This window comes from Ktedonobacter racemifer DSM 44963 (assembly GCF_000178855.1).
Classification (GTDB): Bacteria; Chloroflexota; Ktedonobacteria; order Ktedonobacterales; family Ktedonobacteraceae; genus Ktedonobacter; species Ktedonobacter racemifer.
Genome location: NZ_ADVG01000001.1, coordinates 2,438,167 through 2,668,852, shown reverse-complemented (window position 1 = coordinate 2,668,852; position 230,686 = coordinate 2,438,167). Strand labels below are relative to the sequence as shown.

Below are 230,686 nucleotides of genomic sequence, written 5' to 3'. Positions count from 1 at the left end.
ATTCACCCCAAATATATGCGGTGTGTGCATCGGTCTGATGGCTATGAGTATAGGCAGAAAGGAGTGCGCCATGCTCCCCCCCCATGGCTAAAGCCAGGGGCACCCGCATGGCGCGATTTTAAGGGTGGTCAGTGGCGGCTACGATTTCATGCGCTGCCTGGCCGTCCATCTGCGCTATAAAGGGCTGGAGGGGCAAAGGCCAGAATATGGCCGCGTTTCTCTCTCCTGGCAGGCGTTCGGCAAGAGGAGGTCGATGGATCGTTCCAGCTCCGATCTCGCCCTTTGGCACCTCTGTCCTGCACGCCACCGAGCATCGCCCGCCCGCTGTACAGCGCAGGGGGCTTGGCAATAAGACGATAACCGGATCGAGTCTTTCCCGCAAGAAAGGATCTTTATGGAGCAGAAGGACAAAGCGCCGCCATCACAACAGGGAAAAAAGCGGCAACGAGTGGATGAGTTGATCGAGCGGGCCAAGCGGAATGGCTACGTGCTCGAAACCTCAGAGGTACCCCAACAGGTCCGAGACTACTACCGGCACTGGTGTAAGCAGGAGCGGCGGCCGGCGATCTCGGTGGAAGCGCGGGGAGCGTACGCAACCGTCACGATCGATGTGCGCACAGCCGCAAAGGGATGGGAATGTGCAGGAACGATCCAGAGAGGCGGCGCATGGCCTCAACTCGCGCTGACCCCAAGTATGGAGGAGCGGCTGCTACAGTGGCCAGCATACTACCTCCACCGTTCTCCTGCCCAACCAGGGTCGTTTTACACCAGCAGTCGAAAGCTCGTTCTCAAGAATATCCTGGCCGAAGATGTAGACCAGGCCATCCGCGAATTTCTGCTGTTGTGGGTCCAATTCAAAGGAGAATACGAAGCCCTGCTCGACGCCCGGATTCGAGTGCTTCGCGCAGAGGCTCAGGTGGTGCATTCAGCGGAGCCCACCTGGAAATCCGCGCTTGCCCGCGCTTCTGAAAGGGATGCCCCACCTGCCCCCTCCTGCGACCACATCGCCGTACTGGAGCATCTTCCCGCTTTACTCTCGAAAGAGCAAATCTGCGCCTTCCTTGGTCTCCCGGCGCGAACAGCGGAGCGAAAGGCCGCCCTCGTCGCGCAGCTCGCTGTAGCGTTGGGAAACGACGCGGAGACAAAGGCGCGTTTCTTCGAGATTTTCGTGGAGGAAATGGCAGTAGAGCCATGGGAGCTGGAGAAACTGTTGGGCTGCACTGCTACCGAACGGAAGCGCTGGGTAAGCGATGGCAAACTGGCCCCGCTTGCAACCAGGAGCGTTTGGAAATCCGGGAAAGAGCTGGTCTACCCGGTCTTCGACCGTCGACACGTGGCGAACATCACGCCGGAGATCCTCGCCCGCTTCCGCGAGGAGCACGCATCCCTTGTCGATATGCGCAGGAAAACGGGTGCCAGGAAAGCGCAGGAAAGCAGAACCAGGCATGCGCAGGCCCGAAAGCTCGCCTTCGAGGAGGCTGAGGAGGCGTTTGCGGAATGGGCGCGACTCGACTACCCTGAACTGGCTGCGGTGCTCCGCCTGGCCTTCTGGACGCAAATGGCCTCGAGATGGGCGAAAGAGAATCTGGCGAAGAGCGCGCAGGCCACGAAATACAATGCATTATATCGCAAGCGTGCGGAAGAATGGTATCAATGGAAGGACGAGGCACTCCAGGTTCTGGTCAACTCATCCTATGCCCATCTCTCCTACTACCGGCCGGAGGATGCGGATAAAATCGACCTGGAGTTGTGTGATGACCATTATACGGTCTTCCGCGAGGGGTACTACGAAGGGGAACGGGATTTCTACGCCTATCATAAGGCAGAGATCCACGCTTGCCCCGCATGCCAGGTAAGCGTTTCACGTGAGTATTACGCGCTCTACGCGCTCGAAATCTCCGCGTCCATCTGCCCCGAAAGCACCTTCTCCTTTCACATTCCCCAGCCTCTAGGAAGGGCATTCTTGCCCCCTGCCCGGACACTTCCCCAGGTGTCGCACGTCGAGCAGGAAGGCCTGTTTCGGTTCGGCCGGAGGTTGTATGACGAGGAAAAAATACTCTACCGGGAGAAGGATGTCGCGACTCACCTCGCGCAAGCGCTCACGGAGGCGAGAGACCAGCTTGGCATTCCTCGCAGGTGAGCGATACTTTTCTCTGAAGACTCCCCGTGCTAAAGCAGCGGGGGTTCCGAGCGTTCCTTCCACGCTTCCAGCCTTCCTCGCCGTAGCAGGAGGGCTGGCTCTAGTGTCGGTTCACCTGGACTTTTGGGCAGACGCGCTCCGGCTCTGGGAATGCCAAAGCTTCGGGGCAGAGCCTGCCCCTCTTTCGCGCGTTGGGTTGTACGCTCGTGTGCTGCTCGCAGGCGCGCCTCCGCACCTTCCCAATACCTCTGGTATCGGGCACACGAGGGAGTGGGATTTGCTGGATCGAGGTAGGCCGCCAGAAACGCCGAGTACAGGTCACGTTGCACGGGCCCAATGCCACATGCACACAGATGCCAGCGCTGAGAGAGCGGCTTTTTGACCTTCTTGCCACAGCCATGGCACCATTGGCTCAGCGCCGTGGTTCGTGTGGGAACTTCTACCAGGGTGCCGCCCGTGCTTGCAACGGTGCGTCTCAACAAGTCTACAAACATCCCTGGGGCTCGCAGTCCCACACTCTTGCCAAACAGCTTCTGCCAGGCCTTGTAGGAAATCTTCTCAATGATGATGGTGCTGCCCAGCGCGACCACCTCATGGACCTTGCGGCCATGCAGGCTCTTGCGGTGGGCTGCCAGCTTGCGTTCTTTCGTGGCCTTTCGCCGCCTGGTCGCCTGGTAGCGCTTGCTGTGCTTCCACTGCAGTTTCTTGTTACCCTGCTTCTTGATGCGCCCCTTCTCGTCATACTGCTCGGGATTGGCGGCTCGCCGCTGCCGCTCCATCTGCCGTTGCAAACGGCGAATGGCTTTGGCATCAGGAGCCAGTTCCGCGCAGAACACCTGCAGGCTTGCCTCCCCTTCCTGGGGAACGAGCGCCAGAGTCGAGGGTCCCAGATCCCCTCCAACAGTGCCCGTGCCAATGGAGTGCTTTGGTTTGTGGTGGGGCTTGCCTTCAAGGGCCAGTTGGACCACGTAGCGAGAGCCCTGGGCATCGGCTCCGGCGGCTCTGGGGCTACTGGCAGGACGTTGGATGAGGCGAGCATACTTGATCCGGTGCTTCAAGCCATGGGTCACGCGGAGTAGACGGCTGGCGAGGTGCCTTGCGACCCTTTTCCATCCGTCCCTCCCCGAACCGGACATACCGGTTTCCCTGTATCCGGCTCTCCGGGTGAGAACTTCCCTTTCGGATATGGCAATCCGCATTCCGCGTACCTTTCCGCGAGGAATTCTCATCCTGTCTCCCTTCGCCCTACGGCTGGCTTTCCCAACCCTCCTGGCAGGACGCGACTCCTGCGACATGAAGTAGACCGCCAGCGAGGTACTGATGCTGTCCTGACCTGCCTGATGTTTCAGGTGGTTTCCTGGACTCAGCCCTTTTCCAACGGTCTCTTCCCGAACCCAGCGGGCCACTTTCATGGCACTGTAGCTCTCCAGAACCCTTTGCCTCGTTGCGCAAAGATCGTGTGGCCCATCCAGGCCAACCTCTGCCGCTGAGACGAGTTCCTGGGACCCTTCGCCCTGTCTGTGTCTTTCTCACAGGCCCCGGCGGGGCGTGACTTCCGCGACTACTTCGGTCCCTCTGTACCCATACACCTCGCGGTGGTTAGGGCAACCCCAAGTTGCCTCCAAGAATCTCAGTTCGTGCTCCAGGTGTCCTTTACGTCTTTTCCCGTTCCTTACGGGTAGGCTCCGACGGAAGCTTTGTCGGGAAGTAGTACCGTTCCCGGCAACGTCGAACACAGGCGCTAGTACCGTTTCCTGTGGGCTGCCCCGGTTCCGCCTTGACTGGGCTTCAGACAATCAGTCTTCACCATACACGACTTACCTGACGAGCCTCTGGCCCCTGGTACTGGGACTTCACTCGCCTTTGATACAACATGCTACGGTCCCCTCGACTCTTTCGAGCGAAAGTAAGTTGCTGGTTTATCCACACTGCTTCAGTGGACCCACCCCGACGGGTGAGAGAGATTCTTGTGCCACATGGGCGCACTACTACGGAGACTCCGTGACCATGAGCCTCTCGGCTTTTAGGCCATCCCCTGTTCCGTTCGTGCGTTACGTTTAGTGGGTTTAGGCTTCCCGTTCAACACCTTTATTGGGTTCATTACCCAACGCTCAAGGATGAGAGAGTGTCCACACGAGGTGGTCAAATGAACACATCCCGAAACCGTTTCAAGCGTGCTACGGTTGGTCAAGGATGAAACCGCTGGTGTCTGGGATTCAGGCAGTTTCGCTTTCACCATGCCCACAGGTCTTGCGGTACGTCGGATTTCACGCTTTCATCCTTAACCGCTTTCACGACATGCTACGGTCCCCTTTGGCTTTCGCCGCCAGGTCAGTCGCGTGACCTAGAGAATACCTCTCCAATTCTCTCCCCATCATGGGGAATAGCGCACTATGTGACAGGGCGCAACACCTCATCCTTCCAGTCGATGAGAGCGGGCAGCTGGTCTCCGTTCCAGAGCAGATAGCCCGCGTTTCCGGCTTCGGGCGACTGCAGGACAAAGCGCAGGCTGGTATCATTACGCTTGTTCTCGATGCTGGAGAAGCCGCGTCCTCGGCTCTTGAAACGCACGCGTTTGGCCTGGCCCAGGCAGACGCGGTTGAGGGCCCGGTAGGCGCGGGTGGCCAGGGTTTGCGCCAGCACCGCCTCGATATGCTCCGCAATCCAACCCACGCGCAGGGTTTTGACCGCGTCATGCAAGGCGGCCTCGGTGAAACCATGGGCTTTGCGCAAGGCGGAGAAGGCGGCTGCTCGTTCCGCCTTGTGGGTGCGAGGAAGAGCACGGGCCTCTTGCCAGGCGGGAGTAGCCCGCATGCGGCGCAAGCGCTGTTGCCCCTCAGAGAGGATGGCATTGTAGAGTTGGCGAGCCGCTTCCAGGTGAGCGCGCAGGCGTGCGGCTTGTCCTGGATCGACGACCAGGGGCAGTTCGAGCAGAAAGGTGGGCGTCGCTGGTCGCTTCTCCTGCTGTTCCTTCTGCTTGCGCTGTCCCTGGCGTTTATTCAGCACTTTCGCTCCTCCTTCAAGCACACACATGCGGCTAATCGTTGTACGTCTATTCTACCAGAGAGACCGGAAGAACGCAAGTTCTAGAGGTATGCTTTCTCCTGTTCCCTTCTCGCACACGAAGGGATGGCGATTCATCCCCGGCATCAATGACCTGTCTTTTACCCACAATTTACAATCGTAGAGAATGGAGAGATGAAAACACAAGAGATTCTGGACCCAGAACAATGGGCAGAAGCCACCTTTGGACAGGCGCAACTGAAAGACATGCGCCGCACGAGGCGAGCCGTGACGACAGCGGTTCACATGGCTGAGGATCCCGCTGCCTCGCTGCCAGCCCAGGCGCAGACCTGGAAAGATGCAAAAGCCATGTATCGACTGCTCGATGAACCTGATGTCACCTTTGATGCACTGATGCAATCCCATTGGCAACAGACACGCCAGCGCATGGATACCTTGCCACTCGTGTTGCTGGTGCAGGATACAACCGACCTGGATTTGAGCCATCGGCGCAAGATGAGCGGCTTGGGAGAAATCGGCAATGGGAATGGGCATGGGATGTACCTGCAAACCGTTCTGGCCGTCAAACCGGACAGCCAGCAGGCACTGGGGTGTGCCTATCAACGCCCTTTCATTCGTATTCCAGCTCCCAAAGGAGAAACCCGAGCGCAGCGATGCAAGCGCGAGAAGGAAACCGATATCTGGTACCAATGCGTCCAGCACATTGGCCCCTCTCCCGCATCGAGCGTGCGGGTGCAGGTGGCAGATCGTGGAGCCGATATCTTCGAGTTCCTGCATGTTTGCCAAAGCATCGATACCCAGTTTGTCGCGCGTGCGACGCAAGATAGGCGTGTTCAAACCCAGGGGGGAACACTTGGGTATCTCTTTGAACAGGTCCGTTCGCAGCCAAGTTCGGACGTGCGTCCGTTTGATCTTCCTGCTCGGCATGGGCATCAGGCTCGTTGCACCCTGTTGTATGTGTCGGGGACGGCTCTTGAACTGCTGCCACCACGCAATGATAGTCGCCTCAACAAACGCGCCTCCCTTGCCTGTCTGGGTCATTCGGGTATGGGAAGAAGGGACCCCGAAGGCGAAGAGTCTCTCGAGTGGATTCTGCTGACCTCGCTGGTGGGGACAACCTGTGAGCAAGCCTGGCAACGGGTTGAATGGTATCGCGCCCGTTGGCGAGTGGAGGACTATCACCATTGCCTCAAAACAGGATGTCGCATCGAAGAACGGCAGGTCCAAAGCGCCGAGCGCCTGATCAGCTTGCTGGGAATCCTCTCTCCTCTCGCCGTGCGTTTGTTGCAAGTGCGTGATCTCTCCCGCCAAGCGCCAGAGAGCCCGGCCCATGAGGTCATCGAGCCAGAAACACTCACGCTCCTGGCTGCTCACGTTGGTCTCTCGCCTTCCACCATGACGGTTGAGACCTTTTGGACAGAGGTTGCGCGCATGGGAGGTTACCTGGCGCGTCGAAATGACGGGCCTCCTGGCTGGAAACCCCTTTGGAAGGGCTGGCTCCACTTGCAGGCACTGCTTGAGGGCGCTCAATTAGCTTTTCACCTCTGTTTGTAAATTGTGGGTAAAAGACAGGCTTCAAAAGACCGGGGCTTTCCCGCCCGTTTCCTGTAAAAAGTTATAAGTTAAATGACGCTTTCTTGCTTTCTTCGTTTTACTGAGGTATACTTTGCCCGTAAGGAAGCAAGCTGTAGTTTCTTTTCGAAGAGGTGTTTAGCTATGGTGACTCCAAACTCATAACTTCGTATCGCTGTTCATCGCAGAAGAAGCTAAAATACATTCCTTGCTATCTCTATGAGAACAAAAAGATTACTCTCCCATGGTCATTGCACTCTCCCAACGCATCTTTGAATAAGCTTTTTTCTAAGAAAATAGTTTAATCGTTTATGCTCGAAATTATTGCGGAAATCCTTACCAGTACATATTATGCGGTCACGAATTTCTTTGTTACTTGCATAGAGGTATTTAGAAACACCTCTAAGGTGTACATGAAGATGTTAAGTACATCTAGACATCTTCATGTACACCTTAGGAAGTTTCTCGTTCCATATATATTTTTGGATTAGGAGAACGTTATAGCATGTATTTTAAGCAAGGACGTTTTCTGTTTACGAGACAGACGCGACGTGCGACTCATCGCATACTGTGTCTGCTCGCGCTTGGCATGATGTGTGCATTCTCTTCTGCACCCACTGCCCTGGCAGCTTCGGTCAACGGACCGTCGCAAACTCCGACTGTACCAAGCAATACCACTGGCGGTCAGCCTGCGCTCGGCAACGCATGGCAGCCCTTCAAGGCCAATGGCGCAGATGCCAAGGCCGGCCAGGTAGTTCCCGGACAGGTGTTGTTACAGCTAGCCCCCGGAACCACGGTCACCTCAAGCGGAGGACACTCCCCCAAAACCTCATCCATCGCCCTGAATAAAACGCTGGACTCGCTACACGCCACCAAGCTGCGCCAACTGGGCGGCAACCTGGTGCTCGTCGAGATTGGTAGCACGGAGGGTCCTGCGACAGCCGTCGCTCGGCTCGCCACCGTCCCGGGAGTCGCGCGGGTCGAACTCGACCGCTATGTTACAGGTATGAGTACGCCTCCCACCCCCCTGCCCCCCTCTCTCATTGACACTGCGGCCAAACAGGGCTCAGCGTTCAAGCGAAACGCCGTGTCTGGAGCGACCCTCCCCTCCAACTACGGACTCACCTCTTCGCTAGAGAGCTGGCTCAACGCTGGTGGTGTGAATACCATGGGTGCATACCAGCAACTGATGGACCGCTACGGCCAGTTGCCCGGCACTGGCGAGATCGTCACTAATGTCTCGATCGGTGACCTCACCGACCAGTCGATGGCTGATGCCGGAGACGGCTACGTCCAGTATTACGGTCCAACCACGATTATCAGCAACGGCCAGCGTTACCTGGATCTGCCGTCCCTACCGCTCATACCCACCTGGACCGCGGACGCCTCTGGCACGCTGAATCCGACCGGCTCCATCAAGAACCAGGACCCGAGTGACGGCGAAATCATGCTCGACTTTGGTGTGATGGCCCCGCTGCCGCATGACAAGCAGCGCCCCACTGCCATCGGTAGTGGCCTTACCGATCTGCTAGGTATCGCGCCTGGCGCCTCATACCGCCTTGTCGTCCCCACGGAGCCAACAGTGGATCAAATCGCGACGGCACTGCTGGCCGCCGCGCGGCAGACCCCGCGCCCCACCGTCATCAATGCCAGTCTCGGTTTCGGCACTGACGTCAACGGTTTCGCCAGCCGCTACTTTGAGGACGACCCGCTGATCCAATCCACGATCTATACTATCGTACACCAATACGGGATCACGGTTACCATCGCTGCGAACGACGGGACTCGCCTCTTCACCCCGGCCTCGGTAGGCCCGGACGGCGGCAGCACACCGACCGATGTCACCCACGTCCCGGCCCAGACTACAAACATCAACGACGATGCGACCTCCACTACCCCCAGCATAGTTGAGGACTCCGGCGCGATCGCTGCGGGTGGTACCACCACCGACGACACCCTGGCCACCGGCCCCGCGGGCTCGGCCACCGTCGTGGAGACCAGGATCAGTGGTGGCGGCAACTTCTCCTCCGGCTTCGGCTCCCGCATCGACCTCTCCGCACCGAGCGACAACATCATCGCGTTCGTGCACCGCCAAAGAGGCACTGCTCAGTCCGTCTCGGTCGTGCTTACTGGCGGCACCTCCGCCTCCGCACCGGAGATTGCTGCCGCCGCCGCTGTGATCCACCAGGTCGGACTGCTCACAGGGCAACAGTTAACGCCCAAACAGATCCGCTCTTTACTAGAGCGCACCGGTCGCCGGGTGACCACACCCCCACAAATCGACCGCACCCTTCAAGTCGGCCCGCAGATCGACCTCACTGCCGCCGTGGAGTCCCTGCTTCCCCAGACACAGGACAGCCAGAACCCGCAGGTGGTCCGCCTCTCCGTTGCGCACCGTCAGAACATTGGCGGCCTGGGCGGCACGTTCATCGAGTTTACTGACCAGAACACAATTGATCTCTCCGGCCCCCTCAACCAGAGAGGTACAGCCACCGGTGAGGGCTTCGTGGGTCCAGTCACATTTGCCGTCGATCTCGTCGGCTCCCAGCCTGGGGACGACTACCAGTTGGTGGTTGGTTCGACCCGGTTCCGCTCGGCGACGCCGTCCATTCGGGTCACTCCGACGCAGTTGCTTACGGCCGCCGGACTTCCGGTCGTGTCCACTGGAGATCGCAGCCTGACGGTAACCTTCAATGTCCTTCGCGATGATCACACGGTAGCCTCAATCACACGCACACTGACGCTGAGCGCCAGCGACGGCACCTTCACCGAGGCTCCCGCACCGACTGTGGCTCCGGTGGTGCATGCAGGGCAAGATGTCACCGTCCACTACGATCTCAGCGGTGTCCGCAACGTCCAAGCTCCCAGGCTGGCGGTCTCCACCGTTGGGCACTGGAACCCGGTGCTCGCACCGCTGTTCAACGTTGCCTGGTCGACTTCGTTGACCGCCACCAGCGGAACCGTCACCATCCCGGCGAGCGCCTTCGCCACCGGCGGTGGATTGTACGGCGTCGGACTTATCCAGAACGACAACAACCCAAATTACCCACTATATGGGGAGTTCGCGCCACTTCGCGTCGCCGGATTCGACGCTACTGACCGCCCGACCACCCCAATCGTCTCCGCCCCTGGTCAGGCGCCAGGGCACCAGGTCGTGGTCACCCACGCGGCACCCACCTTCACACTGCACTACTCGGTCACCGAGATACGCGGCGCCGGAGGCTCAATGCTTGAGGTGTCCGCGCCTGCGCCCACGATCTACAACTCGCTCAATACGTTCACGGCGCAGAACGGTACCGCCCGCGATAGCGACGGCTACGACAGCGGGTCCGTCATCTACCAGCGTCTGCCTGGGACCTCGGGCACCGTACAATTGAACGCCCTCAATCTCGGCCTGGCCAGCTCACTTCAGTACAATCTCCGGGTGCTGCCGGTGGATGAGCACGGCCAGGTAGTCGGCCAGGCATCTCCATCCTCGGCTCTGGTCTTTAACGATGGTCTCGCCCCCGACGGTGGCACAGTGCTAGACTTTGCTTCTGCTGGTCCTGACTCAATCGCAGTCGTCACCGAGGCGTCCGGAACTTCGGTGCTTCGCTACGACCCAGCCACAGGCAACTATGGCGCGACCGTCACCAGCGATACCGTACCGACCGCTAAGTACGCCGTGATTGGTGTGGACACCGGGCTACACCGGGTACTGGTAGCGCACTGGACGAGCAACGACACGAAGCAGTTAGAGACCTGGGATCTCATCACAAACACTGAGGTTGGCAAGCCCATTACCCTGACGTCCAGCCAGGATGTGCTCCTTGGTGGTCGGGTGGATCCGGTGCGCCACCGCGCTGCGTTACTGGTCTGGGCCCAGTCCGACAACGCCAACGAGGTTCTGCCGCTCGACCTGACAACGAGTAGCCTGGGCACGACAATCCAGCTACACTCCCCCGCGGGGGCAAGCGCCAACTACTACAACGTGCTCGACCTGGACCAAAGCACGGGCCATGTACAGGTCGCCCATGTGGGTAGCAGTCTGATCTGCTTCGGCGGTGGCACAGCGCAGGTACTGGACGTGAACCTGGACAGCTCACAGGTTAACGCTTCTGCCTCCTCGACCAGCCGCTGCGGTCTCGCCTTCGCCGACGACCAGCAGGGCGGCAGCGGATGGCTGCTCTTACATACCTCCTTCAGCGTCAACATTCCTGGCACCGCCTCCCTACAGCAAATTGACGAACAGACGCTCGTCGGCGGCCAGAATTTCACGTTGCGCAAGGAGTTTCCGCAGACGATTGCTGTGGACGGAGTGCACCATCTCGCCCTGATTGCGTACTACACTCCGGCTGGCGACTCAATATTTGGCAGCCCGACACCGCGAATAACGGACAGCAACGCGATGAGTCAACTCGACCTGGTTGATCTCACCACTGGCACGGTGCTGCGTACGCTCTCTATATTCAACTTTGCCGATGGTTTCAGCAATCCGCTTGCCTCGCGTAGCGAGCGCGGTATCCAGCTCGACCCATCTACCAGGACCGGGTGGACACTTGCACCCGGTCATACGCAGATCCAAACCTTCACGTACTGATTTCCCCGGGAACGTGACGTGGGTCGGGTAAATGAGCGGTGACGCATCAGCGTTGATGGGCAACCACCCGACCGACCCACGTCACCCGGAGAAGATCACAGCACGCGTTGTTGCGAGCCGTGGGCGCTTGACGCGACGATGGTCTTCATCAGGCCTGCGGAGGAAGGAAGGAACTCGGATTCTGAACCGCCTTACGCGAGCGACTCGTGCCATGGCGCATTTGACGTGCCTCGCTCGGGGGGAGGGGGGAGTGCTGAAGGCAGGCTGTGTCGCGCTTGGTCGTGCGGTGGGAGTGTGGTGGGTCGGACCCTTGGGAAGGAAGGGGACAGCCTCAACAGGCACGCCCGCCGGCATACGCTGGTTGTTTTTTGCGACATCCTGAAAACTCGTCAAAATTCGCCGGTAAAAACGCTTGACAAGAGAGTAGGAGTCTGCTATTATTATCCACGTCGAGAGGACGCGAACGAACAAGCGAAATCGAGACGACGAACAACCATATGGAGCCGTGGTGTAGTGGCCTAACATGTCTGCCTGTCACGCAGAAGATCGCGGGTTCGAATCCCGTCGGTTCCGCTTCGACCAGTGAATTGCTACAAGCAGTTCACTGGTTTCTTTGTGTTCAAAAACTCCTTGAAGCAGACGTAAGATCGGTAGGAATGCCGGGCGTGGTTTGAGTGCGGCAATCATTTTCAATTCGGTGTCATAATATAAACCTTCTGGCTCCAAGAGAATGGTGACCATTTCGTATCGCTCTTCGGGGGTGGCAACATCCCACAATGCGGCCATGCCTGGGAGGTGTTCACCCGCTTCTATCACCTCGTCGTAGGTGACTCCCCCCACGTCCGGAACATCAAGTTTTTTGAGTGCGAGGGTAATAGCCGCCATTTCACCTTCAAACTCTTCATCCTCAATGTATCCTTCTCTGTGCTGCTTGAGGAGGCGATTTTTTTTGAGTCTCAGGCGCTCTTTTTCGCGCTCGGCGGTTTCCGGAGTGGCTGTATTGGCAAAGGCCTTCGCCATCATGGCGCGGCGTATGAGGTCTCGCCAGTTTTCCGGCAACGAGAAGCTTTTGAGCAAATCGCCAAACTGAGTATGGACCATATCGACTCGCACCATGAGATTCCCCCCAGCGGGGCAGGGAATACGCCGTGCCTTCGCCGCGTCCCGATAGTAGGCGCGTGGGTTATCCTTGGTATTCCCAGTTTCACAACGGAGAGGTAAAGCGCAATGGAGACACGCGATGTAGCCCGCGAATTCATAAACGCGCTTCACTTGCTCTGTACGAGCGCTTGCGCGATACATAGACTTGGTAATGGCTCTCATTTTCTGCCACTCGTCGTAGGTAAAGGCTGCCGGGTGCAGACCGCGAAACCTCTGATCTTTGTATTTCACCGTCCCATAGCCGCTTCCAGGTTCGTACTCTGCGTAAAACTCATTGCGTAGCATCGCGGTGACTGTATCACCGGTAAAGAGCCTTGCGCCAAATCGCTTGCTGCCGGTGCGATAGCCTGCCTCATTCAGTTTGTCGGCTATTTTCTCTGCTTCCACTCCCTTCATACGAAGCTCTCCAAGCAGACGTAAACCAGGGTATTCCTCTGGATCAAACGCTGGTGGAGATTTTGGGCCTGTTGAACGGAATCCAAATGGAATATCTCCGTTGTAGAGTCCTTGCGCAGCTCGTTCTTCCTTTCCTTTGCTGGTATGTTTGGCCAACATGTCAGAGAAGTAGGCCGCGAACGCTGCCAGAATTGTCAGCTGTAACATACCCTCTGGCGTACTGTAGTCAATATGTTCGGATAACGAGACGAACGATGTGCGCGATTGAGAGAGAACACGGAAACTTTGTAGTGTCACCATCACATTACGAGACCAACGATCGAAAGTATGAACGATCACGATGACTCTTCCTGGATTGGCTTGCACATAATCGAGGAGCCGCTTAAAAGCGGGGCGGTTGGCGATCTGTTCTCCATGGGCGCTTCGCTCGTCATCCTCATAAAAGATCGGCTCTGGTAGCCCGCGTAGCGTGGCTGCTTCTCGGATGGCCCGTTTCTGGGCGTCAATACTGTAGTTGTCCTTTTGCATTTCGCTGGAACGCCGAATATAGCCCAGGACAATTACCGTAGCATTTTCTGAAGGATTAGGCTGCATCATGTTTCTCCTCCTCTTTCTGTTTACTTGTTGTTCGCTGGCTTTTCATGCTCATTGGCGAGCCGAATGCGATACCTATCGAGGCGTTCCTAACTATGACGATGTGCATGCTCCACTTTCGCTCCATGTTCTAAAAGGTGACAATGACAAATCGAATACCTTGCTTGTCTGGAAGGGTGGTATTCCCCGAGAACGATACCGATTGTACGCCTGGCTGGGCCAGCAGCAGGGTCTTGGTCTGGGCCTGGCTCTTGCCTGCAATAGTTCCCTTTATTTGTTCCTGCTGCGCCTGGGTAAACTGGTAAACCCATCTACTTGTTCCGATCGCCTGTATTCTGTTCGTCCCTTGTGCCTTGGCCGTGACCTGTGTGTCACCATTCGGCGCGTACCCAGCTCCTAGCTGCCTCACCGCCTGGACATTTATGGCCTGAGTCAACAACGCGTGTAGCGGTTGCGTCTGGTAGGCGATGCCCGTGCACGTCTCGTTCAGGGTTACATGGATCGTTGTTGCCTCTTCCCCGGGTCGGTGATCAGGATCGGCCCGCTGCTGACAGTGCAATGGAGTTGCTAACGTCTCGCTGCCCTGCACCTGCGCCTGCAGGGCCGCTTCTGTGCCCTGGTCAAGGCCAGTTTTTAAGACCTCAGCTACTATATCGATGTCGCGTTGGGTCACGGTCTGGTAGTCGCGTGCGTCCAGCCCTCCGCGAAAGGCTCCGTTGACTGCGGAGATGTTGACACGGCAACAGGGACCATAGATCGCACCTGCCTTGAGATTGCCTGCTGGTCCTGCGACTATAGCGTGGGCGCTGACGCTCGCCTGCCCAAAGGTGGGGTAGCTCGCCGCTCCTATAGTTACGTCTTGATCGGTTGCGGCCTGGATGCCGTTCGCTGCGGTGACAAGCGTTCCCGCTGGTATCATCTGCGCATAGGTCGCGCTATTGTAAAATGTGATGGAGCCGTGTGCAGCCTGCGCGTCCTGGTGGGTCTTTCCGGTAGTGGCACCGGTACGTGCCTGGCTCATCGTGATGGTGGGCAGAAACCTTCCTGGTATCTGGCGGTCGGCTGGGTCGGCGTTCCCTATGGTCACTATGAGGCGACTTTCTATGGTGCGTGTGACTGGAACAATTGTGACCGTCGTGGTCGCTGTCCAGAGGGGGAACGCGAACAGCAGGTAACCAATAAGAAGCGCACATGCGCATGCCATGAGGCCAAGCGGGCGTGTGCGCTTTCTGACCCACTGTAGCGACTTTCTTCCTCGTGGTTGCGGCTCCTGGCCGATTGGTAGGGAACTCTCAACCGTGTTGGCTGGCTCTTCTGGCTCTGGTCCCTCCTTGGGATAAATGTGGATCTCAATGTCATACAAGCGGCGCTCGCGGTCGTATTCCTGGTTGGCTTCGATGTGGGGAATGCCGTTGATCGTGCGCGCCTGCTGCTGCTCCTGGTCAAGCTCACGGAGCATCTGCTCTAGGTCATTACGTATGTTGTCTTGCATAGGGTTCCCTCCAAACGTAGGAGAGGGAAGAGCATCATCACGGCGTGCTCTTCCCAGAAACATTAGGCGTGGGTGGTCCTGTCCCACGGCGCTCTACAGGTATCGAGCGGGCCTGCGAGGAAGGCCAGGTAGAAGGCAATGTCGTGATTCAGTTGGTCGAGCTGGTCAAAAAAGGTCTCTGGAACGGTTCCGCGCCAACGGATGACGATATACCCATCGCCTGTCGTGTTGACTTTGCCATACGAGACCACTATGGCTTGGATGGGGCGCTCTGTCTGAAATGTGGTTTGCAAGTTCAGAGCAAGGGTGGCTGTGATCGTCTCCTTACAACAGAGCACAACATATTCATCCACCCCGCTAAAGGTGACGCCCATCAGGTCGTGTACCCGTTGGGTCAACATGCCTAGCGTTCGGCGTGGCCCTCTTGGTTCGCTCTCCTGGGGGCGCTGTGGCTGCTTGGTTTGCACGGGGTATGCTGGTGTGACGATCACTCTTTGACCTCCTTCATAGGGGTGGTGCTGAAGACGTCGTTCTCGTTCTTGTAGGCAATGCTTTGCCCTCCAACAGAGACAATCATGTCTCCGTCCAGGTCTTTGAACGTGACCTGTGCCGGGGTCATGTCTTGCCCACTTCCGAGCAGTGTCATCCCTGTTTTGTACACATGGGTTTTGCCTGGGTCACCTGCAGGTAGTTCAATGACCGTAATCTGCCCATGCAGATTGAGCACTATGAATTGAGAAGGGTTCGCTCTGGTATCGTGATTGTGACCGACAACGGTGTCAGTCTGGTAGGTACGGGGGTGTCCATAGTGTAGGTCATCTTGCCATCCTTGCCACGCTTGTTGTCCTACGCCTATGCCAAGCCATCCACCAATCATGAAGACGCCTACCAGTCCCACATAGGCAGGCCACCGGGGAACATGAAACGGCCTGGGCGTCCCAACGGGTAAGAGGGACTCCTGCTGGAGCTGCCTCTGTTGCCTGGGGTGCTCGTGGACAGACACACTGATTCGGCGCGTACCCTGCGCGTCTGTCCTGGCTGGCTGATAGGAGCCTTGGCGTACCACACTTGTATGGGTACGCGTGTCATACAAGGCGTCTTCGTTGACCTGGTCCTGGGTGTCTCTTTCCTCTCTCAGTGCTCTGGTAACGTGCTTTGTGCGTGTGGGTTGCTGTTCGGTTTCCAGCGTTGGACGATAGCGAGAAGGGCGCATTATCTTTCTCTCCTCTCGTCATGTGCCGGTCTTGGAGTGTGGGCTTGTTCCTCTCGTTTGCGCATGGCGTATTTGTAAAACTCTTCGTTCCAGCCGCACACATAGCCATAGCGCCATAATGCCGGGCGCAAGGTGTCGTACATGGCCCATTGCAGGGCGTTCTCTACATCCTGAGCCACGATCTCGCGCTTTTCAAAAGCCAGGGCGATAAACTCGCACCGTCCTGATTGGACTCCGTTATGAAAGACAGGATCGGCACAGATAAGGATGGCATCAATGCCTGTGTGCTCTGTCTTGTCTGTCGGCCTGGATGTATCCTCTGGGTAAAAACTACACGAGGTTCCGACGCGCTGTCGCGAGGCGTCTTGCTGCTGTGCTTTCTCATGGAAGCGTGAGGTGATTCCCATTCTGTTCTGCTTCATGCGTTTCCTCCTCTTGTCCCCTCTTGTTGCTTACAGGCAACAAGAGGGGCATTCCCAGCTAGAGATGCTTCCCTGCGATATGATCGGTTGCTTCTTGCGTGGTGAGAAGACCGTCATTCACGTAACGGGCAACCTCTGCAATGTTCTCCTGGTCTTCATGACAGGGACATGAAGGAGCATAGCAAAACAGGTTGGTGATGCTGTGAAGCTGGTTGTCATTGGAAATCACAGGGAGAAAGTTATCCCCGTAGGGAGCAGGTTCCTCAGCGCGTCTACCAGACGAAATGGAGAAGGGCGGCTGTTGAGTGGAGGAAGCTTCCAGTAAGCCCTTCACCCAGCCGATGACCCAGCCGGTATTCTCGCAGGTCGAATCGGGATACGCGAGCAGGCGATGCGCAAGATGTTCAAAGAGGTCATGCTCATTGAGCGGGGTTGGTTCGTTCTGATAGGCCTGATATCCCGCCTGGACGCCACGAAAGAAGATAAGGTTGGAAATGGTGACAGGAGCATCCATGACATGGCCTGAATGTACGTCTGTTGAGGCTCGTTGTGACATAGTGCATCATCTCTTTCTTGACTGCGGAGTCTCGATGCGCTATGCTGAGCACAGAGAACTCCGGAACTTCCAAGGTTTTTGTGCGTTCTCACTCACTGACTCTCGTCTGATTCACGAGAGTCAGTTTTTTATCGGTTATCACCTCCTCAAACTTGACATTAAAGGATTAACAAATACGAAAGGATCCTTACATAACAAGATTAGCATATTATTGAGTGGTTTGCAATGCTTTTGAGTTGAATTGACAACTCTTGAATAGTTTCAATAATTTTTAGGGCAAAATTTATAATTTTTAATGTTTCTTGAATACCTTAACTCACTTTACTTGCTTTTGTATGGTACACTAGCATTCAAAGGTATTTAAAATTGTTGTTTGAGGGTTCATATGAAGTTGGAAGATTTTCGTATTGATGTGGCGGTCTTAACACGCCAAGAATTGGCACACATTGCCGACGTATCTATTTCAAGTATTCAGCGAGCAGAAGAGGGCAAGAGTGTAAGCAGGCTGACACAAGCGCGTATTCTAAAGGGTCTGAGTACACACCTTGGTCGCAACGTCACGCGTGAAGAAATAGATGAGTTTAACGAGCAAAATTAGCTAACATGTTATACTGCAATAAAAAAGCTTAGGGTGACTCAAAGGTGAGCGCCCTAAGCTTTTTGTCTAGGCTGTATTCTTCACAAATCATCTAAATGGAAGAGCCTTCGACGGAGAGCCGGGCACCGATGGAGAGAATGCTTCGGGTAGCAGAGACGATGCCGATAACGAGAAATGGGCGCAGCGAGGTCGCGTGGGATTTGAGATAATGGGTAACGGTCCCAGTACCTCCATGATGATCAAGACCAGCAGAAGATCTGAGACGAATTGGATAATGGCCTTTGCCAGCAGGGCAGGATCTCCTCTTCCCGCCTCTATGGCTGCTGTTATATTGGTGGCGAAATCCCAAAAGCTATAGCAGAGCGCGCAGATAGCGCCTATGAGGAAACACGCACCGACGACAGCATAGATGATACCATCGGCCCGGTCCAGCACAGAACCTGAGATCAGGGAAAAACGATGCTCTGGCTCAGATTCGCGCTCGACGGTTTCCGGCGTGGGTGTATGGGCAAAGGCTTTTGCCATCATGTCGCGGCGTATGCGTTCTCGCCAGTTCTCCGGCAACGCTCTGCTTTTGAGCAAATCGCCAAACTGAGCAGGTACCATATCGGCAGCGCATCTGAGAAGTCTTACTCCAGGAGAGATGGCTGCCAGGTCCTGCTCCTTGATCATGGATGTGGGGCTGAGTGCTCGATGCTTCAGCATACAGAGTAATAGATCTACTTCTTTTTGATGCCTAAAGCCACAAACCGCCAATCATTCTCAGGATACCCAACCGCTTGCCAAATCAGGCGATGAGCAGCGTACCCTGTGAGCGACCCTCGTTTTACGAGCACAGCAGTCACTTTATCGACAGCAATGGAATAGTCTGAAAGGATGGTTTGAGCCTGTGTCCAGCACGTATCTGTTATAGCCTCACGTTGCTGCTGATCAATATTCATCTGGGAAAGTATTTCTTTAATTCGTTCCAAATCCTCTCGCTCGCTTCCTTCAGGATATCTGACACTATCTTCCTCTTCATCCAATGCGAGATAGAGAGAGCAATAATACGCGGTGGATAGCATACCAGCGTAGTAGATCGTGATAAGATCAGGATTTGCGCTTTTCTCATTCCACTCTGGGTGTCCATTTGCGTCTTCCATGAAGGCACTAAAACGGCAGTAGCCTCCATATCCGTCTTCTCCGCTCAGGAGCGCGACAGATTCGATGCATCGTCCAATCGCGTGTCCTACGACAGCGTGTCCCGCTTCGTGATAGGCTTTGAGCACTGTGATGGTATCTGCAAACACTTTTACCTCCCGATGAAAAACGATAACATTCAGATCCTTTGATCAGAATATATTCATGCCAGCGCCTGGAGTGTCGAGAAGATCTCCTCCCAGGGAGCCATTAGGTGGAGAGGGATATCGACGGCCACCTGGCTCAACGTCTCAGCCGCTTATGAGTCCGCGCTCGTCTCCCCGGCTTGTGCTTTGAGGAGCACCTGAGCGATCACCCGTGCCAATTCTTCTGCATGCAGTTTGCCTCCGCGCGAGTGTACGTCGCGTCGCTGGCAATGCGCCGGGGCCATTCCAATTCAGTCTGCCGATAAGGATGACCTAACTGAGGCTTGCCCTTTTCTAGCCTCTCAGCGTAAAGATCAAAAAACTTCTCTGCTCACTCAGTCATCGAAACATGTGTTGTTCCCTCATCCGCAAACTTCACAAGACAGTGACCCAGGGCAATTTTATAGGTAGCCGTGTTCAGGCCAAACATAATGATGGCTCGTCAAAACTCGCTCATTTTAAATTGGTTCCTGGCCATTGGTTCTCCTTAAGATGATCATTTTCTATTCCATTCTTTTTTGTAAGAGAGAAAAGGTACATTATCGCCTACATCTTCAATGAATGACGATATTGGCTTATTTATGGCATTTACATTTATGAGTGCCGTAATCATATGTTAAATTAGTGGTAATAAGTGCTAAGAGTGGTCAGATTTTTGGGTGAAGCGTGATCAATCGGCATGAAGAGTGATCAGATAAACTATTGACGATGAGAGAAACCGCTTGAGATGCGGATCATTCTGAATCGTTTCTGTAAATTCGCGTGCGAATTTTCCCGCTTTTGCCCGTTCTATGCAGGCTGGGGTTTCTGGCTGGCCTGGCGAGACTCGCTCCTTTCAGCCCAAAACTGGACCGAAGGATAGGCGCTTCTGCTCACAATTCAAGCAAATTTTGCTCATGAATTGACACCGCCGAAAGTGGTGAACGTGCTTCCAGAGCCGTGTTTTTAGACAAAAGAGTTGAATTGCTCACTCTTGGCGCCTATTGCTCACGCTTCGCACTAAAATCTGTCAACTCGTCGCACTTACTACCAATTAGTAAATGTACATCTTAGCAAATGAGAGAATGGCATGGATGATAAAACGCCAGTTCTTTATTCACATCTCGAGTGACTCTTTGTGCGAAAAAAACTCTAAAGGAGGAAGGTGCTGTATGACGAAGAACGCAACAGGTGTCCTGGTCACTGTCGATATCGTGATCCCCCGTTTGGCCCCATCTGGCTCTGGCTGGGAAGTCGTGCTGATTCAAAGGAAAAAGGAGCCTTATCAGGGGCTATGGGCGCTTCCTGGAGGGCATCTTACCCCTGAAGACGCCTCGTTGGAAGCTGCGGCTCAGCGAGAAGCACAGGAGGAGACTGGGCTTGCCATTCCGCTAGACATGTTCCAACAAGTGCATACTTTTGAGGATTTCGAAGATCCGCGTGGGAAGTATGTCTGTCTGCTTTACGTGCTTTCCAAACCGTTAGGCAAAGAAGCCTGTATTGAGGCTGGAGATGACGCTTCTCATGTCCAGTGGTTTCCAGTTGACGATTTGCAGGCCCTTCCCTATCTCGCTTTTCACCATATCAGATTGCTTCGTATGGCTCTTCGACAGATGTTTACATCCTCCTATCACCATGCTCTAGGAATGCAGCCAGTAGATGTTTGTCAGTGTGAGATCAAAAAGGATACCGGCGTAGGATGTCCCAATACAGCCTACTGGCGTTATGAAGGAATTGCTCTCTGCCCGCATCATATGCAGACCTTTGCCGCGAGAACTGAGAGTGCATGCATTGATGTGCCTTCGCCATCTAATGGCTGTGCTAGACACTGAATTATGTATAGCCTGATTTTCCAGAAATCGGGCTATCTTGTTTTATAGAAAGGAACTGCCTATGCATAAAGTGGATGAGCATCAAGGGCGGCGATTTTAACAGATGTGGATCAGAGGTGTGCAAAGCCATTATTCAGGTGCGCCGAAGCCTGGCTATATTTCTCCCTAGGAGGAGATGCCTAGTCCCTCTTCTGTCAGAAGGGGAGGGAGGCGTGAAAGCCGTTCGTGAAGGAAATGAGCGTAGCGAAGCCGGAGTGGAGATCAGGGATGTCGAAGACCATCAGCCAAGGCAAAATGAGGGAGAAGAAGACGTAGGGTTGGAGAATGAGTCTCAGGTTGTTCAGCAGGTTCTTCCATCCCTGGCTCGGATCCCACCACACATGCTCGGAGAAGCGGTCAGATGCAGCCTCCGGAGCAACCTCTTTGGAACTGCCTTGAGGAAGCGGCTCAAGCCACGCACGCGTTTGGTGGTGAAAGACGGGACTGTACAGGCTTACCAGCATATAGGCGCAGCACACGAGCTCCCACCAGCGCTCGATCGAACGGGAATCGGTCACGCGGTAATCCGCCCAGCCCAGTTCATTCTTCGTCTGCTTGAAGCCATACTCAATCCAGGTCCGCAACCCATAGGTGTCGCCAAGCGTTTTTCGCAGGTTCCCTTGCAGATTGGTCATCACATACGTGGTGCTTTGAGTCGGCATCGTCTTGGGATCGGTCGTGAGCAGATAGAAACGGGTCCTCAAGCGTTGGCCATAGATCACCTCACGGATGCGCGCGGGTTTGCGACTTCCCGTTGGAAAAGGTCCGCTCGAACGGACGCCAGGTGCTGTAACGGATACGCTGACCAGGCGGGATCCACATGCCGTGATCATCGCGAATGGCCAGGACATAGGTGAGGTGTCGCGTTTCCAGCTCCCGCACAAACTGGGTACTCTCGCCATACAAGCTGTCTGCCAACACGACATCAAACTGCGCATCCCCAGGCTTGCAATTCCTCAATGATCTCGACCGCCAACTCTGGTTTGGTTTTGTACTGGTCCTCTCCTTTGAGGCGCTTGTCAGGTTTGAACACGCGAAAGAGCAAAGGAAAGGTCATCTGATCGAGGACCCCATAGGCATTGACCGAGACGATACCATTCTCGATTTTTCCCAGGTTCCCGATGTATTGCGAGGCCACATAATCGGTTGTCTTTCCTTTCTTCTTGTCGCCTGTCTCATCAATACACAACACGAACGATCTGCCAGCAAGAGCTTGCCGCAGGAGCTGGAGTCGTCTGCTTCGCACCTCTTGCACATCCCAGAGGCCATTGGCGACAAAATGATGGAGCGCCTGGGCGTCAACCTCTCCGCAGATTCTGGCGATGGCTGGTAACGTTTTGCGCTTGATCTCCGACAAGAGTCCCAGATGGACGTATTTGAAGTGCTCCCGCACTGCGCACATCAGGGAAGAGGTCCTCATAGCACGTACAATACTCGTCGACAAAGGCCACTGTCGGTGTCGCTTGTCTTGCCAACGTCATGGTGCATCTCCTCTTTTTGCTTAGATACCATTCCTCCTTCTCTTTTCAGCCTATCCCTCCCTGACAAAAGAGGGCTAAGTACAATCACACAACTTTTTTGGCATTGAGTGCCCTTGATAAACAGGATTCATCCCGAAAACTTTGCGTGATTGTACTTAGTAGTTGCAAAAGCAGGCTATTTTTCGGACTAAAGAAATTACTGCTTGCGAATATAAGTTATGCAAGATATACTACAAAAAGCAGGGTAATTTACCATGTTGCTCGCACCTTCTGAAACACCATGATACATCTCGCGGGAACCACATGCGCCCACGGTCTTGAGCTCAGGTTACCGCAAGGCTCTACAAGCCATCTGAGTACCTTTCCAACCAAAAAACGCCTGAAATTAGCTTCCAAAAACTCGCCAAAAAGTGAGGTTTCCGCAAATGGCATCGCCACTCCGCCTCCCAGGCCATGCGGGAACCCCATCAGTCTGAAGAGGTAAGCTCCCGCCTGAGGGATTGGAACCGCAGAATATTAGGGAGCCAACGTCCAGCAGGAATACCGTCTGAAGAGGTAAGCTCCCGCCTGAGGGATTGGAACCCAATTCAGTCTTCGCCAGCACAAGGCCGCGAAATGTCTGAAGAGGTAAGCTCCCGCCTGAGGGATTGGAACTGATCGGGGCGATCATCCGACTACACAGCGGATCGGTCTGAAGAGGTAAGCTCCCGCCTGAGGGATTGGAACCATCTCAGCCAGCATCGATGCTTCCCCGTCATCAAGGTCTGAAGAGGTAAGCTCCCGCCTGAGGGATTGGAACTGGCGCTGCGCTGTGCGCTGCTGTACAAGTGGTGCGACGTCTGAAGAGGTAAGCTCCCGCCTGAGGGATTGGAACGTATAGCCCTTCCAATGTGCCATACCGCCTGTCATTGTCTGAAGAGGTAAGCTCCCGCCTGAGGGATTGGAACCTGCCATAATGCGCTCCAGGGATACGTTGGGCCAGGTCTGAAGAGGTAAGCTCCCGCCTGAGGGATTGGAACGAAGAAATGCGTAATGTACCCTACTAAAACCGCGCTGTCTGAAGAGGTAAGCTCCCGCCTGAGGGATTGGAACTACTTAATTTGTATCCAATCAGGATACCACTTACATGAGTCTGAAGAGGTAAGCTCCCGCCTGAGGGATTGGAACCTTAACATGTACCATACAAGATACAACTAGCCCGAAGTCTGAAGAGGTAAGCTCCCGCCTGAGGGATTGGAACCACGAGAGCGTAGAGGTAGAACGCCTCTACGCTATGTCTGAAGAGGTAAGCTCCCGCCTGAGGGATTGGAACACTTGCGTATGTCGTTGGCAGTCTCCCCGTTCTTAAGTCTGAAGAGGTAAGCTCCCGCCTGAGGGATTGGAACTGCGAGGTAAGCATAGACGAGGCGAGACAGTTAAATGTCTGAAGAGGTAAGCTCCCGCCTGAGGGATTGGAACGCGGAGGAGGAGGCAAAGGAGCCCAGCATCTTTGATGTGGTCTGAAGAGGTAAGCTCCCGCCTGAGGGATTGGAACGTAGGCTAATAGACGGCCATCAATGCCGGCGGTGGAGGTCTGAAGAGGTAAGCTCCCGCCTGAGGGATTGGAACATGATGTTGCAACTCCGACAACAGGCCCGCATCAGCGTCTGAAGAGGTAAGCTCCCGCCTGAGGGATTGGAACGCTTTGGCTTATGCCTGCCATAATCTGGAGCGCCGTCTGAAGAGGTAAGCTCCCGCCTGAGGGATTGGAACAATAAGCTTCACAAACTCAGCCTGGGTTATCCCCCCGTCTGAAGAGGTAAGCTCCCGCCTGAGGGATTGGAACACGGCCTCCCTCTCCACTTTCAGCATGTCCGAGACGGTCTGAAGAGGTAAGCTCCCGCCTGAGGGATTGGAACAGTACTTCTGGATAGTGCATAGTACACAATTCTGTGTCTGAAGAGGTAAGCTCCCGCCTGAGGGATTGGAACTAGCAATGGAACTGGCATTCTTATTATGTCTATTCGTCTGAAGAGGTAAGCTCCCGCCTGAGGGATTGGAACAATAACTTCATATTATTGCTCCTCGCTCTCGTTTAGGTCTGAAGAGGTAAGCTCCCGCCTGAGGGATTGGAACACTCTCAAGAAAAGAGCCTAGCCCGCCGCCCTGGCTGGTCTGAAGAGGTAAGCTCCCGCCTGAGGGATTGGAACTACTCTCAAATGCAAGCTCCACCCACACCTGGCCAGCGTCTGAAGAGGTAAGCTCCCGCCTGAGGGATTGGAACAGCGCCTCGCCGCCATCTTGCCTATCCACTTTGGTGTCTGAAGAGGTAAGCTCCCGCCTGAGGGATTGGAACAGGAGTTACTTATGAACGCTCTAGCCAAGAATGCAGTCTGAAGAGGTAAGCTCCCGCCTGAGGGATTGGAACTTCTTTTTTCCTGCTGGTGCTCCTGATATGTAGTGTCTGAAGAGGTAAGCTCCCGCCTGAGGGATTGGAACATAGCGAATAGCCCAGTTCAAAAAATCATTCATCGTTGTCTGAAGAGGTAAGCTCCCGCCTGAGGGATTGGAACAGCACCCGCATCATATCAAACTCGCAGGAGATGCGGTCTGAAGAGGTAAGCTCCCGCCTGAGGGATTGGAACCATCATAAATGCCTGTCTTGGGATCATAGGTAAACTCGTCTGAAGAGGTAAGCTCCCGCCTGAGGGATTGGAACTTGACGAATCCAGACGGGACAAAACAGGCGGGAGCGGTCTGAAGAGGTAAGCTCCCGCCTGAGGGATTGGAACTCGTTATCGAGCTGGGTGTCACAGAAGAGCAGGAAGTCTGAAGAGGTAAGCTCCCGCCTGAGGGATTGGAACCGCATACCCTTGCGCTAGATATTGCCAGGCTTCATGTCTGAAGAGGTAAGCTCCCGCCTGAGGGATTGGAACCTTATCCATCTTGTCGGAGAAGTGGAATACAGGCGCCGTCTGAAGAGGTAAGCTCCCGCCTGAGGGATTGGAACACATAACCTGCCTCATCCACATTGATTAAATCGTAGTCTGAAGAGGTAAGCTCCCGCCTGAGGGATTGGAACGCTCTTTTAATCCGAGTGCTTCCCAGAGTGGAACATCGGTCTGAAGAGGTAAGCTCCCGCCTGAGGGATTGGAACCGGATCTACAATAACTTTGCCGCAGCCGCTAGCATTGCCGTCTGAAGAGGTAAGCTCCCGCCTGAGGGATTGGAACCGGATCTACAATAACTTTGCCGCAGCCGCTAGCATTGCCGTCTGAAGAGGTAAGCTCCCGCCTGAGGGATTGGAACTGTGAGCTCGATTGGCAGCAGTGCAGTTTTTTGGTGTCTGAAGAGGTAAGCTCCCGCCTGAGGGATTGGAACATTCCAGTAACGCCCAATCAATTGAGGGGTCACACCGTCTGAAGAGGTAAGCTCCCGCCTGAGGGATTGGAACTAGTCCCTGAGTACCTGCTCACGCGAAACTGAAGCGTCTGAAGAGGTAAGCTCCCGCCTGAGGGATTGGAACAAGAGCAGCATCCCGGCATCTATTGGGCAACGCTCTTCCGTCTGAAGAGGTAAGCTCCCGCCTGAGGGATTGGAACGGTGAAATCGACCTCACCACCCTTCACCCCAAGCCAGAGTCTGAAGAGGTAAGCTCCCGCCTGAGAGGGGTGCAACTAAATCATAGGTAGAAGTCCTCTATTGATGGAAATGGCTCGTTGCAGCGCCCGTACATTAATAATGAGATAGATCAAGGTATTGAGATTGGCAATCGAACGCCGGTTGCGGAGCCGGGGTCGTTCAATGCCCAGCTCTTTGGCCTGACTGTTGATGCGTTCGCAGCTCGTGCGTTGCGTGTACACAGCCTTGTAGAGCGGGCTGCTCCGATCTAGCAGGACTCTCATGAGGCCACCAGCCTCCCAGTTAGGATCTTTGTGGCATCCTTGCCCATGGTTGGATGAGAGCCGTTCACAGGCCTCTCCAGTCGGCGTGGGGAAGAGTAGGGGGCAGCCGAAACGCTGAGCACGATAGCCGTTGGTATGCTGAAACCCAAAGCGAGGCGTCATGCGCAACCCTTTGGCACATCGAGGCACAGCGTCAGGATCACGTACCATCTCAGGATGGCCATGTCCATTCTTGGGAATAGCTCCAATGCCCCCATGACGAGCGGCAGCTTCGTAGACATACCAGGCATCGAAGGCGGCATCGGCGGTCACATGGGTTGGGAAGGCTTGGAGCGCGACCGCAGCACGCTGGTAAAGGGGACGAAAGTAGGTCACGTCTCCTTCGTTGAACGGTTGGGTATACTCAGCCAGCACCACATCGCCGTAGTCGGGAGTGGTGGCTGCCGCAACGCCAGAGCCGTACCCCCAGAGCAACTCTTTCTTCTCTTTGGTCGACCCATCTGGTTGCTCCTGGTTGGTACTGCGTTTGACGCCAAGCTTGCAGTCAGGATCACCTGAAAGGACCTGATGTTTGTCAAAGCGCTCGGTGACGTAGGTTCGCAGGTTGTTCTCTTTCACCCAAGCGTAAATGTGCTTGACATCGAAGGCCACTGTTTCGCCCAGACCAGGAATCTCTGCTTGTAAGGAATGCACGGTTGCCTCAAGGAGCTGTTGCAAGAGCAAGGGGTCAAGGGTACGCAGTTTTTCGCCCAACCAGTAGCGAGAGGGAAGGGTCTTGTGAGCATCAAAGCCGTAGGGAGCTGATGGATCGAGCTCCAGGTGGAAGCCCAACTCGATGATGAGCAAGGGATGTTTGAGCAAAAAGCGCCGCAGTTGGGTCGAGTACATGAAGCCTTCACGGATGCGTAAGAGGAAGGCTTTGATGTAGGCCGCTTCGGAATGAGTCGGTGGACGTCGATGCAAGGATTGTTGGTCTTCCCACTGCTGCACGAGGGACCAATCGAGCAAAGCGAAGAACTGGCGATAGTCTTGCACGACCGGATCATGATCGAGAAGAGTGGTCAAAATAGCCTGGTCAAAGACACAAGAAACAGGTATCATAACCGAGGACTCCTTTGCTGAGGAAAATGTGGTTATGATTACTTTGCAAAGGAGACTTTCTTATGTCAAACATGAGGGACGTTTCTCATGAAAACGGGCGCATTTTCAACTTCTGATTTACTTGCTCCTGTGTTTAGAGAAAACGAAGACGATCAAGCATCGACAAAAAGGCCGATTTGCATTCCTGATTTAGTTGCACCCCTCGCCTGAGGGATTGGAACATCTTATATTACGTGCTCGACCTGTCCCACTGGCAGGGTCTGAAGAGGTAAGCTCCCGCCTGAGGGATTGGAACAGCTGGGCCAGCCTTGCCACGGCAAACTGGTAGCGGGGTCTGAAGAGGTAAGCTCCCGCCTGAGGGATTGGAACAGTAGGGAATGCTGGGGCGAGGCGACACCTGCTCTGGTCTGAAGAGGTAAGCTCCCGCCTGAGGGATTGGAACTGATCGTATCTGCCTCTAGCTGTCGTTGCAGTTGTTCGTCTGAAGAGGTAAGCTCCCGCCTGAGGGATTGGAACAGCAGGTTCATTTCGATGGTCGTCTGCCCCTTGTCGTAGTCTGAAGAGGTAAGCTCCCGCCTGAGGGATTGGAACTCTGATGAAACTATCAGGCGCATGATTAAAACAGGTCTGAAGAGGAAAGCTCCCGCCTGAGGGATTGGAACAGTATGCATTTCGGAGAGGGTGACAAAGCACTGGCGGTCAGAAGAGGAAAGCTCCCGCTTGAGGGATTGGAACAGAGTTCGTCGTCCGGCGTTACGCTATGGACCGTTGGGTCAGAAGAGGTAGGCACCCGCGAGAGGGATTAGAACTTGTCTCTGCTGGCGCTTGGCGCTCGTTCTGGTGGCCGCGTCAGAAGAGGAAAGCTCCCGAGTGAGGGATTGGAGCTTCTGTTACTTTGATGGGGTAGAGGTCCCAGCGCTCAATTGGAATAAGCGCCGGGCCTCTGATTATTGGTGAGGGTGGTGATGGGGACTGGTTTAGCGACGTCGGCGGGCTTCTTCGCGGATGGTTTGCAGGTTGAGCAGTTCCGCGACTTCGTATTGGGTGATAGGGCCTGGCTTAGGGCGCAGGCGGATGAACGTGGGGAAGTGGCCTACTCGCCCGTGGAGTTCGGCCAGGAGCAGAAACGCAGCTGGCGCGTAGCCGGGCGGGTTGATCAAGATGTGGCGTGTCTGCCATTCGTGAGAGGTCAGTCCTGCGACCTCAACCAGGGTCTGGATCTGCTTTGAGAGCGATTGGGCCTGGTCGATCTGTACCGGGATGGTGCGTACCTCCTCGATGGGACGCTGTGCTAGCTGTTCGATTTGTTTGCATTGTTCCTCTGTGATTGGGTGCGTGAAGTTAAGTACGAGCATCTATTTTATATCCTTTGGTAATCTGGCTTATTTGCTTTTTCTTTTATAATAGCAGCAATATCCGATAGATCCTCTCCTGCTACAACCATCGTTTCATAATGCTTTGCACTCTCACAGAAGGCCGCATAGCTAGCACTTGTCTTTGATTGATTCGTGATGAATAGTTTACTTACATAAGAACCTCCTAGGACATCCGCTTTCGCTCTCAGCTTATGTAGATGGCCTTTATTTCCTTTAAAGGCTTCTCGTTCTGCTTTGCATTCGCCCACAATAAGCTGTGCCATATACATGAGAAGCAAATCAAACTCGCGTGTAACGCCGCCATCAAGAACCTCACGCCCCCACTGACAATGCTCCTCATTGGCAAACCCCGATTGTATGATCGCGTTCCAGACATAAAACTCAAGCCAATCTCCTGTGCCAATAAAGTCAGCGGCCTCCAGTGAGGCGAAGCGCGCGAATACCTCACCAGCCTCATTTGTTCTGATAGCGAGCAGATGCTCACTTTGCAAAAAATCGACGAGCGGTGATGATGGAGGTATCTCTTTTAGAAGGCATTCCTTGGCCATGTAGCCTTCTTGTTTCTTAAGCCAGAAGAGCGGACTTTGCAAATTGGTAGTCTCAGGTGAGTTTACTAATGTCTCTGCAAGATATGTCTTTTGCTTTGTGAACTGGCGATAGTTTTCGTTGATACGTGATAAAGTACGGCCTTGAGCACTCATATAATCTGTGAGGGTCAAGTGGAAGAAGGTTGTCTTGTCAACCTCAGTTGGCTGCACCATAGAGACAATACGTTCGCCAGTCGTATCAATAACCCAGCAAGGGATCCCATTCTTCCTGGCAACTTCGTAGGCAGCGATGCCCAACACCTTTGGTGAAGAGGTAATATGACAGGTCCAGTCCCATTCGGAGGCTGGATACGGTTCGTATGCTTGTGAACACGCATTTAAGCAAGCTTCTAAGTCATAAACATCTACATCACGAAAGATGTTAATTTGACAATTCGGCAGAGATTTTGCCAGGTCAACAAACGCCTCTCCATGTATCCCAACATCTGATGTCTGTGTGGGTCGTCCCCATCCCCGCTCTGAAAGAATGATAGTTACTAACTGAGGTTTGAGCCAGAGTAACGTGAGAACATCAGGAACGGCTCTACCACCTGTGACGATAAGCAACGCTTTTTTCTTTTCCATGTGATCCCTCTACTTCTTTGCGTTTTTCTGTTTCACCTTGCCGCCTTTTTTGGGCCTGGGTTTGCATACAACAATGCGTGTCTCCTCGTGCTCAATAGTTTTGAGCACGATACAACTCCTATTTTCTCCTTGTGCCCAGTTTTTCGCTTCCTCAAAATCCTTACTGATCACGAGGAGTATATCCTGTGATGAATATTCGCGGTAGCGCAGGTAAGCGCTGGCGTTAGGATAGCGCTGTCGAAGGGATGTATCTGGTGAGATAACGCGACATTCGTTATGTGGTAACTCCTGAGCCGTGCGAAATTCGGGTAGCATCGGGCGAATGCGTTCCGCAGGCTCTACTGGCTCCGCTTGCTGCGTGATTGTATTTTCTGGCTGGTTGGCTGGTTTTTGGCCGGGGTTGGGGGCCTGGAAGTAGCCGTAACCGGCGCTGGTCTTGCCGCCTATACCATACTCGCTGAGCGCTTTTAGTAGCCATTGTTGGGCTTTTTCGACGTCGGCTTGATATTCGGGCTTTCTTGGGGCGAGCGCGAAGGCGAAGCTGGTCTCGGTGACGGTCAGAAATGGTACCGGATTAGGATTCTGGTCGTTTCTGGGCGGCTTGATGGCACCACCCTCTAAGCTCTTGTAGTAGTCGGGGTAGTGGGAGTTGATGATATCAACTATCAGCTTCGCTCTTCCATTGGCAGGCATGGCATCGAAGAAGATGACTGTGCCCGCGTTTTGCTGGCTGCCAAAGATGTGCATTATGTCTGGATGGACGCTGATGTTTTTTTCGGCTGATGGCTTTTGCTCGGTTGCCTGTTGCTCTTGTTCGGAGAGAATGGCATTTTCTCCCTCATCCGTAGCTTGCCTGGCATCTGAAGCAGGAGTAGGTGCTGTCTCGGCTTCGGCATAGGCTCGGGCCAGCCCTTTGAGTGCGCTTCCCGGAATGATGGGGAAGCCATAGAGGTGATGCAGCGTGATGTCTGTCTCCAGTACTGTACCCCCGCCGTTGCCGACAATCAAGTGCCAGTCTAGCTCGGCGAAAAATGGCTTTGCACTATGCATCTTTACCATCACTTGCCAGCGGTCATAGGCGGCTTGGAATAGTTTCTGGGACTCTGAGGTATCTTTTGTTTGCTGTATTATGTCACGCAACCAGTTGCTTTTTTCACTACTCTTGTCAATGACTCTGGCAGGAATATATTTATCAAGGAGTAGGCCCAGATTCTGACAACGCTTGTAGTAAGCGGTGATGGTGCTTTGCACTTTTGGCGGGTAATAGTAGGAAGGTAGTGGCTGATTGTTCATCCTTCCTCTCCCTCTAGTTCGGCCTCTGCGAAGCGGCTTAGCCAGGTGCCAAAGGCCAGGCATTCTGTAGTTGCGCGGCGATAGTCCGAGGCGCTTGTCCCTTCATCGATAACCCAGTCTCGCAAGCCTTCCTTTATATCTTTGATCGCATCTTTATTATGGGCTTTGAAGTGGTCTTTCATCCAGCGTGTGATGTGTAGCGAGAGGTAGTGATGTTCATTACATTTGATCTCGCCATTTTCCTTTTTCTCACACTTGGCTTTTGCACACAGGAAGGCAAGTGTCTGGCCGAGACCATTGATTTGGATCATAGCGTTCAGGCCGCGCGCAAGGGAGCGATATTTCTTGCTTAGATCAGTACCCTGGTCTTTGATGAATTTCACATTCTCCCAGGCCTGGCGGGCGCGTCGCTGCTCGATAGTCTGACGCCGGGTTGGCTGTTGTGTAGACTGCATGACTATCTCCCCTCCTGTGCATGATTCTTGCCCCAATGCATACGCACCATGCCGCGCCCAACGGTCTCGTCACCGCCAAGCTGGAGATAGTAATGCTGGTGCTTCCCGATGGTTTGGGCTTTGGCGAGCACATCTTCCGCGCGCATGAATGGCTCGGAGAGGGAAAGGCCGTCCGCGTCCTTTCTCTGGCTCTCTCTCCGTTTGCGCGCATGTGTGGCGTAGATAGGCACGTAGAGGAGTGTATCGTTGGGCAGGTGCTCTTCCGTCCAGAGCATTCCTTTGGCGACGGTTCTGGTTTCGGGGTCAATGCGCACGCGTGTGATGATCTCGGTCGCGTTGACGACAAAGTCGCGGAAGTCATTATCCGGCAGGATGACGAGTGAGTGCCGAAGCTTCTCTCGCCAATAGGTGTATAAGTCTTGCCCCGAATTGCCGCTCTTCTCTTCTCGTGGAAAGGCGTTATCGGCGATCCAATCCGCGATCAGTTGTACATTTTCATCACGCTCAGCGTCAAAGCTAAACTCTTCTAACACAAGCGCACCATCTGGAGCGACGCGGCTCTCTTGTGTCACCAGGGCCTTTTGCTCATTAGCTACTCCAGCAGAAGGGATGCTCCAGGGAATATCTTGCTGCCCGCGAGAGAGGTCACGTACGAAGCGACTCAGCACATCACATGAGGTGACATAGGCGAAGATCCCCATCAGCGAGCGCACCGGGAAGAGTAAGAGACGCGCGTCTCCCGCGATGAGCGCGCCAGCGTGTTCAGCGCCATCTTTCTCTGGGCCGAAGACCGCGCTGATCTCTTCCTTTGTCCAATCTGGTTTTTTGCTCTCTAATGCTAAGGTAGCGGCTGCTAAGGTAGCGGCTGCGCGCAGCTTGCCTTTCACGCCGCTGCCCTGAATCATAGGATACTGTGTAATGCGCTCTCGCTGAATGGGAAGATCAACCGCGCTCAAACCGGAGCCGGTGCCAGCGTGTAGTGGGGTCTCAACGTAGAGATAGAGCATAGTAGCTTCCTGTATCATTTACTTCCACTCTCCTGTATAGGTAATACCGTAGCCAATCTGCCAACCGTACTCGGTTACTGGCCTGGTGGTTTGTATTGGTTGATCAAAGTAATAGACGCTGCCCGCCGGAATACAACGACGTGTTGCCTTGGCCTTGCCGCCAGCGCTGCCAGGTTCCAGCGACCAGCCACCAATAGGTTGATAGCGATTGATGGCTGCGGTAAGCAGCCCTTCTGGTAGGATAGATGTATCATCAGGTAGCCAGCCATGTTTAAAATAGGCTGGCGTCGCGAAGTAGAGTAGGTTACCACTTTTCTGTGTTGAGTTATCTATCTCATCCTTACACTCGCTTGCCGTCAGAACGCGGAAGCGAGCCGCACGCTGCTCACCACCAAGCGTTAGCCAACCTTCAGGTGGCAGATGTAATTCCTCACCTGGCTCGCTATGTGGCTCCTCGCTTGAGGTCGCATTATGTCCATTAGCCCTATCTCCAAATGCGATATCGAGGACGAAGCCGTATCCTTCTTGCATGCGAATCAGCGATACCTGGTAAAGGTAGCCTTCCTTCGTCACCTGTGTAGGTGTATCCATACCAATTCCCAGGCGCGGCTCTCGCATGTATATATTGTTAGGGCTCACAGTCATTTCGGGAGTTAGCACGGTGTCATTGTTCAGAAATGATTGCAGACCTCGCGCCGTAAGCCAGTCTTGCAATGAGCTGGCCTTTTTGGCGATTTTGTAGCCCTGGGATAGATGGGGAGATAGCAAGGCGTAGGGGCGCCCATCGCCATTTACGGGCATATTTGTCTCGTTCTGAGAAGGCTGGTCTAGTTGGGGTTTGGTGACCAGCAGGGCCTCCTTCTCGCCCGGTTGAATAGCATTCTTATCAGTCTTCAAGGACGCCTTGATGATACTGGCGGGTGGGGGAAAGAGTCGCTCAATCTCGCCGCCAGCTCTTCGTCTCCCCAATGTCAGGCCGGTGATGCGCAGGCGTCCATACGAGCTGCGATCTCCAATCAGCCCTAGCAGGGTGGAATGCGCGAAAATCGTTTCCAACGCATAGAGGGGCGGGCGTTGCGTATTCCCCCAATGGGTAGCGATGGCTGCACGTAAGGCTCCCTGGAGCGTCTCTGGCGTGGGTGGAAAAAGCGACTCAGCGAAGTTACTTTCGCCAGCCTCGAAGGGGCGGCCGGTACGAAACAACAATGGCTCAAGTGGCTCAATAAAGATACGCATCCTCTAATCCAGCTCCTTTCGCGCCAGGAAGACCATTGCCTGTAACCAGCCTAATACCTCAACCAGTCCGCGCCGCCGCTGATCAGCGTGCAGGTCCAGGGCCAGGTTGTTCGTGTTTTTGTCTTCTGTATCCATCTTTTGTGCGAGATCGATGAGCAAACTGGCCAGGCGCTTTACTTCGTCCTCATAGGTCTCGCTTGTCTCTCCCTGTTGTGCGGACGGACGCGTGGGCTGATTCTTTTTGCTTGTGCTCAGTTGACGGAGGAGGACGCGTCTGACCTCACTTTTCTGCGCCTCCGCCTCAATGTCTACCAGTGCTGCCGCCTCAGCCAGTAGCAGGGCAATGCATTTGGGTGAGAGGACATCCGTTTTGAAGAGGGTGAGGAAGCGCGAGAAGAGCGCGATAGGCTGGCCCTCTGATGCTAACCCGTCATACGTCCAGTGGCAACCAACGCGCGTATGCTCGCCCGAGCGGCGCAAGATCGTGAGTACCAGGGCGTTTCGTCCGTAACGATTTTTGGCCAGGCTCTCAGCCTCGCGCGACTCGCGCATGACATAGGAAAGAGCGGTGTAGTGATGAGCGACGACGATCCCTGCGCTGGCAGAGACCATCTCCTTACGCTCGTCATCGGCCACGACAGCGCGTACTTTTGCACGGTAGTCGGCCTGGAGTTGCGCCGCCAACTGTAATATGTTCTGTGGCTGATCCTGTACCTGGACATCGCGGATCAGTGGAGCGAAAGCTAAAACGTCATCGCCGCCCGCGTAGACAAGTCGCCCTGGATACTGTTGCTCGACTGTCGGGAGAGCAGACGTATGTGCAAATTCCGAGAGAGCCTGGCTAATATTCTCATGTTCCTCTTGCTGCTTTACACCACTAAGCAGCAGGCCCATATTGTCGCCATCCATGCGTAGAACGGCATAATAAGGGGTTGGGCGTGCTATGCCAGCCTCATCAGTCTGCTTGAATAAAGCCTTCTGAGCTTCCAGGCTTGAACGTATGGCGTTGCGCATCTCATTTTCGTTGCTATCCTCGAACCCATAATCTTCCTTGAGATGCGTGGCCGCGAATACCGCCGGGAAATAGAGATCTCCATCGCGCTTCAAGAGCCAGGCTAAATCGGGTTTTTGTAGGGCCTTCTTTGTCAAAAGCGATGGCTCTTCTTCTTCTGAGGGTTGAGCGAAGGCAATCAGGTCACGCGATACATCTACAGTTTTTACCTCAAACTTGTTATTAGTGGCCTGCCGCCAATGTGTCAGGTTCAGCCCCTCAGTTTCAAAGAGGCGTTCGACAAACGATGCGACGGCGACAGAACTTGTAGACGGAAAGGCGACCCCAGATTTCAGTCGATTAATGTCCAGGGCATGTGAGATGACGGCGAAGCGTTTGACTGTGTCGATGGCATCGAGCCATTCTTTACGGCTCAGGTCGTGAGGGGAAATGTGGATTTTCTGCGCGACTTCGCGCCACCATGTCTTCGCGTCCTTGTGTTTGCTTCTCAGGGCCTCACGCTCGCCAGAGATAACACTTTTTAGGCCAGGCTCATCCTGCGGCCTGAAGTCGCGCAGCCGCTTACGTGCCGAGAGCAGAAGCTCAGTTTTTTCCAGCCATTCTTTATATGTGTCCGGGTTGCCTGTCTGCATAATCGCCCAGTAGACCTCAAAGAGCGAGTCGAATTTCGTCTGGCGCTCCCAGATCTGCCTGGTCTCTTCATCGTCGAGTGCGGATTTATCGATATGATCCGCATATACTTTTGTGTGAATATCCTTCCAGGCCTTCTCAATGCGCTCGCGGCTCTTCTCCGCCGCTGCCCTCGCGTCCTCAATTGAGGGGAAGGTCGCGATATATTTGTTGGGGAGATTTGGCACCCGACCAACGGTTGGATTCTTCGCTCCATCAACGGTTTGCTTCTTAGGGAAAATGATGTCTCCGGAACTCTCTTTCATCGATTCTTGCATCAGATAGGCCAGCAGGAGGCTGCCCGTCCAGAGATCGCGCGTCTTGCGTGCCTGCTCAATAAACGGCTGCACTGGCCCAATGGTGAAGATGAGCATTGTTTGATCGTTTGACGTCATAGCTCTACTTTCTGTGCTGAGGAAAAATTTTGCGCAATTAATTTTTCAACCTGGGCATAAAGCGCATAACCTTGGTCGCTCATATCTGGCCATTTTGTCTTGAATAAAGTCGCAACCCCGACATATTGGCGGCTAGCGGTGGGTAGCTCTAATAAGCTCAGATGTAAGGGAGAAGCTAATCTTTTCAATTTGCTACCCGCACCGGAAATTGGATATTTCATGCCCATAACGGGTATGCCAAAAATCTTACGATCCGGTAGCTCCAGGGCGGTCCGGCATTCTCTCAACCCCTTACCCAAAGCTTGAAAGGCCGTGTTCGCATCCCGCCACGGCCTGCCATTATTCGAAATTAGCCATACTGAACAGGCGCCAGAACGAAGCACATCAAAATTGGGGTGCCGTTGTGCTGTAGATTCGTTACCTGAATACAAAGAACTGGATGCGCGAATGCCATGACTGAGATAAGCAGGTAGTTCCTCAATCGCTGTTGGCACGGCAAAGGAAAAGTCGCCAACATTCCCTTGCGTCGATATTACTGACAAGCTACCTGCCCCACGCCGAGAACGTGTGCCAATACCACCGAGATGAATGCACAACCAGAAAGAGCTAATGGCTCGCTGCAAAGCGATCTGGCTCTCTTTCTGTTGTGATCTGACGGCAAGTGAAACTTGCAACGGAGTTTGTGGAGGAATGTAAGGACGTTTTCCTTGTATCACTGACCACATCAGATAGTCTCTGCCAGTGATATCTTCTCTACTGCGTCCCTCCCTGCTGAGTATTGGAGCTGTTGAGGCATCAAAATCACAGCGTGCCCTTACAATCAGGGCAGATGCTTCACTGGTTGTACCAAAAACTTTTTTCTCAACCTCGGACACGTTTTTTAAGTCATCAGCATTTGTCCCCATTACGCCTCCTGCCGCCGCTCGCAGCCAGTAGCGCATCACACCACGAAAAGAGGGGGCGCGTATCTCCACATTATGCTGGTCTGCGCCAGCCATAAAGAGTGGAGTAATGGTTTGCAGGTGAAAGTGTACCTCTTGTCGCATCACATGCCCTTTTCAATGTATATATCGTTCTACACAGAAATTGTAGTCGTTTTGCGTGCTCAGCACCTCCAGACTAGCCTTGAAAATTTTCAAGGTTGTCCTTGATTTCTTGCTCGTATCAATGGTGTACACTCTTTTCATCGTGAACAAAATAATCAGCGAAGGCTGCTTGCAAAAAGTGATAATCGAGACGGGCCTTCTCAGGCATATCCCAGGCATTGCGGCATTCGCGTAACACAACGTTGATATGGCTACCGATGGTATCAATGCTGCGTTCTAGCATATGCGCGACCTGTTGCGGATGTGCACCCAGCGCAATTGCTCGCAAGACATTGCATTGGGTTGGCGTAAGACGCTCAATAACCTCCTGGCAATGCTGATGGCGTTCGATGCTTTCACGCTCATAGTGCTTGTTCATGATCGTTTGGGTGTCGGTGGGGTCTGAGCTGAGAAGACGAGAGAGGATGGGCTGTGCCAGCCGTGCGAATGGTACCTCGATCAGACGAATGTCATCCCCAGGACTCGCATGCATGATGACTCCATTCCTGACACGTTGTTGCACAGCTTCAGGCGTGTGCAAGTGCCAGAGCCGATCTGAGGGACCAAAGTTGAGCAAAGCGGCCGAGAAAGAGAGAAAGCCCATCAAACGCCGACCGCCTGTGATAGAGAAGTGGACTGTATGTCTTTTTTGTTTCAGGCTTCGTATCAATTCGTCCATACTGTTGAGTGCCCCATAGGCCGTTTGCTCATCAACAATATCATCAATGGGGTGTTTATAGTGGGTCAGGACGTGTCGACGCAGGTGAATAACCTGGCCTGTCGCTCTATAGCGATCACCAGGGAACTCAGCACTCAGGCAGGTGATAGAGTGTTGCAGGCCAGCGTAAGAAGTAGGATGAACCACAATAACCTCTTGAATGGGGATGCCGCGTTGCAAAAGAAGATCGAGCGTAAATGTCACAACCTGGGGCTGACCTCCAAGTGTCGCCAGAAGTGTATGTGGATTATCCAATTCTGACATGTCTTCCCTTTCCAAAGGTTTTGCTCAAAGAGTGAAAATAAGGAGCATAAATTGACGAATACGACGAATACATTGCCAGCCATTATCATTGGTGGTCCCCCCCACATGGGCAAAACCGTCCTACTTTACAGCCTTGCCGAGGCTTTACGTCAACGTGGTATTGCCCATCATACTATTCGTGCTTGTCCAGATGGAGAGGGTAACTGGTCGCAAGAGGCCACGCCGGAAGTTGTCCAGCGTATACGCAGCAAAGGCGCATGGAGTGATGAATTTACTGAACGCATCTGCCAGGATCTTCCACGCCGTTTGCTTCCCATGCTTATTGATGCAGGCGGGCGCCCACTGGAACAGCAACTTCAAATTTTTCAAGAGTGCACTCATGCCATTCTTTTGTTTCAAGAGCAAGACCAGACAAGCAAGGCATTCTGGTTAAACGTAGTAGATCGCTGCGGCCTTATACCTCTTGCTCAGATTGATTCAGCACGTAATGGTACCTCATCCATTTCCCAATCTGAGCCAATCATTTTAGGAACCTTAGCTGGGCTACGTCGACACGAAACTGTCAATGGAGACCTCTTTACCCTCCTTGTTGACCGAATTGCGAGCCTTTTTAGCTCATACTCTTTAGCAGAGCTGGAGCGCATCTACTTAGAGCAAGCACCTACGGAATTTGTTCTCGAAGTCAAGCAACTTCTTCAAACCATCGCACCAGCAGCTACACGCTGGGACCCTTCTATGCTTAGAGGCTTGCTAGAATATGTCCCTGCCAATTGTCCCCTCTCAGTCTACGGACATGGTCCTCACTGGCTGTATGGTGCCCTGGCTGCGCATACTGGTACGCAAGCGTTTTATCAGTTCAATCCGCGTGACCCCAACCAGCAGAGTGAAACCTCCATGGGGTGGATGGTATCGCCTCCTATCCACATAGGTGTTCCTAATAATGAAGAAATGTGTATAGACACCAGAGAGGGGGAAGAATACGTACAGCTAACTATAAAGATTGAGAAACACCATCTGGAATACGACACAACAAATTTGTTAGCATTTCCATTAGTGACATGCCATAAAGGGCTTGTGCTTAATGGGAAAATGCCATCCTGGCTTCTCACAGCTCTGGTTCGATTCTATGCGCCCAGGGTATCCTGGATAGCCTATCACTATCCCCAGATTCAAGGCGCAATTATTATCGCATCACAATGTCCCCTTCATCCTGTAGGCGGCGTACTTCCTTTTCTGCTTTCACCTGGCGTATAACAACGATACAATATAACAAAGACAAATTTCTATGTATTAGGCTTAAAAGGCTATTAGTATTTTTGTCTCGACATAGTGTTGATAATGCGAGAAGATAAAAAAGAACAATTGATTGACATGCCATTAGCAGCCAGGATGCAATCAGCATCCGCAAAAACAAGCCATTTCTCACATGAACGAAAATACAGCTTGCGAATAGAATCCAGGCAAGATATACTACGATGAGCAGAGTAATGTAATGTATTTCCCACGCCTTCTGGAACACGAAGACACATCGCGCGGGAACCACCTGCGCCCGAGGTCCTGAGCTCAGGTTTCCGCGGCGCTCTAGAAGCCATCTGAGCACCTTTTTAACCAAAAAACACTCGAAATTTGCCTCCAAAAACGCGCCAAAAAAGGAGGTTCCCGCAAACGGCATCGCGATCCAGCCTCTCAGGCCACGCGGGAACCCCGGCAGTCTGAAGAGGTCAGCTCCCGCTTGAGGGATTGGAACCGCTCCCCCGCCACTTGCTTGGCCTCCCCTATAGGGTCTGAAGAGGTCAGCTCCCGCTTGAGGGATTGGAACTCTTCGATTCTCGTATGGTGCCAACTGGCGCGAGCGTCTGAAGAGGTCAGCTCCCGCTTGAGGGATTGGAACGGCATCGAAACTGGAGATACTGAACAAGAAAGGCTGGTCTGAAGAGGTCAGCTCCCGCTTGAGGGATTGGAACGGGCCAGGACACCTCGCGCGCGATCCTGGTGCTATATGTCTGAAGAGGTCAGCTCCCGCTTGAGGGATTGGAACCATGACACTCTATCCCTACACCGCTATAGGGATCGCGTCTGAAGAGGTCAGCTCCCGCTTGAGGGATTGGAACTATCAAAGCCGTCAAGTAAACCGCCGGGGTGGCTCTCGTCTGAAGAGGTCAGCTCCCGCTTGAGGGATTGGAACAGACCGCTATTTTGTGCGACGTTCCATAGGAGACCGGTCTGAAGAGGTCAGCTCCCGCTTGAGGGATTGGAACAATACAGACAGTAAAAGCTGATGGCACTATCCACTGTCTGAAGAGGTCAGCTCCCGCTTGAGGGATTGGAACAATGCTGGTTAGTTAGCAGACGGGCGGGCGTATGCCGTCTGAAGAGGTCAGCTCCCGCTTGAGGGATTGGAACAGCGAATATGCTGGAGCGCTGGATGCAACAATATTTGTCTGAAGAGGTCAGCTCCCGCTTGAGGGATTGGAACAGCGAATATGCTGGAGCGCTGGATGCAACAATATTTGTCTGAAGAGGTCAGCTCCCGCTTGAGGGATTGGAACAATGCGTTAAGGAGCGGCATCCACGCCCGCACCTTATGTCTGAAGAGGTCAGCTCCCGCTTGAGGGATTGGAACTCGCATCCTGTGAGCACATGCCCCCACAGATAGGCGTCTGAAGAGGTCAGCTCCCGCTTGAGGGATTGGAACATTCCCTATTGCAAGCTAGAATTGTACGCTATGTCGTCTGAAGAGGTCAGCTCCCGCTTGAGGGATTGGAACTTGCTGATTATGCTTTTCGGCGTGCTTCATTTCGCGGTCTGAAGAGGTCAGCTCCCGCTTGAGGGATTGGAACCAAACACATGATATTCGCTAACGTAGGGGATGACTCGGTCTGAAGAGGTCAGCTCCCGCTTGAGGGATTGGAACCCGTTAGGAGTGTTCAGGAGGCTGTCAGCCGTGTCAAGTCTGAAGAGGTCAGCTCCCGCTTGAGGGATTGGAACATTGCGGTGGCAGGTGTGCCGGTCGTGCCGTTAGACGTCTGAAGAGGTCAGCTCCCGCTTGAGGGATTGGAACTCATTCGATCTGGAAGGCTCCGGCGCGCTTACATATGGTCTGAAGAGGTCAGCTCCCGCTTGAGGGATTGGAACAACCAGATCGCTAGAGAGCGTGTAAATGGATGAATGAGTCTGAAGAGGTCAGCTCCCGCTTGAGGGATTGGAACTGTGTGTCTGTGCTAGAGAATACCGTGATCCTCGACCGTCTGAAGAGGTCAGCTCCCGCTTGAGGGATTGGAACTAGAAGTAGTGAGAGCCAAGGCTAGCAAAAAGATGGTGTCTGAAGAGGTCAGCTCCCGCTTGAGGGATTGGAACAGCTTGGTGGCACCTACGGTGCCCATCCATTCGTCGTCTGAAGAGGTCAGCTCCCGCTTGAGGGATTGGAACCCTAAAATAATTCTTGAGGCACTGCCTGAGATCATGTCTGAAGAGGTCAGCTCCCGCTTGAGGGATTGGAACGGTGTATCTTTGGCGTTGTACTGACTGTCGATGATGTCTGAAGAGGTCAGCTCCCGCTTGAGGGATTGGAACAGTCACTAGGTGTTGGTTGAATACCAGCAGGCATAGTCTGAAGAGGTCAGCTCCCGCTTGAGGGATTGGAACCTGGACAGGTCTATCGTAACAAAGTTGGTTTCCTGAGTCTGAAGAGGTCAGCTCCCGCTTGAGGGATTGGAACTACATGGATGCCCTCTATATCCTCTCAGACAATCCCAGTCTGAAGAGGTCAGCTCCCGCTTGAGGGATTGGAACTTTGATGGCGTGGATGTCCATGTGTAGACACTCGCCATGTCTGAAGAGGTCAGCTCCCGCTTGAGGGATTGGAACTTTTCGTCGTCAAGAAGCGCGCGAAGCATCTTTAAGTCTGAAGAGGTCAGCTCCCGCTTGAGGGATTGGAACACGTCTCTCCAGGCCGGACGATATGCGAGCCCGTCCAGTCTGAAGAGGTCAGCTCCCGCTTGAGGGATTGGAACGCGGTCAATGTAGAAGTGCCACTCGCCGCCCTTGTGTCTGAAGAGGTCAGCTCCCGCTTGAGGGATTGGAACTGGCCGACTGGTGGGGCGGTACAGGATGTACTGGGGCGTCTGAAGAGGTCAGCTCCCGCTTGAGGGATTGGAACTTTTTGATATCAGTTGGCACTTTCCCGACGACTGGGTCTGAAGAGGTCAGCTCCCGCTTGAGGGATTGGAACAAGGAACAAATGGACGCGGCCGGATCGACACTTAATGTCTGAAGAGGTCAGCTCCCGCTTGAGGGATTGGAACCCGCTCCTATTCTTGTTTCTTGGAGTGAAGAAATTAGGTCTGAAGAGGTCAGCTCCCGCTTGAGGGATTGGAACATGTTGACACGGTATTCCCTATATTTGTTTGCCTAGGTCTGAAGAGGTCAGCTCCCGCTTGAGGGATTGGAACGGTGTGGTGCTAGCACAGAAGGCCAGATATGGCTTCGTCTGAAGAGGTCAGCTCCCGCTTGAGGGATTGGAACTGGTGTCTACATTGTGCAATGAAACAATTCGCGCATTGTCTGAAGAGGTCAGCTCCCGCTTGAGGGATTGGAACGTGGGAGCTCCTCCCCCGGAGCCTCCACTTTTTTCTGGTCTGAAGAGGTCAGCTCCCGCTTGAGGGATTGGAACCAAGCTTGGTGCACCAAACGTGAAAGGTTCACTTTCGTCTGAAGAGGTCAGCTCCCGCTTGAGGGATTGGAACTCAACTTCATTCGTGCGATACCAATACACACCACTAGGTCTGAAGAGGTCAGCTCCCGCTTGAGGGATTGGAACCGATTGACTTGCATTAACTTGTAGATCAGCCGTGACGTCTGAAGAGGTCAGCTCCCGCTTGAGGGATTGGAACTGTCCTGACCATTACGGGGGTAGGGAACTTCTCGTAGTCTGAAGAGGTCAGCTCCCGCTTGAGGGATTGGAACACTGCATTCGTACCTAGAAGAAATAGGACTAGTATTAAGTCTGAAGAGGTCAGCTCCCGCTTGAGGGATTGGAACGTTGCTCATATTCTGATAACACAACTTCTTGCTCAAGGTCTGAAGAGGTCAGCTCCCGCTTGAGGGATTGGAACGCCATAGGGGATAAACCCACAGCCATGGGATAGCACCGTCTGAAGAGGTCAGCTCCCGCTTGAGGGATTGGAACTAGTTAACCGTTTCACTACTCCTGTAAAATCCATACAGTCTGAAGAGGTCAGCTCCCGCTTGAGGGATTGGAACTTTAATATTTTCGTCTGCATACTTACGTACTTCTGGTCTGAAGAGGTCAGCTCCCGCTTGAGGGATTGGAACCTCTGGAGTAGATGTTGAGAGATAATTACCGCGTCCGATGGCGACAATGAGAAAGTCCGGCCACCTTGAGGCAGAAATCCGCAAGATGGCCTAGAATGACACTCATATCAAGCAATGAGGAGAGTGTCATGAAGAAAGACGCGGAGGTTATGTTGTATATGCGGGAAAGACACAAAGGTACTACACAGCAAGTAGCTGCGGCACGGGCAGGCATGAGTGAACGCACTGCCCGTCGGTATGAACGAGCCGGGAAATTGCCCAGCCAGCTCAAACGTCCCCGAATCTGGAGAACACGTGAGAACCCTTTTGAGGAAGATTGGCTCTGGGTGGTGGAACAGTTACAACGCGATCCAGCACTGCAAGGGGCAACCTTGTTTGCTTTGTTGTGTGCACGGCATCCGAGCAAATATCGCCCGACGCAGGTACGCACCCTGCAGCGGCATATTGCGACCTGGAAAGCGACGCAGGGACCGGACAAAGAGGTCTATTTTGAGCAAGTGCATACCCCTGGGGAAGGTGCGCAGTCCGATTTTACCCACATGGAGGAGTTCAACGTCACCATCGCTGGGGAAGCATTTCCTCATCTCCTCTATCATTGCGTGCTCACGTATTCCAACGTCGAAGCTATCAGCATTTGCTTCGCAGAAACGTTTGAGGCGCTGGCTGAAGGCCTGGAGCGAGCGTTGTGGCAGTTTGGCGGAGTCCCAGCCCAGCATCGCACCGATCATCTCAGCGCAGCAGTACGTCGCCTGGACAAGGCAGGGCGCGAAGATTGGACGCAGCGCTATGAGGCGCTCATGCAGCACTACGCGATGACGCCGACGACAAACAACGCAGGGGTCGCTCACGAGAACGGAGATGTCGAACAATCGCATTACCGCTTTCAACAGGCGCTAGACCAAGCACTCCGGGTGCGGGGAAGCAGAGATTTTCCTGATCGTGCCAGCTATGAGCGTTTCCTCCAGGATCTGGCGCGCTATCGCAACCAGACCCGCGCCGGACGGTATGCCCAGGAGCAGCAGGCATTGCGCCCTTTACCAGCGCAGCCGTTAGCTCCCTGCCGCGAGGTCCGCGTGAGCGTGAGCCGCTTCAGCACCATCGTGGTGCAAGGCAATATGTATTCCGTGCCCTCCCGCCTGATTGGAGCAACGCTGCTGATACGGGTTCGTGCCGAACACCTGGAGGGCTATCTTGGCTCCAAACACGTGGTGACCTTGCCTCGCCTGCACGGACGCGCGCAGCACGTGATTAACTATCGCCATATCATCTGGTCATTGGTGCGCAAACCGGGGGCTTTTGCTGCCTATCGCTATCGTGACGATCTCTATCCGACCCTGGCCTTTCGCCGGGCCTACGATCGGCTCAGGAGTGATCTACCTGCGCGTGCCGATCGGGAATATGTGCGCGTGCTCCATCTGGCAGCTACCCTTTCAGAGGCCGAGGTGGAAACCGCGCTGCTGTTGCTAGAAGAAGCCAAGACGGTGCCGACAGCGGAGGCAGTGCGCGATCTGGTCCGTCCCATCGAGGTCCGCCAGGTAACGACCGTACCGGTCAATTTGCAGCCCTACGATCAGCTGCTGCCCTCCCAGAGGTGTGCCCATGCCTAATCGACAGGAAGAATTGACGGCCATGTTGCGCGAACTGCGTCTGCCGACCATGGCCAGCACCGTTGCTCAGATCGCGCTCAAAGCCAGCAAAGAGAATCTGACCCATGAGGGTTTTCTCTACGAACTCGCACGCCTGGAATGCGAGGCGCGAACGCAGCGGCGCATCGAGCGCTATCTGGCGCAGTCCAAATTACCGCGTGAGAAAACCTTTCGCACCTTTCAGTGGGAGCGCCTCTCGGCGGGTTTACGGCTCCAAATTGAGCGCTTGCGCAGCGGGGCGTTTGTCACTCATGCTCACAATGTCATTGCCGTTGGGGCGCCAGGCGTCGGGAAAAGTCACGTCGCGGCGGCGTTAGGCCATGAGCTCATCCAACAGGGGCATACCGTGCTCTGGACTTCTACGGCAGCGCTTGTCCAACGCCTGCTTGCTGCTAAACGGGAGCTGCGTCTCCCTCAGGAGATTGCTAAGCTTCAGCAAGTCGCCTGTCTGATCCTGGATGATATTGGTTATGTCCAACAGGATCGGGAAGAAATGGAGGTGCTCTTCACGCTCCTTGCCGAGCGCTACGAGCAACGCTCGGTGCTCATTACCACTAATCTCGTGTTTTCTGCCTGGGATCGGATCTTCAAGGATCCCATGACCACTTTAGCAGCGGTCGATCGTGTGGTTCATCACTCAGTCATTCTCGATATGGCAGGGGTGGAGAGCTTCCGTGCAACTCAGGCGCGGGATGACCATACACCGTCCGAAACGGGAGTGGGAGCAGCAGCAGCTCCGATGCCGTAATCGACACCTGGTTCTGAGGTAATCGGCGTTCCTTGTTCAGCTTTTCTGTTTTTTTTACCAGGGAACCCTTTTCGGTCAGAGTAATCGCCATTTGATGCCGATTCTTATTGACTTTCAACAGTAGAGGCGCATACTTTTGCTAATGATCCGTCTGAAGAGGTCAGCTCCCGCTTGAGGGATTGGAACTGTATAATCCGCCACATCTAGACGATCACGCTTGCGTCTGAAGAGGTCAGCTCCCGCTTGAGGGATTGGAACATGCTCATCGTGGCGGCTGGCTTTGGACTTGCAATCAGTCTGAAGAGGTCAGCTCCCGCTTGAGGGATTGGAACATGCTCATCGTGGCGGCTGGCTTTGGACTTGCAATCAGTCTGAAGAGGTCAGCTCCCGCTTGAGGGATTGGAACTCTTTACTGCTAAATTGAAAAGCTAGCAATTTCTGGGTCTGAAGAGGTCAGCTCCCGCTTGAGAGGGGTGCAACTAAATCATAGATAGAAGTCCCCTATTGATCGAAATGGCTCGACTGAGAGCACGTACATTAATAGTGATATAGATCAAAGTATTGAGATTGGCAACGGACCGACCATTGTGGACGCGTGGCCGTTCAATGCCCAACTCCTTTGCCTGGCTGTTGATGCGTTCACAACTGGTTCGCTGCGTGTAAATGGCCTTGTAGAGGGGGCTGCTGCGATCCAAGAGCACACGCATGAGGCCACCAGACTCCCAGTTGGGATCTTTGTGGCATCCTTGCCCGTGATTGGATGAGAGCCGTTCACAGGCCTCCCCAGTCGGAGTCGGGAAGAGCAAGGGGCAGCCAAAACGCTGAGCACGATAGCCGTTGGTGTGCTGGAACAGAAAGCGAGGGATCATGCGCAGCCCTTTGGCACACCTGGGAACGCCATCGAAATCGCGGTGCATTTCTGCATGCCCATGGCCATTCTTGGGAACGGCCGCGATGCCCCCATGTCAGGCAGCGGCATCGTAGACATACCAGGCGTCGAAGGCCGCATCGGCCGTCACATGCGTTGGGAAGGCTTGCAGCGAGACCGCAGTTTGCTGATGAAGAGGACGGAAGAAGGTGATATCGGCTTCATTGCGCGTGCTGAGTGTACTCAGCCAGCACGACATCGCCATAGTCGGCAGTGGTAGCTGCGGCGACGCCAGAACTATACCCCCAAACATATTCCTTCTTCTCTTTGATGGAGCCATCTGGTTGTTCCTGATTCGTACTGCGTTTGACCCCAAGTTTGCAATCAGGGTCGCCGGAGAGCACGCGAGTTTTGTCGTAGCGTTCAGCGACGTAGACACGAGGATTGTTTTCTTGGACCCAGGCGTAAATATGCTTTACATCGAAGGCGACGACCTCGCCCAGACCGGGAATCTCTTCTTGTAAAGCGTGTACCGTCGTTGACAAGAGGTCTTGCAAGAGGCAACGATCAAAGGACCACAGTTGCTGACGGAGCCAGTAGTCGCAGGGGATGCTCTCTTGCTCATCAAAGCCGTAGGGGGCGTGGAGATCAAGGACGAGGCCAAAGCCAAGCTCGATGACCAGCAAAGGATGCTTGAGCAGAAAACGCCGCAAGGCACTGGTGGTTGGCAAGCCTTCACAGATACGCACCAGGAAGGCTTTGAGATAGGCACTCAGAGGATGAGCTGGGCGACCACGATGGGACCGTTGGGTTTGCCACTGCTCAATGAGGGACCAATCGAGCAGCGAGAACAAGGCACGATACCCTTGCACAAGGGGATCGATACGGAGCAAATGGGTCATCTGAGACTGGTCAAAAATGGCTGTAGAAGGTATCATAGCACGAAACTCCTTTTGAGAGAGGATGTGTGGTTACTGATACTCTGCAAAAGGAGTCTTTCCTGTGTCAAGGGGAAGGAGCGGTCGTGTAAAACTGGAGTGAGGGCTTGAGGAATGAATTACTTGCGACAGTTATACTCTGTCCTTGAAGGCCAAAAACGGATCATTTTCTAGAAATGAATTACTTGCGATCCTCCGCTTGAGGGATTGGAACGGGACGCTGTGCAATGTAGTCAAAATACGCCGGTCATGCTCTGGATTGGGGTCAGAAGAGGAAAGCCCCCGCTTGAGGGATTGCAAAAGGAGGATCGATATCATGAGTGGGAGTTATGTATTTGATGATGGGATGGAGCGCGGGGAGGGCAATAGTGGGGGGCTGAAGCATGAGTCGGCGGAGCGTATTTTCCGCTTGCTTCAATTTCTCCTGGCGAATGAGTGTACGCGCAAGGATGTCTTTGAGCACCTGGCTTTTCACTATCGTATTGATAGAAGTGAGTTGGCAGATGACGCGGTGTCGAGGCGGGCGAATCGCATGTTCGAGCGCGATATTAAATTTCTAGAGGATCAGGGTTTCGAGATCAAGAAAGTACGGGGGAAGGCGCGTCCAGCTCGCTATAGTATTGTGAAGGGGTCTGGGCCGAGGGCAGCATTTCTGTTTACCGAGGCCGAAGTTGATAGCCTGGCGCTTCTGCACACGATCTTTGCGGACCCGAACCATTATACACAGGCCGATTCTCAACAGCCTTTGCCACTACAGCCACCGCGTAATCCCTTCTCCGAAGAGATGCAGGCGCTTATCGAGAAGTTTGTCTCAACCTTACCCCCCGAGCAGCAGGCCCGTTTTGAGCGCAATGTGCGTAAGCCTTTCGTCTATTTCAACCTCTCTACGGTGGCAGATTATCTGCCCTATCGCCCCACGGTCGATACTATTGTACAGGCTATTCTTCATCGCCAGCAGATTCAGTTCGACTATATGCCTACGCACCGTAAGCAGAATGTGATACGTCATGAACACATTGACCCCTACTATATTACCTATATGGAAGGTCACTTCTATCTCATTGCCTATAGTCATAAGATGGCATCCTTCCTCGAATATCGCCTGGATCGTATTAAAGCAGAGAGCGTCCAGGAAGCACCGGATATGATCGATGTTGAACGTAGACGTCGCCCTGTCGAGTTTCGCTTCTGGATCGATGGTAATATTGCCAGACGCGGCTTGAGTCAGCGCTGGCTCACGCAAACGTTAGAGCGTGAGGAAGCCTACCTAGATGAGCAGGGGCGTGAACGGCGGCGCGTGCTTGTTCATGCGACGGCCTACAACGAGTGGCGCATCCTGCAACAGTTGCTCAAGTATGGCGATAAGGCTGAACTGGTAGAGCCTGCCCACTTACGCGAACAGATGAAACAGACCGTGCGTCGAATGCTTTCTCTGTATGAATAATTCTACCAAGCATTCTTTCAGGCAAAACCGTACTATGGGTGTGTATTGCAATGAATGAATATAAATGCTAAGCTTGAAATATACAAAGTTTTAGCAGTGAAATGTATTGCGATATTATATGTCGCATCAATGGTTGGAAGTGAAAATAAAAGTATTTTCTCCCGTTTTTAAAAACACCCCCAAATTCATCAAGACACGACACCACTCGTCGCTCACGTGTCCTATACTTGCAGCAAAGGGTTGAGAAAGGAGGTGAGCTAAACCTGTCGACTGCATTACATGTTGTTATGTTGGAGGTTAGACATGGAAGAATCTTCGGATATGAGCTGGGGCGTCTTTGGCCTTAGTTATCGTAGCCAGGATAGTTCACAGGTGTTGGAGAACTTTGTGAAGTATCTGGCGAATAAGAAGCTCTTGTACTACAAGAGCATTGTGCAGACTGGCGGCAAGGCTGGTGAGAGTCTATGGACGCATATACTCAATCTCGTTACCACGATTGAGAAGGTTCGCCCTCTCTTCGACCTCTCGGCAGTTGAGTATAGTACTGAGCTGCTTGCACTGGTTGCACACGACATTAATAAGCTCGATCCATATGGGAAGTTGCCAAATGGGCAGAGTGTTCGCTATGCCAATGCCGCCACTATAGAGAATTTATGGAGCATGCTGTCCGCGCTGGAGGTTGGGTCTTTTTTCCCTGATTGGGAAGACTATCTCAATGATATTAAGTACCTGGTGGATGCGCATCAGGAGAAGTCAACACAAGCTTCGCAGCATGATCAACGCCACCTGGAGCAGTGCCGCCTAGACGAGGAGCGCCTGGAGGGACCGCTACGCTACCTGATGAAGATGGCGGATATGGCGGATAACTCTCATTCAGGTGATTTCGCCTCGCACGACGAGAAGCATGTGCGTAGCAAACTGGTGCAGTATCTGAATGCAGCCCTCAATATGGCCGCGTATCCACGACGTTATCGTTTTATTGGTCATCGTCTGGCCGAGCTACGCGGTATCGAGACCAACATTATTCATAACTGTATTGTGGAGCACCTGCAAGAGACATATGGTAAAGAGGTCTGTATCGACCTTCTCTATCATCCTGAAGGCGTCGACTACCTGCTTGACTATACACTTCCTTTTACCTGGTCGGCTGTGGAGCAGCGGACTCTGGCCAGGAAGATTGCGCAGAAATTTGCCTGGCTGCAATCAGAACAGCTAGGGCAATTCATTAAGGCCAAGCCCTCAGGGATCAGCGTCGATGATGCCGCTATGCAGAGTGGCGCATCTTTAGAGCAGATCTTTACGCACATTACCAATATTGTTAAACGCAAGCGCTATAAGTTGGAGTGGCTTGAAGAGCGCAACACGTATATGCGCAAGGATCTCGAGGCGGTTCTGACAGCGCCAGAAGCTGACGCTTCTCTCAAAGAACGCGTTGTGGTCTTGTTGCAAGAGGCGCAACTGATTCCAACCGACGGGAAGAAGCTCGAGCTTGGTGAGTTTGCCATGGCATATCGCAATTTTCTCAAGGATCACCGCGAGGCGCACTTAAAAGCGCTCAAGCAGGATGCCTGGCAACGAGTCGCGCGTCTCTTTCAGCTTCCGGTGGAGCATGACCCGCTTTATAACCTTGTGAATCCGTATCGCCGTGGCTACTTTATGGCGCGCGACCTTCCTGATAGCCCACTTGAGGAGATGCTGGAGCAGGCACTGGCAGACCTGGCCCAGGTAGACGAAGAGTTCGTTGCTGTACAGGCCACGGGCAAGGGGAAGAAGCAGACAAAGCAAACTAGCATACAAGACGAACAGGAGAGCGAAGAGAATGCCCAGGCGTTGGCTCAGACGGCAACATACCTGGTGGATTATCTCGAACGCAACCTCCATGTCTGGGATAGCCTTGCTCCTTTAAATATCGAGAGTATCAACTTTATTGATAGCCTGCGGCGCTATGTTGACCAGAAGCGGCTCAAAGCGCAGTGCTGTTACTGTGGCAGTCCCCTCCAGGCAGAGGAGTGGATGGCGTTGCAGGTTCCACCCAGTATCGGGGTTCAGAGCTTCTCCAATCGTCTTGAAGCTGGAAGCTCGCGTGAACCCAAGCGCAACGTCTGTGACGTCTGCCGCGCCCAGTTTATTCTGGAGAAATTGGCCTGGCGCTCACACCGGGATAAGCAGGGAAACGATCAGTTGACTTTCTATATGCATCTCTTTCCCTACTCATTTTTCACGCAGCCCATGCTCCTGGCCTGGCGGGAGAGCATTGAACGCCTGCGGAATGGAGACCATACAGCGCTCTTTCTGGATACAGGCACCTACTTTCAGAAGTGGCAGGAGGAATATGTGGGCTTTCAGGTCGATGTACGCTTCTCCTACCGGGGCCTTCAAGGGATGAGCATTCCCACGTTCGCGGAAACGATGAGCAATACACCTGTGCTGCCATTTGTCCTGGAGGGGAATGGGTATGGGCAGAAATTTTTGAAGGCGCTTGAGCAGGCAGTATTGATTGCGCTCTGGTTTGATTGCCGCGTCCTCTTCTCGCGTTTGCCCACGCCTCTGCTCAATCTAGCAAATGAGCGCGTCGATGAGCAGCCAGTGGCGCTATTAGTCGAGAATACACCCCAGGTGCTGAGCTGGTTGCTGCCGCGTAACACGCTTACGCGCGAGGATCTTACTAAGCTCTGTCACATCTTGCGTGACTTACATCAGGTCGCGGCTCTGCTCTTAACGAAGGAGGAGGACCGCTATCCACTCATCTATGACCTGCTTGTCGCGGCAAGTACCGACCCGCTGGCTCTTTACCATGAGGTAGACCGGCGTATTGAGCGCCAGGTAGGCGCCAGGAGGAGCAAAAATCCAGAACACTTGGCGATTACCCTGAGCCAGCAAGTCGCGCCATTGCTGCATGCATTATTGGAAGGAGAAAAGGTATGATCGAACTCAAACACCTGGCAGTTCATGCTGCCCAGCATCGCATTAAAGGCCGTTCTTACAAACGGAACTCGCTACTGAAACCGCTTGACTTTATCCTGGATGCCCTGGATCGCTGCCCGGATACAACGAACGAGAATGAAATAGAGTTTGCCAAAGCCAGCAGTAAGGGCCAGATCTACGATCATGTGAAGCGGGTGTCCCAGGGCGTACACGAAGAGGATATCTACAAGTTTGTGGATCTCTTCTTTGAGGAAGTGCTCGCGAATGCTCACGGAGGTAATGTGAACAAACTGCTCCAACGTGAGCGAGCCATACGCAGCGCTTACCTGGTCTACATGCGCGAAGCGTTAGCGGCCATCTTTGTCGCCAGAGGCAAGGCCAAAACCGCTGATGCCGCCCTGCAAAGTATCGACCAGGACGCCATCGACGAGAATGACTTAGACGAAGAGAGCGCATAACATCGTCTTTCTTCTCAGGAACTGTTTGCTGCTCATCAAAGAGGAGCCAAATTGAAAAGGAGATATTACCATGAGCATGACCAGTCATATGAGCACCTTGAAAAAATACGAAGAGCACCTGATGGATGCTTATAACAACTTTCCCTATGGGCGCTACGTTAGCCTGATCGTGATCCGTAAAACCGAGTCAGAGACTATCTTTCGTACAGAGGGAAGCGGTGAGGGTCTCTCTAAGGAGATTGTGACCGCAGGCGCGAGCAAAGACAACGCGGGACCTTTACGCCGCGTCGTGATTAGCAAGCGTAAGCAGACTGCCGTCGAGCGGCGCGTTGGTCGCGAACTCCTGCGCGAGCACAAGTTGCTGAAAATGGTCACGGTCAACAAGGCGGAGCAGCCGTGCGCGCTCAATACCAATGCGCCCTGTGGGGAGTGCATCGATTGCATGGTCTATGGCTATGCCGTAGGTGGAGGCGGCGCGCAAAAGAGCCGCGTCATGACCGACGACGCCTATTCTATCGGCCCTGCCTCGCAGGTCACCGGCAGACGAACCTTCAACGCGACATTTGATAATGGGACCATGCGCAACCCCCTGACCGGTGCCGCCTCGACCTCCATCAACGAGGATGAGTATGTCTTGCCCGAAACCCACTTTCTGGACATCGAAACGCTCAAGGATGTGACGGCAGGTGAGTTGCAATATGTAATTGGAAACATCCTGCGTAGCAGCCGCTACGGTGCGATGAGCAGTCGCCTTGGGCGTGTTCGTAATACCCTGGCGGCAATCATCTTTAGCGATACAGAAATCTTTTCTAATCTCGAACTGACGCAACATGTCTACGATTCCCTGAAAGGAAGCGACAAGGAACTGGCATTTCCTCTCTCGGATTACACCATCAAGGAGGCGCTTAAGGAGGCGACAAATACCCTGATCAAGCGCGTCGTGGGGCGTCTTCCGGTTATTGTTCGCGATGCGGTTCTGGAGCAGATCATCGATGAGACGATTTCCCTTTATCGCAGTGAGAGCGATCTGCTCGCGCTGCTCCAGGAGATCGACCAGGGATATACCAAACAGAGTAAGTAGCCAGAAAGATCAAAGACGATGCAAATCTATCGCGCGATCCTGACCTTGCTGGAAAATACCTACTTTGCGAGCCGCGAGGTTGGGACACTCTATGAAAGCGAGCCGCTGGTCGGCAACTATGCGCTTACCTATGGGCTTGGCCTGTGTGCCGCGCCCTATGATTGGAGCGGTCCTCCACGCTATAAGCAGGACCTGGGGCCGCTGAATGAACGCGGACTCTATGTCACACCCGCAACCTTTCTTCCGGGCAAGCTGCGCTTCGCATTTAGCCAGTTCAATGCGCAAAGCGATAGCTACTACTTTCGCTTTGACCAAAATGCAATTGCCACAACGCCCAATAAGCGTGCGCGTGCGGCCAATTTTCCACAGAGTGGCAAGATACGCATGCTGGGGCTGGAGAGCCAGGCGCATTTCTACCTCTTCTCGCGAGAAGGAGAGATGCCCTTGCTCCCAGGCTATATCCGGCTTGGCAAATTCAATAGCAAGGCACGGGTGGAATGGGAGAGGCTAAATTTGCTCTCAGAGCAGCCGCGTGAGGCAGATGAGGAACTGCGTTTTTTCCTGAATGCCGTTGATCTGCCGGCATCTCTGGCAGGGAAATTGCGCGCCTTCTCCATCTACAACATCTATCCCGCGCCCTTGTTAAGCCAATGCCGCCTGGCTGGTCCCTTCTGGCAGGCAACTACAGCTCAGGGCGAGCGCGTCGTTCTTCCCGCTGGGATGCGTTATGGCGTCGATGCTTTGTAACGGTAACAGAGGAGCTGTCGGGAGACAGCTCCTCTCGCGAAGTGAGGCATGAGCAATGTTGTCTATCACCCTCCTGGAGCAGGATGAATACCAGTGGCTTGGCTATAATCCAGCGGAAAAACTCTTTCCCGCAGCTGAAGGTAAATTTCCTCTTTATCACCAATGGCGTACTTATAACGCGGAAGAGCCGATCATTGTGAACACGTATAATACCGGCACAGGCAAGGCAAAGGCAGCCCTACTACGCCTGCTCAAACGCGTTGAGAAGAAAGGCAGGCAGAGGCTCAGTCCCACCAGGGACAATGTGCTGTTGATCGCGCCAACCAATGAGTTGCTGGCACAGCACGCACGCGACGCCGAAGACTTTTGCAAGCAGTGTGACCTGCCTTACCGGGTAGTTCCTCTCACACGGGAAACACTGGATGAGGGAGCGCTCATTGGCGAAGAAGAGTTTAAGCGCGCGAGAAAGCTCCACTACATTCTCAATAATAGTAGCCAGCTCGATAAAGATCTGACGAAGCGTGCAACGATATATGTTGTCAACCCGGACATCTTCTATTACGCGATCTACTTCTGCTACAACTCCGTTGATCGGCAGTCTCTGTTTGATGACTTTATGCGCTTGTTTAACTACGTCATCATTGACGAACTGCACTATTATAGCCCCAAACAGCTCGCAGCCTTTCTCTTCTTCATCAAGTTCTCGCATGACCGGGGCTATATCGAGAGCGCTTCAAAACAGCGGCAATTCTGTATCCTCACAGCCACGCCACGCCCGCAGGTAAAACGCTACCTGGAGCATCTTGATCTGCCTGTAAACTGGATTGAACCCGGACAATCCATTCCGCCTGAAGACGTTCCATTCCTTCAGCCAATACGAGCGCTCACCCGTGTCCAACTGCGTGTGTATAATACCGAAGAGTTACAGCAGGGTGAGCAATTGAGTGGCTTGCTGCAACTGGTTCGCCAGGAACGTGGGCAGGTACGAGCGTGGTTGGACGAAAAGCTGGATGGCGCCATTATCTCGAGCTCGCTTGGAATGATCAGTAATATCCATGCCGCGCTCAAGCCATATGTGCGCGATGAGGAGATAGGACGCGTTACGGGAGCGCAACAAAAGTCTGATCGTGAAGTGGCGAAAGAATGTCCGCTAATCCTGGCAACACCTACTGTCGATATCGGCTACAACTTTGAGCGCTCACAGCCTAAAGCGCGCCAGAATATTGACTTCCTCTTCTGCGATGCCTCCTCTGGCGATGAATTGATCCAGCGTATAGGGCGTGGCGGGCGCGTACTGGCGAAAGCGGAAAAGGAGTCGGTCAGTTACGCCCTGGTCGTGCTAAGTCCGCATGATTACAAGGTCCTTGAACCCTATGCTGGGCAGGAGCTAGAACGCGCGCGATTTGCTGCCTTGACGCAGGAGATGGCAAAGAAGAATGATCTCTATGCCTATGTCAAAACAGGGACGCTTCTCGAAATCTTTCGCCCAATAAAGTTTCTAAAAGAAGGCATGTCTGATCAAGAGCGGCAGCAATTTGATGTCTTCTTTGAGGATTTGCGGCGCTTCTTTGCTGGTACCGAGGATGCAGTCCTTCCCTCCGTAACGTTTTCGAAGACTTACAAGATGGTGAAGAAGCTTGATGAATGGCAGACGTTTTATGGCGGTCTTGGGCTGGTGCCTCAAGAGGCCTTTGACACTCTTCCTCTCTTGCTGGAGGAGCGAATACGTTGGCAACCTGAGACCTTTCAGGATGACCATACGCAGAAGTGCCTGGAGGCGTTCTTTAAGCGCTTGCGAAGTATGCATTGGCCAGCAGGCACTTCTGCTGTGACTATGGTGCAGACATTACAGGATGACCTCTGCGCTTATTATAAAGAGCGGGCGAGATTTAGCTTTCGTGAGAGCTTTCAGCCGCCAGCTGCGCTAGCGTACGATCCAGAGAATCTGCACTCTTCGCGCTCTATCGCCAGCTACAATGCCCTCCATTTTCTCAGGTATTATGACGCGCCCTTCTACGAGACCTATGCCAAATGGGAACAGGATACACATCAGTCTGTACCAGCTTCCTTGCGAGAGGATGCGCTGACCTATTGCCACCTGCATCGACTACGAGATACCCCACTGCGTATTGGTTTGAAGCTGGATGCTCGTGACTATACGCGTGATGCCTGGGAAGAAAAGTTTGCCTACCAGGTCACAGCCATCTATGGACTGGAACTGGTCTGTTTAAGTGAGCATAGCGGTTTGAAGAAGTCCGTGCGAGAGCTCTTTCGCAGGCAGTATGTGCCAGCGTTTCTGGCATCGAGTAGCAGCGACAGCCGCACACGGGCCGAAATCCATAAACTAAGCAAGCAGGCCAGATTTTCTTCGCTTCCACTGGAAGTCACATTTATGGATGGACGCTGTCTTCCCTACGATGCGATTCTAGGAACCATGGCATTTCAGCTCTGTGCAGAGCTACCGTACTGGGCAATGACAAAAGATCGGCGTGTCACGCAACGCGAGGACGATGCGCCTATTATCTGCTAGAAGTAGCTATAAGATCAGAGAGAGGAACAGGCACAATGACGACGACAACGGGAGATCTCTTTGCCATTATGCTCCGACTCCATCCAGTTGAGGCAAAGAAGGTGCCACTGAGTTCGGGGCACCTGATACAGTCAGCCTTTCTGGATATTATTCGCCAGGGCGATCCAACGCTTTCGGAGTGGTTGCATCGTCCCAATCAGCGCCGCCCCTACACACTGGGATTACTGGGCTTTCATCATCTCTCGACGAAGCAGCGCATCGCGGCTATGTATGAGAACCGCATGATGGAGGTCATGCCGGGCCAGTATTACTGGCTGCGCATCACGCTGCTTGATACAACCCTCTTTCAAACCTTCCTGCAATACCTGATCACGAAGGCGCATGCGTTGCGCGTGCGTATTGGAGAGGCGCATTTCGAGATCAGCCGTATTCTCAGTAGTACCGAACCGGAACAGGCTCAGCAGAGCTGGGCAGGACATACCACATTTCAGGATTTGCACGCGCTTGAGCCAGCCAGAAAGCGTTATCCCTTTGAGTTCGCCAGTCCAACCGCCTTTAGTAAGGGGCAGCGCCCCTGGGGCAAAATGCTCACGCTCCTGCCCGAGCCGAGCACTGTTTTTGAGAGCCTGGCGCGTCAATGGGAAACCTTCGCACCTGCTGGCTTGCATCTCTCCGATGAAGGCCTGACGGCCCGCCAGTTTGAGGCCTGGTGCATGGAAAATATTGTGGTGCAGCACTACGACCTCCAGACCTGCTATGTCCCCGCTGGCAACTTTGGCCATACAGGCTTTCTCGGTGAAATCACTTACGAGGTCAAAGGTAATCCTGGTAGCCCGGAGGCACGCTGGCTCACCACGCTGGCTCGCTTTGCCTTCTACAGCGGCACCGGCTCGAAGACCACCATGGGCATGGGCCAGACCCGTTGTATAGTGCAAGAGATACAGCCCAAAGCACTCAAAGAGGCTTAGGAGGTATATATGGAGAGGCGACCCCAACCAGAAACCATCCCAATCTCTTATCTCAATGCCTTTGAATATTGCCCACGGCGCTTCTACTACGAATTTGTGCTTGGGGATATGATCGTGAACGAATTTGTGCTTGAAGGAACACTCCTTCATCAAAATGTAGATGTTCCTGGTAAGCATACGCACGACGATGATGAAGTCCAGGTTACCCGTCTCCACCTATATAGTGAGATACTGCGTCTCTCGGGCTTCGCTGATATTACTGAGGAAGAGGGTAACAATCTTATTCCAGTTGAATACAAACATGGGAAAGAAGGTAAATGGCTCAATGACCATGTGCAGCTCTGCGCACAGGCTCTCTGCCTGGAGGAGCGATACGCGCGGCCAGTTCCACATGGCTACATCTTTTATTATGGATCGCGCAAGCGTGTTCAGGTTCTTTTCACAGAGGCACTACGCCGCAAAACACTGAATACTATTCAGTTTGCCTTGCAGATAGCTGTTGCGCAGACGTCGCCACCTCCGCTTCAAGGGAAAGCAGCGACGCGTTGTCGTGATTGTAGCCTGCGTCCTCTCTGTTTACCAGAAGAAGTAGCTTTTCTGCAAAGAGAAGGAAGATAATCATGCCCACACTCTACCTGACGGAAGATCGCGCGCTTGTGCGACGAGATACTGAGGATTGCCTGCTTGTACAGATCCCTGAGCAGCGTAACCCAGAGGGGGAAACGCTTGTGGCGGCATGTAAACGCCGTATTCCTCTGATTAAAGTAGAGAATGTCGTTGTCATGGGAGAGGTGACTTTAACATCTTCGGCGCTCCACATGCTCCTGGAGAAAAACATTGAGATTCATTTCTTAAATCGCCTGGGGCAATTCAAGGGGAGACTTTCGCCGGAACTGACGAAAAACTCGCTTTTGCGTATGGCTCAGCATAGGGCTCATAACGAGCCACAACAACGGGCTGAAATTGCCAGGAGATTTGTCGTTGGAAAACTCTCTAATCAACGTACCATGCTACGTCGCCAGCAGCGACGTCAATCTACCGATACATTCATTATCTCGATAGATCGGATGAGCGATATCATTCAAAAATTGCTTTTGCTTTCACCAGAGGAGGAGATCGCACCAACTCGTGTAAGCGGAGATAATGGTATCAGTGGTACCCAATTGGAGAGCATTCTTGGATTCGAAGGAGCAGGAAGCGCGCTCTACTTCCACTGTTTTAGCGATATGCTTGTGGAACCTGAAAGCTGGTCATTTCATGGACGGGTCAAACGTCCTCCCACTGACCCAGTCAACGCTTTGCTCAGCTATGGCTATGCTCTCCTCACAAGCCAGGTTTCAAGTGCTGTACAACAAGTTGGCTTTGATCCATACATTGGCTACCTGCATAGCTCCTTTTACGGTCGTCCAGCCCTCGCTCTCGATATCATGGAGGAATTCAGGCCTATTATTGTCGACTCAGTTGTATTGAGCTTGCTCAACAGGCATATGCTGACCCCGAAGGATTTTCAAGAAGAGCTCGGTACATATCGCCTGAAGAAGGAGCCGCGCAAACTCTTTCTTACCAAATTTGAAGAGCGGCTCAACGAAGAAATAACACATCCTATCTTTGGATACAAAACAAAGTACCGGCGCTGTATCGAGTTACAAGCCCGCCTACTGGCGAAATATCTCACGGGGGAAATCAAAGAATATCCGGCTCTGACCATACGCTAGGGAGGGAGTATGGCAAAAGACACAGTGACATCAGGGAGTTCCACCACTTGCTATATCATCGCGTATGATATTCCAGATGATAAACGCAGAATAAAGATTCACAAAATTCTCTCAGGATTTGGAACCTGGACCCAGTACTCTCTGTTTGAATGTTTTCTCTCGAAGAAAGAGCTAGTCTTGCTTAAATCCAAGCTGGCACGGTATACTAGGGATACAGAAGATAGCATACGCTTCTATCCACTTTGCGTTCACTGCCTGGAAAAAGTGGAAACCGTAGGAGGAGCGCCTCCTGCTGAGGCCACCATTTTTATTGTGTGAAACGTAATGACACATCGCGCGGGAACCACCTGCACCCATGGTCCTGAGCTCAGGTTCCCGCAAGGCTCTAGAAGCCATCTAAGCACCTTTCCAACCAAAAATGCCTAAAATTTGCCTCCAAAAAAGCGCCAAAAAGCGAGGTTTCCGCAAACAGCATTGCCACCCCGCCTCCCAGGCCGCGCGGGAACCTCCGCCGTCTGAAGAGGTAAGCTCCCGCCTGAGGGATTGGAACAGTGGCTTTTTGGCGTACTACTCCGGGTCATTGTGGTCTGAAGAGGTAAGCTCCCGCCTGAGGGATTGGAACAGATCATGGGAGCGGTTCACAATTCGCAAATCTCACGTCTGAAGAGGTAAGCTCCCGCCTGAGGGATTGGAACTTGGTATAATCCGCCACATCCAACCTATCTCGCTTGGTCTGAAGAGGTAAGCTCCCGCCTGAGGGATTGGAACAAGGAGATACCCAACATGTCAAACATTCCTAGTGGTGTCTGAAGAGGTAAGCTCCCGCCTGAGGGATTGGAACGTCCAGACGGAGCCGTCCCAAATCATAATCACCAAGTCTGAAGAGGTAAGCTCCCGCCTGAGGGATTGGAACGTTGTCGATATGGATACGCCAGCCTTCCAAGCTATATGTCTGAAGAGGTAAGCTCCCGCCTGAGGGATTGGAACACGTTACCAGCTCGCGCGCCGCTTCCAGGCGTAACGTCTGAAGAGGTAAGCTCCCGCCTGAGGGATTGGAACATAGGTAAATTGACAGCACGTTGATTATTAGCTAGTGGTCTGAAGAGGTAAGCTCCCGCCTGAGGGATTGGAACTTGCCCATACAAGTGCGTTTACAATACCGAGCATCGTCTGAAGAGGTAAGCTCCCGCCTGAGGGATTGGAACACGTTACCAGCTCGCGCGCCGCTTCCAGGCGTAACGTCTGAAGAGGTAAGCTCCCGCCTGAGGGATTGGAACATAGGTAAATTGACAGCACGTTGATTATTAGCTAGTGGTCTGAAGAGGTAAGCTCCCGCCTGAGGGATTGGAACTTGCCCATACAAGTGCGTTTACAATACCGAGCATCGTCTGAAGAGGTAAGCTCCCGCCTGAGGGATTGGAACTTTCAGATTGATACGCATAGGAATATCCTTTCTTTAGTCTGAAGAGGTAAGCTCCCGCCTGAGGGATTGGAACATTAACTGGGAGTACGCCAGCCACTACCAATCACAGTCTGAAGAGGTAAGCTCCCGCCTGAGGGATTGGAACTTCGTCCTCCTCGGAGTCGGAGTTCTCCTCCTCAGGTCTGAAGAGGTAAGCTCCCGCCTGAGGGATTGGAACGAGGAACTGGAAAACCGCGCGGAGCAATTCTCCGCCAGGGTCTGAAGAGGTAAGCTCCCGCCTGAGGGATTGGAACCCATCGAGTTCCACCTCCATGGTGGTACACCCTCGACGTCTGAAGAGGTAAGCTCCCGCCTGAGGGATTGGAACCTCATAGTGTCGGACTATTGTAGGACGAGTACAGTAGCGTCTGAAGAGGTAAGCTCCCGCCTGAGGGATTGGAACCTTGTATTCAACTACCTGGTTGGCTACCCAATCGGCGTCTGAAGAGGTAAGCTCCCGCCTGAGGGATTGGAACATGACCGTAAAATAGAGATTATGGCGCTCATTCAACGTCTGAAGAGGTAAGCTCCCGCCTGAGGGATTGGAACCTTCCAGAACATGGCGGCACGATACATGCTCGCTTCGTCTGAAGAGGTAAGCACCCGCCAGAGGGATTGGAACTAAGTGCATACACATTGGGTCATGCTGTGATTGATGTCTGAAGAGGTAAGCTCCCGCCTGAGGGATTGGAACTGGTTTGACTTGTGTAGCAAGCTTGACCCAGTGATCAAGTCTGAAGAGGTAAGCACCCGCCAGAGGGATTGGAACGGATGTTGATAATCTGATTCACGTCAACTGCTTGGAGTCTGAAGAGGTAAGCTCCCGCCTGAGGGATTGGAACCTGGTGTGATTCCACCTGAATCTATGCAACTTTCACGTCTGAAGAGGTAAGCTCCCGCCTGAGGGATTGGAACGCTTCTATAAAAGTGGTATTGAGCGGCTGGCCATCTTGTCTGAAGAGGTAAGCACCCGCCTGAGGGATTGGAACTCTATGTTTTACTTCGCGCTTTACGTCCTTGACACCGTCTGAAGAGGTAAGCTCCCGCCTGAGGGATTGGAACGCGCTACTTTGCTAACAATAAATAAGTGCGGTATAAGTCTGAAGAGGTAAGCACCCGCCAGAGGGATTGGAACTTTAGCCTGGAAGATATGTTGCAGGTTAACGGCGACGTCTGAAGAGGTAAGCTCCCGCCTGAGGGATTGGAACTCCCAAAGTCGCATGACATATCTAAGGCCCTGGACAGTCTGAAGAGGTAAGCTCCCGCCAGAGGGATTGGAACCAGCGCGTCGGCGAGGCCGTGCAGGCCCCCGGCAGGCGTCTGAAGAGGTAAGCTCCCGCCTGAGGGATTGGAACCTGTTGATAAATCTCTCATGTCTTCAAATCATGCCGTCTGAAGAGGTAAGCTCCCGCCTGAGGGATTGGAACTAGAACAGACTGATTACTTTTCTTTAGATGCTAAAGTCTGAAGAGGTAAGCTCCCGCCTGAGGGATTGGAACTCCCAAAGTCGCATGACATATCTAAGGCCCTGGACAGTCTGAAGAGGAAAGCTCCCGCCAGAGGGATTGGAACCAGCGCGTCGGCGAGGCCGTGCAGGCCCCCGGCAGGCGTCTGAAGAGGTAAGCTCCCGCCTGAGGGATTGGAACCTGTTGATAAATCTCTCATGTCTTCAAATCATGCCGTCTGAAGAGGTAAGCTCCCGCCTGAGGGATTGGAACTAGAACAGACTGATTACTTTTCTTTAGATGCTAAAGTCTGAAGAGGTAAGCTCCCGCCTGAGGGATTGGAACTCTTTCATAAATTGCTGGTAGCGTTGATAAACAGCAGCGTCTGAAGAGGTAAGCTCCCGCCTGAGGGATTGGAACCTGCCTGAGCTCATCACGTACACCCCACACTTTTAGGTCTGAAGAGGTAAGCTCCCGCCTGAGGGATTGGAACAACACTATTTGCTTGCATATGCCACGCTTGCTCATAGTCTGAAGAGGAAAGCTCCCGCCTGAGGGATTGGAACAGATACGCCCCTATAAGCACTAACAGAAGAATAACAGTCTGAAGAGGTAAGCTCCCGCCTGAGGGATTGGAACTCCTTGACCAGCGAGAAGCGGCGCGCATCGTAGCCGTCTGAAGAGGTAAGCTCCCGCCTGAGGGATTGGAACAGTGCGTTTGTACTTTCCGGAACATTGCGCGCGTGTGACGTCTGAAGAGGTAAGCTCCCGCCTGAGGGATTGGAACACCACTGGTAACGGTTACCACTAAACAGCAAAGGAGTCTGAAGAGGAAAGCTCCCGCCTGAGGGATTGGAACACGAGCACTGGTGTCTCGAACGCAACTAAGCATGGCGTCTGAAGAGGAAAGCTCCCGCCTGAGGGATTGGAACTTTGAAGTTGGCCCGCTCATCCTCATCCTTGCCGGCGTCTGAAGAGGAAAGCTCCCGCCTGAGGGATTGGAACACGGCTACCTATCTCGGTGGCGGCCAGAATCACTACGTCTGAAGAGGAAAGCTCCCGCCTGAGGGATTGGAACGCTGATCATAGTGGTGCTGGGGATCATAGGCCAGAATGTCTGAAGAGGAAAGCTCCCGCCTGAGGGATTGGAACAATATCACGATCAATGCGCCAGCACGTACCAGGAAGTCTGAAGAGGTAAGCTCCCGCCTGAGGGATTGGAACTATTACTAGTAATACTGCTGCTGCTCTAGTAAGAGGGTCTGAAGAGGTAAGCTCCCGCCTGAGGGATTGGAACCGGCCCTCGGCCATCAGCCAGTGCTTATAGGCCGTCACGTCTGAAGAGGTAAGCTCCCGCCTGAGGGATTGGAACCGTTTAGTCTCTCCCCGATACTCCCCCTGGTTCTCCCGTCTGAAGAGGAAAGCTCCCGCCTGAGGGATTGGAACCGGTGCTTTTTACGTCCGGTGTAGGAGAGGGCGGAGTCTGAAGAGGAAAGCTCCCGCCTGAGGGATTGGAACGTTTCTCTCCAAGAACGCAAGGCAGAGAAGAATAGCGTCTGAAGAGGAAAGCTCCCGCCTGAGGGATTGGAACATGCCATATCCTTCCAATTCTCACCTTCTATCCAAGTCTGAAGAGGTAAGCTCCCGCCTGAGGGATTGGAACCCGCCCACCCCGGCGCAGATCGAGAAAGAGGGCAAGGTCTGAAGAGGTAAGCTCCCGCCTGAGGGATTGGAACTCGTTCTTTGAAGTAATCGGGTTTTATGAGAAGAGAGTCTGAAGAGGTAAGCTCCCGCCTGAGGGATTGGAACCCTGGCTGAGTAGTCAGCAAGTAGCGCCCGCAATTGCTGTCTGAAGAGGTAAGCTCCCGCCTGAGGGATTGGAACAGCAACACGCAGGTTGTGTGCGAGAGGGTGGGAGAGTCTGAAGAGGTAAGCTCCCGCCTGAGGGATTGGAACGTGCTGAAGAATGCACGACCAATTGAGCCTATCCCAGTCTGAAGAGGTAAGCTCCCGCCTGAGGGATTGGAACACGTACTGCTTCCGCCTTCTGCACGCGCTCGAAGCGTCTGAAGAGGTAAGCTCCCGCCTGAGGGATTGGAACAAGTAGAAGGTGCCTGCACGCTCTACTATCTCATCAGTCTGAAGAGGTAAGCTCCCGCCAGAGGGATTGGAACCGTTCCTATTTTGTCTGAGGACCTGATCAAATACCCGTCTGAAGAGGTAAGCTCCCGCCTGAGGGATTGGAACCGCTATAATTCTTCCCTCCTACATTGACTTCGATCGTCTGAAGAGGTAAGCTCCCGCCTGAGGGATTGGAACATAGCTTCTTGACAGCCTCTTCAGCCTGCTCAAAGTCTGAAGAGGTAAGCTCCCGCCAGAGGGATTGGAACGATGTCTTCTCGATAGGAAGAGGTGTAGGGATTGTAGTCTGAAGAGGTAAGCACCCGCCAGAGGGATTGGAACGATGTCTTCTCGATAGGAAGAGGTGTAGGGATTGTAGTCTGAAGAGGTAAGCACCCGCCAGAGGGATTGGAACAGGAAGGTGCGATTTAGTGGGATCGACCCACAACTTAGTCTGAAGAGGTAAGCACCCGCCAGAGGGATTGGAACGTGGCGGTGGTAGAGGTAGATAGATGAGTGTCGAAGTCTGAAGAGGTAAGCTCCCGCCTGAGGGATTGGAACTTATCACATTGCGGTGTTCAATGACGCGCGCGCGGCGTCTGAAGAGGTAAGCTCCCGCCAGAGGGATTGGAACCATACTGTTCACTCTCCTTGCCGTTTGCGAATCTCGTCTGAAGAGGTAAGCTCCCGCCAGAGGGATTGGAACTAAAGATACCTTCCGGTACTTCCATCTGGCGATAGCGTTCTAAGTCTGAAGAGGTAAGCTCCCGCCTGAGGGATTGGAACATGAAGCTGCAAAACAGAAGCACAACGAAAAAATCAAGTCTGAAGAGGAAAGCTCCCGCCTGAGGGATTGGAACATGTTGAGTTGCATACATTGAACGTGATACTTTGGAGTCTGAAGAGGAAAGCTCCCGCCTGAGGGATTGGAACAAGATGGAGAACTCTACGGAAATATTGATCGGTATCGTCTGAAGAGGAAAGCTCCCGCCTGAGGGATTGGAACATGTTGAGTTGCATACATTGAACGTGATACTTTGGAGTCTGAAGAGGAAAGCTCCCGCCTGAGGGATTGGAACAAGATGGAGAACTCTACGGAAATATTGATCGGTATCGTCTGAAGAGGAAAGCTCCCGCCTGAGGGATTGGAACCTTGATAAGTTTGCAACGCGGGTCTGGGATGCGCGCCGTCTGAAGAGGAAAGCTCCCGCCTGAGGGATTGGAACAAGGCAACGCGATACTACACGCAAGAAGATGACGGGGTCTGAAGAGGAAAGCTCCCGCCTGAGGGATTGGAACTGCCTAGTTTGCCGTGGTCCTCGCCGCCGTAACGTCTGAAGAGGAAAGCTCCCGCCTGAGGGATTGGAACACTGTCTATTGCTCATTGTTGTATCGTCCTCCATCATGTCTGAAGAGGTAGGTGTGATGGTCTCTCTACAGGAGACAACGACGTATTCATCCTCTCCGCTAAAGGTGACGCCCAGAAGGTCGTTGACGCGTTCTGTCAACATACGCATGGTTCGCCGTGTTCCCCTGGGGTCGCTTTCCTGGGGCTGCTGTGGCTGCTTGGTTTGGATGGGGTATGCTGGCGTGGCAATCACTCTCTTCCCTCCTTCATAGGTGTCGGGCTAAACACACCGTTTTCGTTCTTGTAGACGATACGCTGCTCTCCGACCGTGACGATCATGTCAGGCTTGCCGTCTCCGTCCAGGTCTTTGAATGTCACTTGTGCAGGAGTCAGGTCTTGGCTACTTCCTAACAACGCTATGCCTGTCTTGTAGGCGTGTGTCTTGCTTGGGTCGCCTGCTGGCAGTTCAATGACAGAAATCTGGCCGTGGAGATTGAGCACAATGAAGTGGGATGGGGTCGCGCTCGTGTCGTGGTTATGGCCGACCACGGCGTCAACCTGGTAGGTGCGGGGACGTCCATAGTGCAGGTCGTCTTGCCACGCTTGCCACTCCTGACTGACGATTCCAATTCCAAGCCATCCCCCAACCATCAGCACGCCTGCCAGTCCTACATAGGCAGGCCAACGGGGAATATGAAATGGCCTGGGAGTGCCAACGGGCAAGAGGGGTAGCTGCTGGTGCTGCCTCTGCTGCCTGGGTTGGTCGTGGACATACACACTGACCCGGCGCGTAGCCTGCGCGTCTGTCCTGGCTGGATGGTAGGTGCCTTGGCGTACCACACTGGTATGAGTGTGTGTCTCATACAAGGCATCTTCATCGATCTGGTCCTGGGTGTCTCTTTCCTCTCTCGGTGCTCTGGTCACGCGGTTTGTGCGTGTGGGCTGCTGGTCGGTTTCCAACATTGGGCGATAGCGAGAAGGGCGCATTATATTTTCCCCCTCTCGTCGCGTGCCGGCTTGGGAGTGGCGTCTTGCGCCTGTAACTTGCGCATCGCGTATTGGTAGAACGCTTCGTTCCAGCCACACACATAGCCATAGCGCCAAAGGGCCGGGCGCAAGGTATCGTACATCGCCCATAGCAAAGCGTTCTCTACATCCTGGGCAACGATCTCGCGCTTGGCAAAAGCCAGGGCGAGAAACTCACATCTTCCCGATTTCACCCCATTGTGAAAGGCTGGATCAGCACAGAGAAGGATGGTATCAATACCTGCGGGTTTCGTCTCGTCTGTCAGCTTGGGCGTATCTTCTGGGTGAAGACTAAACGAGGTCCCGACGCACTGATGTGAGGCGTCTTGTGGCTGTGCTTTCCCATAGAGGTGGGAGATGATGCCCGTTCTGTTCTGCTTCATGCGTTTCTCCTGTGGCCCCTCTTGTTGCTTGCACGCAACAAGAGGGGCTTGCTGTCAGCTAGAAATGCTTTCCTGCTACATGATCACTTGCTTCTTGTGAGGTCAGAAGCCCCTCGTTGACGTACTGAGCGACTTGAGCAATGTTGCTCTGGTCCTCGTGACATGGGCATGAGGGGTCACAACAAAACGGGTAGGTGATGCTGTGAAGTTGGTTGTCATTAGGGATCACAGGAAGAACGTTATCTCCGTAAGGAGCCAGCTCCTCAGTGCGCCTGCCAGGTGAAGCAGAGGGAGGTTGTTGAAACGCTTCAAGCAAGCCTTTCACCCATCCAATGACCCAGCCTGTATTCTCATAGGTCGAAGCAGGAAAGGCGAGCAGGCGATGAACCAGGTGTTCGTAGAGATCATGCTCGCTGAGAGGAGTTTGCTCGTTTTGATACGCCTGGTATCCCGCCTGGACGCCGCGAAAGAAGGCAACGTTCGAGATAGTGACTGGCCCATCAGCGAGATAGCCGGGGTGTAATTCCATTGAGGCTCTTTGTGACATGCACTTCATCTCTTTCTTGACTGGGGAGCCTCTATGCGCTATGCTGAGCACAGAGAACTCCGGGACTTGTAAGGTTTTTGTGTGTTCTCACTGACTGGCTTTCGTGTTCCAGACGAAAGTCAGTCCTTTTTATTTTGTTATCACCCCCTCGAATGGACAGTTTTAATTGGGTTTACTAATGCTTGACCGTTAACGTACGACTAAGTTTGTCACGTTACGACAAAGTATAATATGTGCGACAGTGTTTGTCAATCGTTGACAAGCTTTAATAGCAATGTTATTATTCAAGCATCAAATTTGTTCTTATGAGGCATTGATTGTGGAAGATGAAAATTTTTTAACCATTGAAGAGGCATGTGCTCGTCTGAAAATTTCAAGGCGTACTCTTGAGCGCTACACTACTAATGGTCGCATTAGAAGATACCGGCGTGGCGTGCGTGTATATTACAAATCTTCTGATGTAGATAAATTAGAGCAAGAACTAGAAGAGTATAAGCCTGAAGACTTGCAAGAAGACAAGTAAACATGGAGAGAAGGTCGGCTGAACGATTCTTCTCTTAAACAATTTTGTACTGTTATCTTTTGTCAGAATGATAAGTGCCTAATTTGCTGCTACATAAACCTTTACATGCCAGGTTTTTGAATGAAGCGACCACTGACTCAACTGGAGTCAGTGGTCGCTTCATTCAAAAACCTGAGCAAGATGATGTATGGATGAGCGCTGATGGATCTAAAACTGGCAATGTAGACTCTGATTAAGGAGAGTATTCTCAAACTTATTGCAATAGAAGATGAAGCTACCTCTCTTTGCTTGCCTTGTATTCGGTTGGAAATGCGCAATGCTGCTTGAATGGCTACCCACTTTCGCAGCAGGTAAACATCCTAATAAAAGTGTAAATTGTATTGAGTGTGAAAGCGAGATAAAATGGTGCTAGTGTACTGACTGTATGGTGACAGTTTGGTGCCAATGTTGTGTAATACTATTCTAGCTAAGGGAAAAGGCATCGACAGCGTGAGAATATCCGAGTACACTTGTTGTAGCAATGTGTTTGAGCTGAAGGGCCAGAAGAGGAATGGATACAAACGGGGAGCATCCGCTTCGCCGGTTGCGAGATAGCCTGAATATGTCGATTGATGACCTGGCTGCGAACTCGGGAGTTTCGGCCAGGACGATTCTACGCGCGGAACAGGGCAAGGCCCTTTATCCAGGATCGCGTAAGCTGTTGTGTCAGTATTTCAAGCGATCGCCCGAGGAGCTGGGTCTCTTGCCCTCATGGCGCTCTCAAAAGCGCGCCTCCGCCAGTGATCAGGTCCTTCTCTCTGGAGTGGATGATATGAGACGTCGTGAGTTGTTACGTGTCCTTAGCCTTGCTGGAAGCGCTCTTCTGTTCTCTGTGGATTGGGAGCAGGTAGGAAATACATTGGCGCATCCGGCTCATCTTGATGCGAAATCGCTTCAGTATCTCGAAGAAGTAAATCAGCACTACTGGCAAGCCTACCGTGCTGCCGCACAAAAGAGCGCTATTCTCAATGATGTGCTCTCCCATCTGAATGCTCTGGCCCAGGCATTGCGCGATGTACAGAGTGCTTCTCAACGGCAGCATCTGTGCATTCTGGCGAGCGATCTGGCTCAACTCTGTGGGGAGATCTTCTTTGATGCCAGCCTGTATATGGATGCTGCTCAGTGCTATACCTTTGCGGCCAATGCTGCCAGAGAGGCAAACGCCTACGATCTCTGGGCCTGTGCTCTGGTACGACATGCCTTTCTCCCAATCTATGATCGACACTTCCAAGAGGCCCTTCCCTTGCTCCAGGTCGCGGGGCAGATTGCAAAGCGTGGTGATGGCACACTTGTCACCAAATACTGGGTGGCGATGGTCTCAGCCGAAGCTCATGCGGGGCTAGGGGCGTTGGACGATTGCCGCCAGGCCCTTGACTTGGCCGAGGGCGTACGTGATGTAAAGCGCGGCATGAATGGCACCTGGTTACGATTTGACGGGGAGCGTATCCTGGAGGAGCGTGGTACATGTCTTGTGAAACTTGGGCAGGCTGATCTGGCAGAGCCAGCGCTCCAAGAGGCCCTTCTGCTCCATCCCGCACCCACCAGGCGCAGGGGAATGGTGTTATCAGACCTGGCACTGGCCGCCGCTATGCATGGAGAGATCGAGCGGGCATGTGCGCTGGGTAGCGAAGTGATACAGATTGCGCAGCTGGGCTCATCTGGCATGCTCAAGAAGAGCCTATCTCAGTTGCAGATGCAGCTCTCTCCCTTCGTAAGGAGTAGCAGTGTGAAGGATTTTAGCACGCAAATTCAGCTGTTAGTATAAAATGAGAGAGGAGTTCCCTATGGAGAACGTAAAAGAGCAGCACGGTCGCCGGTTCCGTCAGGCTTGGATTGAGGGGGTACAAAGGTATTATCCAGGCACGCCGAAGCCCGGCTATATTTCTCCCTGGGAGGAGATGCCCGGCTGGGAGCAGGAAGCAGCAAGTGCAGTTTATAACAAAGCACGTGCACTGATTCTTTCTGGACTACAACACGAGCCAGCAACGCGCCTGGCACCTGAACAGGGAGGGCGCTTCATCGCAGAGGCCTGGACCGTGCAGATGTATCGCCTTTTGGGCAATCCAAAGCCTGGCTACGTTGCAGACTGGGAGGACTTGCCTGAGTGGCAACGCAGGACAGATATAGACATTTTTGCCGAAATTGAGGCGGCTGCGTTAGAAGATGTTGCGCAGGTATAAATGCGTTTCTATGCTTAACATGTAGCGTTGTTTTTATTCTCACGGAGAAAGACTCTCTTCATTAACATGACGTACCTCTGCTTGATTGGCGAGGTCTTGAGAAGACAGAAAAATCAGTCGTAAGCGTTGAGCCATATGGAGCGTGCAAAAGAGAAAGCGTCTCGTCTATCGAAGACGGCGCGGGATCATATTCGATGCTGGCGATGACACAACAGGCATTGGGCTAGCATGCGCAGGTCTCCTCAAGGCCTATCGCTCCCGTTCGTCCTATCAGATGAAAGGTCTTTGCCATCATGTCGCGGCGTATGAGGTCTCGCCAGTTCTCCGGCAATGAGAAGCTTTTGGGCAAATCGACAAAATGAGCATGGGCGATATCGGCAGCGCATCCGAAAAGCCTTCTTCCAGGAGGGGTCGCTGCCAGTTCTGCTCCTTGACCATGCAGGTGCTGCTGTCGTACTCGATGCCCCAGTGTACAGAGTAAATAGATCTACTTCTTTTTGATACCTAAAGCCACAAACCGCCAATCATGATCAGGATACCCAACCGCTTGCCAAATCAGTCGATGAGCAGCATGCCCTGTGAGCAACCCTCGTTTTACGAGCATAGCAGCCACTTTATCGACAGCCATGGAGTAGTCTGAAAGGATTGTTTGTGCCTGTGCCCAGCACGTATCTGTTATAGCCTCGCGTTGCTGCTGGTCGATATCCATCTGGGAAAGTATTCTTTTAATTCGTTCCAAATCATCTCGTTCGCTTCCCTCAGGATATCTGACGCTATCATCCTCTTCATCCAATGCGAGATAGAGAGAGCAATAAGAGGCGGTGGACAGCATACCAGCGTAGTAGATCGTGATAAGATCAGGATTGGCGCTTTTCTCATTCCACTCTGGATGTCCATTTGCGTCTTCAATGTAGGCACTAAAACGGCAATAGCCTCCATATCCGTCTTCTCCACTCAGGAGCGCGACAGATTCGATGCACCGTCCAAGCGCGTGTCCTACGACAGCGTGTCCCGCTTCGTGATAGGCTTTGAGCACTGTGATGGTATCCGCAAACATTTTTATCCCCCCGATGAAAATTGATAACAATGTGATTTCTTCAATCAGAATATATTGCGTCAGCACCTGAAGTGTCGAGAAGATCTCGTCCCAAGGGACCATCAGCGGAGAGGTATATCAACGGCCGCCTGGCTCAACGTCTCAGCCGCTTGCGAGTCCGTTCGTGCTCGTCTCCCTGGCTTGCGCTTTGAGGAGCACCTGAACGATCACATGTGCTAATTCTTCTGCATCGCTGTTTGTTCAGCTTGCGAGTGTACGTCGCGTCGTTGGGAAAGCGCTGGGGCCATTCCAATTCAGTCTGCCGAAAAGGATGACGTAACTGAGGCTTGCCCTTTTCTAACCTCTCAGCATAAAGATCAAAAACGTCTCTGTTCACTCAGTCATCGAAACATGTGTTGTTCCCTCATCCGCAAACTTTACAAGACAGTGACCCAGGCAATTTTGTAGGTAGTTGTGTTCAGATCAAACATAATGATGGCTCGTCAAAACTCGCTCATTTTAAATTGGTTCCTGGCCATTGGTTCTCCTTAAGATGATCATTTTCTATTCCATTCTTTTTTGTAAGAGAGAAAAGGTACATTATCGCCTACATCTTCAATGAATGACGATATTGGCTTATTTATGGCATTTACATTTATGAGTGCCGTAATCATATGTTAAATTAGTGGTAATAAGTGCTAAGGAGCCACACGGAAATAAGATGATGGTACATCAGCCCAAGGTTCGTCCATATTTTGGCCCAAGGGCGAGTTATTTTGTGAAGGTTCGAACACAACCGCGCTCCATCGGTTGAGACAGAACGCGGCCAATGCTTGTCGCGTGGCGACGCGACGCGAGAAGTTAGAACTGGTGACGAGTATGGCTGAAGTGGCCCTTAGCGAACGCGAAGACCTTGGTGAGCTTGACCGAGAAGACGAGAATCGAATCTGGGAGGACCTCGTGCTCATCGTGGTGGTAAAAGGAACCGTCGCGTACGAGATATTGCCATCGTCCGTCCCACCTGGTGGCCCACACCCTGGCGAGTTGTTCGAGCCTGTCATGATCGGTGATCCGGACAGCCTCGCCCTCGACTACCACGTCGAGTCCTTCCTCCCAACGGTTGCAGCCAGTCGTCAAAATCACGTGCGGGTTCCCCCGCAGGTTGATGGCCTTCTGCTCAGTGTCGGCAGAGCTGAAGTGGATAGTTCCATCGTGCCAGACAGCAACGACGGGTGTGACATGAGGGCGACCATCGGTCCGCACCGTCGAGAGCCAAAAGAGCTCGGCGGTTTCGAGTACGCGACGCGTCTGCTCCCACGACGTGACCACTCCGTCCGGTTCGCTGTATCGCGTGTCGAGTGTCGTGATGGGTTCGTTCATCACAAGAATTCCTTTCAATCGTTCCGTTTCTCCCGAGCCTGAGGGGAGAATGTACCAGTCCATTCTCTTTGCGCGAGGGAAAACTGGAAAGGTCAAAAACGACGCGATGCCTCCAAAGGTTGGAAGAGCCGCTTCAGACGGGAAGCGGGTGGCGAGAACCTTCACAGAATGACTCACCTTTGAGCCAAAAAATGGACGAGCCTTGGGCTGATGTACCAAGATGATTATCTCGCTTGAGGCTTGATGGTATAGTTCCACTCTCCATGAAAGGCATCGCTGAAGAGGTTGAGAGCAGCAAGTTCCTCGTCAGTGACTTTCAGACCGGTGGGATAGGTCTGGCTATCTTTGACAGCGGTCACCGTTAAGCCTTCAGTGGTCGTGGTGTGAGAGATGAGCTCAAGCACGACTTCCAGAGACGTGAGGGGTTTCGCACGCCAATTGATCGAGATAAAAGAAAAAAGCCGATGCTCGATCTTGTTCCATTTGCTGGTGGCAGGCGGATAATGCGCTACCGTAATTGCGATCTGCTCTTCATTGGCGAGCTCCTGGAGCTTCTTCTTCCACAGCCGATTTCTGACCCCGTTGGAACCGCCCCCATCGGCGGTAATGAGCAGGTTGCGCTTCTCGGGATAGAGCGCTTTGCCGGACTGCTGCCACCATCTCCTGATACTTTCCACGGCAAACGCTGCCGTGTCATGATCGATCCCTACGTTGACGAAGCCTCGGTTATGAACCAGATCATAAATGCCGTACGGAATAGCTTTGCCATCGGCGAGCGAAAGAAAGTCGTACACATTGACGTTCGTCTCTTCTTCTTTTGCCTGCCATTCCCGCCCGTTGTTCTTGAAGGTGCCTATGAGTTCTTTTTTCTTGCAGTCGACGGAAATGATCGGATCACCACACGCCTCAAATTGGTCGCACTTCTGTTTGATCTGGGCAAATTGGGCATCACGATCTTGGTGTGAGCTGCCTTCAAGGTTCTTCTTATTGGCTACAAGCCGGTAGCCAAGTGAGAGGAGCACATCGCGCAGCGCCGTATCCGCGATGGTATGCCCCATCGCGTGCAACGCTCCTTTCAGATGCGCCACACTCTTACAGGTCCATTTGAGCAGACTCATCGGATCGCCTTTGGGCTCCAGGAGTCCTTCCAAATCCGAGAGCAGCGTGGGATCTTTCTCGCTTTCTTTTTTTCGTCCGCCCCCTTCTGCTCGCTGCCTCTGCCCTAGGGTATAGCCCTCTCCTGCTTCCACTTCTCTGATCCCTCGCCGGATCGTATTTTGGGACACCTGTGCTTCTTGCGCGACTTGCGCCACTGATCCTCGCTCTTTGGCTTCCAGGGCCAGATACTGTCTCCATTGCTTCTCGTTCAAGAGCGCATGCATCTGCTGATATTTGTCTCTTCGATCTACTTGCATCATGCCGAGAAGGATATCACATCCTCCTCGGCATGATGCAAGTTATTTCCGAGAGAACCCCAAGGCGGCCTCTGCCCTCTTTGTAGCCGCAAGATTACGAAGCTCACAGGATGGCACAGCCATCATATTGAGTGGAAAAGTCACGGCGGCAGAGATCAGGCAGGGAATCGTGTCCTTCTCCACCCAGAATGTCATGAGCGGCTTCATCGTCAAGGGTGAACCGTCTCGAAACTGCGTCCCTCACGGGGCGTTAGAAAGGCTTGAGCGGCATGCAGGGAAACTTGCACGTGTCGTTCTTAGAGGGCTTGGAGGCGGTAACGCCTCCCGGCTACTCGGCGAGGGGACGATGGTAACATCGTCTCCTTACCCGACCGTTGGAAACGGACTGACGTGAGTCAGCATCGCGCTGGCGGCCTACTTCATGCCGGAGCGCGTCTGCCCGAACGTTCAGGGGAACCACCACAAGAGCCAGCATTCCGGCTTCGGTGGGAAGGACTGGAAGCGTGGAACAAACACCTGGAACCCCCGCCGCTTTCGCGCGGGGAGCTTTCAGACCGTGACAGCAACCACTGCTCTGGATAGAAGCCCCTCTATGGTGTTGATCATATCATCGAGCTCGAATGGCTTGTTTATGAAACACACGTGACGTTTTTCAAGTTCCCGTATCGGAATATTTGCGCTCATAAAGAGAGCAGGAGTCTCTGAAAACTTCTTCATAGCATGAAGAGAGTCATAGAGCTCCAATCCGCTCATAAACGGAAGGTGATAGTCAAGCAGAAAAAGATCCGGTGTGAGACTCCTGGTGAGTTGCAGCGCCTGTTTTCCATCAGTGACAAGAATGGCTTTATAGGGCGTTTCTTCATGAATCACTTCTACGAGGAGCATCCCGATGCAAGAATTGTCCTCAACTACCAAAATTGTTTGAGTGGTTGGATGCTCTTCTCGCGAAAACAGATTACTATTCCACATAGCTCATACTTTCGCTCCGGTGGCTACCGAGCGTTCCTCCTTTTCTCCTTACTATCTAGAGCCGCACGACGTCGCTTTCTGGTTCCTCTTGTTCATTTTGCAAATATGCCAACGAAAGTCTGGCGTGCTGGTATTTTCTCGCTTGTAGCCAGAAACAGCAAGCATAAAAGTGCCTCAGGAAAGCTGAGCATTCCTTCTTTCGCTTGCAATGCTATAGTGAAATTATGCCAGCAGTCCAGGGCAGATTACAATGTCAAGTCATTGTCAACTAGCAGATATCTTCAGACATCTTTCCCTATTGCATCGATGAACCTCTTCATAGAAGAGGATTTATTTATCCTATGGGAACAGAAATTGAAGTGCAGAGCTAACAATGATGGTTAAAGTAAGTGAAACAACCTTCGGTCAGTGGAGGAACAAGGAGCATTGTCGATATGAAAGTCCATCCATTGAAATATGAGCGAGAACTGCGTGGATGGTCCCAGGCGAAGGTAGCCAAGGCAATCGGAACGACGTCCAGAACCGTCCATCGCTGGGAGCATGGTCAGGGAGTGCCCTATCCTTATTATCGCGAAAAACTGTGTGCTCTTTTTGGCAAGAATACCGAGGAACTAGGCCTGTTACCGGAGAAAAATCTGGAGTCAATGGATAGGGCTTCTTCCCCTTCCTCTCTGCCATCTTCATCAGAGTTCGTTCAACCGATACCCAGTCTTTACGATCCAGCGATTCTTGCGGCTCCGGCAGGAGAAAGTGCTCTAATCGGACGAGATGTCTTGTTAACAGAGCTTAAGCAACAACTCTTGGCACACAAGAACTGGGCATTATATGGATTGCCAGGAATTGGCAAAACAGCCCTGGCTGCCGCGCTGGCTGCTGATCCGGAGATACAACATCGGTTCCATGATGGCATTCTCTGGGTGGGCCTGGGGACAGAGCCGAATGTACTGAGCTTACTTTCCCATTGGGCAACTCTTCTGGGTATTTCTCTGACACATGTTGAAAATGTCAGCAATTGGGAATCGTGGGGGATGGCGGTGCATGCCGCCATTGGAACTCGTTGCATGTTGATTGTTATCGATGATGCCTGGAAAGCCGAGGAAGCTCTGGCATTCCAGATCGGGGGACCCAACTGCGCGCACCTCGTTACAACTCGCCTTCCACACATTGCCGTTACCTTTTCTGGTCCGGGAGTTGTAGAAGTCCCCCAACTTGAGGAAACCGATGGGTTTGCTTTGCTTGCTCGCTTTGCCCCGGAGATTACGACGCAGGAAACCGAAAGTGCTTACGCACTTGTCCGTTCAGTTGGTGCTTTACCACTTGCGTTGACGCTCATAGGGAAATACCTGGGATCTCAGGCTTGCACCAGACAGCCACGCCGCTTGCACATGGCTATCACTCAGTTACAAGATGCACAACAACGGCTACTGCTCAGTGTCCCTGCTTCGTTGCTGGAACGCTCTCCTAGCCTCTCTCCAGGGACCCCCCTTTCGCTGCATGCTACCATTGAGGTCAGTGAGCGGCTGGTCAGTGAGCAAGCGCGCTTCGCCTTACGGGCACTCTCTGTCTTCCCTGCAAAGCCCAACAGCTTTTCAGAAGCATTGGCGTTGGCCGTGACAGGAGAGGGCACGCATGTGCTTGATGAACTCTGCGATGCGGGCTTATTGGAGTGTAGCTGGTCAGATCGTTATATGTTGCATCAAACCATCGCTGACTACGCAAAACAGTCTCTTACAGGGACGGATGCCTACAAAGACGTTTACAAGCGATGGATCTTGGTGAGCGTGAACTATGTAGAAACCTACCAGAACGATTACGAACAGTTGGACCTAGAAGTCAACAATCTCTTGGCCGCGTTCGACGCATCCTATCAACTGGAGCAACACCAGGAGGCCATCCGAGGTGTGTGCGCATTTGCTCCCTTTTTGCAAGCGCGAGGCTTACACACTGTAGCCAGAGAATACCTCCAACAGGCGTATTCTGTTGCCAAGCCTTTGAGAGATCCATCTTACATCGTCACCATTTCCAGTTTCTTAGGTGAAATCGCCAGTATTCTGGGTGCAAACGCGCAGGCAGAAGAATATCTCCGAGACGGCCTTGCTCTGGCAAGTGAACACGGTGATCAAGTGCATCTTTGCCGTTTGCTCTCCTCTCTCAGTTTTCTGGCCATCATGCGAGGCCATCCAGCGCAGGCGAAAGCCTATGCCGAGGAAGGGCTGACTATTGCTCGCCTATTGGGACATCGTAAACCGATCGTAGACCTGCTCACCTGGCTCGGATGGGCTGCCTATGATCAGCAAGATTACACACTGGCGGATACCTACTATCAGGAAGCACTTCCCCGAGCTCGTCAGATTAACGATCAGCAGGCCCTCTGTCGTGTCCTTATAGGTCAGGGATGGCTGGCAACGGCTCTGGGCAACTATGCTCAGGCAGAGGCTTTTTACCAGGAAGGGACAACCATTGCCCATCAGCTTCAGCACAGATTCTGCCTCTGTTTGCTGCGGATAGGCCAGGGATGGCTATCTGGTAGACAGGGAAACTATGCCGAGGCGGAAGCTGCTACGCAAGAGGCACTGGAACTAGCACGACGTATGCATGCATACGAATTGACATATCGTTCGCTCACCAGTCTCGGCTGGCTCGCAGAAAAACGCGGGGCATACACCGAGGCGGATACCTACTATCAAGAAGCACTGATTCTGGTACGCCGGCATGAACGGCCTCAACTGCTCTGCATGGTTCTCTTCCATCTCGGTAAGCTGCGTTTGAAGCAACAGCAGTTCGAGGCGGCAGCAGCTTTCTTTCAGGAGATGTTCAACCGGGTTCCCGAAGGGGACCAAAATTTAATCGCCCGTGCGCAGAGCGGCCTGAAGCAGGTCACGCTTATTCAGAGCCATCAAGCAGAGAAACGTGACGACTCCCCACGGCTAAAGGCTGACACTTACACACAATCTTAAGCGTGCCCAAAGGAAAGAGCAAGAAGAAGGTGGAAATTGCGGGCCTTGCTCACTTTCGGTGTTTAAGCCCATCAGCGGATAAGAGTGAAAAGCTTTCGTGGCTTCTAGAGCGATTTCTTGCCGTGCGGTCATAACTCTACGTTCATCGAACCACCGAAAGTGAGCAAGACCCGATTTTGCACTGAAGGGTGGGAATTTGATCTGAATCATGGGAATTGATGTTTCTATGCCTTGTAAATTGGCATGCTTTGGGAAGAGGCAAAGAAGCCTCTTCCCAAGATCTTTCTTGCTCAGTTCCAAAGTGCGGCTGTAGTGTGACGGCTGGGTCAACCCGCCGGGTCGGCGGGCGGCGTGAGATGGTGCAGCCGGGCCGCGCGAATCGCGAGGTAGCGCTGCTCGGGCACGCTTGCGGTCATCCTCGCCGCCCGCAGGTAGGACTCGCGCGCTGCGACCGTGTCACCCGCACGTTCGAGCAGGTGTGCACGCACGGACTCGAGGCGATGCGTGTGCGCCATCCGGTCGTCCGCGTCGAGCGTGCCGAGTAGAGCAAGCCCGGCCTTAGGGCCGTGCACCATGGCCAGGGCGACCGCGTGGCTAAGCGTGACCATCGGTCCCGGTGCCACCTGGCTGAGCACCTCGTACAGCGCGAGAATCTGCGGCCAGTCCGTCTCCTCGGCGGTTGGGGCCTCGTCGTGCACCGCGGCGATCGCTGCCTGCAGCTGGTAAGGACCGATTGGGACGGTGCCCAGGGTCCTGGTGACCAGTGCTACGCCTTCAGCGATCTCGGCGGCGTCCCAGTGCTCCCGACGTTGCTCGGCGAGCGGCACGATCGACCCGGCGTTGGTCCTGGCCGCCCGGCGTGCGTCGGTTAGCAGCATCAGCGCGAGCAGCCCGGCGACCTCGCCCTCGCTCGGCAGCAGGCGATGCAGCAGACGGGTGAGCCGGATGGCCTCGGCGGTCAGGTCGGTCCGGTGCAGCGCCGGCCCCGAGCTGGTTGTATACCCTTCGTTGAAGACGAGGTAGAGCACATGCAGGACCACGTCGAGCCGCTCAGCTAGCTCGGAGGGTAGCTCGAACCGGGCCCCGGCGTTCCTGATGCGCTGCTTGGCCCGGCTGATGCGCTGTGCCATCGTGGCCTCGGGGACCAGGAACGCGGCCGCGATCTCAGTGGTCGTCAGGCCGCCGACGGCCCGTAGCGTGAGCGCGAGCTGCGATGAGGGCGACAGCGCGGGATGGCAGCACAGGAAGAGCAGCACGAGCGTGTCGTCATGGTCGATGGGCTGGTGGCCGACGCCCTGGGGATCGGCGACCGGCACGAGCGTCGTCATGGTCTCTTCACGGCGGCGCCGCGCGCTCTCGCTGCGCCACTCGTCGACCAGCGACCGGTTGGCCACGGTCAGCAGCCAGGACCTCGGCCAGTCCGGAACTCCCTCGGTCGGCCACTGTAGCGCCGCCGCGAGCAGCGCCTCCTGCACGGCGTCCTCGCATGCGGCGAACTGCCCGTGCCGGCGCACCAGCATGCCGAGGACCTGCGGCGCGAGTTCACGCAGCAGGTCCTCGATCCGGTGTTCCGCGTTCACAGTTCCGGCGCCGACGACTCGTCCATGATCCGCCGAACTTCCATGGGGTACTCGATGAAGGCGACAACCTGGGACGCGATCTCGATCGCCCGTCCCTCGCTCACGTCGACGATCCAGTAGCCGGCCAGCGATTCCTTGACCTCGGCGAACGGCCCGTCGGTCGGCACTGGGACACCGTTCTGGAAACGGACTGTCTTCGCCTGGCTCGTGTCAACGAGGCCGTGTGAAGCCACCACCTCGCCGGACTCCTTCAGCTCCCCATCCAGCTTCAGCATGAACTCGTGCATGCTCGTAATCCACTCAGGTGTCCGTCTCTCCAGCGTGGCGCCCAGACCCCCAAACATCATGATCATGTACTTCATTTCGAACTCCTTTCGAACTCCTTTTACTACGGCGCCCAGGATGGGCGCTCACTCCTTGGTCGGAGCGGTTGCCCGATTCTCGACATCCTGGCCAGGACTTTTCTCGACTAAGAAACAACCTGGCCCAGTGCTTGGGCAGCTGACTGGTAATAAGCGTGTAGAGTGGATCTTACACAAATTAGAAACGTCATGCGTTGTAAACGCACCACTCCCGATGAGGTTTTATACGCCCTCAGAAGAAATATCATGCGCCGGAGGCGCACCACTCCCGATGAAAAGGCTGGGCTTCTCAGGTAGACTTTATCCAATCGATAGACAAAAAACGAAAGGCAGAGTAAGCTTCCCTTAAAATTCTTACCAAGGAAAAAGAAGAGATGCTGACACTGCCTACAAGGATTATACACGTCTTGCGCCATTTTGAAGAGGCTTTCAGCGAGCGCGTATGGGAATGGGCCAAAGTGCTCTTGATCGGGGCCATTCTGGCCCCCGGAGAGAGAACCGTTGCAGCAATCCTGAGAGTGATGGGATGCTCGGACGAAAAGCAGTTCCAGAACTATCACCGCGTCCTTAATCGCGCCATCTGGTCTTCGCGAGAACTGAGTCGGCGCCTGCTGGTGTTGTTGGTGTGTCTGTTTGTTGCAGGAAACGAGCCAGTCATCCTGGGCCGATGAAACGATAGAACGCCGAAGAGGCCGTAAGATTGCTGCACGAGGGGTCTATCGTGATCCCGTTCGTAGTAGCAAGGAGTTCTTTGTGAAAACCAATGGTTTGCACTGGATCTCGATGATGCTGCTGACCTCTATCCCGTGGGCACAGCGGGTGTGGGCCTTGCCTTTTTTGAGCGTTCTGGCTCCTTCGGAGCGCTATCATGAGGAGCGCCACATGCGGCACAAAACCATCACCGATTGGGCCTGGCAGATGATCCTGCAAGTCGTTCGCTGGCTCCCTGGTCGAAGCCTGGTCATCATCGCTGATGGAACCTATGCCGTGCTGGATTTCTTGCTGAAAGTCAGCCGCTTGCCTGGGGTGAGCGCCATCACGCGCTTGCGCTTGGATGCCTGTTTGTATGATCCGGCTCCTGCACGTGAAGCTGGCAAACGCGGTCGCACAGCGCTCAAAGGCCCCGCGCAACCCAAGTTGGCTCAGCGTCTGAAAGATCCCGCGACGCAGTGGGAGAAACATACCCTCTCCTGGTATGGAGGCACAACGCGTGAGATGGAGATTGCGACTGGCACGGCTCTGTGGTATCAATCTCCCGTTCCCCCTGTTGCGATTCGTTGGGTGCTCATTCGTGACCTTGCTGGCCAATACGAGCCGACAGCCTTGCTGTGCACCGATCTCCACGCTCAGGCGGCTCAGATCGTGGAGTGGTTTGTCTTGCGCTGGACAGTCGAAGTCACCTTTCATGAGGTGCGTGCGCATCTGGGCGTCGAGACGCAACGCCAATGGTCGGATCTGGCGATTCTGCGTACCACTCCTGCATTGTTGGGCCTGTTTTCGCTTGTCACCATTTTTGCGCAGCAATTGCTGGATGCTCAAGCGTTTCCTGTGCGCCAGGCCGCTTGGTACTGCAAAACCTTGCCGACCTTTTCTGATACGCTGGCTTTCGTTCGTCAGCATCTCTGGCCCTCCGCCTTTTTTTCGGTGTCGTCCACAGATGCCGACACCATTCAAATTCCACGAGCCCTTTTCGACCGCTTTGTGGATACACTCGCTTTTGCTGCTTGATCAGCACAATTCATCTGAAACATTTGGATAAAGTCTACCTCAGAAGATACTTTTCAACGTGAGAGCGTAGCAAGTAACCAATAAGCCCCTAAATTGCCATCAGTCTGCCTATCTGAGTAACCATGAGCGCACCTCCCAGAAGAATGATAGATGTTTTTACCCGCATCTCCGCAAGCTTTTTACCCAGAAAGCTGAGGTATTGCTCAATTTGTGCGCTGTTCATATTGTTCCCTCAAAACAAAAACCACCTGGTGGCCTTTTTCTCATCTTCTTCTTGTTGCCTTCACTACACGCCTTACCGTCTCATATGATACCCCCTATCATGGGCAACCCTACGTAGAGGTTCTCTCTTCTCGACGACACGACGTACCATGTTCGGCCACTAAGAAACAGGGATTTTCCATTGTGCCTCGCCTGGGCCTGAGTGTCGCTGAGCAAGGGAAACAATGGCTGGATTATCACGTGCCTGGTTAAATGGAGCATCAGATCGAGCATGATCAGAACTGGATTTCGGCGTATACATGAGGATATCATTGCGACCCGAAAACAACTTGTCAATGGGGATCAAGGCCAGGTGCGACCGGTGGTTCGTCGCCCGTCGGTTCCGTAAGAAGAAGACGCCTTGACACATTGACAAAATCAACCAGTGTCAAGGCTTCTTCGTTTTCTCTGTGGTCAGAAAAAGGGGAATTCTCTGTTAGAACCTGATTCGCGAGCGACTATACTCCTTTATTCACTGTAGGGATTGTTGCTACCAAAGCAAATGGGAAAGTATCTATACATACCAGTATGGTCGGCGGAAGGAGCAATCCTTCCGCCGACCATACTGGTATGTATAGATAGGTGTCCCGTACCTGGTAAAATGGTACTTGACACCTTATGGTGTCTACGATCTGATGCACAACCGGGGCTTTGTGAATGTGGGCATTGACCATGACACGGCGGAGTTTGCGGTCGAGAGTATCCGGTGCTGGTGGAACCAGCATGGCAAACACTTGTACCCCGAGCAGACCAGGTTGCTCATCACCGCTGATGGAGGTGGCTCCAACGCCGCGCGTAGCCGCTTGTGGAAGCGCGAGATGCAACGGCTAGCTGACGAGACCGGGCTTTCCATCACCGTGTGCCATTTTCCGCCAGAAACCAGTAAATGGAACAAGATCGAACATCGACTCTTCTCTTACATCTCCATCAACTGGCGTGCCAAGCCCCTGATCTCTCTTGAAACAGTCATTGAGCTCATTTCTCATACGACCACGCAGGAAGGATTGGTCGTCACTGCTATCAAGGACGCCAACACGTATCCGACTGGTATTAAAGTGAGCGATGAGCAACTCAAGGCTCTTCACATCGCCAGAGATGATTTTCATGGCGAGTGGAATTATACCTTCGAGCCTGAAGATTTTGCCTCTCAAGGTCTGGTTATTTAAGCGAGAGTCCTTAGCGATGTTTTTCTTTGTCAAGGGGGAGGACGCTGATATGTTTCATTTCATGCGCAAAGGCGCACTTCTCCCCTTTCTCTCAGATCAAACGCTTGTTGGGAGAATTTGTCCGTGTTCGAGGCGAAGGGGCAAGCACGCTATTTACCCGTCAGCCACCTGCTGCCCCTGTTTGTAGGAATGCCTTCCCCTCAGGACTTTTGTGACTCAACCGAGTCACAGCGAGATTGCAAGCTCGACTTCCTATATTAGCGTAACGTGAGCGGCAACAAGCAAAGGGCGAAAAAAGAGGGGAAGTATCTTGAGAAATGCTTCTCCTTGTTTCTTGTTAGGTGGTAGCTGCTAGAAGAGGTTGCGGCGCTGGCGTGGGGCCAGCAGGACGGCGATGATCAGGCCCCCGACGATGCTGGCGATCAGCCCATAGACATGGGTTAATTGCCCCTGGGCAAAAGCAATGTTCAGCACTATGTTGAGTCCCGCAAAGAGCAGCCACTGCTGGAATGCGCCCTGGCCAAAGCCACCAAGGGATTTGCGGTTGATAAAGTAGAAGCCCCCCAGTGCTCCAAAGATGCCAAAGACGGCGTAGGTCATACCTGAACCAAGGCCGCCTAGAAAGTATTGATCTACAAGAAGGCCAATGAGGCCGGAAGCCAGGTATATGACGATGTAGCGCCACTTGCCAAAGAGTCCCTCTACGGCCCGTCCGACGAAGAAGAGCGAGAAGAGGTTAATGATGAGCTGAAAGGGACTGACTGCGATGAAGATGAGGCCCAGGTACCAGAGAGGATTCGTTATATTAATCTTAAGGACACCCAGATAGAAGGCGAGGAAGGCGATGATGCTGAGCGCGACAATGATATTTGTCACCAGGCCGGGCATCTGACTCATCATGAAGCGTGCGCGAATCATGCGGCGCTGCATCCCATTTGGGCGCGACCAGGTGGGTATGGACTCCCTGCTGGCCCCATTCGCCGTATTTGTAGGAAGTACAGTCGGCTGGGCTAGCTGCTTCGCTGGCTCGGGTGGCGTGAGTGGCTCAACATTGGGGAAGCAGTGCTCGAAGCGTCCGCCATAGGAGAGGCGGGCCGCGCGTGCGCGTGCCAGATTCGCGTCATAGGTCTGTCCTGTTATGCGTAGCAGGTGTGAGCGTAACGCGTGCGCATAGGCGATCCCCGGGTCCTCGCTGATAACGGCATCGACACCCTGGAGTGCGCGCTCGAAGCGCCGATCAAGGAGATCGAGCAGTGCCTGGGCCAGGCCGGATTCCTGTCCACCGGCGGGCTGTAGCTCCTGCACGCGGCGGCAGGCCATCTGTACCACGCCATAGCTCCCCAGCCCCAGGTTGGCTTCCGCCAAGCCCAGGTGAATCATCGGGTTATCAGACTCTAGCTGAGCGCTGTGTGCATAGGCGATGGCGGCCTCACGTGGGCTGCCCTGAGCCAGGGCTTGCTTACCTTGTTCCAGGTATGTCTGTATATCCATTTGTGCTTCCACAAGAATCCTCCAAAAGGTATCTAGAAGAACGGGTTCTCTCTCTCCACCCTTCCCTCTCCGTAAGTGTTCTCTCGCTATTATATGTATCTGCTTATTCAATGAGATGTATAGATAGACCTCAGATGTATAAAATTATGCTCAATATCTTTCTGTGGGCCATCCCATTTTTTCCACCGAGCCGCTGACCGCCCGAAGACATCATGCGTCGCAGCTGGTAAATTGGGTCAAAGCGTGATGTCGTGGAGCGACGTGAAAGCGGATGAAAAGGTATTGTCAACTTAGCGAGAGAATTGAAGGTTTTTTTTGAAAAGAATGGTGAGGGGAAGAGAAAAAGCGGAGAAGCGGGAAGGACAGTGTGGAATTATGCTGCCGTTTTTACTTCTGTTACTCGGTTCCACACATGAAATTGCTCCTGCAAGAGAGCATGATAGTCTGAGGTTTTGAGACGATGTCGTCTCGGTCGAAAGTGATCAGCGAATCGCTCGAAACGCTGGAAAACTACGAGCACGAACTGCGCGGCAAACGTCCAGTGGAGCGCATTCGGATGCTGCGCTTGCTCAAAACACGGCAAGCTACCACGCGGCAACAGTGTGCGGATCTGTTGGGCTACAGCCATCGTCAGGTTTCTCGCTGGTGGGCGCAGTACCAGCAGGAAGGATTAGACGACCTGTTACGCCTGGCTCCTGCACATGGACGACGAGGTCGTATGACTGCCGAAGCCTGGCAGGATCTGCAAGAGCAGATGAAAACTGGGCAGATCGCCCGCTTGCAAGATGCTCAACAGTATCTCGACGAGCACTGGGGGATCAGCTACTCCAGTGTGAGCAGCCTCTCCTGGCGCATTCAGCAGCAGCACGTCAAGCTCAAGACAGGACGTCGGCAGCATCGACGGAGCTCTCCCCAACAACAAGCCCAGCTAAAAAAAACTTCGGAGACCTGCTGAGCGCACAGCAGCTCGAGATCGCCGTGGCCTTCGATGAAGGACGCTTTGGGCTCAAAATGTGGCTGCGACGACGCTGGTGCCCCAAGGGCTTTCGGCCACCTTGGATCGTCGAGGACCACTACGAATGGCTCTGGGTGTATGCGGCGGTCGAACCGCAGACGGGACGAGCCCTCTTCTTGTTCTTGCCCTCGATGCAAGCAGGCTGCTTGCAGATCTTTTTGGATCAGCTTCGAGAGACTTGGCCGCACCAGCGCATTGGGGTCGTGCTCGACAATGCACCCAGCCATCGTTGCGGGCAGATCCACTGGCCTGATGGCCTGGTGCCGCTCTCTTTGCCGCCCTACAGTCCTGAGCTCAATCCAGCAGAGCCGATCTTTCGGCTCCTGCATCAACGACTGGCCAATCGCATCTTTGAGACGCTCGACGAGTTGCGTGAGGCTCTCACCTCCTGTCTTGAGGCGTTTTGGGAGCTTCCGCAGATTCTTGTTCAGCTGACTTCCTATCCCTAGTGGATTGATGGGCTTCAGGCATTATGACACCCGTTTTTGGAATTAGTATAAGAAGAATCTTATGAAGAGGTTGGTTGGTTTTGAGAAGAGTCCTGTTCTGGAAGCACCGCTTTGAGTATGGATCCTACAAGGTTCTTTTGCATGTTCTGAGGCATGCATTGATGCAGTTAAACGCTGTGATTTCCCGCATCCATTTGTATAAAATGCACAATGTGGATGGGTTGAATTGTTGCAGTTTGCCAATGTACGGGATATCTGTTTGCATGGTACATTTCTTGTACGAGTATTTTAGCGGCCAATGTTTATCGTGAGCGGCCTCCATGTAGAGTGGGCGCAGGATGTACCGCGCTAGACTCCCTGTTGAACGTTTGACAGGTCATAATTATAGCAATATGTGGACAATGATGTTCAGCGAACGCACCTCTACGCATACTGCCTATTCGGAAATCTGAGCCAGGGAGCATCAGCCATGGCCATGATTTTCGTATAAAGGCATACCTGGTGGCATAGTTTCATTTTATGGTGGAGGGACAATGTCCACAGTTGAAACCACACGACCTATTGCCAGCGCGAGTGCCGGCAGACAGGTAACGAAAAATACTTTCGCGCTCTATGTTCTGCTGCTCTTTGTGCTTGGGGCCGGTATCGGCTACGCGACGACCTTTTTCGCTGGTTCCTCAGCAGGTGCCTATGACGCTAAGATCATCAATGCGGGTGATACAGCCTGGGTGCTACTCTCAGCCGCCCTGGTCATGTTGATGACGCCCGCGGTCGGCTTCTTCTACGGAGGCATGGTGACGCGCAAGAACGTCGTCAGCGTCATCAAGCAGTCGCTGCTTATCCTAGGCCTGGTGAGTATCCAGTGGGTCCTGATAGGCTACAGCCTGGTCTTTGGCAAGGACATGGGCGGAGTTATTGGAGGCTTGAACTTCTTTGGCCTGCACGGCGTAGGCTATGCTCCTAATACCGACTATGCCGGAACCATTCCCCAGCTGGCATTTATGGTCTTCCAGGCGATGTTCGCCATCATTACGCCCGCTTTAATTATTGGCTCTTTTGTCGAGCGTATCCGCTTCCGCACCCTGGTGCTCTTCGTCGTGCTCTGGTCAACCCTGGTTTATGATCCCATCGCCCACTGGGTTTGGGGCATAGGCGGCTGGCTGCACAACCTGGGCACGCTGGACTTCGCCGGAGGAACCGTGGTGCATATCAGCGCGGGCTTCGCGGGCCTGGCCGCCGCCATTGTCATCGGCAAACGCAAGGATTATGCCCAGGGACAGCACTTGGCCGCAAATAACGTCCCCTTCGTCCTGCTGGGAGCGGCACTGCTCTGGTTTGGCTGGTTCGGCTTCAACGCTGGTAGCGCCCTGGCGGCCTCGCCCCTGGCGGTCAACGCCTTCGTGGTTACCAACACGGCTGCCGCAGCCTGCGCTCTGACCTGGATGGTCCTGAGCTGGGCGGAGAACAAGAAACCCAGTGCGATGGCAACGGCGACCGGCGCAGTCTGCGGCTTGGTGGCGATCACCCCCGCCAGCGGCTTTGTGGGCCCCATGGCCAGCCTGGCAATTGGCGTCATCACAGGCGTCGTGACCTACCTGATGCTGATGCTACGCAGCAAGAAGATGCGCGTTGACGATACCCTGGATGTCTGGGCGGCACACGGCATGGGCGGCGTTACGGGTGCTATCCTGACGGGCATCTTCGCCGAAAAGGCCATCAACAGCCTGGGCAACAACGGTTTGCTCTTTGGCAACCCTGCTCAGCTCCTCACCCAGATCCTGGCCACTGTAGTGACCGTCGTCTACTCCTTTGGCCTGACCTTCCTCCTGCTCAAGCTGCTCTCCCCCCTGGGCCTACGCGTCCGCCCCGAGGAAGAGGAGCAAGGTCTCGACACAGCCGTCCACGGCGAAGAGGGCTACCGCCTATAGGTTATATTATGTGTTCATCAAAGTTGGCCTCTGGAAACCCCTGCCTTTAGGCGTAGTCATTACACACTTCTCCAAACCCTTGTAAGCGCTGGCGGAGCAAAGTGTTTCATGGAGCTACGGGCGCAAACAGAGCCAGGGAAAAGTGCTACGCTCATCATACAACATATGAGAATGCAAAAATTAAATGGCCTGGGCAAACCAGGGTGAGTGGTAATAAGCGCCAATGGTGGCTCATGGCCAGATTTGGGGCAAAGGATAATTGAAGAGTTTATCTAATGGACTCTCTGAGCACGTTTTTGGAAATGGAGGCATTAGATAAGCTCATCTAGTCCCAAAAGTGGCCATGAGCCGAAGAGTGAGCAGGTTTTGAGGTTTCATGTGAGCACTCGGCGCGAACACTACAGTCGCACTTGTTAACTCAGCAATAAGAACCAGAAAAGTATAAGAAAAGCAACATCATTATCTTCTTCCAGATGTGGCAATCTGTAGGTGTGAAACCTGAAATCAGATAGCGACATCTAAAAGGAGAAGAAGATGAAGCGAAACAAGCATGCCACCTTCACCGGAACCAAGACGACCCCTGCCGATGTCTGTCGCTGGGTCCAACCCCTTTTTCGTCTGCATGGGCGCCTCGCCCAGCGCTTTGCCCGACCAGAGCCACATCGCCGGGTACTGACCTACCTGCAAGGGATTTTGAGCGAAATATCCCGCAAAAATGGCTGGCAATTAGCTGAACACGCCGGAGAAGCTCGTCCTGATGGCATGCAACGCCTGCTCTCGCAAGCCGTTTGGGACACCGATGGCGTACGTGATGATTTGCGTACGTATGTGCTTGAAAAACTGGGCTTGCAATCGCCTATCCTGGTCATCGACGAAAGCTGCTTTCCCAAGCGAGGCGAAAAATCAGCTGGCGTTGGCTTGCAGTATTGCGGAACCACGGGCCGAGTCGAGAATTGCCAGGTCGGAGTTTTTCTCTCATATGTGACGGCCAAAGGGCATACCCTGATTGATCGCGAACTGTATTTGCCCTTGGACTGGTGCGAGGATCGCGATCGGTGTCGAGCCGCAGGCATCCCAGCATCGGTTCGTTTCCAGACAAAGCCAGAGTTGGCCCAGCGCATGATCGAACGCATCTGGCAAGCTCAGATCCCCATTTCCTGGGTCGTAGCTGATACGGTTTACGGGGGCAATCTGGACCTGCGAACCTGGTTGGAAATGCGTGCGTATCCTTACGTGATGGCTGTGGCTTGCAATGAACCAGTCGGGTTCCAGACACCGACTGGACGCAGACGCGAAGAGGCCGCATTGGTCGAAGCGTTCGTCCTTCACGATGGGAACTGGCAGCGCCTGTCAATGAGCGAAGGCAGCAAAGGCCCCAGGCTCTTCGACTGGGCCATCGTCCCCATGCTGCGCCAGTGGGAGGATGATGGAAGACATTGGTTGCTCATTCGTCGTAGCCTCGCGGATCCATCTGAGAAAGCGTACTACTTTGTCTTTGCTCCGCAAGGAACCACCCTGCCAGCAATGGTCAAGGCCATTGGTGCCAGATGGCGTGTTGAGGAAAATTTTGAGAATGGCAAAGATCTCGGCATGGATCACTACGAAGTACGGAGCTTCATCGGTTGGTACCGGCACATTACGCTCGTGCTGTTGGCTCTTGCTTATCTTGCAGGAATTTGTGCAACAGAGCGTTTCCCCACTGATCATCCTACGACTTCTGAGTCTGCTACCCAATCCTGCATACTTCCCTTGACCATTCCTGAAGTGCGCCATTTGCTCGCACGGCTCATCTGGCCTTTGTCTTCGTCCACACGCCGGGTGCTTGCCTGGTCGTGGTGGCGTCGTTGCCACCAAAGCACGGCGAGCTCTTACCACATCAAACGTCGTCTCAAGGCTGGCTAATTCTGGCTGATTCCCACTTTCTTGGCTTTGCCCTGGCGCGTGTCATTTCCTAGACACGCGCAGAAATTTCCTGGAAGTGCTGGAGTTCCTGGAAATTTGTGCGCATGTTGTCTCCCATTTGTTCTTTCCTTGAAAGGAGTTCTGAGAGTATGACTCTTCTTCCTCTCGCAGACGGTGCTCGTCTGCTTGGCATTCATCCCAAGACCCTCCACCACTGGCTCAAAGAGGCCAATATGCTCCTGGTTACCCACCCGACGGATGCACGTATCAAATGTGTGACGGAGGAACACCTGCAACAAGTAGCCAGCTTGCATGGGCGCCCACTCCAGGCATCTCGGCCATTGGATGCAGCCTCTCCACCTCTCATTTCGTCTCAGGTGAGCGTTCCCCATGTGCCTGAAAACGAGGCGGAGTCTGCTTCCACAGCCTGTTCGTTCCTCACCACCCAAGGCTCTGAAGCAGACCTGCTCCAGAGACTGTCTGGTCTGGAAACGAAGATCGCTACGCTTCAGGAGCAGTTTGCCCAGCTCACGCTGGCACTACTCCAAGAGCGGGAGAGATCGGTCGAGCGTCGGATCACGGCCTTGGAATCCCTCATGCAACCACTGGTGGGGAGACAACTCTCCGCACTGCCGACTCCTGGGGCTGAGCAAGAACCTCCTTGTCCACGACGTGTGCCGAGACCTCTGCATCCCGTTGAACAACGCGCTCGGTCTCGCATGCCTCCCCTGATCGAATACAGCGCGCCGGGCATCTACGTGATCATGAGTTCGCAAGAAGGCGAGGTCCATCTGGAACCCAATTCGCGCGCGTGGTTTGACTGGTTGGCTACCCTTTCCTCTTTCCGTTTCGTTGGGCCTACTGGGCGCTTTACGGGGCATCGAGGATACAAGGATGGTCAGCAGACGCGCTATTGGTCGGCTTCTCGCTGTGTCCGCCGTCATACCTACAAGCATTATCTTGGCATGACGGAGAGCTTGACTCTTGCCAATCTGGAGCAGACCGCAGCCAAACTTCAATCGGACATCGACGCGCGCTAGGTTCTTGCGCTTGTCCCTGTCAATGGCTTTCTCTGGCTCTCAACAAGTGCGACTGTAGTGGCGAAAAGTGAGCAGCACAACCATTGATAACCCGAAAAACCGCTCATATAATAATTTGGGAGCAGTGGGAGAGAGCCTGAGTAACCGCTAGTGGCCTGTGAACAGCAGTGACCTCCTTCTGGAGACAGCTCCCCGCCCGCCAGAGCTTCAAGGGTCTATGAGGCTTGTTGCACCAGCCCATGGCGACGCGAAAGGCCGTTGCCAGAGCCAGAGTGCCGATCCAAGATGAGCTGACGCTCGCGCTGGTTGGTCGGGATTCTCGCTTGCTCATCCCGGTGGAAAGGTGCGCCGGATGGAAGATCCAGGGAGGGAGGAGTCAAGAAAATCAGGTGCGCAATGGAGATGACCCCACCTGCCTCCGAAGGACAGGGGGCTGAGATCAAATATGTGTGTGGGATTGATATCGGAAGCCAATCCTGCTCGGGGTGCATCACCCGCCCCGACAAAAGCGTCGTAGTCAAACCGACCACCTTTGCCAATGCGAGGGAGGGCTGGGACCTCTGGGAGGAGAAGCTGAGCCGGTTGGATGCTGCTCTCAGCCAAATCATGATTGGCATGGAAGCGACCTCCCGGTATCATGAAAATCTCTACCATGAATTGGAGCAGCGAGGCTATCAGATGTGCCTCTTGCATCCAGGGCAAACCCATCATTTTCATCAGCAACGGGGATTGCGGGCCAAGACCGATCGGTTGGATGCCATGACCATTGCCCGCACGCTCCTCAGCGGAGAGGCGCGCATTGGGTACATTCCTGGTGAGCAGGTTGCGACCTACCGGGAACTCGTCCGCTTGCACACGCAGTCTCTCGCGAAGAGGCTGCCCGCTACGAGAATCAGATCCAGGCGTTGGTGGTGGTGCTCTTCCCCGAGTTCCCCCAGGTGTTTGCCGACCCGTGCGGACAGAGCGCCTTGGCGGTGCTCAAAGCTTATCCCCATGCCCAGGCCGTGGCTGAGGCAGGCGAAGCTGCAGTGTACCAGGTGTTGCGAACCGTTCCCGCCCCACATGCGCGGGCGTTCTACGGCACAGAAATTAGTGATCCTGGCGAAAGAGTCGGTGAGCAGTGGCCGCGCCTTGTGTGGCCGTGCGAGTAGCTTGCGCATCCTCTGCGATCAGTTGGAGCATACGCAGGCCAATCTGGTGCGACTGGAGCAGGAACTGGAGGAGTTGATGACCACCGATCCAGGCACCAAAGGGCTCCAACAGATGCCAGAATGAGGGCCGAAGACGATCGCAGTGTTACGGGCAGAACTGGGAGAGGTGGATCGTTTTGCCTGCACCGATCAAGCCATCGCCTACGCGGGCATGGATATCAAGATCCGCGAAAGCGGCCAATGGAAAGGCCAGCCCAAGCTCTCGAAACAAGGCAGTGGCTTGCTGCGCCAGATGCTGTACTTGGCCGCTCTACGCAGCATTTCCTTGCAAGGCTCCGCCTTTGGTGCCTATTACCAGCATCTGGTCGCGCGTGGACTCAAGAAGATGTCCGCGCTCATGGCAGTCATGCGCAAAATGGTGGCAGTGGCAACGCACCTGATGCAAACGGAGGAGGACTACGATCCCGGCAAAGTCTGGGTGGGGGCTACGGGCCCGTAGCCCCCACCTACTTGGGATTATGCTCAGGTTGGCCGCTCTCTCCAGGGCAGCTAAGAGGGGGCTTGATGCCTTTCTAAGCTCAGCTTCCCCCACAAGGAACTCTTGACAAATCTTATAGCTTCTCCAGAGGCAGATTGTTGCGCACCATTTTTGTAAATTCGGGCATTCACGCTATTTACCAACAAGAGCAAAGAAAAACCCCTGGCAACGCGCTCGCGCCAGGGGTTGAGTCAAGAGGACTTATGCAGCTTTGAAGAAAGACCGGCGGCCATAGGCAATGGCGATCAAGAGCAATCCGACCACCAGAGGGAACAATGCCGAAGCGCCACCACCACCGATGAGCGTCACCACGGTCGCTCCCCCCATGATGATCACCAACCCACAGGCAGCCAGCGGCGTGAGGGGTCGCTGGATACGCGTCAATGCCGGAAGGATCAGGCCTAGAGCTCCGGCAACTTCGGCCACGCCAATGAACTGTACAAACCAGCCCGGGAGTGCGACACTCATCTGGGCGGCCATCACCTCGACGGGCGTGATCAGTTTCATGCTGCCAGCGAAGAGAAATACAAGCGCGAGAACGGCCTGAAGCATCCAGAGGGTTGCGGTCACGATCCGGGTTCGACGGGTGGAAGTTCCACGATGGACAACGGGTGCGGATTGGATGGAAAATGACTGGTTCATGGTGTTTCTCCCTTGTCGTATTTTTTTACTTGCAATTTGCAAGCGCCTACACTCACCTATTCCAAACGCAGGAAGCTAAACCGGAAATTCTGGTCGTCCACCGAGATACGCGACGTGTTGACCACCCGCATTTACAAGAACAGCGCACAACAATCCGCTCAGGAAGTGAATTTTCAAGCTGTCAATGGTTGTGCTGTTCACTTTTCGCGCCGATTACCAGATGAGGGGGGAGACGAGATGGGGTACAATAGAGGCATATTTTGGGCAGAGAAGGAAGGTATGCAGGAGTTATGCGGTTAACGAAGACAGAAGAGGGGGTGATGGTGCATTCAATCTTGCCGTGGGAGGAGGAGCATTTGTCCTCGCTTGCTGCGCAGGAGAGTGAGTGGGTTCCTCTCTCCAGTATAGGAGAGCAGGGGCAGGTGCTCGGCGAGATCAACAGCCGGACGTACGCCATTCGGTTGCATCCAGGCGTAGAGATTGTGGATCGGCAAGTGGTGGTGCTGAGTCCACCGGAGTCGAGGAGACGGTAAGCAGGAAGGGGCCAGCAGCAGGGAACCTCATCCCTGCTGCTGGCTTGTTGTCCATGGCTTCCTGTGGTGTCCTCTCTATGGCCTGGGGAACGTGGTGTGCGACTGGTGAGCCACGCCCAAGGTGGTGCTCCAGGAGCGTGCGCTGCCAGGGGTGTTGATCCTGGGGTCTTGGCAGTTTTGTCTCTGACGATGGATGTGTTTTCGCAGGGGAGAGCAAGCGGAAGCCTTCCTTTGACGTATGGTGGGGTTCTGTCAGAACTGAGAACATGGAAACGTATCAGAGGCAACGAGTATTGCGTGCGATGCAGGGTTCTCATGTTAGGAAACTGCTTGCATTGCTTCCCTCAAGGTGGTAAGCCGATCAAGGAATGCTCGTCGTTGTTCTGAGAGCGAGGGTGTTTTTCCCAGCGTGGAGTGAAGACGGAAATAGTTCCGTAGTCGACTTTCGTCCTTGTAGATAGGCGGTATTTTCGGTCAAACGAGCATTTATCCCTGTTTTTTTGTTTCCATCATATTTAACGCTCGCAGCACGAAGGAGGCACATTTCTCTGCTCTTTCGCCGGCTTTCCCTCTTATTGTTCAGCTATACAATCTCGTTGCGCAACCTGATCCTGCTCCAGAGCGTGAAGCAGGGAAAAAAGGTCGTCCGGCGCTTAAAGGGCAACGACACCCCAAGCTGGCAGAACGCTTGCACGATCAAAAAACCGTTTGGCAGAAATCTCTCCTGCCTTGGTACGGGGGCGCTACCCGTGAGATGGAGATCGCTACCGGGACGGCTTTGTGGTATCAGTCTCCCATCCCTCCCGTCGCCATCCGTTGGGTGCTTCTTCGTGACCCAAAGGGGCAATATGAACCAATGGCCTTGCTGTGTACGGATCAGCAGATGGATGCAGCTCAAATTGCCTCCTGGTTTGTCTTGCGCTGGACGGTCGAAGTGACGTTTCATGAGGTTCGCACTCATTTGGGCGTGGAGACACAACGACAATGGTCGGATCTGGAGATCTTGCGCACGACTCCTGCGTTGTTGGGCCTGTTTTCGCTTGTCACCATTTTTGCGCAGCAATTGCTGGAGCGGCGAGCCTTTCCCGTTCGGCAGACCGCTTGGTACACCAAAACGTTGCCGACCTTTTCGGACACGCTTGCTTTGGTTCGTCAGCATCTGTGGCCCTCCACCTTTTTTTTGGTGTCGTCCTCAGATGCCGACACCGTGCAAGTTCCACGGGCGCTCTTTGAGCGTCTCGTCGATACGCTTGCTTTAGCCGCTTAGTTCCAACATGTTGTCTGTTAAATTTGGATAAAGTCTAGCTCAGAAATGAGAACAAAGGTGTGCTATTTTCTAAACTATTGATTATCTTAGAGCTATCTCCATCTCGTTGCGCAATCCGTGGGTATTTCCTCCCCTGGTATGTATCTCCTATTTCTCCTCTAACATATCCAGAAAGGCTTGGGTTGCTCTGGACATTTGCTTTCCCTTTGGGAAAATGATAAACAGTGATCGATGCAGTACGCCAGTTGCAAGAGGAATAACGCGTATCTTCTTCGCGAGCAATTCTTCGTCAAGTGCTGACTGTGAGATGAAGGCATACCCCAAGCCAGCCATGACAGCTCGTTTCATCATTTCAGTATTGTTCATTTCAATACAGGCTTTGGGAAGAGCGCTACCAGAACCATGAAAGTACTGCTCGACAACTGTCCGAGTTCCTGAGCCTTTCTCTCGAAGCAGTAATGGCAGAGGTAAGTGCTGGAGTTGCTCAAGTGAACATGGAGCTGGCAATGAGGATGTTGCTGGACCGACGAACACGACACGGTCGACTTCCCACGCTCTCTGTTCAATATCTGGAATGTTCTCTTCACCTGTAACAATCCCAATATCTAGGAGGTATTGACGGACAAGGCTGGAAATCATCGCGGTGTTCTTCATGGTGATGGTCAAATTGATGTGAGGATACTGTACTTGATACCTTCCAAGAAACTCTGGCAAAAGGTACGTTCCTGGGGTTGTGCTGGCTCCAATGCGAAGAGACCCTCGTTGCAGCCCATGGAATTCCTGCATCGCTTGTTCTGCATCTCCTACTAGCCCAAAAATACGAGCAGCATATTCTGCTAGCACCGCTCCTGCTTCAGTGCAATAAATCTTATTACCCATTCGGACGAGCAATGCTTGCTTGAGCTCTTTCTCTAATGTGCGTATGTGTTGAGACACGGCTGGCTGACTCATGAAGAGTTCTTCTGCTGCACGTGTTATATGTTGGGTGCGTGCGACCCGATAAAAAACAAACAAGTGATGCAGATTCACCGATGCCTCTGCTTCTCTTTTCATAAGTTTTACTTATGACCTTTATTGATTTTTTCTAGTGGTATCATGCCACAATCTCTTGTATGCTGCAAAGGGCGTGTGGGCGTGATGAATCGCTGATACGTTTTATCGTTCTCCATAGATGAGAAAGGCAGGAAAGGTTTATGAAACGAGCGGAACGGCAACGCACGGTGGTAGCGATGGTTGATGGCATGGGAATGGAGTATTTCACAGCACAAGCATTGCCATCTATGCAACAGCTAGCAGCGACAGGATTCTTTCAGCAGGTAAGTGCATTCTTGCCGAGCGTCACGAATGTGAATAATGTTTCCATCTGCTGTGGAGCGTACCCTGATGAACATGGGATCACAGGAAATTCCTACTTTGATCCGAAACTGGGCCAGGAAGCGTATATGGAAGATGCCCGATTACTCTGTACTTCAACCCTTTTCCAACGAGCGGCGGCGCGAGGAATCCAAAGTGCATTACTCACGAGCAAAAAGAAAACGCTGAGTCTGCTTGCAGAAGGGACGACCCTTGCTCTTGCGGCAGAGGCTCCTCCCGCTTCGTTTGTCGCTCGTTATGGCCCTGCTCCCTCCATTTATAGTAGTGAGATCAATTATTGGTTGTGGCAAATTGCAGTGGATATCCTTAAGGAGCATCCAGAGATTGGCTTATTGTATATCCATACCACCGACTTCCCAATGCATGCATGGACGCCTACTGAGCAGCGTTCTCAAGAGCATCTGCAAACACTTGACCGCTTCCTTGGAAAAGCCGTTGAACAAGCCCCTGATGCCGCCTTTTTGATCACGGCTGATCATGGAATGAATGCAAAGCGACGCTGTTGGGATCTGCAAAAAGTCTGCGAGCGACAAGCGACACCAATCCGCTATGCGCTTTCAGCAGAGAAAGATCGTTATATCCAACATCATCGGACGTTTGGAGGAACAGCCTATGTCTGGCTGTCAGCACCAGAGGATTTAGAAGCAGTCCAACAGACACTTCAGAAGGTGCCGGGCGTCGAACTGGTGCTTCCACGAGAGCAAGCTGCCCAACGCTTTCATCTCATGTCTGAACGTATTGGGGATGTAGTTGTTCTCGGAGATCAAGACACTGTTTTTGGGGAACTGGAGACAGAGATGGAAACGCTGGAGCCTTCCTACCGCTCTCATGGCTCGCTTCATGAATTAGCAGTGCCTCTCATTCTGTATAATACCCAGGAAGTCTTTTCAGCAGCAGAAACCTTCCGCTACAATGCTGATCTGACACGATGGCTCTATCGAGATGATGCCTGATCACGAACGAGGAGAAGCTGTTCTGATCCCGAATGGATCGCCCCCAAACGGAGGTGGCGGCCACCCAGGGCGATTGCGCCAGTCACCAGGCCGTTATCTATACGACCGCGATCAGCGCTTCGCCTGCGAAAGGGGGCCTTATGCCCAACCACCAGTTAAGGGAGTCCTGCCTTTATTACATATATTACATAAGCTTTACATAAAATTATCAGTCTCTTGATTGACTCTTAAGCTTTATAAGGCAGTATTGTCTTAGGAAATATGTACTTAAGGTCACCATGATTTTCAGACAAGAGGACAATACTATCAAATAGAATCTTTCTTCATATCGGCAATATAGTCTGTTAATAGAAAGATTGAGGCAAAAAGAACGTGAGCAATGTGGCATTGCTTGAAGTAAACAGTCTCTCTAAGGTATACCCGAATGGCTATGAGGCTTTAGCTGATGTAAGCTTTAATCTCCAGGCGGGTGAGTTTGTTTGCATTATTGGACGCAGTGGCGCGGGTAAATCGACGCTGTTACGCTGTATTAACGGCCTCATCTCAACAACAACGGGCATTGTGCGGATGCAAGGCAGGGACATCACCAGTCTGAATGATGAACAAAAACTTTTGCTTCGCCGCCAGATCGGTTTTATTTTTCAGGAATTTAATCTCGTGGGACGTCTGACGGCCCTGCAAAATGTTTTAACGGGACGCCTGGGTTATATGAATAATCTGTCTGCGCTGCTCGGTTATTTTAATGCAAATCATCGCGAGAAGGCGCTTGAATGTCTGGGGCGTGTCCATATGCTGCAACGGGCTACCTATCGGGCCGACAATTTGTCGGGAGGAGAGAAACAGCGTGTCGCGATTGCCCGCTCTCTGGCTCAGGAACCCCTGCTCTTACTGGCTGATGAACCTGTGGCCAGCCTGGACCCTGAGTTGTCATGGAGTGTCATGGGCGACCTCCGCAATGCTGCCAAGGAATTAGGCGTCTCAACTCTGGTCAATATCCATGATATCGAAACCGCCAAACATTTTGCTGATCGCATTATCGGTATCGCTCAGGGACGCATTCTCTATGATGGCCTCCCAGGTGAACTGAGCGATGGTCTCTTGCAGGAAATTTATCGCAGTGAAAATCCTGCAGCGCGCTCGCGCTATGATGAGAACTCACAAAATGCTGAATTAGAAGCGTAATCACCCTCTGCTATCTTACCTACTATCCAGATAAGCACACAATCAGACTGCCGATCTGTCAAGAGTGAGATAAAAGAGCAGAAATGAAGTATGCTTAGAGGAGAGAAAAACGTTGATTGAAGAGAGAAATGAAACGCAAAGCGAAGCTATAGCAAAGTTTCTTCCAAAGCGCGATCGTAGTTTACAAACATGGATGCGCAGGCCAAGTCCCGATCTAGCCAAACCTTTTGACTCACTTCACTGGCCTCTGGCCGCGCCAGCACTACTCTGCTCGCTCGCAGCAGTAGTGTTGTTCGCACACATAATTGATCTGGGTTCTATCTCTGTCAATTGGACGCTGCAATTCAATGTGAATATTGCAGTAGCACTGATTATTTTGCTAGCTGGTGCACTTGCAATTATTCCCAGCGCGAGAAAAAAACCTCGCCTCTGGCGCGAACGCAATACTCATATTTCGCTGGTTCTCCTGGTTCTGCTAGCCGCGTATTTTCTGCTCGGTGCAGGCCATCTCGGTCCAATCAATGGACTCGATCTCGGCATTTTTACTTATGCATTTACTGATACAAATATTAACCAGCTTGTCCTGACGCTGCTGATTATTCTTCTGTTCTGGTTGGCTTTCCAGCGCAGCATCATTGCAGGAGTTGCGCTCTTTGCGCTCTTTCTCTGGTGGGGTTTTAGTCTGAAAGGGTTTAGCTGGGACAACATCTCAAGCCTATTTAGCAGTCAGAATGCTGGCCTGCTCAAGTCGATGCTACCACCCAAGTGGAGCTATTTTAGCCTTGTGATCACTCAGATGCTGGTGACGATCCAGACAGCCCTCCTGGCGATGATCATCGGGGTTGTCGGAGCACTGCCTTTGAGCATCCTGGCGGCCAGAAATACAACCCCTCATCCAACTATCTATACTATCGTACGTTTCCTTATCAATATCATTCGTGCTATCCCTTCGCTGGTACTCGCCTTGATCTTTGTGACCTTTATCGGCCTGGGACCGGTTCCTGGAGCCTTTGGTCTGGGTTTGCACACGATCTCAGTGCTGACCAAGTTGTACGCCGAGGCCATTGAGTCGGTCAAGCCAGAGCCCATTGAGGCACTGAGCGCCGCCGGGGCAAATGGTCTGAAACGTTTTCGCTGGGGGGTCTTTCCTCAGGCTTTTCCTCTTCTTGCTAGCTCTACGATCTACTACTGGGAGTCAAATACACGCGATGCGACAGTGGTTGCGTTCGTGGGAGGCGGAGGTATCGGATTTCTTTTAGATCAAAACCTTTCCTTGCTGAATTATGCCAATGCTTCAGTGATCCTGGTTACGCTGGTCGTGACAGTTGTTCTGCTGGACCGGGTTAGTGACTTTGTACGCTCGAAAGTGTTGTAGCTTTTCCAGCAATTTTTTAACTGTTACTGTTCTGTATTTCGTTTTGCAACAAAGGAGCATACAATGCCCGTAACTACACATGCAACTCGTCCACGCTGGTTTAGCCGCCTGGCGATTGCTATATTTGCCTGCCTGATGCTGGTGCTCTCCGCCTGTGGCAGCACCAACACTGCGGCCTCTGCTACGCCCGCCTCGGCGTGTGCGCACCCGGTTAGCCTGAGCCAGGTAAACCTTGGTGTTATTCCCGATAACCCGACCAGTGTTCAGGATGCAACCAAGCCTTTCTCAGATGCACTCTCCAAGCTGGTTTGTAAACCCGTCAATCTCTTTGTTGGGACAAACTATACGTCGATTATCACGGCTATGACCAGTGGAAAAGCTGATATCGCCTCTTTCGGACCACTGAGCTATGTCCTGGCGGCTGATAAAGGTGGTGCTAAGGCTATTCTGCGCTCGCTGGCGCCAGCTGATAAAGCTGATCACTACTATAGCTATATTATCACGACGGCGAAAACTGGCATCAAGACGCTGGCGGATCTCAAAGGCAAAAAGTTCTCCTTTATCGATCCAGCTTCGACCAGCGGTAACCTTGTTCCTCGCTATACCCTGCTCAACGCTGGGATTGATCCCGACAAGGATTTGCAGGCTACCTATGTTGGCTCACATGTTCTCTCGCTGACCGCAGTTTTGAGCGGCAAGGTAGATGCTGGCGCTCTTGCCAGTGATACCTATGATAGCCTGATCCAAGAGGGCAAGCTTAAAGCGAGCGATGTTGTGATTATCGCGAAGAGCTTTGCCATTCCTGAAGGGCCGATCGCTGTCCGTAAAGATCTGAGCCAGAGCGATATAGCGTCTCTCCAGGCTGCATTCATGGATCTGAACAATAATGCGGCTGCTCTGAAAGCACTCGGCTCAGGCGGCTTCATTAAAGATGGTGACAGTTCCTTCGATCCTATCAGAGCTCTGGCCAAAAAGCTTAACCTGGACCTGACAAAACTGGTGAAGTAAATCTTTGCTTCCTCCACTCAATGCTGAGCGAACCAATAGGCCGCGAATGCGACTGGTTTCCTGCCAGTCGCATTCGCATATGTCCAGCCTCCAAAATCCTGGCTCTCCCTACGGGTTAGGCAACGAGATGTGTATTCAGCTAAAACAGCTTCAATAACCCGTTCAATCCTCCTGCTCCAGGATAATGCAATTACATCTTCCTTTCTTTCTCACTCAGCTCTTGGAATCATGGCTCCCTTTGCTCTGTCAGTGTCGTTGCCAACAAGGGCTTCCCTACTCTCTGTTTGCAAGCAGCGCGAACGACACGCCTGATCGTCTCATACGAAACCCTATACTCCTCGGCTACCTTCCGCAGCGACTCCTGGTTCTCGAGAACGCGGCGTACCACATTCGGCCAGTCGGAAGCGGGAATTTTCCATGGCAGTGTATCTGGACCAGGGCGGTGTTGAGGCAGAGAAATGATACCTAGATTCTCACATGCCTGGTCAAATGGATCACCGGATTGAGCATATTCAGAACTGGATTTCGGCGTATAGACAAGAATATCACCACGACCAGCGAACAACTTCTCCAGAGGAATCAAGGCCAGGTGCGACCGGTGGTTCGTCGCCCGTCAGTTCCACTAATCTCTTAAAAACAAGGCAGGCAGTATAGCAACCATTACTGCTGCCCGCCCTATCTCATCAATACAGCTACACCGAAAAACAAGGTTTTACCAACGCACACAAACAAAAACTCGCCTTTTAAGTACCAGGAGGACAGCCTCTAATACTCACAAACAAAACGACCCGCATCTCTCCATCGGCATACACAGGACGTTAACCACTGTAGCAACTGTAGTAACGACTGTAGCAACACGCACCAATTTATACAAGAAATTGCCAATACCAGCAAACAAAGACCCTCGATTTCAAGCACCAGGAGGACATCCACAAACTCCAACAAACAAGCTGAGCCGACTCCGGCCATCGGCTCTTTTTTTATGCCCGCAAACATGCCATATTTTAAGTTTGACCTGTTTACTCCCACGGGATACGCAACGAGATGTACCTATGACTGAAGTGGCTCTCGAACGTCCTTCATTGCTGTTATGCTTTCTGTGAAGAAGTGACATTCCCCCCTATCGTCAACAAGCAAATGCTGTGGCCAAGATAGCTTCTGAAGCCGTTTCGCACTCTACCAACTGTGTGCTTGCTGCAATCTCGTTGCGCAACCTGTGGGTTCAGCGCGTTCAAGTACATACCCAATTAGGGGGAAGTATGTCCCACTATAATTGAAATATAGAGGTTATCTAAACTTCTCCGGGATAGCACCATGCGACCCGTTTCATGGTCCTTACACGACCAACGAAAGGAGCAGATATGTCCCATCTTTTACATTACATGCGACGAACCATTATGTACGCTCGTCAATATCATAGGCAACTGCACATACGACGAATCATTATGTACGCTCGTCAATATCATAGGCAACTGCACATACGACGAATCATCATGTATGCTCGTCAATATCATAGGCAACTGCACATACGACGAATCATTATGTACGCTCGTCAATATCATAGGCAACTGCAGGGAATGCTCCTCATCGTTGCTCTCCTGGCCAGCATGATCCTGCTTGCCCACTCCCTCGCTATCACCCATCAAGCGGCAACACACTATGCACCCTCGTTACATCCATCTATCGGTTATCCACATGGTGCTAGCTCCCCCGCTGCCGTTCCGCATAACTCGACCCCCCAGGTCGCCTACTCGGATGGTGCTAGCCCCCCCGCTGCCGTTCCGCATAACTCGATCCCCCAGGTCGCCTACTCGGATGGTGCTAGCTCCCCCGCTGCCGTTCCGCATAACTCGACCCCCCAGGTCGCCTACCCGCATGGTGCTAGCTCCCCCGCTGCCGTTTCGCATAACTCGACCCCCCAGGTCGCCTACCCACATGGTGCTAGCCGCCTCGATATGGTCTATCCTGGGCGGACTCACTCCTATCATCGCCTATCTTGGAGACAGCTCATCCATCGTCTATCCATGTGGCGGCGCTTCCGCTAAGCTGAAATAGCAACCTGTCACGCAGTGTTGTTGGAAATAAGCAGAATCCCGTCGGTTCCGCTGTGCCACCTGGATATAACAAGTATCCAGGTGGCTTCTTTATATTCCATGACTTCCTCTAACATTCTCAAAATTGGAAAGCGTCACCGCCTTGTACTCCACCTTGAGCGTGCCAGGCCACGCTTACGAGGGCTGATGTGATGCCTTCATCCCCTCAAAAAAGAACACGTTGCGTGCCACTCTGATCCATATGCCTCTCCAGGAACTCAGCCTTTTGGAGCGCTCGCACCTACCTGCGCGCATCAGAACAGGTGTGTGCAGAGCAAGAGCCGGCGGGCCTGCGTGGGACATACCCACTAGCGCCGCCCACGAGCTTATCAGAATCTTGAAATTGCGTCTAGATTTAAGAGAACGGTAAGCCATATAGTTTTAGATATTTTTCGCCTGACCATACCGTTTCGCAATTTCATCCCAGTTGGTTACATTCCACCATGCATTGAGGTAATCTGCGCGACGGTTCTGGTGCTTGAGATAATAGGCATGCTCCCACACGTCGTTACCCATGACGGGATAAAGACCGTTCAGAAGCGGGCTATCCTGGTTAGCAGCCGAAGTTATTTGCAACTTGCCACTTTTGTCGCTCACTAACCAGACCCAGCCAGACCCAAAAACCTTGCTTCCAGTCGTGTTGAATGCTTCCTTGAAGGAGGCAAACGAACCAAAATTCGCTTTGATTGCGCTGGCCAGTTCTCCCGCAGGTTCTCCCCCTCCTTTGGGTTTCATTATCCGCCAGAACATGCTATGGTTAGCATGACCGCCGCCATTGTTACGAACCGCTGTGCGTATGTTCTCAGGCAATTCGTTGATACGGCGCAACACCTCCTCGATTGGTAGCGAAGCAAATGGGTGATTTTTCAGCGCATCATTCAAGTTCTTTACGTAGGTAGCATGGTGCTTGTCATGATGCAGCTGCATCGTCTGGGCATCAATGTATGGCTCTAAAGCGTTATACGCGTAGCCTAACGGTGGTAGTTGAAAACCTTTCGCCGGATTACCCTGCTCAGATGGGCCACTACTGGCTGACTCTGTCGCGGCTGTACCACCGCACGCCACAAGAAGTATGCCCCCCGCAACAGCAGTGACCTGTGTAAGAAATTCACGGCGACGAAGAACCTGACTTTTAGAAAGGATAAAGGGTCTCACTGCTACTTTTCCTCCCAACGCATTTATTGAAACTTTATCTTCTCTATTAGTATAAGCACCAGTTGCACGAAAAACAAATTAGTTGACTTAAAGATTCTGACCAACGATGTGATGGACCTTCACGTAGAAGCCACACGGATATTGTCACCTTGGTAACAGAACTGAACAAGGGGTGAAAGGAACTGCATGAAAACAAACGCCACGATATTGTCTACTTAAAAAAATCTCTTGATGAGCTTTCCCCGCTGAACCTTCATTTGCGACCTTTCAGAGGGCCTTCTTTCGAGTTCATTTTGGGCTGACGCCCCACTTTTGTCTCGAATTCATGGTGATTAGCTCACCAATTATCGCTAAGTTGACAATACCTCCTCTCCGACGTTGGCAACAGCAATTGCACTCGCTCATCTCATCTCTTTTCATCTGCATCACACTGCATTTACGCTGGGAATGAGCACCAGGCGAAAGCCTAGTGCTCAGATTGCTCTCAGTAACATCTCAGTTTTATTTTATGTCTGATGGTTATACTTCGCATGAAGCAAGAAAGCAAGTAAGAACAGCTTTTCCGGATTCCGTTGTTCCGATAGTGCAACACGGCTTCGCTACTCACCATCAGGGATATAACATACATTCCTCTCTCCTACAGGCAAGGAGTCTCTCATATGCATATAGGAGCCATAGATGAAGCAGCTCTCATTCAAGACATGCTCCGCTCAGCTTTGGAACTTAGCGGGCATCAGGTCGAAACATACAGCACGGTGCCTAACCAATTCGCTCATTGTGACCTGTTTATTCTAGAACCTGGTGAAGCTGCTCAGGAGCTCATTCGCCTTCTCCCACTGCTACGCTCCCGCGCGCTCCCCATGCTGATTCTCACGTTCTACGAAGAAAATATTCTTCTGCTACACTTTCACGCATTCCCTGCTCTGCGTAAAATGCCTTTTGTGCTCTCACCCCTGCTTGCAAGGATTGAGCAGTTTGGCCCGCAAGGCATGCACCAACAGCAACACGATGCTTGCTCACCGATCCCGCTCCTATTGACCTCAGCGTAAGAAGCTAAACTTCGCTAGTAATTCTCTGCTGGTTCAGGATGTTCGAGTTTAGTAATCTAGGTTGAGATCAATAAAGGGACCTAGGCCCCTCTGCGAGTAGCCGCCTCTGCTCACAATGAGCAGACGATCCAAAGAACAGGAGAGTATCATGAGACCGGAACCACGACAACGAGCGCCCGCTCAAGCACGCCTGGACCCTCCCGCACTCGACAGGAACGTCTCCCACCTGAAGAATACCTTCTGCTCTCCTGCTCTCCGTTCCTTGATACGCTCGCGATGGAGAGTATCGCTACCTCTCTGGTTGGCATGCAATTCTCTCAAGACAGTAGATCCTATGAAATTGTTGCCGGACGGGTTGATCGCCAGATGCACCAGATCTATGGCATCTGTAGGGAAATAGATGCGTCCGCCTTGTTTGCCTCATTCAACTCACCATCAATCACGCCTCATTGGATACGGCAAGACGAGGAATGCATTGGTAAATGAGAGGAGCACCACCCTGTGCTTCCCGGCAGACCTAGCCCATGCTCTCCTCCCGCTCCGTTGTCTCCAGAGGAACACAAAAAAAGCATCATGGGGCCGCAAACTGGCGAATGTGGCCCAACATGTCGTGTCCTACCAGGAGCAGGGGGGTGATGACGCACGTTGCACGAACCTCTACTCCGAAGTACCACCATATTCCTTGGCAGGTAGAAAGAAGCTGTTTGCATTGAAAGGACGCGGCAGAAGTGGCGTGATTGCCCTTCGGAGCGGAATGAAGATGTGTGCTTTGCGATACACTGTTTTATGATGTTTGATGTTTGTTTTAATATATGTCAGAGAAAGTGGGGGAAGCCATGAATAATGGTGAGCAGAAGCGGAGAATGGCGCTTTTTCGCCAGTATAGAGAGCTATTTGGCGATTTGGTGAGCGATGGCGCGTACATGGTGGGCGATACCATTACGCTTGTCAATGGGATGAAGGGGGAAGTGATTTGGAAGTATCATATTCCTGGAGATGATGTGGTTTACGTTTTGGATGATGATACTGGTTATCTGATTGGGATCACGGCAGATGGCATCGCAGGCGGAGCATAATCTTACGCAATGGTTCTCTCTTTTAGATGACACAACGTACCACGTTCGGTCACTCAGAAACAGGGATTTTCCATTGCGTCTTGTCTGGGCCTGGGTGTCGCTGCGGTAAAGGAATGCCTACTGGATTCTCAAACGTCTGTTCAAATGGGGTACCAGATTGAGCATAATCAGCACTGGACTTTGGCGTAGAGACGAGAATATCATCGCGACCAGAAAACAACTTCTCGATGGGGATCAAGGCCAGGTGCGACCGGTGGTTTGTCGCCCGTCGGTTCCGTTGGTTCCGCTGTCGCACCCGGGATTGCTATTGCTTCCCGGGTGCTTCCCTTTCTTTCCTTTCTCTTCCAATCCAGTGGCTGCTATTGAGATGTTGGTTTCTCTTCTCGTTGGTAAATCGGGCTCGGCAGTGTTATTTCTGGTGAGATTGAAATCGCTTCTGAAGCAGACAGCAGGTCGAACGGCTGAGGTACTGCGCATGAAAAATCCATGAGCTTGCCTGTTCCTGTCTTTTACTGTACAGTTCTACTTGTGAAACGGCAAACCAAAAAGGAAAAGAACAGGTAGGACAGATGGAGATATCATCACAGACGCGTCAGCCAGAACAGCCAGCCTGGAATTGGCCCCTTGATGATCAAACGCCGGTGGACATTACCCCCTATTATGTCTCCAAATATTCCAAAGGGGGACTGAGTTACTGGGTTGGAGCAGCGCGCTTCGTCGGTCCAACTGCTCAGGATTGGGAACAGCGACGAAAAGCCCCTATTGTGTATCTTCTCAAAGTCGGCAGCGACGCCATCCATGAACGACTCTACTATAGAATAGCGCGCACACTCGATTTGCCACAACAACATGTATTCTGGGCTGTTACGCCACCCCATACTGATTTGGTTGCCGCTGCTATCCAATTTGAGCCAGAGGCATTTTTCCCGAAAAGGATTGATGTTTCCACAAAAACAGTACTGTATCGTAGGAGAACCCATTTCGTTCCCAATGCAGAGGATTTCTGGCGTCACGATATCTTACACCACTATTGTGGAACTGGAGATATCCACCAGGCAATGGTGAAAGGAAATGTGCTTTTTGGTATCGATGCAGCGGATTGTGCGTTTCGTGCGCCTTTTCTAGAAAACTACTGGCAACAGTATCTCGACCATTATCAAGCCCAAGATCCGACACGCCTTCCCGTCATCTATGAGATAATGCAGCGCATTGCTCACCATGCTGAATTGCCTGAACTGGTAGAGCAAGAGCTAAGAGAGGCACCAGGGCCGGTTCTGGAACACCTTGCTCATCAGCATGCTACTCCCAGTGAAAATATACGTGCGATGCATGATGAACTCCTTCATGCTCTCCAAAAACTATCTCCCACCTTTCCAGGGGCTACTTCTCTATAGGCACTCGCTGAAACGTGACCACTTCTTTGAATTCGTGCAGGTACTCTCTCTTGCTCAAAAGACAATGGGTCTTGCTTTCCCTGGTTCCACTCCGCTCTATCCAGCGTCCCTACGACTTGATAGTCGTTGCCAATGGCCTCCGGGTTGATCGTCATAAATTGGGTGACAAGCTGCTCTTCTAGCTGATCCTGGTGAATAATCAGTAAACCACAAGCGTAACAGAAGCGGCATATCTTCTCTACTATGGTGGTATGCCTGGGGTTCACATGAATGAGCAGGGAAAACTTGCGGGGTCGAGTCTTGATCCTACAACGTGGACGGCTTGTAAAACGTGTATCCTGGTACGTGTTCAGGAAGAAGTCGTAACGTGGGGGTTGTTTTCCAAGCTGTCTCTAGGTGCTTGTCACGACATGCCCAACCCTCTTAATGAGAGTGCTGGAGGTAACTTCACCTTCCTCGTCCTTCTCATAAAGGGCAAGAGATTGTTTCGCATCCTCTTCCCGAGACAGATTGATCAGTTTATGCTCTATAGGTCTCTTTGATCGTCGAATTTCCGGCAACTTCTTCAAATTATCACGTGCGATAGGATAGTCAGGATCTATGGTTAGTGCTTGCTTGAGTACTTCTTCCGCCTCATCATAACGAAATTGCATCATCAGGCAGACCCCCAGGTTCCCCCAATACGACGGTATGCGGCTCTTTGTCTCGGTGAGCTGTCGGAATAGCAGTTCGGCCTCTGGCCATTTTCCTTGCCTTACCAGGCTCATTGCTTGCGTGAAGCGCTCTTCCCTCTCGATGTATTGCTCAAGTGTGATGCCCGTTTCGTGCGCCTGCATGGCCTCTTGAAGTTCCTGACGGCTCTCCTCCAAGTGCACAGCAAACTTGCGGGCCATTTCACTCATATCGTTCTTTGTAAGTTCAACCGCACGCTCAAAATTCCGCACAGCTTCAGCAGGGCGTGCCATAGAGGAACAGGCCAGGCCACGGTTGTACCATAACTCGGCTATTGTGGGATTAATACTGATCGCTTCGCCGAAAACATCATAGCTTTGCTGGTAATGTTTCAGCATGCCATGTGCAAGCCCTAGCGTCATGAGTATCTCCATACGCATTTCTGAATGCCTGGGCAGAGAGTTGAGCAAGAGTTCGCAGGTGCTGATGGTGCCTGCAAAATCGCCCATGAGCATCTGCTGTCTGGCATATTGAGTACGATAAAGCAACCGTTCGTGTATCTGCGATGGTATCGATGCCCTTTGTTGCAGTTGTTTCACCGGCTTTGCTTGTTGATCTCGCCTTGTTTGCTTTGCTCTCCTTGATTTTTTCGACATGATTCTCCCTGCTCTGCTTGAATTTCCTGTCGAGGTGGGATGAGTCATTTTGCCATGTGACGCTTCTACTGTATCCATTCTAGTCTTTTTTTGCAAGCTCTTGGACTTCTGAATGGATATTTTACGATGATTGAGTACCAATGCTGGTATCTCCACCGCTTTTCTGATGCCATGTGGTAATCTTATGAGAGAGCAGGAGAGAAAAGTGCATGACAAAGAAACAACCACCATGGATGTTCGGTTCACCTCGTTCAAAGCCAACTCGAGGTGGAGTACCAGAAGCCGTCAAAGCGGAAGTTAGCACAAAGGCGAATGATCTAATCGAGACGGTTTTGAAGCCACAGTATATCCAACCGCCACCTGATAATCCACAGTTCAATTATATCGTCGATCTGTATGGAAAGTGGTATCAGCGCTATTTTTATCTCTGTGCAACCTATCGTGTTCCAGATCCAGATGCCCGGGTAGCGAGTTTTGAGGTAAAATGCGCGCGTATGGAGTACTCGCGCGACAATCGCTTTCACCTCTCGTTTCCACGCCACACTGGGCAATGGGTAGAGTTGTATACGGACCTGCCATTAGATGAGTGCCTGATATCTATCAGGGACGAGCCATTCTTTTTCCCGTAGTCGCGTAGCAACAGGCGAACCATGGCAACACCAGTAACAGGATGGTTTCTCATTCATCGCCTTCGGCGCTTCTTTTTCTTCGTTCGCTGCTGCAGCGATGGCCGTTGTTGCTGGAGTTGTGCCTGTTGCTGATGCTGCTCAGACAACAGGTGAGCGGCATACTCAGCGCGTGTGCTACTCGTATTGGGAAGTCCCTGCCGCTGACAATAGGCTTCTAGTTCGTCCACATCAACAGTCACATCAATCGGATACATACCAAGCGCCGCCATCTTTTGCTTGGTGTCCTGCAAAACCTGGTACCACTCCTGCCAGGTTGTCTCCAAATCACTGGCGTCTTCTGCCGTAGCTAAGAATCTGGCGTATTGTTCTGGTACGTAAACAGCGACGGCTATTGCCAGAGAAGGAGCGCTCAAATCTTTCCTCATGGAGTTCGCTTCCTGTCTATCAGTGACACTCCGCATCGGTTGAAACCGAGCAGCTTCTGCCACTCTTCCGTAGTCGGCATTCTGAGTAGGTGAGGCGTAGCCTCTACTCGGTGTGACTGCCGTAGTGGGGGAGGAATAGCTCAGGGTCGCTCGTCCATCCAGAGCGTTCCCTGTTGCGCGGTGCCATGCACGTTGCGTTCTCCATGCCTCGCCTCAGAGATGGATGGTCCCTTTTGACGTTTGGCGTCTTGGGAGAGAGCAACACCTGTCTCTTTCGAGACTCTGCCTGCACATCGCACAGCAGTATGAGGCTTTTCTTTGAAGGGTTCTCCATAGCGCTCAAGCAAGCGCTGACCGATCTTGAGACTGGCATTGCGGTCGGCGTGTCCGCGCATCTGGCACTGTGGGCAGACGACCAGAGCAGCGCCGGGAGTATAGCCCGATTCTGGCTGTCCCTGCTTGTAGCGAATGACAGCGGCGTGGCAGCGATGACAGTGTCTGCTGGTATTGCGCGGATTGACCCGGCTGGTGATGATGCCACTTGCATTCCACGCCTTATATTTGCTGTAGCGGAAAATGCGCCCTTTCATCCAGTAGGCTCGCTTCGTATTGCCACGACGCGAATACTTCCCCTTTTCTGGCTGGAGATTGCCCAGGTGCTCAAAGACCAGGATGCTGGCCTGATGTTCCTTGGCGAACTGGACAATGCGACCGCTGACCAGGTGCGCGATGTGTTCATCAAGATGGCGGATTTTGCGCCAGAGGTCGGCATTGTCCTGTTCATTCTCCGCCAGGATGCCAGTCTGTGATCGGTTGCGTGCAATGCGTCCAAGCAGCAACTTCCTAAAGCCCGCTATCTCTGTGCCATTTCCGATGAAGGAGGTGGCCAGGATGGTGCCTTCAACTGTCTGGACGCTGCATACGGCTATGTGCTGGTCGAGATTGAGATCGACCGCACAGATGTGGGTCTGTGGATTGGTCGTGATCTGCTGCTCAACGTTGGCGGGAGCAGCGAAGGTCTTTTCGATGGGAGTATGCAGCCACCACTGCTTTCCCCTGCGAACCAGGGAAGGGCTCCCCATCTGGAAACCTTCGGGGAGATCGCGTGAGAGCAGACCAACCTTGAGCCAGGACCAGCACGTCCCGGTCCAGACCGATGCCGCAGGACGCAGTGATCACAGCGCTCTTTCCACTGGCTCGCGTAGAAGGGAACCGACTTGTTCCAGCTACGTGGTGGGACCGGTGGTCGCTCTCGGAACGGCTTCGACTTTTTGCCCTTGCGGGGCTTCTTTAATTCGTGTTTCTCCTTGCGCGCTCGCCATTTTTTGAGCGAGGAAAAGAAGGAGCGAGCAGAACCAAGCGCCGCATTGATGGCGGCACGGCGAAACATGGCCGGGATATCTGGGGCGATGTCTGTGAGCGGCATGATGGGCGCCGGGTTTGCCTCTGTCGCATGGGTGAGCCTTTCCAGCGCCGTGAGGGCCTCTTTGTTGGTGAGAGCCAGGAGGCCTTCATGAGCCTGGATACACTCGAAGTAGAAGGCGACGACACGGTTGAAGAGGGCCTGATTGGCCGCAAAGACTTCAGCATGCTGCGGCTGGTAGTGCAATGCCGATCGTATCGTGCTAGTCGCCTTGGCCATGTCTGCTTCCTCCTTGCCCCGTGTGCTCCTCCTGATACTGAGTATAGCATGCCTAGAACATCTTTTCAACAAGCAAGGGCTCAAGCCCGGACACACCTTACCCCGCTCTCAAGAGACGGGGCTTGCGGTGGGCTCAAGCCCAAAATGTCAGAAACTCAAGCGGTTTCACTGACTCCTCTTCCACCTCTCGCTTCAAGACCATTACAGCATATCACACTACATTGGGAGCGGGCATTTGCTATCACACACTCGGTTTTTGCCTCATCAGAACACATCTCCCACATCTCGTCTGCTATGCTACAATAGGGCTATTCTCCCCAGACAACCTGTGAGAAGCAACCTGGAGAAAGGGCAATGCTTTGCTACATGAGCGTACAAGGTATACTCTGCTATGAGCAGAGAGGACAAAGTACCACGTAACAATCGAATGAAAAGTACTTTTCTGCTTGTTTTGAGTGAAAGATTGAGAAGATCTCATGTCAGAACGTATTAAGAAAGAAGACGTTGCCCGCCGACTGGCTACACGTATGGACACGGATGAAGCGACAGCGACAGCCTGGGTTGATGGCGTCATCGAAACATTGTATGAGGCTTTCAAAGCAGGAGAAAGCGTCACGTTGCCAGGTTTTGGCGGCTTTTTTGTCCGCCCTGAGCCGAAAAGCTGGGTTTTCAAGTTCAATCCAGGCCAGCGCTTGCGCGCCCTGTTTGGTTGGTCATCAACCTACACTGGCAAACTCTAAACGAACAGAACAGCGAAAACATTCCAGGGTATACTCTCTGCATCAGGACTGCAACATACAGGTGAAAGGTGACTGAACAATGACCAGAGCAAGTTGGGTCGAACTTTGTGTGAGCAACTTCGAGCAATCCATCACGTGGTTTGAGAACGTCCTGGGTTTTCATGTTACCGCCCGCGACGCCAATGAGTATGCGGAATTGTCACGTGATGAGACCTGTATTCAACTGGCAGCAGACGATACCCCATACTGGGAGACCGAGCGTTCACATCTTCTTCCACCAGGGCAGCGAGGCAGTGGCGTTGAGATCGTCCTTCTGGTAGAGAACATCGATGCCATCTATCACCAGGCACAACAGGCTGAGGCTGACATCGTGCGCCCACTCGCCGAGTATCCCTGGCATATGCGGCAATTTTGGGTGCGTCATCCTGATGGCTACCTCCTTCGTCCGGCGCAAAAAATCCTCTCAGTCCATCCAACGATCTATCGTCGTCAGGTGGCTGACGCTTTTCAACGCGATATTCCACGTATTACGCAGGGATTGCAAGCAGTAAAAGAGGCCGCCGCGAAGTTGGCACAACAACGGGATTATCTTGGTGCGGCTACCATCTATGAAACGCTGGTGACAGAAATCTTTGAGCAGTCTCACCTCTACTACGAAGAAGAAGCTGAATACGATGGCTACTATGAAGAAGAAGGGTACTATCCCGAAGAGGAGGGATTGGAGGAGTTTGTCACAGCATGTATTGAAGCGCTGGGCACCATTTTGGCGAACGAACGGACCGATCGAGTGGCGCGTGAGAAGAGCATCGAGGTGTTGTTTGAGATCTACCAGCATGACTTGCATGCCGATGATGGGCACGGCTTTGATTCCAGCGCCGCTGATCAACTTGTCCGCTACACCACGCCGCTGGAACGCCACACACTCGCAACGCGGATTCGCAAGATTCTGGGCGGAGAAGAAGAAGCACTCACTGGTTCACGGCGTCAAGCCTATGGAAAGCTCTGGCTGGATCTAGAAAAAGAGACACTCGACGACGAAGCCTACCTGCGCATCTGTCGCGAAACCGGGCGCACTACCGACCTGATTGATCTGCTTTTGACACTTGGGCGTATTGACGAGGCCACCAGGGAGACGCGGCAGGTCGATGATCTTGTATTCCTCGGATTGGCCGATCTGTTCATCCAGCATGGACAAGATGCCGAAGCTGAGCGCCTGGTGAAAACCCGTGTTCAGGAGAAACCGGCTCTACACCTCCTGGAATGGCTGCAAAAATACTATCGGGACAGGGGGAATCTTGGTGCCGAGCTGGAGATGGCCGAAATGGTGTTCCGCGCGCAGCCACTTCTCAATCGCTATCGGGAGATCCGCAATCTCGCCAGGAAGCTCAATCGCTGGGAGACGCTTCAACCGCAGTTACTCGCTTTTTTGGAGCAAGGCAAGAATGCCACGCTCCTGATCCAGATTGCCTTAGACGAAGGGGACATCGATCACGCCTTGCAATTGCTGAAAGGGATGGCAAAGAAGGATAGCTACGGTTATGCCTACGAATCTTCCGGCTATGGATATTATGGATTCGGCAACATTGCTCTCCAGGTTGCCGGATCTGCCGAAGAGACGCGACCGCGTGAGGCCATTGAATTGTATCAGCAGCACGCTGAACGATTGGTCGCTCAGCGTGGTCGTCAGAATTATCAGGCAGCTAGCCAGTATCTTGCGAAGGTGCGTGCGTTGTACGAAAGACTTGGCGAGCATGAGGTATGGACGAGTTACATGAAAGCGTTGCGCGAGCAAAACCGCAACCTGCGCGCGTTGAAAGAAGAATTGACGAACGCTGGCTTGTAAATCAAATTTCTCATAAGAAGCAGGTTCAGGCTTCCTTTTTCCTCGTCAGTATCTTGGCAGCACGAACAATGCGCCTGATAGTTTCATACGAAACCTCATAATCCAACGTCAGATTGAGCATATTCAGAACTGGATTTGGGCGTATAGACAAGGATATCATCACGACCCGAAAAAAGCTTCTCCAGAGGGATCAAGGCCAGGTGCGACCGGTGGTTCGTCGCCCGTCGGTTCCGTAAGAAGAAGAAGCCTTGACACATTGACAAAATCAACCAGTGTCAAGGCTTCTTCGTTTTCTCTGTGGTCAGAAAAAGGGGAATTCTCTGTTAGAACCTGATTCGCGAGCGACTATACTCCTTTATTCACTGTAGGGATTGTTGCTACCAAAGCAAATGGGAAAGTATCTATACATACCAGTATGGTCGGCGGAAGGAGCAATCCTTCCGCCGACCATACTGGTATGTATAGATAGGGACTTCTTTCTTTTTCGCGTTCAGCTAGATCAAGAACGCTCAGCTCCTTTACTTATAACTAACAAGGATGCTAATTTCACGCCTATGGAAACAAGTACACAATTGTATGTGGAGAGCTAGAAACGTCTCTACAATATGTCCCTAGCGCAAATCTAAACAACCATCTCAATCATTGAAGAGCTTACTCAGAGCCTGACGGCTCACACCAAACTGGCTGGCTACCTTGCGTCTAGAAACCCCTGCGGCAATCAATTCACGTGCTTGTTGCTGCTGCGCAGGAGTCAACTTCCTCGCTGTGGGCGTCAGCTTTTCAGGGTATCCAACATCCTATACACGTTCTCCTCATAGGAGGAGCCTATATGATGCTCCTGGCGAAAGCTCCCCGTACAACCAATGATATTGACATTTTCTGGCTAGAAGAGGGAGAAGCGTTTCAGCAAGCGCTTTATGCATTGCGTGATAGTGTACAAGTGATTGCTCAAAGACATGCATTGTCGCCAAACTGGTTTAACTACCTCACACAGATGCTCCTCTATGACCAGATCATCATCCCAAAGGGTAAATTGTGGAAACGATACGGACCACTCGCTATCTACATCCCGCCCAAAGAATACATCCTAGCACTCAAAATCCTGGCCGGACGCGAGAAAGATATCGACGATTGTGCTATACTACTCCCACAAACAAAAATTAAAACGCGTCAACAAGCGCAACAATTGCTCGATCAATACATACTCCCTCAAGCTCAAAAGGAGAATACAGAGCAGATCGAATACGCACTTGACGAACTTTTCGGAAGACAATAGCGACCTTTCTCTAGAAGATTCGGGAGCTGACAATGATACGGAGGACTATCGAAACCATAGCATGGGAATATCAACAAATCTGTACAGGAGAAGACCCCTGGACAGCTCTCGGCAACTTTACCAACGCATGGTATGACTATGCAAAGGACATGCGTACAGCCTTAGTAAACGATCCTCTCGTCTTACCGGCTCACGAAACGGAATATACCCATCGGTTGGCAGCATTTTGTGCTGCATCTGTTGAATTCCTCTGTGATCGATACAGTATTCCTTCTCCAGATTGGATTCACAATCCCTATTACCCGCTTGAATCGCCCTGGTGGCAAACAAGACAAGCCCATGATCCCTCTATCAGAGAGCACCTTTTAAGAGAGACTCCTCCTCCTTTTGCCCACCGCAATATCTTCTGCAACAACCGCCTCTATCAGAATAAATACGAAATGAGTCAATGGGTCCAAGAAGCCCGAACTAAAGGATTAACTATACCCAACGACATCTGGCACTACGCCCGCCAGAAAGAAGCAAGCATTCATGGAGCATGAAAATCTGACATCCATTTTGACATCTTAGAAGTTAGATTTGTATACTTTTGACTCGCCTCCAATGGACAAAATAAAACGCCATTTCGCACAGCAAGCCAATGGGAGCGCGTTAAAAGAGGGACGAAATTTTCGCGTCATGGACTTCAACTCTCCCCCTCTCCATTAACAAAGCCGCTTGTGAAGTCAGTCCACAGGCGGCTTTCTTTTGATGTCATTCGCTGTCAGTGTAGCAACTGAGAGCAAAAAAACTAGGAACAGCATCTACAGAGCATTAGCTAAGAGGCCCCGTAGCCGTTTTTTGTCTTCCGATCAGCGCTCCCAATCCTCCTGCTCCGAAACCCAGTACGAGGGCCAGAATCAGATCAAGCATAAAGGAGAGCGTATTGGAAGTCAGCAAAATGATTATATCCCCTGATTGTCCTTGCATAAGAGGAAGAGTGATGAATATACCGATAACAAATGTGCAGATATCAACGAAGAGAAAACAGAGAAGCGCCCACAGGCAAGCGAGCATGGCGGTTCCCATTTTCCCCGTACTCCTGGTTGCAAGTAGGCCAGCGAAAAAGTAGACAACCATGTTCAGGAGGGCCACGAACAAGCTTAAGATAACGGTTAAAAGACTGAGATAGTCGCCTAGTAAAGTCTGAGGGAACATCTTGTAGAGTGCATCGCTATTAGCCGGGATGAAACTAATGATGAACACTACAATGGTGATGGCGCTCTGAATAGCACCTGCAATAAGCCCATATTTGAGTGCAACGCGCCCTCCCGACCGTGATATTTGCTGAGGAAACACCTGTGATGGATACTGAGAACCGAGAGTGGAAGGAGGGTAAGCGTGCGGTGGATACTCTGGTTGAGGTGGGATGTTCTGCATTCGTTGAATCTCCTAATGAAATCATGACGAAATGTAGCAATTAAGCGTAAAGGAATTATACACTATTTAAAACACACATCCACTGCGGTAAATGTTGTTCATCTAATTTCGGTCGTTTTCTGTCATGGCTATCCACACATCACAACAATAGCTAGCCAGTATAATCCTGTTGGCAGCTATAGGTCACCTACAATGCTCAAAGCATTAACAAGTGAGAGCAAAAGTGAGAGCAAAACCGCTCAACACTCATCGAAAAATTTAGACAAGAATGGACAAAAATAACCCACACTCAAGCTCAAAGAGGCCATAAACAGTGCATCTAAGCCAAGCCCAAAAACGATCAAAAGGAGTTCAACTCTCCCCATCTTCACCACAAGAAGGCTAGAAGTAGGATAGATAAATCCGTTTCTAGCCTTCTTAATGAGTTTCCTTGTCGTGCTTTACAGCGGAAGATATATTGGTAATGTGTTCTATATGGATCAGTAAGTATGAGTACCACGTTTAAAGGAGGAAAGGGGAATAGAATGAGACATCATGTCATCAACCGGTCCATTCGTCTTGTGGTATTAATGTGCTCGCTCGCATTACTATCTCTGGCCGGTACACCTACCTCAAGCCAGGCTTCAAGTATAAATACAATTGTAGCAGGACACTCTACTGTGAACATGGAGCATAGATCGATGTTCACAGCGCCTTCAAAAGGTATAACGAATATACCAAAGATGGATCTGCCTACACTACAACCACAACCGAAACCATCGCAACAGCAAATACTACTACAGCAACAGCAACAGCAACAAATACAGTATCCAACACCGCAACGACTAGTTGTGAGGGGTCTGCCTAAGCTACAACCACAACGGAAACCATGGCTCCTATCACCACCATTACACCTCCAGATGCAACAGACGCAACAGGAACAACTTAGGCAACAATATCAACAAGATATTGTGCAACGATATCAACAGCAACAAGCTGAACGGCTGCAACGTCAAAAACAGATTCAAGATGAACAGGTTAGCCAGAACGTTCAGAAATTTCTAGAACAACAACAGCAACCGCAACAAGATGAACGGCTTAGACAGAACTTTCAGAAAATTCAAAGTCAACAAGCTGAACGGCTGCAACATCAAAAACGGCTTCAAGGTGAACAGGTTAGCCAGAGCGTTCAGAAAATTATAGGTGGGTACGCCAGATAGAAGGGTCAAAAGAGGCAGCGCCGTGAACAGTATGAGCAGAAACAACCTCAAGCGCAGAAACAGCTAGAATTGTTGCGGCAGGTACAGAGTTCAATGTTACAAGTAGGAAGTGTAGCAGTTCAACTTCCTTAGCGAAAGCCGAAAGTGGTGCTTGCGGTGACAAGAAAATGTGGAGGTTGGAAGGCCCTGCGCAAGGAAGCACCTGGACCAGAAATAGTTCTTGCCTAGGTGCTTCTCTTTTCCAAGGTTACTGCATGTAGAAACGATGTAGCAACATCCAAAAACGCCTTCAATAACTGGCAACCGTTCAGGTATAAAAAGCGGGGACTGCGGGCCTATAATGGACAAAGTAAGACAACCAAAGGAGACACCAATTTAGACACCAAAGACGATCAACAACAGAAGAAATCATTAGACAAACTTCAACAAACAAATTTCTCGAAGCCACTTTACAAGCCTCTCGAGGCACTAATAGAGCCAACGAAAAATAAGCAGTAGCGGAGTTTATTTCTCCCCATTCAATACTTTAGCATATACATTTCATATGTTATAATACTACAAAGACTCTCAATTAATCTAAAATAGAAGTCTGTCACGCAGTGTTGTTCTAAATAAACAGAATCCCGTCGGTTCCGCTGTTGGACCCAAGAAAAGCACCAGAGTCAATCAAGACTCTGGTGCTTTTGTGTGTCCGTCACCGTCGGAGTACAACAAGCGTTCCGGCGGTTTCTTCGTGTTCTATGACTCCCTCGAGCATTCTCAAAACCGGTAAAAATGCGGGCCGTGGTATTATGGCTGCAATGTGTTGATGTTCCACATCATAACCGAGCCTTCCTGGCTCTAAAATGTGCATGACTCTATCTCGGCATTCTTCTACCGTCGCGACGTTCCATCAGGCGCCTATTCCTGGTAGCCGCTCCCCTGCTTCTATGACCTCTTCTAAGCGTATTCCGTTCGCCTTGGAACTTCTAAAGACCTCAATGCTAACTCGACAGTTGCCATTTCTGCCTCCATCTCTTCATCTTCGATGTAGCCCTCTCTATGCTGTTTGAGGATACGATCGCGCGCTTGAGGCGTAGGCACTCCTTCTCTCGCTCCATTGCCTCCGAGTCAAAACCCGCTGGCTGTGCTGCCTGGATCATTTGCTCTCGCACCATATCACGCCTGTAAAGGGGAAGTCGTAAGCCCTGTAATAATTCTCCAACACGGCTTTTTCTTCAATCTACTCGCTTGCTCAAACAACAACTTGGCAATACCTCCAGGGGGCTTTTTTCTTATCCTCTGGCAATTGCATGGTCTCATCATCTAACGGCTGCATATTTTCCCCTTTCTCCAAACTCATCTAGATGGCCGGAACGTTATTGCGCAGAATAAACATGGCAAGCATCCCGATTCCCCCGACAATGAGAGCGATCACCAAGGAGATTGGGATCGCCATTGGCGCCTTTCCTTTCTGCGGTTGAGGTGAGGTGAAGATGCGCGCGGCTGTTAAGACGCCGACCGCGAGTGCGCTGCCACAATACACACATGGCATCCAGGAGGTCGCGGAATCAGTTCCCGTTAACCAGCCGTGAAGCGTGACGAGAATGAATGTGGCAAAGCTGACATAATGAATTGTGCGCCACACGGTATATGGTAAGTGTTTTTTAAACCAGGAACTCAAGAGAAGTGCAAGCATTCCATAAAAGCTAATGACCCCGAGATCTACGGTAAGTGTACTGATCGGTTGGCTGAGTGGCACGAGCAGATTCGTTAGTGAAAATGGCATATATGAATCAAGCGTGAGGGTAAGCATATGCCCGACCATGAGCACGCCAGTGAGGGTGGCACTTGTGTAATGCAACTCCTGGATATGCCACATCACCCGCTCTCCAGTCACCCGTGCCAGGCTGATGGCAAGACCAAAAAGCACAGCCAGTGTCAAGGTAATGTATGCGGCAATCGCCAGGTCTCGTGTGAGGTACCAGAAAAGCGGATTAGAAGTAGCTGTGAGTTGAGCAAGAATCATGAGTGCAAGTACCATATACCTTTCTCTATAGAGTAGTGGCGAAACCAGGCATCCAGGTTTAATGAGGCGTGCAGCTGGCCTCCTCCGAGCGCGACTAACAGCGCTGTGCCTGGCGTTGCTGTCCGGGCTTTTTCTACCGCGTCGAGCGCATCGGGAAAACCACGCAGCAGCGCGATCTTGGCGGCCACTTCTGCTTCCACAGCTGTTTCAGCGAAAGCCGTTGCCGCCGCGATCAGTGTTCTGGCGGCATGCTCATTGCGCTCAACCTCAGGTGGAGTCCAGACGCGCGCGGGACGCCCCGTGCGCGGATCAATCAAGTGATGGTTGATCCTTTGCCCTTGAAACCACCAGCGACGGTTTGCCCCCGAGGTGGCGACGCCTCCTTTGCCTGGTGTGACGATGGCCAGGTAATCCTCATTCTCAGCATCGGCTAGCAAGGGGTTATCAATCGCAATCGCCCAGGATGTATCAGGCGTGTTCCCTCCACGCACACGCAGGTCGCCGCCGATATTGATGAGCGCGTTGGCATAGGGAGCCAGGAGATGATCCGCCAGGTAATCCGCAGCCCACCCTTTCGCAATCCCTCCCAAGTCTATCTGAACTCCTGGTGGGAGCGTGATCTGCGCTCGCGCTACATCGAGCTGGATCTCACGCCAGCGCCCAGTCTCTGGAAGAATATGTTCCCCGAACCATGCATCGCGATGCGCTATCTCTTTGAAATCTCGATCATAGCCGATTGCTTCCAGATGTGGGAGCAGCGCGGGATCATACAACCCATCGGTTCGCTCTGCAGCTTCTAAGGCGACGGAGAGGCAATCAAGCAAAATCCATGATGCGTCGAATGGTTTCCCTGTATGACGATTGAGACGCATCAGTTCACTGCTCGCGTTGAAGCGCGTCAGATGCGCCTCAACTTCTGTTAGCCAGGCGAAGCTCTCGCATAGAGCGCTCTCTGCCGCTGCGCGCTGCTCCGATGGGACGGCCAGTTGAATACTGACCTTCGTTCCCATCATGCGTCGTTGGTCACTACAAATGTGCAAAGAATCTGATGTGGCACGCATTAACTTTCTCTTTTACCCCATTCTTGAGTGGTTGGGAACCCGCTGCCATACCTCGCAAACCTGTTCTCAGTGTGGGCATCAACATCGCTCCAAGCGGAAATCTCAATCACTCTTTTTGTGCAAGCATTGCGGTTATTACCTGAATACCGACCTCAATGCGGCTTTCAACATTCGCAATGAGCACCTTGCTCGCCTCGTTACATCTTTGGCATTGGCTAGTGGGTCGTTGTCAGACGGCCTCTCGCCTCACGCTTCGGCGTAGGGACAAGCCCCTTGCTTCAGCTATGGGGTATCTGACTAGGACGAACTCGTTGATGTTGATGGGGGGGGGGCTATTACCTGAGTTGGCGCTGGCGCTGGCGTCGCAGCCGCCGATGGTGTTGTCCCTGTCCCTGCTGGCGTCGCGGTCGCTGGGCTTGTAGTCGGCATTGGCGTTGCCGACGTCGTTGTTGAACTGGATGACGCGGCTGACACGTTATGGTCCGTCAATTGCCAGAGACCTAGAGTCATGATACCAACCGCCACTGCGGCGGCCACGCGCAGCCGATATTTCTGCGCAGCCCGCTTTTTTGTCACTGAGCGCCCGATCACAGCGGTTCCACGTGGTGGAATACCGCCCGATTCAATCGCGATGTTTCCCTGCGGTCGCGCGATACATGCGAGGACTGTACCACTTCTCAGCTCACTTGTTGTCAGGAATTTTGTGCCGGGATTCTGTACCTGCCCGTGGAGGACACGGAGCTGGCAGGTGCCACATGAGCCTGATCGGCAGCCAAATTCCGGTTGATACCCATGCCTTTCCAGTGCTTCGAGCAGCGTCTCCTGTCCGCATACGTCAATGGTCGCGCCCGTCTCTTTGATAGCGATGTGCCCAACAACCGTCTGTGAATCCGCCGTCGTCAACCGTTTCCGGCTTTGATCGGCAAAAATCTCAAAATGTATGAAGTTTTCAGGGACGCCTGTGGATAGCAATGCCTGGTTCAATTGGAAGGTAAACGCTTCGGGTCCGCAGATATACCATTGTGCATCAGGCGGTAGAGGATAAGCATTGGCGACTATCTGCTGAGGGGTCATGCGTGGGCCTTCTGTCCGCAGGTAGTGCTTTTGACGTAGCCAGTTAAGCCCGAAAATTTCATTGCGATAGATGATGTCTTGCCACGAACGGGAAGCATAGTGCAACTGCACCTTTGGCCGGCTTCCAGGAGGCAACGCAGCAATTGCGCGTAAAAATCCGCTGATCGGAGTGATGCCACTGCCCACGGCCACAAAGACAAATGTTTGCTCAGGGCGCAGTGATGGAGGGAGGATGAACGCGCCGCGCGGGGGGAGCGCGTGCAAAATCATTCCAGGGCTCAAACTATCGTGAAGATAGTTCGAGACCAGACCGCCTGGCACACGTTTGACAGTGATCTCCCAGGGATGGCGTGGATTACCATCGCCGCAAAGTGAGTAGGAGCGGTAGATATTCCCACTATTGCCTGGGAAGACCAGGGTAATAAACTGTCCAGGGTGATACGGACCCGGTGCCTGCCTTGTCCCAGGTTGAGCCAGAGATAACGTCACGACATTGGGCGCAATCACCTCATGGCGGATGATCTGTACTGGTAGAGCCTGAAACGCTCCCCTAACAGCGACACTTTGGTTTCTCTCGCGTATTCCAATCATATGTAAAACCTCTGGATTTTCTTGAAAAAACATGTGGGAGTGTGCATGCATCATGTTCATTTATGTGTCTGCGTGCATTGTACTGAATGCAAATGAGAGTACTATGAGAATCATTGATCAGTCTGCTAACGAATCCTGGAAAAAGGTCTCAAAAGCCAGAATCGTGGCACCGACCAAAGTGGTTTATTTCCAGAAATTTTCTGTACCTTCTCTAAGGACATACTGTTCTTCCCTCTTTTCTGATCTACAGATCCGGGTGAAGGAAACAAAACACATATGCTCAATATCTAGCGCTACATATGAGGTAACGTTATATATTCCACGCTATGTGTAAGAGCATAAGCCATATGCATTGCAGTTTTATTGGAAGCTCATGAGATATTTCTCATCTGCGCGTGATTGGCAAAAACTCAGCGGGCCTCTTGCTGGTAGTGAATCAACATTGACAGTTTTAGATTTATTGTGTATATGTATAATGTAATAGCGCGCATGGGATTAGAAATCTCAACAGTACAGGGGATATTGAATCTAAGAAGAATTTGTGGCATAGGAATATTGATGATATTGCGCTAAGATATCCTAGGAAAGCTACAAAAATAATTGTGGTAGTCGAATATAATTTGTAATCCGCATTAAAACCTTCTTTACATTCACTAGAAACATGTACCAGTACTGTGCCTGCTCGATGTCTTTTTTTGTTGCCATTTGGACAGAGACCGGTAAGCTCTCATAAATTTGAGCAACACTGCATCTCTGTGCAAGGCTCAACCCCACAGCATGTATGCCTGATGAGCAGGAAATATGTGGTAAGGTTGTACTTTTGTTAGAAGGTGCAAGTACATGCTCTTTGGATGTTAATTGTGCTGAGTGCGTCAATGAAGTCCACTCGTTGTTAACGAGCACTACATTGTACCGTTTAGAGAAAGAAAGTTGGGTTCATTGGTATGAAAGAACTTACTTTGTCACGTCCTCAGCCAATTACTTTTTATACTGGCATTCTGGCCCTTGGACTCCTGACTGCTGGTGCTCATCTGTACCTTGCTTCTCAACCCGATGAGTCGCTCAGGCTCATCTTTTTACTCAATGGGCTTGGGTATCTTGCTTTGCTTGTCGTCTTCGTTGTGCCCCAATTGAAAAAGATTCACGCAATCGTTGACCTGGTGTTTCTCGGCTACACCTTGCTCACCATTCTCTTATAGTTTTTCCTTGGTAGCCCAAGCGCAGGCGGGGCGTGGGACCCATTTGATGTACTCGTGAAGGTGACTGAGCTGCTTCTCATTATCCAGCTCTTTATCGATTTTAGGCAGACACGCTCAATGCAACCACAAGTGCAAAAATAGAAGTAAGATTTGTATCTCGTTTAGATTGAGAGTAGCAGGAATGAGATGACTATGGAAAGGCAAGGTAGCCACAGATGGATCATTTCATTCCTGACTCGCTTGCCACAGCCATGGCACCGTTGACTCAGCGCGGTCGTGCGTGTCGAATTTCCCACCAGGGTGCCCCGTACTTGCAACCCCCATTCGGGGGGGACGGCGGTGCGCCTCAAGAATTCTACAAACATCCCTAGGGCTCGCAGTCCCACACTCCTGCCAAAGCGTAAGTCCCAAGGACGCGGCTTGCCGCGTCCTTGGGACTTACGCTGCCACGCTTTATAGGAAATCGTTTCGATGAGAGAGGAAAACACGATGCCACAAACACCGCATATGGAGCACCATTTCACGGCAGGCGAGACTGTGCGAGACATCGTGATTGGGATGTCCGATGGATTAACGGTCCCCTTTGCTTTAGCCGCTGGCCTTTCCGGGGCCGTCAGTTTGACCACGATTATCATCACTGCCGGGCTTGCCGAGATTGCGGCAGGCTCGATTGCAATGGGACTGGGTGGCTATTTGGCTGCTCGTAGTGATGCCGAGCATTACGCGAGTGAGCGCCTACGCGAACAACAAGAAGTCAAAGAGAAGACCGAAGCCGAAAAAGCAGAAGTGCTGGATGTGTTCACTTCCTATGGTCTTAGCGCAGCGGAAAGTACTCCCATCGTCGAAGCATTGAGCAAACGTCCAGGTGCCTGGATTGATTTTATGATGCGCTTTGAGCTGGGACTTGAGAAGCCGGACCCCAAACGTGCACTGACGAGTGCACTCACCATCGCCGCATCCTATATTATTGGGGGTTTAATTCCGTTAAGTCCGTACTTCTTTTTCTCCCCAGCAACCACCGCCCTGCTTGTTTCGGTCATTGCAACCTTGCTGGCATTACTGCTCTTTGGCTATGTCAAAGGGCGTTTTACTGGCACTCGTCCGCTGAGGAGTGCGTTGCAAACAGCGCTGATTGGGGGACTGGCAGCTACGGCAGCCTTTCTCATTGCTCGTCTTATTCAGAGGTAGCGGCTCTCAATCCCTTTGCAGAGTGGTCAAAGCAAGTCTCGCCCCTGATGGTTTACAAATCCTGGCGGTGAGAATAATTGAGTCTGCCCCACTTTTGCGCATCTCTGGGCCGCTCGCACCGATCAACCTGCTCTGAAGTACAAGCGGCTCCAGATGAGATCCGCTACAAAGGAAGCCTCTCGGCAGATGCCGCAAGCAATAGCACGCGCCACAATTTCCTGTGCGTGCTTCCCCATGCACGCGCAAGACCGCAAGATTGGAGAAGCTTGTTACTTGATCTAATGCTACACTGATCAAGTAACCAAGAGGGAGGAGCGGATACGAGCCAGTCAACGATCCCCACGCATGAATGCGGGGGCTTGTCCCTTGTGTTGATGCCGTTTTCGTTGTCCAGCCGAGGTGCCAGAGCCCGCAGGCAAGGCGCTGATTGGCACCAGCGTTACGCTCGTCATGACACCCAGTCGTGCTTCCTCAGCGGCTGGCGCTGTCGCTCAGCGTTAAAAGCACCCGTCGGGGTACGGGTCGGTGCGCTGAGCCGAACAAGCGAGTGCAACACCGGCGAGGGGAGCGTCCTGAGTCAGCCTGCTCAGGACCGTTACACAGCCCGGTAACGGGACCCTCACACGAGGGAAACGAAAGGAGTCACTGATGGTGTTTGTGCTCGACAGACACAAAAAGCCACTCATGCCGTGTACCCCCAGGCGCGCCCGCCTCCTGCTTGCGCGCAAGCGGGCCGTGGTCCATCGGCTCAGCCCCTTCACGATCCGGCTCAAGGACCGCAGCATCCAGCAGAGCACACTGCAAGCGGTCGTGCTCAAGATCGACCCAGGCTCGAAAACGACTGGCCTGGCTCTGGCGCGGGTGGAAGAGACCGGCGAGGGAGAGGTGCACCACGCGCTGCACCTGGCCGAACTTTCCCATCGCGGGGAGGAGATCTGCGACCGGCTGCGCAAACGGGCCGGGTATCGGCGACGCAGGCGTTCGACCAACCTGCGCTATCGGCCGGCGCGCTTCCTCAACCGCCGTCGAGCGCCTGGCTGGCTTCCGCCGTCCCTGCACTCACGCATCGACAACGTCCTGTCCTGGGGCAGGCGCTACCAGCGCTGGGTCCCGCTGGTGCGTATCGCGATCGAGCGGGTGAAGTTCGACACCCAACTGCTGCAGCATCCGGAGATCTCCGGGGTCGAGTACCAGCGCGGGGAACTGGCTGGTTGGGAAGTGCGCGCCTATCTCCTGGAGAAGTTCGAGCACAGATGTGCTTACTGTGGGTGTGGCGAGGTGGCCTTTGAGGTGGACCATATCCAGCCACGCAGTCGGGGTGGCTCCAACCGCGTGTCGAATCTGGCGCTCAGTTGCCACGCGTGCAATGCCGCCAAGGGGGAGCGCACCGCCGCGGAGTTCGGCCATCGCGAAGTGGCCGCCCAGGCGAAGCAGCCGCTACGGGACGCGGCTGCGGTCAACGCCACCCGCTACGCGCTCTGGGACGAACTGCGCGCGCTGGGACTACCGCTCACCAGTTGGAGCGGCGGACGCACAAGGTGGAACCGTGCTCGCTTCTCGATCCCTAAGACGCACGCGCTGGACGCGTTGTGTGTGGGGGAACTGGCAGGGGTTGCGGTGGGTGGACAGAGCACCCTTGCGATCACCGCCACCGGTCGCGGGCGCTACAGCCGGACCAATGTCGATGAACATGGTTTCCCCGTTGGCTATCTGATGCGCCGCAAGCAGGTCCTGGACATCAAGACCGGTGATCGGGTGCGGGCGGTGGTCCCAGAAGGGTTTGCGGCGCAGGGGACGCATACCGGGCGCATCGCCGTGCGCGCGAACAAGCAGTTTCGCATGGGCAAGGTGCAGGGGATTCCTGCGCGCTTTTGCCGGGTCCTCCAACTGGCCGACGGCTACGACTATGCTGTGGTGGCGACAACCTTGCAGGGATGACGGACCGAGGAGCCCCCTCCCCAGCCACCAGGAAAGGAACGCCTGCTTCCTCCCCATGGGTGAACCCAGGGGCATCCGCAGGCCGAATGAGGTGATGTGAATCGCCATTCAGCCTCCCAAGCCGCCTTACTTCACTTTTTGTGTTATAAGTGGCGCTGTAATACGCCCGCGTTTGAGGCGTAGGCGCTCCTTTTCTCGCTCCATTGCCTCCGAGTCAAATCCTGCTTGTCGTGCTGCTTGGACCACTTGCTCGCGCACCATATCCCGCCAGTAGAGAGGTAAGCGTAACCTTTGTAATAGCTCCCCAAATTGGAGTGCGACACGGTCGGTACGCACTTGTAAATATCCTCCTGCTGGGCAGGGCAATGCCCGCGCTTTCGCCATATCTTTATAGTATGCGTAGTCTTGACCGGGATGTGCTCCCTTGCATCGCAGATTCAGCCCGCAATGAACACAACTAATGTACCCCGAAAACTCATAGACGCGTTGTGTCTGTTCACTTCGCTGATCTTCTACTATGCGAACTATAGCAACCCTTTCAGCGAGGATGATGCACAGGCGTATGTGATCGTGGGGGTATCGCGCTTCATATTTTGTGGATAAAAATGTGGATAACTATGTGAAAATCGTGTGGATAAAATGTGGATAAAACAAAAGGTAGATAGGTCATGTGTGGTTAAATATAATAATGAAAATCACTAAAGCGGCAAAGAAGACCTCGCTAACGCCCTCAACATGATTAACGATCTCAAGGCGACTTTCCATCCCCCTTCAGTAACAAATAAAAAGAGTCGGGACTTCTCCCGGCTCTCCGACCTGCAGTTAGTGGGGGTTTTTGCGACTCCTACAGGAATTGATGGGATTGTACCGTAGAAGAATTAATTCCAGATGAATCTCTCATAGACCGATATCATTCTGCTTGCTAATATGGTCTTCCCAGTCGCGGCCTCCCTGGGCTTCGCTCTCATCTGCTTTATTAAGTTGAAACTACCAAAGGACCAGCAGGCCAAGAGTAGAGGACATTGTGAACACGTTATAGCGGCTATCGAGCAGGCACGGCCCGCCCTGGCTGGCTCGGAGAAGAAAGCAGAGGCAATGCGTATCGCGCGATACAGGAGAAATTCTGACATCCATTTTGACATCTTAGAGGTCGAGATCATATACATTTGATTCACCACGAATGGACAATAATAAAACGTTCTTCAGCCTAACAAGCCAATGGAACTGCATCAGAAGAGCGCCTAATTTCTCGCGGCGTGGACTTCAACTCTCCTCCTCTACATCGCAAGAATGCTAGAAGTAGAGGAGGCAAACCCGCTTCTAGCATTCTTACACGTATCAATGGCGTGAGGGATGCTAGCGTACCCTAATGTTGGTGGGTTCAAGTCCTCCCCAGGAGCCAAGCTGATACCTCAAGGGCGGTTAGTGTGACTAACAGCATATTTTGGCCACCAAAAAAAGCATAAGTTGACCGTTAAGCACAGCTATTCAAGCTCAAACATGTCTGCTTGCTGTAAAGTATAAGTTGGCCGAAAGTGCAAAAGACAAGCAATTCTTGGCCGAAAGTACAAATCTTGAGAACAAATTTCATCGGCTCCTGATGCGCCCTTTGCATGTAGTCGACGCGAAAACCTCCAACGAGAAGTACATTTTGAGCGTGAAAACGCGAATCGGAAATTGCCAAAAATTGCGATTCTTGGCCGAAGCGGCCATTTTATGCTGTTAGTCACAGTTAGAGTCATAATCACTCTGAATGTCCTTGAGAGTCTCCTCCAGGTCACCTATAAAGTAGGATAAGGCACTTTGCATGACACGCATGTGGCCGAGTGTCTGCCGCATACACCGTAGAGTTGTCTCTTCGTCCTGTTGTACATCTGCAAACGCGATAGCTGCTTGTATGGCGTTCATATCTTGCACCAGACAGTCGTACTTCTTCCAGCATTCAGGATGGAACATACGGATACCTCCTTCATACGCATATATGGATAGCATGTACCTATTGTAGCAACCTCTATTTACTCATCCTCAGGCATGTACAGCGCCTCCACTGGCACATCCAGGTGTCTCGCTACCTTTGCTAATGTCTCAGCGTTCGGCACGTATCCTGGTTCATTGCACATCCTCAGAAACAGAATAATTAAATACTATAAGACCGCAAGCGTGAGAAGAATATGAAGCCGCTCAAAAAGACGTCTTATCGTTCAATGATCCCAGATGTACTGACGTTTTGGTTAGTGGCTGCAAGTGGATATAATAAGAGGCAGGCTACCATGATGACATTTACATATGCGCGTGATGAAAAGGAAGCGCGAAAAATCTACAAGGATTGGTTAGCCCTGTTTCCAGATCGGCCAATTCATACATTGAAGCCATATCCAAACGGCTTCAATTGCGGTTATCGAAATTGGCAGCCAGGAAGTATCACAAAGGCCGAGAACGAAAAGACGTAATATACTAGCATATAGGAACTTGGAAATAAGCGTAAAGCCGCTTCAGAACTAGATGGAGCCGATTAAACACCAATGCCAGAGTTACCAGAAATCGCATAAATGAGGCGGTAGGCTTGGGCGAGAAAAAAACACAAAAAAGCTCTTCTATAGCATTGTGCTTGCTTGCTAAGACCTTCTAAAGCCGCTTGAGATAGGTGATTAGGGTTTCGAACTCCAGACCTACTGCATGTAAACTAGCAGCTATCAGAAACCCTACAAACCCGCCTCTAGAGCTACCTCGCCGACCCCAAAACGCTGATGATGTACTCCCATTCGAACCCGGAAAACCTGTAGAGTGTTACATTGGCTAGACATAAAGTCCCAATGCAGGGTTATAAAAATTGCTCACGCCGGGCCAAAAATAGGAAGAAGGGATGGGATGTGTTCGTAAGACACCCTGCCCCTTCTTTTATTAGAGAAGACCTATTCGATTTTACTAATTTATGGAGGAGGAAAAGCTGGTGTTTTTCTCCAGCATATATTTTTCGACTATTCCCCTTCTGAAGGGAGGAACATCAGGCCAGTCGGGCTGTTAAGGCCAATGATGACGGGCGAGATGGTCCCAGTTTTGGGATCAATTTTGCCAACGAAACCGGCAACACCCGAATCGGAGGGGGCTTCTGTGAAGATCGTACCCTTGGCAAAGTCAGTCTTATCAATCGTGACGCTATAGATGGTGTTAGCCTTGCCATCGACTACGAGCAGCTTGCCCTCTTTAGCAGGAATCCAGATGGAGTCATCAACCTGGGTACCTACAGGGAGGCGGGTCACCGATTGCTGGGCCGTGCCTGGATTGCGTACAGTGATAATCTGAGCGTCGGCCTGGTCATCCAGAATCAGATTCCCCTGATTATCAAGCGTCATTGAATCGGGATCGGTCAAATTGAGAGTAACACTCTGATTGGCCGTTACATCGGTAGCAGTCGCATTGCCATAGAGAACAGGCGTAAAGATAGCCTTGCCGTTTTTCAGTTCGACCTTGTCGATGGCAGGAAAGACATTAACGCCCGCGCTATTCAGCGTGGGATTCGAGGCAGCGATAAACGCCTGGCCCTTAATGAAGAGCACATCATCATACCCACCGCCATGAGGGGCGGCTGGCACCTGGTACAAGGTGACCTTCCCAGTATCAGGGTTGATCGTGGTGATGTTAGGATTGCCGTCTTCGTTAGAAGTGGTCCAGAGCAGATGGGTCGTAGAGTTGTAACGCATGCCATCGCAGTGACCAGGGACACTGAAAGTATGCACAACCTTGCCCTGGCGTGTATACTGCACAATCGTGCTCGTCTTATGATCCGTGCCATCCTTGGCGGTCGTGTTCTGATATCCAATAAAGATATATTTGCCCGCGACATCCACCGAGTCAGGATTATAGTATGCTTTATTACCTTGAGCAAAAATCGAAACATCATAGTTTGGCAAAGCAACAACAGACTTTGCGGGGCTGACTGCGGGCGCGAAACCATTAGCGCTGGCTTGGTGGTTCACCAGCATGAAAGTCGTGATACACAGCACGACGACCAGGGCTAACGCGCCGAGACGGACGATAGTTGATGTCTTCATATTTCCCTTTCAAATAGTAATTTGTTATGTGTCGATAGATTAAACCAATACAGTCAAGTATACTCAGCCCCATTTAAGCTTCGTTTAACACAATGTAATCTCGAAATTAACAAGCGCTCAAGTATCTCTCAAAGCGATGCCATCCTAATACACTTAGGAGAAGGAACATATACACTAAATACGCACTCCATATATCCTAATTACCGGGCGCTGGGTATCCTATAGATAGGAGCACAATGGACAAGACTCCTGGCAAGAGAATACAATTCCATAGCAAGCTGTAAACCGCCCATGAAACCCAAAATCGCAAACAAATGAGAGCAAAAGTGAGAGCAAAACGGCTCAACACGCATCGAAAAAGTTAGACAAGAATGGACAAAAATAACTCACTCTCAAGCTCAAAAAGGCCACGAACAGAGCTTCAAAGCCAGGCCAAAAACCCATCAAAGGGGGTTCAACTCTCCCCCATCTCCCCCAATGAAACCGATTGTAAAGTCTCTTCACAGGCAGCTTTCTCTTTGCCGATTCGCCCGCCACCTGAGGAGACGTGCCTCATCATGAGGCGGACCCCAGCACTCGGTAATTGTCAGCCTTGCTTTGCTCATCGACGCCTATGCCTGCCCGGCAGCCGCTCTAATCCTTGCCTTATCTTCTGTTGACAGCACGCTGTAGAAGCGCTTACCTGGGTAACCTCTTAAAGCGTGAACGACCTCTTGAGCCTTGGACGGATCTACCAAAAGAAAGAGAGCGGATGTCCCTGGAAGAAGGTGTTGCTTCACCTGCTGGACAAACCAATCATCAATGCCCTCACCCCACCCAGAGAGCAGTGTTTTGATGACATATTCCCATGTTTGGGCGTTAAAAGCGTCTCCATCTGTGGGATCTACCACTTGTTGCACGATGACCTGGCCATCCAGCCGGATGATAACTATCGCTGCATCCCCAGGTGGAATGAGACCGCTTCTCTGTAATTCTTGAGTCCGCAGCCACAGTTGTTCTGCTTCCTGCTCACCGTCAAACACCAGCGCAATCAACCTACTCTCAGCCATTTCTTTGCTCCTCCACAGAGAAAATTTTCTTCATCGTTTCTTCCATTGGTCCTTCACCTCCAGGCGAAACGTTGCCATGTTGGTTGAGCAAGCCAGCGTCGTTTTGGTAGGTTACTTCTTTTCTGGCAACCCTTTGCTGACAACGATGGATGCATCTATAATTATCGATGCGCTATCTGGCATCAGCGGCAGCGCCTTCTGAACCGTGAAAAGCAGCCCTCCCACACTGTTTATCATTTTTCGCTGTTTTTTGCGAATATGCGCGCTGTACTCCTCCGGCACTTCGAGCCCGTCTCGTCGTGCTTGATAGCAAGAGCCTCCTGCTTTCTGTCACTATACAGGCCCATCTCAAACAGAGCGGTGAAGATCTTTACATTGAGCTGGCTTTTCGCTACGAAGACGAGGCACAGAAGCATGAACAATGGCAAAAGCGTATACAGTAAGCCATAAAGCCTATAAGCGCTTACACCAGCATAGCTAGTACAGCATTTAGTACAGCGACACCCACAAATTTTTACAAGAAGCTACCAACACCCACAAACAAAGGACCTAGATTTTAAGCTCCAGGAGGACAGCCACCAACACCTACAAATAACCCGACTAGAATCTCTCCTTCGGCATCAATGGCAAGCTATATAGTAGAAATTCTGACATCCAATTTGACATCTTAGAGGTTAGACTCTTCTAAATTTGACTCATCACGATTGGACAAAAATAAAACGTCCTTCCGCTTAACAAGCCAATGGAACCGCATCAGGAGAGCACTTAGTTTCTCGCGGCGTGGACTTCAACTCTCCCCGATCCAGGAGATAGAGTAGAACTACGCTTCATCAATATAAGAGCAGAATTTTCACACATATGAAGAGACAAATTTCAATTAGCACATTGAACTAATTGGGATGCTCTGAAGCCGTTTAGCACTCTACCAACTGTGTGCTGCTGCAATCTCGTTGCGCAACCTGTGGGTTCAGCGCGTTCAAGTACATACCCAATTAGGGGGAAGTATGTCCCACTATAATTGAAATATAGAGGTTATCTAAACTTCTCCGGGATAGCACCATGCGACCCGTTTCATGGTCCTTACACGACCAACGAAAGGAGCAGATATGTCCCATCTTTTACATTACATGCGACGAACCATTATGTACGCTCGTCAATATCATAGGCAACTGCACATACGACGAATCATCATGTACGCTCGTCAACATCATAGGCAACTGCACATACGACGAATCATCATGTACGCTCGTCAACATCATAGGCAACTGCAGGGAATGCTCCTCATCGTTGCTCTCCTGGCCAGCATGATCCTGCTTGCCCACTCCCTCGCTATCACCCATCAAGCGGCAACACACTATGCACCCTCGTTACATCCATCTATCGGTTATCCACATGGTGCTAGCTCCCCCGCTGCCGTTCCGCATAACTCGACCCCCCAGGTCGCCTACTCGGATGGTGCTAGCTCCCCCGCTGCCGTTCCGCATAACTCGACCCCCCAGGTCGCCTACTCGGATGGTGCTAGCTCCCCCGCTGCCGTTCCGCATAACTCGACCCCCCAGGTCGCCTACTCGGATGGTGCTAGCTCCCCCGCTGCCGTTTCGCATAACTCGACCCCCCAGGTCGCCTACCCACATGGTGCTAGCCGCCTCGATATGGTCTATCCTGGGCGGACTCACTCCTATCATCGCCTATCTTGGCGACAGCTCATCCATCGTCTATCCATGTGGCGGCGCTTCCGCTAAGCTGAAATAGCAACCTGTCACGCAGTGTTGTTGGAAATAAGCAGAATCCCGTTGGTTCCGCTGTTGGACCCAAGAAAAGCGCCAGAGTCAATCAAGACTCTGGCGCTTTTGTGTTTCCGTCACCGTCGGAGTACAACAAGCGTTCCGGCGGTTTCTTCGCGTTCTATGACGCCCTCTAGCATTCTCAAAACCGGTAAAAACGCGGGCCGCGGTGTTATAGCTGCAATGAATTGTTGTTCCACATCATAATGAAGCCTTCCTGGCTCTAAAATGTGCATAACCATGTCGCATCGCATATGGGTGAACCCGCTTTCGGCTAACCCGTCATAATAGATTGCCAGGCGACCACCCAGAGGGACGACTGAGGGCAATCCAATAATGGTGTGTGGCCGGGAATAGCCAGATCCACCAAGCACAACCGCTTTATTTGCAGGATTCCAATGGTCGAGGTCTGAGGACCAGTAGACCCATAGGCATCTGTATATTCCACAAAAGGTTCCCTGGTCGTATTCGAACCAGCGACAACTTCTACATGATTGGTAAATAAGCGCACCTCCTTCAACCGGTAGTACAAGGCCTAATATGCGCGAAACTGCTACCAGGTGCAAATAGATTCTGATTTAACAGGTTTTCCTATTCTGCTGCGAGTTTTTGCTCGTCATTCTGCTTGTAATCGGTTTTCTCTCAGCAGAAAAGATTGAATGGTCGGGTTTAGACGCGTAACAGGCTGGCAGTATCTGCTACCAGTTTTCTGCGACGAGTCGACATAGCTCAAGCAGCTTGTAAAGCAGATCAGTACATACTACTGAGAAATTGGAAAGTAGCTACCTTGCACTTCATGATAGCTTTGCGCATATTGAGCCTACATGCCAGCACAGCAGGTCGGTAAGCCTCTTAACAAATTATCAGCGCCGGGCAAGAACACGCTCCATGAATTGGCTGTATGGCAAGGTCAGCCCCTGGCTTTGAATGGGGTCCGGCTCGCCCGTAATGCGTGCCATTTCAGTGCGCCAGTCGGCGAGTATCGTCAGCATTTCGGCAAGCTTGTCTGGAAGATTATCGCTCAGATTTCGTTGTTCGCCAGGGTCCGACCTGAGATGGAAGAGCAGCGGATCAGCGCTGCGCTGCCGTCCGTAAAAATCAGGCAAAGGTTGTCCCTGAGTATCATCAACGATGGGTAAAATGACCTTCCAGTCAAGCATGCGCAGTGCGAGCGATGCTTGACGTGTAGACTCGGCGGAGATTACATGCGGTCGTATGGTCTCACTTGTATCATTGAGCAGCGGCATGATACTCGTGCCGGTCAGTGGATATGGCAGTGCTGGCAGCCCTACCAGATCACTAAGGGTCGGTAGGATATCTTCGGTCGAGACCAGCGCCCCGACACGCCTGGTCTGCTGACCCGGCAGCCGTAACATGAGCGCGATATGCGTTACGGCATCGTACAGGCCATGATGATCAAAGTAGAAACCGCCCTCGCCGAAGCACTCTCCATGATCGGAGAGCAACAGAAAGATGGTATTGTCCCAGTTGCCGCGCGCTTTCAGCACCCGTGTGAGACGACCCACCTGAGCATCCACCTGGCTAATCTCACCGTCATACTGCGCGACAACATAAGCATAGTCATCGGGATAACGCAGTTTCATATCGTCCAGCAATGCATCGTAGTATTCAGGGTAAATGCTTCTCACCTCAGCTAGGTCAATCGGACCAGAGTTTGGTTCGTAATGCAACATATCATAGGGCGGCTGTGGTCCATAGGGCGTATGCGGCTCCCAGTAGTGCATAAAAAGAAACAGCGGGTTCCCGCTATATTCCTGAATCAAGCTCAAAGCGCGGTCGGTGAGTTGCTTGCTTTGATCGGCAAAGGGTTTGTATACGAAGCCTGAGTAGTAATCGTAGCCGCGCGCGAACCAGCTACCACGTCCGTTACCCTGCACCGCCAGGTTATCGCACGCCGCCGTGATATAGCCACGTTGTTTTAGCAATTGCGGAAGAAACAGGATACGCTCGGCGAGACGGCGCTTGCTGAGATGCGCAACAATACCGTGTCGATAGGGATGCAAGCCGGTGAAAAGCGTGGTAAATGAGGGCATGGTTGGTATGCCAGCGGCAAAAGCACGGTCGAAGACGATGCTCTCAGCAGCCAGCGCATCAATCTCTGGCGAAGTTGCTTTGGGATAGCCGTAGCATCCCAGGTGATCCGGGCGCAATGTATCGATGGCGACCACCACGATATCGGGCTGGTTTGTAGGTTCGGGCATGGGTCAATCCCTCTTTCTAGCGTGAGAAATGGATGCGTCTTCCTTCCCGGGCCGATTGGTAAGCAGCGAGCACCATTTCGATGCATACGCGCCCATCCTCCGCAGTTGCCAATGGTTCCGCTCGTCCTTGCAAGTAGTCGATCAACGGGCGTGGTACCGCTTTGATGCGCTCCGCTTGCTGGCGGTTAGCGGGTAGATCAAAGCTACTCCACTCACGCGCGCTGGCTTGATACATTTTGAGCGCAGGAGCCTCGGGTGGATGCGGCAGCCACGACGATGGTGCATCACCATAATTTTGCACAAGCACGCCCTGGTCGCCATACACCTCGGTGGTGGCCTCGGCAGCAAGCATCGTCGAACTATTTAGCAGAATGCCCATTTCCTTCTTGGCAAAGCGATAGATGGCAATGCCGTTATCATCCGGGGCTACAGTCGTGACAATATTATCAATCTCCGCCATGACGCTGACGGGCCGCCCCAGCATCCAATAGAACCAATCAGCGGCATGCGAGGCATCGTCCATGAACATGCCCATATTCTGCACCGGGTCGATATGCCAGTTACCAGATCGCGCAAAGCCTGGCGTGAGCAGGGCATTGATCGCGTGTCGACGGCGCACGACGGCAATCTTCCCCAATGCCCCCTCGTCGAGCAGCGCCTTGATTTTCTGATTCACCGGATCGACACGCATCTGGTAGCACATGCTAAACTTGATGCCGTATCGCTTGACCGTAGAAATGATGGTATCGCAATCTGTCAGCGTCAATGCCATAGGTTTCTGAAGCAGCACATGTTTACCAGCTTGCGCTGCTGCAACCACGTGCACCGCGTGCTGATTGGTCGGGCTAGTGACGAAGACAGCATCGATATCTTCACGTTGCAAGAGGTCATCCAGGTTGCGCTCGTACGCGATGCCGTATTGTTGACAGCGTGCCATGCCACGTTCGCGGTCCTCATCCCAGGCTGCGATCACAAGCGCATCGTTAAAGTGTTTGATGGATTCGATGTAGGCGTTGACATGTCCATGCGCGAAGCTGATGACCCCAATGCGCACGACATTATCGCTTGACATAGCCATGGAGTTTCACTCCTTTCGCCTCGTCGGTCACCTCGTTGGGTGCTTGAAGCGCCTCAGGTGCGGGAATGGTGGCTGCCTGTGCCTGTTTTCGCTCGTGTAGCGGCGTGGCTCCTGCTCCAATAAGTTCGCCGGGCCTGGGTGTGCCGATCTTCGTGCCACAAATGCCTTGCGTTTGCAGAGGATCAACTTTCCGTCCCGTCTCCGCCAGACGTCGCGCGACCCACGTATCGAGGCGTGACGCCAGTCCCTGGGCCAAATCGCTGTACTGCGCAACAACATTGCGTTGTTCCTGTGGATCACTCTGAAGATCAAACAGTTCTTGCATAGGGCGGCCGTGACGGTCTGGTTCCAGCGAGTTGATGAATTTCCAGCGCTGTGTGCGCAAACCACGTTTCAACTCCCACGTCGCCTCAGAGAGGTACACCTCATCATAATTGCCATCACGCAGTCCAAAGATAGGAGGAAGCAGGCTAAGGCCCTCCATCCTATCGTGATCAAGGATGCCCGCCAGTTCAAGCATGGTGGGTGCCAAGTCGAGATTTTGCACGAAGCCGGGCACACGTTTGCCCCTGGGCATTGTACCCGGCCAGTAGAAAATGAGGGGCACGTGCACATTGCCTTCATAAAGCCCATGATGGTCGAAGTACCCCAGTTGCTCATTGAGAATTTCACCATGATCAGCGGTGATAATCACCAGCGTGTCCTGGAGTTGCGGTGCAAGCTCAGCAAAGATAGTACGCAGGTGATGATCCATATAGGCCGTCTCACCATCATAAAGATTGACCACGTATTCGGCGTCGGTCACACCCGGCATCCAGTCATGGAAGTACCATTTGAACGGCTCCCATGTCCAGGCTTCATCCATGCTGTGGTTCTCAGGATCGTAAGGGTCACGGTCTTTGGGATAGAATTTGCGCCTGTAGGCTGGGGGAGGCAGATATGGCGTGTGCGGGTCCCAGTAGTGAATAAAGAGGAAAAACGGCTCTTCCTGCTTACTCAAGCGCTGAATGACTGGCAGCGCTTTTGCGTTGACCGCCTCCGCCTTGCGCAGCACCCTCGGATCAGAGCGATCCCACGTGTAGGGAATGTACTCATCGAAGCCACGGCTGAAATGGCGGCCCATACTGTCCACAGCAACGGTTGCGTAGCCCTGTTTCTTGAGGATCTCAGGCAACAGGCGTATCCCTTCGGCAATAGGAGCACCCCCACCAATGTTGACGATGTTGTGCGTCATCGCTTCCTTCCCACTGAGCATGGTTGTGAAGCTGGGATGAGTGGGAATATTGGGCGCGTAACAACGCTCAAAGAGCACGCCGCGCCGCGCAATGCTATCGATGAACGGGCTGGTCGCTTTGGAATAGCCGTAGCATCCCAGATGGTCCGCACGCTGAGTATCCAGGGCAATCAGAACGATGTTTGGTCTCTGCATCTTGTTTACCCTTGTACCTCCTCAATCGTGCCGTGCTCCCACGAGCGTATAGCGGCTTCTATTACCTCTTGAGCTGCCAGTCCATCATCGCCCGAAGCGTCGAGCGGTCCACCGGCCTGCACCTGCTCAACAAAGGTCATGATACGATTGCGGAAGGTGTCATCGAACGTCCCCATGCCTCCGCCCATAATGGGATTCGCTACCACAAGCTTGTCGGGACTATTGCGCGGGAAGAACTCCAACCGCTCGAAGACATTCTCGATGACAAAACGCCCATTACTGCCGCCTACCTCACAGCGCTCGATGGGATGAAAACGGCTGGCATCGTAGCTGCCAGTGAGGTGACCAACGGCACCACTGGCGAACTGCATATTTATCGAGGCATTGGACCAGATCTTGCGCCCCGGCCCCTTGTACATGAAAGCCTGGACGCGCCTGATGGGGCCGCCAAAAGTGCGCATGACATCAATGGAATGCGGGTGCAGTGCACGCATGTGAAACCAGGGGGAGCTTTCATTGGGGTTGTTAATCCACAAAGCCATATTGATAAACAGCACCTCACCCATTTTTCCCTCGGTCAATAGCTGCTTTGCCCTATCCGCCGCTGGTGTGAAGCGATGATTTAGATTGACGCCAAACAACACGCCTTGCTCTTTGGCACAACGCACCATTTCGCGTGCATGCTCAATATTGTTGGAGATAGGCTTCTCCACCAATACATGCTTGCGAGCAGCGAGGCATTTCATGGTTGGATCATAGTGATGACCACCGTTTTCGGGGCCAGCAGTGGCAACGCTGACGGCATCGATAGCCTCGTTGGCGAGCATCTCGTCAAGATCGTGATAGGCTTTGACCCCGTACTGGCGCGCCACAGGATCGACGCGTTCGGGCAGGATATCGCATAGGGCAACAAGTTCAACGTCCTTGTTCTGGCTGTAATAGCGTGTATGGGTCTGGCCGATATGGCCCAGTCCAATGACAGCAACTTTTAACATGATCCCTCCTCAACTGTTTGCATGACGCGATGCAGATAGCCACGGCTCTCGGCGGCAATAGCAACCATCTGCCAATCCTGGAATTTCGCACCACCAATGACCTCCAGATCAACAGGTCCTTTATAGCCTATCGCCTGCAACGCACGCACGATGGCCAACAGATCGATATTCCCTCGACCCGCAACTTGCGTGGGTGGCGGACCGATGGAGATAACTTGTTCAAGGGTATCGCGAATGTGTACAGACACAATCTTCTGCCCCAACTGCTGCACAGCCTGCACCATATCATCGCCCACGCGATAGAGGTGGCTGGCATCGTAGTTAATGCCCCAGCCTTCTAGCGGAACCGCATCCAGGGCACGCAGCGCGCTTGCCGTATTATAGATGGCCTGATTGACGTGGGCTTTGACGCCTATCTTCACGCCCAATTCTTGCGCACGGGGAGCTAGTTCGCGAATGGCTGCATGCACCACGCGCTCGTCTTCACGATTATCGCTCTTCCCTCCGTTACCCGAATTGACGACCTCGATGCCAAGTTGCGCGGCGAAGCGCAGCACCGAGAGAAAGCGCGGGATATTGTCTGGCACGGTGAGGTTCATCGCCGCCTCCATAGCGACGGCTCGTAGCCCGGCTTCCTCTACCTGTCGTTTGATCTCCTGCGCATCGTCGCGCGTGGGCACAACGTGCTCGCACATACCCGGTATGGCCGCCAACTCAACCTCCTTGAAACCGCACCAGGCTACGCGTGCCAGCGCTCCTTGCAAATCTTGCGTGGGAAATAGTACCGTGTTACAACCAAGTCTCATCAAATGCTCCTTGCTAGCCCTTCACGCCCGTCAACGTAATGCCTTGAATAAAAGTACGCTGGGCAAAGAAGAACAAAATTATGACAGGTATCACCAGCACCACGCTCACAGCCATCATTGCCCCGTATTCGGTATTATATTGACCCTGAAAGAACGAGAGGCCCAGTGACACAGTGTAGTGGTTCTGGTTACTGAGGTAGATCAGCGGCCCCAGGAAGTCGCTCCAGGATATCAGGAATTGGAAGAGCGCCACCGCAGCCAGAGCCGGTTTGGACAGGGGTAAGATGAGGCGGAAGAAAATTGACAGCTCATTCGCGCCATCAATCTTCGCCGCATCTGATAGATCCTTGGGAATGGTTAAGAAGAACTGCCTGAGCAGGAAGATGTAGAAAGGTACCCCGAAGAACGTTGGCACAATCAGCGGTAGGTAGGTATCTACCCAGCCTATGTTGCGGAACAGAGTAAACAGGGGAACCATTGTCACGTAGAAGGGAATCATCGTCGTCCCTAAGATGATTATGAATAGCGGTGTGCGTAGAGGCCAGTCGATACGCGCAATGCCATAGGCTACAAATGAGCTGGCAAGGACTGCTCCAATCATCGAGCAGAGACAAATGACCAGTGTATTGACGATGTAGAGGGCAAATGGCAGTGCCTGCAAGCCATAGATGTAGTTCCCTAGATCGATGGTCTGGGGCAACCAGGTGATCGGAAGCGCATTCAAATCGGCTTCAGTCTTGAGGGAGCCAGTGAACATCCAGAAAAACGGCGTAATAAAGATCAAGCTCAAGATGATGAGCGCCGCGTGTGTTGCTATGCGCTGCCCTATACTGAAGCGCCGATTACTGGCGCTTTGACGTGCCTCGATAAGTGCCTGCTCCTCGTTTTGTTCTGGAATGTAAATGCCCTGTGCCATGACTATGCACCTCCGTAGTAAATGCGCCGGCCAACGAAACGGAATACCAGCACGGTACACACAACGATGATGATAAATAGAACCCACGCCATCGCACTGGCATAGCCTACCTTGAAGAAGCGGAACGCGTTCTGGTAGAGATAGAGACTGGAAATGAGTGTAGAACCTGCTGGTGTGCCCTCACCATTGGTCAAGACATAAGCTGGCGCAAAGTACTGGAAGGCAGCGATCAGGCCGGTCACCAGCGCGAACAGCAGGTGTGGACTCAAGAAGGGTATGGTCACATTCCAGAAGCGGCCCCATACGCCCGCTCCATCAACCCTGGAGGCGTCGTAGAGATCCTGTGGTACATCTTGCAGGCCAGCCAACATAATGATCATAAGATTACCGACTCCCCAGACGCTAATAAGGATCAGGGCGGGCTTCGACCAGTCAGGGCTGGTCAGCCAGCCAGGACCGTTGATCCCAAAGGCGCTCAGGATGTTATTCAAAACCCCATACTGTGGATTGAGCACATAGCTCCAGACGACAGCAGATGCGACAATCGGCACAATGCTCGGTAGATAGAAAATCGTCCGGTAAACGGTGATGCCGCGTACCTTGGAATTGAGGAGAAGCGCCAGACCGAGGGCGACGAGGATACCCAGGGGAACGGAAAAGATGAGGATGTAGAAGGTGTTATAGAGAGACAACCACCAGTTACTATCGGTGAACAGGTCGGTGAAGTTTGTCAGGCCAATCCACCTGATGGGACCAAACATCGAGTACGAGGTAAAACTGTAATATAGGGATGCGAGCAGTGGGTAGGCAGTGAATCCAAGCAGACCGATGATGGCCGGTGATGTAAAGAACAGTCCCCAGAGGAAGTTACGACGCGCCTGCGGATCCCGTCGTCGAAGACGGGCACTGGACTGTTTGAGGGATGTTGCGGTCATCAATGTCCTCCTTCATTGGAATTGGATAAGCGCTCAGCGATGAGAGAGACCTATCAGGAATGCCAAAGAAATACCAGGGGTCGAGGGTTACGAACCGGCCTCGCGCTTGAAGCGGACCCACTCCTTCATGGTACTCTCCTTGACCGTTCTGAGTGCCTGCAACGGTGTCAACTTGCCATAGATAGCATCCGAGATTATTTGCTCAAATTGTGTAGCATAAAACCCACCCACAGGGATAGCTGGTCGGGAATGCTGTGCTGTCAGCAGCACATTGTAGTATGGGCCCATGATGGGATCTGCTTTCATACGATCGAAGACGGGAGTATTTTTGCAAGCAGGGGGGAAACCAACCGTTTCCCATTGAGCCAGCGTACCTTCGGGACTGGTTGAGACCCACTTGATAAAATCCCAGGCCTCATCTGGGTGTTTGGCCCCTTTAGGAACAAACAGGCTCCAGCCGCCAAACCAGGCCCCGGCCCCCGGTTGTGTTGCTCCTGGTCCCTGATATGGTAGCAAAGCCGCCCCTACATGCATATTGGGAGCTCCTGTCTTTAAGTCTCTGGCATTAGGGGCAACCAGTGGAGCCATACCCACTGTGCCGGCACCAAAGGGAGGTAACTGTAGATTTGGCGGGCTCACGTTCACCTTGTCTGCCCCGCCTACCGATCTGGCGTACTTTACCATCCATTCAAGGGCTTTGACCACATAGTCGTTGTCGGGGGTAACCTCTTCTTTCTCAGGATCATAGAATTCGCCGCCGAAAGCCCAGCCCCAGGTGAACATCGAATTGCTGAAGCCATAGGTTCCCCATGGAATCATGCCGATCTGTGTGACATTCCCTCCCTTGCTGCGGTTGATCCTTCGCGAGTACTCATCTACCTCATCGATGGTCTGAGGAGGTCGGTTGGGATCAAGCCCCTCCTTCTGGAACAGATCCTTATTCCAGAAGAAGGCAAAGTTAGGGTCCGCGTCCCACTGTACCTGCCAGACACGCCCTTTGTAGTTCATGTCATGCCAAGCTATTGGGAAGAAAGTGTCGGCAGTGATCCCATCACGCTGCAAATAGGGGGTGAGGTCTGTCATGATACCCAGTTCAGCCCACTGGGGCGTGCTGAAAGGAGTGAGATTGGCGATATCAGGAGGTGTTTTTCCCGCGATGGAGGTAAATAGCTTCGGATTGTCATCTCCGCCGCCACCGCTGGCAGGCGCATAGGTAATTTTCACGCCAACATCTGGCTGGGCTTTTTCATATCGTGCGGCAAGCTCGTTCCAACCGACGGCAACATTACTGCTAAAGACGCTATAAATCTCGATGACGGTCTTGCGTCCGGGGGCCGGATCTTTGCCTAACGAGGAAAGTCCCGGGGGCGCAGCACCCATAATGACATTACAACCAGACAGTGCAAGAGCAGTGGCTCCAAGACTCATCGTTTTGATGGCCTGGCGACGAGTAGTGAGAAAATTGAGACATTCGTTTAGCGAACTGCGAACCATAATCCTCCTCCTGGTGTGAGGTAGAACTTGATCGCGCATTCTCAGCGCTCGGTTTGTTGCGCACTACGAACCAATGATACAAATACTGGTAGGCTATGAGGTGGTGAAACAGTGTTTACTGCCCTCATAGCTACGCTGTGTATATGACTACTTTCCGCTCACGCCGTGCGGCTTGAGAGCAGCAGGGTCGATCTCGTCATTGCTGAGCTGATAGCGATTGTCGGTTGAGAGACGCAGGCGATCCTGCGTGAGATTGGGAAGCGCTTTGTGGATGGTGTACGAGCGGAAGAACAGCGCATCCCCTACTCCATAGTCAGCGGTGTGCCAGTGTGCCTGAGATTCATCCACAGGGACACCATGACCACCAACAGCGCCGGGATGTTTGATACTGTGCTCAATAAAGCCGAAGTTGTGACTGCTGGGCCAGACGGCCAGCCCGCCCAGTTCACGCGGGCAAGCGCCGAGGGGCGTCCAGCACGAATAGGTTTCGACAGAACCACGGATGTAGTAGTAGTCCTGGTGTGGTGGTGTCGCGAAAGCCACCGCACCGGGGAAAGTTATGCGCCCGATGCGTCGTGGGTGCACGAAGACTTCCTCACTCAGTAATTTCTGTGCCACCCCCATAAGCGCAGAATGGCACGGAAAGTTATGGAAACTGGGGGTACGCAACACCTTGCGATAAGCAGCAGCGTATTCTGGCTGCCCCTCGGTTAGCGGCTTGTGTCCGGGCATCGCTCGCCCTTCCATCAAGTCGTAAGCTGGATCAACCCATCCTGCCGCGCTAATCACTTCCAACACAGCACGCCGTACGGTGAGTACCTCCTCCTCTGGAACGAGTCCCCGGAAAAAGAGATACCCTTGTTCGTTCATCTGCTTTCGCAGCGCTTCGGCAGCGGCGTTCGCATCGGACTCGACAAACGGCGCGTAGGTATCAAAAGTTGCAGATGTCAAATCGCTCATCGCCTGCCTTTCTGTATGCTGAAACATCGTAACATGCAGTACTGCTACTTCCATGTCTTGCCTTACACTTATCATGTGGTGCTCAAATTTCACCTACCTGCTAGCATGATAAAACAATCATCGCTTGACAAGACACACGATCTTCAGGTAAGTATAAAAGCAAGGGTGGATCATTGTCTTGTCAATTTCAGCGGATTTCTTGGCATTTTCTCCAGAAAAGGTAGGTGTATAGCATGCAGTATCCAGATACATATCTATGGACGGAGCGAACGAGACCGCAGGAGGTTATTCCTTGCTCTTTTGCGAACATGGAGCAACATCAATCCATTCCTCTTCTGCTACGACACGAGCGCTACGCTGATGGCCTAGACACCGGTCCGCACCACCATGTAGATTTCTACGCCCTCTATATCGTTCAGAACGGGCATGGCATCCATGTGGTTAATCACCATCCCTATACGGTTGTGCCTGGAGATGTCTATATTCTTCCACCCGGAGCAACCCATGCTTATCAGCACTATCGCACACTTGAGCTCGACGCGTTTTACTTTCAACGTCATCTCTTCTCTGCTGAAGAACTAGCAGCATTAAGTGCGCTACCCGGATTCTGGCGTTTACTTATCGGTGCAGAGGATACCGTCGGAGATAAGCAGCCCTGCTATGCGCACCGCTTGCACCTTTCACCAGAGCATCATCGTGCCGTGAATGCGATACTTGGAGAAATTTGCCTGGAGTATGTTGAACCAGAACTCGCCGCTGTCCTGTTGACGCACTGCCAGTTATTTCATCTACTTGTCTCTGTCACACGCGGGCAAGGACCGGTAGACAAAGAACTTCCTGCTTCCAAAATGAGCGGGGAAACTGCCTGTAGTAACGGCATTGCCAAGGTTCTGCGCATTTGTGAGGAGCGTTTTCATGAGCCGTTGACCGTACCACAACTAGCTTCTCTACTGTTTCTCTCCCCCAGCCGCTTTAGCGAGATCTTTACACGCGAGGTCGGTGTCCCACCAGCTACGTACATACGCTCCCTACGCCTGGAACGTGCCCAGACGCTGCTGCGCACCACCTCGCTTAATATGACCGAAATCGCGCAGCGAGTTGGCTTTAGCGATGGTCCCCGCCTGGCTCATGCCTTCCAGACTACCTTCCATCAGACGCCCACAGCCTACCGGGCAACCTTTGGATAAGTAAGACACGCCGACAAGTTGGAGGCTAACCGCCATCTTATACCTGCTTGCTCTCATCGAATGTGGCCTGGTGTGTTTGATCGGACTGGATCATCGGCGCAAAAAATTGTGCCCGGTATGCAGAGGCACTCACCCCTACCTGAGCCTTGAAGCGACGGGCAAAATGCCGTGGTTCGGGCCAGCCTACTGCTGCACCGATGGTAGCAATAGGCAGATCTGTAGTGATCAGCAAATGTGTCGCCTGCTGGGTGCACTGGCGCGTGAGATACGCTATAGGTGATATTCCGATATGTGCTGTAAACAATCTCACCAAGTAGGAACGATCAATTCCCAGGCGTTTAGACAACGTTTCCAGACTCCAGGGATAGGCAAGTTGCTTATCGAGCAGGTTTTTAGCAGAGAGCACAGTCATAGGTAACGCCCGTTTCCATGCTAGGGAAGGCTCATTGATTGCATCGCGCTCGCCCATATCTTGAGCAAGTTGGGTGAGGAAGAGGAGCAGATGCCCAAGGATGGCAGTTTTTTGTAAAACACTGTTTGTCTGTTTTGCAATGTGAATAGTGTCCAGGTGGCTCAAGCATGTAGTAGAGATCGGCTGAGCAAGATGAAAAAAATGGATACTGTGCTGTTCTACACTGGTCGCTTTTGCCACAAAGAGGTGCTGGAGCCACGCTTCTTCGCCCATCCAGGAAAGCTCGTTTTGCAGCAAGCTACGACTAAAGCAGCAATTATAGACTTCGAGTTGCCGGCAAGCACGGTACACATGCCAGGCACCAGGGCGAAGAATGATGATGTCACCTGGCGCAAGTGATTGTTCTCCTACTAGCGATATATGGTTCCCATACCCCGAAAGAACCAGGACGACCTCGACAAAATCATGCGAGTGAGGTTCAAAATCTCCATTCATCAGGGAAACGCGCTGTGCTATGACCGGTACACCATCATTACCGTAGAGATGCTGCCAAAGTAATGCTTTAGGTCTTCTTTGATTACTCATCATGTCACTTTCATGCCAACCAAAACTGCACGAGTTACGCATATAGTTATCGTTAAAAACGACTATAGTTGGTACTGACGTACTATATCAATAATAGCGAAGAAGTAGACGTTTTTTGCCTAACAGTTTCTCGTTATAAAACGGTATATTACTATCGTAATCATACAAAAAGATCCATTCGATCGGCGCTTGAAGCGGCGTGTCGTTATCGTAGTTGCTTAAACACCTTTTTACAGGAAATGGGTGGGAAAGCCCCCGTTTTTGAAGCGGGGGATGAACCGCCGTTCCCTACTCCAGGGGAAGAGGGTGGCTGAGGAGGGAAAGCTCTTGAGAAGTGCGGCTGAGAAGTGCGCCCGGGATGCCCCCTCTCGCAGCAGGAAACAATCCCTTTCCAGAGAAGCTCTCCTTCGGGGAACCCATAAAAAAGAACTTGCGTTCTAGTCCGCGTTCTGCTAGAATAGACGCATCAGCATACAAGCGCTAGATGTGAGGAGAGAGGAGACTGATGGACAAGAAACGCCAGAGCAAGCAGCAACAGGAAGAGCAGCGGGAGAAGCGGCCAGCCACGCCCACATTCCTGCTGGAACTGCCCCTGGTGGTCCATCCCGGGCAAGCGGCCCGCCTGCGCGCCCACCTGGAAGCCGCTCGCCTGCTCTATAATGCTATCCTCTCCGAAGGACAAAAGCGCCTACGCCGCATGCGAGCTGATCCCGCCTGGCAAGCTGCTCGCGCCCTTCATCGCACCCACAAAGCGGAACGAGCAGCGGCCTTCTCCGCCTTGCGCAAGCGGTATGGCTTCAGCGAAGCAGCCTTGCACGAAGCGGTCAAAGCCCTGCGCGTGGGCTGGATTGCCGAGCATATTGAGGCCGTGCTGGCGCAAACGTTGGCCACTCGCGCCTATCGAGCCCTCAATCGTGTCTGCGTGGGCCAGGCCAGGAGGGTCCGCTTCAAGAGCCGAGGACGTGGCTTCTCCAGCATCGAAAACAAGCGCAACGATACCAGCCTGCGTTTTGTCTTGCAATCCCCCGAAGAAGGCAACGCCGGCTTTCTGCTCTGGAACGGGGATCAGCTCCCAGCCCTCATCGCCTGGAAGGATGAGGTAGTGACCCATGGCCTAAGGCATCGCATCAAGTATGCCCGCCTTATCCAACGTCCCGCCAACAGTCCCAGGGCAGCCGGTGCCGATGCCGAGGGCTACCGCTACTTCGTGCAGCTGGCCTTGGAAGGTGTGCCGCACCGCAAGAAAAAGCACAAGGTGGGCACAAGCATTGTTGGGGCTGATTTGGGGCCTTCGACTCTGGCCCTCGTTCCCCAGGAAGGGGAGGCAAGTCTGGAGGTGTTCTGCGCCGAGTTGGCTCCTGATGCCAAAGCCATTCGCCGCTTGCAACGGCAGATGGATCGGCAGAGGCGAGCCGCCAATCCCGAAAACTACGACGAGAAGGGGCGCATCAAAAAACAGGGCAAAAAGAAGCTGCGGTGGAAGCAGAGCAAGTGCTACCAGGCTACCCGACGGCGCAAGGCGGCCAAAGAGCGCAGGCTGGCAGCTCACCGCAAGAGCCTGCATGGCCGCAAGGTGCACGAGGTCGTCGCGCTGGGCAAGACCATCATCCTCGAAAAGATCTCCTACAAGGCCTGGCAGAAAACATATGGCAAGAGTGTGGGATTGCGAGCTCCAGGGATGTTTGTCGAGTTATTGAGACGCACCGTTGCAAGTACGGGCGGCACCCTGATCGAGGTCCCCACGCGCACGACAGCGCTGAGCCAATGGTGTCATGGCTGTGGCAAGCGAGTAAAGAAGCCGCTCTCCCAGCGCTGGCATCAGTGTGTCTGCGGCATTGGGCCAGTTCAACGCGATTTGTACTCGGCCTTTCTGGCGGCCTACCTGGATCCAGCAGAACCTATTCCCTCGTGTGCCCGATACCAGGGGTATTGGGAGGGGGCGGAAGCGCGCCTGCGAGCAGCACATGAGCGTACTATACAACGCGCGAAAGAGGGGCAGACGTTGCCCCGAAGCTTGGGGTTGACTCGAGCCGGAGCGCGTCTGCTCGAACGTCCGGGGGAACGACCACTAGAGCAAGCGCTCCTCTCCACAAGGGAAGCACTTGAAGCGTGGAAAGAACCCCTGGAACCCCCACCGCTTTAGCGGGGGAGCTTTCAGGGACCTCATATGTGAAGAGTAAAGGAGTTTTCACATGACAATATCTGTCTATACGACGACTGCGGAAAACCTTTCTACTGAAACTATCGAGACGTATCGCAGGCAAGGATTCGTGTCTATTCGTGGCATTATTTCGCCAGAGGAAGTGACACGATTCCGCGCAGCTACTTTGGAGACGCAGAAACGCATCAAGAACTACTCACATCACAGCAACATCTTCACGCAACTGGTCAATGTCTGGCGCGAAGATGCGGCGATACGCCAGCTTACTCTCCACCCCAACGTGGCCGCGATAGCCCAACGGCTGGCAGGCGTTCCCCTGCGTATCTGGCACGACCAGACGCTTATCAAGGAACCACACAACAATGCACCAACGGAGTTTCACCAGGATCAACCTTACTGGCCGCACGCCAACTCAACCCATGCGCTGAGTGCCTGGATCGCGCTCGTCGATGTGCCAGCCGAAAGGGGCTGCATGACCTTTATCCCCGGTTCACAGACAAAAACTGAACTCACCAGCCAGGATCTTTCTGATGCCCATGACTTGATGAGGAAGTGCCCTGACCTGGTATGGATGCAGCGCGTTACAGTCCCCTTAAAAGCGGGCGATTGCACCTTCCATCATGCTCGTATCGCCCACATGGCAACGCCAAATTTTACCGATGAGCAACGTATCGCGCACGTCGCTATCTATATGGATGCCAGCACGACGTACACCGGGAAGCGGCATGTCATCACCGATCCTCTAGAGCTACAAATGGGCCAGAAACTGGAGGGCGACTTTTTCCCAACGGTCGAGGAAATAGTCGCGCGCTAGGCAACACTCTGTGTGGTTCATTGCCCTCCCTCAATGACTCCGCTGGAAAATTTGAAACGATGTGTTAGCAACACATACAAGGACGTCGATGGATTGCCAAGCCATAACAGGTAGCTTGCTTTTTAGCGGAGTCATCAATGGGCGGAGCATGTCTTGTTTGGTAAAACAACTTTATACCAGCAAGACCTCGACCCCCAATTGACTAATCTGGTTTACCAGGTGGAGCGGAGATTGTTTGTCGGTGATAATCAGGTCGAGGCGCTCTAAGGGACAGATGGTAGCTAACGCTGACGGAGAACCTTATAATGAGATGATTTGTTAGTCTTAGTCAACGATCCCCACGCATGAATGCGGGGGCTTGTCCCTTGTGTTGATGCCGTCTTCGTTGTCCAGCCGAGGTACCAGAGCCCGCAGGCAAGGCGCTGATTGGTACCAGCGTTGCGCTCGTCACGACACCTCGTTGTGCTTCCTCAGCAGCGAGCGCTGTCGCTCAGCGTTAAAAGCACCCGTCGGGGTACGGGTCGGTGCGTTGAGCCGAACAAGCGAGAGCAACACCGGCGAGGGGAGCGTCCTGAGTCAGCCTGCTCAGGACCGTTACACAGCCCGGTAACGGGGCCCTCACACGAGGGAAACGAAAGGAGTCACCCATGGTGTTTGTGCTCGACAGATACAAAAAGCCGCTCATGCCCTGTACCCCCAGACGTGCACGCCTCCTGCTCGCACGCAAGCGGGCGGTGGTCCACCGGCTCAGCCCCTTCACGATCCGTCTCAAGGACCGCAGCGTCCAGCAGAGCACGCTGCAACCGGTGGCGCTCAAGATCGATCCTGGCGCAAAAACCACGGGCCTGGCCCTGGCGCGGGTGGAGGAGACCAGCGAGGGAGAGGTGCACCACGCGCTGCACCTGGCCGAACTCTCCCACCGAGGAGAGGAGGTCCGCGACCGACTGCGCAAACGGGCCGGGTATCGACGCCGGAGGCGTTCGACCAACCTGCGCTATCGGCCGGCGCGCTTCCTCAACCGCCGTCGAGCGCCTGGCTGGCTCCCGCCGTCCCTGCGCTCACGCATCGACAATGTCCTGTCCTGGGGCAGGCGCTATCAGCGCTGGGTTCCGCTGGTGCGCATCGCGGTGGAGCGCGTGAAGTTCGACACGCAGCTCTTGCAGCAACCAGAGATCTCCGGGGTCGAGTACCAGCGCGGGGAACTGGCCGGTTGGGAAGTGCGCGCCTATCTCCTGGAGAAGTTCGGGCGCAGGTGCGTGTACTGCGGGCGCACGGACACGCCCTTCGAGTTGGACCATATCCAGCCGCGCAGTCGGGGTGGTTCCAACCGCGTGTCGAATCTGGCGCTCAGTTGCCACACGTGCAATGCCGCCAAGGGGGAGCGCACCGCCGCGGAGTTCGGCCATCCCGAAGTGGCCGCCCAGGCGAAGCAGCCGTTGCGGGACACGGCGGCGGTCAACGCCACCCGCTACGCGCTCTGTGACGAACTGCGCACGCTGGACCTGCCGCTCACCACCTGGAGCGGCGGACGCACGAGATGGAACCGGGCGCGCTTCTCGATCCCCAAGACGCACGCGCTGGATGCCCTGTGCGTGGGGGAGGTGGCGGGAGTCAAGGTGGGTGCGCACCAGGCCCTGGCCATCACAGCCACGGGTCGGGGTCGCTACAGCCGCACGAATGTCGACGAGTCGGGCTTTCCGGTTGGCTCCTTGATGCGCCGCAAGCAGGTCCTGGGAATCAAAACGGGGGACCGGGTGCGGGCCATGGTTCCGGAAGGGTTTGCGGCGCAGGGGACCCATACCGGGCGCATCGCCGTGCGCGCGAACAAGCACTTTCGCATGGGCAAGGTGCAGGGGATTCCTGCGCGATTTTGCCGGGTGCTCCAACTGGCCGACGGCTACGACTATGCTGTGGTGGCAACGACCTTGCAGGGATGACGGACCGAGGAGCCCCCTCCCCTGCCACCAGGAAAGGAACGCCTGCTTCCTCCCCATGGGTGAACCCAGGGGCATCCGCAGGCCGAATGAGGTGATAGACCTCACCACTCTCTTCCATTTCTCCGAATACGTTGACCATACCTCTGCTACTTACTTGCAGCCCGAACGATACGCCTTATTGTTTCGTATGAGACGCTGTAATCGTCTGCAACCTTCCGTAGTGGCTCCTGGTTCTCAACAACGCGGCGTACCACATTCGACCACTCGGAAATGGGGATTTTCCATGGTGGCGTATTTGGACCTGGATGGCGTTGAGAGAGGGAAACCACTACTGGAGTATCAAGGGCCTGGTCAAATGGATCATCAGATTGGGCATAATCAGAACTGGACTTTGGCGTAGAGATCAGAATATCATTGTGATCAGCAAACAACTTCTCGATGGGGATCAATGCCAGGGGCGACCGGTGGTTCGTCGCCCGTCGGTTCCGCCGCGCCTATTTGTAGAAAAATACACAAATAGGAGCTTTTCTTTTCTTCTGGCCCGTCTTTCTCAAACGCGGCAAACAGCGTTTGCACTTGGCTGGTTGGCGTGTGCATGGCCAGCGTTGGCTAGACCAAAGATGACCTGGTAAACGTTGAAGCCAGCGCCAGGCGCAATGATAAAAAGCAAGACGGCGGCGACACCCTGGAGCTTTCTGCCAAGATCAGCGAGCAGAGCAAACCAGAGACGATGCGCCAGGCCGCACGTGATCTGGTGAAAGAGGCTCACGCCGCCCTGGAGTGGCCGCTCTCCAATGAGCCGCTCGCCAATAGGATCTTCCGTTCGCTCGACGAACGCCAAGACATACAGGCCGAGCGCTGTAGCTGGCTCCAAGCTTATCCTGAAATCGTTCGCGGACGGACCGCCTTTCATTGGTGGCCTTCTTTAGACACGACTCCAACGGATTTGAGATTCCTACTCAAGGAAAGCTTTGCTGACTCACGAAGCCCTTCTGCTCTCTACGGGGGATTTGCTCGGCTTTTCGTACGATAGCAGCAATCAGACCTCTGAAGATCAAGCGATGCAAGGGATAGAGACTATACCAGTAGAACAATCCTTTCAGACCTTTCGGTTCGTAGATAGCGGTCTGGAGCAAGCGCCTTTTCCCGAGTCCCTGCGGCACAATTTCGAATTGCAGCCACGCTTTGCCGGGGAGTTTCATTTCCGCGCGCAACCGCAACAGTCGATCAGGGACCAGCACCTCCACGCGCCAGAAGTCCAGTGAATCACCCACGCGCAGTTTGGCGGTAGGAGACCTGCCTCGACGTAAGCCGACACCACCTACGAGGCGATCGAGGGCCCCACGGATTTTCCACAGCATATTTGCATAGAGCCACCCATTCTCTCCACCCAAACTAGTCAGCACTTGAAAAATGGCCGCTGCAGATGCCGGAGTGACAAAATGACGGCGCTCAAAAATGAGTCCTTCACCTTGTTTACGCAGGGGTTGAGATGACGTGTACTGGCTAGAAAATCCTGACCTGGCCAGATCACCCTCGCCAATTTCTTTCCGCTCCAAGACCAGTGCCAGCGCCTCTTCATAACTGAGAGGTGTAAAAGGGAACAGTCGCTGTGACGTTGGGTCCTGCACCACAGCCTGATTTTTCAATCCATCGATCAAAGGCCTGGCCACATTCACTGATAAGGGGGTCACTAATTTTACCCACCAGGAGGATAGTCGAGGAGTCAGCACGGGCACTGGGATGAGCCAACGCTTCAATCCACGTGCCCTGGCGTAGATAAGCATCATCTGGCCATAGCTTAAAGGCTGGTCGCCGCCAATCTCTATAATCCTATTCTGGGTCTCAGGGAGGCCAAGGCACGCTACCAGATAGCGCAGGACATCCTGAACAAAAATCGGCTGAGTCAACGTATGAACCCACCTGGGACAGATGAGCAGAGGCACCCGTTCAGTCAGGTAGCGAATCAATTCAAAGGAGATATTTCCCGACCCAATAATGACACTCGCCCGAAATTCGGTGACAGCTACGCCTGAAGCACGTAACTGCTCGCCCACAGCATGGCGACTTTTCAAATGCGGAGAAAGGGTATCCTGATCACGGCCAAGCCCACCCAGGTAAATGATGCGCTGAACACCTGCCGCCTGGGCGGCCTGCCCAAATTGCAGTGCGGCCAACAGATCACGCTCGGTAAACCCTCGTTCGCCCGCCTTCATGGAATGGACCAGATAATAGGCAGCAAAAACCCCCTTGAGAGCCGACTGGAGCGTTTCAGGGGTAAGGACATCTCCCTGATATACCTCCACCTGCTCCCAATTCCGGCACGCGAGGCGGGCAGGATCTCGCACCAAACAGCGCACAGTCCATCCTTTCTGGAGTAAATGCGGGACCAATCTACTCCCAATATAACCTGTCGCGCCAGTAACCAGAATGGTTTGAGATGATGAGAGCCTCGTCATAATCTCCCTCGTTTTCTAAAGTAGGAAACGCATGTGTTTCCAGTCTTTGTTTGACAACGCTGACGACCCGAACGTACCGAACATACCTTCCTCTACCTCTCCCCTTGGAGTATAGCCAGGGGCACAAAACAAAACAGTTCTGAAATGGAAGAGTCTTGAGACTGCCCACGAGTGACTCCAGGAGATACGTTCTGCGCGTTGAGTCCAGCAGAAAAATTTTGCTCTTGCAGGAGCAGGAGCACATGACGAATACTGCCATAAGGGATTTGGAATAGAGCACTGTTAGCCAGTGCTCTGCTGGCAAGCAGCGCGAACGGTACGCCTGATCGTCTCATGCGAAACGCCATAATTCTCTGCAACCTTGCGTAGTGGCTCCTGGTTGTCAATGACACGGCGTACAACAGTGGGCCACTCTATTGATGGAATACCGCGTCGGGGTTTCTTCGGCCCTGGTCGTCGTTGGGTAGTGAGTAGAGGAAGAGGAAGAATACACGCTTGATCTTGAGCGAACAATGCTTGCAGCTTGATATAGAGTTCACCATCAGGTTCAAGGTAGAGCGTCAATACTGGTGAGAGCGAGGTCGTAGCCCGTCGGTTCCGTCTCGCTCCCCCAGTGGGACACGCCGACACTCATCGAGTGTCGGCGTTTTTGTTTTTACGACGGCTTGTGCCTCATGACCAACCGCCGAAGTGACTCGGGGTTGACGCCAAACTGCCGGGCCACCTGTCTCAGCGATTTCCCCTCATCCAGTAACCGAAACGCCTCTTCCCGCTGCTCAGGCGAGAGCTTCTGGCTCGTCTGCCGCTCGATGCCTTCCTGCTCAACCAACCGCTGGATCGTTCCTCTCGAGGTGCCCAGAGCACTGGCGACCTTGCGAATGGACATCTCGGGCTGCTGCAAGAGCGTGATCGCCTCTTCTCGCTGTGCGGGCGAGAGGCTCGGGTGTGCGGGCGGTGGAAGATGCCTGGTGGCGAGGTCCCGTTTGGGGGGCCAGTACTCGGCGCGTCACCAGAGCCCTTCCTCCCTTTGCTCCCATTTCCCCGTCTGCTGGAGACCTAACGCGAGGACGGGAAGGACGCTAGGTCGCGGGATGAGCCCGACGATGACTTGATGCTCCAGATCGTAGACCAGCCCTTCCATCATGAGCAGTCCCACAACGATATCGCGCCGCTCCTCCGGGGTTGCCTCGCTCCAAGAGGCGGCCATATCTGCGAGCGCCTCCCCCACTGAAAGAGAAGCCTGTTTGATAGCCTCTCGGTCTTGCTCTGGGAGGAGCTGAGTGAGCCCGAGGAAGACCTCTTGTGGATTCACCCTTCCGCACATCGAACGTTGCTCCGTCTCTCTACGCTAACCAGTTCGACGTAGGATGGACAAGTAGGCCACGTAATACCGATATTACCTCGTTGTGCGATTAGGAGGTTGGGGAATTTGGCCCGAGCACGACGACTTGTCGATGTTTTATGTCATTGCCTGCAAATATTTGAACCTCATGGGTTGTTGTGTGAATACGGCCAATTGGCTCTCCTTTCCCCTCCATGTAGACCGAAGTCCAGTCTATGCCTTTGGTGGAGAGATCTATCAGCAACGAAATTTCCCATATTACGTTGAACTGCGCGACAATGTGTCCATTTTGAAATTGCAGGCGCAACGTCTTGTTCCTTCTACGATAAAAAATAGCGTATGCTTTCACCATTGTATCTTATCTTTGCCTTCTCCCTGAAATAAGAATGCCCCTTTTCCCCACTCGGGCTGCATCTAAAGCGTTGCTCTTCTGGAAACAGATAATGCCATGGAACCTCTCTCTCCCCTGGTACGATAGTGTCGAGTAAAGTGAATTTGAGCGAGCCTATGAATGAGGCTGCCGCCTTCATAAGCGCAAATGGAGAAAGACGAAACAAGAAAGGAGGAGAATTTATTGTAGGAATACAAAGGCCCAGCACTACACTGGGCCTTTGTATTCCCCATCTTGACGAGTAAAAGGAATCTTATGAAGAGGTTGGTTGGGTTTGAGAGGAGACCTGTTCTAGGAGAACAGCCTCAACGCGGAGAAATTCTCGGTCGTCTCGATCAGACCCTCGCTGCCGCAAACCCAACCTGCGCTGGCACCTCAACCAAGAAGTCCCCAGACTATTTTGTGTGAGGGATGAAACGATGAGAAGAAAGCGACCATCGTCCGATGGTCGCTTTCTTCTCATCGTTTGAGTTCTATTCTACCTACGTATTCGCTTCAACTGTATCAATCCCAAAAACACATACCAGACAAAGGCCTCGATCTCCATAAACCTCTGCATCAATCCGCCAATCGGTGCAGTCCAGCGCCCATGATTGTAAAAGTATGGCCCGAAGATCAGGAGCAGCGTGAGCAATCCAGTTGCCAGCGAATACCAGCCAAACCCGCGCCAACCCACCTTTTTCAGCAGGCTCGACCCGATAACCAACAAGGCGATGCTCAGCAGGTCAAAAAGCAGATGGAAGCCAAGAATATGCAGGAAATCATGCCACGCCACTGGATGCCCTGACACTCCTTCCGTAAACAGCCCACCAAGTACAAGCCCACAACCCGAAAGGAGCATTAGCATCAGGCTGATCTTGGAGCGGATCTTGCCCAGAATGGGGGAGAGAGCCTGGTAGGCCCCTATAGCCGCAATGAGAAAGAACAGGCCGCAAATCACGAATGTTAGGCTTTGCGTCCAGCCCAGCGGCCCCAGTTCCAAGTCACTAATCGGCTGGCGAATAGGCGAATATCCAGGCCTGAGCAGCCCATTCATGACAAATTCGATAACGAAGATAAGCGGGGTAGCGAGAGATATCAGCGCGAAGAATACCGGGAGAATTTTTTGCCATCCCCATGTGGGCTGCGTGAATGATTGCTCTTTAGATGGGAGAACCTCTTCATAAACGTGAGACATTAGTATTCCTTCCCTCATGTTTGTCGAGTGCTGCGTATCGTTTCTATCCATAAATATAGGTTACTTCTGTCGCGCCATTATCACTAAATTGTCGTGATTCTGTCACAAAGTGTAAATGCCGCAAATCTCATGAGAGAATATGCACAATTGAGCTAGTAATGGGCTAGCTCATTACGGACATTGAAGGTGTATAGCGAGCGCAATAGCATTGGCTCCATGCCTTCCCTTCCTGTTTTCCTGATCGAGGCAGTATGCTTTTGTTCCTACTTATCTTCCCAGATGAAATGCTTGCAATCCATGTTCTTGTCGAACCGAGGCTGCTCCCGAAGTGGGATGAAACTCAATCTGGCTTTCGAGCTCCTGGTGCATAAATAGATGAGCTTGTTCTCTTCTGAGCAGCATTGATTACGCGTCGAACTGTCTCATGCGAAACACCATAATCCACTGCACCCTTGCGCGGTGGTTCTTGGTTCTCAACAACACGGCATACTACGTTCGACCATTCGGAAACAGATATTTTCCATGGTGGTGCGTCTGGTCCTGGGCGACGTTATGATAAAGGAATGTCTCCTGGATGATCAAGGGCCTGTTCAAGTGGAGTGCCAGATTGAGCATAATCAGAACTCGATTTCGGCGTATAAATGAGGATGTTACCGTGACCAGAGAACAACTTGTCAATGGGGATCAAGCCCAGGTGTGAGCTTGCCCCGTTTTCGTAGAGTCTCTCCAGGTTGGAGTTGAGGAGCCATGCTCGCTGTGCCACGACCGATGTGTGTGCAATTTATGTGATAGCAGCCACGAAAATCTCTAGATTCCCTGTCCGCGTATCATTCCAGAAGGGATAGAACACACCTGGCCCACTGGCGAGGCCCTGGTAATTGCCAATCCACCAGGAAAAATCGCCACCGGATGAGGCCAGCTCGGGATCGAATGGCTGATCGGTGACAACTACTGGCCCTTCCAGACAAAGACTTTGCGGACGCGAGCGCGCCAGAACCACATTCATGCGCTCATTTGCATAGGCAAACGCGGAGACCGCGATGATCCCCGCCTTACTCACCGCCAGTTGTGGTTGAAAGTAGCAGATTTCATCTGTGGCAGCATTAGGAAAAACGCTTGTCGGAGAGCACCACGTGCTTTCCCCTTTCGTGGCATGAGTGAGCATAACCTCGGAATAATTCGTTCCTACGTTATAGCTTGCATAGGCGACATACACACTGCCATCACGCGGATGAACCGCGATTGCCGGAAGCGTGAACAACTGGAGTTGGGATGGCAGTATCATAGGCTGCGGCTGTGAGAGATTACTTGCTCCTCTCAGTAGAGACCTCTTTTCTTTTTATGCTGCTAGCTTGCTGTTAGCTCGTTGCGCATCCTGTGGGCAGATCCACATTTCAGATCATTTATCACTTGACATGAACATATATCTATTGTTTAATTTATCCTGGTAACGTTTTAGCTGTACTTCATCCATACAGGACCATTGTAACAAACGGAACTTTGTGAAAGGATATCTTTACTACTATGAGTATTCCTTTTGATCAGCGACAAGTAGATGCGACAGCACTCGGTTTGCTCAGTGGCCAGCTAACTGAAAACCCCTTTCCAGCCCTTGCCCAATTGCGTGGTATGGGCGCCGTTCTACCTGCCTCGTTGCCTTTTGGCAATGGCACAAACAAAACATGGATTGTCACGCGTCTGGAAGAAGCTATTTATATTTTGAAAAACCATCGTCTGTTTACCGTTGATTCTGCGAAGATTGACCCCAACGGTTTTTCTTTTTTTCGGCAAAGTGACGCGGATGCACCAGCGATAAACCCCTTTGGCGAAACGATGCAATCGCTGGATGAGCCGGATCATCGTCGTTTGCGGGGACTGGTTGCCAAGACTTTTACTCCCAGGTACGTGCAATCCTTACGTCCTCTTATCCAGCAAATAGCGGATGAATTGCTCGATAGGGTGCAGGGACAGGGCCATATGGAATTTGTGAAGGATTATGCTTTACCGCTGCCGAGTAACGTTATTTCAAAGATGTTGGGCATTCCAGTACACAAGTGGGAGCAGATTCTCACCTGGTCTGATACACTCGCTAGTGCTGGCTTGATGCCAACCGAAGAACAGAAAATACAAATGCATGGATTCTTAGCCTATGTTGCCGAACTGGTTGACGATAAACGGCAGCATCCTGCGAACGACTTGATCAGCCAGCTGATCCAGGTTGAAGAAGAGGGGCAACACCTCAAAGAGAGCGAATTGATCGCGTCGATTGCCCATCTCATTTTTGCAGGACATGAAACTACATCCGGCCTAATCAGCATTGGCACACTGATGTTGCTGGACCATCCAGATCAGCTTGCCAGCCTGAAAGCTGATCCAGAGAAGATTCCTGCTGCGGTTGAAGAGTTATTGCGCTTCAATGGGCCGATTCTCCTTTTTGCACCACGTTTTGCCATGGAGGCGACTGAGATCGCTGGGCAACAGATTCAACGTGGGGATATTCTGATCATTTTGCCACACTCGATAAATCGAGATGAGACGCAGTTCGAACAGGCAAATGTATTGGATGTTACACGTCATATTGATCATAATGCAGCCTTTGGTTATGGCATTCATATGTGCCTGGGTATGCCGCTTGCTCGTATGGAAGGAGAGATCGCCTTCATGACTTTGCTACGGCGGATGCCGAATCTGCGACTTACTGTACCCCGTGAATCTATTTCCTGGAATGCCAGTGGTGGTTTGCGGGGATTGGTGGAGATGCCAGTCGCATTTTAAGCAGTAAAGATTTACCTGGACAAGACATGATGAAAGTATAGAAATGGTCAGTTAGCGCCATGATTGGATAAAATCTACCTGATAAAAAGTTGGTAGTAAGCACGAAGAGTGGTTCTTACACATTCTTGATACTGCTGGCGAACCCCCATGAAAGGCTTTCCCATGGGGGGTACAGAAAACCAACCGAAACCGACGCAAGAGAAACCGTGCTGCGCTTTTCTTTGTCTGCGCGACCACGCTCAGAGGTGCGCAACAGCCCCGCTTGTTCAAGCTGGAGGAGTGGCCATCTGGTCGATCACATCGGAAAGGTCTTCTCTGCTTGTCGGTATTTCCCTGCCTTCCAGGGTTCGCCAGCAGTATCATTCTTGATACTGGTGAGTAAGCTACCTCAGAAATGTCATTCATTGTGTGACAGTCAGAATATCATCGCGACCAGAAAACAACTTGTCAATGGGTATCAAGGCCAGGTGCGACCGGTGGTTCGTCGCCGTCGGTTCCGCTGTTGGACCCAAGAAAAGCACCAGAGTCAATCAAGACTCTGGTGCTTTTGTGTGTCCGCTACTATCGGAGTACAAAAAGTGTCCCATCGCCTCGGTGTGGGCTCCTCCTTCCCTCATAAGTGAGGAGGAGCCCACACCGAGGCGAGTACGGCCCACTCCTGAGATACTCAGGAGTGGGTAGTTCGCCTCAGGGGACTCAGCGGTGCCATGGGGGTCACAGCGGCAGCGGTTCCCCTGCAGGCGTTGTCACCAGAGGGGAACGGAGGATTGAATCTCATCGGTGTCGATATTAACCGCACCGCTACCTTGTAAACCATACTGCCAGATGCGGGTAGAGCCGCCGAGATTTTGTCCGTTACAGAGCAGTCCTGCCGGACCGAACGAGGGCGCGCTGGATTCGGGTGTGCGTCCGAGAGATGGCTCGTCGGAATACAAGATCGACCTGGCGACAGCCGCATCAGCACCCACGGCCGTACAGAACGCGCCATTAAATCCGCTGCTTCCGGGATAAGGATTCTCGTAGTAGCCAACGACGTAACCGGCTGCGGCGATCGTGTTATACCAGCCCTCCACATACCCCGCATCGACAGCTGAACCGTTCTCAAGATCAACGACAATAATGGTTCCGCTGGGAATTCCCAGCGCTCGCGCTTTGGCGATAGCATCATTGGCCCGGGAGACGCCTGTACTGTAACCGGTATCTCCTCCAAAGTCAGAGAGAATGGGCAGGATGCGAATGCCCTTGCTGTGGATAAACGAGGCTTCGGAAGCCGTCATCGGGGAGAAGGAAATTGCATCGATGTAGCGGCCAATGAACTGCGGGGTCCCAAAGTTATTCCCGACCTCGCTGAGGAACGAGGCTGTGACGAAGCTCGTGGTATCCACACCCCAGAGAACCTGTCCAGGCGGTGGTGGCGGCGGTGGCGGCGGCGGTGGTGAACCTGCAGTGCTGACCAGGCTGCTCCAGATCTGCGGTCCGGCAACCCCATCCACACTGAGCTTCTGGCTGCTCTGATAGTTCTTGACGGCTGTTTCGGTGGCCGAGCCAAATTGTCCATCCACCGAAAGCGAGGCTCCATGCGCGTTCAGCTGGCGCTGCAGCGCGAGGACGGCTGACCCGGTGCTGCCCTGGCTGGTGGTCACGATCAAGACTGGCCACGTCTGTGGTCCCACGATTCCATCCGCGCCGAGCCCATGAGCAGATTGGAAGGCTTTGGCGGTCGAAGCCGTTTGCGGGCCAAAGCTGCCATCGATAGGAAGCGAGTAGCCGTGTGCTTGCAGCATCAGTTGGATGGAGTAGACGTTCTCACCGGTGGCTCCCTGGCCAATGTCGGGCCAGCTATAGGCTTGCGAACTTTTCGAGCCTACCAGCGCGTTCCACGTTTGTGGCCCAGCCACCCCATCCGCGCTGAGGCCATGGCTGCTCTGAAAGCTCTTGACGGCGGCGGCGGTGGCCGGGCCAAATTGCCCATCCACCGAAAGCGAGGCCCCGTGCGCGTTCAACTGGCGCTGCAGCGCGAGGACGGCTGACCCGGTGCTGCCCTGGCTGGTGGTCACGATTAGGGCTGGCCACGTTTGTGGTCCGACCACGCCGTCGGCCTGCAAGCCCTGAGCAGATTGGAAGGAGACCACTGCGCCGGTGGTCTGCGGGCCATCAATGCCATCAGTGGAGAGTGAATAACCGCGGGCCTGTAACATCAGTTGCACCGAGTACACATCTTCGCCGGTACTGCCCTGCCCAATCAGCGGCCAGGCATACGCATACGTGGCGGCTGAAACAGGGGCAGCGGACGAAAGGACGCTGAAACCTGCAGCCAGGCTCAGCGCCAGGACGAGGAGCAGCCCTCGAAGGGGGGACGAGCGAAATCCTTTTCGGCAATCCATGCGTTCGATTCCTTTGTTCTAGTACATCCCTGAAAGAGGAGCCAATGCGCTCCCCTAATGAAAACAGCGTTCTCTCGCGGAAAAGCCGTTCTTTCCTGTATGTTCCTCCTTTCTTTTCAGATGAAATGCAGTATGGCGTGTTACGTTGTCGCCAATGAAAGTATAGCATAGAGAATGCCGCGCGGAGTGGGAATTTTGTGGCTGTGTTGCAGAAATACGAAGGGGAACACAAGGACAGAGCCTCGCCGTTCTTCTCCTGGGTTTGGATAGTCACCTCGAACAGCCGCGATGAACGCTGCCTGCCTCAGGCTATCTTTTCTGCCTACTCCTGTACTTGTTCTCTTATGAACGCGTGTGGGCGCTACTGATACGGTTATGTGGTAGCGGTTGTGCAAAGGGGCGGCAAATTGGACAGCAGGGATGGTGCAAGCACCGTCCCTGCTGTCCAATTTGCCAGGGATACAGAAGAACCTAGCTGGTCTTAAAATTCGCCTGGAGGCTATCCTCGGTGACGACGCCGGCGCGGCTAGCCAGGATGAGATGATAGGACAGGCCGCCATTCGTCTCAAAGGTCCCGCTGGCTGTGGTTGAGCCAAGCGTGACGGTTGGCACATTGGCTGAGGAATCGCCTGCCTGGAGATTGGCAAAGCTCTCAAGATTCAGGTTGAGTGTGCTCTGATAGTCCGGCTCGCCGGGGCTGCTGGCATTGTGGATAATATTCAACGTTTGCGACAGATTCGAGGGGAGGAGGAAGGCATTCTGGCTCGTTGAGCTTTGAATAAAGCCTCCGCCGGTGTCGATGGTGTAGGTTTCGTCGCTGTGCCGCGTGCTTGGCCTGGCAGATGGATCAAGCAGGCTCTCATCAGTGATCACTTCCTGGAAGCCGTGAGCCACTTCCCAGTTGTCCGGGTTGGTGTAGAGCTGATCGTTGGAGAAATGGAGCGCCGATTTGACGGTCGCCGTGAAGGTTCCGTGGCTGGTCTGGATTTTTCCCTCAACCTCGTACTGCTGGGTCGCTGTGACATCGGCTTGGCTATTGCCGGCCGTGCTGGTATCGCTAATCAGCGGCGTTGTAGTCGTTTGGGCCGAGGTGGGAAAGGCCAACGTGTCCCGCGTCACTGCGCCGGAGGTCGGCTGGCCGTGGTCTTCCTGGAGGAAGAGGGAGCCAGAGAGTAGCCAGTAATCCTGGTTGTTAAGCACATTGATGGTAATCGTGTGCTGGCCACCCAGCAGTCCGGCAAAGGGAGTAAGATCCAGGCGGTAGGCAGGCATATTCAGGGTGTTGATCGCGCTGATAGGTCGCCACAGATAGGGGTTCACACCTCCTGTGTAGACAAAGGGGAATGGCCAGGCCACGCCAGCTGGTTTGCCATCGATAGAAACCTCCAGTTCGCGAAAAGCGGGAGTGCTGGCCCACCAGAACTCATCATTGATCTGGGGGATGGCGTAGAGATCGAGATAGGCCCCCATAACATCGTGAGGCAGAGTAACTGTCGCCGAAAGTGTGTGATTGGAATGAATGGTGACCATAGAGGGCGAACTGGTCAAAGCAACAATTGAATCGGCCTGGTCCTGATTCCAGGCCGTTGTTGCGCTGGCCCTATCGTGGTCGTCGCGCGGGTAAAGCGAGAGGCGCAGCGAGATAACAGGAATGCCGGTGTAAGCCGAGGTCACATAGTTATCGACCAGGGTGGTAAAGGTTTGGGTGCCTGTCAGGAGCCATAGACACATTTGACTATTTCAACTTTTATCAGGACCTCCGCTCAATTCTAGCCTCGTGACCTATTTAGCATACCAGCGAGCAACAGGGGAGCGGTCCAAGTGGGGCCGTTCCCTTTCTTTTTGCCCTGCTTGCTTTGCTCCCTAATAAGGATAATTCACACAAATAAAAATAACTCAGGTGATTGGAAATGACCGAAGGCCCTATTTCTGATACTTCTTGTAGATAGTAGCATAGAACCAGCCAATACCGAGAGCAAAGCAGATAATGCAACCGAGTATGGGATTGAATGTTGTGCGCGGCGTGCCTGTGATGGCGCTGAAGAGTAGGAGAAACCCCTCTCCAAAGTATATACCTACAAAAATGAAGTTCCATATGCGCTTCTTTAACATAGAAAGCACCTCAAGTAAGAATGTTGTGATTGGTCTAACAATTGTTTAAACGCTTGGTAAGCACAAGTATACAATGCTTTTCTCTGGGTTGGTCGTTGTGAGAGGAGTTGGAAAACGATGAAGCGATTGGCTGAGACCGACTACTGAATAACCTGAGCCTACCCCTAAGAACCTTACCAGCAAGAACAGTCCATAGGCGGCATGAGGGATTCGAGCGGCTTAGGGGGCGTTATTGCAAATGTCGATACGTTGGGAATAAATCGGGTTTCTGCTTTGTTGTTTAAACTGACAGCCTTTTCTGTAAAAGTCGGAGAGGACGGGACTATACTATAAGGGTGAATGGTTGATTTTCTCCCTCCCTCGTCGGCTTGTCACACTTATACCCTCCCTCTCCTGGTTTTTCTGGCACTGTTCCTTTGGGTGTACCCTGAGTCAGGCCGCGCCCTCTCTGGTCTGACTCTTATTTCTCCCTCCCTCTTTTTCTGCTCTGGTTTTCCTTTCCTTCCAGGCTACAGGCTTGCTCGTGCCTTCAGTGAGCTTGTAGCCTTATTTCTCGACCCGTTCCACGTAGAAGTCAGTCAATGAAAGGATGATTTTATGCCAGTAAAGCAAGTAGACTGCGTTGGGGAATACATCACCCTTCGAGAAGCCGCTAGACGCAAAGGAAGCACTCCAAACGCTGTATACCTATGGCTACGAGGTCGGCAGGTACCGCTCGTTAAGTTCGGTCAAACACTACTCACCAGACAGGCCGATATTGTTGGGTATACCCACAGAGGCAGGTAGAAAGTGCTTTCACCGTTAGTATATTGCTGTACAGCAAAAGTTTGGTTATGCTGTAACTAGACGAAATTTTGTTCTAGTCAAAAGGTAGCAAGCGGTTATGTCTCTTAAAGACGCATTAGACCTAGCATTAGCCATAGAGCAACAGGTGAAAGAAGCCCGTACAAAAGTAACTTATACAGGGCGGCGTTATACTGTCGCGCTATCAGTTGGGAGCAAAACAGTGGTACTTGAGCAACCGAGCGAATATGCTCTGCTCAAAGCCTTATGGGAAAGAAATCAGAATGGATCAAACCGCAGCAGAACGGCTTTTAAAGCGGCTTCTTGAGGATGATGAGGTCATAGAGGCACAGATTATACAGACCACGCCAGGAACGTACAAGGTAGCTGTTACCTTTATTGATGTGTACGACATTGGCACAAAAGCCGGAGACATCAAACTACAGCGCCTACATAGAAGCACGCTCGCCAGAGAAAAGAGAACCTTAGACGAGGATGTCAGTACACACTCCTGGGGCTACGTCATTGATCATGAGGGTTACTGGGACCTGTTACAAGCTATCAAGTCCTTCTCCCGTGATGGGGCAATAGCAGAAGACAATGAAGTCAAGCCGCAAAGACGAGGGAGACCAAAGAAACAAGCAGCATAAAGTGGCTCTAGAGGCTGATGAAAAATAACTTGACTTTTAGGCCGTTTTCGGGGGCAGAGTGGTATAATAGGGTCAAGGGCATGGAAAAAGTAGATAGGGTGAGAGGACTGATAGACTTGTCTTCAGACTCCTTTCAGTCGTCTTCAGTCAGGTCTATGATAGATAGATATTCATACATGTAGAGGGAGCAGGCTTCTACCTGTGTATATGATGACTGAGAACCGATTAACAGGGTGGGGCGGCCTATGGGGTGGGGCGAGCTGGGTAAGGGTTGGGATAGGGGGAAATAGGGTATCCAGTTAAACGGTTTGAGTACACAGATAGATACGTGGGTACATAGAAGACAGCCTCTATGTACCCACGTAAAGAAGTCTAGATCAGTCATAGATTGAGGTTGAATGTGACTGGAAGGAGCATGAGACCCAATCTATCCTATCATCCCCTCATTCTGTTTGTCCCCTTCTCCCACAAAGCCAACAAACATGAGTGCCGTTCTCTGCTCCTGGCTAGAGCGCATATGAGGGAGTCAAGCCCCACATATTATAATTACTGTGGAAGCGAGCTTAGATGCTCATGAATGACCTTCCACTGGCCATCAACCTTTTTTAAGATACTTGTTCCTCGTCCCATCCCCTGCATAAGTTGTCCCTCTACGTTTCCTTGCCAACGGAAGAGGTAAATACAAACAGCGCTCTGCTGGTCCTCCACAAGCCATTGCACATTCTCTATTGTATACTGTTCATCCTGGATCAAGGCCCATGTTTTCTCAAACGCTTGCTTGATTGCCTCAATGCCTTGAAATGATCCATCATTGAACCAATAGACCGCCGTGTCTGCAATCAATGGAGCAACTTCCTCAAAGCGGTGGGTATTAGTTCGCTGTTCATACTCGTGTAGAAATTCGATAGGTGTCATCATTTCCTCTCCGAGAAATTTCTTTTGGAAGAAAGCATACCCTTCCTTACCTATTTTTGCAAGCTTGTGACACCCTCAGCATTGATCAAGAAAGAAATAATGTACTATCAGTCCCGAGTAGCGCAGTATTAGCATTCATACTAACGAAGCATTGTTCCACGAATTGCTCGACGCCAGCAGATTTCGTAATGAAGAGCAAAACCTGCGCAAACGGCTAGCTATCGAACGTCCCTCTATACCAACCACTATTCCAAACAGCCACCAACCAGGGCCTACCCCTCATACCCTCAGTTAATCGGCGGTTAGCCCTTATTGATGAGTTAAAGAAAGGAACCTAGCAATGTTTTTGTCGTTAATCGTCGTGCGTGTCCTGGTCAGTGTCGGGGTCGTGGGGGTGGGGGTGGTGCGGCTCATCAGGTATTGGAGGAGCTTATGAATGCCCACAAGCTAGAACGGCTCGTCAATCAGATCAGGGAGTGTGAGGGGCGGCATGGGAAGGGGAATCAGGTCTAGTCAGCCAGTCGGGGCGGTGCCGGGGCGGTGCATCTATTACCCGTATTGCCCTCAAAAGGTTGGGACGGAGGCCGTACTGAGAGATGAGTACCTCGCTTGCCTACCGACCGAACCGAGCGCGTCCCGAAGGGTCCCTTCCGCCCCCGACGCCGACTGACAGCGAGCGAGCGGAGAAGCCCAGCGACCAGTGAGCCGGACGTGATAAGCTCAGTAGTAACGCCCCCTGTCCCTGCCTATGCCCTGCCTCGGCGTTAATCGGTGGCTTTCTCCTGTGTACAGGCAGATAGATTGTCTGTAGAGGGCAGTCATCAGCCAATAGTCAGTTATCCTCTAGCCAGCAGGGATTGACAGAGAAGTAAGAGCATTCCATAATAGCTTTATTAAATGATTAAACAGGCAGATATTCGTAGGAGAATACGATTTATGGCTAGTGGACAGAACAGTGCACAGCGCGATACTGCGGAACCTATCATGAATCTCATCGGACAAAAGATAGCCCTGGGTCCTCTCCAGAGAGAGTTACTACCCTACTACCAACGGTGGATGAACGACGCAGACGTGAATGCCTTACGTATTTATACTCTTCGACCTATGACCTGGGAAGCAGTAGAAGTCTGGTATGAGCAGGTAAGCAAAGAAATGAATTTAGACGCGGCTTTCTTTACTATTTATGAGCGCAGCACAACACGACCCATCGGCTTAACTATGTTGCTTGATATTGCCTTTTTGAATAAATCGGCTGAGTTTGCCATTAGCATTGGCGAGAAGGATTGTTGGCATAAAGGCTATGGCACGGAGACGACTAGGCTTATGCTCGACTACGCTTTCCGTGTGGTTGGTTTACATTCAGTGCGCTTGCGTACGCTCAGTTTCAACACGCGAGCTATCCATGTCTATGAACATGTAGGTTTTCAACACGCGGGCATATGGCGAGAGGCCCATCCTTTCGAGGGGAAGCTGCACAATATTGTGCTGATGGATTGTCTCGCCCGTGATTTTTTTATGTTTGATGGTCAACAGGAGAAAACCATCTCCTAGTAGGAAAACCTGTTATTCACTGGTGGCAACAAGCTTTTTGACTCCTAGGCCCTTGCTTCTGGCGAGGAGCCTTGCAGAATAGTTGTTTCAAGACCTGTTTCTCTTTGATAGGCATAGAAGTAGGCTTGACCGATAACCTCTACTAAATAACCGCTAAATGCTCAGATAACCCAACAGAAAGACAGAAGAACCCCCCCGGAAATCGCTCTCCGGGGGCTTTTCTATGTCCTTATTGAGCCAGTCAAGCGGTCTCGGCCTGTCCCGTTCCTGGTCTCACACACGGTATAGTGCCAGGATGAGAGGCGGCGAATGTATCATGACGATATATGACCAGGGCGACTCACTTGTGCTCATGCTCACTGAAGATGGACGATACTTCGACTATCTAACTATCGCTCACTCATGCGCTCGGTTGCTCACCCTGGCTCATGTGCTCACTGGTCGGTTGCTCATTGCGTGCTCACTGGCTCACTGAGTACAAATTGAGCGGCTCATTGATTCACTGAGCCACCCCGACCCCCCGATACTGACCAGGACTAGACTCACCCGATTAACATGGCCCTGGTTCCATCCCAACTCCCATACCACCCCAGGTTAATCGGTTGCTTGCTCGTAGTGACTGACCAGACTAGAGGGAGAACCACCCCGCCCCAGAGGCCACCCCAGGTTAAACGGCATTCATCGTTCCGCTCTACAGGCCAGGATAAGCAGACATACAGCTACAATTGTTCCAGGGCGTAAATCTGAGGGCCTAAAAATCATTGGGGGTCCTGAGCCTGTGAGCCTGTCTCTCGTCCGTCTCAGGGGCAAAAATAGGGATTCTGTGTAGTTATTCAGTGACTATATTCTGTGTAGCTACTCTGCATCCTCATCTGGTAGTATCTCATAGAGGTCGGTCACTTCAACCTTGAGTGCTCGGGCTATCTTCTCAAGCGTCGTGACTGCTACATCCCTGCTCGGGTTCTCATAGATAGCCCGGATTGTCCCGTAGTTGAGATCAGCCAGACGAGACAGTTTTGCCATAGTGATGTGCTTAGACTCAGCGATTTCTTTAACCTTTAGATGTATCATCCTGTGCGCTCTCATCCTTGTTTTTCCCTCAAGTGTAGCAACATTGACGTTGACATACAAGACTGCTCTGTGTACACTCTCAATAGTATCACTTAGTAGCTATAGTAAGTAGATACACATAGCAACCATGCTTAGAGTAGACACAAGCTAAAGAAGGGAGATCAAGCAAGCAGTGATTAAGATAACGACTAAGGACGCTCAAGCCGGGTACGAAGAGGGCCGAAAGCAACCATGCGGAGATAGGCCACTCAATGACCAGGAACTAGCCAACCTGATACGCGACATGACCACTAAAGAGGAGTTAGACGAATACCAGGAGTTGAGGAATGTAGGCTTCGTTTTGGGTGTTATAGATGTTGTAGTTCTGTTCGATGTCAAGGGATAAGGACCTGACGACAAGCAGACAGCATAAGTGCCCACAGAGAGGGATGGAACCATGACAAGACGACGTCTGAAGAGTCAACAGGAACTAGAGGAAGAGCGACAAGAGGCGAAACGGTACCTTCTAGGAAACTTTACCCTACCAACGGACAAGCTGCTTCTACTTTACGCCCGGCAATCCAGTATCAAGCAAGTACTTCACAATGTGTATTCAGCTCTACAACAGACAGAAGACTTGATCGAGCGGGGGCTAGACCTGGGGTGGACGCGTGAGCAAATAACGCTGTTTGTCGAGAACAAGCTAACTAAGGATGGCAAGATTAGGAGTGTATCAGGCACCATACCAATAGAGGACAGAGAGGGCTTGAGTACAATTGTAGAACACGTTAAGGCTGGTGGGGTTGGGGCTATCATGTGCGTTGATGTGAGCAGGCTAACAAGAGATGCAGACTTGTATGACGCTACCAAGCTGGCTAAGACCTGCCGGGAGAATCATGTGCTCATCGTCACGAATAACACCGTCTATGATTTCAACAACCCCAACCGGGACGATTTAAGCGCGTTCATTGACGAGGCAAAGGCGGCGGCTAAGTTTATTCGGGACCATATCAAGGGCAAGATGCTAAAAAACCGAACAAAAAAGGCAAAAATGGGGCGGCTAGCAAACGGCGTTGCTCCTGTGGGATTGATGAGAGATGAGACGGGGGATAGCTTGGTACCATCACCTCATGCACCCTACATCAGTGCTCTCTACAAGCGGTTTCGTCAACTAGATGCCGACTTTGCCTTGCTGTACCGGGAAGTGGCGGGGAAGCTTCTATTCCCTGAAACTAAGGGGATAGAGCCTAAGTCGATGTATCTAAAGCGCATCAAGGGCGGGTGGACAATAGCAAGTAGATTAGGGCTAAAGAATCTGCTCACCAATTTTGCTTATGATGGGCACCTTGTATTCAATAGGGAAGTTGTAAAGCGAAATGCACACCCGGCCATTGTTGACCATAGTGACTGGCTTTATGCATTTGAGCACCTATCAGATACCGACCTTGACGGGAACGATATAGAAAAACCCGAGAAGGCCATCAGGTACACGCAAAAAGGTAGCACGAATAACGCTTTGCTAGCTGGGCGGCGACATGATGGAAGGCCGGTCTTAGAGGGTGTTGCCGGGGAACGCGTTCACTTTGGCCTAAGCAATTGGAAGAATGTAGGCGGCGCTTACGTTATCGATCTGAGACAAAATAACGCTGTTGGAAACTTCATAGGCAAGGTTGATACTGACACCCTGGACGCTGTTGTGGTAGATCGGCTTATGTTGCGCTTGGAGGTATACAAAGCGAATGATTTCAGCCAGAATGATTTCACCCGGACTATGTGGCAACAGGTAAGAGACAAGTCAATGATAGCGGCATTTGAGAAAGAAGAGGAAACAACACCAGCCACGAACAAGCTACAGAAGGATATAGACGACCTTAAGACCGAAGTAGCGCGGGTGTCTCGGCGTATCAGTGTAGCACAGGATTTGATGTCAGACGACGAATTGAGAGAAGCATATGCCAGCAAAGCCCGTCTTAGCAAGCGACTAGCAAAACTGGAAGACAGACAAAAGCAGCAAGAGACATTGGAAGCTGATGCTAAACAGGCAGAGAAGGATATAGAGGACGCTTACGAGCAGTGGCACGGTTGGGACATCGAAAGGCGGCGGCGCTTCATTCGCTTGGTTACTCAATCAATCACTTTCAAGAAGCTTGCGGGGGGCTGGTTCAAGTTAGAAATAACGTGGTGTCCCTTCCCTGGAATTGATTTGTGCACTACGGAATACGCCCTCATTTGGATGCGTTCACACCCGGTATGGACAGAGGAAGACAAGGCCCTTCTACGCGAACACTTCAGTACAGACAGCCGGAGTCACATCTTGCACTTGTTCTACACACGAACTTGGTCAAGTATCAAGACAATGGCTTCAGAACTAGGATTAAAGCGACTGACACCGAAGAAACAAGCAGACACCGACATCTCGAAAACCATGTGTCTGTTAGATAAGGACATCATAGACATGTATGAACTGTCGATGAAGGAGCCTGAGCAGTGGGTTTGGTGGCGTCAAAGTGAAATAGTCAACGGTGATATGGGATCAGGAGCGGGAGATAGGCCGTGACATCCTTTTGAACGGTCCAGGAAATCCCGGCCTGCGTTGGCTCCGGGGTGACGCCAGTGAAAATTTGCGTGTTGGCCGCCCAGACGAGCAAGAGGCGATCAAACTGCCGTCCCTTCTGGGTGCCGTTAATGGTCAGGATGGCCTTCTGCCAGTGGCCAGCGGGTATGCTTACGGTGCTTTGTGCGGGCGGAGGCGCGTTGCCAAAGGACTGATCGGTGAGAATGGGAATGGTGGCAGGCCGGGTTGAAGGAAGAACGACAGGTTCGTCAAAGGCAATGGGATTGGCCGATCCTATGGGACTGCCATTGGCCAGGGCCACGACATGATGCGGCCTGCGTCCGGCGCCCCCTCCCTGGCCGAAGGCTATTTGAACACTCCCAAATACGAGCGCCCCGAGCAAAAGGAGCGGGACAAGAATGAGAGCAAAACGGTGGAAAAATGTCGAGATCTTCAAGCTATTTCTCCTGATGCAAAAATAAAAAGGCGGGGAAATTGGCCACCTTTCTTATTCGTACCCGAAAAATCGGTGATAGTCAATGTTTTGAGGAGAGAGAAATCTCCACGAGAAAAAGTGCGACCATTGCTCGTTTGAGCGTGGGAGGTGGGGAGAGGGTCAATTGGGCAGTGGACGCGGAAGAGAAGGGGGGTGATGCGATTTCTCTGAAAGGCGGGGAGAGAGGGACCGGAGAAAGCCAGGTGCGAAAGGGCAAATCTTTTGCCCTTTCGCACCTGGCTTTCTCCCCTCAAAGTGCTTGTTCTTTCGTACTGACCGGAGCCTGATTATCAAAAAGATATATCTTTCGCGGCAGCGACTGATGAGGTTTTGAACTAGTGCTCCGTTCGTTAAGTGCAGTAGCAAAACGGATTGGCTTCTAGAACCGGATCATGCGATAAGCCTGCTTGTTTTTGTTACTGGCGGATTTAACAAAAGCAGCACTAGGCACTGCTTTGCTCTTCTTTTAGTGACGTGCGTTCTCCTGTTGGAGACTGCTCCGATTAATGTAGGAAAACGTATGCAAGCATCGCTTTCCAGATCTTTCGTTGTTGCTGCTTCACTCGTAGGTGCCTCAAGACCGGTTGGTCTTTTTGGTCTTACCCCGCGTCCACAGCCAAGTTTACGCCATCGTCCGAGCCAGTACCGGTGGCGACTTGATCAATCAGCCCGATCAAGCGCAAGGCTTCAGCAAGAATGCATAACGCGGCATTATGGTCCCGGTCCTGTGGGAAAAGATGATACGCACAGGAGGGATTCTGGCAGAGAAACTCCCGATCAGACAACTGCATGGCTTCCCACTTCCAGCCGCAGCAATGACAGGTCTTACTTGATGGGAAGAAGCGATCTACCTTGATGACCTGCCCGCCGCGCTGCTCTACCTTGCTCGCCAGTAGTGACAGGAGTTTGCCTAATGCCGCATCCGAGAACGAACGAGCAAGCTTCCGGTTTTTCAGCAACCCTTTGAGGTGGAGGTCCTCAATGCCAATGATCCCGTAACAGGTGGCGAGCCTGGTGGTCAGCTTGTGGAGCACATCATCGCGTAAGCAGGTAATGCGGTAGTGCAGGCGTGCAACCTGCCTGCGTGCTTGCTCCCGTTTTTTTGATCCCGCCTTCCGGCGATGCAGACGCTTGTTGGCCCGGCGTAACTTCTTCAGCGCGGTTTTGAGGAAGGCTTGGTTCTCAACTCCCTCTCCCGTACTCAAGGTTGCCAGCCGGTTGAGTCCCACGTCGATGCCGACAGCGGCCGGTTTTTTCACCGGTATGGTATTGGGGATCTCTACCTGAATGCTCACGAACCACCAGTCTGCTGTCCTGGTAATGCGTGCGCCCGTCACTTTGCCCGCAAAGCGCACCTTCTCTGCCATATTCACCCATCCGAGTTTAGGAACCCAGATGCGATGATCACCGAGTTCCAACTGATCGTTGGCAAGATAGAAGCTCGGCTTACTGCGCTTCTTGCTCTTGAATTTCGGGCGGCGGGCACGCCCTTCAAAAAAGGCGGTAAACGCCTTGCCCAGGTCGAGAAACGGCTGATCTGAAGCGTTCTTCGTGACCTCCCAGGTCCAGGGAAATTGCTCTCGTCTGATTTCGTTAAATTGCTTCTTGAGCTTGAGCGCAGTCGGCTTCAAGCCTGCCTCATATTGCCGGTTCCACTCAGCCAGCGCCCAATTCCAGACGAATCGCGCGGTCCCGGCGGCCTTGGCAAAGTAGATAGCCTGCTCCGGTGTTGGATGGAGTCTGATCTTATGCGCCTTGATCATTCCTCACATCCTTTCACAGAACCGCTGCTCGAAGAAGGTTGTTGCTTAAAACATATGTTCCATGTCTACATCTTAACCTATTTTCCTCGTTTTTTCAATACTGTTGAAATCCTCTTTCTACCGTGGCATCAATGGGCAACAGCGCAGGAAGGAAAAGAGCAAGAGGCGTCACTCACTCAAACCGCCGTGTGAGGCCATCCTACTCAGTAAGGTGAGGGTGATGCCCAGAGCGAGGATCACGGCAGCACTGACCCCCAACTCGATCATGGCATGGGTAAATTCTGGGGAGGGGACAGCGGAGCCTTCGACGGAGAGCCGGGCACCGATGGAGAGAATGCTTCGGGTAGCAGAGACGATGCCGATAAAGAGAAATGGGCGCAGCGAGGTCGCGTGGGATTTGAGATAATGGGTAACGGTCCCCAGTACCTCCATGATGATCAAGACCAGCAGAAGATCTGAGACGAATTGGATAATGGCCTTTGCCAGCAGGGCAGGATCTCCTCTTCCCGCCCCTATGGCTGCTGTTATATTGGTTCCGAAATCCCAAAAGCTATAGCAGAGCGCGCAGATAGCGCCTATGAGGAAACAAGCACCTACAACAGCATAGATGATACCATCGGCCCGGTCCAGCACAGAACCTGAGATCAGGGAAAAACGATGCTCTGGCTCAGAGGTGGTAGGCTGCTGGTCGGTAGGGGCGTTTTTTCCAGCAGTATCGGAGTGGGTGTCTAATTGGGAATCTGGCATGCGACCTCCTTCTTTCACGTGATGACCTCATCATAGCACACGCCATTGAGGGAGGCGGTATTGCAGGCTTCGAAGCACGCGCGCTCTTGGATTAATGGGCCCGGAGGCTGTGGTGCTTGACGGCGGGCGCTGTTTGAGTGCGGTGATCATTTTCAATTCGGTATCATAGGAGAACCCCTCAGGCTCCAAGAGAATGGTGACCATTTCGTATCGCTCTTCGGGGGTGGCAACATTCCACCATGCGGCCATGCCTGGGAGGTGTTCACCAGCTTCTCTCACCTCGTCGTAGGTGACACCCCCCACGTCCGAAACATCAAGTTTTTTGAGTGCGAGGGTGATAGCCGCCATTTCACCTTCAAACGCTTCATCCTCAATGTATCCTTCTCTGTGCTGCTTGAGGAGGTGATTTTTCTTGAGTCTGAGGCGCTCTTTTTCGCGTTCGACGGTTTCCGGCGTGGCTGTATGGGCAAAGGCTTTTGCTATCATGTCGTGGCGTATGCGTTCTCGCCAGTTCTCCGGCAGCGATATGCTTTTGAGCAATTGGCCGAAATGAGCACGTACCATTTCAACTCTCTATCTCTAAATATTGGGGCCCCTTAAAAAGGTCTATAAGCGCGACCAGGCCATACCGTCTGCGACGCTATATCCAGCTATGCCCCCCAAAAAAGTACTTTAGCCCCGAATTGCCCCAGCTTTAGATACTTACAGAAGCCGTGGCGAGAAAGCCCCGGCATCAATGGCCGGGGCTTTCTCGCCACGGCTTCTGTAAGTATCCTTTTTTACGGATTATCTCTGAAACCTGCTCTAATAGAGATCTATGCAAGATGAAAGGGACGAGGGCGTACTAAGGGGCGTTGCTGGGAGGGTTTCTGGGTGCAGGCGGAGATGAGAAAAGGTGTGGATTGGATTAATGGGTATTTTATGCCTTGACATACTTCTATTCGCTCCTCTACAATTTGAGCAGGTGCGGCACTGACTTATGTGACCTACCTGAAAAATTCTGTAGCGAGAATAGAAGAGCATGGTGGATTATTCAGGACGAACTATAGATAATTATCATCTTCTGCGACAGTTAGGAAAGGGAAGTTTTGGTGAAGTCTATCTCGCTGAACATATCCACCACAAAAAGCTGTTTGCGGTCAAAATTTTGCGAGCACGGTTGAACAAGGACAATTTACGAAGCTTCCTCAATGAGGCTCGTGCTTTTCGCCTGGATCATCCTCACATTATGCGCATCAGAGACTTTGGCCTCGATGAAGACCTCCCATTTATTGTCATGGACTACATTTCTGGGGGGACGCTCCGCCAGTTACATCCACTAGGCAGCCCACTTCCGCTTAAAACGATAGTTTTCTATGTGAACCAGGTTGGCGCTGCGCTCCAATTCGCTCATGATGATGGATTGGTTCACCGTGACGTGAAGCCGGAAAATATGCTCATTGATTCCCGGGGAAAAATTCTGTTGAGTGACTTTGGGATTGTGACCTCTTCACATAGCTGGAATCCCTCTCACACCTCGGGCGTGGCCGGAACGCCAGTCTATATGGCACCAGAGCAAATACAGGCCAGGCCTGTGCGAGCGAGTGATCAGTACGCACTTGCTACAATCGTGTACGAATGGTTGGTTGGTGTGCCCCCCTTCCTGGGCACTATGGCAGAACTGGCTGTCAAACATTTGACTGTATTTCCCCCTGGTTTACGCGAACAAGACCCCACTATTCCCCTTGAAGTAGAGCAGGTGGTGATGAAGGCGCTGGCAAAAGATCCTGGGCAACGTTTCGCTAGCGTAGGCGAGTTTGCAGAGGCTTTAGAGAAAGCCAGTAAACCACCATTGGGGACGACGCTCCTTGTCCTCGACACGCATATTGATCTGATAACATCTCTTGCCTGGTCCCCCAATGGCCTCTATCTTGCCTCAAGCAACGGAAAAACTGTTGCCCTTTGGGATCCCGAGACCAGTCAACTCCTTGCCACTTATACAGGGCATCGCCGTGACGTCACAGCCGTTGCCTGGTCGCCTGACGGCACCTGTCTTGCTTCCGCAAGTAGTGACAGGACCGTCCAGATATGGGAGGCTATGACCAGAAAGCCCGTACGCATGTATCAGGAACATACTGATGATGTCTTTGCTGTTGCCTGGTCACCTGATGGCACTTATCTTGCTTCTGCTGGTAGCGATCGATCCGTACGTGTGTGGGAGCCAACTACTGGTAAGACGCTCTCTACGTATCATGGACATATTGACGATATTTTAGCCGTTGCGTGGTCCCCCAAAGGGAAGCTTCTTGCCTCTGCGAGCTATGACACCACTGTGCATGTCCATGATATTCTCAGCGGTAGGCAGGTATTGACCTATGGGGGCCGTGCCGGTGTCTACGCGCTGGCGTGGTCCCCCGATGGCGCACTGCTTGCCTCTGCAAGTTATGATCAAACCGTCCAGGTACGCGAGGTACCGAGCGGACGCTTAGTTCAAGAGTATCAGGGCCATACAGCTGGCATATTTGCGTTGGCGTGGTCCCCTGACGGGTCCTTTATTGCCTCTGGCGATGATGAGAAAACTATCCATATCTGGGAGGCCTCGACCGGAAAGCTTGTGCATATCTATCGAGGGCACATGCGCGGCGTACGCTCCCTTGCCTGGTCACCTGATGTTTCTCCCATCAACGCCCGTATTGCCTCTGGCGGTTTGGATCGCGTAATCCTGATATGGCAGGCATCATAATACCCTTGGAGACCGATTCATCCCCTACGATCTCTTCTCTGTGGACTCTTCCTTTTGTGAAAGAGGCCCTTCTTGCCGGATCTTGGGACTGGCATCTGCGTAGCAACAGAGGGGGGGGGAGATGATGTGCTCCCAGGGAGCACATCATCCCATGGATGCTCCGCCTCAATGTACTTTATCCCTTGTAGGGCAAGCACATTGGTTGGTGACTGGGCTAGCACTTGTTTCCATTGGTGCTGGGCCTCCATCAAATCATGTAATTCGAAACACGCCAGCGCCAGGGCATTACGGGCCTCGATATCCTTCGGGCACCAGTACACCACCGCCGCAAAGAGATCGCGTGCCTGCTCAAAAGAACCATTACGCGCCTTGAGGAGTCCAGCATTAAAGAGCTGCGCTGGATATTGAAGCAACCGTACATAGCTTTGCAGCGGTGTTCCACAACGCCTGCATTCTTGTGCGCGTGCATCATTCTCGGCCTGGCAGCTACTTTCGGGGCATGATACTTTCATTTCGCAACTCTCCTGTGTGGCATTGTGTTTATTGATTGGAGAATGCTCCATACTAGGAGGTATGGTCCTCTACCAACTTGCCATCGTCTCCATCTTCTTGGGAGTTGACCAAAACGTTCTTTATCTGTTGGAGACGTACCCAGGCTTGATTGGCCCGATGCTGTACCAACAGAGGATTGGTCTGGATATCCCGTGCTGCCGCATTGAGTTGATTCTTGATGAGGATGATTTCGTTCTGAAAATCTTTCCGTTTCCTCCCAGTGGCAATTTGATCAATTTCTGTCGCCTCCACAAGGATGCTATGGATATAGCTTGCCGCCTTTTCAGATTCTGAGAGAGTATTTTCACTTTTCACAGCCTTGGCATACAAAAGCGCTAGATGATCACGCAAGGCATAGAGCGCAACAAGTGCATTTGTATATCTGGTCTGGTCTCCAGCTTGGAATGCCTGATCGCCTTGTATTTGTTGGGTCTCGATTGCCTTGCTGATTTCTCGGCTATTATAGCCTTGCTGGGTAATTCCTGAATAGGTAGATAGTGCTTCAACAAAATTTTTGAGATTGAGACACTCCCCCACAACCTTCTCAAACACGTCTCGTGGAGGTTCAATTGAGCTCTGAGTGGGAGCAATGCTTGCAACTAGCTCCTCCAACTCCTCAAAATCATGAACGGCCTGTTCAGGCTCCTCTTTCTCAACAGCGGCCTCGTAGCTCTCTCTTGCCTTTTTATATTGTTCTTCAACACGGCTCTTCTTCTGAGTGTGCAGTGTTGTTGTCAATTTTTGAAATGACTCATCGAGAGCCTCTACTTCAGTGGCAGTCGGCGGCTTTCGCTCTGGTGGAGGCTCGATCTGCGTCTCAAAGGTTTTCTTGCCAATTGTGCCTTTGACAGTTATGCCTGCCAGTTCGTCGACGTGAAGCGTAAAGTGAACGGGGGTTCCTTTCGCCAGAGTGGGAAGGTCCTCAATGACAATTTCTTTGACCATTTTCTTCTGTTGGTATAAAGGTAAGCGGAGTCGCTGCGTATTGCCGGGGTGATAAAAGACGTCATCTTGGCTGGCAGGTAAGGTGCTCAGCGCCTTGATGAGTTCCTTCCTATATGGTTTGCCATCGCGGCTGACTTCTAGAGAGAGAGCTTTGGAGAGCAAGGCGGTTCCACTAGAACCACCGGTTGGGCGTAACGCATCCTTGCTCTGGCTTATGGAGTGATTCACGGTCGCGATCAGGGTATCGCTACCGCTAAAAATCTCAAACGTGAGTAGATTCTCGGCTGAAGTTTGTAACGGGACACGTGTAAAGCCGAAAGAATCGCCTCTTTTCAACGCTTGCTCATCCTCAAAGCCTAGATCTGGAATGGTGAGCCGGATGTATCCATCGGTAAGATCGAGGTCAGGGGCAAGCGCCTCAACTCGCCCTCCAATGGTGACTTGTCTGGCGGCGGTGACGCTAATCCCACGGAAGAGTACACGTACGGAGCGCTGTGCATCATAGTTGATTACTCCGCCGGTGGCAGAGGCGCGAATCGCGGCTCCTAAAGCTACAATAGTGTCGACCTTCTTATAAACAGGCTCAGTACATTTTGCTCGGGGTTCAGAGGCCGTTGGATCAGCACAAAATGTCTGGCGCACGAGCTCTCGTACCAACGGAATATGTGTCGTTCCGCCTGCGAGAATGATGGCATCGATATCGGCCAGGGTAATACCGGCCTTTTTCTGCGCGAGCTCCAGGGCCTGGTAGCAATAGGGGATGGTTCTTGCGATAAGGGGCCGCATGAGTGCCTCGATTTCGTCGCGCTCAAATGGGATATCAATGTTGACGGGCTGTCCCTGCTTATCATAGAGACTTGACTGACTGCGTAATATGAACTCATCTGATGTAGAAAGCGCCTTCTTCACGCCCTCAGCCAGGAGTCTGAGCTTTTCAAAGCGGTGGCGATCCTCAGGGTCATTTTTTATGTCCAGGTCGAGAGCATACTCTTCACTTACTAGGCGTTGACGCAGTTCTTCGGCCAGTATACTATCAATGTCATCACCACCCAGCCGGTTGTTTCCACTAATACCTAGAACCTCAAATGCTCCCTCAATACTACGCAGGATGGAGACGTCAAAGGTACCTCCACCAAAATCGTAGACCAGGAAGATTCCATTCTGTACCTGGTTTTGCCAGCAGTAGTAGCTTGCGGCAGCGGTTGGCTCATGCAATAACTCCAACACTTGAAATCCAGCCATCTCAGCGGCCTTGCGTGTTGCCTCTATCTGAGGCTGGTCAAAATAGGCGGGCACAGTCACAATAGCGCGATCAACGATCCATTCTGCGCTCTCACTGGAAAAACGCGCGACATCTTCTTCAATTTGCTGTTTCATTTCGCGTAGTATCAGCGAAGATACCTGCTCCGGTGTCAGTTGTTCATCCCCCAGGCGTACCGATGTTTGTTTGCCCATGACGCGTTTGACCGATCTAATGGGTTCAGGCGTCGTCCCGATGCGCTGAAAAGCTTTGGCGCCAACAATTTTTTGTAGGCTCCGGGGATCCTTCCAGACACAACTTGGCGTGGTCTCTCGCTTTGTTTTAGGATCTTTATGCAACACTATATCTGTATCAGTGGGGTTCATTATGGCGACCGCGCTATTGGTGGTGCCCAGGTCGATACCGATCGCTTTACTGATTTGTTGCCTGGCCATTCTCTTTATGCTCCTCGTATGAACGTGCGACTGCATGATGATTGCCATCTCTTGGCTCGGACTCAAGTGGTGCCCCCATCACGACCCGTCCGGCTCGAACCAGTGCGGGGCCTTGGTGAGCCTGGCGCATGCGTATGATGGGTTCATAGACGTCTATGACCATCTCTTCAGTCAGATGTTGCTGGTGTCGCCAGTGCTCAATTTCCACAAAATCGGCGACCTCTTCATATGATTTGCCGAGCGGAAATTCTATCTCAATACCAGCAGATGTCAGGGTTTCAAGCATCTGATCTTTGATGATGCAGAGAGACTTATAGAGGCGTGGCAATGTCTCCTGCCTCCCTTGTAGACGACTGCCCGGGTCTGGGCTGACAAAAGACGATGAAGAGCGCTGCAAAAGCATTTCTAGCTGAGCCACCAGTACAGCCTGTTCCGCCAGGGCCGCAAAACCGGTCTGAAATGCTTCTGTCTGGGCCTGGCGACCCTCGGCGAGGGAGGCATAATGGACACGTAGTAAGGCCGCTACCTCTGCAGCTGGTGAAAGCAACTCGTGTTCCAGAGGGAGCGCCTCACGCTCTTTAAAAATGCTCCAATCAGGTAAGTTACCCGCAGATGACATCCCATTCCTCCAACGGCAATGTATATCTGGGCACAAATGGTGTGCTATGAAGCACGGGTTCCAGATCGGCTTCCGCTATGGTTATTTCGCTCTCCAAAAGCTGTTGAAGCAGTTCCGCCGTATTCACATCTTCTACGCTCAGAGGGGGGGTCCCCTGCGCTAACGTTGCCAGGGTCACGGGCTTTCTTCGATGCCTACGTATAAAAGCCTCCCACTCTTCGTCTTCATACTGCGCCTCAGGGAACTCAAATAGCTCGTATGCCAGGCGAGTACGTACATTGGTCTTTAATTGTTCAGTTGCCCAGCGGAAGAGCATCTCCTCTTCTTTTGATTCAGCAAGTTGGTACAGTTCCTCTCCACGAGCGACGATCTCCGCCAGGGTTGCCCGCGTTGACAGCCGAAGGATATGAAAAGGATTTGGTTTCTCAGGTGTGATCATTTTTTGGTCTCTCTCTCAGATGAAAGATGTTTATTTAACTGATCAAGCTGTGTCTTTGCCAGGTTATTCGCACTATTAAACTCCAGCGCTTCTTCTAAAAGGCCCCTTGCGAAAATGAGCATTGCCCTGGCCAGGTGATTTTCTGTAGAGGTATTTTTCCCCTCTTCTACATGCTTGAGTGCCATCTGCGTCAGGACCGTAGAAAGCTGTTGTGTGATCATCTTGTTGTTTTCGTGCTCTGTATCCAACTCCAGGGCTTGTCTCAAGTATTTCTCCGCCTTCTCAAGCTGACCCAGATTGGTGCAAGTGATACCATGCTGATAATATGCAGTTATGTGGAGTTGACGCGCCCTTCTACTCAGGCGCGATGTTGAGGGCACTCGCGCTATATTCTGAAGGGCCTGATCAAAGAAATTCTTGGCCAGTGCCTCCTCTGCCTCCTTGAGGAGACGCGCATTGTCCTCTTCGGGTACAAGCTCTTCCATCTCCTGGATGAGTTGCTGCGTAGCGGGGTTCTGAGGATTGAGGATAGCAGCTTGCTTCCCACGGCTTAGGGCCTCTGTGTAACGCCCCTCTGAGGCAAGCCAGCGTCCATGGCGGAGACAAATTGTGGCGCGTTCTGCCTGGAGCCCCGATGGACTCTGTATAAGCGGTTCCGCCTCGTCAATAGCCTGGTACGCTCGTTCAAACTCCCCCTTTTCTGCGTAAGTATGCAGATCCCGTTTGAGCTGTATAAGCGCCTGAACGTGTGCATCTTCCAGCATTTCCTCTGAATTGGTGTAACCCGGGCTCCAGGATAGTGAGGCTTCGTAATCTCGTATGGCAAGCAGAGAATTATCGCGCACGTAGCCGCGGTAGTTCAAGTGTCTCGCGAGCGCCTGGTTCTCGGGCGCATAGGTATTTTTCTTTTCGCAGAGAGGAAGCAAACGGTCTGCTATCGCGCTGGCCCGCATCACGATTCGCTGCATTTCTTGTTTGCCCATGTTGAGATACAGATCGTAACTCCAATCGTTGTACCAATCGAGGCATGTTACCAGGACGCGCGTAATGGGAACATCAAGCAAGATAAAAGGTTCAAGCAGATCAATGCCTCCCGGGTAGTTTTGGCGGATACCTGAGGGAAGGCTTTTAATCTCCTCGGCGTTCTGGAGAGCCTTCTCTGCGTCCATCAGCAGCGATGCTCCCCATTCATTGAGTAACTTGCTTGCCTGACTGCTAACGTACCGTATTCTGCGATTATCGATATCTATCGCATAAGGAAGCCCATATGTACTGAGGGAAGAGCATAACTGTTGTTCTCCCGACCGGCAGAGGTCAAGGCAACGCGAGTGGGTTCGTGCCCGCTGGTAGTTTCCGGTCGCGAAATCCTTCTTCCCGCTTGTGCTGTGAAAAGTGAGGATGGTATCGAGTGCATCATGCCACACCTCCTCCTGTTGGAATGGGTCCAGGGTAGAACGCCCTCCCTGTTCATTTATTCCCCGCATCAACGCAAAGTAGTACCAGAAGGTTTCTGAACTTAGCAGCAGGACCCAGAGAGCCGTGCTTACCTCCCAGTCCCTTTCTGCGTCCTCCTGTCTGGCAAGCTTTGCCAGGGCCACTTCTCTATAGAGAACGCTGATGAGGTGCATAAAAGGCACTTCCGCCTGATGCTCTTGCAGTGCCAGGCCCCATTCGTGCTTTATCTGTTCGTGATCATCGTTCACAAGTGCCGTGGCAAGTTGGGGATGCTGCCCAATGACCAGGCCTATAGCGTGGTATCGCCCCGGTACAACCTCTACATCATCGAAGCCCGGAAAAAGGTACGCAAGCAAGCGCATGGTTGCGGCCTGTAATTCGATTTTGCGTGCTCGCTCCAGTAACATCTGTTTCGTTTTGGCCCCATTCGGCTCTGCTCCTGCCCAATGGGCAGCTTGCCGTAGATGCCTGGAAGCTTCAAGATATTCCCCTTCAGCGAGCGCTGTAACGGCATGGTTGCTTAAGAAGCGAAAGTACTCTTGCTGCCAGCTAGCTGTTTGTTGGTTATCATCTGCGTCGCGTAGTGCCTGTTCCCATAGACGAGAGGCTGATGCTGTTTCACCAAGTACTGCCGCAACTCGCGCCAGCGAGGCTGCCTGTTCGCGCGAATGTCTTGAGTGTGATAGATCGGTAAGAATTTTGGGAATGAAGGCGGGAACGCTGCCTTTATTGAGCGCATAGATGGTCAATAAAGGAAGAACGCGCTCTATATAAAAGGGGGCCAGGCTCTTTCGTGTCTGCTGGCGGAGAAGCTCTTCGTAGCCCTGTTCTGCCTTCCCGCTGTTGAAAGCCAGCACCATACTCAGGCTTTTACTAAGCAGTGCTCGTTCCGGTGAGGTTTCTCCGGGTGAGACGTCGTGAGATGGGTTAATGCGTCCATGTAAGAGGTCAGCCAGTATGGAGCAAACGCGACCGAGCCAGGTGTCATTGGGTACGATTGTACGCAGAATGGTGCTGGCTTCCTCGCGTTGGCTGTTGTGGCTGTAGATAAAGGCAAGCAAGATCTGCAATTGCCTGTTGTCTGGATCTTGCAGTATGCGCTGAGCCACATCCTGTCGTAGTGCCCGGCACTGTTGCCCATCGGCATTCACATAGAGAATGTGTAGCGCTGCCGCCACTCCTATCTGGCATGCGATCCGAATTTTCGGGTGCTTCCTGCTCTGTGCCGCTAGTTGCTCCAGGAATGGAAGCAATATACGTGCCTGTTCTCTTTGCTTTCCCTCGCTAACCATATGGGCAATTGCTTGAGCGAGTTCGCAGAGAGCTACTGGCTCTAAGTGCTCCACAGCCTCCAGTACTGTTTGCAGTTCCGTAACAGCACTAGCGACGTCATGGACGCTTCCATACCATAGAAGACCCAATGCTACATACCACATGAGCCATGGTTCTCGCTGTGCAGGTGTCAGTGCTCGGTAGGCGTGCCAGAGCTTTGGGTAGGTTTCAGCCCGCTGCTCAGAGAAGGCAATAAAATGAGCGCACCATGAAAGTACTTCACTATTACCTGGTAGTGTTTGTCTATCTTGATCTAACGCTTTCCGCCATGCCATCGCTGCCTGGGTACGGTATCTTTGAAGCTGTTCCTGTGGTAGGACACTTTGTGTGGTTTTGTACAAATAGAGATGGCCTAGAACGTAGTAGGCTTTAGCCAGACCCTCTTCAGCCAGACGTTCATTGCGCTCGATAGCTCTATCCAGCTGTCCCTCGCGTCCCTCCACATATGCCTGAAGCAAGCGTATTTTGCTATCGCGCCGCCCGGGAAAGACCTCATTCAGGTGGCGCTTTCCCGTATTGAGTTTGCCCTCGCGCAAAAAAAGAACTGCCAGGAGAAGCCGTGCTTGATGGTGAGAGAGCGTCAGGGCTGCTTTTTCCAGGAGAGTGATCCCCTGAGCCTGGTCCTGCCAGCGTAACGCCTGTACTCCCCGCCAGAAGAACTGATCGGCAAGAGGCAAGCGCGCGAAGAGGGGGTGTGCAATCAATCGATTCGTTACCTCCTGCTCCCCGCTACGTACTGAGCAGGCCAACCTTGTGCGTAGCACCTCTATCTCCTCAACGAGGAATGTTGTTTCTACCTCCCTCAGGTGGGTACCGGAAAAGCCTTCCCTTGCTAAGGCGAGGCGTATCTCTATAATATGTGCACGCGAATGCTGTTCAGGATTTCTCTTCATTTCTGTGAGAAGTTCCTGCATCTGTTGTTGTTGCTCCAGGGCGGGATCTATCTCCAGGAGCAGGCAGGCGACTGTCCAGCGCCCTGACCAGTTCGCAAGTGCCCGAAGGCAACGTACCGCGCTCTCGCGATTGCCGGAGAGGATTTCTGCCCAGGCCGCATAGTAGCCCCATTGAGGATATTCTGGATACTTTTCGGCAAGGGGTGAAAGCAGATGAGCCGCTTGCTGGATATCGCCGTTCAGCAAGCATATGCGTCCAAGGGTTGCCTCAACTATATCGCCGACATAGATGTGTAAATGTAGCTCTTTGAGACGAGCAACGTCTTCAACAGAGCATGGCAACGGGCCAGGGAGAACGCTTGTGTCGAGCCATTCAATGATTGTGCATAGCTGAAATAGCCCCGCGATCACGGGGTCTTGCATATACTCCGAGTTTGGGAAATGATCCTTCACCTCGCCACATCTGCCAAGTTGGATCCAGGAAGCCAGCTGCCCAATACGGGCGGTCCTATCGTTAGGGTCTGCAACCAGGGCACTGCTAAAATACGTACTCGCTTCAGCGGGTGAATCCTCAATGAGTAAACTGTAGAGCCCTTGGGTAGTACGCATGTGAGGAACTAAAATATGAAGGGGGACCAGGCGCTCTGTGATTTGAAATATGCGTTTGAGCTGGGTATGTTCCACAGAAAAGTCGAGATTACACAAACGGGTAAATAACGCTAAGATGGTCGATTCAGCATACACCTGGGGTGTTGATTGAATATGGTCTATGTATATGTCGAGGACATCATCCGCAAGCACCTCGTTTCGAGCTAATGCATGAGCACAGTAAACTCTCTCCTCACGGCTGGTAGAAGGGTTGCGATATGTGAGAGCAAACAGCTTACACGCCTGAACGGGTTGGTTACGTGCTTCGTAGGCCCGGGCAACTCGTAACCATATATCGGCGGGGCGTACTCCATTGAGCTCTTCAGGGCTGCTTGTGACAAGCATATTGCCCATATCTTCTACCGCTGCCAGGTCATCCTCGCTTAAGTGAGGCAGGCGGCTCTGATCAAGAAGCGTTTCTAGGAAGGGAAGCCATAAATGGATGGATTTAGTTGGCGAGTGATGCATTTGTTTTCGTACTTTGCGCAAAAGCACCAGAGCGACCGAAGGATCAGGTTCCGCTAGCGCCTGCTCCCATTGCTTCTTGAGACGCCCCTCACTTGTAAATTTATCCCAAAAAGATGTCTTTGGTTCCATACGCGTGTAACTTTCCAGAATCTTTTTGCCGTACCTGCATAAGTATATCTTATTTTAGCGAATCACATCTATGAGCTACATCACAGCTTATGGCTTCTGGGAGGTTTAACAGCAGGTGCCAGCATTCGGCTATCTGCTGTGTATAAGGAGTTCCTTGTAGAATATCTTCTGCATATGAGCCTGCGCGGTCGCGATTGACGGCCCACACATCAGCATGCCTTTTTCCTCATTTGGCTACTGAAGCTGTTTCTTGGTCAGGCAACAGATCCACGGCACTCCTTTTCCTAAGCTGAAGAAGAACCAGTTCCTGGTCCTGCGAGCCCCTTCCTGGTAGCGTGTAAGATCACCCACAAGCGTATCTCCCTCACTCTACTTGGACTAATAGGTCTTAGTCCAAGTAGACCCGAGAGCAACCTTGTTGTGTTTGTTGGTGGTGGTGTGCAGGGTAGCGTTACAGGCAAAGAAGATTTTATTGCGCGAGAAGGGAAGCTCCTGAGTGAGAGATTGGATAGGTTTTGACGGTTATAGTTATTCCTGCGACTCTTCGCTTGGAAATTGAGCCGCTTCCTTGGCACAATGCTGACGCATATGCAATTGCCATGGCTGGATCACGTGACTCACCTCATCAAAAGACACTTTTAGCGAATGCCCATCGCTTTCTCGAGATGTCGGCTCAGAATGTTCACATTGACGTTGCTCGGATTGATGGACAGATTGTTGGGTACGTAACAGTGTTCTCAGTTCTGACAGAACCAGACACATTGGTGCCATACCCTTTGATGGAACATAAATCAGACCATGCCCAGCGCCTCCGCCAGTCCTGGCGCCCATGCCAGCAGGTACTCGTCGCATTGAAAACGCCCGATGCATTGCAGGCCAAGTGGCAAACCATTGGCTGCGCTGCCGACAGGCAAACTGATTGTCGGCAAGCCCGCGTGTGTCCACGGCACGTTCATGGCAGCATCACCTGTGGTCGCTATGCTTGCGGGGGCTGGTCCAACTGCTGACGGGCAGATCCAGAGATCGATGCCGGCGGACTCCATCAGCGTTTCTATCTCGGTGCGCAGGGCACCCGGACTGGCCCGATAGAGGTCGAATTCGGGATAGCTGATAGCCAGTCCTTCGTGGATTGCCTGCGTTGTACGGGGCCGATAGAGTAGCTCGTATTGCCCGAACCAATCAGCGTGTGTCCGCGCCATTTCCGCGCACACCAGGCGCATATGGCGGTGATGGATTGCATCGATATCCTGGAATATCGGCACGCGGCGCAAAGTATAGCCTGCTTTTTCTAGCACTGCTACCTGTCGCTCAAAGACGGCCAGCGCTTCGCTTGAAGCCAGCGCCAGGTAGGGGCCTTCGGGAATGCCCAGCACCGGTTTCGTTGGGAGTGAGGCGACCGGTTGCCAGCCCTGACAGAGCAAGGGGGCAACTAGTTGCAGGCCCGCGAGGTCTTGCGTAAAGTAGCCGAGCGTGTCCAGTGTTGGGGCACAGAAGATCAATCCATCGGTGGCAATCCTGCCATAGGTGGCTTTAAAACCGATCACGCCGCAAAAAGCCGCCGGGCGAACGATCGAGCCGCTGGTCTGTGTTCCCAATGCGAGCTGACAATAACCTGCCACGACCGCTGCTGCGGACCCGCTGCTTGAGCCTCCAGGCGTATGCTCTGGATTATGCGGATTGCGGGTTGTTCCCGGTTCAAAATAGGCGAATTCAGCGGCTACAGTCAGGCCAAGGATCAGTGCTCCGGCCTCGCGCAGTTTTCTGATGCAAGAAGCCTCCGGGCCGTGGAATACTTCTGGCGGCAGCTTTGAACCGGCATGAGTGGCGAAACCATCGATGTGAAAAAGGTCTTTGACGCCTAGTAAAGCTCCATACAAAGCCGGGCGACGTGCCGGGTCTGGAAAGCGCTTCTGTAAAGCTACTGCCTCGTTCAGTAACCGACCGCGCCGGTTTTCCTCCGGCAACAATGCCTCAATGTATGGTTCTGTGGCTTCGATACGTGCGCAAATGTCATTGATATATGTTTCTAGTCCGATCTGTTCGCTACGCAGTGCCTTGACGGTCGCTGCAAGCGGGAATGGCGCGCTATACATATGAATTGCTTCCTTTCTCTGCATTACTCTTCACTCATTTTCTCATATGGTACGCATTTCCTAAGAAAAAAGATAGCTCGTGGGCAAGAAAGGCCCTTCAGGGGTCCCGACCTTTTTTCTGTGTTTTCCCCGTTAAACAGACAAAAATACATGTATAGAAGACTAAAGAAGCATCTCAAGACACATGCTGGGTCGAGAAACACCGAGTAGCTGGTGCGAACCTCTTTTACGGAAAAAGAATTAGATCTTGTAACAAGAATAGGCTGTATATGTGACATTTAGCAGAAAGCGAAAGGAGATACATACTAGTTTGTCGAGAAAGCCTCTTCCAGCACCATGAGCACGAGCGCATTTTTGGAGGGGCGTTAGATCACACGAAGCAAGAATCAGAACAAGGCGCGGATATCGCTGATGCCTTAAAAAAGGCAGTGTGGATAAATCAGATACTTGCAGAATTGCGTCAAGATATCATAAAACTAATGCAAGAGGGAACACGGGCCGAATAGATGAGCTTGTTCTCTTCTGAGCAGCATTGATCACGCGTCGAACCGTCTCATGCGAAACACCATAATCACCAGCAACCTTGCGTAGTGGTTCTTGGTTCTCAAGAACACGGCGTACTACGTTAGACTATTCGGAGACAGGGATTTTCCATGGTGGGGCGTCTGGTCCTGGGTGTCGTTGCGGTAAAGGAATGCCTACTGGATTCTCAAGGGCCTGTTCAAATGGGGTGCCAGATTGGGCATAATCAGCACTCGATTTCGGTGTATGGATTAGAATGTTATTGCGACCAGCAAACACCTTCTCAACAGGGATCAAGGCCAGGTGCGACCGGTGGTTCGTCGCCCGTCGGTTCCGTAAGAAGAAGAAGCCTTGACACATTGACAAAATCAACCAGTGTCAAGGCTTCTTCGTTTTCTCTGTGGTCAGAAAAAGGGGAATTCTCTGTTAGAACCTGATTCGCGAGCGACTATACTCCTTTATTCACTGTAGGGATTGTTGCTACCAAAGCAAATGGGAAAGTATCTATACATACCAGTATGGTCGGCGGAAGGAGCAATCTTTCCGCCGACCATACTGGTATGTATAGATAGGAACTTCTTTCTTTTTCGCATTCAGCTAGATCAAGAACGCTCAGCTCCTTTACTTATAACTAACAAGGATGCTAATCTCACGCCTATGGAAACAAGTACACAATTGTATGTGGAGAGCTAGAAACGTCTCTACAATACGTCCCCAATACCACCTAGATAGTTGCTTCAAGGCCTCGAGAAAACTAGCGTTATCATACTTGTACTGTTTTATACTATAAAGAGGTCTGTCGCTGTCAAAATGTCACTATCTCCATCGAATAGTTGCGATTCTGCTGGCGTTATTGTCTCAAATTGCTTTCCCAATACCGCTCGTAGCCGTTCTCCATGCTGGTAGACGTACTCTTGCAAGAGAGGGAGAATACGGATGGTGCAAGGAATAAGAAGAGGGGAAGTGGGCAAGGCTAGCTAGAACTTCTCAGGCATCTGGGCGCGAGATAGGAAACGCTTGTGTGTACTTATCCAAGGAGGTGTCAAGTGTCAATCAATCCTGATACTCGATTGCAGAACCTGCCACCCGAAATTCAAACCTACTCTCTGCAAATGGTTCAGTTACTTCATAACTATTTGCAAGGGAATTTATTAGGGGTCTACATAGTCGGTTCCGCAGCATTAGGAGGGTTTATTGCTGGTAGAAGCGATATCGATATACAAGGGGTATGTGCACGACAACTCAGCCAGGAAGAAAAGGAACAGATTACTTCCTTACTTGCCCATCCTTCCTTACCATGTCCAACGCGAGGATGTGAATTTGTTCTCTACAGTAGAGAGAAAGTAACTATCCCCTCTCCAACTGCCGGATTTGAAGTGAATCTCAATTCTGGTCCTCAAATGTGCTTTCACGTCACCTATGATTCAAAGGATGAATCATTTCACTGGTTTCTCCTCGATCGATCAATTGCACGAGAACATGGTATCAGCATTTTTGGCCCAGATGCTCACGAACTCTTTGGGGTCATTCCGAGAACATGGCTACTCAATGCTCTTCTCACTTCATTGCGCTGGCATACAGACCATGATGAGGCTGGCTATTCCAGTATCCTCAATGCATGTCGAGGGTGGCGATTTGCTGAAGAGAATCAATGGTCATCAAAAGTAGATGCGATTGAGTGGGCCAAAACACGTGTTGCTGATGGTGAGCTGCTTACGCAAGCTCTCGCTTTACGCGCCGGAACATGTGACAAAACATTAGATCAAAAGAAGGTAAAACAGTTTCTCAACAGCATCAGAGAGAGAATAGAGCAAGTACAACAGGTTGACACTCCCCGCACACATGACAGGGGATGCTTCTTTCATCCAGGAGGCTTGTAGCGTCCCATTGCTGAGGCTCCGTAGAGGCCCTCCTGTCCAGAAGCGTTTTACGAGACATAGGTATTCCTTTCTCTCCTCTTTTTTACATGAGAAACAGCGAGAAAGCGAAAAACAAAAGGCCTATAGTCGGATCGATTCATTGTTGTCACATGTTTCTCAGAAGCGTCTTCCAAAGAAGCCAACGCTTCTTTCTCAGAAGTGTACAAGGAAAGGGAATCTCCTACCAGGACAGCTACTGGACATTCTCAGGCCGCTTTGCCCCAAGCGCTTTACATGCCGATTCTCTTCGTTTATACTGTATTTGTGTTGCTGTATATAGATCAATACCTGCAAGCAATTCAGGAGGGATGAATTATCTCCATGCGTTTTGGGAACCGTTTGCGCCAGGAACGATTGCGCCGTCATTTGTCGCAAGAGGCTTTAGCTGAGGCGCTTGCCCTCTCTGCCAGGAGTATCCGTCGTTGGGAGCAAGGACAGGCGCTTCCTCAAGCCTCTGTCCGGCTCCAACTCAGTCGCTTTTTCGGGCTACGTCTTGAAGATTTGTTTGGAGATCAGGAGACCCAGGCCCCTCCCACCCCTCTGTGGTATGTTCCCTATCCACGCAATCCCTTCTTCACTGGTCGAGATGACATCCTCGCGTCACTCCACACCTCTCTCTCCATAGATCAGGAGGCTGTGTATACCCAGGTGTACGCGCTTCATGGACTGGGGGGCGTCGGCAAGACGCAAATCGCGCTAGAGTATGCCTATCGGTCTGCTCGGAAGTATCGCGCGATCTTCTGGGTCAGGGCAGAGACCGCCGAGAGCATTGCCTTCGATGTACGGCACGTTGCCGATGTACTCCAATTGCCAGAACAGGACGACAAGGATCGGCAACGTGTTATCATGGCAGTCCGAAACTGGCTGACGCTGCATGATCAATGGCTACTCATCTGTGATAATGTAGAAGACCTGAACGTGTTAGATCACGTTCTTCCAGCGGTACGACACGGGGCGACCCTCCTGACGACACGCTTGCAGACTCTGGGAACACGTGGACGAAGCATTCATGTCTCGCCCATGGAACACGAGGAAGGGATGCTGTTGCTGTTACGTCGTGCCAAAGTGCTGGAGGCGGAAGCCACCAGCGAACAGATACGCCAACTAGCTGCGCGCTTGCCTTCCCAGTATGAGGCGGCGACGGGACTGTTCACAGTCATGGGAGGATTGCCTCTGGCGCTCGATCAAGCAGGAGCCTACCTGGAAGAAACGCAGTGTGGACTGTCTGCCTACCTGGAACTCTTTTCTACCCGACGAACTCTTCTGCTCCAGCGGCGAGGAGAGGGGGTGCAGGATCACCCTGCATCCGTTTCCACCACATTCACCCTGGCTATCATGGCGACAGCTGAACGTCACCCAGCAGTATTGGATCTTTTACGAGTCTGTGCACTGCTGCAGCCGGATGCTATTCCCGAAGAGCTCTTTCGCCAGGAGGCTGAGTATCTCGGAGAAACACTGAAAGCTGTGAGTTGCGAAGCGCTGGACTGGAATCAGGTGGTTGCGGCTGCGTGTTCTTATTCCCTGCTCTCGCGTCAGGCAGAAGCACAGACATTTTCGATCCATCGGCTCGTGCAGGCGATTCTCCTGGATTCTCTGACAGAGGCAGAACGAGAAGAATGGAACCTGCGGGTTCTTCACGCTCTTGACGTTATATTCCCTGAAATATCAGCAATAACGGAGTACTTCATCTGGAAACAATGTGAGCGGCTGTTGCCGCATGCCCTCCTCTGTTTGCACCGAGTGGAAGCCGCTGAACGCTCTCTTGCTCTGGCGTCCTTAGCGTCCAAAGTAGCACAGTATTTACGTGAGCGTGGACAATATGGAGAAGCAGAGCCACTCTACCAGCGAGCGTTCCATATTCGGGAGCAGGTTCTGGGGCCAGACCATCCCCAGGTAGCTACCTCGCTAAATAATCTAGCGGTCCTCTATTGGCGAGAAGGCAAATACGGGGAAGCAGAACCACTCTATCGGCGAGCGTTGTCTATTTTAGAGCAAGTTCCGGGGAGTGAGCATTTGCAGAAGGCTGGAGTGCTCACTAATCTGGCCAATCTCTACCGAGATCAAGGCAAATATGTGGAGGCAGAACCTCTCTGTCTGCGCTCATTACATGTATACGAGCAAGTCCTGGACCCTGATCATCTGCAGCTTGCTCTTCCACTCAACAATCTGGCGACGCTCTATGCGTCTCAAGGCAAGTATACAGAGGCGGGGCCGCTCTTTCTGCGAGCATTACATATTTGGGAGCAGTCCCTAGGACCCGAGCATCCTGTAGTGGCTCAAGCCCTTCACAATCTGGCTGAACTCTACCGATATCAGGGCAAGTCTGTGGAGTCGGGACCACTCTTTCAGCGAGCGCTCTCTCTCCGAGAGCAGCATCTTGGGTTGCATCATCCTGAGACAGCACAAACGTTGCACGACCTGGCACTGCTCTACCGAGATCAGGGCAAGTACGTGGAAGCGGAACCACTCTTTCAGCGAGCGTTACATATCTGGGAGCAGGCTCTGGGTCATGAGCATCGCTTGGCGGCCCAAGCCCTTCATAATCTGGCTGAACTTTATCGGTATCAGAGCAAATATGCGGAGGCGGAGTCGCTCTATCAACGAGCGTTACGTATCAGCGAACAGAGTCAGGGAGCGGAGCATGGCTTGATGCCTCAGGCACTCACTGGGTTGGCTAACCTCTACTGTCATCAGGGGAAGTATGTGGAAGCAAAACCACTCTATCGACAAGCATTGCATATTCAAGAGCAGGTTTTGGGACCAACCCATCCTGAGACAGCAGAAACATTGCATGATCTAGGTATCTTTTTTCAGAAGCAGGGTGAACTGTACGAGGCGTTTTCCCTTGTTGAACGGGCCTTGAAGATTCGCTCGCAGTCTCTAGGAGAAGATCATCCGAAAACGAAGGCCACGCAAGCGCTCTATGTTCAGCTCGTACAGGATCAAGAGCAGCGGAAAAAAGGCGTGTTTTCTCAACATTGTGGAGAAGAGACCTTGGACCAGGACTTCTCTGCAAATTAAATCCAAAGCAGGATGGCAATGAGGCGATCAATTCCCGTACAAATCTCTAGCAGTAAGTGAGAGCGCGCTCCTTTTGTTCCAGGTGTATCCGAGAAGACATCCACGAAATAGGGTGTCTTCTTTTTCACTTCTGGAGTGGTAAATGGGCTGAATGTTGGGACGCAAATACTGGGCTGAGGACTCTTTGCCCGAACCTTCAGCCCAAAAACAATGGTCCGAAGGTTCGACACAATTTACACTGTTTGACTCATCACAATACAATGGTCACTTTTCAAGAAAAAAAAGATGTATTACAGGTTTCTATCCACTATTGAGCACCATTTGCTCTGAGTGCAGTGTTAGCTTCATGGTTTCTCGTTTGTCCGAACTTTCAGCCAATTTACTAGTAAGTAAGCGAGCTCCACCGAGAATGTGTAAGAACTCTTCGCGCTTATTACCACCCGACTCTTACCAACAAGAAGAGATATATTGGTGCTATCACTTAAAAAAGTGAGAAATGTAAAAAAGAATTATCTAGGTGACGCCAATTCACAAAAACAGCATCAGAAGCCACCAATGCATTTTGACCGGAAAGTGGCCGATGCCTGTCCTGGTACATACCTTTTCTCTTTTGTACACTGTTAATTGCAACATTTAGTTTTGCCATTCTGCTGTTCCACAGACAAGGAGAAAAAATACGATGCGAACAACTGTAAAAATGGTACTGTGTGGGGTTCTTCTCGCTGCAGCACTGTTCTCATTCAGCGCTTTTACGTCTGCTCCTTCGGCGCATGCCGCCACAACAGGGCATGCAGTTCGTTTACAACCAGCTACTACTACATGTTATGGTCAGGCATTTAAGATTGGTTCCTATGTAATAGCAAGTGACCTCACTTACTTTGCCATCGATCACACCTTTATTGCTTCTCCATATTGTAATGACATTAACATCAAAGTCACACAACAAGCTGGCCCAACACAAGCACGCGTGGTTTTCCTTGATAAAACAACGGGTGCAATAAAAGGGTATGGAAGCTGGAAGAACATTACTTCCGTGAATACCTGGTATGTTCTTGCTTCTAACGTTCTTGATACTACTCACTTTACCTATGAGTTCAAAGTTCCCTATCCAGGGACCACTTTTACCGTCTACCAGGCATCCTAACGAGAAACTCACCTGGATTCATGTCCAGAGCATCACTCGCACGCTCAGAGGGGATAGGTCGATAACAACAACCTGGAGGCCTGCGTAGGACACACCCATGTCAGCGCCTCTGGTGGTAAATAGCGTGAATGTTGGATCTGGCTCGCTTTTGAAACGTGGTGCGCCGCAGGCGCACCACTCCGTATGAAAAGGCTGGGCTTCTCAGAAGATACTCCCTCCCTTGAAAAAGGAAACCTCTGAGAGGAGGTACACAGAGCACAAAAAAACCTGTAGCCGACTGGCACGCCATGTCGTCGGCTGGCTTGGAGCTCGACTTCGTTTCTTTGTTCAAGCTAAGCTGCTGGAGAAGTTGGCTCTAACGTCACCTCGTAGCCCAACTTCTCTAACCGGCGAACGAGTCGCTTCTGGACCGCTTGCCGGTCCCATTCATCGAAGTAATTGCCTCCTAATTCTTCATAGTCTTCGTCTTCTGAGAGGATGTGGTAGATCATCACCAGGAGCGTGTGCCAAATGGCAATCGTTGCCTTCTTGCCCCCTCGGCGAACGACGAGTCGCTGATATTGGGCAGAGAGGTAAGAATCCTTACAGTGGGTGGCAGCATGAGCTGCCTCCACCAGGGCAGAACGGAGCCAGGGGCTACCTTTGCGCGTCTTTCCATTCAAACGTTTGCCCCCGCTCTCGTTGTTGCCTGGGCAGTCGGGTAGCCAGCCGACGAGGTGGTTTTGCAACTCCTTTTTCGCCTGGCCCCCGCCGAACGGAGCGTGCGACTTTCACCGCACTCCGCTCTCCAGTGATGTGATACTGAGCACAGTTTCGGCTGAACGCATCTCGCGCACCTCCCTGTTTTCACTATCACATCACCTGTTCCCCTTGGCCATGTAGTAGGCTTTCCCTACCGCTGACTACTGTGGGAACTCCGTTATCATAGGCGTCTCCGCCCTTAGACAATCCTGCATTCCGTCGCTTGAGTACGTGCGAGCACAGCGTAGGTGGTCCACTTATCCCCTTTAATAGACTCGCTGTCCATCATCTCACCTCACGAAAGTTGGAGTGTCGGAGTGTGAATTCACTCCATGAGGCGACATCGCTCTAAGACGCTGTAGCGATGGGTGTGGGCATCCACCGATTGGGAATTAGACTTCGAGCAGTCTAGCTCTCACCATATTGCGCGGGTCTTGCGGGACATTTCCATAAGCGTCTTCTGGTTCTTTCCCGCTTTCAGTGGCATGCTCTTGTCCCCGTTGTCTTTCGACGCGAGGTAAGCCATTGACCCAAGAACCTCCTTTCGAGTTCTTCCTGGTTGCACCAGGGATACTCAAACGCGTGATACAGCGCACCATCCCTGCCCATGAAGCCAGGTGCCGCGCATCAGGAAAACGGCTCATATCCGGTCCAATCTCGGCCAGGATGACTTCTGCCAGACGCCGCTTGATGCCTGGAATCGTCGAGAGTCGCTGGATCTGGTGCTCATACGGACGTACGCGCTCAGCAATTTCCGTGTTCATGCGCTCGATGCCTTCATCAAGCGTGTCACATGTTCCGGCGCGTTGCTCTCCGATCAGAAAGCAATGGTGAGGTTTAAGCTGCACTTGCAGGGCTTGCGCAAGCAGTTCGCGTTTGGCCCGCATCCTTCCCCGTGCCAGTTCGGCTAAAACGGTTGCATCGGCTTCTCCAGCCAATAAGGCGGTCAGCATGTCACGCGCCGATCTGCCCATGACATCACTGGCGACCGAAGCGAACTTGATGTTGGCCTCTTCTAACGTCTTCTGCAAGCGGTTGATCAGACGCGTGCGTTCCTCGGTAAGGCTCATGCGGTACCGGGTCAGTTCGCGTACCTCTCGTTGGGGTGCGGGAGGGATAAAACTGGGGTTAAGGAGCCCATGTTGCAGCAAATCGACGATCCATTCCGCATCTTTGAGATCGGTCTTTCGCCCTGGCACCGCCTTCAAGTGCTGAGCATTGACCACCAGCACTTCCAGATGGCCCTCCAGCACATTGAAGATTGGTTTCCAGTAATTTGCCGTACTTTCCATGGCGACATGCGTCACCTCCAGATCTTTGAGCCATTGGCGTAATCGAAGCAGGTCTGGCATCATCGTAGCGAACGTTTGCCGCTCCTTGTGCCGCCGGCCTGATGAATCAAGAGTGCTGGCGCACACGACGACCGTTCTCTTGTGGACATCGAGCCCTGCACATCTCTCATACACAACGTTCATGAGTCACCTCCACAGAGAAATGGACGGGTGACGGGATGCCCAAGCTGGATCAAATTCTCCCTTGCGTGCTTCCCAAGTGGGAGCGACAGACGGTGGTGCTTGTGGGGCATCCTGGATCATACTGGTGGTCCGGCTCGCAGCGCGAGTAGCTATCCGATCTCTGACGTTACACCCGCCCTGCAAGTAGTCTACCGTTGCAAAAACATGATACTATGCGATGTTCACGCACTTGAGAGCACGTCCTTCCTCAGATGAGACGTCGAAAGGATGGCAAGCACCTCTCTGGGCTGAGAGGTGCGCAGTGCGATGGTGTAGGACCATCCGGCATAGTACACATGTTTGCCCTCTCGCGGGCGGGGTGTGATCCCCTGCGACGGCAACAGCAGCGTCGCCTCCTGCCCGCTATACAAGCAGGAGTTGACCTCCGAAGAAGTCACGCGGTACGACTCGTACCGCCTGGTTTGCTGATAGGTGAGGAGAAAGGCCATGCCCAGCCGGGCGATATTGAGCGACGCCGCGTAATCCCTCGCCCCCTTCCACAGGCACTCGGGGTTCGAGCAGCAGAGCATCGGCCCCCACGAGATGGCCTGTGTGCGGTCCTCTGGTGCCGCAGAGGCGTACGTTTTGGCCGGCTCACCACAGCGAGGGCAGGTATGGGTCGTGCCACGCGCTTCCACCTGCCGCGCCCGGATGCCCAACAGGTGGCACTTGTATTTGAGGACGCGCCAGAGCTCACCTCGCACCGTGGTATTGTTGCGCCAGTTGCGGAAGCGTCCCCGCACCCCACGGCCACGCCCCTGCGTCTTGAGCGTCCTGAGGTCTTCTCCGCAGATGAGCCGGCAGTCGGAGAGCAGCGCCAGCAGGATCAACAGGTTCGAGGCCAGGTGCGCCAGTTCGCGGTTTCTCCGCTCGTAGCTCTTCCAGCACTGGCTGATGCGCGCATCGTACTCCCGGACGCGCTGCTGCCAGCCCGCAAGATGCGCGGGGAGCGGGACCCCATGCTCCTGGTGGGCGGCCTGGGCCTCCTTGACGAACTGCCCGTAGCGATCGCGGCAGGCCTTGAGCCGATCAATCTCCCTTCGCAAGCGCGCCTGCCTGCCATCGATGCCGCCCGTATCCAGGAAGACCGGACGGCTCACCTGCCGGGACCGCTCCTCGTCGCCCTCCTCCGGTCGTTGCAGGATCGAGACCGTGATCAGCGAGCGCACGCCCCAGTCCCAGCCCAGCACGCGCGTCTCCTGCTCGAGCGGAGAGACGTACCTGGCCGGTACCTCCAGGGTGAGATCGAGCACGGCCACGCGGCTGCCATCGTCGCCCCGGATCTCTCTCAACGTTGGCGCCTGGGGGAGAGCCCCTTGCGCGAGGGACGCGCAGACGGCGGGGGGCAGCGCGATGGCCTGGCTCCAGGCTCCCCAGCTCCATTTCCCCTGGTCATCGGGGGTGCGCAGTCGCAGCGAGAGCGATGCGAGTTGTCGCTCTTGCCTGCTCTCGAGATCGCAGCCTGGGGCCAGCTCGATGCGTGCCCGATAGGTCTGCCCGGCCTTCATGCCGTCGTCTCCGGCGAAGGTCAGGTGACCGACCGAGAGGACGGGCACGGGTTGAAGGGCTTCATAGGTGCTGGGGAACGCTCCGGTTTGCAGGTACCAGTTGCAGGCCTGTGCCATGAGATTGGTCATGGCCACAAACGCCTCAGCATCCTCCCCGGCATCCTGCAGCTGTGCGCGCAAGGTGCGAACCTGCTCGTTGATCTGCCGGTGATCTTTTCTGGCGGGCCGCTTGCCTTGGGCGGGGATGATCAAGCCCTCGGAGAGCAGGGGCACGATCGCCTCGAAGACGCGCTTGCGACTGGCCTGGGCGCGCAGGATGCGGCCCGCCTGCTCCATCTCGCAGCGCTCCTGGCGGCTGCCGTGACCAGAGCGGATGAGCAGGTGGCGCTCGACCTGCTTCCAGGCAGGACCGGCCCTCTCGCCAGCAAAGGCATCGAGCTGGGGCCAGAGCGTGGTGATGATCTGGTTGATGGCGAGGCGGCTGGCATCGAGGAGCCGCAGGGCCTGAGCTTGCATGCCATCGGGCACGCGGATGGGGAACGAGAGCATTTGCGTTTTGACCACCTGCGTCCTCCTGGTTTCTGACCCCGCGAGACGATTCGCTGCTGGGCCATCGATGCGTTGACCTCGATACCTGAAGTATACGAAAAATCAACATGTGTTGCAACTGTGAAAACTCAAAGACATCTAGAGATAAAGACCATTTTGCTCAAATTGAACTCATCATTAAGATATTGTAGATCTTATCTTTGCCATTCGGGCGATTTCACAACTTGACTTTCTAACTTGACCATGCTAATGGGGTTGATAATCTAAAGATCATCCGAATCGATGGAGAACAACTAGCGCAGTTAATGATTGATCATGATGGGGCGTTACAGAAGAAACAAGATATGACCTGAAAAAGAGAGAGCAGGAGAGAAAAGTGCATGACAAAGAAACAACCACCATGGATGTTCTGTTCACCTCGTTCAAAGCCAACCCGAGGTGGAGTACCAGAAGCCGTCAAAGCGGAAGTTAGCACAGAGGCGAATAATCTAATCGAGACGGTTTTGAAGCCACAGTATATCCAACAGCCACCTGATAATCTACGGTTCAATTATATCATTGATCTGTATGGAAAGTGGTATCAGCGCTATTTTTATCTCTGTGCAACCTATCGTGTTCCAGATCCAGATACCCGGGTAGTGACTTTTGAGGTAAAATGCGCGCGTATGGAGTACTCGCGCGACAATCGCTTTCACCTCTCGTTTCCACGCCACACTGGGCAATGGGTAGAGTTGTATACGGACCTGCCATTAGATGAGTGCCTGGTATCTATCAGGGACGAGCCATTCTTTTTCCCATAGTCGCGTAGCCACAGGCGAACCATGGCAACACCCGTAACAGGATGGTTTCTCATTCATCGCCTTCGGCGCTTCTTTTTCTTCGTTCGCTGCTGCAGCGATGGCCGTTGTTGCTGATGCTGCTCAGACGTACCATATAGGGGTGGAGTTAAGGTTGCTGTTTCTTACCGCTTCTCATTTCCTCATCAATCAACTCTGGAGGGAGCCAGTCATATGGATGAGCAGGTCTCAGATACTCTCTCCTGGGTACCGTTCGATATATAGGTTTGCAGATAAGATAAAAGAACAAGCCGCAATTCATTGAGTTGATCTGTTCTCTCCTGCCCTTGCAGATCCATTGCCAGCGACATCAGCGATTGAAAGATAGCGACGCAGGTGCGAGCACAGATCGCGCATTGTTGCTCGCTGAGTGCGGGGTTGCGTATGGTGAGCAATAGGCTGATGCGCTGCATAATCTCATGTTTGAGCTCGGTTGTGCATTCAATCCCTTCAGGTGAGATCTGTGTGGCAAAGAAGATTGGTCGAAAGCCCTGGTGAGATTCGCGTAATTGAGCAATGTCGTGGATGAGGCGTTCCAGAAAGAGGGGGAGAGAGAGCGTTTCGAGCGATTCGGGAGTGAGATGCTGATCAAAGAGTGTACGCATCTCCTCCAGGTAGCGTAGGACAAGGGCTTTGCGTATCGCTTCTTTATGGGGGAAAAATTGATAGAGCGAGCCAATCGAGGTCTCAGCCCGTACCGCGATAGCATTTGTTGTGGCATTGCCATAGCCAACGTCTGCAAAGATATGCTCTGCGGCATCCAGAATTTTCTGAATTCGTTGTTGCCCTCGTGCCTGCTGTGGTTGTCGTCGTAGATGCGGCTCTGGTGTTTCTGGCATCCGCTTTTTACCCCCTCGTTTTATCCTGAGATTATTGTAGCACATTCCTTGACAATATGAGGGTTTGCTCGTATATTTAAAAGAGGAACATGAGCATTTGCTCATAATGAGAGAGACGAGAGAGAGAAGATCTATGGCAAGACATGCGGTTTTACCTCCTGGTCCGAAAGGACTCCCAGTTGTGGGAAATCTCTTCCCTTTTCGCAATGATCCCCTGGCGTTTAGTACGGCGATTCAGCGCCGCTATGGAAATCTGGTTGCGGTCAAAATCATGAATAGCTATGTCATCTGTGGGTTTAGCCCGGAATATGTACGCTATTGCCTGATGGAGCATCCGCGAAGCTTTCGTTCAATCCAGAGCGAGGGAGGAAACCTTCGTCTGTTGCTCGGCGATGGGTTGCTGACAAGCGAGGGCGATTTTCATCGGCAACAGCGTCGTCTTGTCCAGCCATCTTTTCATCGCCAGCGCATTGATCAGTATGCTGATACGATGGTGAACTATACACAGGATACTCTGTGTGGCTGGCATGCTGGTGAAGAGGTTGAGATGGCATCACAGATGCAACGGCTGACATTGCGCATCATCCTCAAAACCATGTTCAATGTCGATGATATGAAGCAGATAGATACCCTGGGCGCTGCTTTCAACACCGTCATTAATCAGGCACCTCATCGCTTTTTTTGGCTACGTGGTCCATTGGCGAATCTTGTTGGAAGAACGACAAAAGATCAGGACGAACAATTTACGAATGGACGGACAACGCTCGATACCTTCGTCTCTACTCTTATTCAGCAACGCCGATCCAATAAGCAGGATCAGGGTGATATTCTTTCGATGCTGCTTGCAGCCTCGGACGAAGGTGAAAGCCTGAGCGATCAGCAGATCCGCGACCAAGTGATGACACTCATGGCAGCTGGCCACGAGACGGCGCAAAATAGCCTCTGCTGGACGTTTTATCTGCTGGCGCAACACCCAAGGGTCTATGAAAAGCTGCTTGCCGAATTGCGTACAGTCCTTCAGGGGCGAGCTCCTACGATGAAAGATCTGGCACAATTGCCCTATCTAGAGTGGGTCATGAATGAGTCCTGGCGAATCTATCCTCCTGCCTGGCGTATTGGTCGCCGTGCTATCGAAGATATTGAACTCGATGGATATCGCTTTCCAGCCGGAACGATTTTCCTTCTCCATCAATGGGTGACTCATCATATGCCAGAACTTTGGGGTGATCCTGAGAACTTTCGCCCTGAGCGCTGGGACCCGGCGCACCAACAGAAGCTTCCTCAGGGGGTCTACTTTCCCTTTGGTGGAGGGCCTCGTATCTGTATTGGGATGCCGTTTGCACAGATGGAGGTGCGTCTGTTGCTTGCGACTATCTTGCAGCAGTATTATCCACAAATAGTGCCTCACCAGCACGTTGTACCGCTCCCACGAGTCACCCTGCGACCACGTGATGGGATGCATATGATCCTTCAGCCGGTAGCTTGATGCTGGTATCTAGGTTGTCAGGGCGACTGATTGTATGATGGTGATTCAGAGGAGCATCCTTATCTCGCCCTGATCTCTCCGGATTGACTCATAGCTCTTCAAATCTGTCGTGTTTCTTTGTAAAAAAAGTTTGAACGCGTATTCCCTGAACAAGGACTCTACGAACAAATCCGCCCTAAATTGAGATAAAAGAGGAGGATACGAGTGATGAACATGCGTGCCTTCGTTCTCACCCGCTATGGTGGTCCTGATGCAATGGAACTCCGTGATGTTCCCAGACCATCGCCTGGCCCTGGGGAAGTGTTGATTCACGTCTACGCTGCCGGACTGAACCCGGTTGATTTCAAAATGCGCGAAGGGATGCTGCGAGTGATCTCCCGCTATCCACTCCCGATTATCGCCGGCAGCGAGTTGTCTGGAGTCGTCGTCTCCAAGGGATCAGGTGTCACTTCCCTTGCCGAAGGAGACCGGGTGTTTACCCGCGTCGATAAGAAGAGGCTTGGTGCATTTGCCGAATTCGCCGTGGTTCGCGAGGAGCTGGTCGCAAAAATGCCATCCTCAGTCGATTTCACAACGGCGGCAGGAGTACCGCTGGCAGGGCTCACTGCGTTGCAGGCGTTACGAGACGAACTGCGGGTGACAAGCGACCAGAATATCTTCATCTCTGGGGGAGCTGGTGGGGTGGGAACGTTCGCGATTCAGCTTGGGAAGTGGCTTGGAGCTCACATCGCAACAACTGCCTCGGCACGAGGCGAGGAGATGGTGCGCAAACTTGGAGCAGACGTCGTGGTGGACTACGCTCGGGAGCACTTCGATCAGGTGCTACGCGATTACGATGGAGCGCTTGATCTCATCGGTGGCGACACTCTCTTGAAGTCGTTCGGGGTCGTAAAGCGTGGCGCAAAGGTGGTCTCAATCGCGGGAGTCCCCGAGCCACAGACCGCGAGCAAAGACCTCCAGGCCGGACCAACACTTGCGACCCTCTTCTGGGCTGCCAGTTGGAGAATCCGCCACCAGGCGCGCAAGTACGGCGTTGCCTATCGGTACCTCTTCATGCGCCCAAGTGGGACCGATCTGTCGGAACTGGCGACGCTCATCGATCAGCAGAAACTGGAGATAGTGATTGACCGTACTTTTCCATTTGCGCACATCGCCGATGCATTCGCCTACCTCGAGCAGGGGCATGCCAAAGGAAAGGTGGTCGTGCAGATGGTCGAGTAGTAGAGCGATTCCCTGAGGCCCCTCTATAGCTCTGCAATAATCGATTCACCAAAAGTTGGCTAGTTTCAACATTCGCTCTATTTACTATTGTGAAAGAGGAGGAGCTTCGATGACCATCGAACATCTCGATGTTGTGATCGTAGGCGCAGGGCTTTCCGGCATCTGTGCTGCTTACTACGTGCAAAAGCGCTGTCCCAAGAAGAGCTATGCCCTGCTAGAAGGGCGCAGTGTGATTGGCGGAACGTGGGATTTGTTTCGCTATCCTGGGGTGCGGTCGGACTCCGATATGCATACCCTCGGCTACTCATTTCGCCCGTGGCGCAAAGCCAAAGCCATTGCTGATGGCCCATCCATTCTCAAATATATATGTGAGACGGCACAGGTCTTCGGTATCGACAAGAAGATCCGCTTCAACCACCGCTTGCGCCGCGCCAGTTGGTCCTCGGAGGATGCTCTGTGGACGGTGGAAGTGGAACAGGCGGTCAGCGACCAGACAATCACCCTCACCTGCAACTTCCTCTTCATGTGCACCGGCTATTACGAATATGAGCAGGGCTTCCTGCCTCAGTGGCCGGGCATGGATGACTTTCAGGGGCGCATCATCCATCCCCAGCAATGGCCGGAGGATCTCGACTACGCTGGCAAGCAGGTGGGGGTGATTGGTAGCGGCGCGACGGCGGTGACACTCGTGCCGGCGCTCGCCGAGACGGCTGCACACGTGACGATGGTGCAGCGCTCGCCCACGTATATCGTCGCGCGCCCTTCCCAGGATGTGATTGCTCATTTTCTGCACCGTATCCTGCCTTCACGCTTCGCCCATGCGCTGGTGCGCTGGAAGAATATTGCCTTTGGCATGTATTTCTACCATCTCGCCCGTCGCCGACCCCAACAGGTGAAACAGGCGATTCTCAAGACGACGCGCGACCAGCTTGGCCCAGACTATGACGTGGAAAGAGACTTCTTGCCAGCCTACAATCCCTGGGATCAGCGCCTGTGCCTGGTGCCTGACGGGGATCTATTCCATGCCATGAAACAAGGCAAGGCATCGGTGGTCACGGATCAGATTGAGACGTTTACAGCAACAGGATTGCGCTTGCGTTCCGGCGTCGAATTATCCGCGGACATCATCATCACCGCGACCGGGCTGAATATGCGTCTCATGAGCGGAGTGCAGCTTACGGTGGATGGCAAACTGGTGGATCTCTCTCAGACACTGAGCTATCGGGGAATGATGTACAGTGATGTGCCCAACCTTGCCTCTTCATTTGGCTACACCAACGCCTCCTGGACGCTCAAATGCGAATTGATTGCCCAATACGTAACTCGTTTGCTCAATTACATGGACCAGCATGGATATGCCGAATGCCTGCCGCTGCGGCCGGAGAGCACAATAGGCGATGAAGCGGTGATCAATCTGACATCGGGCTACGTGCAGCGCGCGCTGGCTACCCTGCCACATCAGGGACAGCGCAAGCCCTGGCGAACGTATCAAAACTATGTGCGCGATGTGTTTAACCTGTGCCTGGCGAGCATCAACGACGGCACGATGCGGTTTATGAAGTGGGGAACACGAGTGGCGGCGTCCGCGCCCAGCGAGGCAACGTCATTGGCGCAGGAGACATTGCGCCGGGGAGCGAGCGCATCCATTACTTCACAGGAGAAATAGCGTATGCAACTGACACGGGGAACGGTAGCAGCAATCACCGGCGCGGGCAGCGGCATCGGACGCGCGCTAGCGCTGCATTTGTCTGACAAGGGGTGCGCGCTGGCGCTGGCGGATGTCAATACGATAGGGCTCGAAGAAACAGCCATACTGGCACGAAAGGGGCAAGCGCCGAAGGTGAGCACACACGTGGTGGATGTCTCAGACCGCACGGCAGTGCAGCGTTTCGCCGACGAGGCGACCAGGCAACACGGCGGAGTGCAACTGCTGGTCAGCAATGCCGGGGTGGCGCTGGGAGGAAACTTCGATGAGATCACGCTGGACGATTTTGCCTGGTTAATGGGCATCAACTTCTGGGGAGTGGTCTACGGGGTCAGAATGTTCCTGCCCATCTTGCAACAGCAAACTGAGGCGCACATCGTCAATGTTTCGAGCGTCTTCGGGCTGGCAGCTCCGGCAGGTCAAACAGCGTATGCCTCCAGTAAATTCGCGGTGCGTGGCTTCACCGAGTCACTGCGTGCCGAGTTACGGCAAACCCCCATTCATGTCAGCACAGTGCATCCCGGCGGGATCAGGACGAACATCGCGGTGAACGCACGCATGACTGTCACTGATCCCGCGCGCATCGCAGCGGGTCAGCACCAGTGGGAAAAATCGTTGAAGATGCCGTCTGAGCAGGCAGCAGCCACCATTGTGCGTGGTATTACCCAGAACCGAGAACGCATCCTCATCGGCAATGATGCTCGTCTGCTTGATCTGTTGGCAAGGCTCTTCCCTGGAAGAGCAGAGGGGCACAATATGAACGGCGACCGTGCGAGATTTATACGATAAAGTGTCCGAAAATGGAAAGGAAAAAGTGATATGAAAGCCATCCGTATTCATGAGACAGGTGGGCCGGAAGTGATGCACCTGGAAGAAGTGGAACAGCCCACACCACAGGCGGGTGAGGTATTGATTCAGGTTGCGGCTGCTGGTATCAATTATGCTGACCTCAGTCAACGCAAGGGGACCTATTTGACCCGTACGCACGTGCCCACAACGCTGGGTTTCGAGGTCGCGGGAACAGTCGTCGCGTTGGGTCCAGGTGTCACCGCGCCAGAGGTTGGGACACGGGTTGCGGCCATTGCTAATGGAGGCTATGCTGAATACACCACAGCCGCTGCCAGTGCTGTTTTGCCCATTCCACCGGGCCTGGATTTTCGCCATGCTGCCGCTTTTCCAGTCCAGGGAATCACCGCCTATCAGCTTTTGCACGAATCAGGCCGACTGGCTCAGGGGGAAAGCGTCCTGGTCCACGCAGCAGCAGGCGGTGTAGGCACGCTGGCCGTTCAACTGGCGAAATTCATGGGCGCGGGTACCGTCCTGGGGACAGCCAGCAATGCCAGCAAACTGGACCTAGCGCGCCGCCTGGGTGCGGACGTTGCGATCAACTATACGGAAGAGAACTGGGCTGAACAGGTGCAAGAGGTCACTGACGGCAAGGGTGCGGATATCATCCTGGAAATGGTCGGAGGACGCATTACTGAGCAAAGCCTGCGATGCCTGGCTCCCTATGGCCGCCTGGTCGTCTTTGGTGCAGCCAGCGGAGAACGAGCCTCGTTTTCCAGCGTACAGCTCATGTACAAAAACCAGTCTGTCATCGGCTACTGGCTCACTGCCTGGATGCAGCGTCCCGATCGCATCGCCCATGCCGTCAGTGAACTGATGAAATATCTCGCCACTGGCAAACTGGAAATCGTCGTCGGCCAGACTTTCCCGCTGACTGAGGCCGCCGCTGCCCACCAGGCTATCGCCGCCCGCCACACAACGGGCAAGGTGGTTCTGCTGGTCTAACACATGCTGTCCTCAATTTATTAGTGCTACCAGCAGCATAATAAGGTTTTTTCCTGTGTCTCTACTATCAGGCGTCTGTGAAGAAATGGAGGAATGACTCATCCTTGTACCTTTTAGCTAGCGGTAAGAACCAGAAGCCTGACCGTCTCGTGTGAGACGCCCTGCTCTTCTGCAACGTTGCGCAGTGGCTCGTGATGGCCTGTGACGCGTCGTAGCAGGGGTGGCCACTCAACGTGTGGAATTTTCCATTGGGGATGATGTGGTCCTGGACGACGTTGTGAGAGGGAAACGATGCGGGATTGCTAAGGAGTCGTCAAGAAATAACGGTCGCAAGAGGAGATATGATAGACTGTGAGGCATGAAGGAAGAAGTAGCGATCAAGCAAAGATTCGAACAGGTATCTGGGAAGCTGAATGAACGATCGAGGCGGTTGGTAGCAGCCAGTGAGGCGCTGGCTCTGGGATGGGGAGGGATTTCAGCCGTCTCTCGCGCAACGGGGCTCTCACGCAAGGCCATCAGCCATGGGATCAAGGAACTGCGGGAAGAAGAAGGGGGAAGAGAGGGACGTATTCGCCGCACAGGAGGTGGGCGCAAGACCACGGTGAGCAAGGATGCGAGCCTGCGGGAAGACCTGGAGCAGTTGGTAGAGCCAGTGACGCGCGGAGACCCGGAGTCGCCTCTGCGGTGGACGTGTAAGAGCGTGCGCAAGCTGGCCGAGGAACTGCGCAAGCGTGGGCACCAGGTATCCCACGAGTTGGTCAGCCAGTTGCTCCATGGGTTGGGCTACAGCTTACAGGCGAACCGCAAGACGCGTGAGGGAGGAGACCACCCGGATCGCAATGTGCAGTTCGAGCATGTCAATGCCCAGGCGGAGGACTTTCTTGCAGCGGGCGAGCCGGTGGTGTCAGTGGATGCCAAGAAGAAAGAACTGGTGGGCGAGTTCAAGAATCCTGGACGCGAATGGGGGCCGCAGGGGCAGCCGGAGGAGGTGCGGGTCTATGATTTCCCCATTCCCGGCCTGGGACGCGCGACGCCCTACGGAGTGTACGATCTGGGGCAGAATGCGGGCTGGGTCAATGTGGGCATGGATCATGATACCGCTGCTTTCGCGGTGGAAAGCATCCGACGCTGGTGGAAGACGGTTGGTCAGCATCAGTATCCCGATGCGAAACGGCTGCTGATCAGTGCTGATGGAGGAGGAAGTAACGGGTCGCGTGTACGCTTATGGAAATGGGAACTGCAACAGTTGGCGAATGAAACCGGTCTGGCGATCACCGTCTGCCATTTGCCTCCGGGAACCAGCAAATGGAACAAGATCGAGCATCGTCTCTTTGCCTGGATCAGCCAAAACTGGCGCAGCAAGCCGCTCACGAGCTATGCAGTGATCCTGCAATTGATCGCAGCGACCACAACCAAGGCTGGCTTGACCGTGCAGTGCCAACTCGATAGCAATCGCTATCCCGCTGGCCGTAAGGTGTCTGATGAAGAGATGGCGACGCTCTCCATTGTACCGGACCCTTTCCACGGCGAGTGGAATTACACCATCTATCCCAAGGAATCGTCAAATTGATACCTTTTTTCTTTGACGACTCCTAAGAGCATCATCAAGAGGATTATCTAAAACAACTTGGCCTGGCTGCTCTTGATAAACCAGAATATCGCCTTTCGCCGCACAGAGAATGTCAAGTGGGAGAAGACCTAGGCGCGACCGGTGGTTCGTCGCCCGTCGGTTCCGCTGTTGGACCCAAGAAAAGCACCAGAGTCAATCAAGACTCTGGTGCTTTTATGTTTCCGTCACCGTCGGAGTACAACAAGCGTTCCGGCGGTTTCTTCGCGTTCTATGACTCCCTCTAGCATTCTCAAAACCGGTAAAAACGCGGGCCGCGGGGTTATAGCTGCAATGAATTGTTGTTCCACATCATAATGAAGTCCTCCTGGCTCTAAAATGTGCATAAAAACCATCAAAAGGAGTTCAACTCTCCTCCTCCAAATTATCTTTTCATTAACGTTCTTCAGGCAAAATCTTGTAAAGCTTCTACTAGATGAAGTACAATAAGAAACATTCTTACATCTTAATGCGTCAATAACTAAGAAGAAAGCCTAAGAAATGTATATACCTACTTATTGGCTAAAGCTCTATACCGAGGAAACCTGGCAGGAATTCCTTAATAATGCAAGGGGAGAGATTTCTGGTTTTCATGAAAGTCGGTGGAGCATTGTTCAACAGGTCAGACCAGGAGACTATCTCATTTGTTATTTAACAGGCGTTTCTCGCCTGATCGGCATTTTAGAAGTTGTTTCAGAAGCTTTTGAAGATAGTACTCCTATCTGGAAAAATGAGGTCTTTCCCTGTCGCCTCAAGGTGAAGCCTGTCATTCGCCTTACACCCGAGACAGGCGTACCGATTAAGCACTTACGCGACCAGCTTACCATCTTTGAAAACCGCAATAACCCTCGTGCTTGGATTGGACACGTACGGGCCTCTCCCGCCAAGTGGGAAACTTCAGACGGAGAAGTTATTGTCGCTGCCCTCAAAGAAGCTCAAAAAAATCCAGTTATTCGCCCTTTAACAAAAAGGAGAGAGACGAGCAAGAGCCAATCATCAACATAATATGAGAGAATAGCAATAGCTCTTCGCCTACATCCATAGATGCATCAACGACTGTAGCAACACACACCAATTTATACAAGAAATTGCCAACACCAGCAAACAAAGAACCTCGATTTCAAGCGCCAGGAGGGCACCCACAAACGCCTACAAACAAGCTGAGCAGACTCCGGCCATCGGCTCTTTTTTATGCTCGCAAACATGCCATATTTTAAGTTTGACCTGTTTACTCCCACGGGATACGCAACGAGATGTACCTATGACTGAAGTGGCTCTCGAACGTCCTTCATTGCTGTTATGCTTTCTGTGAAGAAGTGACATTCCCCCCTATCGTCAACAAGCAAATGCTGTGGCCAAGATAGCTTCTGAAGCCGTTTCGCACTCTACCAACTGTGTGCTGCTGCAATCTCGTTGCGCAACCCGTGGGTTCAGCGCGTTCAAGTACATACCCAATTAGGGGGAAGTATGTCCCACTATAATTGAAATATAGAGGTTATCTAAACTTCTCCGGGATAGCACCATGCGACCCGTTTCATGGTCCTTACACGACCAACGAAAGGAGCAGATATGTCCCATCTTTTACATTACATGCGACGAACCATTATGTACGCTCGTCAATATCATAGGCAACTGCACATACGACGAATCATCATGTACGCTCGTCAACATCATAGGCAACTGCAGGGAATGCTCCTCATCGTTGCTCTCCTGGCCAGCATGATCCTGCTTGCCCACTCCCTCGCTATCACCCATCAAGCGGCAACACACTATGCACCCTCGTTACATCCATCTATCGGTTATCCACATGGTGCTAGCTCCCCCGCTGCCGTTTCGCATAACTCGACCCCCCAGGTCGCCTACTCGGATGGTGCTAGCTCCCCCGCTGCCGTTTCGCATAACTCGACCCCCCAGGTCGCCTACTCGGATGGTGCTAGCTCCCCCGCTGCCTTTCCGCATAACTCGACCCCCCAGGTCGCCTACTCGCATGGTGCTAGCTCCCCTGCTGCCTTTCCGCATAACTCGACCTCCCAGGTCGCCTACCCACATGGTGCTAGCCTCCTCGATATGGCCTATCCTGGGCGTACTCACTCCTATCATCGTCTATCCAGGCGACAGCTCATCCATCGTCTATCCAGGCGACAGCTCATCCATCGTCTATCCATATGGCGGCCCTTCCGCTAAGCTGAAATAGCAACCTGTCACGCAGTGTTGTTGGAAATAAGCAGAATCCCGTCGGTTCCGCCGTCGCCACCGTGATGTGACTAACATCCCGGTGGCTTCTTCGTATTCAGTAACTTCTTCAAGCAGCCTCAGCACTGGTAGAAATGCCGGACGAGGTGTAATCGCTGCTATTTCTTTGGTTTCCACATCATAATGCAAACCTCCTAATTCGAGAACCTCTTTGACCATTTCACAGCGTTCTTCCACACTGCCCACCCTCCAGAGAGCAGCCATACCTGGTAAGCGTTCCCCGGCTTCGATTACATCCTCTAAGCGAACGCCATTCACCTCTGGTGCATCGAGCATTCGCAAGGCTAACTCGACAGCTGCCATTTCCCTTTCAAACTCGGTGTCATCGATATATCCATCGCGATGTTGCTTGAGAATACGCCCACGCTTGAGTCGCAAGCGTTCTTTTTCCAACTCCATGGCTTCCAGATTAACACCAGTTCTCTTCGCGTCTTCCAGCATTCTTTCGCGGATCATATCGTGCCAGTAAGGAGGAAGTTTTAATCCCTGCAACAGTTCTCCGAACTGCTCTACAACAACGGTGGTGCTCAATGCGCCGATATTTCCGGGCGGCGGCTTCTTTGAGTTCTGCGTTCTGCTCCAATTAATGTAGTAAAACGTATGCAAGCATAGCTCTGCTACACCTTTTGTTGTTCCTGTTTCATCCGTAGGGGCCTCAAGGCCGAAGCCTTTTTGGTCTTACCCCGCGTCCGCAGGCAAGTTTACGTCCTCGTCTGAGCCAATACCGGTGACGACTTGGTCAATGAGCCCGATCAAGTGAAGGGCTTCCCGCAGGATATTCTGGCTCGCATTATGATCGCGATCTTGCGGGAACTGAGAATAGGGGCATGATGGATTCTGGCAGAGGAAGGTGCGATCTTTGAGCGTCATCGCTTCCCACTTCCAGCCGCAGCAGTGGCAGGTCTTACTCGAAGGAAAGAAGCGTCCCACCTTGATCACCTGTCCACCCTGCTGCTCTACCTTCGCCCCGAGCAGGGAGAGCAGCTTGCCCAATGCTGCGTCAGAGAACGAACGAGACAGCCGCCGATTCTTGAGCAACCCGCTTCCGGTTGAGGTCTTCGATGCCAATGCTTCCATAGCAATTGGCAAGCCTGGTTGTGAGCTTGTGGAGCACATCGTCTCTCAGAGAGGTAATACGATAATGGAGTCGTGCCACCTGTCTACGCGCATTCTCGCGGTTTTTTGATCCCGGTTTGCGGCGATGCAGTCGCTTATTGGCCTGACGCAATTTTTTGAGCGCCGTTTTGAGGAAGGCTTGGTTTTCGACTCCCTCTCCTGTACTCAAGGTGGCCAATCGGTTCAGTCCGACATCGATACCAACAGCGGCTGGTTTCTTCGCCGGGATCGCATCTGGGAGTTCGACCTGGAGAGACACAAACCACCAGTCTGCTGTTTTCGTGATGCGTGCTCCTCTCACGCGACCTTTGAAGCGCAGATTTTCCGCCATGTTGACCCATCCGAGCTTAGGAACCCACAGACGATGATCCCCCAACTCGAATTGATCGTTGGCAAGGTAAAAGGAGGGTTTGTTTTGTTTCTTGCTCTTGAACTTGGGGCGTTTGGCTTTGCCTTCAAAAAACGCGGTGAAGGCTTTTCCTAGATCGAGAAAGGGCTGATCTGAGGCGTTCTTCGTCACCTCCCATGTCCAGGGGAATTGCACCCGCCGGATCTCGTTGAATTGCTTCTTGAGTTTCAAGGCAGTGGGTTTCTCCCCGGCTTCGTATTGGCGGTTCCATTCGGCCAGCGCCCAATTCCACACAAAGCGTGCAACGCCTGCGGCACGAGCAAGGGAGTTGGCCTGCTCAGGTGTGGGATGCAGTCTGATCTTATGGGCGCGAATCATGCGGTTCTGCTCTTTCTCTTGCCTCCTATTTTCTCAAGTATAGGACAAACGTTCTCATGTGTCAAGAAGCTCGAAAGTGTGGCGTCTTGCCCACGGTTGGTCCCTTTTCCCACTTTTTTGGGAACAGTTGCGTTCTCTTTTCTCAGGTGTCGAGCTTCTTCTTCCATCATGCTCGTAGTTTATCAGTTTTGTCCAGCTCTCCCCGAGGAGACCTGGGTAGTTACATCTTTTCCTCGTGGACTATGCTCATATACACCCTCAATTTGCTGAGCTTTAATTTTTTGCAACACTACCTGTGCGCCTGCCTGCAGATAAAACTAGAAAGCTTCCGCTCCTGCCATTGCTACCGCGTGGTCTTGCTCGCCCGAACCGCCGCTAACACCTACGGCACCAACAACCTTCCCATCCCGTTTAAGCGGAACACCACCCGCAAAGATCATGACCCGACCATCATTGGATGCGTGAATGCCGAAAAATTGCCTGCCGGGTTGGGATTGTGTTGCCAGATCCTTCGTGGTAATGTCGAAAGCTCGTGCCGTAAAAGCTTTCTTAATAGAGATATCAATACTACCGATCCGACACCTCGCCGTGTGATGTTGGACGTATATGGTCAGTCGAAATGAGCAAAAAACGAAGGCGGAGGAGACGGTTCGTTCAGCTCCAGAGGCCATTTCCCCTTTTTGAGAAGCCCACTTTTTTGCTCATTTTGACTGACCACGGGCGTCAAGTATCATGTGACGGAGTGTCCTACCGATCCAGGCTTCATCCATACGGATATGAGCAACCAGGTTCCCTCTCGCATCGGCCACCGCTATATTCATAGGCTGACCAATTTCCTGAGCCTTTTTCTCGGCAGCATCAATAACTCTTCTTGCCTCATTAAGCGTGACCATCAAAATCTCCTTCTTTCGTTTATTCCACCAAATTATTTCAGCAAACTGCCGCAGGCGTCCCTTGCTTTCAAGCATGGGGAGGAATGCGGCGTTCCTTCTTTGGGGCATGGGGCGGGTGGTACTTTCACATATTTGTGCAGTTAATATTTGTGTGAACATCTGCTATACTCCTGTCATGAAACAGATCATTATCGCCAAGCTCAAACTGCATACCGAGTCTGCCCAGTTCGCAGCATTGCGCAAAACGCAACTGGCCTATCGTGATGCCTTGAATTATGTGAGTCGATACAGCTTTGAACATGGCAAGATGAGCAATCAGCGCGCCTTGCAGCGTGATTGCTACGATGAGATCCGTTTGAAGTTTGGCTTGCCTGCCCAGATGGCTTGCAATGTGCCACGTCAGGTCGGGGCTACCTATAAAGGGCTCTGGACCAAGACGAAGCAAAACGCCGCCTTGCGCTCGGCAGGCCTGACCAAGAAACGCTACAAGGGCTTGGATCAGGCTCCCACGTATGTTTCTCCGACCCTGACCTATAACTATCACCGTGATTATAGTCTCAAGTCCAACAACCAGGTCAGTATTCTGACCCTGGATGGACGCGTGATTGTCTCCTATACGGGCTACGACAAGCATGTGGCCTTGATCCAACACGGGGCAGAGATCGGAGCAGCAAAGCTCTGGTACGACAAGCCACACAAGCAGTTTTACTTGCTCATCAGTCTCGAACTTGAGAGAGCCGATCCTACCCCAGAGAGCCACAGTCATGTGGTTGGTGTTGACGTGGGACAACGCTATCTGGCGGTGACAGCCACTCCCAACAATGAGGCCGCCTTTTATTGCGGGAAGGCTGTACGAGCTAAAGCTGACCATTATGCGCGACTGAGAAAACGGTTGCAGAAAAAAGGCACTCGTTCCGCTACTCGCCGTTCGGTGATCCTGAGTGGACGAGAGAGACGGTTGAAGCAAGATGCCAACCATCTGATCAGTCGGCGCATCATAGACCAGCATCCGCACAGCATCATCGGCTTGGAAGATTTGACACACATTCGCGAACGCACCAAACGCAGGAAAGGCCAAAAGGCGAGCAAGAAGCAACGCAAAGCCAACAGGCATGCTTCGAAATGGGCATTCGCTGAGTTGCATGGCTACATTGCCTACAAAGCCACGATGGCGGGGAGTATGGCAGTGAAAGTGGACGCCCACTATAGCAGCCAGGCTTGCCCGATGTGCGGCTATACCGATCCTTCGAATCGCCCCAACAAGGGACTCTTGTTTGTGTGCCAGAGTTGTCACTATACGCTCCATGCCGATCTGGTCGGCGCGAGAAATGTAACGATGCGAACGCTGCTCACCCGGCAAGACTGGATGAGCACGGGGACGTTGTTGGTGTCCCCTGATGTGTCGTGCGATGAAGCCAAAGCACTACGGCAGCAACGCTATAGTGAGTTGCGGTGGAGCACAGACACAAGCCCCCGCCGCAGAGGCGTGGGGTGACTGACGTTTTATGGGCTTTAGCCCGCCGCAAGCCGCAGGGATTTATCCCTCGCGGTCAGGCGTCCCTGGTTTTAACCCTTGCTTGTTGCAACGTTGCTAAATTAGTGCTCTACTAGCAACATGAAAGAGGAAATTATAGCAACCAATACCCGCTATCCAAAGCAACTCCATGATGCTTTGGTCCGATTAGCGGGAAAGCACAAGCGTTCATTTAATGCCGAAGTCATGTGGGCCTTAGAGCAATACGTTGAGAGAGAGGAGGGGAAGCGACATGTATCAGATCAAACGGGTCAAGATCGGCAAGACGAAACAACTTGAAGAACTGGCCCATGCTTGCGGCGAAGTCTATACCGCTACCCTTGTCTCTTTCTGGCGGACTGTCAGAAAAAAGGGTATCTGGCTCAAGCCCAAGCATCTGATGCGATGGCACAGTTCCAACACACTCCATGCTCATACGGCTGATGCCTGCGTGCAATCGTTCTTTGCTTCGCTCAAAAGTTGGAGGGAACGGCGCAAAACGGACCCGACTGCCAAGCCACCACGGCGGCGTAAGTGGTACTTTCGCATTGAGTACAAACGCTCTGCTATGAGGATGAAAGATGGCAAGCTTCTCCTCTCCAATGGCAAAGGCAATGAGCCTCTTGTTCTCGATTGGCCTTGGACGATGCCACAAACACTGGTGATACGCTGGACTGGCACCGAGTACGAAGCCATTGCAACCTATGAACCCTGCTTCTTGCCAGTCCCAGAGAACGGAGACAAGATCGCTGGTATCGACTTAGGTGAAATTCATATGGCTGTCAGTCACGATGGGGAACAGACCTATATCCTCAATGGACGGTTACTCAGGTCGAAGCGGCAATATCGGAACAAATTGCTAGCAAGGTTGCAAAAGAAGATTGACGCGAAAAAGAAAGGCTCGCGTCGTCGCAAAAGGCTTGTCCGATCAAAGCAAAAACAACTGAAGAAATTGGCAAATCAGATCAAAACTATTGAGCATCAGAGCACGTCAAGATTGATCTCCACACTTCAGAAAGACGGTGTGCAGACCTTGGCAATAGGTGATGTGCGAGCTATTCGACAAGACCTCGATGTTGGCTCCAAGAACAATCAAAAATTGCACCAATGGTCCTTTGGCTCTCTTCGACACAAACTCACCTACAAGGCTGAAAGAGTCGGTATGGTGGTAGAGATACAGGAAGAGTCTTATACCAGCAAGACGTGTCCTGTCTGTGGGAAACGGCGCAAAAGCCCGGTTCAAGGACGCAATTTCTGTTGTACGAACAAAGCATGTGGGTGGAAAGGGCATCGTGATTTGGTAGGAGCCTGCAACATTCGGTACAAGTATCGTGGGGAAATGGGTATCCCTCACGTAGTTGGGGCTGATATGGCTGCCCCCATCGGTCTGAGGTTCATGCCTCATATCGGTGTAGCTCGCAAGGAGGAAATGTACTTGCGAGAAGCCGCTGGTCTGCGAGACCATGCGGAGAAGTCACTTAATACTCTGTAAATGCTTCTATCCCCGCACGGACGACGCGCCTCAGTACTTCCTATCAACTTCTTGATGGGGTTTACTGAGGCTCACTTGATGCCTATTGCTCTGCCAAACTTCGATTGACGGATTCGGCGAAAGAGTAAAAGCGCCACATTGGTCGATGATTCTGTGTCAAATGAAGCTTGGCAGAGCACTATGAAGCACTTTTTGTGCCTCTCTTTTTCCTGTTTGTCGCAATTGCCGGACGAACCTAGGGCTTGAGGATGACCTTCGTGTACCCTTCGATACGCTTGTCGAATTTGTCGTATGCTATAGGTGCATCGTTGAGCGGGACCACATTTGAAACGACAAAGCTGGGCTTCGCGCGACCGGCAATAATCAGGTCACGCAGGTGGCGGATGTAGTGCTTCACATTGCACTGGCCAGTGCCCACCTGGAGCCCTTTCTCCCAGAGTTTGCCAAAGGGAAGAAGCAAGCGACCCTCTTTCGCGTGGGGATCTACCCCCCCCGGATCAGACGGTACATACAGGCCAGGAACCCCCAACATCCCGGTTGCATTGACAATCCGGATTAACGAATCCAGCACGGTGCTGGGAGCTTCTTTGTTCTGACCTGGCGCAACTCCTTGATATCCAACCGCGTCGATTCCCTTGTCAACACCATCTCCATGACGCATATCGCGAATCTGCTGCACTGGGTCGCTCTTGCTGAAATCAATGGGAATGGCTCCGATTTCTTTGGCTTTTTGCAGGCGTTCAGGAACGCGATCAACAATATAGACTTCGGCAGCGCCACGAATGAGAGAGCTATATGCGGCCATGAGACCTACCGGTCCTGCTCCAAAGACCACAACAGACTCTCCCGGCGCTACCTGGGCAAGCTCCGCCCCGTGGTAACCCGTTGGGAAGATATCGGGAAGCATGGCAAAATCTTCCTCGTGCTCCGTCCCAGCGGGTAGTTGAAGCGCATTAAAGTCCGCGAAAGGTACACGCAGGTACTCGGCCTGACCGCCAGAATAGGGACCCATTGCCACATACCCGTATGCGCCACCTGCAAAACCAGGATTGACGGTCAGACAAAAAGCGGTGTAGCCCCTTTCACAGTTTTTACAAAAGCCACAGGCGACATTAAAAGGCAGAACCACTCGATCACCTTTGTGCAATGTAACGACGCCTGACCCCACTTCTTCTACAATACCCATGTTTTCATGGCCGAAGACAATCCCTGGCTGCGCAGCGGTTCGTCCCTCATACATATGCAGATCTGAACCACAAATACAGGTAGAAGTGATGTGTACAATGACATCATTGGGATGCTGGATCTTTGGGTCTTCTACCTGTTTGACGGCGACCTTGAATGGTCCTTCATACACTAAAGCGCGCACAGTAACCTCCCTAGTTGGTGCGTTATCGGCTTTGATCTACTACACCCGACGTTAGCGGTTGAAAGCATACCCAGGTTCACAAGGGTAGCACGTCGCTACTTGATTGAAAAAATGTGACTCATCTTCAAGGGTGCTCAATACATGCCTCCTGCCACTCCTGCTAGGAGTGAAGAAGTGATACACACGCTTTACGTCCTTCTCTTTTTCCCTCTCGTTACATCATATGCTACCAAAGAAATCTGAGAATCAAGGAAGATGAGGGTAAGATCACACTGAAATTTCTCTCGAGGAGCGCCTCTCAATATGCACCGTTCTCTCTCACCGTGCCTGCCGAACAAACGCAAGACCTGTGGGCAAATCGTGATTCTGGACAATTTGAACACGCATACTGGAGAAAACGTTCGACGAGCTATCGAAGCACGAGGAGTCCAGTTTCTGTTTCTGCCCGCCTATTCTCCCGACTTGTCACCAATTGAAGAGGCATTCTCCAAACTCAAAGCGTTTCTCCGCCGGGTGGGAGCACGTACTCCAGAAGCCTTGCAGGAGGCGATCGGGCAAGCCCTTCTCACAATCACTGCGCAGGATGCCCTGGAATGGTTTACGCATTGTGGGTATCGCCCAGATCTGTGTTGAGACGCTTCGTTGTTTTCTCTGGGGAGAGTGGTGAGGAGGTTCTCTCAATAACAGGGTGGACAAAAGCATTGTTGCTGGGGGAGAAAGCCACGTATAATAGAGTGAGAAGGCAGATGAAGCGTGGCAAACGGTGATGGATGATGCCATCACCGTAACTATTGTGACACTCCGCATGGGCTAAAGCCCAGCAGCTTCTGACACGGCTCCGTAAGCGCCTGCGTGAGACATGTCCCGTAGGGACTACTCAAAATGGAGGCGTAGTGTGGTAGCCATATCTGAGAGGCGCAACCCCCCCTGGGCGGTGCCAGGCCCGTTGGCGTGATCCCCTTGCCTTGCTTGAGCAAGAGATGGTTGCCCTTCGCGTTCGGCATCCTGAGAGATCCCAACACCTGGGTCTTTCGACCCCCTCATCGCACATCGCGAACGAGCATGAGGCTTTTCCTTCAACGGTTCTTGGGAGCGCTCGATCAAGCGCTGCCCGATTCTCAGACTGGCATTGCGGTCAGCATGGTCGCGCATCTGGCATTGTGAGCACAGGCAAAGCGCCGCGCCGGGCGTGTATCCCTCAACCGGCTCGCCCTCATTGTAGCGAATGACGGGCGCGTGACAGCGATGGCATTCCCGGCTCGTATTGCGCGGATTGACGCGGCACGTGATGAGACCACCTGCATTCCACGCCTTGTACTTCGCGTACTTGAAGATGCGCCCTGCGCATCCAGTAGGCGCGTTTCCTGTTGCCGCGGCGCGAATACGTGCCTTTTTCCGGGCGCAGGTTGCCTAGATGCTCGAAGACCAGTATGCTTGCTTGCTGCTCGATGGCGAACTGGACAATGCGGGCGCTCACCTGGTGCGCGATCTGTTCGTCCACGTGCCTGATTTTGGCCCAGAGGTCGGCATTGTCCTGTTCCCCTTCGGCAATGATGCCAGTCTGAGATCGGTTGTGTGCAATACGTCCAAGCAGTTTCTTCCTACAGCCCGATACCGCTGTGCCATTTCCAATGAAGGAAGTAGCCAGGATGGTGCCGTCAACCGTCTGGACGCTGCACACAGCCAGATGCTTGTCGAGATTGAGATCCACCGCGCAGAGACGTGTCTGGGCGGTGGTGAGTTGCTCTCCGCTCTTTGCGGGAGCCTCGAAGGTCTTCTCAATGGGAGTATGTAACCACCAGCGATCCCCTTTGCGAACAAGCTGTGGACTGCCCATCGCGTACCCCTCGGGAATATCGCGAGAAAGCGCACCAATTTTGAGCCAGGACCAGCACGAGCCAGTCCACACTCTGAGCATGATGGAGTGCTGAGAGCGTTCTTTCCACAAGCCCGCATAGAAGGAGGCCGACTTGTTCCAGGTGCGCGGCGGGACCGGTGGCCGCTCCCTGAACGGCTGCTTCTTCTTGCCCTTTTTGCATGGTTTGGCCTCGTGCTTCTCTTTGCGTGCTCGCCACTGTTTGAGCGAGGAGAAAAAGGCGCGAGCAGAGCCAAGGGCCGCATTGATGGCGGCGCGGCGGAACATCGCGGGGATATCCGGGGCGATGTCGGAGAGGGGCAGAATGGGATGGGGGTTCTTCTCCGTCGCATGGGTGAGTTTCTCCAGGGCGGTGAGGGCCTCCTTGCTCTTGAGAGAGAGGATGCCCTCATGGGCCTGGATGACCTCAAAGTAGAAGGCCACGACACGATTGTAGAGCGCCTGGTGCTCCGCGAAGGAGTGGGCTGCCTGTGGCGGATACTGCAACGCTTGTCTGATTGTTTTCGTGGCTTTTGCCATTTTTTGTACGTTTCTCTCAAATAAATAGATTGTGTCTCTTGTAGAGTATACTCCAATACTTTGGAGTTGTCAAACATATGTTCTATCTTGTGCTATGCAAGGGCTAAAGCCGGGACACGCCTCACTGCCGCCGTTGAAACGGCGCAGCTTGCGGCGGGCTAAAGCCCGTTGTGTCACAATGATTGGTGATTACTCTCTGAAGGCCCTATCATAGGTGTCGTGTTACGCAGAAGAAAGGATAGGCCGAGCGCCACAAGCCAGACCAGGATAGTTGTAACGACCCAGAATTGTAGACCAACCTGTGCTAACTGGAGGATGCGGGGAAGTACATCAGTAGCCGCGTGTAGCATAACTACTGTCCACAGGCTGCTCGTGGATCTATTGAAGAGATGGGTGTAAATGAGTGAAAGGCCAACAGTAAGCACAAGAAAGAGTGGGTAAGGCATCGTCGCCACCTCTGGATTGATGTAGAGAGGAAGGTGCCAGAGCCCCCAGATGAGACCAAGCACCAAGCCCGCTGTTACTGGCCCAGGCAGCACTGACTGCAACAAGGGTAGGGCAAACCCACGCCAACCGATCTCCTCACCCGAGTTGATAACCATGAGGTAGACATACGCCACCAGGATAAAGAGCGGCGAATTCGCAAAAAACAGGTTCGAGAAGGAGCCGTGGGTGCTCAATAGAGTGACGACGAGTGCAATCATGTAGATGATGGGCATCAGCAACAGTGCCAAAAGATACCAGCCAATGGAGAAACGCCAGATCGTATAGCGTTTGAAAAGCGCGACAACGCCTGCCTTTCCTCGTACCCACCATAACACAATGACCGCCGACATGGCTGGCGCAAAGAGTCCCAGGATTGAGAGGGGCTGGGGAGACATGGGATTCAACATAGCTGGTAGCCAGGCTAGCCAGGCAATCACGAAACTAAGCACGAAGAAGACGATCAACTGGACGTGTATAGGGATTTTGGCTTTGGGAGAGACAGCCTTCTCTGATATTTCAGAGTGTACCATAAAAAAATACCTTTCATACTGCAATATTTATTTGCTGTGGCGAATAGGTGAATATCCAGGCCTGAGCAGCCCGTTCACGACAAATTCGATAACGAAGATAAGCGGCGTAGCGAGAGATATCAGCGCGAAGTATACCAAGAGAATTTTTTGTGTCCCCATACGGGCTGCGTGAATGATTGCTCTTTAGATGGGAGAACCCCTTCAGAAACGTGAGACATTACGTATTCTTTCCCTCATGTTTGTCGAGTACTACGTGTTGTTTTATTTCTATCCATAAATATATGTTGCTTCTGTCGCGCCATTATCACTAAATTGTCGTGATTCTGTCACAAAGTGTAAATGCCACAAATCTCATGAGAGAATATGCACAATTGTGCTAGTAATGAGCGAGCTCATTACGGACATTGAAGGTGTATAGCGAGCGCAATAGCATTGGCTCAACGCGCCTTTCATCCCCATGGCTGAAGCACAGGGGCTTTCAGGCGCGGGAGTTGGTAAATGCTGTCACGAGCCGCTTTTGCTCTGCCTCGAGTTCTGCGCGACGCTCTGCGATGCGCCTGGCGTCCTCATTGCTTGCCAGTTCCTGTGAACAGCTGTCTGCAATCAGTTCGCGCCAAGGCTCAGGCAGTTCAATGCTGCGCAGGATGTCGCCGAATTGATGGATGACGTTCGCTGCTTTGACCGAAAGCGATTCGGGAAGAGGGCAATCGAGTTTGCGGACCTTACTCGTCTCCTTGTAGTAGGGGATACCTTTTGGGATCATGACGCGTAAGGGGCGACGGCAGGCCGCGCACACGATGATACGGCTAAACTCATGGGGGCGGCGTTGTGCTTCTTTCGTCGGACGGTGAATCTGGCTGTTCTTGACTTCCCTCATGTGGTTCCAGAGCTCATATGGCCACGCTGCTTGATGCTTTCCCTCGACCAAATCGCCGTCGTTTGCTCATGCTTGCCAACCTGGCCTAGACCTTTCTGCTCGAACTCAAGGAGTGCGAAATCTTCATCTCTATTGATGTGGCTGTTGCTTCCTGTGTAGGTGTAGGTATAGAGACACCTCTTGAGTGTTCCTTTTTCGGCTTCTCTATTTTCCGAATAAGCATCTCACCCAACCGCATTCCTGGCATTTCCATCCAGCGATAGAATGTCAGTGAAATGGGGAAGATGATAAAAAAGACCCAGGCTAGAAGGGCAATAAGTTTCATGCTATTTCCCAACCCATTGAATTGATTGATGATGCTTTCCTTGAATAAGAGGAGTAAAGGGTAATGCCACATATACAAGCTAAAAGATATCAAACCAATCCAACGTAGAACTATCCACTCAAATGGGCGTTTAAGCCGACCAGCATTATACAGCAGTGCACACATACAAAGGCCATAACAGATGGAATACCCTATAGATTGCCATTGTGCATATATTTGCTTAAGCAGAGCTCTATAGGAATCCAACACAACAAAAGTTGAATGATAATCCGCACTGGTATAAAAAGCGAAGAGAGCAAGAAAACCCAGGATGAGTAGACCCACCAGGAACATCCAGGGACTCCAACACTGGAGTCTTGTCTGCCAGCGCGTTCCTTGCGGAGTATTTTGTGTATAGACATAGAGCAACGCAAGCAACATACCTACGGCAAAGCATTCAAAATATTTTCCATTATCGCCATAATAGTATGGCTGCAGGGCGGCTAAAACGTTCTGTGGAAAATGGGTGGCAGATAAATCAATAAATAATCCCCACCAACGCGAAAGTAGCCCCCATCCTAACATGGCCAGCAAGCAACCAATCAATTTGGTTATACGCCAGCGCAATGAGCCACGACGCACAATCAAACTGAGCACCCATGCAATGAGCGGCAGAAGCATATAAAATTGAAATTCAACAGCCATTGTCCAGAATGGTCCGTTTAACTGGTCGGGGAGGCCAGCTTGCATGCTAAATGTAAAAAACTCTAATAACTTTACTCTCTGAGCGGTATGCAAGAATTCGGGATGAAAAAACAAAACCATCAAAATTATCGCAGCATAGTACCCTGGAACTATGCGAAAAAAGCGGCGAATATAGAAACGCGAGATAGACGGCCACTGCCTATCAAACAAGAGAGCCTGAGCAAATGGCAAAAACAAAAGAAAGCTGGAAAGTAGAAAGAAGAGAATTACTCCTGATCCACCAAAATTTAATAAAGCTGCGAGCAACACTTGAATTGTTCCGGAAGGATGCCAGAGACCAGCGGGTAAAATGACATGATAAATCATATGATGTAAAAGAACAGCCAGGCAAGCTACAGCCCGCACTCCATCAAGCACAAGAAGATGGCTTTTCTGCTGCTTTACCTCTAATGAGGCCGTTACTTTTTGAGTATACTCAAACCACTTTCTCTTGAGAGAAACTTGCAAATCTGCAAGAGATGAATATGTAGTACTCACTCTTTACCTTCTCCTGGAAGAATTATCATGCAAATAGCGTTGCACTATTGAATGCAGGCGAGAATAGTATGCGTGAAATCCATTTCACGCATACTATTCTCGCGCTGTTCTAGATGATCGAGATCACAAATGGGTAGATACCGTAAGAGTATCCGTACCATCTGTTGCTTGCAGCGACTCTGGTGTACCTTGCCATTGGCAGGTCTCAAAGTGCAACGGCCCAAGTGTAATCACTTCAGGAGCGTTGACCAAATATTGTGAGCTCATACCAAACGATCGAGCTGATGCTATGTTGGGGTCAAGCGGGAATGTCGCTATAAGCTGATCACCTGGACGGATAGATGTCAACAAGCAGGTACTTGTTATAGGTGCTGCCCCTGCCAGATTAGGCGCCACGCTCATACTGTAATTATAGGTGACAAGCGACTGTGGCTGCGCGGCATGGAGGAGCGTCCAGCGAGTTACCAGCGTGGGTTGGCTCTGGCCTTCCAGTTGCTGTACCTGCGCATCGATCCCCTGCAACTGATTGGCGAAACCATGCTGCGTGGAAAGAGTATGTCCATACGGATACGGTGTGACGATATACAATTTGAACGGCGTGCTACCCGAAACGGGGGGCTCATCAACCAGCACAATATTCGCATATTCTTTGAGCAAGGCAGGAGTGAGTACATCGGTTGAGCGCGTAAGCATTACCGCTGGACCTCCCTGAGGTGAGGGCATCACCAGGCAGCGCGAAGACTCAAAGAGCGTTGACGGCGTATGCATCTGGCTGGCAAGATAAGGAAAGCCAGCAAGTAAGGCGTCAAAATCGTCATTAACCGAAAGCGTACTATACACCCTGCTGATATGATGTTCCTGAGCTACCTGATCGGCCTCTTGAAAAGCGTGTTCAAGCGATCCGATATCGTTATACCCAAAGATATGATTATTGATGCCATTCGTCATATCAACGAGTGATGCAGAGCTCCCTATCAATTGAACAAGCAGCACAACACTCACAACAGCATAGGTTCCATAACGCACACTCTTCCAGAGTCTTATGGGCTGTTGCGTGCGGAACCAAGCAATTGCACGTGTGATAAAGACCGCAATGAAGATAAATGGTCCTGGCACAATCACTAGCAAGTAATGCAAATGAACAGGTGGACCATGACGAGTAAGAACCAGCACTGGTACAATTTGCCAGAGCAACATGATTAACAGCCCACACGCTAGCGAATCAGCGCGCAGATTCTTCCACCAGGTCCGTGCACCGATGAATAGCCGGGCAATGAATGCAGAGAAAGAGGATGCATGTCGCATCTTGCCCGTGCCAGGTACATTTATATTTCGCAGCACCCCCCAGATAGCCAGCGCAAATCCACCTATCAAGCAAAGCTCTAGAATAGCCTGCATAATGCGCAAGAGCTTGAGCAATGGAAATACCACCGAATGAGCAGTTGTTGTGGGATCGTAAATGGTACTGCCATGTAGGTATTTATCATCATAATAGAAGGCATTGAGGAAGCGTTCATAAAACACCAAGGCTCGATCATCAATGTGAGCAGGAGCACCGCTCTTGCCAAAGAGGACCGTAAAATCGGAGAAATGCGTTGTTTTTTCCCAGACTAGAAATGGTGCATAGATAATCAATAGCGCTATGCAGCCAAGAACGACATCGCGCAGGCGAATGGTTCTGGGTGCGAGCAAGATGGCAAGAAAGAGCGGAACAGCGAGAAAAAGGGTGAGGGAATGCAGTTGAGAGAGAATACCGAGCAGCAACAGCGCGGGAAAAAACCAGCCTTTACGCTGCTCTACCACACCCCAGAACAGAGCAAAGATAAAAAGAATAGCAAAAGGTGCGATCAGACTTGGTTGCCAGATAAAGCGGCTAAAAACAATAGTTGTCTGGGCAGTTGCATAGAGCGAGGCTGCGATAGTAGCTGCAAGCCGCCCATAATAGCGGCGGGTAAAAATATACGCCAGAAGAACGGCGATAACGTTGAACAATCCTGTCCAAATAGTCGCCCACAGTGGATCAGAACTGATTGCAGCGGGAATCATCAGCAAGTAGACGGCTATAGGCGGATTCATGGTATGAATCGACGAGCCATTACTCGTCGCCGGGATCAAGCCATAATGCACAGCATCATATGCCATACGGAAGAGAATTGTCTGATCACCAGAAAATTCAGATGTATCCATCCTATACAAGCGCAGAACTGCAGCAATAATGACGATAATATAGATTTCCCATGATAATAGCCAGGGACGTAGTGCCGCCCACCTGCTTTTTGGTGGTGTAGTTCCAATAGGCGATGATTGCTTCTGTTGTAACGTAATATTCATAAAGAGGATTTCAGCCCTTTCAAGAGCAACTGTTACTCTACACTACACATTCACTGCTTCGGCTTCGGAGTCGGGCTCGCGTATAACTGAGCCGCGTCCTTTTCTAAGGAGAGAGCGTAAGGTGCCTGACTCAGTAGATGTAAGCCACCAGATTGCTCCCCCAGCAAGCAGAACCAGCAGTGGCTCTATAGGTGCGCGAAATCGCGAAGTGCCATAAAAAGCGACGCAGAGAACAATTGTCAACCCTATCACAAGATAAGGGACCAACAGTTCTCTCCATTTTGAGCGCAGGGTTACTACCAGACCACAAGCGGCCAAAAAGATTATGGCAAAAGGAGTAGTAGTCATCAAGTTCCAGAGAATCTGCGATGATAAACGAGTGGGAAACTCTCTCACTGGTAACCCCTCTTCCGAAGTATACGGTCGCCACATATTGATAAAATGCTGAGAGAATAGATAGGGCAGTTCTCCAGGGTGCGTGCGTATCCAGTGATAAGCATAGGTGGTCTCACCTGCGTCAGAGTAATCAGTGAGCGGTGGCCGTATTTTACCCGATGCTACCCACATACCAGTATAACCGAAAAAGTCCGAGGTAACGGCAGTGTCATTATACGATCCCGCCAATACTGCTCCACCTCCTGTCGCCACCAGAATGAATTTGTGACTTATTTGATAATTTCGGATAGTCCAGGGCGCAATCAGGCCAAAAGCCAGACAGGTAATCACGAGCACTGCCTGCACCACTTTGCGCCAGGGGAGCATACGTATTCGAATCGTAAATACGGCCCAGATCAATACTAAAACGAGGAGGCTTATCCCATTGGGGCGTGTTAAGGATGCACATGCCAGAGATATGCCACAACTGATCATCCAGCCAACACGGGGAGTGCGTTGTAGACGGAACAGTGAATAAGCAAACCCCATCACAAAAAATGTGTAGACAGATTCTGTATAGAGCCAACCATCGTAAATAAATAACCCTGGATAGAGTGCTGCAATAATACCCACCACCAGAGCTATCCTCTTATTGAATATATCTCTGGCAAAGAGGTAGGTGATTACACAGGTGCCTGAACCAAGGATACATAAAAAGAGGCGCGCGTATGAATTATAGGTCCCCATCACAGTGTAGATAGCCGCGATCACAAAGGGCCAGAATGGTGCTCTGCCGGTATCAGGAACATGGCTTTGCAAGCAGAAGCAATGCTCAGTATCGAGATGAATTGCGAGGTTATTATAAAAACCCGCATCAAATTCTGGCGTGTATCCATGGCCCACTGTCATGTTGTAGAGAACACGCACAAATAGTGCGAGGCAGAAAATACCTACGGCCGGAAAATAAACTGTCAAACGTTTTCTCATGGAATATCCCTCTGCAAATTATTCCTATAAAGTAATGGCGACTCTCTCCATGCTTCGAATAGAAAGATATAACTATTTAAAACTTTCATTATGAAAACGAGCGCCTGGAGAAGAGTGTAACTCAGAAGCGACATTGTAGGAGTATTAGCCATTGGTGCTAGTTGAAGTGGTCACAACAATCGTGCTCAAGAGAGAAGAACAAAAACCCTCTCGAAAGGACGAATCGTTATGACCACCGAAGACATTATCATCCATGTGTGTATGGCTCACTCACATCGTCAACGGGGTGGGGTACCAACATCGTGCCAACGGATGAGCAGGGAAATGATGGGCTGAAGCTTGAACCGCATCTGCCTACTGTTTCTTTCAAACAAGAGAGAAGAGAGCTGTTATTATTCTGATTCATTCATTATCTCTTTAGAAGAGAGAAATAATGAAATGTTCTTGATACAGGAAGAAAAGATGCAGTTGGAAGAAGCGGGTGCTGTCCGCCCTTGTGCAGGGAGGCTTTGGACTGCAGAGTAAGCGACTTAGGACACACGCTTTGTGCGCTCTTGCAAGGAACGCAAGCGGTGCAGCGCCCGCGCTTGCTGAACCATGTACTCCACAAAGCGGGCAAAGGAGCATGAGCCTCCAGAGAAGCCGCGTAACGGCACCGTTTTGAGCAATGACCCTTCGTGCCAGATGAGCAAGGAACGGCTTGCCGCCTCAATTTGCAGCGTCACGCGTTGGCCTGCTCGATGCACGTCCACGTAGTACCCCCGCAGGTCCAGATGCACTTGCCCGTGAGCATCGACTTTGCGCTCCACATGAAACCCCTCAAATTGCTTCAGCCAGCCATCGACCTCCACCTGCTTGGGAGGCCGCGGCAAGGGCGCGAGGTCCGGAAAAGCCACCAGTGGAGGACGGTTCTCACAGGAACGTGCTTGGTTGGGACGCTCGGCATTGTAATGGTCCCTGAAGGCTTGCGTGGCAGTCCGGGCCTGCTCCAGGGTCGAAGGCCGTTCCACGCTCACACATTCCTGCTGATACGTTCGATGATACCGCTCGACAAATCCATTGTCTTGGGGGTGACGAGGAGGGCACACATGCATCTCAATGCCCAGGCACGCTCCAAAGCGCAAGAGGGCCGAAGGGAAATCACTGCCTTGCGGAGCACCAACCGAGCGTGGATCGCGATCCAGCATGATGCGGCGGGGCACCCCGTAGCGTTCGATCGCTTGTGCGAGGGATGCGAGCAAGGTCTCTGCCGTGAAATCAGTGCGCACCTCGCTCCACAAGAGGATGGAAGTGCCCTCATCCACAATATTGAAGGCTTCGGCCACATGTTGCCGCTTGCCAGTTGGCTCCACTGGGTCGTCCTCGACGGTGCTCACGTCTTTGAAATCGATCTGCCAACACGAGAGCGGGGTAGGACGTGGCAAGTCCGGCGGGTGCGAACGTGGCGGACGAGCAGCGATGCGCTGTTTCCGTTTGAGAATCTCATAAACGGTGCGAGTGGAGGTGGGCAGACGTAAATGGCTTTGCCACAAGGTGAGACGCCGGGGCAGATAGTACAGGATGGCTTTCGGTCCAGGGATGCGGCGCAACCCTTCGGGTGGTTCGTCGCGGATGGCAAGGATCTCGGCTTCGATCTCGGGGGCAATGCGCTCCGGCGGGTGCTGACGGGCTCGTGACTGGCCCAGAGCGATCTGATGCAGTGCCTCCAGATCCCCTGTGGACACGTGTTGCAAGCGAAGGCACCACTTATCCACCCAGCTTTTGGAACGGTGCAACGCGTCAGCGTATTCCTGATGGCTCCAGTCGGGATGCTGTTGGATGAGGAAGTACAAATTGATGCGATCAGCGTAGTACGAAGTATTCA

171 protein-coding genes, 1 tRNA gene, 12 pseudogenes and 3 CRISPR repeat arrays (2 of these 187 running past the window's edge) are annotated in these 230,686 nt (G+C 52.6%); of the genes and pseudogenes, 84 read left to right on the top strand and 100 right to left on the bottom strand.

Annotation, left to right across the window (positions count from 1 at the left end):
- Both iscB (KRAC_RS11515) and KRAC_RS61305 read left to right on the top strand, forming a co-directional pair.
- Nucleotides 1-180: the final stretch of an RNA-guided endonuclease IscB gene (gene iscB / locus KRAC_RS11515; protein ID WP_007907087.1), read on the top strand. 1,200 nt of this gene lie to the left of the window's left edge; only the last 180 of its 1,380 coding nucleotides appear in the window; the start codon falls outside the window, past its left edge; the stop codon is at nt 178-180.
- A 214-nt stretch (nt 181-394) separates the two neighbouring features.
- Nucleotides 395-2,140 (top strand): hypothetical protein, encoded by a 1,746-nt coding sequence (locus KRAC_RS61305; protein ID WP_007907086.1) that lies wholly within the window; start codon nt 395-397, stop codon nt 2,138-2,140.
- A 29-nt stretch (nt 2,141-2,169) separates the two neighbouring features.
- Here the strand turns inward: KRAC_RS61305 and KRAC_RS11505 are convergent, their stop codons facing one another.
- Nucleotides 2,170-3,552: a transposase gene (locus KRAC_RS11505; protein WP_007907085.1), complete on the bottom strand. Its 1,383-nt coding sequence runs from the start codon at nt 3,550-3,552 to the stop codon at nt 2,170-2,172.
- A 994-nt stretch (nt 3,553-4,546) separates the two neighbouring features.
- Nucleotides 4,547-5,146 (bottom strand): annotated as a pseudogene (locus KRAC_RS11500) (hypothetical protein); the annotation flags it as partial.
- 192 nt (nt 5,147-5,338) lie between these two features.
- On the opposite strand from KRAC_RS11500, the gene KRAC_RS11495 reads away from it, so the two are divergent.
- The 5 genes and pseudogenes from KRAC_RS11495 (at nt 5,339) to KRAC_RS11485 (ending at nt 11,888) form a co-directional block, all read left to right on the top strand.
- Nucleotides 5,339-6,718: an IS4 family transposase gene (locus tag KRAC_RS11495; RefSeq protein ID WP_007907082.1), complete on the top strand. Its 1,380-nt coding sequence runs from the start codon at nt 5,339-5,341 to the stop codon at nt 6,716-6,718.
- Nucleotides 6,719-7,971: 1,253 nt separating this feature from the next.
- On the top strand, nt 7,972-8,136 hold the full coding sequence (locus KRAC_RS75835; RefSeq protein ID WP_244422027.1) for a hypothetical protein: 165 nt from the start codon (nt 7,972-7,974) through the stop codon (nt 8,134-8,136).
- A 47-nt stretch (nt 8,137-8,183) separates the two neighbouring features.
- Nucleotides 8,184-8,936, top strand: a pseudogene (locus tag KRAC_RS79450) (S8 family serine peptidase); the annotation flags it as partial.
- A 456-nt stretch (nt 8,937-9,392) separates the two neighbouring features.
- The gene (locus tag KRAC_RS75825; RefSeq protein WP_244422022.1) at nt 9,393-11,315 is read left to right on the top strand and encodes a hypothetical protein; all 1,923 of its coding nucleotides are present in this window, start codon (nt 9,393-9,395) and stop codon (nt 11,313-11,315) included.
- A gap of 499 nt (nt 11,316-11,814) precedes the next feature.
- A tRNA-Asp gene (locus KRAC_RS11485) sits at nt 11,815-11,888 on the top strand.
- Here the strand turns inward: KRAC_RS11485 and KRAC_RS79445 are convergent.
- The 6 genes from KRAC_RS79445 to KRAC_RS11455 form a co-directional block, all read right to left on the bottom strand.
- Nucleotides 11,850-13,400, bottom strand: a complete 1,551-nt coding sequence (locus tag KRAC_RS79445) for a recombinase family protein (protein ID WP_420795795.1) — start codon at nt 13,398-13,400, stop codon at nt 11,850-11,852. The genes KRAC_RS11485 and KRAC_RS79445 overlap by 39 nt on opposite strands.
- 196 nt (nt 13,401-13,596) lie before the next feature.
- On the bottom strand, nt 13,597-14,958 hold the full coding sequence (locus KRAC_RS11475) for a baseplate J/gp47 family protein (RefSeq protein ID WP_007907077.1): 1,362 nt from the start codon (nt 14,956-14,958) through the stop codon (nt 13,597-13,599).
- A 62-nt stretch (nt 14,959-15,020) separates the two neighbouring features.
- The gene (locus KRAC_RS11470; protein ID WP_007907076.1) at nt 15,021-15,449 is read right to left on the bottom strand and encodes a hypothetical protein; all 429 of its coding nucleotides are present in this window, start codon (nt 15,447-15,449) and stop codon (nt 15,021-15,023) included.
- Nucleotides 15,446-16,171 carry a hypothetical protein gene (locus tag KRAC_RS61300; RefSeq protein WP_007907075.1) on the bottom strand — a complete coding sequence of 242 codons (726 nt, stop codon included), beginning with the start codon at nt 16,169-16,171 and terminating at the stop codon, nt 15,446-15,448. Before KRAC_RS61300 ends, KRAC_RS11470 begins: the two co-directional genes overlap by 4 nt.
- A complete protein-coding gene (locus KRAC_RS11460; protein ID WP_007907074.1) occupies nt 16,171-16,593 on the bottom strand; it encodes a hypothetical protein in 423 nt (140 codons plus the stop codon). Before KRAC_RS11460 ends, KRAC_RS61300 begins: the two co-directional genes overlap by 1 nt.
- Before the next feature lie 58 nt (nt 16,594-16,651).
- On the bottom strand, nt 16,652-17,149 hold the full coding sequence (locus KRAC_RS11455) for a hypothetical protein (protein WP_040442356.1): 498 nt from the start codon (nt 17,147-17,149) through the stop codon (nt 16,652-16,654).
- 385 nt (nt 17,150-17,534) lie between these two features.
- Here KRAC_RS11455 and KRAC_RS11450 point away from each other — a divergent pair, with 385 nt between their 5' ends.
- Entirely contained in the window at nt 17,535-17,747 is a 213-nt protein-coding gene (locus KRAC_RS11450; RefSeq protein WP_007907071.1) for a hypothetical protein, read from the top strand.
- Nucleotides 17,748-17,834: 87 nt separating this feature from the next.
- Here the strand turns inward: KRAC_RS11450 and KRAC_RS11445 are convergent, their stop codons facing one another.
- From KRAC_RS11445 to KRAC_RS78220, 3 genes are all read right to left on the bottom strand, one after another.
- Nucleotides 17,835-18,452: a hypothetical protein gene (locus tag KRAC_RS11445; RefSeq protein ID WP_007907070.1), complete on the bottom strand. Its 618-nt coding sequence runs from the start codon at nt 18,450-18,452 to the stop codon at nt 17,835-17,837.
- Between the two features lie 14 nt (nt 18,453-18,466).
- Entirely contained in the window at nt 18,467-19,036 is a 570-nt protein-coding gene (locus KRAC_RS11440; protein ID WP_007907069.1) for a hypothetical protein, read from the bottom strand.
- Nucleotides 19,037-19,185: 149 nt separating this feature from the next.
- Complete coding sequence (locus tag KRAC_RS78220; protein ID WP_274532093.1) at nt 19,186-19,317, bottom strand: hypothetical protein; 132 nt, start codon at nt 19,315-19,317, stop codon at nt 19,186-19,188.
- Nucleotides 19,318-20,223: 906 nt separating this feature from the next.
- On the opposite strand from KRAC_RS78220, the gene KRAC_RS11435 reads away from it, so the two are divergent.
- Nucleotides 20,224-20,883 carry an NUDIX domain-containing protein gene (locus KRAC_RS11435; protein ID WP_007907066.1) on the top strand — a complete coding sequence of 220 codons (660 nt, stop codon included), beginning with the start codon at nt 20,224-20,226 and terminating at the stop codon, nt 20,881-20,883.
- A 194-nt stretch (nt 20,884-21,077) separates the two neighbouring features.
- Here KRAC_RS11435 and KRAC_RS79440 read toward each other — a convergent pair.
- The 11 genes and pseudogenes from KRAC_RS79440 to KRAC_RS11370 form a co-directional block, all read right to left on the bottom strand.
- Nucleotides 21,078-22,403 (bottom strand): annotated as a pseudogene (locus tag KRAC_RS79440) (IS701 family transposase).
- A 470-nt stretch (nt 22,404-22,873) separates the two neighbouring features.
- Nucleotides 22,874-26,059: a CRISPR direct-repeat array (repeat unit 37 nt; unit sequence GTCTGAAGAGGTAAGCTCCCGCCTGAGGGATTGGAAC).
- Nucleotides 26,060-27,388: a transposase gene (locus KRAC_RS11415; RefSeq protein ID WP_007907058.1), complete on the bottom strand. Its 1,329-nt coding sequence runs from the start codon at nt 27,386-27,388 to the stop codon at nt 26,060-26,062.
- A 977-nt stretch (nt 27,389-28,365) separates the two neighbouring features.
- Nucleotides 28,366-28,743: a CRISPR-associated protein Csx15 gene (gene csx15 / locus KRAC_RS11410; RefSeq protein WP_007907055.1), complete on the bottom strand. Its 378-nt coding sequence runs from the start codon at nt 28,741-28,743 to the stop codon at nt 28,366-28,368.
- A 5-nt stretch (nt 28,744-28,748) separates the two neighbouring features.
- The gene (locus KRAC_RS11405) at nt 28,749-29,936 is read right to left on the bottom strand and encodes a Card1-like endonuclease domain-containing protein (protein ID WP_007907053.1); all 1,188 of its coding nucleotides are present in this window, start codon (nt 29,934-29,936) and stop codon (nt 28,749-28,751) included.
- A gap of 9 nt (nt 29,937-29,945) precedes the next feature.
- Nucleotides 29,946-31,229 (bottom strand): type III-B CRISPR module RAMP protein Cmr6, encoded by a 1,284-nt coding sequence (gene cmr6 / locus KRAC_RS11400; RefSeq protein WP_007907051.1) that lies wholly within the window; start codon nt 31,227-31,229, stop codon nt 29,946-29,948.
- Nucleotides 31,226-31,684 carry a type III-B CRISPR module-associated protein Cmr5 gene (gene cmr5, locus KRAC_RS11395; protein ID WP_007907050.1) on the bottom strand — a complete coding sequence of 153 codons (459 nt, stop codon included), beginning with the start codon at nt 31,682-31,684 and terminating at the stop codon, nt 31,226-31,228. Before cmr5 ends, cmr6 begins: the two co-directional genes overlap by 4 nt.
- A gap of 2 nt (nt 31,685-31,686) precedes the next feature.
- Entirely contained in the window at nt 31,687-32,709 is a 1,023-nt protein-coding gene (gene cmr4 / locus KRAC_RS11390; RefSeq protein WP_007907049.1) for a type III-B CRISPR module RAMP protein Cmr4, read from the bottom strand.
- Entirely contained in the window at nt 32,710-33,927 is a 1,218-nt protein-coding gene (cmr3, locus tag KRAC_RS11385) for a type III-B CRISPR module-associated protein Cmr3 (RefSeq protein WP_007907048.1), read from the bottom strand.
- Between the two features lie 3 nt (nt 33,928-33,930).
- A complete protein-coding gene (gene cas10, locus KRAC_RS11380; protein WP_007907047.1) occupies nt 33,931-36,003 on the bottom strand; it encodes a type III-B CRISPR-associated protein Cas10/Cmr2 in 2,073 nt (690 codons plus the stop codon).
- Nucleotides 36,000-37,049, bottom strand: coding sequence for a type III-B CRISPR module RAMP protein Cmr1 (gene cmr1, locus KRAC_RS11375; protein WP_007907046.1), 1,050 nt, complete (start codon nt 37,047-37,049; stop codon nt 36,000-36,002). The genes cas10 and cmr1 overlap by 4 nt, the downstream gene beginning before the upstream one ends.
- Nucleotides 37,050-37,167: 118 nt before the next feature.
- Nucleotides 37,168-38,070, bottom strand: coding sequence for a CRISPR-associated ring nuclease (locus KRAC_RS11370; RefSeq protein ID WP_007907044.1), 903 nt, complete (start codon nt 38,068-38,070; stop codon nt 37,168-37,170).
- Nucleotides 38,071-38,175: 105 nt separating this feature from the next.
- Between KRAC_RS11370 and KRAC_RS11365 the strand changes: the two genes are divergently transcribed.
- From KRAC_RS11365 to istB, 3 genes are all read left to right on the top strand, one after another.
- Nucleotides 38,176-39,324: a CRISPR-associated protein Csx3 gene (locus tag KRAC_RS11365; RefSeq protein WP_075164269.1), complete on the top strand. Its 1,149-nt coding sequence runs from the start codon at nt 38,176-38,178 to the stop codon at nt 39,322-39,324.
- Nucleotides 39,325-39,780: 456 nt separating this feature from the next.
- A CRISPR array of direct repeats spans nt 39,781-43,404; the repeat unit is 37 nt; unit sequence GTCTGAAGAGGTCAGCTCCCGCTTGAGGGATTGGAAC.
- 128 nt (nt 43,405-43,532) lie between these two features.
- A complete protein-coding gene (gene istA, locus KRAC_RS11360) occupies nt 43,533-45,011 on the top strand; it encodes an IS21 family transposase (protein WP_007905079.1) in 1,479 nt (492 codons plus the stop codon).
- The gene (gene istB, locus KRAC_RS11355; protein WP_007905082.1) at nt 45,004-45,798 is read left to right on the top strand and encodes an IS21-like element helper ATPase IstB; all 795 of its coding nucleotides are present in this window, start codon (nt 45,004-45,006) and stop codon (nt 45,796-45,798) included. Before istA ends, istB begins: the two co-directional genes overlap by 8 nt.
- 479 nt (nt 45,799-46,277) lie before the next feature.
- On the opposite strand, the gene KRAC_RS75820 is transcribed toward istB, so the two are convergent.
- Genes KRAC_RS75820 through KRAC_RS75810 form a run of 3 tightly spaced genes read right to left on the bottom strand, consistent with a single transcriptional unit; the run spans nt 46,278 to nt 47,604 of the window.
- The gene (locus tag KRAC_RS75820; RefSeq protein WP_040442353.1) at nt 46,278-46,715 is read right to left on the bottom strand and encodes a transposase; all 438 of its coding nucleotides are present in this window, start codon (nt 46,713-46,715) and stop codon (nt 46,278-46,280) included.
- Nucleotides 46,716-46,763: 48 nt separating this feature from the next.
- Nucleotides 46,764-46,931, bottom strand: a complete 168-nt coding sequence (locus KRAC_RS75815; protein WP_244422019.1) for a hypothetical protein — start codon at nt 46,929-46,931, stop codon at nt 46,764-46,766.
- Nucleotides 46,888-47,604, bottom strand: coding sequence for a transposase (locus tag KRAC_RS75810; RefSeq protein ID WP_040442351.1), 717 nt, complete (start codon nt 47,602-47,604; stop codon nt 46,888-46,890). Before KRAC_RS75810 ends, KRAC_RS75815 begins: the two co-directional genes overlap by 44 nt.
- Before the next feature lie 316 nt (nt 47,605-47,920).
- Between KRAC_RS75810 and KRAC_RS11340 the strand changes: the two genes are divergently transcribed.
- The 10 genes from KRAC_RS11340 to cas2 all read left to right on the top strand — a co-directional run bounded on the left by KRAC_RS11340 (nt 47,921) and on the right by cas2 (nt 59,790).
- On the top strand, nt 47,921-49,048 hold the full coding sequence (locus KRAC_RS11340; RefSeq protein WP_007907040.1) for a helix-turn-helix transcriptional regulator: 1,128 nt from the start codon (nt 47,921-47,923) through the stop codon (nt 49,046-49,048).
- A 303-nt stretch (nt 49,049-49,351) separates the two neighbouring features.
- The gene (gene cas10d / locus KRAC_RS11335; protein WP_007907037.1) at nt 49,352-51,973 is read left to right on the top strand and encodes a type I-D CRISPR-associated protein Cas10d/Csc3; all 2,622 of its coding nucleotides are present in this window, start codon (nt 49,352-49,354) and stop codon (nt 51,971-51,973) included.
- On the top strand, nt 51,970-52,431 hold the full coding sequence (locus tag KRAC_RS11330) for a hypothetical protein (RefSeq protein WP_007907035.1): 462 nt from the start codon (nt 51,970-51,972) through the stop codon (nt 52,429-52,431). The genes cas10d and KRAC_RS11330 overlap by 4 nt, the downstream gene beginning before the upstream one ends.
- Before the next feature lie 70 nt (nt 52,432-52,501).
- Nucleotides 52,502-53,512, top strand: a complete 1,011-nt coding sequence (gene cas7d / locus KRAC_RS11325) for a type I-D CRISPR-associated protein Cas7/Csc2 (RefSeq protein ID WP_007907034.1) — start codon at nt 52,502-52,504, stop codon at nt 53,510-53,512.
- 18 nt (nt 53,513-53,530) lie between these two features.
- Complete coding sequence (gene cas5d / locus KRAC_RS11320; RefSeq protein ID WP_007907033.1) at nt 53,531-54,259, top strand: type I-D CRISPR-associated protein Cas5/Csc1; 729 nt, start codon at nt 53,531-53,533, stop codon at nt 54,257-54,259.
- A 55-nt stretch (nt 54,260-54,314) separates the two neighbouring features.
- Entirely contained in the window at nt 54,315-56,789 is a 2,475-nt protein-coding gene (gene cas3 / locus KRAC_RS11315) for a type I-D CRISPR-associated helicase Cas3' (RefSeq protein WP_007907032.1), read from the top strand.
- 35 nt (nt 56,790-56,824) lie between these two features.
- Nucleotides 56,825-57,757 (top strand): CRISPR-associated endoribonuclease Cas6, encoded by a 933-nt coding sequence (cas6, locus tag KRAC_RS11310; RefSeq protein WP_007907030.1) that lies wholly within the window; start codon nt 56,825-56,827, stop codon nt 57,755-57,757.
- A gap of 9 nt (nt 57,758-57,766) precedes the next feature.
- Nucleotides 57,767-58,375, top strand: a complete 609-nt coding sequence (gene cas4, locus KRAC_RS11305; protein ID WP_007907028.1) for a CRISPR-associated protein Cas4 — start codon at nt 57,767-57,769, stop codon at nt 58,373-58,375.
- A gap of 2 nt (nt 58,376-58,377) precedes the next feature.
- A complete protein-coding gene (gene cas1d / locus KRAC_RS11300; protein WP_007907024.1) occupies nt 58,378-59,472 on the top strand; it encodes a type I-D CRISPR-associated endonuclease Cas1d in 1,095 nt (364 codons plus the stop codon).
- 9 nt (nt 59,473-59,481) lie between these two features.
- A complete protein-coding gene (gene cas2 / locus KRAC_RS79435; protein ID WP_007907022.1) occupies nt 59,482-59,790 on the top strand; it encodes a CRISPR-associated endonuclease Cas2 in 309 nt (102 codons plus the stop codon).
- Between the two features lie 195 nt (nt 59,791-59,985).
- A CRISPR array of direct repeats spans nt 59,986-65,869; the repeat unit is 37 nt; unit sequence GTCTGAAGAGGTAAGCTCCCGCCTGAGGGATTGGAAC.
- 228 nt (nt 65,870-66,097) lie between these two features.
- Here cas2 and KRAC_RS61295 read toward each other — a convergent pair.
- From KRAC_RS61295 to KRAC_RS11280, 3 genes are read right to left on the bottom strand one after another with little or no spacing between them, the layout of a single operon-like run.
- Nucleotides 66,098-66,835 carry a VCBS repeat-containing protein gene (locus KRAC_RS61295; RefSeq protein WP_007907021.1) on the bottom strand — a complete coding sequence of 246 codons (738 nt, stop codon included), beginning with the start codon at nt 66,833-66,835 and terminating at the stop codon, nt 66,098-66,100.
- Complete coding sequence (locus tag KRAC_RS11285; protein ID WP_007907020.1) at nt 66,835-67,257, bottom strand: hypothetical protein; 423 nt, start codon at nt 67,255-67,257, stop codon at nt 66,835-66,837. Before KRAC_RS11285 ends, KRAC_RS61295 begins: the two co-directional genes overlap by 1 nt.
- 58 nt (nt 67,258-67,315) lie before the next feature.
- A complete protein-coding gene (locus KRAC_RS11280) occupies nt 67,316-67,804 on the bottom strand; it encodes a hypothetical protein (RefSeq protein ID WP_244422017.1) in 489 nt (162 codons plus the stop codon).
- 319 nt (nt 67,805-68,123) lie between these two features.
- Here KRAC_RS11280 and KRAC_RS65735 point away from each other — a divergent pair, with 319 nt between their 5' ends.
- From KRAC_RS65735 to KRAC_RS11270, 3 genes are all read left to right on the top strand, one after another.
- Nucleotides 68,124-68,327 (top strand): helix-turn-helix domain-containing protein, encoded by a 204-nt coding sequence (locus tag KRAC_RS65735; protein ID WP_007907018.1) that lies wholly within the window; start codon nt 68,124-68,126, stop codon nt 68,325-68,327.
- A 550-nt stretch (nt 68,328-68,877) separates the two neighbouring features.
- Entirely contained in the window at nt 68,878-70,131 is a 1,254-nt protein-coding gene (locus tag KRAC_RS11275) for a helix-turn-helix domain-containing protein (RefSeq protein WP_007907017.1), read from the top strand.
- A gap of 19 nt (nt 70,132-70,150) precedes the next feature.
- Nucleotides 70,151-70,546 (top strand): hypothetical protein, encoded by a 396-nt coding sequence (locus KRAC_RS11270; protein ID WP_007907016.1) that lies wholly within the window; start codon nt 70,151-70,153, stop codon nt 70,544-70,546.
- A 487-nt stretch (nt 70,547-71,033) separates the two neighbouring features.
- Here the strand turns inward: KRAC_RS11270 and KRAC_RS11265 are convergent, their stop codons facing one another.
- From KRAC_RS11265 to KRAC_RS11255, 3 genes are all read right to left on the bottom strand, one after another.
- A complete protein-coding gene (locus tag KRAC_RS11265; protein WP_157506658.1) occupies nt 71,034-71,603 on the bottom strand; it encodes a hypothetical protein in 570 nt (189 codons plus the stop codon).
- 840 nt (nt 71,604-72,443) lie between these two features.
- Entirely contained in the window at nt 72,444-72,962 is a 519-nt protein-coding gene (locus KRAC_RS11260; protein ID WP_007907013.1) for a pyridoxamine 5'-phosphate oxidase family protein, read from the bottom strand.
- Nucleotides 72,963-73,186: 224 nt separating this feature from the next.
- Nucleotides 73,187-74,380: an ISAzo13 family transposase gene (locus KRAC_RS11255; RefSeq protein WP_083814594.1), complete on the bottom strand. Its 1,194-nt coding sequence runs from the start codon at nt 74,378-74,380 to the stop codon at nt 73,187-73,189.
- Between the two features lie 90 nt (nt 74,381-74,470).
- On the opposite strand from KRAC_RS11255, the gene KRAC_RS75805 reads away from it, so the two are divergent.
- Nucleotides 74,471-74,596: an HNH endonuclease gene (locus KRAC_RS75805; RefSeq protein ID WP_083814694.1), complete on the top strand. Its 126-nt coding sequence runs from the start codon at nt 74,471-74,473 to the stop codon at nt 74,594-74,596.
- A 330-nt stretch (nt 74,597-74,926) separates the two neighbouring features.
- Here KRAC_RS75805 and KRAC_RS11250 read toward each other — a convergent pair whose 3' ends face one another.
- Complete coding sequence (locus tag KRAC_RS11250; protein WP_007907008.1) at nt 74,927-75,346, bottom strand: response regulator; 420 nt, start codon at nt 75,344-75,346, stop codon at nt 74,927-74,929.
- Nucleotides 75,347-75,780: 434 nt separating this feature from the next.
- On the opposite strand from KRAC_RS11250, the gene KRAC_RS11245 reads away from it, so the two are divergent.
- Complete coding sequence (locus KRAC_RS11245) at nt 75,781-78,303, top strand: helix-turn-helix domain-containing protein (RefSeq protein WP_007907006.1); 2,523 nt, start codon at nt 75,781-75,783, stop codon at nt 78,301-78,303.
- A gap of 326 nt (nt 78,304-78,629) precedes the next feature.
- On the opposite strand, the gene KRAC_RS11240 is transcribed toward KRAC_RS11245, so the two are convergent.
- Nucleotides 78,630-79,823: an RNA polymerase sigma factor gene (locus tag KRAC_RS11240; protein WP_052568301.1), complete on the bottom strand. Its 1,194-nt coding sequence runs from the start codon at nt 79,821-79,823 to the stop codon at nt 78,630-78,632.
- Nucleotides 79,824-79,879: 56 nt separating this feature from the next.
- On the bottom strand, nt 79,880-80,245 hold the full coding sequence (locus KRAC_RS11235; protein ID WP_007907003.1) for a YciI family protein: 366 nt from the start codon (nt 80,243-80,245) through the stop codon (nt 79,880-79,882).
- 374 nt (nt 80,246-80,619) lie between these two features.
- Between KRAC_RS11235 and KRAC_RS11230 the strand changes: the two are divergent.
- A pseudogene (locus tag KRAC_RS11230) lies at nt 80,620-81,973 on the top strand (IS701 family transposase).
- Nucleotides 81,974-82,845: 872 nt separating this feature from the next.
- Nucleotides 82,846-83,400: pseudogene (locus tag KRAC_RS11225) on the top strand (ISAzo13 family transposase); the annotation flags it as partial.
- A gap of 351 nt (nt 83,401-83,751) precedes the next feature.
- On the opposite strand, the gene KRAC_RS11220 reads toward KRAC_RS11225, so the two are convergent.
- Nucleotides 83,752-84,891, bottom strand: coding sequence for a rhomboid family intramembrane serine protease (locus tag KRAC_RS11220; protein WP_052568160.1), 1,140 nt, complete (start codon nt 84,889-84,891; stop codon nt 83,752-83,754).
- Nucleotides 84,892-85,351: 460 nt separating this feature from the next.
- Between KRAC_RS11220 and KRAC_RS11210 the strand changes: the two genes are divergently transcribed.
- The 7 genes from KRAC_RS11210 (at nt 85,352) to KRAC_RS75800 (ending at nt 92,875) form a co-directional block, all read left to right on the top strand.
- Nucleotides 85,352-85,846, top strand: coding sequence for a helix-turn-helix domain-containing protein (locus tag KRAC_RS11210; protein WP_007906998.1), 495 nt, complete (start codon nt 85,352-85,354; stop codon nt 85,844-85,846).
- Nucleotides 85,738-86,355, top strand: coding sequence for an IS630 family transposase (locus tag KRAC_RS11205; protein WP_274532118.1), 618 nt, complete (start codon nt 85,738-85,740; stop codon nt 86,353-86,355). Before KRAC_RS11210 ends, KRAC_RS11205 begins: the two co-directional genes overlap by 109 nt.
- 704 nt (nt 86,356-87,059) lie before the next feature.
- Nucleotides 87,060-88,283, top strand: coding sequence for an ammonium transporter (locus KRAC_RS11200; RefSeq protein ID WP_040443351.1), 1,224 nt, complete (start codon nt 87,060-87,062; stop codon nt 88,281-88,283).
- A gap of 534 nt (nt 88,284-88,817) precedes the next feature.
- Entirely contained in the window at nt 88,818-90,185 is a 1,368-nt protein-coding gene (locus KRAC_RS11195) for an IS701 family transposase (RefSeq protein WP_007906994.1), read from the top strand.
- 149 nt (nt 90,186-90,334) lie between these two features.
- Nucleotides 90,335-91,225 carry a hypothetical protein gene (locus KRAC_RS11190; protein ID WP_007906993.1) on the top strand — a complete coding sequence of 297 codons (891 nt, stop codon included), beginning with the start codon at nt 90,335-90,337 and terminating at the stop codon, nt 91,223-91,225.
- Between the two features lie 396 nt (nt 91,226-91,621).
- Nucleotides 91,622-92,500 carry an IS110 family transposase gene (locus KRAC_RS11185; RefSeq protein WP_040442342.1) on the top strand — a complete coding sequence of 293 codons (879 nt, stop codon included), beginning with the start codon at nt 91,622-91,624 and terminating at the stop codon, nt 92,498-92,500.
- A 12-nt stretch (nt 92,501-92,512) separates the two neighbouring features.
- Nucleotides 92,513-92,875, top strand: coding sequence for a transposase (locus tag KRAC_RS75800; RefSeq protein WP_338010117.1), 363 nt, complete (start codon nt 92,513-92,515; stop codon nt 92,873-92,875).
- 240 nt (nt 92,876-93,115) lie between these two features.
- Here KRAC_RS75800 and KRAC_RS11175 read toward each other — a convergent pair whose 3' ends face one another.
- A complete protein-coding gene (locus tag KRAC_RS11175; protein WP_007906992.1) occupies nt 93,116-93,556 on the bottom strand; it encodes a DoxX family protein in 441 nt (146 codons plus the stop codon).
- Between the two features lie 290 nt (nt 93,557-93,846).
- Between KRAC_RS11175 and KRAC_RS11170 the strand changes: the two genes are divergently transcribed.
- The gene (locus KRAC_RS11170; RefSeq protein ID WP_040442340.1) at nt 93,847-94,089 is read left to right on the top strand and encodes a hypothetical protein; all 243 of its coding nucleotides are present in this window, start codon (nt 93,847-93,849) and stop codon (nt 94,087-94,089) included.
- A 619-nt stretch (nt 94,090-94,708) separates the two neighbouring features.
- Nucleotides 94,709-95,356 (top strand): annotated as a pseudogene (locus KRAC_RS11165) (IS701 family transposase); the annotation flags it as partial.
- Nucleotides 95,357-95,503: 147 nt separating this feature from the next.
- Here KRAC_RS11165 and KRAC_RS11160 read toward each other — a convergent pair.
- Nucleotides 95,504-96,409, bottom strand: coding sequence for a LysR substrate-binding domain-containing protein (locus tag KRAC_RS11160; protein ID WP_007906987.1), 906 nt, complete (start codon nt 96,407-96,409; stop codon nt 95,504-95,506).
- 140 nt (nt 96,410-96,549) lie between these two features.
- Here KRAC_RS11160 and KRAC_RS11155 point away from each other — a divergent pair, with 140 nt between their 5' ends.
- From KRAC_RS11155 to KRAC_RS65725, 5 genes are all read left to right on the top strand, one after another.
- Nucleotides 96,550-97,683 (top strand): alkaline phosphatase family protein, encoded by a 1,134-nt coding sequence (locus KRAC_RS11155; protein WP_007906982.1) that lies wholly within the window; start codon nt 96,550-96,552, stop codon nt 97,681-97,683.
- Nucleotides 97,684-98,055: 372 nt separating this feature from the next.
- A complete protein-coding gene (gene phnC / locus KRAC_RS11150; protein ID WP_007906980.1) occupies nt 98,056-98,865 on the top strand; it encodes a phosphonate ABC transporter ATP-binding protein in 810 nt (269 codons plus the stop codon).
- 112 nt (nt 98,866-98,977) lie between these two features.
- Nucleotides 98,978-100,240, top strand: coding sequence for a phosphonate ABC transporter, permease protein PhnE (gene phnE, locus KRAC_RS61290; protein WP_007906977.1), 1,263 nt, complete (start codon nt 98,978-98,980; stop codon nt 100,238-100,240).
- Nucleotides 100,241-100,303: 63 nt separating this feature from the next.
- On the top strand, nt 100,304-101,248 hold the full coding sequence (locus tag KRAC_RS11140; RefSeq protein WP_007906975.1) for a phosphate/phosphite/phosphonate ABC transporter substrate-binding protein: 945 nt from the start codon (nt 100,304-100,306) through the stop codon (nt 101,246-101,248).
- Between the two features lie 1,361 nt (nt 101,249-102,609).
- On the top strand, nt 102,610-103,293 hold the full coding sequence (locus tag KRAC_RS65725; RefSeq protein ID WP_007906974.1) for a hypothetical protein: 684 nt from the start codon (nt 102,610-102,612) through the stop codon (nt 103,291-103,293).
- Between the two features lie 429 nt (nt 103,294-103,722).
- Here KRAC_RS65725 and KRAC_RS11120 read toward each other — a convergent pair whose 3' ends face one another.
- The gene (locus KRAC_RS11120) at nt 103,723-104,496 is read right to left on the bottom strand and encodes a superoxide dismutase (protein ID WP_007906973.1); all 774 of its coding nucleotides are present in this window, start codon (nt 104,494-104,496) and stop codon (nt 103,723-103,725) included.
- A gap of 659 nt (nt 104,497-105,155) precedes the next feature.
- Here KRAC_RS11120 and KRAC_RS11115 point away from each other — a divergent pair.
- The 3 genes from KRAC_RS11115 (at nt 105,156) to KRAC_RS11105 (ending at nt 108,015) form a co-directional block, all read left to right on the top strand.
- Entirely contained in the window at nt 105,156-105,545 is a 390-nt protein-coding gene (locus tag KRAC_RS11115) for a hypothetical protein (protein WP_007906971.1), read from the top strand.
- 836 nt (nt 105,546-106,381) lie between these two features.
- Nucleotides 106,382-106,621 carry a hypothetical protein gene (locus tag KRAC_RS11110; protein WP_007906969.1) on the top strand — a complete coding sequence of 80 codons (240 nt, stop codon included), beginning with the start codon at nt 106,382-106,384 and terminating at the stop codon, nt 106,619-106,621.
- Between the two features lie 569 nt (nt 106,622-107,190).
- The gene (locus KRAC_RS11105) at nt 107,191-108,015 is read left to right on the top strand and encodes a hypothetical protein (RefSeq protein WP_007906968.1); all 825 of its coding nucleotides are present in this window, start codon (nt 107,191-107,193) and stop codon (nt 108,013-108,015) included.
- A gap of 392 nt (nt 108,016-108,407) precedes the next feature.
- Here the strand turns inward: KRAC_RS11105 and KRAC_RS11100 are convergent, their stop codons facing one another.
- A complete protein-coding gene (locus KRAC_RS11100; RefSeq protein ID WP_083814593.1) occupies nt 108,408-109,574 on the bottom strand; it encodes a tetratricopeptide repeat protein in 1,167 nt (388 codons plus the stop codon).
- On the opposite strand from KRAC_RS11100, the gene KRAC_RS11095 reads away from it, so the two are divergent.
- Nucleotides 109,553-109,972 carry a DUF3024 domain-containing protein gene (locus tag KRAC_RS11095; protein WP_007906966.1) on the top strand — a complete coding sequence of 140 codons (420 nt, stop codon included), beginning with the start codon at nt 109,553-109,555 and terminating at the stop codon, nt 109,970-109,972. The genes KRAC_RS11100 and KRAC_RS11095 overlap by 22 nt on opposite strands.
- A 53-nt stretch (nt 109,973-110,025) precedes the next feature.
- Here the strand turns inward: KRAC_RS11095 and KRAC_RS11090 are convergent, their stop codons facing one another.
- The gene (locus KRAC_RS11090) at nt 110,026-110,397 is read right to left on the bottom strand and encodes a hypothetical protein (protein WP_007906965.1); all 372 of its coding nucleotides are present in this window, start codon (nt 110,395-110,397) and stop codon (nt 110,026-110,028) included.
- Between the two features lie 140 nt (nt 110,398-110,537).
- Nucleotides 110,538-112,039, bottom strand: a pseudogene (locus KRAC_RS65720) (zinc ribbon domain-containing protein).
- Nucleotides 112,040-112,515: 476 nt separating this feature from the next.
- On the opposite strand from KRAC_RS65720, the gene KRAC_RS11075 reads away from it, so the two are divergent.
- On the top strand, nt 112,516-112,779 hold the full coding sequence (locus tag KRAC_RS11075; protein ID WP_007906963.1) for an HU family DNA-binding protein: 264 nt from the start codon (nt 112,516-112,518) through the stop codon (nt 112,777-112,779).
- Between the two features lie 79 nt (nt 112,780-112,858).
- Nucleotides 112,859-114,622: a VOC family protein gene (locus KRAC_RS11070; protein ID WP_007906962.1), complete on the top strand. Its 1,764-nt coding sequence runs from the start codon at nt 112,859-112,861 to the stop codon at nt 114,620-114,622.
- A 635-nt stretch (nt 114,623-115,257) separates the two neighbouring features.
- On the opposite strand, the gene KRAC_RS79430 is transcribed toward KRAC_RS11070, so the two are convergent.
- Nucleotides 115,258-115,377, bottom strand: coding sequence for a helix-turn-helix domain-containing protein (locus tag KRAC_RS79430; RefSeq protein WP_157506388.1), 120 nt, complete (start codon nt 115,375-115,377; stop codon nt 115,258-115,260).
- A 74-nt stretch (nt 115,378-115,451) separates the two neighbouring features.
- Here KRAC_RS79430 and KRAC_RS11065 point away from each other — a divergent pair, with 74 nt between their 5' ends.
- Nucleotides 115,452-115,898, top strand: coding sequence for a hypothetical protein (locus KRAC_RS11065; protein ID WP_007906961.1), 447 nt, complete (start codon nt 115,452-115,454; stop codon nt 115,896-115,898).
- Nucleotides 115,899-116,711: 813 nt separating this feature from the next.
- Here the strand turns inward: KRAC_RS11065 and KRAC_RS11055 are convergent.
- A complete protein-coding gene (locus KRAC_RS11055; RefSeq protein ID WP_007906959.1) occupies nt 116,712-117,317 on the bottom strand; it encodes a hypothetical protein in 606 nt (201 codons plus the stop codon).
- Between the two features lie 680 nt (nt 117,318-117,997).
- On the opposite strand from KRAC_RS11055, the gene KRAC_RS11050 reads away from it, so the two are divergent.
- Nucleotides 117,998-118,516 (top strand): hypothetical protein, encoded by a 519-nt coding sequence (locus KRAC_RS11050; protein ID WP_007906958.1) that lies wholly within the window; start codon nt 117,998-118,000, stop codon nt 118,514-118,516.
- A gap of 1,342 nt (nt 118,517-119,858) precedes the next feature.
- On the opposite strand, the gene KRAC_RS11040 is transcribed toward KRAC_RS11050, so the two are convergent.
- Together KRAC_RS11040 and KRAC_RS11035 are read right to left on the bottom strand one after the other, a co-directional pair.
- Nucleotides 119,859-120,539, bottom strand: a complete 681-nt coding sequence (locus KRAC_RS11040) for a ferric reductase-like transmembrane domain-containing protein (RefSeq protein WP_040442323.1) — start codon at nt 120,537-120,539, stop codon at nt 119,859-119,861.
- The gene (locus KRAC_RS11035) at nt 120,521-121,585 is read right to left on the bottom strand and encodes an FAD:protein FMN transferase (RefSeq protein ID WP_007906954.1); all 1,065 of its coding nucleotides are present in this window, start codon (nt 121,583-121,585) and stop codon (nt 120,521-120,523) included. The genes KRAC_RS11040 and KRAC_RS11035 overlap by 19 nt, the downstream gene beginning before the upstream one ends.
- On the opposite strand from KRAC_RS11035, the gene KRAC_RS79425 reads away from it, so the two are divergent.
- A complete protein-coding gene (locus KRAC_RS79425) occupies nt 121,536-121,847 on the top strand; it encodes a zinc ribbon domain-containing protein (RefSeq protein WP_083814692.1) in 312 nt (103 codons plus the stop codon). The two genes, KRAC_RS11035 and KRAC_RS79425, sit on opposite strands and share 50 nt — an antisense overlap.
- Nucleotides 121,848-121,882: 35 nt before the next feature.
- On the opposite strand, the gene KRAC_RS11030 is transcribed toward KRAC_RS79425, so the two are convergent.
- Nucleotides 121,883-123,250, bottom strand: coding sequence for an iron-sulfur cluster-binding domain-containing protein (locus KRAC_RS11030; protein WP_007906953.1), 1,368 nt, complete (start codon nt 123,248-123,250; stop codon nt 121,883-121,885).
- 944 nt (nt 123,251-124,194) lie between these two features.
- Here KRAC_RS11030 and KRAC_RS11025 point away from each other — a divergent pair.
- Both KRAC_RS11025 and KRAC_RS11020 read left to right on the top strand, forming a co-directional pair.
- Nucleotides 124,195-124,449, top strand: coding sequence for a hypothetical protein (locus KRAC_RS11025; RefSeq protein ID WP_007906951.1), 255 nt, complete (start codon nt 124,195-124,197; stop codon nt 124,447-124,449).
- A gap of 489 nt (nt 124,450-124,938) precedes the next feature.
- The gene (locus KRAC_RS11020; protein ID WP_040442319.1) at nt 124,939-125,637 is read left to right on the top strand and encodes a VIT1/CCC1 transporter family protein; all 699 of its coding nucleotides are present in this window, start codon (nt 124,939-124,941) and stop codon (nt 125,635-125,637) included.
- A gap of 329 nt (nt 125,638-125,966) precedes the next feature.
- Here KRAC_RS11020 and KRAC_RS78210 read toward each other — a convergent pair whose 3' ends face one another.
- Nucleotides 125,967-126,089, bottom strand: coding sequence for a hypothetical protein (locus KRAC_RS78210; RefSeq protein WP_274532091.1), 123 nt, complete (start codon nt 126,087-126,089; stop codon nt 125,967-125,969).
- 196 nt (nt 126,090-126,285) lie between these two features.
- On the opposite strand from KRAC_RS78210, the gene iscB (KRAC_RS11015) reads away from it, so the two are divergent.
- Nucleotides 126,286-127,575 (top strand): RNA-guided endonuclease IscB, encoded by a 1,290-nt coding sequence (iscB, locus tag KRAC_RS11015; protein WP_007906949.1) that lies wholly within the window; start codon nt 126,286-126,288, stop codon nt 127,573-127,575.
- 126 nt (nt 127,576-127,701) lie between these two features.
- Here the strand turns inward: iscB (KRAC_RS11015) and KRAC_RS11010 are convergent, their stop codons facing one another.
- Nucleotides 127,702-127,911 carry a hypothetical protein gene (locus tag KRAC_RS11010; RefSeq protein WP_007906948.1) on the bottom strand — a complete coding sequence of 70 codons (210 nt, stop codon included), beginning with the start codon at nt 127,909-127,911 and terminating at the stop codon, nt 127,702-127,704.
- Nucleotides 127,912-129,297: 1,386 nt separating this feature from the next.
- Nucleotides 129,298-129,531: a hypothetical protein gene (locus KRAC_RS11000; protein ID WP_007906946.1), complete on the bottom strand. Its 234-nt coding sequence runs from the start codon at nt 129,529-129,531 to the stop codon at nt 129,298-129,300.
- Nucleotides 129,532-129,845: 314 nt separating this feature from the next.
- Here KRAC_RS11000 and KRAC_RS73695 point away from each other — a divergent pair, with 314 nt between their 5' ends.
- The gene (locus KRAC_RS73695; RefSeq protein WP_169460878.1) at nt 129,846-130,025 is read left to right on the top strand and encodes a hypothetical protein; all 180 of its coding nucleotides are present in this window, start codon (nt 129,846-129,848) and stop codon (nt 130,023-130,025) included.
- 528 nt (nt 130,026-130,553) lie between these two features.
- On the opposite strand, the gene KRAC_RS10990 is transcribed toward KRAC_RS73695, so the two are convergent.
- From KRAC_RS10990 to KRAC_RS79420, 3 genes and pseudogenes are all read right to left on the bottom strand, one after another.
- The gene (locus tag KRAC_RS10990; RefSeq protein ID WP_007906944.1) at nt 130,554-131,627 is read right to left on the bottom strand and encodes a hypothetical protein; all 1,074 of its coding nucleotides are present in this window, start codon (nt 131,625-131,627) and stop codon (nt 130,554-130,556) included.
- Nucleotides 131,628-132,238: 611 nt separating this feature from the next.
- The gene (locus tag KRAC_RS10985; protein WP_007906943.1) at nt 132,239-132,676 is read right to left on the bottom strand and encodes a DUF1269 domain-containing protein; all 438 of its coding nucleotides are present in this window, start codon (nt 132,674-132,676) and stop codon (nt 132,239-132,241) included.
- Between the two features lie 123 nt (nt 132,677-132,799).
- Nucleotides 132,800-132,904, bottom strand: a pseudogene (locus KRAC_RS79420) (oxidoreductase); the annotation flags it as partial.
- A gap of 878 nt (nt 132,905-133,782) precedes the next feature.
- Between KRAC_RS79420 and KRAC_RS65705 the strand changes: the two are divergent.
- Nucleotides 133,783-134,418 carry a hypothetical protein gene (locus tag KRAC_RS65705; protein ID WP_007906942.1) on the top strand — a complete coding sequence of 212 codons (636 nt, stop codon included), beginning with the start codon at nt 133,783-133,785 and terminating at the stop codon, nt 134,416-134,418.
- 316 nt (nt 134,419-134,734) lie between these two features.
- Here the strand turns inward: KRAC_RS65705 and KRAC_RS71095 are convergent, their stop codons facing one another.
- From KRAC_RS71095 to KRAC_RS10925, 10 genes are all read right to left on the bottom strand, one after another.
- A complete protein-coding gene (locus KRAC_RS71095) occupies nt 134,735-134,908 on the bottom strand; it encodes a hypothetical protein (RefSeq protein ID WP_157506387.1) in 174 nt (57 codons plus the stop codon).
- A 415-nt stretch (nt 134,909-135,323) separates the two neighbouring features.
- The gene (locus KRAC_RS10965) at nt 135,324-136,682 is read right to left on the bottom strand and encodes a sulfatase family protein (RefSeq protein WP_007906941.1); all 1,359 of its coding nucleotides are present in this window, start codon (nt 136,680-136,682) and stop codon (nt 135,324-135,326) included.
- A gap of 16 nt (nt 136,683-136,698) precedes the next feature.
- Nucleotides 136,699-137,754: a Gfo/Idh/MocA family protein gene (locus KRAC_RS10960; RefSeq protein ID WP_157506648.1), complete on the bottom strand. Its 1,056-nt coding sequence runs from the start codon at nt 137,752-137,754 to the stop codon at nt 136,699-136,701.
- Nucleotides 137,741-139,189 carry a sulfatase family protein gene (locus KRAC_RS10955; protein ID WP_007906939.1) on the bottom strand — a complete coding sequence of 483 codons (1,449 nt, stop codon included), beginning with the start codon at nt 139,187-139,189 and terminating at the stop codon, nt 137,741-137,743. Before KRAC_RS10955 ends, KRAC_RS10960 begins: the two co-directional genes overlap by 14 nt.
- Nucleotides 139,190-139,194: 5 nt before the next feature.
- A complete protein-coding gene (locus KRAC_RS10950) occupies nt 139,195-140,184 on the bottom strand; it encodes a Gfo/Idh/MocA family protein (RefSeq protein WP_007906937.1) in 990 nt (329 codons plus the stop codon).
- Nucleotides 140,178-140,990, bottom strand: a complete 813-nt coding sequence (locus KRAC_RS10945; RefSeq protein WP_007906933.1) for a sugar phosphate isomerase/epimerase family protein — start codon at nt 140,988-140,990, stop codon at nt 140,178-140,180. The genes KRAC_RS10950 and KRAC_RS10945 overlap by 7 nt, the downstream gene beginning before the upstream one ends.
- 13 nt (nt 140,991-141,003) lie before the next feature.
- Nucleotides 141,004-141,906: a carbohydrate ABC transporter permease gene (locus KRAC_RS10940; protein ID WP_007906932.1), complete on the bottom strand. Its 903-nt coding sequence runs from the start codon at nt 141,904-141,906 to the stop codon at nt 141,004-141,006.
- 2 nt (nt 141,907-141,908) lie between these two features.
- On the bottom strand, nt 141,909-142,841 hold the full coding sequence (locus tag KRAC_RS10935; protein WP_007906930.1) for a carbohydrate ABC transporter permease: 933 nt from the start codon (nt 142,839-142,841) through the stop codon (nt 141,909-141,911).
- Nucleotides 142,842-142,928: 87 nt separating this feature from the next.
- Nucleotides 142,929-144,335, bottom strand: a complete 1,407-nt coding sequence (locus tag KRAC_RS10930) for an ABC transporter substrate-binding protein (protein ID WP_007906928.1) — start codon at nt 144,333-144,335, stop codon at nt 142,929-142,931.
- A gap of 147 nt (nt 144,336-144,482) precedes the next feature.
- Complete coding sequence (locus KRAC_RS10925) at nt 144,483-145,295, bottom strand: phytanoyl-CoA dioxygenase family protein (protein ID WP_157506385.1); 813 nt, start codon at nt 145,293-145,295, stop codon at nt 144,483-144,485.
- Nucleotides 145,296-145,528: 233 nt separating this feature from the next.
- Between KRAC_RS10925 and KRAC_RS10920 the strand changes: the two genes are divergently transcribed.
- On the top strand, nt 145,529-146,482 hold the full coding sequence (locus tag KRAC_RS10920) for an AraC family transcriptional regulator (RefSeq protein ID WP_007906925.1): 954 nt from the start codon (nt 145,529-145,531) through the stop codon (nt 146,480-146,482).
- 37 nt (nt 146,483-146,519) lie between these two features.
- Here the strand turns inward: KRAC_RS10920 and KRAC_RS10915 are convergent, their stop codons facing one another.
- Complete coding sequence (locus tag KRAC_RS10915) at nt 146,520-147,482, bottom strand: AraC family transcriptional regulator (RefSeq protein WP_169460877.1); 963 nt, start codon at nt 147,480-147,482, stop codon at nt 146,520-146,522.
- A 502-nt stretch (nt 147,483-147,984) separates the two neighbouring features.
- Here KRAC_RS10915 and KRAC_RS10905 point away from each other — a divergent pair.
- The 3 genes from KRAC_RS10905 to iscB (KRAC_RS10895) all read left to right on the top strand — a co-directional run bounded on the left by KRAC_RS10905 (nt 147,985) and on the right by iscB (KRAC_RS10895) (nt 152,391).
- On the top strand, nt 147,985-149,622 hold the full coding sequence (locus tag KRAC_RS10905; RefSeq protein WP_007906922.1) for a hypothetical protein: 1,638 nt from the start codon (nt 147,985-147,987) through the stop codon (nt 149,620-149,622).
- Between the two features lie 49 nt (nt 149,623-149,671).
- Nucleotides 149,672-150,454, top strand: coding sequence for a phytanoyl-CoA dioxygenase family protein (locus KRAC_RS10900; protein WP_007906919.1), 783 nt, complete (start codon nt 149,672-149,674; stop codon nt 150,452-150,454).
- A 647-nt stretch (nt 150,455-151,101) separates the two neighbouring features.
- On the top strand, nt 151,102-152,391 hold the full coding sequence (gene iscB / locus KRAC_RS10895) for an RNA-guided endonuclease IscB (protein WP_007906915.1): 1,290 nt from the start codon (nt 151,102-151,104) through the stop codon (nt 152,389-152,391).
- Between the two features lie 550 nt (nt 152,392-152,941).
- Here iscB (KRAC_RS10895) and KRAC_RS71090 read toward each other — a convergent pair.
- From KRAC_RS71090 to KRAC_RS10850, 7 genes and pseudogenes are all read right to left on the bottom strand, one after another.
- A complete protein-coding gene (locus KRAC_RS71090; protein ID WP_007906913.1) occupies nt 152,942-153,304 on the bottom strand; it encodes a hypothetical protein in 363 nt (120 codons plus the stop codon).
- Between the two features lie 46 nt (nt 153,305-153,350).
- Nucleotides 153,351-154,850 carry an SDR family oxidoreductase gene (locus KRAC_RS10880; RefSeq protein ID WP_007906911.1) on the bottom strand — a complete coding sequence of 500 codons (1,500 nt, stop codon included), beginning with the start codon at nt 154,848-154,850 and terminating at the stop codon, nt 153,351-153,353.
- Between the two features lie 282 nt (nt 154,851-155,132).
- The gene (locus KRAC_RS71085) at nt 155,133-155,480 is read right to left on the bottom strand and encodes a hypothetical protein (protein ID WP_157506384.1); all 348 of its coding nucleotides are present in this window, start codon (nt 155,478-155,480) and stop codon (nt 155,133-155,135) included.
- Between the two features lie 25 nt (nt 155,481-155,505).
- A pseudogene (locus tag KRAC_RS79010) lies at nt 155,506-155,781 on the bottom strand (helix-turn-helix domain-containing protein); the annotation flags it as partial.
- 75 nt (nt 155,782-155,856) lie between these two features.
- The gene (locus KRAC_RS75785) at nt 155,857-156,057 is read right to left on the bottom strand and encodes a hypothetical protein (protein ID WP_244422010.1); all 201 of its coding nucleotides are present in this window, start codon (nt 156,055-156,057) and stop codon (nt 155,857-155,859) included.
- 1,004 nt (nt 156,058-157,061) lie between these two features.
- Nucleotides 157,062-157,760, bottom strand: coding sequence for a DUF998 domain-containing protein (locus tag KRAC_RS61285; RefSeq protein WP_007906901.1), 699 nt, complete (start codon nt 157,758-157,760; stop codon nt 157,062-157,064).
- A gap of 781 nt (nt 157,761-158,541) precedes the next feature.
- Complete coding sequence (locus KRAC_RS10850; RefSeq protein WP_007906899.1) at nt 158,542-159,045, bottom strand: hypothetical protein; 504 nt, start codon at nt 159,043-159,045, stop codon at nt 158,542-158,544.
- A 239-nt stretch (nt 159,046-159,284) separates the two neighbouring features.
- Here KRAC_RS10850 and KRAC_RS10845 point away from each other — a divergent pair, with 239 nt between their 5' ends.
- Nucleotides 159,285-160,535, top strand: coding sequence for a cytochrome P450 family protein (locus KRAC_RS10845; protein WP_007906898.1), 1,251 nt, complete (start codon nt 159,285-159,287; stop codon nt 160,533-160,535).
- Between the two features lie 746 nt (nt 160,536-161,281).
- On the opposite strand, the gene KRAC_RS61280 is transcribed toward KRAC_RS10845, so the two are convergent.
- On the bottom strand, nt 161,282-162,919 hold the full coding sequence (locus tag KRAC_RS61280; RefSeq protein ID WP_007906897.1) for a peptidoglycan-binding protein: 1,638 nt from the start codon (nt 162,917-162,919) through the stop codon (nt 161,282-161,284).
- Nucleotides 162,920-163,390: 471 nt separating this feature from the next.
- On the bottom strand, nt 163,391-164,650 hold the full coding sequence (locus tag KRAC_RS10835) for a peptide-N4-asparagine amidase (RefSeq protein ID WP_007906896.1): 1,260 nt from the start codon (nt 164,648-164,650) through the stop codon (nt 163,391-163,393).
- A 1,448-nt stretch (nt 164,651-166,098) separates the two neighbouring features.
- Between KRAC_RS10835 and KRAC_RS10825 the strand changes: the two genes are divergently transcribed.
- Nucleotides 166,099-166,464 carry a hypothetical protein gene (locus tag KRAC_RS10825; RefSeq protein WP_040442299.1) on the top strand — a complete coding sequence of 122 codons (366 nt, stop codon included), beginning with the start codon at nt 166,099-166,101 and terminating at the stop codon, nt 166,462-166,464.
- A 546-nt stretch (nt 166,465-167,010) separates the two neighbouring features.
- Here the strand turns inward: KRAC_RS10825 and KRAC_RS10820 are convergent.
- The gene (locus KRAC_RS10820; protein WP_007906891.1) at nt 167,011-167,382 is read right to left on the bottom strand and encodes a YybH family protein; all 372 of its coding nucleotides are present in this window, start codon (nt 167,380-167,382) and stop codon (nt 167,011-167,013) included.
- A gap of 606 nt (nt 167,383-167,988) precedes the next feature.
- Here KRAC_RS10820 and KRAC_RS71080 point away from each other — a divergent pair.
- The 3 genes from KRAC_RS71080 to KRAC_RS71075 all read left to right on the top strand — a co-directional run bounded on the left by KRAC_RS71080 (nt 167,989) and on the right by KRAC_RS71075 (nt 169,405).
- A complete protein-coding gene (locus tag KRAC_RS71080; RefSeq protein ID WP_157506383.1) occupies nt 167,989-168,147 on the top strand; it encodes a hypothetical protein in 159 nt (52 codons plus the stop codon).
- Between the two features lie 168 nt (nt 168,148-168,315).
- A complete protein-coding gene (locus KRAC_RS10815; RefSeq protein ID WP_007906886.1) occupies nt 168,316-168,930 on the top strand; it encodes a GNAT family N-acetyltransferase in 615 nt (204 codons plus the stop codon).
- 316 nt (nt 168,931-169,246) lie between these two features.
- A complete protein-coding gene (locus KRAC_RS71075) occupies nt 169,247-169,405 on the top strand; it encodes a hypothetical protein (protein WP_007906884.1) in 159 nt (52 codons plus the stop codon).
- Between the two features lie 380 nt (nt 169,406-169,785).
- Here the strand turns inward: KRAC_RS71075 and KRAC_RS10810 are convergent, their stop codons facing one another.
- On the bottom strand, nt 169,786-170,001 hold the full coding sequence (locus KRAC_RS10810) for a helix-turn-helix domain-containing protein (protein ID WP_040442295.1): 216 nt from the start codon (nt 169,999-170,001) through the stop codon (nt 169,786-169,788).
- A 172-nt stretch (nt 170,002-170,173) separates the two neighbouring features.
- On the opposite strand from KRAC_RS10810, the gene KRAC_RS73690 reads away from it, so the two are divergent.
- Together KRAC_RS73690 and KRAC_RS10800 are read left to right on the top strand one after the other, a co-directional pair.
- Nucleotides 170,174-170,386, top strand: coding sequence for a hypothetical protein (locus KRAC_RS73690; RefSeq protein ID WP_007906880.1), 213 nt, complete (start codon nt 170,174-170,176; stop codon nt 170,384-170,386).
- Nucleotides 170,387-170,437: 51 nt separating this feature from the next.
- The gene (locus tag KRAC_RS10800; RefSeq protein ID WP_007906878.1) at nt 170,438-172,537 is read left to right on the top strand and encodes a recombinase family protein; all 2,100 of its coding nucleotides are present in this window, start codon (nt 170,438-170,440) and stop codon (nt 172,535-172,537) included.
- On the opposite strand, the gene KRAC_RS10795 is transcribed toward KRAC_RS10800, so the two are convergent.
- From KRAC_RS10795 to KRAC_RS10770, 4 genes are all read right to left on the bottom strand, one after another.
- A complete protein-coding gene (locus KRAC_RS10795) occupies nt 172,497-172,991 on the bottom strand; it encodes a peptide-N4-asparagine amidase (RefSeq protein ID WP_007906876.1) in 495 nt (164 codons plus the stop codon). The two genes, KRAC_RS10800 and KRAC_RS10795, sit on opposite strands and share 41 nt — an antisense overlap.
- Nucleotides 172,992-173,629: 638 nt before the next feature.
- Complete coding sequence (locus KRAC_RS10785) at nt 173,630-174,793, bottom strand: RNA-guided endonuclease InsQ/TnpB family protein (RefSeq protein WP_007906868.1); 1,164 nt, start codon at nt 174,791-174,793, stop codon at nt 173,630-173,632.
- Between the two features lie 168 nt (nt 174,794-174,961).
- Nucleotides 174,962-175,540, bottom strand: a complete 579-nt coding sequence (locus KRAC_RS61275) for a phosphate-starvation-inducible PsiE family protein (RefSeq protein ID WP_007906866.1) — start codon at nt 175,538-175,540, stop codon at nt 174,962-174,964.
- 30 nt (nt 175,541-175,570) lie between these two features.
- Nucleotides 175,571-176,104: a hypothetical protein gene (locus KRAC_RS10770; protein ID WP_007906864.1), complete on the bottom strand. Its 534-nt coding sequence runs from the start codon at nt 176,102-176,104 to the stop codon at nt 175,571-175,573.
- 457 nt (nt 176,105-176,561) lie between these two features.
- Here KRAC_RS10770 and KRAC_RS10765 point away from each other — a divergent pair, with 457 nt between their 5' ends.
- The gene (locus KRAC_RS10765) at nt 176,562-178,262 is read left to right on the top strand and encodes a WD40 repeat domain-containing serine/threonine protein kinase (protein WP_007906863.1); all 1,701 of its coding nucleotides are present in this window, start codon (nt 176,562-176,564) and stop codon (nt 178,260-178,262) included.
- A 17-nt stretch (nt 178,263-178,279) separates the two neighbouring features.
- On the opposite strand, the gene KRAC_RS10760 is transcribed toward KRAC_RS10765, so the two are convergent.
- From KRAC_RS10760 to KRAC_RS10735, 6 genes are all read right to left on the bottom strand, one after another.
- Nucleotides 178,280-178,774, bottom strand: a complete 495-nt coding sequence (locus KRAC_RS10760; RefSeq protein WP_007906859.1) for a zinc ribbon domain-containing protein — start codon at nt 178,772-178,774, stop codon at nt 178,280-178,282.
- Between the two features lie 52 nt (nt 178,775-178,826).
- Nucleotides 178,827-181,454, bottom strand: coding sequence for an Hsp70 family protein (locus tag KRAC_RS10755; protein ID WP_007906858.1), 2,628 nt, complete (start codon nt 181,452-181,454; stop codon nt 178,827-178,829).
- Nucleotides 181,432-182,073 carry a hypothetical protein gene (locus KRAC_RS10750; protein WP_007906857.1) on the bottom strand — a complete coding sequence of 214 codons (642 nt, stop codon included), beginning with the start codon at nt 182,071-182,073 and terminating at the stop codon, nt 181,432-181,434. The genes KRAC_RS10755 and KRAC_RS10750 overlap by 23 nt, the downstream gene beginning before the upstream one ends.
- Nucleotides 182,057-182,512: a hypothetical protein gene (locus KRAC_RS10745; protein WP_007906856.1), complete on the bottom strand. Its 456-nt coding sequence runs from the start codon at nt 182,510-182,512 to the stop codon at nt 182,057-182,059. The genes KRAC_RS10750 and KRAC_RS10745 overlap by 17 nt, the downstream gene beginning before the upstream one ends.
- Nucleotides 182,509-187,437 carry a tetratricopeptide repeat protein gene (locus tag KRAC_RS10740; RefSeq protein WP_007906855.1) on the bottom strand — a complete coding sequence of 1,643 codons (4,929 nt, stop codon included), beginning with the start codon at nt 187,435-187,437 and terminating at the stop codon, nt 182,509-182,511. The genes KRAC_RS10745 and KRAC_RS10740 overlap by 4 nt, the downstream gene beginning before the upstream one ends.
- Before the next feature lie 791 nt (nt 187,438-188,228).
- Entirely contained in the window at nt 188,229-189,530 is a 1,302-nt protein-coding gene (locus KRAC_RS10735) for an amidase (RefSeq protein WP_007906853.1), read from the bottom strand.
- A 1,568-nt stretch (nt 189,531-191,098) separates the two neighbouring features.
- On the opposite strand from KRAC_RS10735, the gene KRAC_RS10730 reads away from it, so the two are divergent.
- The 3 genes from KRAC_RS10730 (at nt 191,099) to KRAC_RS10715 (ending at nt 196,136) form a co-directional block, all read left to right on the top strand.
- Complete coding sequence (locus tag KRAC_RS10730) at nt 191,099-191,932, top strand: aminoglycoside adenylyltransferase domain-containing protein (protein ID WP_007906852.1); 834 nt, start codon at nt 191,099-191,101, stop codon at nt 191,930-191,932.
- Between the two features lie 360 nt (nt 191,933-192,292).
- A complete protein-coding gene (locus KRAC_RS10725; protein WP_007906851.1) occupies nt 192,293-194,992 on the top strand; it encodes a helix-turn-helix transcriptional regulator in 2,700 nt (899 codons plus the stop codon).
- Nucleotides 194,993-195,671: 679 nt separating this feature from the next.
- Nucleotides 195,672-196,136 (top strand): hypothetical protein, encoded by a 465-nt coding sequence (locus KRAC_RS10715; protein WP_007906850.1) that lies wholly within the window; start codon nt 195,672-195,674, stop codon nt 196,134-196,136.
- A 332-nt stretch (nt 196,137-196,468) separates the two neighbouring features.
- On the opposite strand, the gene KRAC_RS10710 is transcribed toward KRAC_RS10715, so the two are convergent.
- The 3 genes from KRAC_RS10710 to KRAC_RS10700 all read right to left on the bottom strand — a co-directional run bounded on the left by KRAC_RS10710 (nt 196,469) and on the right by KRAC_RS10700 (nt 199,899).
- Complete coding sequence (locus KRAC_RS10710; RefSeq protein ID WP_040442285.1) at nt 196,469-196,864, bottom strand: transposase; 396 nt, start codon at nt 196,862-196,864, stop codon at nt 196,469-196,471.
- A 405-nt stretch (nt 196,865-197,269) separates the two neighbouring features.
- Nucleotides 197,270-198,352 (bottom strand): IS110 family RNA-guided transposase, encoded by a 1,083-nt coding sequence (locus KRAC_RS10705; RefSeq protein WP_075164201.1) that lies wholly within the window; start codon nt 198,350-198,352, stop codon nt 197,270-197,272.
- Nucleotides 198,353-198,573: 221 nt separating this feature from the next.
- The gene (locus KRAC_RS10700) at nt 198,574-199,899 is read right to left on the bottom strand and encodes a transposase (protein WP_244422118.1); all 1,326 of its coding nucleotides are present in this window, start codon (nt 199,897-199,899) and stop codon (nt 198,574-198,576) included.
- Nucleotides 199,900-200,828: 929 nt separating this feature from the next.
- Here KRAC_RS10700 and KRAC_RS10695 point away from each other — a divergent pair.
- Nucleotides 200,829-201,248: a DUF3024 domain-containing protein gene (locus tag KRAC_RS10695; RefSeq protein ID WP_007906846.1), complete on the top strand. Its 420-nt coding sequence runs from the start codon at nt 200,829-200,831 to the stop codon at nt 201,246-201,248.
- A 206-nt stretch (nt 201,249-201,454) separates the two neighbouring features.
- Here the strand turns inward: KRAC_RS10695 and KRAC_RS61270 are convergent, their stop codons facing one another.
- Nucleotides 201,455-202,123, bottom strand: coding sequence for a TetR/AcrR family transcriptional regulator (locus KRAC_RS61270; protein ID WP_007906835.1), 669 nt, complete (start codon nt 202,121-202,123; stop codon nt 201,455-201,457).
- Between the two features lie 133 nt (nt 202,124-202,256).
- Here KRAC_RS61270 and KRAC_RS10685 point away from each other — a divergent pair, with 133 nt between their 5' ends.
- The 8 genes from KRAC_RS10685 (at nt 202,257) to KRAC_RS65700 (ending at nt 212,116) form a co-directional block, all read left to right on the top strand.
- Nucleotides 202,257-203,609 (top strand): cytochrome P450, encoded by a 1,353-nt coding sequence (locus KRAC_RS10685; RefSeq protein WP_007906832.1) that lies wholly within the window; start codon nt 202,257-202,259, stop codon nt 203,607-203,609.
- Between the two features lie 213 nt (nt 203,610-203,822).
- Nucleotides 203,823-204,830 (top strand): NADP-dependent oxidoreductase, encoded by a 1,008-nt coding sequence (locus tag KRAC_RS10680; RefSeq protein WP_040443306.1) that lies wholly within the window; start codon nt 203,823-203,825, stop codon nt 204,828-204,830.
- Between the two features lie 109 nt (nt 204,831-204,939).
- Entirely contained in the window at nt 204,940-206,496 is a 1,557-nt protein-coding gene (locus KRAC_RS10675; RefSeq protein ID WP_007906825.1) for a flavin-containing monooxygenase, read from the top strand.
- A 3-nt stretch (nt 206,497-206,499) separates the two neighbouring features.
- Nucleotides 206,500-207,324 (top strand): SDR family NAD(P)-dependent oxidoreductase, encoded by an 825-nt coding sequence (locus KRAC_RS10670; protein ID WP_007906824.1) that lies wholly within the window; start codon nt 206,500-206,502, stop codon nt 207,322-207,324.
- 30 nt (nt 207,325-207,354) lie between these two features.
- Nucleotides 207,355-208,326, top strand: coding sequence for a quinone oxidoreductase family protein (locus KRAC_RS10665; protein WP_007906822.1), 972 nt, complete (start codon nt 207,355-207,357; stop codon nt 208,324-208,326).
- Between the two features lie 358 nt (nt 208,327-208,684).
- Nucleotides 208,685-209,896 (top strand): ISAzo13-like element ISKra3 family transposase, encoded by a 1,212-nt coding sequence (locus KRAC_RS10660; RefSeq protein ID WP_007906821.1) that lies wholly within the window; start codon nt 208,685-208,687, stop codon nt 209,894-209,896.
- A 537-nt stretch (nt 209,897-210,433) separates the two neighbouring features.
- Nucleotides 210,434-210,937, top strand: coding sequence for an EVE domain-containing protein (locus tag KRAC_RS10655; RefSeq protein ID WP_007906820.1), 504 nt, complete (start codon nt 210,434-210,436; stop codon nt 210,935-210,937).
- Between the two features lie 564 nt (nt 210,938-211,501).
- Entirely contained in the window at nt 211,502-212,116 is a 615-nt protein-coding gene (locus KRAC_RS65700; RefSeq protein ID WP_007906819.1) for a hypothetical protein, read from the top strand.
- On the opposite strand, the gene KRAC_RS10645 is transcribed toward KRAC_RS65700, so the two are convergent.
- The 4 genes and pseudogenes from KRAC_RS10645 to KRAC_RS79415 all read right to left on the bottom strand — a co-directional run.
- Nucleotides 212,090-212,791 (bottom strand): hypothetical protein, encoded by a 702-nt coding sequence (locus tag KRAC_RS10645; RefSeq protein ID WP_007906818.1) that lies wholly within the window; start codon nt 212,789-212,791, stop codon nt 212,090-212,092. The two genes, KRAC_RS65700 and KRAC_RS10645, sit on opposite strands and share 27 nt — an antisense overlap.
- Before the next feature lie 72 nt (nt 212,792-212,863).
- A pseudogene (locus KRAC_RS10640) lies at nt 212,864-214,028 on the bottom strand (RNA-guided endonuclease InsQ/TnpB family protein).
- Between the two features lie 317 nt (nt 214,029-214,345).
- On the bottom strand, nt 214,346-214,699 hold the full coding sequence (locus KRAC_RS65695) for a GlcG/HbpS family heme-binding protein (protein ID WP_075164200.1): 354 nt from the start codon (nt 214,697-214,699) through the stop codon (nt 214,346-214,348).
- Nucleotides 214,700-214,783: 84 nt separating this feature from the next.
- A pseudogene (locus KRAC_RS79415) lies at nt 214,784-214,921 on the bottom strand (GlcG/HbpS family heme-binding protein); the annotation flags it as partial.
- Nucleotides 214,922-215,096: 175 nt separating this feature from the next.
- Between KRAC_RS79415 and KRAC_RS10625 the strand changes: the two are divergent.
- Complete coding sequence (locus KRAC_RS10625; RefSeq protein WP_007906815.1) at nt 215,097-216,416, top strand: RNA-guided endonuclease InsQ/TnpB family protein; 1,320 nt, start codon at nt 215,097-215,099, stop codon at nt 216,414-216,416.
- Nucleotides 216,417-216,687: 271 nt separating this feature from the next.
- Nucleotides 216,688-217,926, top strand: coding sequence for an RNA-guided endonuclease InsQ/TnpB family protein (locus KRAC_RS10620; protein ID WP_007906814.1), 1,239 nt, complete (start codon nt 216,688-216,690; stop codon nt 217,924-217,926).
- Between the two features lie 235 nt (nt 217,927-218,161).
- Here the strand turns inward: KRAC_RS10620 and KRAC_RS10615 are convergent, their stop codons facing one another.
- The gene (locus tag KRAC_RS10615; RefSeq protein WP_007906813.1) at nt 218,162-219,295 is read right to left on the bottom strand and encodes a glutathione-independent formaldehyde dehydrogenase; all 1,134 of its coding nucleotides are present in this window, start codon (nt 219,293-219,295) and stop codon (nt 218,162-218,164) included.
- 303 nt (nt 219,296-219,598) lie between these two features.
- On the opposite strand from KRAC_RS10615, the gene KRAC_RS78200 reads away from it, so the two are divergent.
- Complete coding sequence (locus tag KRAC_RS78200) at nt 219,599-219,928, top strand: transposase (RefSeq protein ID WP_052568144.1); 330 nt, start codon at nt 219,599-219,601, stop codon at nt 219,926-219,928.
- Nucleotides 219,929-220,168: 240 nt separating this feature from the next.
- Here the strand turns inward: KRAC_RS78200 and KRAC_RS10605 are convergent.
- The 7 genes and pseudogenes from KRAC_RS10605 to KRAC_RS10575 all read right to left on the bottom strand — a co-directional run.
- Nucleotides 220,169-221,690 (bottom strand): annotated as a pseudogene (locus tag KRAC_RS10605) (zinc ribbon domain-containing protein).
- Nucleotides 221,691-221,863: 173 nt separating this feature from the next.
- The gene (locus KRAC_RS10600) at nt 221,864-222,706 is read right to left on the bottom strand and encodes a CPBP family intramembrane glutamic endopeptidase (protein ID WP_007906802.1); all 843 of its coding nucleotides are present in this window, start codon (nt 222,704-222,706) and stop codon (nt 221,864-221,866) included.
- A gap of 478 nt (nt 222,707-223,184) precedes the next feature.
- On the bottom strand, nt 223,185-223,583 hold the full coding sequence (locus KRAC_RS10595; RefSeq protein WP_007906800.1) for a hypothetical protein: 399 nt from the start codon (nt 223,581-223,583) through the stop codon (nt 223,185-223,187).
- Nucleotides 223,584-223,668: 85 nt separating this feature from the next.
- Nucleotides 223,669-225,129: an acyltransferase family protein gene (locus KRAC_RS10590; RefSeq protein ID WP_007906799.1), complete on the bottom strand. Its 1,461-nt coding sequence runs from the start codon at nt 225,127-225,129 to the stop codon at nt 223,669-223,671.
- A 123-nt stretch (nt 225,130-225,252) separates the two neighbouring features.
- The gene (locus tag KRAC_RS10585) at nt 225,253-227,460 is read right to left on the bottom strand and encodes an ArnT family glycosyltransferase (RefSeq protein WP_007906797.1); all 2,208 of its coding nucleotides are present in this window, start codon (nt 227,458-227,460) and stop codon (nt 225,253-225,255) included.
- A 42-nt stretch (nt 227,461-227,502) separates the two neighbouring features.
- A complete protein-coding gene (locus KRAC_RS10580; protein ID WP_007906795.1) occupies nt 227,503-228,822 on the bottom strand; it encodes an ArnT family glycosyltransferase in 1,320 nt (439 codons plus the stop codon).
- A 530-nt stretch (nt 228,823-229,352) separates the two neighbouring features.
- Nucleotides 229,353-230,686, bottom strand: partial view of an integrase core domain-containing protein gene (locus tag KRAC_RS10575; protein ID WP_007906793.1) — the 3' portion only. It continues 1 nt past the right edge of the window; 1,334 of the gene's 1,335 nt are visible here — the last part of the coding sequence; only part of the start codon is in view: it crosses the right edge, with 2 bases visible at nt 230,685-230,686; it ends in the stop codon at nt 229,353-229,355.

Excerpts from the sequence above, each read along its gene's own strand:
- KRAC_RS61305 (WP_007907086.1), top strand. The coding sequence starts at position 395 with ATGGAGCAGAAGGACAAAGCGCCGCCATCACAACAGGGAAAAAAGCGG.
- KRAC_RS11505 (WP_007907085.1), bottom strand. The coding sequence starts at position 3,552 with ATGAAAGTGGCCCGCTGGGTTCGGGAAGAGACCGTTGGAAAAGGGCTG.
- KRAC_RS11495 (WP_007907082.1), top strand. The coding sequence starts at position 5,339 with ATGAAAACACAAGAGATTCTGGACCCAGAACAATGGGCAGAAGCCACC.
- KRAC_RS75835 (WP_244422027.1), top strand. The coding sequence starts at position 7,972 with ATGTCTCGATCGGTGACCTCACCGACCAGTCGATGGCTGATGCCGGAG.
- KRAC_RS79445 (WP_420795795.1), bottom strand. The coding sequence starts at position 13,400 with ATGCAAAAGGACAACTACAGTATTGACGCCCAGAAACGGGCCATCCGA.
- KRAC_RS11475 (WP_007907077.1), bottom strand. The coding sequence starts at position 14,958 with ATGCAAGACAACATACGTAATGACCTAGAGCAGATGCTCCGTGAGCTT.
- KRAC_RS61300 (WP_007907075.1), bottom strand. The coding sequence starts at position 16,171 with ATGCGCCCTTCTCGCTATCGTCCAACGCTGGAAACCGAACAGCAACCC.
- KRAC_RS11460 (WP_007907074.1), bottom strand. The coding sequence starts at position 16,593 with ATGAAGCAGAACAGAATGGGAATCACCTCACGCTTCCATGAGAAAGCA.
- KRAC_RS11455 (WP_040442356.1), bottom strand. The coding sequence starts at position 17,149 with ATGTCACAACGAGCCTCAACAGACGTACATTCAGGCCATGTCATGGAT.
- KRAC_RS11450 (WP_007907071.1), top strand. The coding sequence starts at position 17,535 with ATGAAGTTGGAAGATTTTCGTATTGATGTGGCGGTCTTAACACGCCAA.
- KRAC_RS11445 (WP_007907070.1), bottom strand. The coding sequence starts at position 18,452 with ATGCTGAAGCATCGAGCACTCAGCCCCACATCCATGATCAAGGAGCAG.
- KRAC_RS78220 (WP_274532093.1), bottom strand. The coding sequence starts at position 19,317 with ATGGCCCCGGCGCATTGCCAGCGACGCGACGTACACTCGCGCGGAGGC.
- KRAC_RS11435 (WP_007907066.1), top strand. The coding sequence starts at position 20,224 with ATGACGAAGAACGCAACAGGTGTCCTGGTCACTGTCGATATCGTGATC.
- KRAC_RS11415 (WP_007907058.1), bottom strand. The coding sequence starts at position 27,388 with ATGATACCTGTTTCTTGTGTCTTTGACCAGGCTATTTTGACCACTCTT.
- csx15 (WP_007907055.1), bottom strand. The coding sequence starts at position 28,743 with ATGCTCGTACTTAACTTCACGCACCCAATCACAGAGGAACAATGCAAA.
- KRAC_RS11405 (WP_007907053.1), bottom strand. The coding sequence starts at position 29,936 with ATGGAAAAGAAAAAAGCGTTGCTTATCGTCACAGGTGGTAGAGCCGTT.
- cmr6 (WP_007907051.1), bottom strand. The coding sequence starts at position 31,229 with ATGAACAATCAGCCACTACCTTCCTACTATTACCCGCCAAAAGTGCAA.
- cmr5 (WP_007907050.1), bottom strand. The coding sequence starts at position 31,684 with ATGCAGTCTACACAACAGCCAACCCGGCGTCAGACTATCGAGCAGCGA.
- cmr4 (WP_007907049.1), bottom strand. The coding sequence starts at position 32,709 with ATGATACAGGAAGCTACTATGCTCTATCTCTACGTTGAGACCCCACTA.
- cmr3 (WP_007907048.1), bottom strand. The coding sequence starts at position 33,927 with ATGCGTATCTTTATTGAGCCACTTGAGCCATTGTTGTTTCGTACCGGC.
- cas10 (WP_007907047.1), bottom strand. The coding sequence starts at position 36,003 with ATGACGTCAAACGATCAAACAATGCTCATCTTCACCATTGGGCCAGTG.
- cmr1 (WP_007907046.1), bottom strand. The coding sequence starts at position 37,049 with ATGCGACAAGAGGTACACTTTCACCTGCAAACCATTACTCCACTCTTT.
- KRAC_RS11370 (WP_007907044.1), bottom strand. The coding sequence starts at position 38,070 with ATGTCAGAATTGGATAATCCACATACACTTCTGGCGACACTTGGAGGT.
- KRAC_RS11365 (WP_075164269.1), top strand. The coding sequence starts at position 38,176 with ATGGGCAAAACCGTCCTACTTTACAGCCTTGCCGAGGCTTTACGTCAA.
- istA (WP_007905079.1), top strand. The coding sequence starts at position 43,533 with ATGAAGAAAGACGCGGAGGTTATGTTGTATATGCGGGAAAGACACAAA.
- istB (WP_007905082.1), top strand. The coding sequence starts at position 45,004 with ATGCCTAATCGACAGGAAGAATTGACGGCCATGTTGCGCGAACTGCGT.
- KRAC_RS75820 (WP_040442353.1), bottom strand. The coding sequence starts at position 46,715 with ATGCACCGCGATTTCGATGGCGTTCCCAGGTGTGCCAAAGGGCTGCGC.
- KRAC_RS75815 (WP_244422019.1), bottom strand. The coding sequence starts at position 46,931 with ATGGCGATGTCGTGCTGGCTGAGTACACTCAGCACGCGCAATGAAGCC.
- KRAC_RS75810 (WP_040442351.1), bottom strand. The coding sequence starts at position 47,604 with ATGATACCTTCTACAGCCATTTTTGACCAGTCTCAGATGACCCATTTG.
- KRAC_RS11340 (WP_007907040.1), top strand. The coding sequence starts at position 47,921 with ATGAGTGGGAGTTATGTATTTGATGATGGGATGGAGCGCGGGGAGGGC.
- cas10d (WP_007907037.1), top strand. The coding sequence starts at position 49,352 with ATGGAAGAATCTTCGGATATGAGCTGGGGCGTCTTTGGCCTTAGTTAT.
- KRAC_RS11330 (WP_007907035.1), top strand. The coding sequence starts at position 51,970 with ATGATCGAACTCAAACACCTGGCAGTTCATGCTGCCCAGCATCGCATT.
- cas7d (WP_007907034.1), top strand. The coding sequence starts at position 52,502 with ATGAGCATGACCAGTCATATGAGCACCTTGAAAAAATACGAAGAGCAC.
- cas5d (WP_007907033.1), top strand. The coding sequence starts at position 53,531 with ATGCAAATCTATCGCGCGATCCTGACCTTGCTGGAAAATACCTACTTT.
- cas3 (WP_007907032.1), top strand. The coding sequence starts at position 54,315 with ATGTTGTCTATCACCCTCCTGGAGCAGGATGAATACCAGTGGCTTGGC.
- cas6 (WP_007907030.1), top strand. The coding sequence starts at position 56,825 with ATGACGACGACAACGGGAGATCTCTTTGCCATTATGCTCCGACTCCAT.
- cas4 (WP_007907028.1), top strand. The coding sequence starts at position 57,767 with ATGGAGAGGCGACCCCAACCAGAAACCATCCCAATCTCTTATCTCAAT.
- cas1d (WP_007907024.1), top strand. The coding sequence starts at position 58,378 with ATGCCCACACTCTACCTGACGGAAGATCGCGCGCTTGTGCGACGAGAT.
- cas2 (WP_007907022.1), top strand. The coding sequence starts at position 59,482 with ATGGCAAAAGACACAGTGACATCAGGGAGTTCCACCACTTGCTATATC.
- KRAC_RS61295 (WP_007907021.1), bottom strand. The coding sequence starts at position 66,835 with ATGCGCCCTTCTCGCTATCGCCCAATGTTGGAAACCGACCAGCAGCCC.
- KRAC_RS11285 (WP_007907020.1), bottom strand. The coding sequence starts at position 67,257 with ATGAAGCAGAACAGAACGGGCATCATCTCCCACCTCTATGGGAAAGCA.
- KRAC_RS11280 (WP_244422017.1), bottom strand. The coding sequence starts at position 67,804 with ATGTCACAAAGAGCCTCAATGGAATTACACCCCGGCTATCTCGCTGAT.
- KRAC_RS11275 (WP_007907017.1), top strand. The coding sequence starts at position 68,878 with ATGGATACAAACGGGGAGCATCCGCTTCGCCGGTTGCGAGATAGCCTG.
- KRAC_RS11270 (WP_007907016.1), top strand. The coding sequence starts at position 70,151 with ATGGAGAACGTAAAAGAGCAGCACGGTCGCCGGTTCCGTCAGGCTTGG.
- KRAC_RS11265 (WP_157506658.1), bottom strand. The coding sequence starts at position 71,603 with ATGTTTGCGGATACCATCACAGTGCTCAAAGCCTATCACGAAGCGGGA.
- KRAC_RS11260 (WP_007907013.1), bottom strand. The coding sequence starts at position 72,962 with ATGAACGAACCCATCACGACACTCGACACGCGATACAGCGAACCGGAC.
- KRAC_RS11255 (WP_083814594.1), bottom strand. The coding sequence starts at position 74,380 with ATGATGCAAGTAGATCGAAGAGACAAATATCAGCAGATGCATGCGCTC.
- KRAC_RS11250 (WP_007907008.1), bottom strand. The coding sequence starts at position 75,346 with ATGTGGAATAGTAATCTGTTTTCGCGAGAAGAGCATCCAACCACTCAA.
- KRAC_RS11245 (WP_007907006.1), top strand. The coding sequence starts at position 75,781 with ATGAAAGTCCATCCATTGAAATATGAGCGAGAACTGCGTGGATGGTCC.
- KRAC_RS11240 (WP_052568301.1), bottom strand. The coding sequence starts at position 79,823 with ATGCTGGTGCGCCGGCACGGGCAGTTCGCCGCATGCGAGGACGCCGTG.
- KRAC_RS11235 (WP_007907003.1), bottom strand. The coding sequence starts at position 80,245 with ATGAAGTACATGATCATGATGTTTGGGGGTCTGGGCGCCACGCTGGAG.
- KRAC_RS11220 (WP_052568160.1), bottom strand. The coding sequence starts at position 84,891 with ATGGATATACAGACATACCTGGAACAAGGTAAGCAAGCCCTGGCTCAG.
- KRAC_RS11210 (WP_007906998.1), top strand. The coding sequence starts at position 85,352 with ATGTCGTCTCGGTCGAAAGTGATCAGCGAATCGCTCGAAACGCTGGAA.
- KRAC_RS11195 (WP_007906994.1), top strand. The coding sequence starts at position 88,818 with ATGAAGCGAAACAAGCATGCCACCTTCACCGGAACCAAGACGACCCCT.
- KRAC_RS11190 (WP_007906993.1), top strand. The coding sequence starts at position 90,335 with ATGACTCTTCTTCCTCTCGCAGACGGTGCTCGTCTGCTTGGCATTCAT.
- KRAC_RS11185 (WP_040442342.1), top strand. The coding sequence starts at position 91,622 with ATGGAGATGACCCCACCTGCCTCCGAAGGACAGGGGGCTGAGATCAAA.
- KRAC_RS11175 (WP_007906992.1), bottom strand. The coding sequence starts at position 93,556 with ATGAACCAGTCATTTTCCATCCAATCCGCACCCGTTGTCCATCGTGGA.
- KRAC_RS11170 (WP_040442340.1), top strand. The coding sequence starts at position 93,847 with ATGCGGTTAACGAAGACAGAAGAGGGGGTGATGGTGCATTCAATCTTG.
- KRAC_RS11160 (WP_007906987.1), bottom strand. The coding sequence starts at position 96,409 with ATGAAAAGAGAAGCAGAGGCATCGGTGAATCTGCATCACTTGTTTGTT.
- KRAC_RS11155 (WP_007906982.1), top strand. The coding sequence starts at position 96,550 with ATGAAACGAGCGGAACGGCAACGCACGGTGGTAGCGATGGTTGATGGC.
- KRAC_RS11140 (WP_007906975.1), top strand. The coding sequence starts at position 100,304 with ATGCCCGTAACTACACATGCAACTCGTCCACGCTGGTTTAGCCGCCTG.
- KRAC_RS65725 (WP_007906974.1), top strand. The coding sequence starts at position 102,610 with ATGTCCCATCTTTTACATTACATGCGACGAACCATTATGTACGCTCGT.
- KRAC_RS11115 (WP_007906971.1), top strand. The coding sequence starts at position 105,156 with ATGCATATAGGAGCCATAGATGAAGCAGCTCTCATTCAAGACATGCTC.
- KRAC_RS11110 (WP_007906969.1), top strand. The coding sequence starts at position 106,382 with ATGAATAATGGTGAGCAGAAGCGGAGAATGGCGCTTTTTCGCCAGTAT.
- KRAC_RS11105 (WP_007906968.1), top strand. The coding sequence starts at position 107,191 with ATGGAGATATCATCACAGACGCGTCAGCCAGAACAGCCAGCCTGGAAT.
- KRAC_RS11095 (WP_007906966.1), top strand. The coding sequence starts at position 109,553 with ATGACAAAGAAACAACCACCATGGATGTTCGGTTCACCTCGTTCAAAG.
- KRAC_RS11100 (WP_083814593.1), bottom strand. The coding sequence starts at position 109,574 with ATGGTGGTTGTTTCTTTGTCATGCACTTTTCTCTCCTGCTCTCTCATA.
- KRAC_RS11090 (WP_007906965.1), bottom strand. The coding sequence starts at position 110,397 with ATGAGGAAAGATTTGAGCGCTCCTTCTCTGGCAATAGCCGTCGCTGTT.
- KRAC_RS11075 (WP_007906963.1), top strand. The coding sequence starts at position 112,516 with ATGTCAGAACGTATTAAGAAAGAAGACGTTGCCCGCCGACTGGCTACA.
- KRAC_RS11070 (WP_007906962.1), top strand. The coding sequence starts at position 112,859 with ATGACCAGAGCAAGTTGGGTCGAACTTTGTGTGAGCAACTTCGAGCAA.
- KRAC_RS11065 (WP_007906961.1), top strand. The coding sequence starts at position 115,452 with ATGATGCTCCTGGCGAAAGCTCCCCGTACAACCAATGATATTGACATT.
- KRAC_RS11055 (WP_007906959.1), bottom strand. The coding sequence starts at position 117,317 with ATGCAGAACATCCCACCTCAACCAGAGTATCCACCGCACGCTTACCCT.
- KRAC_RS11050 (WP_007906958.1), top strand. The coding sequence starts at position 117,998 with ATGTTCACAGCGCCTTCAAAAGGTATAACGAATATACCAAAGATGGAT.
- KRAC_RS11040 (WP_040442323.1), bottom strand. The coding sequence starts at position 120,539 with ATGGTACTTGCACTCATGATTCTTGCTCAACTCACAGCTACTTCTAAT.
- KRAC_RS79425 (WP_083814692.1), top strand. The coding sequence starts at position 121,536 with ATGCGTCGTTGGTCACTACAAATGTGCAAAGAATCTGATGTGGCACGC.
- KRAC_RS11035 (WP_007906954.1), bottom strand. The coding sequence starts at position 121,585 with ATGCGTGCCACATCAGATTCTTTGCACATTTGTAGTGACCAACGACGC.
- KRAC_RS11030 (WP_007906953.1), bottom strand. The coding sequence starts at position 123,250 with ATGATTGGAATACGCGAGAGAAACCAAAGTGTCGCTGTTAGGGGAGCG.
- KRAC_RS11025 (WP_007906951.1), top strand. The coding sequence starts at position 124,195 with ATGAAAGAACTTACTTTGTCACGTCCTCAGCCAATTACTTTTTATACT.
- KRAC_RS11020 (WP_040442319.1), top strand. The coding sequence starts at position 124,939 with ATGCCACAAACACCGCATATGGAGCACCATTTCACGGCAGGCGAGACT.
- KRAC_RS78210 (WP_274532091.1), bottom strand. The coding sequence starts at position 126,089 with ATGACGAGCGTAACGCTGGTGCCAATCAGCGCCTTGCCTGCGGGCTCT.
- iscB (WP_007906949.1), top strand. The coding sequence starts at position 126,286 with ATGGTGTTTGTGCTCGACAGACACAAAAAGCCACTCATGCCGTGTACC.
- KRAC_RS11000 (WP_007906946.1), bottom strand. The coding sequence starts at position 129,531 with ATGTTCCATCCTGAATGCTGGAAGAAGTACGACTGTCTGGTGCAAGAT.
- KRAC_RS73695 (WP_169460878.1), top strand. The coding sequence starts at position 129,846 with ATGATGACATTTACATATGCGCGTGATGAAAAGGAAGCGCGAAAAATC.
- KRAC_RS10990 (WP_007906944.1), bottom strand. The coding sequence starts at position 131,627 with ATGAAGACATCAACTATCGTCCGTCTCGGCGCGTTAGCCCTGGTCGTC.
- KRAC_RS10985 (WP_007906943.1), bottom strand. The coding sequence starts at position 132,676 with ATGGCTGAGAGTAGGTTGATTGCGCTGGTGTTTGACGGTGAGCAGGAA.
- KRAC_RS65705 (WP_007906942.1), top strand. The coding sequence starts at position 133,783 with ATGTCCCATCTTTTACATTACATGCGACGAACCATTATGTACGCTCGT.
- KRAC_RS10965 (WP_007906941.1), bottom strand. The coding sequence starts at position 136,682 with ATGCCCGAACCTACAAACCAGCCCGATATCGTGGTGGTCGCCATCGAT.
- KRAC_RS10960 (WP_157506648.1), bottom strand. The coding sequence starts at position 137,754 with ATGTCAAGCGATAATGTCGTGCGCATTGGGGTCATCAGCTTCGCGCAT.
- KRAC_RS10955 (WP_007906939.1), bottom strand. The coding sequence starts at position 139,189 with ATGCAGAGACCAAACATCGTTCTGATTGCCCTGGATACTCAGCGTGCG.
- KRAC_RS10950 (WP_007906937.1), bottom strand. The coding sequence starts at position 140,184 with ATGTTAAAAGTTGCTGTCATTGGACTGGGCCATATCGGCCAGACCCAT.
- KRAC_RS10945 (WP_007906933.1), bottom strand. The coding sequence starts at position 140,990 with ATGAGACTTGGTTGTAACACGGTACTATTTCCCACGCAAGATTTGCAA.
- KRAC_RS10940 (WP_007906932.1), bottom strand. The coding sequence starts at position 141,906 with ATGGCACAGGGCATTTACATTCCAGAACAAAACGAGGAGCAGGCACTT.
- KRAC_RS10935 (WP_007906930.1), bottom strand. The coding sequence starts at position 142,841 with ATGACCGCAACATCCCTCAAACAGTCCAGTGCCCGTCTTCGACGACGG.
- KRAC_RS10930 (WP_007906928.1), bottom strand. The coding sequence starts at position 144,335 with ATGGTTCGCAGTTCGCTAAACGAATGTCTCAATTTTCTCACTACTCGT.
- KRAC_RS10925 (WP_157506385.1), bottom strand. The coding sequence starts at position 145,295 with ATGAGCGATTTGACATCTGCAACTTTTGATACCTACGCGCCGTTTGTC.
- KRAC_RS10920 (WP_007906925.1), top strand. The coding sequence starts at position 145,529 with ATGCAGTATCCAGATACATATCTATGGACGGAGCGAACGAGACCGCAG.
- KRAC_RS10915 (WP_169460877.1), bottom strand. The coding sequence starts at position 147,482 with ATGATGAGTAATCAAAGAAGACCTAAAGCATTACTTTGGCAGCATCTC.
- KRAC_RS10905 (WP_007906922.1), top strand. The coding sequence starts at position 147,985 with ATGGACAAGAAACGCCAGAGCAAGCAGCAACAGGAAGAGCAGCGGGAG.
- KRAC_RS10900 (WP_007906919.1), top strand. The coding sequence starts at position 149,672 with ATGACAATATCTGTCTATACGACGACTGCGGAAAACCTTTCTACTGAA.
- iscB (WP_007906915.1), top strand. The coding sequence starts at position 151,102 with ATGGTGTTTGTGCTCGACAGATACAAAAAGCCGCTCATGCCCTGTACC.
- KRAC_RS71090 (WP_007906913.1), bottom strand. The coding sequence starts at position 153,304 with ATGAAAGGCGGTCCGTCCGCGAACGATTTCAGGATAAGCTTGGAGCCA.
- KRAC_RS10880 (WP_007906911.1), bottom strand. The coding sequence starts at position 154,850 with ATGACGAGGCTCTCATCATCTCAAACCATTCTGGTTACTGGCGCGACA.
- KRAC_RS75785 (WP_244422010.1), bottom strand. The coding sequence starts at position 156,057 with ATGGCCGCCTCTTGGAGCGAGGCAACCCCGGAGGAGCGGCGCGATATC.
- KRAC_RS61285 (WP_007906901.1), bottom strand. The coding sequence starts at position 157,760 with ATGTCTCACGTTTATGAAGAGGTTCTCCCATCTAAAGAGCAATCATTC.
- KRAC_RS10850 (WP_007906899.1), bottom strand. The coding sequence starts at position 159,045 with ATGATACTGCCATCCCAACTCCAGTTGTTCACGCTTCCGGCAATCGCG.
- KRAC_RS10845 (WP_007906898.1), top strand. The coding sequence starts at position 159,285 with ATGAGTATTCCTTTTGATCAGCGACAAGTAGATGCGACAGCACTCGGT.
- KRAC_RS61280 (WP_007906897.1), bottom strand. The coding sequence starts at position 162,919 with ATGGATTGCCGAAAAGGATTTCGCTCGTCCCCCCTTCGAGGGCTGCTC.
- KRAC_RS10835 (WP_007906896.1), bottom strand. The coding sequence starts at position 164,650 with ATGTGTCTATGGCTCCTGACAGGCACCCAAACCTTTACCACCCTGGTC.
- KRAC_RS10825 (WP_040442299.1), top strand. The coding sequence starts at position 166,099 with ATGGATCAAACCGCAGCAGAACGGCTTTTAAAGCGGCTTCTTGAGGAT.
- KRAC_RS10820 (WP_007906891.1), bottom strand. The coding sequence starts at position 167,382 with ATGATGACACCTATCGAATTTCTACACGAGTATGAACAGCGAACTAAT.
- KRAC_RS10815 (WP_007906886.1), top strand. The coding sequence starts at position 168,316 with ATGGCTAGTGGACAGAACAGTGCACAGCGCGATACTGCGGAACCTATC.
- KRAC_RS71075 (WP_007906884.1), top strand. The coding sequence starts at position 169,247 with ATGACGATATATGACCAGGGCGACTCACTTGTGCTCATGCTCACTGAA.
- KRAC_RS10810 (WP_040442295.1), bottom strand. The coding sequence starts at position 170,001 with ATGATACATCTAAAGGTTAAAGAAATCGCTGAGTCTAAGCACATCACT.
- KRAC_RS10800 (WP_007906878.1), top strand. The coding sequence starts at position 170,438 with ATGACAAGACGACGTCTGAAGAGTCAACAGGAACTAGAGGAAGAGCGA.
- KRAC_RS10785 (WP_007906868.1), bottom strand. The coding sequence starts at position 174,793 with ATGATCAAGGCGCATAAGATCAGACTCCATCCAACACCGGAGCAGGCT.
- KRAC_RS61275 (WP_007906866.1), bottom strand. The coding sequence starts at position 175,540 with ATGCCAGATTCCCAATTAGACACCCACTCCGATACTGCTGGAAAAAAC.
- KRAC_RS10770 (WP_007906864.1), bottom strand. The coding sequence starts at position 176,104 with ATGGTACGTGCTCATTTCGGCCAATTGCTCAAAAGCATATCGCTGCCG.
- KRAC_RS10765 (WP_007906863.1), top strand. The coding sequence starts at position 176,562 with ATGGTGGATTATTCAGGACGAACTATAGATAATTATCATCTTCTGCGA.
- KRAC_RS10760 (WP_007906859.1), bottom strand. The coding sequence starts at position 178,774 with ATGAAAGTATCATGCCCCGAAAGTAGCTGCCAGGCCGAGAATGATGCA.
- KRAC_RS10755 (WP_007906858.1), bottom strand. The coding sequence starts at position 181,454 with ATGGCCAGGCAACAAATCAGTAAAGCGATCGGTATCGACCTGGGCACC.
- KRAC_RS10750 (WP_007906857.1), bottom strand. The coding sequence starts at position 182,073 with ATGTCATCTGCGGGTAACTTACCTGATTGGAGCATTTTTAAAGAGCGT.
- KRAC_RS10745 (WP_007906856.1), bottom strand. The coding sequence starts at position 182,512 with ATGATCACACCTGAGAAACCAAATCCTTTTCATATCCTTCGGCTGTCA.
- KRAC_RS10740 (WP_007906855.1), bottom strand. The coding sequence starts at position 187,437 with ATGGAACCAAAGACATCTTTTTGGGATAAATTTACAAGTGAGGGGCGT.
- KRAC_RS10735 (WP_007906853.1), bottom strand. The coding sequence starts at position 189,530 with ATGTATAGCGCGCCATTCCCGCTTGCAGCGACCGTCAAGGCACTGCGT.
- KRAC_RS10725 (WP_007906851.1), top strand. The coding sequence starts at position 192,293 with ATGCGTTTTGGGAACCGTTTGCGCCAGGAACGATTGCGCCGTCATTTG.
- KRAC_RS10715 (WP_007906850.1), top strand. The coding sequence starts at position 195,672 with ATGCGAACAACTGTAAAAATGGTACTGTGTGGGGTTCTTCTCGCTGCA.
- KRAC_RS10705 (WP_075164201.1), bottom strand. The coding sequence starts at position 198,352 with ATGAACGTTGTGTATGAGAGATGTGCAGGGCTCGATGTCCACAAGAGA.
- KRAC_RS10700 (WP_244422118.1), bottom strand. The coding sequence starts at position 199,899 with ATGAAGGCCGGGCAGACCTATCGGGCACGCATCGAGCTGGCCCCAGGC.
- KRAC_RS10695 (WP_007906846.1), top strand. The coding sequence starts at position 200,829 with ATGACAAAGAAACAACCACCATGGATGTTCTGTTCACCTCGTTCAAAG.
- KRAC_RS61270 (WP_007906835.1), bottom strand. The coding sequence starts at position 202,123 with ATGCCAGAAACACCAGAGCCGCATCTACGACGACAACCACAGCAGGCA.
- KRAC_RS10685 (WP_007906832.1), top strand. The coding sequence starts at position 202,257 with ATGGCAAGACATGCGGTTTTACCTCCTGGTCCGAAAGGACTCCCAGTT.
- KRAC_RS10680 (WP_040443306.1), top strand. The coding sequence starts at position 203,823 with ATGCGTGCCTTCGTTCTCACCCGCTATGGTGGTCCTGATGCAATGGAA.
- KRAC_RS10675 (WP_007906825.1), top strand. The coding sequence starts at position 204,940 with ATGACCATCGAACATCTCGATGTTGTGATCGTAGGCGCAGGGCTTTCC.
- KRAC_RS10670 (WP_007906824.1), top strand. The coding sequence starts at position 206,500 with ATGCAACTGACACGGGGAACGGTAGCAGCAATCACCGGCGCGGGCAGC.
- KRAC_RS10665 (WP_007906822.1), top strand. The coding sequence starts at position 207,355 with ATGAAAGCCATCCGTATTCATGAGACAGGTGGGCCGGAAGTGATGCAC.
- KRAC_RS10660 (WP_007906821.1), top strand. The coding sequence starts at position 208,685 with ATGAAGGAAGAAGTAGCGATCAAGCAAAGATTCGAACAGGTATCTGGG.
- KRAC_RS10655 (WP_007906820.1), top strand. The coding sequence starts at position 210,434 with ATGTATATACCTACTTATTGGCTAAAGCTCTATACCGAGGAAACCTGG.
- KRAC_RS65700 (WP_007906819.1), top strand. The coding sequence starts at position 211,502 with ATGTCCCATCTTTTACATTACATGCGACGAACCATTATGTACGCTCGT.
- KRAC_RS65695 (WP_075164200.1), bottom strand. The coding sequence starts at position 214,699 with ATGGCCTCTGGAGCTGAACGAACCGTCTCCTCCGCCTTCGTTTTTTGC.
- KRAC_RS10625 (WP_007906815.1), top strand. The coding sequence starts at position 215,097 with ATGAAACAGATCATTATCGCCAAGCTCAAACTGCATACCGAGTCTGCC.
- KRAC_RS10620 (WP_007906814.1), top strand. The coding sequence starts at position 216,688 with ATGTATCAGATCAAACGGGTCAAGATCGGCAAGACGAAACAACTTGAA.
- KRAC_RS78200 (WP_052568144.1), top strand. The coding sequence starts at position 219,599 with ATGCACCGTTCTCTCTCACCGTGCCTGCCGAACAAACGCAAGACCTGT.
- KRAC_RS10600 (WP_007906802.1), bottom strand. The coding sequence starts at position 222,706 with ATGGTACACTCTGAAATATCAGAGAAGGCTGTCTCTCCCAAAGCCAAA.
- KRAC_RS10595 (WP_007906800.1), bottom strand. The coding sequence starts at position 223,583 with ATGAGGGAAGTCAAGAACAGCCAGATTCACCGTCCGACGAAAGAAGCA.
- KRAC_RS10585 (WP_007906797.1), bottom strand. The coding sequence starts at position 227,460 with ATGAATATTACGTTACAACAGAAGCAATCATCGCCTATTGGAACTACA.
- KRAC_RS10580 (WP_007906795.1), bottom strand. The coding sequence starts at position 228,822 with ATGAGAAAACGTTTGACAGTTTATTTTCCGGCCGTAGGTATTTTCTGC.